General features: G+C 59.0%; 175 protein-coding genes, 3 tRNA genes, 11 pseudogenes and 1 other annotated feature (2 of these 190 only partly in view). Of the genes and pseudogenes, 75 read left to right on the top strand and 114 right to left on the bottom strand.

Going from position 1 to position 230,686, the window contains the following annotated elements; all coding sequences use genetic code 11:
- Together AC4ANK_RS10965 and AC4ANK_RS10960 are read right to left on the bottom strand one after the other, a co-directional pair.
- Positions 1-1,015, bottom strand: a pseudogene (locus AC4ANK_RS10965) (autotransporter outer membrane beta-barrel domain-containing protein); it reaches 1,183 nt to the left of the window's first position.
- Positions 1,016-1,333: 318 nt separating this feature from the next.
- On the bottom strand, positions 1,334-3,385 hold the full coding sequence (locus AC4ANK_RS10960; RefSeq protein WP_460382957.1) for a hypothetical protein: 2,052 nt from the start codon (positions 3,383-3,385) through the stop codon (positions 1,334-1,336).
- Between the two features lie 365 nt (positions 3,386-3,750).
- Here AC4ANK_RS10960 and AC4ANK_RS10955 point away from each other — a divergent pair, with 365 nt between their 5' ends.
- The 3 genes from AC4ANK_RS10955 to xopAW all read left to right on the top strand — a co-directional run bounded on the left by AC4ANK_RS10955 (position 3,751) and on the right by xopAW (position 6,396).
- Complete coding sequence (locus AC4ANK_RS10955) at positions 3,751-4,500, top strand: response regulator (protein WP_031594902.1); 750 nt, start codon at positions 3,751-3,753, stop codon at positions 4,498-4,500.
- A complete protein-coding gene (locus AC4ANK_RS10950; protein WP_005732413.1) occupies positions 4,497-5,522 on the top strand; it encodes a sensor histidine kinase in 1,026 nt (341 codons plus the stop codon). The genes AC4ANK_RS10955 and AC4ANK_RS10950 overlap by 4 nt, the downstream gene beginning before the upstream one ends.
- 115 nt (positions 5,523-5,637) lie before the next feature.
- Entirely contained in the window at positions 5,638-6,396 is a 759-nt protein-coding gene (gene xopAW, locus AC4ANK_RS10945) for an EF-hand domain-containing protein (RefSeq protein WP_031594903.1), read from the top strand.
- Between the two features lie 45 nt (positions 6,397-6,441).
- Here the strand turns inward: xopAW and AC4ANK_RS10940 are convergent, their stop codons facing one another.
- The 9 genes from AC4ANK_RS10940 to AC4ANK_RS10900 all read right to left on the bottom strand — a co-directional run bounded on the left by AC4ANK_RS10940 (position 6,442) and on the right by AC4ANK_RS10900 (position 13,285).
- The gene (locus tag AC4ANK_RS10940) at positions 6,442-7,491 is read right to left on the bottom strand and encodes an AI-2E family transporter (RefSeq protein WP_004664709.1); all 1,050 of its coding nucleotides are present in this window, start codon (positions 7,489-7,491) and stop codon (positions 6,442-6,444) included.
- 91 nt (positions 7,492-7,582) lie between these two features.
- Positions 7,583-8,398, bottom strand: a complete 816-nt coding sequence (locus tag AC4ANK_RS10935) for a DUF4892 domain-containing protein (RefSeq protein WP_460382960.1) — start codon at positions 8,396-8,398, stop codon at positions 7,583-7,585.
- 139 nt (positions 8,399-8,537) lie between these two features.
- On the bottom strand, positions 8,538-9,392 hold the full coding sequence (locus tag AC4ANK_RS10930) for an alpha/beta fold hydrolase (RefSeq protein ID WP_031594905.1): 855 nt from the start codon (positions 9,390-9,392) through the stop codon (positions 8,538-8,540).
- Positions 9,389-10,198 (bottom strand): alpha/beta fold hydrolase, encoded by an 810-nt coding sequence (locus AC4ANK_RS10925; RefSeq protein WP_031594906.1) that lies wholly within the window; start codon positions 10,196-10,198, stop codon positions 9,389-9,391. Before AC4ANK_RS10925 ends, AC4ANK_RS10930 begins: the two co-directional genes overlap by 4 nt.
- A 130-nt stretch (positions 10,199-10,328) precedes the next feature.
- Positions 10,329-10,814, bottom strand: a complete 486-nt coding sequence (locus AC4ANK_RS10920) for a hypothetical protein (protein ID WP_460382963.1) — start codon at positions 10,812-10,814, stop codon at positions 10,329-10,331.
- A 119-nt stretch (positions 10,815-10,933) separates the two neighbouring features.
- The gene (locus tag AC4ANK_RS10915) at positions 10,934-11,377 is read right to left on the bottom strand and encodes a hotdog fold thioesterase (protein WP_002552994.1); all 444 of its coding nucleotides are present in this window, start codon (positions 11,375-11,377) and stop codon (positions 10,934-10,936) included.
- Positions 11,378-11,437: 60 nt separating this feature from the next.
- Positions 11,438-11,893, bottom strand: coding sequence for a phosphohistidine phosphatase SixA (sixA, locus tag AC4ANK_RS10910; protein ID WP_002552993.1), 456 nt, complete (start codon positions 11,891-11,893; stop codon positions 11,438-11,440).
- Complete coding sequence (locus tag AC4ANK_RS10905; protein WP_002552992.1) at positions 11,890-12,234, bottom strand: DUF4389 domain-containing protein; 345 nt, start codon at positions 12,232-12,234, stop codon at positions 11,890-11,892. The genes sixA and AC4ANK_RS10905 overlap by 4 nt, the downstream gene beginning before the upstream one ends.
- Positions 12,235-12,259: 25 nt before the next feature.
- On the bottom strand, positions 12,260-13,285 hold the full coding sequence (locus tag AC4ANK_RS10900) for an NAD(P)H-dependent glycerol-3-phosphate dehydrogenase (RefSeq protein ID WP_002552991.1): 1,026 nt from the start codon (positions 13,283-13,285) through the stop codon (positions 12,260-12,262).
- A 285-nt stretch (positions 13,286-13,570) separates the two neighbouring features.
- On the opposite strand from AC4ANK_RS10900, the gene AC4ANK_RS10895 reads away from it, so the two are divergent.
- From AC4ANK_RS10895 to fabB, 3 genes are all read left to right on the top strand, one after another.
- Positions 13,571-15,508: an ATP-binding protein gene (locus AC4ANK_RS10895; RefSeq protein WP_031594907.1), complete on the top strand. Its 1,938-nt coding sequence runs from the start codon at positions 13,571-13,573 to the stop codon at positions 15,506-15,508.
- Between the two features lie 220 nt (positions 15,509-15,728).
- Positions 15,729-16,244: a 3-hydroxyacyl-[acyl-carrier-protein] dehydratase FabA gene (gene fabA, locus AC4ANK_RS10890; RefSeq protein WP_002552989.1), complete on the top strand. Its 516-nt coding sequence runs from the start codon at positions 15,729-15,731 to the stop codon at positions 16,242-16,244.
- A 10-nt stretch (positions 16,245-16,254) separates the two neighbouring features.
- On the top strand, positions 16,255-17,478 hold the full coding sequence (gene fabB / locus AC4ANK_RS10885; RefSeq protein ID WP_002552988.1) for a beta-ketoacyl-ACP synthase I: 1,224 nt from the start codon (positions 16,255-16,257) through the stop codon (positions 17,476-17,478).
- A gap of 260 nt (positions 17,479-17,738) precedes the next feature.
- On the opposite strand, the gene AC4ANK_RS10880 is transcribed toward fabB, so the two are convergent.
- On the bottom strand, positions 17,739-18,467 hold the full coding sequence (locus AC4ANK_RS10880; protein WP_002552987.1) for a dienelactone hydrolase family protein: 729 nt from the start codon (positions 18,465-18,467) through the stop codon (positions 17,739-17,741).
- Between the two features lie 90 nt (positions 18,468-18,557).
- Complete coding sequence (gene htpG / locus AC4ANK_RS10875; protein WP_031594909.1) at positions 18,558-20,465, bottom strand: molecular chaperone HtpG; 1,908 nt, start codon at positions 20,463-20,465, stop codon at positions 18,558-18,560.
- A gap of 313 nt (positions 20,466-20,778) precedes the next feature.
- Here htpG and AC4ANK_RS10870 point away from each other — a divergent pair, with 313 nt between their 5' ends.
- A complete protein-coding gene (locus tag AC4ANK_RS10870) occupies positions 20,779-21,039 on the top strand; it encodes a lipoprotein (RefSeq protein WP_002552985.1) in 261 nt (86 codons plus the stop codon).
- 107 nt (positions 21,040-21,146) lie between these two features.
- Here AC4ANK_RS10870 and brnQ read toward each other — a convergent pair whose 3' ends face one another.
- The 10 genes from brnQ to sdhC all read right to left on the bottom strand — a co-directional run bounded on the left by brnQ (position 21,147) and on the right by sdhC (position 34,285).
- Entirely contained in the window at positions 21,147-22,460 is a 1,314-nt protein-coding gene (gene brnQ, locus AC4ANK_RS10865; RefSeq protein ID WP_002552984.1) for a branched-chain amino acid transport system II carrier protein, read from the bottom strand.
- 371 nt (positions 22,461-22,831) lie between these two features.
- Complete coding sequence (gene sucD, locus AC4ANK_RS10860; RefSeq protein WP_004664700.1) at positions 22,832-23,713, bottom strand: succinate--CoA ligase subunit alpha; 882 nt, start codon at positions 23,711-23,713, stop codon at positions 22,832-22,834.
- Complete coding sequence (gene sucC / locus AC4ANK_RS10855) at positions 23,713-24,879, bottom strand: ADP-forming succinate--CoA ligase subunit beta (protein ID WP_002552981.1); 1,167 nt, start codon at positions 24,877-24,879, stop codon at positions 23,713-23,715. Before sucC ends, sucD begins: the two co-directional genes overlap by 1 nt.
- A 208-nt stretch (positions 24,880-25,087) precedes the next feature.
- The gene (gene lpdA / locus AC4ANK_RS10850; protein ID WP_002552980.1) at positions 25,088-26,524 is read right to left on the bottom strand and encodes a dihydrolipoyl dehydrogenase; all 1,437 of its coding nucleotides are present in this window, start codon (positions 26,522-26,524) and stop codon (positions 25,088-25,090) included.
- 163 nt (positions 26,525-26,687) lie between these two features.
- The gene (gene odhB / locus AC4ANK_RS10845) at positions 26,688-27,923 is read right to left on the bottom strand and encodes a 2-oxoglutarate dehydrogenase complex dihydrolipoyllysine-residue succinyltransferase (protein ID WP_002552979.1); all 1,236 of its coding nucleotides are present in this window, start codon (positions 27,921-27,923) and stop codon (positions 26,688-26,690) included.
- 41 nt (positions 27,924-27,964) lie between these two features.
- Positions 27,965-30,796, bottom strand: a complete 2,832-nt coding sequence (locus AC4ANK_RS10840) for a 2-oxoglutarate dehydrogenase E1 component (protein ID WP_002552978.1) — start codon at positions 30,794-30,796, stop codon at positions 27,965-27,967.
- A 259-nt stretch (positions 30,797-31,055) separates the two neighbouring features.
- The gene (locus AC4ANK_RS10835) at positions 31,056-31,760 is read right to left on the bottom strand and encodes a succinate dehydrogenase iron-sulfur subunit (protein ID WP_002552977.1); all 705 of its coding nucleotides are present in this window, start codon (positions 31,758-31,760) and stop codon (positions 31,056-31,058) included.
- Positions 31,761-31,772: 12 nt separating this feature from the next.
- Positions 31,773-33,545: a succinate dehydrogenase flavoprotein subunit gene (gene sdhA / locus AC4ANK_RS10830; RefSeq protein ID WP_002552976.1), complete on the bottom strand. Its 1,773-nt coding sequence runs from the start codon at positions 33,543-33,545 to the stop codon at positions 31,773-31,775.
- 3 nt (positions 33,546-33,548) lie between these two features.
- Complete coding sequence (sdhD, locus tag AC4ANK_RS10825) at positions 33,549-33,917, bottom strand: succinate dehydrogenase, hydrophobic membrane anchor protein (protein ID WP_003382006.1); 369 nt, start codon at positions 33,915-33,917, stop codon at positions 33,549-33,551.
- Positions 33,911-34,285, bottom strand: a complete 375-nt coding sequence (sdhC, locus tag AC4ANK_RS10820) for a succinate dehydrogenase, cytochrome b556 subunit (protein ID WP_002552975.1) — start codon at positions 34,283-34,285, stop codon at positions 33,911-33,913. The genes sdhD and sdhC overlap by 7 nt, the downstream gene beginning before the upstream one ends.
- Positions 34,286-34,647: 362 nt before the next feature.
- Here sdhC and gltA point away from each other — a divergent pair, with 362 nt between their 5' ends.
- On the top strand, positions 34,648-35,937 hold the full coding sequence (gene gltA / locus AC4ANK_RS10815; RefSeq protein ID WP_002552974.1) for a citrate synthase: 1,290 nt from the start codon (positions 34,648-34,650) through the stop codon (positions 35,935-35,937).
- Positions 35,938-36,003: 66 nt separating this feature from the next.
- On the opposite strand, the gene AC4ANK_RS10810 is transcribed toward gltA, so the two are convergent.
- From AC4ANK_RS10810 to AC4ANK_RS10770, 9 genes are all read right to left on the bottom strand, one after another.
- A complete protein-coding gene (locus tag AC4ANK_RS10810; protein WP_002552973.1) occupies positions 36,004-36,615 on the bottom strand; it encodes an START domain-containing protein in 612 nt (203 codons plus the stop codon).
- Positions 36,616-36,672: 57 nt separating this feature from the next.
- Positions 36,673-36,930: a YkgJ family cysteine cluster protein gene (locus tag AC4ANK_RS10805; protein ID WP_002552972.1), complete on the bottom strand. Its 258-nt coding sequence runs from the start codon at positions 36,928-36,930 to the stop codon at positions 36,673-36,675.
- 94 nt (positions 36,931-37,024) lie between these two features.
- A complete protein-coding gene (locus AC4ANK_RS10800) occupies positions 37,025-37,666 on the bottom strand; it encodes a hypothetical protein (RefSeq protein ID WP_002552971.1) in 642 nt (213 codons plus the stop codon).
- 116 nt (positions 37,667-37,782) lie between these two features.
- Positions 37,783-39,222 carry an aminotransferase-like domain-containing protein gene (locus AC4ANK_RS10795; RefSeq protein WP_002552970.1) on the bottom strand — a complete coding sequence of 480 codons (1,440 nt, stop codon included), beginning with the start codon at positions 39,220-39,222 and terminating at the stop codon, positions 37,783-37,785.
- 217 nt (positions 39,223-39,439) lie between these two features.
- Positions 39,440-40,255 (bottom strand): OmpA family protein, encoded by an 816-nt coding sequence (locus AC4ANK_RS10790; RefSeq protein ID WP_460382973.1) that lies wholly within the window; start codon positions 40,253-40,255, stop codon positions 39,440-39,442.
- A complete protein-coding gene (locus tag AC4ANK_RS10785; RefSeq protein WP_004658957.1) occupies positions 40,252-40,605 on the bottom strand; it encodes a DUF4398 domain-containing protein in 354 nt (117 codons plus the stop codon). Before AC4ANK_RS10785 ends, AC4ANK_RS10790 begins: the two co-directional genes overlap by 4 nt.
- A 10-nt stretch (positions 40,606-40,615) precedes the next feature.
- Complete coding sequence (locus tag AC4ANK_RS10780; protein ID WP_031594912.1) at positions 40,616-41,443, bottom strand: substrate-binding periplasmic protein; 828 nt, start codon at positions 41,441-41,443, stop codon at positions 40,616-40,618.
- A 119-nt stretch (positions 41,444-41,562) separates the two neighbouring features.
- Positions 41,563-42,492 (bottom strand): electron transfer flavoprotein subunit alpha/FixB family protein, encoded by a 930-nt coding sequence (locus tag AC4ANK_RS10775; protein WP_002552967.1) that lies wholly within the window; start codon positions 42,490-42,492, stop codon positions 41,563-41,565.
- On the bottom strand, positions 42,493-43,242 hold the full coding sequence (locus AC4ANK_RS10770; RefSeq protein WP_002552966.1) for an electron transfer flavoprotein subunit beta/FixA family protein: 750 nt from the start codon (positions 43,240-43,242) through the stop codon (positions 42,493-42,495). It abuts the gene before it with no gap.
- Between the two features lie 519 nt (positions 43,243-43,761).
- On the opposite strand from AC4ANK_RS10770, the gene AC4ANK_RS10765 reads away from it, so the two are divergent.
- A complete protein-coding gene (locus tag AC4ANK_RS10765) occupies positions 43,762-45,417 on the top strand; it encodes an electron transfer flavoprotein-ubiquinone oxidoreductase (RefSeq protein WP_460382976.1) in 1,656 nt (551 codons plus the stop codon).
- Between the two features lie 47 nt (positions 45,418-45,464).
- Here the strand turns inward: AC4ANK_RS10765 and AC4ANK_RS10760 are convergent, their stop codons facing one another.
- Positions 45,465-46,358: an AraC family transcriptional regulator gene (locus AC4ANK_RS10760; RefSeq protein ID WP_002552964.1), complete on the bottom strand. Its 894-nt coding sequence runs from the start codon at positions 46,356-46,358 to the stop codon at positions 45,465-45,467.
- Between the two features lie 179 nt (positions 46,359-46,537).
- Between AC4ANK_RS10760 and AC4ANK_RS10755 the strand changes: the two genes are divergently transcribed.
- Positions 46,538-47,590, top strand: coding sequence for an NAD(P)-dependent alcohol dehydrogenase (locus tag AC4ANK_RS10755; RefSeq protein WP_031594913.1), 1,053 nt, complete (start codon positions 46,538-46,540; stop codon positions 47,588-47,590).
- 11 nt (positions 47,591-47,601) lie between these two features.
- Here AC4ANK_RS10755 and AC4ANK_RS10750 read toward each other — a convergent pair whose 3' ends face one another.
- The 9 genes from AC4ANK_RS10750 to leuC form a co-directional block, all read right to left on the bottom strand.
- Entirely contained in the window at positions 47,602-48,411 is an 810-nt protein-coding gene (locus AC4ANK_RS10750) for an IclR family transcriptional regulator (protein ID WP_031594914.1), read from the bottom strand.
- A 76-nt stretch (positions 48,412-48,487) separates the two neighbouring features.
- Positions 48,488-49,798, bottom strand: coding sequence for an MFS transporter (locus AC4ANK_RS10745; RefSeq protein ID WP_460382979.1), 1,311 nt, complete (start codon positions 49,796-49,798; stop codon positions 48,488-48,490).
- Positions 49,799-50,101: 303 nt separating this feature from the next.
- A complete protein-coding gene (gene dgoD, locus AC4ANK_RS10740) occupies positions 50,102-51,280 on the bottom strand; it encodes a galactonate dehydratase (RefSeq protein ID WP_255872618.1) in 1,179 nt (392 codons plus the stop codon).
- 23 nt (positions 51,281-51,303) lie between these two features.
- Positions 51,304-51,939 carry a 2-dehydro-3-deoxy-6-phosphogalactonate aldolase gene (locus AC4ANK_RS10735; protein ID WP_002552959.1) on the bottom strand — a complete coding sequence of 212 codons (636 nt, stop codon included), beginning with the start codon at positions 51,937-51,939 and terminating at the stop codon, positions 51,304-51,306.
- Position 51,940: 1 nt separating this feature from the next.
- On the bottom strand, positions 51,941-52,945 hold the full coding sequence (locus AC4ANK_RS10730; RefSeq protein WP_002552958.1) for a 2-dehydro-3-deoxygalactonokinase: 1,005 nt from the start codon (positions 52,943-52,945) through the stop codon (positions 51,941-51,943).
- A gap of 179 nt (positions 52,946-53,124) precedes the next feature.
- On the bottom strand, positions 53,125-54,237 hold the full coding sequence (gene asd / locus AC4ANK_RS10725) for an aspartate-semialdehyde dehydrogenase (RefSeq protein WP_002552957.1): 1,113 nt from the start codon (positions 54,235-54,237) through the stop codon (positions 53,125-53,127).
- A 70-nt stretch (positions 54,238-54,307) separates the two neighbouring features.
- Complete coding sequence (gene leuB / locus AC4ANK_RS10720) at positions 54,308-55,390, bottom strand: 3-isopropylmalate dehydrogenase (RefSeq protein WP_002552956.1); 1,083 nt, start codon at positions 55,388-55,390, stop codon at positions 54,308-54,310.
- Positions 55,391-55,537: 147 nt separating this feature from the next.
- Positions 55,538-56,179, bottom strand: a complete 642-nt coding sequence (gene leuD, locus AC4ANK_RS10715) for a 3-isopropylmalate dehydratase small subunit (protein ID WP_031594915.1) — start codon at positions 56,177-56,179, stop codon at positions 55,538-55,540.
- A gap of 10 nt (positions 56,180-56,189) precedes the next feature.
- Positions 56,190-57,614, bottom strand: a complete 1,425-nt coding sequence (leuC, locus tag AC4ANK_RS10710) for a 3-isopropylmalate dehydratase large subunit (RefSeq protein ID WP_460382983.1) — start codon at positions 57,612-57,614, stop codon at positions 56,190-56,192.
- A gap of 145 nt (positions 57,615-57,759) precedes the next feature.
- Here leuC and AC4ANK_RS10705 point away from each other — a divergent pair, with 145 nt between their 5' ends.
- The gene (locus AC4ANK_RS10705; RefSeq protein WP_002552953.1) at positions 57,760-58,629 is read left to right on the top strand and encodes a LysR family transcriptional regulator; all 870 of its coding nucleotides are present in this window, start codon (positions 57,760-57,762) and stop codon (positions 58,627-58,629) included.
- Between the two features lie 70 nt (positions 58,630-58,699).
- Positions 58,700-60,888, top strand: a pseudogene (locus AC4ANK_RS10700) (putative bifunctional diguanylate cyclase/phosphodiesterase).
- Between the two features lie 45 nt (positions 60,889-60,933).
- Here the strand turns inward: AC4ANK_RS10700 and AC4ANK_RS10695 are convergent.
- The 7 genes from AC4ANK_RS10695 to uvrB form a co-directional block, all read right to left on the bottom strand.
- Positions 60,934-61,377 carry an Hsp20 family protein gene (locus tag AC4ANK_RS10695; RefSeq protein ID WP_002552950.1) on the bottom strand — a complete coding sequence of 148 codons (444 nt, stop codon included), beginning with the start codon at positions 61,375-61,377 and terminating at the stop codon, positions 60,934-60,936.
- 129 nt (positions 61,378-61,506) lie between these two features.
- A complete protein-coding gene (locus AC4ANK_RS10690) occupies positions 61,507-62,472 on the bottom strand; it encodes a tRNA dihydrouridine synthase (protein WP_002552949.1) in 966 nt (321 codons plus the stop codon).
- Positions 62,473-62,501: 29 nt separating this feature from the next.
- A complete protein-coding gene (locus AC4ANK_RS10685; protein WP_004658990.1) occupies positions 62,502-62,963 on the bottom strand; it encodes an acyl-CoA thioesterase in 462 nt (153 codons plus the stop codon).
- Between the two features lie 318 nt (positions 62,964-63,281).
- A tRNA-Glu gene (locus AC4ANK_RS10680) sits at positions 63,282-63,357 on the bottom strand.
- Between the two features lie 88 nt (positions 63,358-63,445).
- Positions 63,446-63,521, bottom strand: a tRNA-Ala gene (locus tag AC4ANK_RS10675).
- A 148-nt stretch (positions 63,522-63,669) separates the two neighbouring features.
- Complete coding sequence (gene gltX, locus AC4ANK_RS10670) at positions 63,670-65,151, bottom strand: glutamate--tRNA ligase (RefSeq protein WP_005734390.1); 1,482 nt, start codon at positions 65,149-65,151, stop codon at positions 63,670-63,672.
- A 557-nt stretch (positions 65,152-65,708) separates the two neighbouring features.
- Positions 65,709-67,724, bottom strand: a complete 2,016-nt coding sequence (uvrB, locus tag AC4ANK_RS10665) for an excinuclease ABC subunit UvrB (protein ID WP_002552947.1) — start codon at positions 67,722-67,724, stop codon at positions 65,709-65,711.
- A gap of 378 nt (positions 67,725-68,102) precedes the next feature.
- On the opposite strand from uvrB, the gene AC4ANK_RS10660 reads away from it, so the two are divergent.
- Complete coding sequence (locus AC4ANK_RS10660) at positions 68,103-69,299, top strand: amino acid aminotransferase (RefSeq protein WP_002552946.1); 1,197 nt, start codon at positions 68,103-68,105, stop codon at positions 69,297-69,299.
- 235 nt (positions 69,300-69,534) lie between these two features.
- Positions 69,535-69,858, top strand: coding sequence for a hypothetical protein (locus AC4ANK_RS10655; protein WP_002552945.1), 324 nt, complete (start codon positions 69,535-69,537; stop codon positions 69,856-69,858).
- Between the two features lie 55 nt (positions 69,859-69,913).
- Here the strand turns inward: AC4ANK_RS10655 and pvdQ are convergent, their stop codons facing one another.
- Entirely contained in the window at positions 69,914-72,253 is a 2,340-nt protein-coding gene (gene pvdQ, locus AC4ANK_RS10650) for a bifunctional acylase PvdQ (RefSeq protein ID WP_044423753.1), read from the bottom strand.
- 203 nt (positions 72,254-72,456) lie between these two features.
- On the opposite strand from pvdQ, the gene AC4ANK_RS10645 reads away from it, so the two are divergent.
- From AC4ANK_RS10645 to AC4ANK_RS10635, 3 genes are read left to right on the top strand one after another with little or no spacing between them, the layout of a single operon-like run.
- A complete protein-coding gene (locus tag AC4ANK_RS10645; protein WP_002552942.1) occupies positions 72,457-73,629 on the top strand; it encodes an efflux RND transporter periplasmic adaptor subunit in 1,173 nt (390 codons plus the stop codon).
- Positions 73,630-75,600, top strand: a complete 1,971-nt coding sequence (locus AC4ANK_RS10640) for a MacB family efflux pump subunit (RefSeq protein WP_002552941.1) — start codon at positions 73,630-73,632, stop codon at positions 75,598-75,600.
- Positions 75,601-75,607: 7 nt separating this feature from the next.
- Complete coding sequence (locus AC4ANK_RS10635; RefSeq protein WP_002552940.1) at positions 75,608-76,996, top strand: efflux transporter outer membrane subunit; 1,389 nt, start codon at positions 75,608-75,610, stop codon at positions 76,994-76,996.
- 178 nt (positions 76,997-77,174) lie between these two features.
- Here the strand turns inward: AC4ANK_RS10635 and pvdP are convergent, their stop codons facing one another.
- On the bottom strand, positions 77,175-78,809 hold the full coding sequence (gene pvdP, locus AC4ANK_RS10630; RefSeq protein WP_460382989.1) for a pyoverdine maturation tyrosinase PvdP: 1,635 nt from the start codon (positions 78,807-78,809) through the stop codon (positions 77,175-77,177).
- Between the two features lie 183 nt (positions 78,810-78,992).
- Between pvdP and pvdM the strand changes: the two genes are divergently transcribed.
- From pvdM to AC4ANK_RS10600, 6 genes are all read left to right on the top strand, one after another.
- Positions 78,993-80,393, top strand: a complete 1,401-nt coding sequence (gene pvdM, locus AC4ANK_RS10625) for a pyoverdine-tailoring dipeptidase-like protein PvdM (RefSeq protein WP_002552938.1) — start codon at positions 78,993-78,995, stop codon at positions 80,391-80,393.
- Positions 80,386-81,666, top strand: coding sequence for a pyoverdine-tailoring periplasmic protein PvdN (gene pvdN / locus AC4ANK_RS10620; RefSeq protein ID WP_031594917.1), 1,281 nt, complete (start codon positions 80,386-80,388; stop codon positions 81,664-81,666). The genes pvdM and pvdN overlap by 8 nt, the downstream gene beginning before the upstream one ends.
- Positions 81,667-81,714: 48 nt before the next feature.
- The gene (gene pvdO, locus AC4ANK_RS10615; protein WP_002552936.1) at positions 81,715-82,581 is read left to right on the top strand and encodes a dihydropyoverdine dehydrogenase; all 867 of its coding nucleotides are present in this window, start codon (positions 81,715-81,717) and stop codon (positions 82,579-82,581) included.
- Between the two features lie 69 nt (positions 82,582-82,650).
- Positions 82,651-84,327 carry a cyclic peptide export ABC transporter gene (locus AC4ANK_RS10610; protein ID WP_002552935.1) on the top strand — a complete coding sequence of 559 codons (1,677 nt, stop codon included), beginning with the start codon at positions 82,651-82,653 and terminating at the stop codon, positions 84,325-84,327.
- A 307-nt stretch (positions 84,328-84,634) separates the two neighbouring features.
- Entirely contained in the window at positions 84,635-86,866 is a 2,232-nt protein-coding gene (locus AC4ANK_RS10605; RefSeq protein WP_460382992.1) for a TonB-dependent siderophore receptor, read from the top strand.
- Positions 86,867-87,055: 189 nt separating this feature from the next.
- The gene (locus AC4ANK_RS10600; RefSeq protein ID WP_002552933.1) at positions 87,056-89,461 is read left to right on the top strand and encodes a TonB-dependent siderophore receptor; all 2,406 of its coding nucleotides are present in this window, start codon (positions 87,056-87,058) and stop codon (positions 89,459-89,461) included.
- Positions 89,462-89,596: 135 nt separating this feature from the next.
- Here AC4ANK_RS10600 and AC4ANK_RS10595 read toward each other — a convergent pair whose 3' ends face one another.
- The 5 genes from AC4ANK_RS10595 to AC4ANK_RS10575 all read right to left on the bottom strand — a co-directional run bounded on the left by AC4ANK_RS10595 (position 89,597) and on the right by AC4ANK_RS10575 (position 117,436).
- Positions 89,597-98,224 carry an amino acid adenylation domain-containing protein gene (locus AC4ANK_RS10595; protein ID WP_460382994.1) on the bottom strand — a complete coding sequence of 2,876 codons (8,628 nt, stop codon included), beginning with the start codon at positions 98,222-98,224 and terminating at the stop codon, positions 89,597-89,599.
- 1 nt (position 98,225) lies between these two features.
- The gene (locus tag AC4ANK_RS10590; protein WP_031594919.1) at positions 98,226-104,681 is read right to left on the bottom strand and encodes a non-ribosomal peptide synthetase; all 6,456 of its coding nucleotides are present in this window, start codon (positions 104,679-104,681) and stop codon (positions 98,226-98,228) included.
- Positions 104,682-104,695: 14 nt separating this feature from the next.
- Complete coding sequence (locus AC4ANK_RS10585; protein ID WP_460382996.1) at positions 104,696-112,636, bottom strand: amino acid adenylation domain-containing protein; 7,941 nt, start codon at positions 112,634-112,636, stop codon at positions 104,696-104,698.
- On the bottom strand, positions 112,633-116,043 hold the full coding sequence (locus tag AC4ANK_RS10580; RefSeq protein WP_460382998.1) for an amino acid adenylation domain-containing protein: 3,411 nt from the start codon (positions 116,041-116,043) through the stop codon (positions 112,633-112,635). The genes AC4ANK_RS10585 and AC4ANK_RS10580 overlap by 4 nt, the downstream gene beginning before the upstream one ends.
- A 415-nt stretch (positions 116,044-116,458) precedes the next feature.
- Positions 116,459-117,436 carry a TauD/TfdA family dioxygenase gene (locus tag AC4ANK_RS10575; protein WP_002552925.1) on the bottom strand — a complete coding sequence of 326 codons (978 nt, stop codon included), beginning with the start codon at positions 117,434-117,436 and terminating at the stop codon, positions 116,459-116,461.
- Positions 117,437-117,732: 296 nt separating this feature from the next.
- On the opposite strand from AC4ANK_RS10575, the pseudogene AC4ANK_RS10570 reads away from it, so the two are divergent.
- The 8 genes and pseudogenes from AC4ANK_RS10570 (at position 117,733) to AC4ANK_RS10535 (ending at position 123,936) form a co-directional block, all read left to right on the top strand.
- Positions 117,733-118,959, top strand: a pseudogene (locus tag AC4ANK_RS10570) (PepSY-associated TM helix domain-containing protein).
- Positions 118,956-119,498: a hypothetical protein gene (locus AC4ANK_RS10565; RefSeq protein ID WP_002552923.1), complete on the top strand. Its 543-nt coding sequence runs from the start codon at positions 118,956-118,958 to the stop codon at positions 119,496-119,498. Before AC4ANK_RS10570 ends, AC4ANK_RS10565 begins: the two are co-directional and overlap by 4 nt.
- Entirely contained in the window at positions 119,495-119,827 is a 333-nt protein-coding gene (locus tag AC4ANK_RS10560; protein ID WP_002552922.1) for a hypothetical protein, read from the top strand. Before AC4ANK_RS10565 ends, AC4ANK_RS10560 begins: the two co-directional genes overlap by 4 nt.
- Positions 119,824-120,390, top strand: coding sequence for a DUF6162 family protein (locus AC4ANK_RS10555; protein ID WP_002552921.1), 567 nt, complete (start codon positions 119,824-119,826; stop codon positions 120,388-120,390). Before AC4ANK_RS10560 ends, AC4ANK_RS10555 begins: the two co-directional genes overlap by 4 nt.
- 35 nt (positions 120,391-120,425) lie before the next feature.
- The gene (locus tag AC4ANK_RS10550) at positions 120,426-121,358 is read left to right on the top strand and encodes a metal ABC transporter substrate-binding protein (protein WP_002552920.1); all 933 of its coding nucleotides are present in this window, start codon (positions 120,426-120,428) and stop codon (positions 121,356-121,358) included.
- On the top strand, positions 121,355-122,119 hold the full coding sequence (locus AC4ANK_RS10545; RefSeq protein WP_002552919.1) for a metal ABC transporter ATP-binding protein: 765 nt from the start codon (positions 121,355-121,357) through the stop codon (positions 122,117-122,119). The genes AC4ANK_RS10550 and AC4ANK_RS10545 overlap by 4 nt, the downstream gene beginning before the upstream one ends.
- Positions 122,119-123,018: a metal ABC transporter permease gene (locus AC4ANK_RS10540; RefSeq protein WP_031594922.1), complete on the top strand. Its 900-nt coding sequence runs from the start codon at positions 122,119-122,121 to the stop codon at positions 123,016-123,018. Before AC4ANK_RS10545 ends, AC4ANK_RS10540 begins: the two co-directional genes overlap by 1 nt.
- Positions 123,019-123,936 carry a metal ABC transporter substrate-binding protein gene (locus AC4ANK_RS10535; protein WP_031594923.1) on the top strand — a complete coding sequence of 306 codons (918 nt, stop codon included), beginning with the start codon at positions 123,019-123,021 and terminating at the stop codon, positions 123,934-123,936.
- Positions 123,937-124,157: 221 nt separating this feature from the next.
- Here the strand turns inward: AC4ANK_RS10535 and AC4ANK_RS10530 are convergent, their stop codons facing one another.
- The 4 genes from AC4ANK_RS10530 to AC4ANK_RS10515 form a co-directional block, all read right to left on the bottom strand.
- Positions 124,158-124,376 carry an MbtH family protein gene (locus tag AC4ANK_RS10530; protein WP_002552917.1) on the bottom strand — a complete coding sequence of 73 codons (219 nt, stop codon included), beginning with the start codon at positions 124,374-124,376 and terminating at the stop codon, positions 124,158-124,160.
- Between the two features lie 81 nt (positions 124,377-124,457).
- On the bottom strand, positions 124,458-125,870 hold the full coding sequence (locus AC4ANK_RS10525; protein WP_002552916.1) for an aspartate aminotransferase family protein: 1,413 nt from the start codon (positions 125,868-125,870) through the stop codon (positions 124,458-124,460).
- Positions 125,871-126,033: 163 nt separating this feature from the next.
- Positions 126,034-139,044, bottom strand: coding sequence for a non-ribosomal peptide synthetase (locus AC4ANK_RS10520; RefSeq protein ID WP_460383003.1), 13,011 nt, complete (start codon positions 139,042-139,044; stop codon positions 126,034-126,036).
- Between the two features lie 96 nt (positions 139,045-139,140).
- Positions 139,141-139,899, bottom strand: a complete 759-nt coding sequence (locus tag AC4ANK_RS10515) for a thioesterase II family protein (RefSeq protein WP_002552914.1) — start codon at positions 139,897-139,899, stop codon at positions 139,141-139,143.
- Between the two features lie 316 nt (positions 139,900-140,215).
- On the opposite strand from AC4ANK_RS10515, the gene AC4ANK_RS10510 reads away from it, so the two are divergent.
- Positions 140,216-140,752 (top strand): RNA polymerase factor sigma-70, encoded by a 537-nt coding sequence (locus tag AC4ANK_RS10510; protein WP_002552913.1) that lies wholly within the window; start codon positions 140,216-140,218, stop codon positions 140,750-140,752.
- A gap of 72 nt (positions 140,753-140,824) precedes the next feature.
- Here AC4ANK_RS10510 and AC4ANK_RS10505 read toward each other — a convergent pair whose 3' ends face one another.
- Positions 140,825-141,349, bottom strand: coding sequence for an SgcJ/EcaC family oxidoreductase (locus tag AC4ANK_RS10505; RefSeq protein WP_002552912.1), 525 nt, complete (start codon positions 141,347-141,349; stop codon positions 140,825-140,827).
- Positions 141,350-141,542: 193 nt separating this feature from the next.
- Here AC4ANK_RS10505 and AC4ANK_RS10500 point away from each other — a divergent pair, with 193 nt between their 5' ends.
- From AC4ANK_RS10500 to AC4ANK_RS10485, 4 genes are read left to right on the top strand one after another with little or no spacing between them, the layout of a single operon-like run.
- The gene (locus AC4ANK_RS10500; RefSeq protein ID WP_005746811.1) at positions 141,543-142,727 is read left to right on the top strand and encodes a sensor histidine kinase; all 1,185 of its coding nucleotides are present in this window, start codon (positions 141,543-141,545) and stop codon (positions 142,725-142,727) included.
- Complete coding sequence (locus tag AC4ANK_RS10495) at positions 142,724-143,392, top strand: response regulator (protein WP_002552911.1); 669 nt, start codon at positions 142,724-142,726, stop codon at positions 143,390-143,392. The genes AC4ANK_RS10500 and AC4ANK_RS10495 overlap by 4 nt, the downstream gene beginning before the upstream one ends.
- Positions 143,389-145,725 (top strand): ATP-binding protein, encoded by a 2,337-nt coding sequence (locus tag AC4ANK_RS10490; protein WP_031594925.1) that lies wholly within the window; start codon positions 143,389-143,391, stop codon positions 145,723-145,725. Before AC4ANK_RS10495 ends, AC4ANK_RS10490 begins: the two co-directional genes overlap by 4 nt.
- A complete protein-coding gene (locus AC4ANK_RS10485) occupies positions 145,722-146,186 on the top strand; it encodes a response regulator (RefSeq protein WP_002552910.1) in 465 nt (154 codons plus the stop codon). The genes AC4ANK_RS10490 and AC4ANK_RS10485 overlap by 4 nt, the downstream gene beginning before the upstream one ends.
- Positions 146,187-146,193: 7 nt before the next feature.
- Here the strand turns inward: AC4ANK_RS10485 and AC4ANK_RS10480 are convergent, their stop codons facing one another.
- From AC4ANK_RS10480 to dusA, 5 genes and pseudogenes are all read right to left on the bottom strand, one after another.
- Positions 146,194-146,625, bottom strand: coding sequence for a universal stress protein (locus tag AC4ANK_RS10480; RefSeq protein WP_002552909.1), 432 nt, complete (start codon positions 146,623-146,625; stop codon positions 146,194-146,196).
- A gap of 180 nt (positions 146,626-146,805) precedes the next feature.
- Positions 146,806-147,072: pseudogene (locus AC4ANK_RS10475) on the bottom strand (glucan biosynthesis protein); the annotation flags it as partial.
- Between the two features lie 38 nt (positions 147,073-147,110).
- A protein-coding gene (locus AC4ANK_RS10470; protein ID WP_095178853.1) for an IS3-like element IS51 family transposase occupies positions 147,111-148,333 on the bottom strand; the annotation gives its coding sequence in 2 pieces (ribosomal slippage) (positions 147,111-148,048 and positions 148,048-148,333; 1,224 coding nt in all).
- Positions 147,939-148,055: a sequence feature (AL1L pseudoknot), on the bottom strand. Its footprint overlaps the gene before it by 117 nt.
- A 42-nt stretch (positions 148,334-148,375) precedes the next feature.
- A pseudogene (locus AC4ANK_RS10465) lies at positions 148,376-149,608 on the bottom strand (glucan biosynthesis protein D); the annotation flags it as partial.
- A 194-nt stretch (positions 149,609-149,802) separates the two neighbouring features.
- Complete coding sequence (gene dusA / locus AC4ANK_RS10460; RefSeq protein ID WP_044423748.1) at positions 149,803-150,822, bottom strand: tRNA dihydrouridine(20/20a) synthase DusA; 1,020 nt, start codon at positions 150,820-150,822, stop codon at positions 149,803-149,805.
- 490 nt (positions 150,823-151,312) lie between these two features.
- On the opposite strand from dusA, the gene AC4ANK_RS10455 reads away from it, so the two are divergent.
- Positions 151,313-151,837, top strand: a complete 525-nt coding sequence (locus AC4ANK_RS10455; protein ID WP_005734080.1) for a GNAT family N-acetyltransferase — start codon at positions 151,313-151,315, stop codon at positions 151,835-151,837.
- Between the two features lie 114 nt (positions 151,838-151,951).
- On the opposite strand, the gene AC4ANK_RS10450 is transcribed toward AC4ANK_RS10455, so the two are convergent.
- From AC4ANK_RS10450 to AC4ANK_RS10435, 4 genes are all read right to left on the bottom strand, one after another.
- Positions 151,952-153,079, bottom strand: coding sequence for a sensor histidine kinase (locus AC4ANK_RS10450; protein ID WP_002552904.1), 1,128 nt, complete (start codon positions 153,077-153,079; stop codon positions 151,952-151,954).
- A 134-nt stretch (positions 153,080-153,213) separates the two neighbouring features.
- On the bottom strand, positions 153,214-153,453 hold the full coding sequence (locus AC4ANK_RS10445; protein ID WP_002552903.1) for a hypothetical protein: 240 nt from the start codon (positions 153,451-153,453) through the stop codon (positions 153,214-153,216).
- A 78-nt stretch (positions 153,454-153,531) separates the two neighbouring features.
- Entirely contained in the window at positions 153,532-153,975 is a 444-nt protein-coding gene (locus AC4ANK_RS10440; protein WP_002552902.1) for a S24 family peptidase, read from the bottom strand.
- A 134-nt stretch (positions 153,976-154,109) separates the two neighbouring features.
- Positions 154,110-155,354: a M20/M25/M40 family metallo-hydrolase gene (locus tag AC4ANK_RS10435; protein WP_002552901.1), complete on the bottom strand. Its 1,245-nt coding sequence runs from the start codon at positions 155,352-155,354 to the stop codon at positions 154,110-154,112.
- Positions 155,355-155,594: 240 nt separating this feature from the next.
- Between AC4ANK_RS10435 and AC4ANK_RS10430 the strand changes: the two are divergent.
- Positions 155,595-157,963 (top strand): annotated as a pseudogene (locus tag AC4ANK_RS10430) (TonB-dependent siderophore receptor).
- Positions 157,964-158,171: 208 nt separating this feature from the next.
- A complete protein-coding gene (gene tal, locus AC4ANK_RS10425; RefSeq protein ID WP_002552899.1) occupies positions 158,172-159,098 on the top strand; it encodes a transaldolase in 927 nt (308 codons plus the stop codon).
- 85 nt (positions 159,099-159,183) lie between these two features.
- Here tal and rssC read toward each other — a convergent pair whose 3' ends face one another.
- Together rssC and rssB are read right to left on the bottom strand one after the other, a co-directional pair.
- Complete coding sequence (gene rssC / locus AC4ANK_RS10420; protein ID WP_002552898.1) at positions 159,184-159,669, bottom strand: anti-sigma factor antagonist RssC; 486 nt, start codon at positions 159,667-159,669, stop codon at positions 159,184-159,186.
- Positions 159,666-160,850, bottom strand: a complete 1,185-nt coding sequence (gene rssB, locus AC4ANK_RS10415) for a two-component system response regulator RssB (RefSeq protein ID WP_002552897.1) — start codon at positions 160,848-160,850, stop codon at positions 159,666-159,668. The genes rssC and rssB overlap by 4 nt, the downstream gene beginning before the upstream one ends.
- A 267-nt stretch (positions 160,851-161,117) precedes the next feature.
- On the opposite strand from rssB, the gene AC4ANK_RS10410 reads away from it, so the two are divergent.
- Positions 161,118-161,417: a PilZ domain-containing protein gene (locus AC4ANK_RS10410; RefSeq protein WP_002552896.1), complete on the top strand. Its 300-nt coding sequence runs from the start codon at positions 161,118-161,120 to the stop codon at positions 161,415-161,417.
- An 88-nt stretch (positions 161,418-161,505) separates the two neighbouring features.
- Here the strand turns inward: AC4ANK_RS10410 and AC4ANK_RS10405 are convergent, their stop codons facing one another.
- Positions 161,506-162,207, bottom strand: coding sequence for an MlaA family lipoprotein (locus AC4ANK_RS10405; RefSeq protein WP_004659844.1), 702 nt, complete (start codon positions 162,205-162,207; stop codon positions 161,506-161,508).
- Positions 162,208-162,406: 199 nt separating this feature from the next.
- Between AC4ANK_RS10405 and pcrP the strand changes: the two genes are divergently transcribed.
- A complete protein-coding gene (pcrP, locus tag AC4ANK_RS10400; protein WP_002552894.1) occupies positions 162,407-163,015 on the top strand; it encodes an HAD superfamily inactivated hydrolase PcrP in 609 nt (202 codons plus the stop codon).
- 103 nt (positions 163,016-163,118) lie between these two features.
- Positions 163,119-163,385: a DUF4404 family protein gene (locus AC4ANK_RS10395; protein WP_002552893.1), complete on the top strand. Its 267-nt coding sequence runs from the start codon at positions 163,119-163,121 to the stop codon at positions 163,383-163,385.
- Between the two features lie 255 nt (positions 163,386-163,640).
- Here AC4ANK_RS10395 and queF read toward each other — a convergent pair whose 3' ends face one another.
- From queF to AC4ANK_RS10375, 4 genes are all read right to left on the bottom strand, one after another.
- Positions 163,641-164,471, bottom strand: a complete 831-nt coding sequence (gene queF / locus AC4ANK_RS10390) for an NADPH-dependent 7-cyano-7-deazaguanine reductase QueF (protein ID WP_002552892.1) — start codon at positions 164,469-164,471, stop codon at positions 163,641-163,643.
- Positions 164,472-164,600: 129 nt separating this feature from the next.
- A complete protein-coding gene (locus AC4ANK_RS10385; protein ID WP_031596118.1) occupies positions 164,601-165,845 on the bottom strand; it encodes a lipoprotein-releasing ABC transporter permease subunit in 1,245 nt (414 codons plus the stop codon).
- Between the two features lie 77 nt (positions 165,846-165,922).
- On the bottom strand, positions 165,923-166,606 hold the full coding sequence (gene lolD, locus AC4ANK_RS10380) for a lipoprotein-releasing ABC transporter ATP-binding protein LolD (protein WP_011168252.1): 684 nt from the start codon (positions 166,604-166,606) through the stop codon (positions 165,923-165,925).
- A gap of 7 nt (positions 166,607-166,613) precedes the next feature.
- Positions 166,614-167,864 carry a lipoprotein-releasing ABC transporter permease subunit gene (locus AC4ANK_RS10375; protein WP_002552889.1) on the bottom strand — a complete coding sequence of 417 codons (1,251 nt, stop codon included), beginning with the start codon at positions 167,862-167,864 and terminating at the stop codon, positions 166,614-166,616.
- Positions 167,865-167,966: 102 nt separating this feature from the next.
- On the opposite strand from AC4ANK_RS10375, the gene AC4ANK_RS10370 reads away from it, so the two are divergent.
- Both AC4ANK_RS10370 and AC4ANK_RS10365 read left to right on the top strand, forming a co-directional pair.
- Positions 167,967-168,554, top strand: a complete 588-nt coding sequence (locus tag AC4ANK_RS10370) for a PilZ domain-containing protein (protein WP_002552888.1) — start codon at positions 167,967-167,969, stop codon at positions 168,552-168,554.
- Positions 168,555-168,626: 72 nt separating this feature from the next.
- Positions 168,627-169,349 (top strand): glycerophosphodiester phosphodiesterase, encoded by a 723-nt coding sequence (locus AC4ANK_RS10365; RefSeq protein ID WP_010203821.1) that lies wholly within the window; start codon positions 168,627-168,629, stop codon positions 169,347-169,349.
- A gap of 42 nt (positions 169,350-169,391) precedes the next feature.
- Here the strand turns inward: AC4ANK_RS10365 and sthA are convergent, their stop codons facing one another.
- The gene (sthA, locus tag AC4ANK_RS10360) at positions 169,392-170,786 is read right to left on the bottom strand and encodes a Si-specific NAD(P)(+) transhydrogenase (protein WP_002552886.1); all 1,395 of its coding nucleotides are present in this window, start codon (positions 170,784-170,786) and stop codon (positions 169,392-169,394) included.
- Positions 170,787-170,952: 166 nt separating this feature from the next.
- Complete coding sequence (locus AC4ANK_RS10355; RefSeq protein WP_010203820.1) at positions 170,953-171,945, bottom strand: FAD:protein FMN transferase; 993 nt, start codon at positions 171,943-171,945, stop codon at positions 170,953-170,955.
- 416 nt (positions 171,946-172,361) lie between these two features.
- Here AC4ANK_RS10355 and AC4ANK_RS10350 point away from each other — a divergent pair, with 416 nt between their 5' ends.
- The gene (locus AC4ANK_RS10350; protein ID WP_002552884.1) at positions 172,362-173,654 is read left to right on the top strand and encodes an MFS transporter; all 1,293 of its coding nucleotides are present in this window, start codon (positions 172,362-172,364) and stop codon (positions 173,652-173,654) included.
- An 84-nt stretch (positions 173,655-173,738) separates the two neighbouring features.
- Here the strand turns inward: AC4ANK_RS10350 and AC4ANK_RS10345 are convergent, their stop codons facing one another.
- Together AC4ANK_RS10345 and AC4ANK_RS10340 are read right to left on the bottom strand one after the other, a co-directional pair.
- Complete coding sequence (locus AC4ANK_RS10345) at positions 173,739-175,001, bottom strand: MFS transporter (RefSeq protein WP_002552883.1); 1,263 nt, start codon at positions 174,999-175,001, stop codon at positions 173,739-173,741.
- Positions 175,002-175,148: 147 nt separating this feature from the next.
- Positions 175,149-176,612 (bottom strand): glyceraldehyde-3-phosphate dehydrogenase, encoded by a 1,464-nt coding sequence (locus AC4ANK_RS10340; RefSeq protein ID WP_005734450.1) that lies wholly within the window; start codon positions 176,610-176,612, stop codon positions 175,149-175,151.
- Positions 176,613-176,802: 190 nt separating this feature from the next.
- Here AC4ANK_RS10340 and mfd point away from each other — a divergent pair, with 190 nt between their 5' ends.
- The 3 genes from mfd (at position 176,803) to AC4ANK_RS10325 (ending at position 183,622) form a co-directional block, all read left to right on the top strand.
- The gene (mfd, locus tag AC4ANK_RS10335; RefSeq protein ID WP_460383017.1) at positions 176,803-180,267 is read left to right on the top strand and encodes a transcription-repair coupling factor; all 3,465 of its coding nucleotides are present in this window, start codon (positions 176,803-176,805) and stop codon (positions 180,265-180,267) included.
- An 11-nt stretch (positions 180,268-180,278) separates the two neighbouring features.
- Entirely contained in the window at positions 180,279-180,803 is a 525-nt protein-coding gene (locus AC4ANK_RS10330) for a CsiV family protein (protein WP_002552880.1), read from the top strand.
- A 74-nt stretch (positions 180,804-180,877) separates the two neighbouring features.
- Entirely contained in the window at positions 180,878-183,622 is a 2,745-nt protein-coding gene (locus AC4ANK_RS10325; RefSeq protein ID WP_002552879.1) for a DEAD/DEAH box helicase, read from the top strand.
- Positions 183,623-183,634: 12 nt separating this feature from the next.
- On the opposite strand, the gene AC4ANK_RS10320 is transcribed toward AC4ANK_RS10325, so the two are convergent.
- Positions 183,635-184,201 carry a cysteine hydrolase family protein gene (locus AC4ANK_RS10320; protein ID WP_002552878.1) on the bottom strand — a complete coding sequence of 189 codons (567 nt, stop codon included), beginning with the start codon at positions 184,199-184,201 and terminating at the stop codon, positions 183,635-183,637.
- Positions 184,202-184,315: 114 nt separating this feature from the next.
- Between AC4ANK_RS10320 and AC4ANK_RS10315 the strand changes: the two genes are divergently transcribed.
- The 3 genes from AC4ANK_RS10315 (at position 184,316) to AC4ANK_RS10305 (ending at position 185,961) form a co-directional block, all read left to right on the top strand.
- Complete coding sequence (locus AC4ANK_RS10315) at positions 184,316-185,065, top strand: 3-oxoacyl-ACP reductase family protein (RefSeq protein WP_002552877.1); 750 nt, start codon at positions 184,316-184,318, stop codon at positions 185,063-185,065.
- Between the two features lie 178 nt (positions 185,066-185,243).
- A tRNA-Ser gene (locus AC4ANK_RS10310) sits at positions 185,244-185,333 on the top strand.
- Between the two features lie 229 nt (positions 185,334-185,562).
- Positions 185,563-185,961 (top strand): hypothetical protein, encoded by a 399-nt coding sequence (locus tag AC4ANK_RS10305; RefSeq protein ID WP_031596108.1) that lies wholly within the window; start codon positions 185,563-185,565, stop codon positions 185,959-185,961.
- A gap of 117 nt (positions 185,962-186,078) precedes the next feature.
- Here AC4ANK_RS10305 and AC4ANK_RS10300 read toward each other — a convergent pair whose 3' ends face one another.
- The 7 genes and pseudogenes from AC4ANK_RS10300 to AC4ANK_RS10270 form a co-directional block, all read right to left on the bottom strand.
- Positions 186,079-186,531 (bottom strand): hypothetical protein, encoded by a 453-nt coding sequence (locus AC4ANK_RS10300; protein ID WP_031596106.1) that lies wholly within the window; start codon positions 186,529-186,531, stop codon positions 186,079-186,081.
- Positions 186,509-186,904 carry a polymorphic toxin type 44 domain-containing protein gene (locus tag AC4ANK_RS10295; RefSeq protein ID WP_004659794.1) on the bottom strand — a complete coding sequence of 132 codons (396 nt, stop codon included), beginning with the start codon at positions 186,902-186,904 and terminating at the stop codon, positions 186,509-186,511. The genes AC4ANK_RS10300 and AC4ANK_RS10295 overlap by 23 nt, the downstream gene beginning before the upstream one ends.
- A 29-nt stretch (positions 186,905-186,933) precedes the next feature.
- Positions 186,934-187,435 (bottom strand): annotated as a pseudogene (locus AC4ANK_RS10290) (Hcp family type VI secretion system effector).
- Between the two features lie 644 nt (positions 187,436-188,079).
- Positions 188,080-188,302, bottom strand: a pseudogene (locus AC4ANK_RS10285) (IS3 family transposase); the annotation flags it as partial.
- A 102-nt stretch (positions 188,303-188,404) separates the two neighbouring features.
- Entirely contained in the window at positions 188,405-188,590 is a 186-nt protein-coding gene (locus AC4ANK_RS10280) for a hypothetical protein (RefSeq protein ID WP_031596102.1), read from the bottom strand.
- Between the two features lie 328 nt (positions 188,591-188,918).
- Positions 188,919-189,668 (bottom strand): IS5 family transposase, encoded by a 750-nt coding sequence (locus AC4ANK_RS10275; protein ID WP_460382697.1) that lies wholly within the window; start codon positions 189,666-189,668, stop codon positions 188,919-188,921.
- Between the two features lie 109 nt (positions 189,669-189,777).
- Positions 189,778-190,527 (bottom strand): IS5 family transposase, encoded by a 750-nt coding sequence (locus tag AC4ANK_RS10270; RefSeq protein WP_460382697.1) that lies wholly within the window; start codon positions 190,525-190,527, stop codon positions 189,778-189,780.
- A 418-nt stretch (positions 190,528-190,945) separates the two neighbouring features.
- Between AC4ANK_RS10270 and AC4ANK_RS10265 the strand changes: the two genes are divergently transcribed.
- From AC4ANK_RS10265 to AC4ANK_RS10240, 6 genes and pseudogenes are all read left to right on the top strand, one after another.
- The gene (locus AC4ANK_RS10265) at positions 190,946-192,142 is read left to right on the top strand and encodes an IS256 family transposase (RefSeq protein WP_002552874.1); all 1,197 of its coding nucleotides are present in this window, start codon (positions 190,946-190,948) and stop codon (positions 192,140-192,142) included.
- A gap of 51 nt (positions 192,143-192,193) precedes the next feature.
- Positions 192,194-192,394, top strand: a pseudogene (locus AC4ANK_RS10260) (transposase); the annotation flags it as partial.
- Between the two features lie 297 nt (positions 192,395-192,691).
- Entirely contained in the window at positions 192,692-193,723 is a 1,032-nt protein-coding gene (locus AC4ANK_RS10255; protein WP_002552873.1) for a hypothetical protein, read from the top strand.
- 399 nt (positions 193,724-194,122) lie between these two features.
- Positions 194,123-194,476 carry a YkgJ family cysteine cluster protein gene (locus tag AC4ANK_RS10250; protein WP_223227184.1) on the top strand — a complete coding sequence of 118 codons (354 nt, stop codon included), beginning with the start codon at positions 194,123-194,125 and terminating at the stop codon, positions 194,474-194,476.
- Positions 194,477-195,409, top strand: a complete 933-nt coding sequence (locus tag AC4ANK_RS10245; protein ID WP_031596093.1) for a hypothetical protein — start codon at positions 194,477-194,479, stop codon at positions 195,407-195,409.
- 4 nt (positions 195,410-195,413) lie between these two features.
- Positions 195,414-195,824, top strand: coding sequence for a hypothetical protein (locus AC4ANK_RS10240; protein WP_031596091.1), 411 nt, complete (start codon positions 195,414-195,416; stop codon positions 195,822-195,824).
- A 259-nt stretch (positions 195,825-196,083) separates the two neighbouring features.
- Here AC4ANK_RS10240 and AC4ANK_RS10235 read toward each other — a convergent pair whose 3' ends face one another.
- On the bottom strand, positions 196,084-196,902 hold the full coding sequence (locus AC4ANK_RS10235) for a S1 family peptidase (protein ID WP_057431894.1): 819 nt from the start codon (positions 196,900-196,902) through the stop codon (positions 196,084-196,086).
- An 885-nt stretch (positions 196,903-197,787) separates the two neighbouring features.
- A complete protein-coding gene (locus AC4ANK_RS10230; RefSeq protein WP_010197125.1) occupies positions 197,788-198,045 on the bottom strand; it encodes a DUF1652 domain-containing protein in 258 nt (85 codons plus the stop codon).
- A gap of 214 nt (positions 198,046-198,259) precedes the next feature.
- On the opposite strand from AC4ANK_RS10230, the gene AC4ANK_RS10225 reads away from it, so the two are divergent.
- From AC4ANK_RS10225 to AC4ANK_RS10215, 3 genes are all read left to right on the top strand, one after another.
- The gene (locus AC4ANK_RS10225) at positions 198,260-198,763 is read left to right on the top strand and encodes a cupin domain-containing protein (protein ID WP_002552872.1); all 504 of its coding nucleotides are present in this window, start codon (positions 198,260-198,262) and stop codon (positions 198,761-198,763) included.
- Positions 198,764-199,024: 261 nt separating this feature from the next.
- Complete coding sequence (locus AC4ANK_RS10220; RefSeq protein ID WP_002552871.1) at positions 199,025-199,555, top strand: hypothetical protein; 531 nt, start codon at positions 199,025-199,027, stop codon at positions 199,553-199,555.
- 66 nt (positions 199,556-199,621) lie between these two features.
- The gene (locus tag AC4ANK_RS10215; RefSeq protein WP_002552870.1) at positions 199,622-199,990 is read left to right on the top strand and encodes a c-type cytochrome; all 369 of its coding nucleotides are present in this window, start codon (positions 199,622-199,624) and stop codon (positions 199,988-199,990) included.
- 52 nt (positions 199,991-200,042) lie between these two features.
- Here AC4ANK_RS10215 and AC4ANK_RS10210 read toward each other — a convergent pair whose 3' ends face one another.
- Entirely contained in the window at positions 200,043-200,213 is a 171-nt protein-coding gene (locus AC4ANK_RS10210; protein ID WP_002552869.1) for a DUF6021 family protein, read from the bottom strand.
- Between the two features lie 151 nt (positions 200,214-200,364).
- Here AC4ANK_RS10210 and AC4ANK_RS10205 point away from each other — a divergent pair, with 151 nt between their 5' ends.
- Entirely contained in the window at positions 200,365-200,784 is a 420-nt protein-coding gene (locus tag AC4ANK_RS10205) for a DUF4124 domain-containing protein (RefSeq protein ID WP_002552868.1), read from the top strand.
- A gap of 1 nt (position 200,785) precedes the next feature.
- Here AC4ANK_RS10205 and AC4ANK_RS10200 read toward each other — a convergent pair.
- Positions 200,786-201,116: pseudogene (locus AC4ANK_RS10200) on the bottom strand (EthD family reductase).
- 162 nt (positions 201,117-201,278) lie between these two features.
- Between AC4ANK_RS10200 and AC4ANK_RS10195 the strand changes: the two are divergent.
- The 3 genes from AC4ANK_RS10195 to AC4ANK_RS10185 all read left to right on the top strand — a co-directional run bounded on the left by AC4ANK_RS10195 (position 201,279) and on the right by AC4ANK_RS10185 (position 203,483).
- Positions 201,279-201,572 carry a DUF6388 family protein gene (locus tag AC4ANK_RS10195; RefSeq protein WP_002552865.1) on the top strand — a complete coding sequence of 98 codons (294 nt, stop codon included), beginning with the start codon at positions 201,279-201,281 and terminating at the stop codon, positions 201,570-201,572.
- Between the two features lie 125 nt (positions 201,573-201,697).
- Positions 201,698-202,387, top strand: coding sequence for a crotonase/enoyl-CoA hydratase family protein (locus tag AC4ANK_RS10190; RefSeq protein WP_002552864.1), 690 nt, complete (start codon positions 201,698-201,700; stop codon positions 202,385-202,387).
- A gap of 124 nt (positions 202,388-202,511) precedes the next feature.
- Positions 202,512-203,483 (top strand): magnesium and cobalt transport protein CorA, encoded by a 972-nt coding sequence (locus tag AC4ANK_RS10185; protein WP_002552863.1) that lies wholly within the window; start codon positions 202,512-202,514, stop codon positions 203,481-203,483.
- 40 nt (positions 203,484-203,523) lie between these two features.
- On the opposite strand, the gene AC4ANK_RS10180 is transcribed toward AC4ANK_RS10185, so the two are convergent.
- Positions 203,524-204,252, bottom strand: coding sequence for an amidotransferase (locus AC4ANK_RS10180; RefSeq protein ID WP_002552862.1), 729 nt, complete (start codon positions 204,250-204,252; stop codon positions 203,524-203,526).
- 608 nt (positions 204,253-204,860) lie between these two features.
- Between AC4ANK_RS10180 and AC4ANK_RS10175 the strand changes: the two genes are divergently transcribed.
- Positions 204,861-205,232 carry a rhodanese-like domain-containing protein gene (locus AC4ANK_RS10175; RefSeq protein ID WP_460383027.1) on the top strand — a complete coding sequence of 124 codons (372 nt, stop codon included), beginning with the start codon at positions 204,861-204,863 and terminating at the stop codon, positions 205,230-205,232.
- A gap of 59 nt (positions 205,233-205,291) precedes the next feature.
- Here AC4ANK_RS10175 and AC4ANK_RS10170 read toward each other — a convergent pair whose 3' ends face one another.
- From AC4ANK_RS10170 to AC4ANK_RS10135, 8 genes are all read right to left on the bottom strand, one after another.
- On the bottom strand, positions 205,292-206,122 hold the full coding sequence (locus AC4ANK_RS10170; RefSeq protein ID WP_460383029.1) for a transglutaminase family protein: 831 nt from the start codon (positions 206,120-206,122) through the stop codon (positions 205,292-205,294).
- Complete coding sequence (locus AC4ANK_RS10165; RefSeq protein WP_002552859.1) at positions 206,119-207,078, bottom strand: alpha-E domain-containing protein; 960 nt, start codon at positions 207,076-207,078, stop codon at positions 206,119-206,121. Before AC4ANK_RS10165 ends, AC4ANK_RS10170 begins: the two co-directional genes overlap by 4 nt.
- Positions 207,079-207,090: 12 nt before the next feature.
- Positions 207,091-208,488 carry a circularly permuted type 2 ATP-grasp protein gene (locus tag AC4ANK_RS10160; protein WP_460383031.1) on the bottom strand — a complete coding sequence of 466 codons (1,398 nt, stop codon included), beginning with the start codon at positions 208,486-208,488 and terminating at the stop codon, positions 207,091-207,093.
- A 461-nt stretch (positions 208,489-208,949) separates the two neighbouring features.
- A complete protein-coding gene (locus tag AC4ANK_RS10155; protein WP_002552857.1) occupies positions 208,950-209,291 on the bottom strand; it encodes a ribonuclease E inhibitor RraB in 342 nt (113 codons plus the stop codon).
- Between the two features lie 248 nt (positions 209,292-209,539).
- Positions 209,540-209,776 carry a hypothetical protein gene (locus tag AC4ANK_RS10150; RefSeq protein WP_002552856.1) on the bottom strand — a complete coding sequence of 79 codons (237 nt, stop codon included), beginning with the start codon at positions 209,774-209,776 and terminating at the stop codon, positions 209,540-209,542.
- A gap of 192 nt (positions 209,777-209,968) precedes the next feature.
- Complete coding sequence (locus AC4ANK_RS10145; RefSeq protein ID WP_002552855.1) at positions 209,969-212,056, bottom strand: LTA synthase family protein; 2,088 nt, start codon at positions 212,054-212,056, stop codon at positions 209,969-209,971.
- A 262-nt stretch (positions 212,057-212,318) separates the two neighbouring features.
- Positions 212,319-213,179, bottom strand: a complete 861-nt coding sequence (speE, locus tag AC4ANK_RS10140) for a polyamine aminopropyltransferase (protein ID WP_002552854.1) — start codon at positions 213,177-213,179, stop codon at positions 212,319-212,321.
- 189 nt (positions 213,180-213,368) lie between these two features.
- Positions 213,369-213,560: a PLDc N-terminal domain-containing protein gene (locus AC4ANK_RS10135; protein WP_002552853.1), complete on the bottom strand. Its 192-nt coding sequence runs from the start codon at positions 213,558-213,560 to the stop codon at positions 213,369-213,371.
- Between the two features lie 152 nt (positions 213,561-213,712).
- On the opposite strand from AC4ANK_RS10135, the gene AC4ANK_RS10130 reads away from it, so the two are divergent.
- A complete protein-coding gene (locus tag AC4ANK_RS10130) occupies positions 213,713-214,639 on the top strand; it encodes a ZIP family metal transporter (protein WP_002552852.1) in 927 nt (308 codons plus the stop codon).
- Here AC4ANK_RS10130 and AC4ANK_RS10125 read toward each other — a convergent pair.
- Together AC4ANK_RS10125 and AC4ANK_RS10120 are read right to left on the bottom strand one after the other, a co-directional pair.
- The gene (locus AC4ANK_RS10125; RefSeq protein WP_002552851.1) at positions 214,636-215,154 is read right to left on the bottom strand and encodes a hypothetical protein; all 519 of its coding nucleotides are present in this window, start codon (positions 215,152-215,154) and stop codon (positions 214,636-214,638) included. The genes AC4ANK_RS10130 and AC4ANK_RS10125 overlap by 4 nt on opposite strands.
- 95 nt (positions 215,155-215,249) lie before the next feature.
- On the bottom strand, positions 215,250-215,795 hold the full coding sequence (locus AC4ANK_RS10120) for an ankyrin repeat domain-containing protein (RefSeq protein ID WP_002552850.1): 546 nt from the start codon (positions 215,793-215,795) through the stop codon (positions 215,250-215,252).
- Positions 215,796-216,142: 347 nt separating this feature from the next.
- On the opposite strand from AC4ANK_RS10120, the gene AC4ANK_RS10115 reads away from it, so the two are divergent.
- A complete protein-coding gene (locus AC4ANK_RS10115; RefSeq protein ID WP_002552849.1) occupies positions 216,143-216,421 on the top strand; it encodes a DUF3509 domain-containing protein in 279 nt (92 codons plus the stop codon).
- A gap of 109 nt (positions 216,422-216,530) precedes the next feature.
- On the opposite strand, the pseudogene AC4ANK_RS10110 reads toward AC4ANK_RS10115, so the two are convergent.
- From AC4ANK_RS10110 to aroC, 6 genes and pseudogenes are all read right to left on the bottom strand, one after another.
- Positions 216,531-217,254: pseudogene (locus AC4ANK_RS10110) on the bottom strand (response regulator transcription factor).
- Between the two features lie 258 nt (positions 217,255-217,512).
- A complete protein-coding gene (mtnC, locus tag AC4ANK_RS10105) occupies positions 217,513-218,196 on the bottom strand; it encodes an acireductone synthase (RefSeq protein ID WP_460383036.1) in 684 nt (227 codons plus the stop codon).
- Positions 218,197-218,212: 16 nt separating this feature from the next.
- Entirely contained in the window at positions 218,213-218,758 is a 546-nt protein-coding gene (locus tag AC4ANK_RS10100) for a 1,2-dihydroxy-3-keto-5-methylthiopentene dioxygenase (RefSeq protein ID WP_460383038.1), read from the bottom strand.
- Between the two features lie 82 nt (positions 218,759-218,840).
- Complete coding sequence (locus tag AC4ANK_RS10095) at positions 218,841-219,455, bottom strand: methylthioribulose 1-phosphate dehydratase (protein ID WP_002552845.1); 615 nt, start codon at positions 219,453-219,455, stop codon at positions 218,841-218,843.
- Positions 219,452-220,615: an MFS transporter gene (locus AC4ANK_RS10090; RefSeq protein ID WP_002552844.1), complete on the bottom strand. Its 1,164-nt coding sequence runs from the start codon at positions 220,613-220,615 to the stop codon at positions 219,452-219,454. Before AC4ANK_RS10090 ends, AC4ANK_RS10095 begins: the two co-directional genes overlap by 4 nt.
- Before the next feature lie 30 nt (positions 220,616-220,645).
- Positions 220,646-221,737 (bottom strand): chorismate synthase, encoded by a 1,092-nt coding sequence (gene aroC, locus AC4ANK_RS10085; protein ID WP_002552843.1) that lies wholly within the window; start codon positions 221,735-221,737, stop codon positions 220,646-220,648.
- 141 nt (positions 221,738-221,878) lie between these two features.
- Here aroC and AC4ANK_RS10080 point away from each other — a divergent pair, with 141 nt between their 5' ends.
- Both AC4ANK_RS10080 and AC4ANK_RS10075 read left to right on the top strand, forming a co-directional pair.
- The gene (locus AC4ANK_RS10080; RefSeq protein ID WP_460383041.1) at positions 221,879-222,907 is read left to right on the top strand and encodes an alpha/beta hydrolase; all 1,029 of its coding nucleotides are present in this window, start codon (positions 221,879-221,881) and stop codon (positions 222,905-222,907) included.
- 101 nt (positions 222,908-223,008) lie between these two features.
- Positions 223,009-223,812 carry a hypothetical protein gene (locus AC4ANK_RS10075; protein ID WP_002552841.1) on the top strand — a complete coding sequence of 268 codons (804 nt, stop codon included), beginning with the start codon at positions 223,009-223,011 and terminating at the stop codon, positions 223,810-223,812.
- Positions 223,813-223,855: 43 nt separating this feature from the next.
- On the opposite strand, the gene prmB is transcribed toward AC4ANK_RS10075, so the two are convergent.
- Positions 223,856-224,764 carry a 50S ribosomal protein L3 N(5)-glutamine methyltransferase gene (prmB, locus tag AC4ANK_RS10070; protein WP_002552840.1) on the bottom strand — a complete coding sequence of 303 codons (909 nt, stop codon included), beginning with the start codon at positions 224,762-224,764 and terminating at the stop codon, positions 223,856-223,858.
- Between the two features lie 261 nt (positions 224,765-225,025).
- Between prmB and AC4ANK_RS10065 the strand changes: the two genes are divergently transcribed.
- The 5 genes from AC4ANK_RS10065 to AC4ANK_RS10045 all read left to right on the top strand — a co-directional run bounded on the left by AC4ANK_RS10065 (position 225,026) and on the right by AC4ANK_RS10045 (position 228,133).
- The gene (locus tag AC4ANK_RS10065; RefSeq protein WP_002552839.1) at positions 225,026-225,616 is read left to right on the top strand and encodes a cysteine hydrolase family protein; all 591 of its coding nucleotides are present in this window, start codon (positions 225,026-225,028) and stop codon (positions 225,614-225,616) included.
- A 149-nt stretch (positions 225,617-225,765) separates the two neighbouring features.
- Complete coding sequence (locus AC4ANK_RS10060; RefSeq protein WP_002552838.1) at positions 225,766-226,083, top strand: hypothetical protein; 318 nt, start codon at positions 225,766-225,768, stop codon at positions 226,081-226,083.
- A 45-nt stretch (positions 226,084-226,128) separates the two neighbouring features.
- On the top strand, positions 226,129-226,686 hold the full coding sequence (locus tag AC4ANK_RS10055) for a Smr/MutS family protein (protein ID WP_002552837.1): 558 nt from the start codon (positions 226,129-226,131) through the stop codon (positions 226,684-226,686).
- Positions 226,687-227,134: 448 nt separating this feature from the next.
- Positions 227,135-227,680, top strand: a complete 546-nt coding sequence (folE, locus tag AC4ANK_RS10050; protein ID WP_002552836.1) for a GTP cyclohydrolase I FolE — start codon at positions 227,135-227,137, stop codon at positions 227,678-227,680.
- A 75-nt stretch (positions 227,681-227,755) separates the two neighbouring features.
- A complete protein-coding gene (locus tag AC4ANK_RS10045) occupies positions 227,756-228,133 on the top strand; it encodes a glutathione S-transferase N-terminal domain-containing protein (protein WP_004658436.1) in 378 nt (125 codons plus the stop codon).
- Positions 228,134-228,154: 21 nt separating this feature from the next.
- On the opposite strand, the gene AC4ANK_RS10040 is transcribed toward AC4ANK_RS10045, so the two are convergent.
- Genes AC4ANK_RS10040 through AC4ANK_RS10030 form a run of 3 tightly spaced genes read right to left on the bottom strand, consistent with a single transcriptional unit; the run spans position 228,155 to position 230,379 of the window.
- A complete protein-coding gene (locus AC4ANK_RS10040; protein ID WP_002552834.1) occupies positions 228,155-228,541 on the bottom strand; it encodes a lysozyme inhibitor LprI family protein in 387 nt (128 codons plus the stop codon).
- Between the two features lie 30 nt (positions 228,542-228,571).
- Positions 228,572-229,174, bottom strand: coding sequence for a glutathione S-transferase family protein (locus AC4ANK_RS10035; RefSeq protein ID WP_002552833.1), 603 nt, complete (start codon positions 229,172-229,174; stop codon positions 228,572-228,574).
- Between the two features lie 38 nt (positions 229,175-229,212).
- The gene (locus tag AC4ANK_RS10030; RefSeq protein ID WP_002552832.1) at positions 229,213-230,379 is read right to left on the bottom strand and encodes an aminotransferase-like domain-containing protein; all 1,167 of its coding nucleotides are present in this window, start codon (positions 230,377-230,379) and stop codon (positions 229,213-229,215) included.
- Between the two features lie 82 nt (positions 230,380-230,461).
- Between AC4ANK_RS10030 and AC4ANK_RS10025 the strand changes: the two genes are divergently transcribed.
- On the top strand, positions 230,462-230,686 hold the beginning of the coding sequence (locus tag AC4ANK_RS10025; RefSeq protein ID WP_004658431.1) for a MarR family transcriptional regulator. 246 nt of this gene lie beyond the right edge of the window; the window shows 225 of its 471 coding nt (coding positions 1-225); the start codon lies at positions 230,462-230,464; its stop codon lies beyond the right edge, outside the window.

Here is a 230,686-nt window from a genome sequence, read left to right as displayed (position 1 = left end):
TCCCTGACAGGCTTGCAAGTGACAAGGTGTAAAACGAGGCCGCGTCACCAAACCTGACCGACCCGCCATTCATGGACACGTTACCCACCTGGCTTTTTTCGACCATCGTCCACTGCCCCCCGCTGGCGAGCGAAAAACTGGCGACGTTCTGCAGACGTCCGGTCAGGGTTGCATTGTTTTGTAATACCAGACCGGCAGTACTGCCTGCGTCAGCGGATATATCGCCCAGCAATTGACTGTTGTCGACGGTCATGTTGGCTGTAGAACCGTTGATCAGCTCCAGTATCTTGCCGTTGCCGCCGGTCAGCGTGGAGCCATTTTTGACGAAAATAGTGGCAGTGGCAGGCGCCCCGGTGGGCGTTCCGACAATCAGTGCCGAATCCGTGACACCTTCGACCCGGGTCCCTTCCAGGGTCAATAGATTGCTCGAAGGCACGCCGGGGTCGGCGCGCATCCGGATGCCATATTGCTGCCCGGTGATGGTACTGTCGGACGCCTTCACCGTGGAGTCAAACATCTCCACGCCTCTGCCGTTGGTACCCGTGGCCGTTACTGCGCTGCGCTCCAGTGTCAGATTGGCGAGCGAGCCAGCATTCACGCCACGATTGGTTGCCGTGATGGTACTGCCGATGACCGTTGCCGTGGAGCCAACCAGTTGCGCAGTGTTATTGCCCATCCCCATACCATCCGCGCCACCCGTCAGCTGGCTTCCGGTAATCAAGGCATTTGCCCCGGTCAACGAGACTGCTGTGCCGGTAGCCGCGCTGACCTGACTGCCATTGAGTATCAACTGCGCGCCGGTGACTGTAGATATTTGCAGGGTGGTCGCGCCATTGGCGGTCAGCACCCCATTGCTGCCCACCCGATAGCTGTCCAGCGGGGTCGTGGCATCAATGGTCGCGGGGCCATTGACAGAGGTTTGCGCAAAGACAGGACTGCTGGACAGGAAGGGGGAGAGAAACGCCATGATCTTTAGTGTTCGTGAGAGCGGAAGCAGCGCGAATAGAGCATTCATTATGATGTATTACCTGAATGAAGCGGCGTTGAACCCCGTGGTCCTTGCCCGAACTCGGCCACGAGAAAGAGGCCGGAAGACTACGGGGATCAAACTGAATGCTCTGTAGGACGTTTCCTATGTAAATGTAGGGAGGCTCTGGTATTGAGGCTCTGCCAATCGTTAATTTACGGGGAGGTGCCGGTAAGCGTAGGCAAAATGCCCCCATACGCACAGCTTCATTAAACTGTTTGGGAGCAACCTGGACCGGCGTAATAACTGAAAACACGGCGCACAGAGGATCGCAGGCTTCTGCCTGTGATCCGTCTTTAAAGCCCCCTACACGATAGGACACGATCCATTTGCATCGTACATACCCACCTTGGCAGTGGTTTCCAGTGAGGTAACGGTGGAGCCCTTCAGAATGAACGAATACTTGATCTTCCCGCGCCCGTTTGTGCCATGACCACTAGGGTCATAAGTGGGCAGAATGTGTGTCGCGTATGGCGTGACCAGCCAGGTAAAGCCCGTGACTGGATAATCGACCCCCAACACAATATCTTCGGTCTTTTCGGTACCTGAAATAGGCGTATCGTCTGGAGCCGACGGGAAAGCGTTCCAGTACAGAGTGACGGTATCGCCTGCCGCCAGATAGTTCGAAAGATCAGGAACGACCACCCGTACACCCGGCTCTCCTGAGGATGGATTGGCAGGATTCTTATAGAGCGAGTTGCAATTCAGCCAGCCGCTTGTACTGGTGCCTTCAAAAACCGGGGCATCGGGAATGATGACCACAGCATTCACGCCGACCCGCGTATCCGGCGATTGTTGCGTATTCTCTGAGTCGGCGGCACGAATGCTGTAATGAAACGGCAAATCAGGGCGATTACCTTCAGATTCGATATAACTCCAGGGTATTTTGACCTCGCGCTCGTCTCCGGCCGCATCAGTGACTGCCACGGTGTATTGCACCTCAGGCACATGGCTTGCGCCCCAGTAGAAATCTACAACTTCGTCCGGTAGAAGTGGGTCATAAAGTTTGAATCTGACACTGGCATCCTTCTTATCGTCCGACGGCTTCAGGACATTCAGCTCGTTGGAAACTTCGCCGTAGACCTCGGCCGGTAACAACTGATCGTTGATTGGATCAGGCCAGTCAGGAACGGGAACGGGAACGGGATCAGGCCCGATAGTGGAGAAATTGACATTGACACTGATGCTTTTCACTTCGGACGGAACAACGCCACGCAGAACTCGATAACTCACTGTAGTCGGCTGATCACCGCCAGTCGCTTGAACGTACTGATCACGCAACACCGGATCAGGAACCCTGACCGAAAACGGAAACTGCGGGACGTCGCCCATTTCCTCAGGCCGCAGTACTGCTGTGCCCCAGGTAACCTCGATACGATCGGTAGGCTTCCAGTTATCGAACGACTCGATCAGCACCTCGACGCCCATTCGTGCGTCAGGCAGGTTGATCAGATTTTCCGGAGGCAGCGCCAGTGGCACCAGCGGGTCCTTCAGATTGTCGGGCAGCAGCCCCAACGCTACGTCTATGCGCTTGTAGTTGGAAAGCGGACTGCGGTTGGTCGCTTTGTCCACCAGAAAGTAAGCGACGTAGTAGGCCTCATCGTTGGAGTCGCCAATTATATCAACCGGGAATGTCACCTTATTATCCGTCGCGCTGGCCACGTCAACGACACCGACAGGAGCCGGCAGATCTGCGGGCTTGTCGGGCAACGGAGTGCCAACCCAATAGAACGCTACCTTGTCGCCGGGTGTCCAGTCGTCATAGTCAGGCAGCGTGCCGACAATACCGTCCGGATTGTTATCCAGAAACGCCTGGGTCAACTGATCTGTGTTCAGACTCATCTGCCCAGGCTCAACATGCCCGCCGGGCGGCGTGGTATCGACTATGAGCTTGAGCAGCGGGCTGATAGTCTCCTGGTCGTTCGGCTGCCTGATCCGGTAGCGAAGACTGTAAACACCGTCTGCCGGTTTGGGGAATCCAGGCGAAAGGGCGGTCAGCGGAATGTTGATCGACTTCGGAAAGGTGCCAACGGCCACTGGCGCAGTGACCTTATCTGTGAACACTTCCACGAATCCGTCGTCAGCCGGTACTTCACCCACTGCCCAATCGATGAAAAAGGTATCGGATTCGCCATCGTCAGTGACCAACTGTGCCCACTGTGCGAGAGTAACGTCCAGCGACGTACCGAGCAAAACGTCCTTGTTCAACGTCCCGTCCGTCGGGTCCACGATGTTGGCCACTTGCGCCACTGCGAGGTCTGCCTTGAGGTCCATACCGCGCTGACTGCGCGCCAGCCGGTACGCGATGCGCGCCGCCTTGCTTTGTTCAGGTGTCAGTGTTGTTTTCGAACCGACCATAATCAGCACTCCTTTGCTACCGATTGCCGCCCCCTCCCTTCACAGGAGCCCTGCGGCGGATTGATGGGTGAAAAGCTCTCTCGATGAGCGCTTCTCTTTCAGACCACAGGCCATCCGGGCCTGTGCTCCAGCTGATTAAACGGCAGTTACCGGAGACGGGATACTGTCAGAACTACCAGTAGCAGGGCCGAGCCGGAAAGCACGTTCGACAGTTTTTTGTATCAGGCCGGATACATTTCTGAAATGCCCCCGACATTCGATCACGTCACCCTTCCGCCGCAACTCCTGGCGAAGTAGCATGAGGAGCAGCGTTGATCTTCAACAGCGGCCAGACAACGGCGGCACACGCAGGCGACAGAAGCACTATGCAAGCACTTCCCGACACCCCCCTGGATGCCACATCGACCGATCAGCGCTGGAGCGTTCGCGCGCTGATTGTCGATGACGATGTGGCCATTCGCGAACTGCTCTGCGATTACCTGACGCGCTTCAATATCAACGCGCGTGGCGTCACCGATGGCACGCAAATGCGTCAGGCATTGACCGAGGAAACCTTCGACGTGGTGGTGCTCGACCTGATGCTGCCCGGTGAAGACGGCCTGTCGCTGTGCCGCTGGCTGCGCAGCACCTCGGACATCCCGATTCTGATGCTGACCGCACGCTGCGAACCCACTGACCGGATCATCGGTCTGGAACTGGGTGCCGACGATTACATGGCCAAGCCGTTCGAGCCGCGCGAGCTGGTCGCGCGTATCCAGACCATTCTGCGCCGGGTCCGCGACGAACGCAGCGATCAGCGCACCACCATTCGCTTTGACGCCTGGCGGCTGAACAGCGTGCTGCGTCAATTGACAGCCGCCGACGGTCTGGTGGTGCCGCTGTCCAACGCCGAGTTCCGTCTGCTGCGCGTATTTCTCGAACGGCCGCACCGGGTGCTGAGCCGTGAACAGTTGCTGGACGCCGCCCGGGGCAGATCAATAGAGGCGTTCGACCGCAGCATCGATTTGCTGGTCTCGCGTTTACGTCAGAAGCTCGGCGACGACCCGAAGAACCCGCAGTTGATCAAGACTGTGCGCGGTGAAGGCTATTTGTTCGATGCCAGGGAGCTGGGTTGATCCGTCGGTTCGACACGCTGTTTGCGCGCCTTTTCGGGGGCGCGCTGTTGGCTATTCTGCTGGCGCATTTATTAGCCTTCATCTGGTTCACCCAATACGGCATGCGCCCTCCACCTGATGACCGCCCCGACGCGCAGCATTCGCAGGATGATCAAGGGCGACGTCATCGACCGCCACCGGGTGGCCCGCTGGTGCTGCTGTTCTTTCAGTTCGTCACCCTCATCGTTGCCGCATGGTATGGCGCCAAGGCACTGAGCCGCCCGGTACAGCGCCTGAGCGAGGCCGCCGAGCGCCTCAGTGAAGACCTGGACAGCCCGCCCCTTGAAATAAGCGGCCCGCAGGAAGCACGCCAGGCTGCGCAGACCTTCAACCTCATGCAGCGCAAGATCCGCGAACAGATGCAGCAGCGCGGGCGCATGCTGGCTGCGGTATCCCATGACCTGCGCACTCCCCTTTCGCGGCTCAAGCTGCGTGTTGAACAGATCGAAGAGCCAAGGCTGCACGGCCAGATGACTCAGGACCTCAACGACATGATCAGCATGCTCGACGCCACGCTTGCCTACCTCAATGAACATCGGCGCAGCGAAGCGTTGCAGCAGTTCGACCTGCAGGCGCTGATCGAATCCCAGGCCGAGAATGCGCAGGACAATGGCGACGATGTGCAGTACCAAGGCCAGTGCAAGCCGCTCAGAACACAACCGATGGCACTGCGCTCGTGCCTGCAGAACCTGGTCGATAACGCGCTTCGCTATGCCGGTAGCGTCAATATCGTGATCGAGGACAGCGCTGAACGTGTACGCATATCGGTGGTTGATCACGGACCGGGCATTGCCCCTGAATTTCACGAAGCGGTGTTTGAGCCGTTCTATCGCCTGGAAGGTTCGCGCAACCGCAACTCCGGCGGCATCGGCATGGGCATGAGCATCGCCCGTGAGGCTGCGCGAAGAATCGGCGGCGAGCTGACGCTTGCGCAAACACCGGGTGGCGGCCTGACCGCGATACTGAATCTGCCGCGCCTCTGACACATTCTGTATCACACCGCGTACAAAGCTTAAATCTCCAGGACAACTGACGCCCCGAGGCTGCAAAAGCCGGTACACCGCTACCGGACACATTTATCTCAGGGGAGTGAGACTCATGATCAACGGGATCAGCAGCAGCTTTTCCAGCTACACCAGCTCGACCAGTGCCACCGCCAGCACCAACAGCAAGAAGTTTCAGGAAGAGTTGCTGGCAAAACTGGACACCGATGGCGACGGCAGCATCGGCAAGGATGAGCTGAGCTCGGCCTTGTCGTCGAACAGCAAGGACGGCATTACTGTCAGCCTGAGCAAGGCGTTCAGCGATCTGGACAGCAATGACGACGACAGCCTGGATGCCGATGAACTGGCCGCCATGACGCCGCCACCGCCGCCGCCCATGCAGTCGGTCGATGAGCAGGCAGAAGACCTGCTCGGCTCGCTGGACAGCGATGGCGATGGCGCGATCAGCAGCGACGAGCTGACCACCGGCCTGAGCAATTCGGGCAGCACGGCGAACAGCAACCAGGTGTTCGATGCACTGGACACTGACGAAGACGGCACAGTCAGCCTTGAAGAACTGGTCGCCGGTATGCAACCGCAACAGCCCCCTGCCGGTATGCCGCCTGCGCAAATGAGCACCTCCGGCAGCACTGACAGCGCCAACCTGTTCAGTACGCTGGACAGCGATAGCAACGACAGTATCAGCGCCTCCGAGTTGTCGGCCGCGTTGAAACAGAGTGACAACACCATTGATCAGGGCAACACCAACCAGATTGCGACTCAGGCCTTGAACAAGATGATCGCCGCACTCAGCGAAAAATATGACACCCAGAGCAGTAAGCCAGTCGGTAAGTACCTGAACACCGCTGCGTAAAGCGAGGCTCCGCCGCCCGTCCTGGTGCGGCGGAAACTTTCGCCGTCAGCGGCTGCTGCGGGCACGCTCGCTGCCGACCCAGTCGGTCAGCAGGCTGTAAGCGACTGCCAGCAGCGTCGGGCCGATGAACAGGCCGATGAAGCCGAACGCCAGCAATCCGCCGAACACACCCAACAAGACAATCACCAGCGGCAGATTGCCGCCCCTGCTGATCAGGTATGGCTTTAGCACGTTGTCCACGCCACTGATGATGAACATCCCCCAGATGCCCAGAAATATCGCCATGCCGTACTCGCCCTGCCAGACCAGCCAGGCAGTGGCAGGCAGCCAGACCAGGGGCGGGCCCATCGGAATCAGACTGAACAGAAAAGTCAGAATACCCAGCACCAACGCGCCGGGAATGCCCGCGATCAGGAAGCCGATCAGCGCCAGTACCGCCTGGGCCGCTGCCGTACCGATGACCCCGTTGACCACGCGTTGCACCGTGCCAGCGACCAGATCCAGATAATACTGGGCGCGATCACCGATCAGACGCTCCAGCAGGCTGAGCACGAATGCGGCCAGGCGCGGACCGTCCCTGTAAAAGAAGAAGGCGAAGACGATGCTCAGGGTCAGTTCCAGAATCCCGCTGCCAATCTGCGCACTGCGTGCCAGCACCCAGTTACCGACCTGACCCAGATGCGGTTTGAGCGTCGCCATGAACGCCGCGCCTTGCTGATCGATGGTGGTCCACAGCGCTACCAGTCGTTCGCCCACCAGCGGAATACCCGCCAGCCATTGCGGTGGATCGGGCAAGCCGTCGACCTGAATATCCTTGATCAGGCCTGTAGCGTCACGCACATGGTCGGCGAGATTGAAGCCCAGCCATACCAGCGGCGCCGCGACCAGCAGCATCCAGCACAGGCACATCACCAGCGCGGCCAACGACTCACGGCCCTTGAACCAGCGGGTCAGCAAACGCATCAGCGGCCAGCTGGCAAACGCCAGCACCGCGCCCCAGATCAGTGCCGACCAGAAAGGTGCCATCACCCAGAGGCAGGCACCGAATAGCGCCAGCAGCAGAATCTGCACCAGTAAACGATCATTGTTGAACATGCGGCATCCACTTATAGGCTCGGAGGTCACGAGCATAAGGCTGAACAAGGCTGACGTCAGCCATTGTTCGCCATAACCTTACGCATCAGGGTTAGCGGATGACCTCGATCACCAGCCCCTGGCTATCGGCAGCGCCCGCTTCCAGACGCGCAGCGCGCACGCCCTTGGCCACCAGAGCGTCGCGCCATGCACTTGCACTCGGGCCGGAGACGGTTGCGCGCAGCGTGCTGTCCAGATTCAGACCACGGGAAATCAGCGTGACCCAGGCTTCCTGTGGCTCGCCACCCAGCTTGGGCAGTACCAGCTTGCCCGTGCTTTTCAGTTGGCGCAGCAACGTGGCCGAGGTTGGCAGCAGTTCGCCCAGCGGCGCGGCGGATTCAAACTGCTCGACATGCAAGTAAGCCCTACGGTTGCCGCGTGTGATGCTGTATAGCGCGACGAGGGTTTCGCTCCGGGGCTCGGCCAGACGCAACAGCAGGTAGGCCTGCCGGTCGTCCGCGCCATACAGCTTGGCATTACCAAACACCTCGTTGGCCCACAGACTGCTTTCTCCGCAATCACGCGCCTGACACCAGAACAGCAATTCTGCACCCTGCTGCAAGGCTTCACGCGCGGCGGTAAAGGCGTCGTCGGATGTGTGCTCGGCAGGTAACTGATAAGTAACCGACGTCAGAGTGCCACGCGCACTGACCTGGCCATCGAAACGCAACTGACCGCTGATCTTGCGGATCGAGCCCATCGGGTAGACACGCTCAAGCTCGGCGGCAGGACGATAGTCTACGATTTCGGTATCGGTCAGACGGGGCAAAATCTCCAGATCACGCCTGCCCGGCGCATCGGCAGCGAAAAGGACAGCGCTGCACAGCGACATGCACAACGCCGCAACGGGAACACTTGATAAACGCATGAGTGCTCTCATCGGCAGGCAAGCAGGGGGCGAGAATAAAAAAGATCGCCGACAAGGCGGTCGTGAGAGGCTGCGGATTGATCCATCACGGTTGACTCCTGTTTCAACCCGCCCAGCGTCGGCAGTTGCCGGTCTCAAGTCAAGAAGCAGCGAAAAAGCGATTGATACAGTGTGCAACAGAAAGTGCTCCGTGCTCATCGTTCAGGTGCAAATGATGTCCGCCGGCCAGCCGTTCGACGTCAAAGGGTAGCGCTGACAGCAGCTCCTGCCTTTGTGCCAGCATGCCATCGGAGGCAACCACCAATTGCGTCGGGCAACGAATGTCGTGAACGAACGCCATGGCCTGTTGATCCGTGAAGCGTATTGCGGAGGGCAAGGTCAGGCGGCTGTCGCTGCGCCAGGTGTAACCGCCCGGCACCGGCATCAAACCCCGCTGAGCCAGCAGCTCGGCCGCCTCGCGACTGACCGCCACCACGCCTTTCATCCGCGCCTGAATGGCTCGATCCTGATCCTGATAAACCGGTTTTTTCTTGTTCGCCAGTTCGAGTTGCGCCTGCATGGCGGCACCCATTCGCTCGGCGGCGGATTCGGCCTTGCCCGTCAATGGCAGCAGACCGTCGATCAGCGCCAGGCGCGTGACCCGCTCGGGTAGCGAGCTTGCCAGCAACACAGAGATGATCGCGCCCAGCGAGTGCCCCAACAGGGCAAAGCGCTGCCAGCCAAGTTGCTCGGCGACGCGCAGCACGTCGAATGCATAATCAGCCGGTGTATAGGACGAGCCTGCCGGTCGGTGATCAGAATGACCGTGCCCCGCCAGGTCCAGCGCCACGACCTGTAGCCCCTCAAGACGTGGTGCGAGCCGGGCGAAACTGTTGGCGTTGTCGAGCCAGCCGTGCAGCGCGATAACCGGCTGACCGTCCTTGGGGCCGTACAGATGAACCGCCAGCTCGATATGCCCCAGGCTCAGGCGCACTTCCTCCACCGCAAGCGTCATGCACTGGCCCTGGAGGCGCTGCGGGCGTTCCAGCGAGCAAACAGCGTCTTGAGCAGCAACGCCGTTTCATCCGGTCGTTCAAGTGGAAACATATGCCCTCCGGGCATGGACAGGTATTCGCCTTCGCGCATGCGTCGGGCAAGGTAACCATGATGAGGCATGATCACCCGGCTGTGTTGGCCACGCACCATGGCCAGCGGTACCTTGAGCTGCCGCGACGGTACTGGGCTGGTGTGAGGAATGCTGCGGTAAATACTGATTTCCGTCGCCGGGTCAAAGCGCAGACGAAGTTGCTCGCCATCCTGCTGCAGACCGTGTTCAAGGTAAGCGGTCAGGCAGTCGGGATCGAAACGGCGAAACAGGGTCTTGCTGGCAAAGTAGGCGCGGGCTGCGTCCAGATCGGCAAATGCCTCGCGACGTCCCAGTGTGCGGCCCGCTGGCGTGATGCGGTCAATGAAACCCAGGCGTTTGGCTGCGCGGATGAACAACTGATCAGCCAGGCCCAGCACCGGCGAATCCAGCATCACCACGCCAAGATAAAGTTGCGGACAGCGCAGCGCGGCATGCAGGTGCAGAACCCCACCCAGCGAGTGCCCCACACCCCATACAGGGCCGGGCTGCTCACGCAGATGATGGATCAGCTCATCGACCAGGTTCAGCCAGTTGTCATCCACCGGGAAGCGAGGGTCGTGAGCATGCTGATCGAGGTGAGTGACGGCATATTCCGGTGCCAACGCGCAGAACAGCTTTCCATAGGTAGCCGATGGAAAACCGTTGGCGTGAGCGAAGAACACGGGTTGCGACATACCGATACTTCCAGAGGCCGTACGAGTCGCAATTGTGCGCAGCCGCTTCAAGCAACAGCAATGACTGGAACTGCCATCGCAGATGGCACTCCGGCCATCACCATCATAATGGCCGGAGCCACGTGAATGCCTACAGCGCCTGAGTGAAACGGTCCAGGCAAGCTTTGATGTACGCAACCTGGAAACCAAACGACTGCTTGGCGAGAGCCTTGGCTTCAGCGGAGGGTTTGCCTTTCTTGAACTCCAGAATACCGAGCTGCATGGCTTGTACCGCAACATCCGACAAAGGCTGGAACAGCGCGAGGGCACCATTGTCGGGAAACTGGACCTTCAGCTTGTCGAACAGCACGTCCGCATCATCGCGCAGTGCCATGAACTCGGCAGACGTCATGATCTGATCCGCATAAACCTGCTTCAAGCGCTTTTCCAGGTTCAACTCTGGGAGTGGGAGCGGGAGTTTTTCGGGAGACGGCGAAGCTGCAGCGGGCAGTGAAGTTCCTGTAGGCGTTTGGTTTGCAGACACAGACGGTCTGTCGGGCAAAGGTGGTAGTTCAGGAGCAAGCGAGCTTTCAGCCGGAGGAGTTTCTCCGGGCGGCACTGCCTTTTCTTCAGTCATTATCAATCCTCCTGGGAATGAATGTTCCCTCCAGGGAACACCCAGACACTAAGAGAAACGCCGCCTGACTACAACGCTCAATCCAGACCTGAAAAACCGTTCTTAATAGCTGAAAACACTCAACTGATTGGTGGCTCCTGGCCATGTGGCACAACCGCCACGGTCAGACGCGATATGCAGCTGAGCTTGCCTTCTTCGGTGCTGATGCGGATGTCCCATACATGGGTGGTGCGGCCGATGTGCACGGGACGTACAACACCGGTTACACGTCCGGTACGCACGCCGCGCAGATGGTTGGCGTTGACCTCGAGCCCGACGCAGAAATACTTGCTCGGGTCGACAATCAGGTAGCTGGCCATCGACCCCAGAGACTCGGCCAGCACCACGGATGCACCGCCATGCAGCAGCCCGAAAGGCTGATGGGTACGCTGATCGACGACCATGCTGGCCGTCAGGGAATCGTCCGTGAACGATTCGAAGCGGATATCCAGCACCTCGCCAATAGTGTTTTTCTGAGCCGCTATAAGGGCTTCGATATCAGGAGCCTGACGCCATACACTCATGTTAAATCCTTTTTCAAAGTGGGCCGCGTTCGCGGTGGTTCATTACTCGAACAGACCGTTTCAAACGTGTCGAACGCTGTTGAGCTGCATTGCGCCAGCCAGCACGAACTCGCCTTCCAGCTCGGCCAGACTGGCGGTACTCATAGGCTCGGCCTGCTGCGGACTGCCGTGAGCCAGCACGCCGATCAATTCGCCCACCAAGGGTTGATGACTGACCAGCAGCACTTCATCGACGCCCAGCTTGTCCAGCTGGAGCAACACCTCACGCGGGCTGCTGTCCGGCGTCAGCCAGGGCACCGTCACCACCGGATCATTGAACCCCAGCGACTGGCGTACCAACTCGGCAGTCTGCTGTGCACGAACATAGGGGCTGGCGATGATCCGTCGCACCGCCTTGTCAGTCAGGTGTACTGCACTTTTGAGCACCTCCTCACGCCCGTGTGCGGTCAGCTCGCGTTCGGCATCACTGCGCGCCCGCGACTGCGCTTCGCCGTGACGCAATACCCAGACCTTCACAGTTTTGGCTCTTCGTCACGCACCGGATGCGGCGCTGGCGGAACATGATGAGCCGCCTCGCCTTCAGGAGCGCGCGGCGCTGGCCAGTCGGCGAAGGGCCAGGGCTTATGGTCGCTGTGAAACGTCCCGAAACGACCAATCTGGGCCAGGTACTGGCTGATACTGTCGCCGAAACTCATCAGGCCGCCATTCGGCGCGCCATAGATAAGGCGATAAACTAATTGCACCAGCACTACGCCCGCCAGAATGATCTGCGCAACGTGCCATACACCCAGAAACAGCAGCATCCACAGAATGCGCAGCAGGATCGATTCGTTATGCTGGATTTTCGACTCGTTCAAGACATTCTCCCTGATCGGAATGAGTTCAATTAAAGCCGGTAATCGAAATGAAATCGACGTCCGTCTTGGGCTCGGCACGCATCAACGCCTCGATGACCTGACTGAGCGTACGGCCTTCAAAAAGAATCGCATGCAGCCCGGCGACCAATGGCATATAGACCTGAACCTCCTGCGCTTTGACCTTAAGCACCTTGAGCGTGTTCACGCCCTCGGCTACTTCGCCCAGACGAGTGACCGCCTCCTCCAGCGTCAGCCCCTGGCCCAGCGCAAACCCGACCTGATAATTGCGACTTTTGGGTGAGGAACAGGTGACGATCAGATCGCCCACCCCGGCCAGGCCGAGAAAGGTCATCGGGTTGGCACCCTGACTGACCGCAAAACGGGTCATTTCGGCCAGCGCCCGGGTGATCAGCATGCTCTTGGTGTTTTCGCCCATGTCCAGCGCTACGGCCATGCCAGCGATAATTGCGTAGACGTTCTTCAATGCCCCACCCAGCTCTACACCAAACCGGTCGTTGCTGGCATAGACCCGAAAAGTACGACCATGCAGCGCGGCCTGGACCTGCTGACACAGCGCCTCGTCTTCGCTGGCAACCACGGTGGCGGTCAACGCATGCTCGGCGATCTCCCGGGCCAGGTTGGGCCCGGACAATACGCCGATACGCGCCTGGGGAACGATCTCTTCGAGGATCTGGCTCATCAATTTGAAGCTCTGCGCTTCAATACCTTTGGTCAGGCTGACCAGCATCTTGCCGTTCAGGCGCTCGACATGGGGCGAGAGTACCGCGCGCAGTGCGCTTGAAGGCAGAGCGACGAAAATCAGCTCGCAGGCCTCAAGCGTGGCGGTGATGTCGGTTACCGGCTCGACTTCGGGCCGAACCTTGATGCCCTTGAGGTAACGGGGGTTCTCACGGTTGACGCGAATCGCCTGCGCCTGCTCCGGATCACGCATCCACTGGAGAACCTGATGGCCGTTCTCGGCCAGCAGATTTGCAATGGCAGTGCCGAAGCTGCCACCACCAAGAACCGCGACTGGTTGCTGTGTGGTCATAAAACTATCCATCCAGAGCCATTCAAGTGGCGATGCCAGCATTATACGGAGCGCCGCGGTATCGGCCAGCAACAAAGCTGATCTGTCGAGCATGCAGGGCGGCATGCGACAACAAGTTCGCTGGAAACGCGCGCTATCTCGGTTAACATGCGTGCACAGCATGAATTATCGAGACACCCGGCACTGCGCTGCACAGCCGGACCGGGTCGCGACCAACGGGCGAACAGGCATGGACGCATCAATCGAGTCACCAGCGCAAAGCATTGCGCGCAAGGCACGCAGCCGATGAAATTTCGGCACTGGGATATCAATACCCGCACTCAGATCATCAGCCTGGGCCCTGCCCTGTTGTTGACGGCTCTGCTGATCAGTTTTTTCACCTTCGTGCGTATTCAGGACTTGCGTCAGGAGCTCAATCACACCGGGCAGCTCATCGCCAATCAATTGGCCATGGCCGTCGAACCGGGTGTGGCGACAGGCGATATCGACGGGTTGAAGGCGTTGATGCGCGCCACCCTGTCCATGCCCAGCGTTCGCTATGTAGAGATTCAGGACAGCTCCAATACGGCCATGATCTATATAGATCAGCCCCGCGAAAACGAGCAGTTGGTACGGCAGATGGAAATATTCCAGGCCTCTGTCTACCCACAGCGCGCAAAGGCTAACAGTCACCCCGCCACGTCGCCCAAAGGCAATCGCCAGGCACCTGAAAATACGTCGCAGAGCTATCTGGGACGAGTATTGGTCGGGATGTCCAATGAAGCCTTCAGTCGACGGCAACAGGAAATATTGCTCAAGGCCGGTGTTCTGGCGCTGGGCGCGTTGCTGTTCGCTTTTTTGCTGGCCCGCGGCCTGGCCTTGAGCCTGTCAAGACCCGTCAAGGAAATGGGCGAAGCTCTCAAGGCGATTCAGCAGGGCGACTACCATGTGCCCCTGCCGGTCAGCGACGATGCCGAGTTAGGCGCACTGGCGCGGCACATCAACAATCTGGCAGAGAACCTGCACCGCACCAGCCTTGAACAGCAGCGCTCGGTGGCGCAGTTGATCCAGACACGTGAGGAAGCCGAACAGGCCAACCGCGCCAAGTCGGATTTTCTGGCAATGATGAGTCACGAGTTGCGAACCCCCATGAACGGCGTACTGGGCATGCTGCAACTGATGGAAACCACGCGCATGACCGCTGAGCAAAGCGAGTATGCGACGCTGGCGACCGAGTCAACCGAGCATCTGCTACGGGTCATCAACGACATTCTCGATTTTTCCCGCATTGAACGCGATGCCCTGCAAATGGAAGGCATAGCGTTCAACCTGGCCGAACTGGTCAGTGCCTCGACCCACGCGTTCAACCACAGCGCGCTGCAACGCGAGCTGCTACTGGAACTGCATATTCAGCCTGGACTGGACACAGTGACCGTCACAGGCGACCCGACCCGGATCAGGCAGATCCTGGTGAATCTGATCGGCAACGCACTTAAATTTACCGAGCAAGGCAAGGTCAGCGTTGTCGCCCAATGGGCGATGCTCGACAATGACCAACTGCACTTTACCTGTGCAGTGCATGACAGCGGCATTGGTATCGACGCCGAGCGACTGGAGTCGATGTTCGATGCGTTCAAACAGGCCGACAGCTCGATTTCCAGGCGCTACGGCGGCACGGGGTTGGGACTGCCGATTGCCCGTACCCTTGCCGAACGCATGGGCGGCACACTGCGTGCCGAGAGCCAGGAGGGTTCGGGTTCTGTTTTCACGCTGCAAATCCCGCTGCCCGTTTCACGCGATGTTTCAGTGGATATCGCCAAGCCGCTGTCGGTACTCGATGCACATGGCAAGGAGCGCAGCATATTGCTGGTCGAGGACAACCCGGTGAACCGCACCGTGGTGCAGGCCATGTTGCGTAATCTGGGTTGCGAAGTCGACGTGGCGGTGGATGGCGCCGAAGCGGTGATGAAGGCAAGCGCGGGAAACCACGCACTGATCCTCATGGATTGCCGACTGCCGGTCATGGACGGCTATGAAGCCACACGTAGAATCAGGCAACTTTCCGGTCTGGAACGAATCCCAATCATTGCCCTGACTGCCAATGCACTGCAGGGTGATCGGGACGCGTGTTTACATGCAGGTATGGATGATTACCTGGCTAAACCTTTCAAACACGCTGATTTACAGCAGGTTTTACACCGTTGGCTGCCCTTTGACGCACCTGTGACTGGCGATAAATGTTAAATTGCGGCAGTCTTGGCACGCAAATCAGCCAGCAAAATCGGCTGAATGACAAAATTCAGTGAACAGGTGTACCTTGATTTCACCTGATCTGTGACTTTCATTACAACGCAACAGTCTATGAGTAGGCTGCCGGACAGGGTCCTGGCGAATTGGTACGACAGGACCAGCGTTCTAGCCAGTGACGCCACAACCTGCCGCACGAGATTATTGAGGAGCTCGCATGACCAAACAACACGCCTTTACCCGGGAAGACCTGCTGCGCTGCAGTCGTGGCGAGCTGTTCGGCCCAGGTAATGCGCAACTGCCCGCCCCCAACATGCTGATGGTCGATCGCATCACACACATCAGCGACGAAGGTGGCAAGTTCAGCAAGGGTGAATTGGTCGCCGAACTGGATATCAACCCGGACCTGTGGTTTTTTGCCTGCCACTTTGAAGGTGATCCGGTGATGCCAGGATGCCTGGGCCTTGACGCCATGTGGCAACTGGTTGGTTTCTATCTTGGCTGGCAGGGTAACCCCGGCCGTGGCCGCGCCCTGGGTTCGGGCGAGGTGAAGTTTTTCGGTCAGGTGCTGCCTACCGCCAAAAAAGTCACCTACAACATTCATATCAAGCGCGTCCTGAAAGGCAAACTGAACCTGGCCATCGCCGACGGCTCAGTGAGTGTCGACGGTCGTGAAATCTATACCGCCGAAGGCCTTCGGGTCGGCGTGTTTACTTCCACTGAAAATTTCTAAGGGTACTCGCATGCGCCGCGTCGTTATCACTGGTCTGGGTATTGTTTCCTGCTTGGGCAATGACAAAGAGACCGTCACCGCTAACCTGCGTGCTAACCGCCCTGGCATCCGCTTCAACCCGGAATATGCCGAAATGGGTCTGCGCAGCCAGGTTTCCGGCTCCATCGACCTGAATCTGGAAGAACTGATCGATCGCAAGATCTTTCGCTTCGTCGGTCATGCGGCAGCTTATGCCTACCTGGCGATGAAAGACGCAATCACTGATTCGGGTCTTACCGAGGAACAGGTTTCCAACGTGCGTACCGGCCTGATCGCTGGCAGCGGCGGCGCATCGACCCTTAACCAGATGGAAGCGCTGGATACCCTGCGCGAAAAAGGCGTCAAGCGCGTCGGTCCTTACCGTGTCACGCGGACCATGGGCAGTACCGTTTCGGCCTGCCTGGCCACGCCGTTCAAGATCAAGGGCGTGAACTACTCCATTTCGTCCGCCTGCGCCACCAGCGCTCACTGCATCGGCAACGCTGTCGAGCAGATCCAGCTGGGTAAACAGGACATCGTCTTTGCCGGTGGCGGCGAAGAAGAGCACTGGAGCCAGTCGTTCCTGTTCGACGCAATGGGCGCACTGTCAACTCAGTACAACGAGACGCCGGAAAAAGCCTCCCGCGCTTACGACGCCAAGCGTGACGGTTTCGTCATTGCCGGTGGCGGCGGCATGGTCGTTGTCGAAGAGCTGGAACACGCTCTGGCACGCGGCGCGAAAATCTATGCTGAAATCGTCGGCTACGGTGCTACATCCGACGGCTACGACATGGTTGCGCCAAGCGGTGAAGGTGCAATTCGCTGCATGCAGATGGCCCTGGGTGATATCAACTCCGGCGACATTGACTACATCAACACCCACGGCACCTCGACTCCGGTCGGCGACGCCAAGGAAATGGAGGGCGTGCGCGAAGTATTCGGCGCCAAAGCTCCGGCGATCAGCTCCACCAAGAGCCTGTCGGGCCACTCGCTGGGTGCCGCCGGTGTTCACGAAGCGATCTATTGCCTGCTGATGATGGAAAACAACTTCATCGCAGGCTCGGCGAACATCGACGAACTTGACCCGGTAGTTGCCGACATGCCGATCCTGCTCAAGACGCGTGAAGATGCGAAGCTTGACCTGGTCATGAGCAACAGCTTCGGCTTCGGTGGCACCAACGCTACGCTGGTGTTGAAGCGCTGGGCGGGCAAGTAATACTGCTTTTGCGACAAACAAAAAGGCGCCTTTCGAGGCGCCTTTTTTGTGAATAGGCCAAAGTGGCTGTTGTTCTCCGGCATGGCTGCAGGAACGATGGATCTTCAGAACACCGCTCGTTCCTCACGCTCCAGCGTGGGAATGCAGTTCACGACGCTCTGCGTCGAAAGAGGACGCAGAGCGCCCAGACCGGCATGCCCACGCGGAGCATGGGCACGATAGTGTTCCCCTGCACGCCCTAGGGGACGATAGGTGTTCCTTCAGCCGAACACTTCGCTCAACAAATCATGCATCGACTTGAACGCACGGCTCGACACTTTGGCGTCGTACATCATCATGCCGGGAACATTGGCGTGCGGGTCGGTGAAGGAATGGAATGCCCCACCGTAACTGTGCAGCTGCCAATCCACACCAGCGGCGTTCATTTCCTCTTCAAAAGCAGGCAATTGCTCTTTTGGCACCAGCGGGTCCGACGCACCGTGGAGAACCAGTACCGAGCCCTTGATGTTCTTCGCATCAGCCGGGTTGGGCGTGTCCAGCGTGCCGTGGAACGAAATGGCAGCCTTCAGCTCGGCCCCGGTACGTGCGAGCTCCAGCGAGCAGCAGCCACCGAAGCAGAAACCGAATGTTGCGATCTTGCTTGAGTCCAGAGACACATCCGCCTGGCTCAACAACTGGTCGAGGCCTGCCTGCATACGCTTGCGCAGAAGACCGCGATCATTCTTGAGCGGCGTCATGGCAGCGCCCGCCTCGTCATTGTTACTCGGGCGAATCTGCTGACCGTAAAGATCAGCCAGCAGCACTACATAACCCTTCGCAGCGACCGCTTTGGCGATGTCTTCAGCACCCTGGCTGACACCCATCCAGTTAGGCGCCATCAGCAGCCCTGGCTGTGCAGCGCTAGCTTTCGGGTCGTACACAAGACGGCTTTCATAAGTCTGGCCATCGATCTGATAGACCACAGAACGAATTTCGATGTTGCTGCTCATTACTGACTCCTGATCGTTAGGGAGATGAAAAACGTGTCGCGGGAACTGAAACAAAAAACCCGCCGAGGCGGGTTTCTTGTCAACCGGCTATCAAACCGACAGTTCTACCAACAGCTTGTTCAGACGACGCACATACGCAGCTGGATCCTTGAGGCTGTCACCGGCGGCCAGCGCCGCCTGATCGAACAGGATGTGCGACAGATCGCCGAAGCGCTCTTCGCTCTGCTCGGCATCGAGCTTGCCGATCAGCGGGTGGGCCGGGTTGAATTCGAAGATTGGCTTGGAGTCCGGAACCTTCTGCCCGCTGGCTTCCAGAATCTGACGCATCTGCAGCCCCATGTCCTGCTCGCCAATGGCCAGAATCGCAGGTGAATCGGTCAGACGATGGGAAACACGCACTTCGCTTACAGACTCACCCAGCGCAGCTTTCAGACGCTCGATCAGGCCCTCTTTGTCCTTGGCGATCTCTTCCTGAGCCTTCTTGTCCTCTTCGGAGTCAAGATTGCCCAGATCCAAGTCACCACGAGCCACATCCACAAAGCCCTTGCCGTCGAAATCGCTCAGGTAGCTCATCAGCCACTCGTCGATACGGTCGGTCAGCAGCAGCACTTCGATGCCTTTCTTGCGGAAGACTTCAAGGTGCGGGCTGTTCTTGACCTGTGCGTAGGATTCGCCAGTGAGGTAGTAAATCTTGTCCTGACCTTCCTTGGCCCGCGCGAGGTACTCGGCCAGAGAAACGCTCTGTTCACCGCTGTCGTCGGACGTCGATGCGAAACGCAGCAGACCGGCGATTTTTTCCTTATTGGCGAAGTCTTCTGCCGGACCTTCCTTGAGGACCTGGCCGAAGTTTTTCCAGAAACCCTTGTACTGCTCGGGTTCGTTTTTCGCCAGCTTCTCCAGCATGTCCAGCACGCGCTTGGTCAACGCCGACTTCATCGAGTCGATGATCGGGTCCTTCTGCAGGATTTCGCGGGAAACGTTCAGCGAAAGGTCATTGGAGTCGACCACGCCCTTGACGAAGCGCATGTACAGCGGCAGGAACGACTCGGCCTGATCCATGACGAAGACGCGCTGCACATAGAGCTTCAGGCCGCGCGGTGCTTCGCGCTGATACAAATCAAACGGAGCACGCGCAGGCACGTACAGCAGCGAAGTGTATTCCAGCTTGCCTTCAACCTTGTTATGGCTCCAGCTCAGCGGGTTCTCGTAGTCGTGCGCGACATGCTTGTAGAACTCCTGATACTCCTCATCCTTCACCTCGGTGCGCGGACGGGTCCAGAGGGCGCTGGCGCGGTTGACGGTTTCCCACTCCGGCGCCGGTGCCTCCTCGCCTTCGGCTGCCGGAGCCTGCTCTTTGGGCAGCTCGATCGGCAAGGCGATATGGTCGGAGTATTTTTTGATGATGTTACGCAGACGGTAGCCGTCAGCGAATTCCTCTTCACCGTTTTTCAGGTGCAGAACAATACGGGTGCCACGATCAGCCTTGTCGACGGTGGCAACTTCGAACTCGCCTTCGCCCTTGGAGGACCAGTGCACGCCTTCATTCGCTGGCGTGCCGGCACGACGGCTGAACACTTCGACCTGATCGGCAACGATGAATGCCGAATAGAAACCCACGCCGAACTGACCGATCAGGTGCGAGTCCTTCTTCTGGTCGCCCGACAGGTTTTTCATGAAATCAGCGGTGCCGGACTTGGCGATCGTGCCCAGGTGGGTGATCACGTCTTCACGGCTCATACCGATGCCGTTGTCTTCAAGCGTAACGGTCTTCGCGTCCTTGTCGAAGCTCACACGAATTTTCAGCTCGGCGCCGCCTTCCAGCAACTCCGGCTTGGACAACGCTTCAAAACGCAATTTGTCGACCGCGTCAGACGCGTTCGAGATCAATTCGCGAAGGAAAATTTCCTTGTTGGAATACAGCGAATGGATCATGAGGTGCAGCAGTTGCTTTACCTCGGTCTGGAAGCCCAGGGTTTCCTTTTGAGTTTCCACACTCATAATCATCAAACTCCGATCTGGATGGTATAAGCCGTCACGATCAGGCATAAGCCCGTGTGACAGCGGGTAGTCATCAAGGTGGGGGCTGGGTCGGGGATTTCAAGAGCCAATGATGCGCGGAGCGTGTTTCATGCGCCGGATACCGCACGCATTGCGTTGGTGGGTGCTCGCCAGAACTGTCCGCAATCGGCACGGCGCTATCGGCCTGTAACGACCGCGAAACAACGGCCTCCGATATTGTCATCACGGGTGGAACTTAACTCATGACGGCAGGCTCTTAGCCTCGTGAACACTCAATAAGGAGAAACACCCCATGCGTAAATCTTTAGCCTATGCCTTGATGCTTTCTGCCACCCTGGGCCTTGCCGCCTGTGACAAAAAGTCCGAAAACACTCAGCAAGATGCCAACAAGGCAGCTCAGCAGTCCCAGGAGTCGATGGAAAAGGCTCAGGAAAAAGTGAATGACGCGGCCAAGGAAAGCCAGGAAGCCGCTCAGAAGAACGCTGAAGCCGCTCAGCAGCGTACCAATGAGAACGCCAACAAAGCGCCAGAAGCAGCGCCAGCCACCAAGTAAGGCTGAAACGCTTACAGAACTAAAAAAGCCCGCTTAAAGCGGGCTTTTTCATTTAACTCGTTTCACTTGGCACGTAACGTCAGTTCGACATTAATCGTGTACCGACTTCAAGCCAGCGCCTCGCTGCGCTTGCCCATGAGCCTGTCAACGGCTACAGCGCCCGCCAGCGTGATTACCGAGGGCACCAGCCATGCCAGGCCTTGATCACTCAGCGGCAGACTGGTCAGCACACCCGGCAGATAGTCAGTAAAACCGGCACCCTTCAGCGCGTCGATCAGGCCAAAGATGAGCGATACCAGCATCACCGGTGCAACAACCCGTCCCTGGCTCTGCCAAAAGCCTTTGCAGAAGCTCAGCGCCACCAGCACGATACACGGTGGATAGATAGCGGTGAGTACCGGAATCGAAAACTGGATCAGCTTGGTCAGCCCCAGATTGGATACCAGCAGCGAGAACACCGCCAGGATGATCACTAGCGTCCGGTAGGACAGCGGCAGCACCTTGGCAAAGTATTCAGCACAGGCACAGGTCAGGCCTACCGCAGTCACCAGACACGCCAATGAAATCAGCACGGCGAGAAAACCGCTGCCCAATGAACCGAAGGTGTGCTGCACGTAGGCATGCAGAACCGCCGCGCCGTTGCTTGCGCCTGCCGCGACCGCATGGCTGCCGGAACCCAGGCGAAACAGGCTGACATACACCAGCGCCAGCCCGACACCGGCAATGAGCCCGGCAATGATCGCGTAGCGCGTGATCAGACGTGGTGACTCGACACCACGAGAGCGAATGGCATTGACGATGACAATCCCAAAGACCAGCGCCCCGAGGGTGTCCATGGTCAGATAACCATTGATGAAACCCTGGGAAAACGGCGCAGCGGCATAGGCGGGCTCAGCCTCGCCTATTCCGCCTGCGGGTAATGCGAATGCCGCGATCCCCAATACTGCAAGGGCGATAATCTTGAGCGGTGCCAAAAAGCGCCCGACCGTGTCGAGCAAGCGCCCCGGATACAATGAAACCCAGAACACCACCAGAAAATACGCCAGGCTGTAGAGGAACAACGCGACTGGAGTGTCACCGGTCAGAGGTGCCAGGCCGACTTCAAACGAGACGGTCGCGGTACGCGGGGTCGCGAACAGCGGGCCGACCGCCAGATAGCAGACGGCTGCGAGCGCCCCGCCGGCAATCTTGCCGATCGGACTGCTCAGGGCATCCATTGCCCCCCCTACCCTGGCCAGAGCAATCACCGTAACGACCGGCAGCCCGACCGCCGTGACCAGAAAGCCCAGCGCCGCCATCCAGACATGTGGTCCGGCCTGCAGGCCGACAATAGGAGGGAAGATAATGTTGCCAGCCCCGACAAACAGGGCAAATGTCATAAAACCGAGTGCCAGGATGTCCTGGCCTTTCAACACTTTCATTACGAGGGACCACACGGAATCGAAATAAGGGATGGGACGTCACCCATGAATGGGGCAGACGCAGCCCGTCGGCGTAAGACGTGGCAGTACCTTGCGAAACGCCCCTCGTGAGGGCAACGCAAAAACGGCGGACAGGGTAGCCAACTTCGACCGAAAATGCACTGTCTCAGGGCGCGCCAGCCGACGACGCACCGTTTGTTGGCGGATGTAAAGCCCCAGACAGTTGGAAATGCCGGCAATGAGAGGTCCAGGTGAACCAGACGGGGTAAGGCGAACCTTTTCAGGCGCCCAAACAAAAGCCACCCGAAGGTGGCTTTTGTCGATTGCTCGAATCAGGCAAGCGAGCTTACCTGATCAGCAAACAGTGAAGCTTACTTGGTTGGCCAGCCAGTCAGCTCGGCCAGGGCCTTGCCGATGTCTGCCAGGGAGCGCACGGTTTTTACACCAGCGTCCTGCAGTGCAGCGAATTTCTCGTCTGCAGTACCTTTACCACCCGAGATGATTGCACCGGCATGGCCCATGCGCTTGCCCGGAGGAGCAGTAACACCAGCGATGTAGGAAACAACAGGCTTGGTCACGTGTGCCTTGATGTAGGCAGCCGCTTCTTCTTCAGCCGAACCGCCGATCTCGCCGATCATGACGATCGCTTCGGTCTTCGGGTCTTCCTGGAACAGCTTCAGGATGTCGATGAAGTTCGAACCAGGGATCGGGTCACCACCGATACCTACACAGGTGGACTGACCGAAACCGGCGTCAGTGGTCTGCTTCACAGCTTCGTAGGTCAGGGTGCCGGAACGCGACACGATGCCTACCTTGCCTGGCAAGTGAATATGACCTGGCATGATGCCGATCTTGCACTCGCCCGGAGTGATGACACCTGGGCAGTTAGGACCGATCAGGATCACACCCAGCTCGTCGCACTTGACCTTGGCTTCCAGCATGTCGATGGTCGGGATGCCTTCGGTGATGCAGACGATCAGCTTGATGCCGCCGAACGCTGCTTCAAGGATGGAATCCTTGCAGAAAGGAGCCGGAACATAGATGACGCTGGCAGTAGCGCCAGTGGTGTCTACGGCTTCTTTCACAGTGTTGAACACTGGCAGGTTCAGGTGCGTGGTGCCGCCCTTGCCTGGAGTCACGCCGCCAACCATTTTGGTGCCGTAGGCAATGGCTTGCTCGGAGTGGAAGGTACCTTGCGAACCAGTGAAACCCTGGCAGATAACCTTGGTGTCTTTATTGATCAGGACGCTCATTACTTGCCCTCCGCGGCTTTGACAACTTGTTGAGCAGCGTCGGTCAGGCTGGTCGCAGCGATGATGTTCAAACCGCTTTCTGCCAGTACTTTAGCGCCCAGTTCAGCGTTGTTACCTTCAAGGCGAACAACAACCGGGATTTTCACGCCGACTTCTTTCACTGCACCGATGATGCCTTCGGCAATCATGTCGCAACGAACGATGCCGCCGAAGATGTTGACCAGTACTGCGGCGACGTTGGTGTCGGACAGGATGATCTTGAACGCTTCGGTAACGCGTTCCTTGGTGGCACCACCGCCAACGTCAAGGAAGTTTGCAGGCTTGCCGCCATGCAGGTTGACGATGTCCATGGTACCCATGGCCAGGCCAGCACCGTTGACCATGCAGCCGATGTTGCCTTCCAGCGCTACGTAGTTCAGTTCGAACTTGGCGGCGTGAGCTTCGCGAGGGTCGTCCTGCGAAGGATCGTGGAAGCCCTTCAGCTTGGGCTGACGGTACATGGCGTTGGCGTCGATGTTGATCTTCGCGTCCAGGCAGTGCAGATCGCCGTCAGCCTTGATCACCAGCGGGTTCACTTCCAGCAGGGCCAGGTCATGGTCCTGGAACAGCTTGGCCAGACCGGTGAAGATCTTGGCGAACTGAGTGACCTGCTTGCCTTCCAGACCCAGCTGGAATGCCAGATCGCGGCCCTGGAACGGCTGAGCGCCGACCAGTGGGTCGATCGTTGCCTTGAGAATCTTTTCAGGAGTGTCGTGAGCGATCTTCTCGATGTCCACGCCACCTTCGGTGGAAGCCATGAACACGATACGACGGCTGGAACGATCGACCACAGCGCCCAGATACAGCTCTTTGGCGATGTCGGTGCACGATTCGACCAGGATCTTGGTCACCGGCTGACCGTTGGCGTCAGTCTGGTAAGTCACCAGGCGCTTGCCCAACCACTGTTGAGCGAACGCAGCAGCGTCTTCCTTGCTGCGAACCAGCTTTACGCCGCCCGCTTTACCGCGACCACCTGCGTGAACCTGGGCTTTGACGACCCACTCGGTTCCGCCGATCTTGTCGCAGGCTTCTGCTGCTGCTTCCGGGGTGTCTACCGCGTAACCCTTGGATACTGGCAGGCCGTACTCAGCGAACAGCTGCTTACCCTGATACTCGTGAAGATTCATGCTTATTACCGTCTTCGTTTAGGTACTGCGCATTCGGTGCTGCACGTCAGCGTGCCGCACCACCTGTGACCGCTACTCCGGGTGGACTCCGCAAGTGCCGTGGGACACTCGTGAAGCCGCCTGAGAGGTCGAGTCCGGCGCAGATTCCGCGGTAAGCCCTGCTTGCAAGGCCAACGACGGGCACTGCGCCGTGGTTTCTCTTGTTGTCTCAGCGTTTCTTGCGATTCTGGATATGGATGGCGCCGCCATTCACAGCCAGTGCAGCTTCATGCAGCGCTTCGGACAGAGTCGGGTGCGAGAAGACCATCATGCCGATGTCTTCTGCGCTGCTGCCGAATTCCATCGCGATTGCGCCCTGCTGTACCAGCTCGGCAGCGCTTGGACCAATAACGTGAACACCCAGTACGCGGTCAGTCTTGGCGTCGGCTATGATCTTGACGAAGCCGCCGGTGTCGTTGGCTGCCATGGCACGGCCGCTGGCCGCGAACGGGAACGTACCGACATTGACTTCAACGCCTTCGGCCTTGAGCGTCTGCTCGGTCTTGCCGACCCAGGCGATTTCCGGGTGGGTGTAGATAACCGACGGGATCAGGTTGTAGTTCATCTGAGCCTTGTGGCCCTTGATGCGCTCGACAACCATGATGCCTTCTTCCGACGCCTTGTGTGCCAGCATCAGGCCACGCACCACGTCACCGATGGCGTATACGCCAGGAACGCTGGTGGTGCAGTAGTCGTCAACGTAGATGAAACCGCGCTCGTCCAGATCAACGCCGCTGTCCGATGCCAGCAGGTCAGTGGTCACTGGACGACGGCCAACGGCAACGATCAGACGATCAAAGGTAATCGACTGCTCGCCAGCGGCGTCGGTGTAGCTGACCACCACTTCTTCGCCATCGACCTTGGAACCGGTCACGCGAGCGCCCAGCTTGATGTCCAGACCTTGCTTGGTGAAGGTTTTCAGCGCTTCCTTGGAAACTGCTTCGTCGGCCGCCGGAATGAACTTGTCCAGTGCTTCCAGAACAGTGACCTGAGCGCCAAGGCGAGCCCATACAGAGCCCAGCTCCAGGCCGATCACGCCAGCGCCGATGACGCCCAGACGCTGTGGAACCTGTTGGAATTCCAGAGCGCCGGTCGAATCGACGATGACTTTCTGGTCAACCGGAGCTGGCGGGATGTCGATAGGACGCGAGCCCGAAGCCAGAATCACATGGTCAGCTTCGATGATTTCAACGGTGCCGTCGGCAGCCGTCAGCTCGACCTTCTTTCCAGCCAGCAGTTTGCCGTGGCCTTGCAGAGTGGTCACGCCATTGGCTTTGAACAGGCTGGCAACGCCGCCGGTCAGGCCTTTGACGATAGTCGACTTGCGACCGATCATGGCCGGCACATCGATGTTCACTTCAGATGTCGAGATGCCGTGCACGCTGAAGCCATTCTTGGCTTCATAGAACTTCCAGGAGCTGTCGAGCAGCGCCTTGGAAGGAATGCAACCAACGTTGAGGCAGGTACCACCGAGGGCCAGTTTGCCCTCCTTGTCCTGGTACTTCTCGATGCAGGCAGTCTTGAGACCAAGTTGCGCAGCCTTGATGGCGGCAACATAACCGCCAGGGCCTGCGCCAATCACTACCACGTCGAATTTCTGGGACATAACAAAGAGTTCCTCTTTAGCTGCGAGCTTTTAGCTGCAAGCTGCAAGTCGATCCGCGATCAGGCAAAAACGACTTGCGACCTATTAATCAGGTGAAACACACCAGCCCCGGCTGCACGCTTTATCGCTTCTGACTTGAAGCTTGCAACCACGGGCTGCCTCATCAGATATCCAGCAACAGACGAGCCGGATCTTCCAGCAGGTTCTTGATGGTCACGAGGAAGGTTACCGCTTCCTTGCCGTCAATCAAACGGTGATCGTACGACAGTGCCAGATACATCATCGGACGAATCACTACCTGACCGTTGACTGCCATCGGGCGCTGAAGAATGTTGTGCATGCCCAGAATTGCAGCCTGTGGCGGGTTGACGATCGGCGTCGACATCATCGAACCGAAAGTACCACCATTAGTGATCGTGAAGGTGCCACCGGTCATCTCGTCGATGGACAGTTTGCCATCACGGGCCTTCTTGCCGAAGGTGGCGATGCCGCCTTCGATTTCAGCCAGGCTCATGTGCTCGGCGTTACGCAGAACCGGTACAACCAGACCACGGTCGCTGGACACTGCAACACCGACGTCAGCGTAGCCGTGGTAGACGATGTCGGAGCCGTCGATCGACGCGTTGACAGCCGGGAAGCGTTTCAGCGCCTCGGTAGCAGCCTTGACGAAGAACGACATAAAGCCCAGACGCACGCCGTTGTGCGACTTCTCGAACAGGTCCTTGTACTTCGAACGCAGTGCCATGACTTCGGTCATGTCGACTTCGTTGAACGTGGTCAGCATGGCCATGTTCGACTGGGCTTCGACCAGACGCTTGGCAACGGTTGCACGTACACGAGTCATCGGCACGCGCTTCTCGGTGCGGTCGCCAGCAGCGACAACCGGAGCGGCAGCGGCAGCAGGTTTGGCAGCAGGAGCGGCGGCTGGAGCGGATTTCTTCGCCTCAACGGCAGCGACCACGTCTTCCTTGGTGATACGGCCGTCTTTACCAGTGCCTTTGACGCTGGCCAGGTTAATACCGTTTTCTTCAGCGAGTTGACGCGCAGCAGGCGCGGCAATCGGGTCTTCTTCGCCAGCGGCAGCCGGTGCAGCGGCGGGTGCCGAGGCAGGCGCAGCAGAGGCAGGCGCAGCAGCAGGTGCTGGAGCAGCAGATGCCGTGGCACCATCATTCAAAGTGCCAAGCACTTCGTTGGAGAGGACGATAGCGCCCTCTTCCTTGGTGATCGAGCCCATCACGCCGTCAGCTTCGGCCAATACTTCCAGAACAACCTTGTCAGTCTCGATATCGACCAGCATCTCGTCCCGTTTTACCGCATCACCCTCTTTTTTGTACCACTTGGAAATGGTGCCATCGGCAACGGATTCCGGGAAAGAGGGGGCTTTGATCTCGATAGCCATTATCTGTAATTCCTTAATTCGGTTTCTAATGCTCGAAGGCGTTAAACAGTGAAGGCATCTTGCAACAGTTTTTCCTGCTGCTCGGCGTGCATCGAAGCGTAACCACAAGCTGGAGCGGCAGAGGCGTCACGACCGGCGTACTCAAGAACGAGTTCACGTTTGTGGTTGCCCATGCTGCGGCGCAGGTGGTGCTGACTGCTGTACCAAGCACCCTGGTTCATCGGTTCTTCCTGACACCAGACCACATGCTGCAGGTTGGTGTACGGCGCGATGGTTTCCATCAGGTCGTCTTCAGGGAACGGGTACAGCTGCTCGATACGAACGATGGCAATGTCTTCACGCCCTTCGGCACGGCGTTTTTCCAGCAGGTCGTAGTAAACCTTGCCGCTGCACAGCACCAGACGCGTGACCTTGGCCGGACCGAGGGTATCGATTTCCGGAATGACGGTCTGGAACGAGCCTTCGGCCAGATCTTCCAAGGTCGAAACAGCCAGTTTGTGACGCAGCAACGACTTGGGAGTCAGCACGATCAGCGGCTTGCGCAGCGGGCGGATGACCTGACGACGCAGCAAATGGTAGATCTGCGCCGGAGTCGTTGGTACGCACACCTGAATGTTGTGCTCGGCACACAATTGCAGGTAACGCTCAAGACGTGCCGACGAGTGCTCTGGCCCCTGCCCTTCGTAGCCGTGAGGCAACAGCATGGTCAGACCGCACAGACGGCCCCACTTGTGTTCACCGCTGGTGATGAACTGGTCGACAACCACCTGGGCACCGTTGGCGAAGTCGCCGAACTGCGCTTCCCAGATAACCAGTGCATCCGGCTGGGTGGTCGAGTAACCGTATTCGAATGCCAGCACGGCCTCTTCCGACAGGAACGAGTCGTACAGGTCGAAACGCGGCTGACCGGAGTACAGATTCTGCAGCGGGATATAGGTCCCGGCGTCTTTCTGGTTGTGCAGTACGGCGTGGCGGTGCGAGAACGTACCGCGACCGATGTCCTGCCCTGTCATACGGATCGGGTGACCTTCGAACGCCAGCGTGGCGTATGCCATGGTTTCGGCGTAACCCCAGTTGATCGGCAAGCCACCGGCCTGCATCTTCTGACGGTCTTCGTAGATCTTCTGAACCTGACGCTGCACGACGAAGCCTTCAGGAAGTTCCATCAGCTTGGCGGACAGTTCCTGCAGGGTCTTGAGGTCGAAGCGAGTGTCGTGACGCGCAGTCCAGGCGTGGCCCAGATAAGGACGCCAGTCGACGAACAACTCCTTGTTCGGCTCCTTGACCAGGCTTTTCACTACGTGCAGACCATTGTCCAGCGCGCTGCGGTAATCATCGACCTTGGCCTGAACACGGGCTTCATCGAGAATGCCGGTCTTGATCAAATGCTCGGCATACAGCTCACGGGTGGTGCGCTGCTTGGTGATCTGCTGATACATCAGAGGCTGAGTGCCACTCGGCTCGTCAGCTTCGTTGTGACCACGACGACGGTAGCAGACCAGATCGATCACGATATCGCGCTTGAACTGCATGCGGTAATCGATCGCCAGCTGGGTCACGAACATCACAGCTTCCGGATCATCACCATTTACATGGAGGATCGGTGCCTGGATCATCTTGGCAACGTCGGTGGCGTACTCGGTCGAACGCGAGTCCAGCGGGTTGCTGATGGTGAAGCCCACCTGGTTGTTGATGACGATGTGGATCGTGCCGCCCGTCTTGAAGCCGCGGGTCTGCGACATCTGGAAGGTTTCCATGACCACGCCCTGACCGGCAAAGGCCGCGTCGCCGTGGAGGGAAATCGGCAGAACCTTGTCACCGTTAGGATCGTTGCGACGATCCTGACGCGCACGCACCGACCCCTCGACCACCGGAGAAACGATCTCCAGGTGAGACGGGTTGAATGCCATGGCAAGGTGAACCTCACCGCCTGCGGTCATGACGTTGGAAGAGAAACCCTGGTGATATTTGACGTCACCGGAACCCAGTTCCACTTTTTTCTTGCCTTCGAACTCGTCGAACAGTTCGCGCGGGTTCTTGCCAAAAGTGTTGACCAGTACGTTGAGGCGGCCGCGGTGGGCCATACCGATCACGACTTCCTTGGTGCCATAGGACCCGGAACGCTGAATCAGCTCGTCGAGCATCGGGATCAGGCTTTCGCCACCTTCCAGACCGAAGCGCTTGGTACCCGGATATTTGGTACCCAGATACTTCTCGAGACCTTCGGCTGCGGTGACACGCTCGAGCAGGTGGCTCTGGATATCAGCCGAGAACGCTGGACGGCCGCGAACACTCTCAAGACGCTGCATGAACCAGTTGCGCTGCTCGGAATCCACGATATGGGTGAACTCGGAGCCGATGGTGCGACAATATGTCTGCTGCAACGCTTCATGAATTTCGCGTAGGCTCGCTTCCTCTTTGCCGATGAACAGGTCGCCGGCACGGAAGGTCGTATCAAGATCGGCATTGGTCAAGCCGTAATGATTGATCGACAGATCCGCAGGCGCAGGGCGCTGCCAAAGGCCCAACGGATCGAGCTGAGCAGCCTGGTGGCCACGCATCCGATACGCCTGGATCAGTCGCAGCACTTCAACCTGCTTCTTCTCGTGCTCGCTGCTCACACTGCCGGCGGACACCGGTTGAGCGCGGCGCTGGTTTTTGGCCAGCAACACGAAATGATCGCGAATAGTCGAGTGCGATACATCAGTGGCAGAGCTGCCGTCTGCTGGCAACTTCTGAAAGTAGGTGCGCCATTCTTCTGGCACAGCGTTAGGGTCGTGCAGGTAAAGCTCATAGAGCTCTTCCACATAGGCAGCGTTACCACCGGATAGGTGGGCACTGTTCCACATGCGCTGCATCACGCTTTCTTGCATGCTTGGTCACCCTCGGTAAGGGGACACCACCGGCGAAGACACCAGAGCAATCCTGAAATAGTCGTGTGCAGCGACTGTATCAAGTCACCAGGGATCACGCAGATAGTCCGGGTACCAGCCCGGATGCCCCTGCTGGTCTCATTTCTTCAAAATAAGAGCGGCAGCTTTGCGAGCTACTGCTCAGGTTAAAACTACGGCGCCGGTTGAAGCCTGCGCCGCAGCCACTTCAGTGCAACGGTGTAACAGATAAAACGATCAATCAGACGCCGCTTTGCAACAACATGTTGCGCACGTGACCGATAGCCTTGGTTGGGTTAAGGCCTTTCGGGCACACGTTGACGCAGTTCATGATGCCGCGGCAGCGGAACACGCTGAACGGATCATCAAGCGAAGCCAGACGTTCATTGGTGCGGGTGTCACGGCTGTCAGCCAGGAAACGGTAGGCTTGCAGCAGCGCAGCAGGACCCAGGAACTTGTCGGGGTTCCACCAGAAGGACGGGCAGGAAGTCGAGCAGCAAGCGCACAGAATGCACTCGTACAGACCATCGAGCTTTTCGCGCTCTTCCGGAGTTTGCAGACGTTCGATGGCCGGAGCCGGCGTGTCATTCTGCAGGAACGGCTTCACCTTCTCGTACTGCTTGTAGAAGATGCTCATATCGACGACCAGGTCACGAATGACCGGCAAACCAGGCAGCGGACGTACGATCAGCCTGTTCTTGGCAACAACGGCAGACAGCGGCGTGATGCAGGCCAGACCGTTCTTGCCATTGATGTTCATGCCATCGGAACCGCACACGCCTTCGCGGCACGAACGACGGTAAGAGAAGCCTTGATCCTGTTCTTTGACCAGGGCGAGCACGTCCAGCACCATCAGGTCCTTGCCACCGGTATCGACCTGAAACTCCTGCATGAACGGCGTGGCGTCCTGCTCAGGGTTGTAACGATAAACACTGACTTGCAACATATCGGTCACCCCTTAATAAGTCCGAATCTTAGGTTCAAAAGTCGGAACAGTCTTCGGCGAGAAGTTCACGGCACGCTTGGTCACGCGCTTGTCACCCGGGAAATACAGGGTGTGGCACAACCAGTTCTCGTCATCGCGATCTTCAAAGTCTTCACGGGCGTGAGCGCCGCGGGACTCTTTACGATGCTCTGCGGCGATCGCCGTGGCTTCGGCAACTTCCAGCAGGTTTTGCAGTTCAAGCGCTTCGATACGGGCGGTATTGAATGCCTGGCTCTTGTCATTGATCTTGACGTTGGCGATACGCACGCGCAGGTCAGCCAGCTGAGCAATACCCTTCTGCATGTATTCGCCGGTGCGGAACACACCGAAGTAGTTCTGCATGCAGCTTTGCAGCTCTTTACGCAGCGTGGCGACGTCTTCGCCGGTAGTGCGCTCGTTCAGGCCGGCAACGCGTGCCAGCGCAGCATCGATGTCGGACTCGGAAGCACGGGCGTAGTCGATACCTTCGCTCAGCGCTTTCTCCAGGTGGATACCCGCAGCGCGACCGAACACCACCAGATCGAGCAACGAGTTGCCGCCCAGGCGGTTGGCACCGTGAACCGATACGCAAGCCACTTCACCTACCGCGAACAGACCCGGAATGATCTGATCGACACCGGCGGCGTCCTGAGTGATCGCCTGACCATGAATGTTGGTGGCAACGCCGCCCATCATGTAATGGCAGGTAGGAACTACCGGAATCGGCGCTGTTGCAGGGTCGACGTGAGCGAAGGTCTTGGACAACTCCATAATGCCTGGCAAACGGCTGTGCAACACTTCTTCGCCCAGGTGATCGAGCTTGAGCATCACATGGTCGCCATCCGGACCACAGCCGTTACCGGCAATGATTTCCTTGACCATGGAGCGCGCAACCACGTCACGACCTGCAAGGTCCTTGGCGTTCGGAGCATAACGCTCCATGAAACGCTCGCCGTGCTTGTTGATCAGGTAACCGCCTTCACCGCGGCAGCCTTCGGTGACCAGTACACCTGCACCGGCAATGCCGGTCGGGTGAAACTGCCACATTTCGATGTCCTGAACCGGGACACCGGCGCGCAGTGCCATACCGATACCGTCACCGGTATTGATCAGGGCGTTGGTGGTCGAAGAGTAGATACGACCTGCACCGCCGGTTGCCAGCACGGTAGCGTTGGCACGGATGTAGGAAGTTTCGCCGGTTTCAATGCAGATGGCGATGATGCCGACAAAGGCACCGTCCTGATTCTTGACCAGATCCACGCCGTAGTATTCGTTGAGGAATACGGTGCCAGCCTTGAGGTTGGCCTGATACAGGGTGTGCAGCAGTGCGTGACCGGTACGGTCGGCAGCAGCACAGGTACGTGCAGCCTGACCGCCCTTGCCGAAGTCCTTGGACTGACCGCCAAACGGACGCTGGTAGATGCGACCCTGTTCGGTACGGGAGAACGGCAAGCCCATGTGCTCGAGTTCGAAAACAGCTTCAGGGCCTACGGAACACATGTATTCGATAGCGTCCTGGTCACCGATGTAGTCGGAACCCTTGACGGTATCGTACATGTGCCAGCGCCAGTCATCGTTCGGATCGGCAGAGGCAATTGCGCAGGTGATGCCACCCTGGGCAGAAACGGTGTGCGAGCGTGTCGGAAACACCTTGGTGACCACGGCAGTCTTGTGACCGCCCTGAGCGAGCTGCAGGGCAGCGCGCATACCGGCACCGCCACCACCAATGATGATGGCGTCGAAGGAAAGCGAATTTATGTTAGCCATGAATCAGATACCCCAAAGAATCTGCACGCCCCAGACGAAGTAGGCGAACATCAGAACGCCGCATACCGCCTGAAACAGAAAACGTACTGCAGTGGCGGACTTGCCCAGCGCCATCGGCGTCAGGTAGTCGGTCGCGATGGTCCACATGCCGACCCAGGCGTGAGCGCCAAGGGCAACGAGGGCCAGCAGACTGAAGATACGCATTCCGTTGTGTGCGAACAGATCATGCCATTGGGCGTAACTCAGACCCGGATGAAAGACCATGTATCCGATCAGGAATATGAAATAAGCCGCGAGCACGACCGCAGAAACACGCTGAGCCATCCAGTCATAGAGGCCCGAACGCGAAAGGTTGGTGACGTTGGTTACCATATCCATACTCCCGCCAGAAGAATCAGTACCACGGAAACCGCGATAACGATTTTGGAGCCCAGCTTGCCGCCTTCGAGCGTCTCGCCTACCCCGGAGTCCATGATGAGGTGACGGATACCGGCCACCATGTGATACAGCAGGGCAGACAGAAGCCCCCAGATGATCAGCTTGGCCAGCGGGCTGGTCAGACACGCCTTGACTTCACCGAACCCTTCTTCGGACGCCAGCGACTTGTCCATTGCATACAGCATGATTGCAATACCGACAAAGAGGATGACACCGGAGATGCGGTGAAGGATGGACGTGTAAGCGGTGACTGGGAGCTTGATGGTCCTTAGGTCTAGATTTACAGGTCGTTGGCTATTCACGGCTTTTTTTCACACTGAAGAGCCCCTAACAATCAGGGCAAGTTGTTGGGAAGTGCACTGGTCAGGTACCCACCACCCAGGAAGTGACGACCCCCTTGAAACAGGCCAAAAAGCCTTTGGCGGTCGGACGCCGAGTATAGACAGTTAGGTTACTAATGACAACGCGCAGACTTACCGCCAATGGCGCATTGCGTTGCCGGGACAAAAGGCGTAAACGGCAGGAAACGGTCTGAAAAAATCCACGGCGGGCCCTTGCGGAACACGACTTTAGGCAAATTGACTTTAGAATTTATCTCACTATAGTGATGCGGGCCCTGCGTGGGGGGCCTGTCTGATGATTTGAAGCATAAATAGGAGGCCACATGGCTGACAAAAAAGCGCAGTTGATCATCGAGGGCGCAGCCCCCGTCGAGCTGCCAATTCTGACCGGTACAGTGGGTCCGGACGTGATCGACGTACGCGGCCTGACCGCCACCGGCCGCTTCACATTTGACCCTGGCTTCATGTCCACGGCCTCTTGCGATTCGAAGATCACCTACATTGATGGTGACAATGGCATTCTGCTGCACCGCGGCTACCCGATCGAACAACTGGCCGAGCAGTCCGATTACCTCGAAACCTGCTACCTGCTGCTCAACGGCGAACTGCCGACCGCCGAACAGAAAGCCCAGTTCGTGGCCGTGGTCAAGAACCACACGATGGTTCACGAGCAACTCAAGACCTTCTTCAACGGCTTTCGTCGCGACGCCCACCCGATGGCCGTCATGTGCGGCGTAGTCGGTGCCCTGTCAGCGTTCTACCACGACTCGCTGGACATCAATAACCCGCAGCACCGCGAGATTTCCGCTGTACGCCTGGTGGCCAAGATGCCGACCCTGGCAGCGATGGTCTACAAGTACTCCATGGGCCAGCCCATGATGTACCCGCGCAACGACCTCAGCTACGCCGAAAACTTCCTGCACATGATGTTCAACACCCCGTGCGAGATCAAACCGATCAGCCCGGTGCTGGCCAAGGCGATGGACAAGATCTTCATCCTTCACGCCGATCACGAGCAGAACGCCTCGACATCCACCGTCCGCATGGCAGGCTCTTCGGGCGCCAACCCGTTTGCCTGTATCGCTGCCGGCATCGCCGCGCTATGGGGCCCGGCCCACGGCGGCGCCAACGAAGCGGTACTGACCATGCTGGATGAAATCGGTGACGTGTCGAACATCGACAAGTTCATCGCCAAGGCCAAGGACAAGAACGACCCGTTCAAGCTCATGGGCTTCGGCCACCGCGTCTACAAGAACCGTGACCCGCGTGCCACCGTGATGAAGCAGACCTGCGACGAAGTGCTCAAGGAACTGGGTATCACCAACGATCCTCAGCTCGAACTGGCCATGCGCCTCGAAGAGATCGCCCTGACCGACCCGTACTTCATCGAGCGCTCGCTGTACCCGAACGTCGACTTCTACTCAGGCATCATCCTCAAGGCCATCGGCATTCCGACCAGCATGTTCACCGTAATCTTCGCTCTGGCGCGGACCGTCGGCTGGATTTCGCACTGGAAAGAAATGCTCTCCAGCCCTTACAAGATCGGTCGCCCTCGCCAGCTCTACACCGGCAACGTGCAACGCGATATCGTCGCCCTGCAAGACCGCAAGTAAGCGTTACACGCAAAAACAAAGGGCTGCCACTGGCAGCCCTTTTTTGTGCGTACTGCGTACTGCAGATTATTGCGTCTGCGCAGCCCGCTCTCTGAGCGCTTTCAGCGTATTGAACGGCGCGTCGACAACGAACTTGTTGGCCAGCATCGATGGCACACTACCACCCGGCTCGGTGTGAACCTGATAAGTCACCTCAGTCTGGTTCGACCCCTTGGGCACCATCTTCCAGAACCCCTTGACCTCGGTCACACGCACGAAACCCTTTTCCTCGGGAATGTACGTGGGCTGCTCTTCAAGATTCCGGGTAATACTGCCGTCAGCCCCCTCCTGAGTAGTGATCAACAGCACCGAGTCACGAGGCGTCACCGGCCAGGGCGTGTTGAACTGGCTGTAGGTCCAGGTCTTGTTACCTTCATGCTTGAGTATCTTCTGTAACTTGCACTCATGAATCCAGGCGCAGGCCCCCGCAACATCCTCTTGAAGCGCACGCAGCTTGCTCACGCTGGCATTGATCAGCGTAATGCCCTGATAGGCCTTGTAATCGGACCCAGGCACATCACTCAACGAAACCTTGATGCCATCCTCGTTCTTGACCACTTTCCAGTCGTCAGCCTGCGCCGTTCCGGCAAGCATTACAGTCAAACCACAAGCAACAGCGATGCGATACAGCGGACTCATTGTTTTATTCCTTGTTTTGAAGTTCCGACAAAGCACTAGCGCCCAAAAACCGCCCTTTCATGCAACTGCTGTAGCTTTTTCCCACCAGCCAATAAGGCGAATGGCATCCGCCTGATCGACTCCGCAGACATCTTCCGCCGCCTTGAACTGACTGCATACCGCAGGGCGCTCGGGCCTGCCGAACAAGGCGCACAGAAGCTCGACCGACAAGTGCAGGCATCGCTCACATGCCGGTTTTCCATCGGGCATGCCGGGTATGGGAGACGTGATGGAAGGCGCTATGCAGCACGCACCACAATCGGAACGGCAGTCCATGACCAGACACCCTTACTGAAAAATAGAAAAAGAGGAAGGATATTAACCGTCAAAACGTCTGTTTGAAAACGCCGTATCGGACGATAGGCAGGGCTTACTGCTTGAATTTGAAATCCAGCGCAGCACCTTCGACATCGCGACGGTTTTCGTTGCGCATCTGCAATTGCATTTCGTTGGTCAGCAATCGACCTTCAAGCTCAAAGGGGCCGGGGTTGGCCGAAGCCCCCTTGTCGCTGAACATCTGCGGCAATATCGGCTTGCGCTTGCTGGTAATCACATTGGCGGGCGGGTCCAGCTCCTTGACAAGCTCGGGCGGCAAACTCAGGTCGAGCTTTGGCGACTTGATGCGCACATCCTTGGCACTGGCCGTTTTGGCGTCTTTGGCGTTCTTGCGCTTGCTGACAGGCGCCTTGGCCGCCGCTACTTTCGAAGGCGACTTTTCAGAAACTGCCGCATTGGCCACCGGAGGCGCTGATGGTTGTGATTTTTCCTTGCCCACCACTACCGGCACCACCGGGACACCTGGCATCAACTGATGCATGGTATCGGGTGCCTTTATCTGTTTTGCATCCGTCGCCACCGCCTCCACAGGAGCCTCGGTCTTCAAGTGCACTTCAGGCGAGACCGGAGCCGTAATAACCGCCTCGGTTTTAGGCTTGGGCACAGGAGGATCCTGAGCATCACAACCACTCAGAAGCACGACGACAAGCAATCCCAGACAGCGAAAAACATTCATAGGCAAAAAGTCAGGCAAGACAGTGGCAAATAGCCGGAAAAGAAACACATGCTGTGCTTTTGAGGCCAACCTGACAAGCCAAGAGTTCAAAACAATTGACAAAAAATCTTTACAACTCAGTACACATGTACCGCTTCCTGACACAACTGCTTGGCCAGAATACCCAGCGTCATCAGTGCCCGCTCAGCCTCTTTGTTCCAAGGCATCCCGCAGTTGAGGCGAATGCAATGATTGAACTGCTCGGTATTACTGAAGATCAACCCCGGCGCGATACTGATACCCTGCTCCAGCGCACGAACATGCAGCTCCTGAGTATTGACCCGGCCCGGCAGGCTAACCCACAGAATGAACCCACCCGCAGGGCGACTCATCTGAGTGCCCTCAGGAAAGAACTGCTGCACCGCCAATTGGAAGGCGCTGAGATTCTTGCGGTATTCCAGGCGAATGAAACGTAAGTGCCGATCGTAACCGCCGTTTTCGAGGTATGCGGCGACCGCCATCTGCGTAACACTGCATGCAGAATGCGTGCTGAAAGTCTGCAGACGTTGAATTTCTGCCTGGTATTTGCCAGCGATGATCCAGCCGATGCGTACACCGGGCGACAGCGTCTTGGAAAAGCTGGAACAGTAAATCACCCTCCCCAGCCGATCGAACGCCTTGAGCGCCTTGGTCCTCCCGACTTCGAACATCAACTCACCGTAGACATCGTCTTCAACCACTTGAATATCGAAGTCCGAGGCCAGACGCAGCAGGTTCTTCTGCCGCTCCTCCGGCATGGTGCCGCCCAGTGGGTTGCTCAGGCGTGAAGTCAGTACCAATGCTTTGATTGACCATTGATTGGCCGCCAGTTGCAAGGCCTCCAGACTGATGCCGGTGGCCGGGTCGCTGGGGATTTCGATGACTTTCAAGCCCAATAGGTCGGCAAGTTGCAACAACCCGTAATAAGCAGGCGACTCGGCAGCAATCAGGTCACCCGGCCGGGTCAGCACGCGAAGAGTCATCTGCAGTGCATCCACGCACCCGTGAGTGATCACCACCTCGGACGGATCGACCACCACGCCGGCGTCGCGCATACGGATGGCGACCTGCCTGCGCAGCGGCTCGAAACCCGGGCTGAACATATAGCTGAAGGCCCGCGGGCTGTGAAAACGCGTCACTTTCGCTAATTGCTGATGCAGCGCACGCACCGGCAGGTAGTCCACATGAGGCACAGCGGCGCCCAGAGCAAACACGCCCTCGCGTCGGGATTCCTCGAGCACTTGCTGGATGATACTGCTGCGCGTGACCAGACCAGGCCGCTCGACCCGCGCGATATCCGGGGTCGAAGCCGTAAGTGCCGGGGTTTGATGAACATAGTAGCCGGACTGAGGACGCGCCCGGATCAACCCTTGATCTTCAAGGTTCGCATAAGCCTGCAATACCGTCGCATGGCTGACATTGAGCTGCGAACTCATCTTGCGAACCGAAGGCACACGCTCACCGGGTTGATACACCCCACGACGAATATCTTCGGCAAGCTGCTGGGCGATACGCTGATAGAGCAAAAGATTGGTCATGACACAGCCTCGAAAAGACCGGTGATTTATTGTTTTTAAAAATACAGATACGGAATAACCGGCACAGTCCAGAAGTGTACGGGAACAGTTTACGTTCAAGCCAGCGGTCACGACCGCTGCACGAAAATAAACGCGGCTGAAAACGCCATGTGCAAAGCCTTTAAAGCCAAAAAAGCCCGAGACCGTTTCCGGCGTCGGGCTTTTTGAAAAGTTTTTATCAGCGCGCTGCGCCTAACTGACCCTTTTCATCAGAAAAAACAATTTCCACACGGCGATTTTGCGCGCGCCCGCGCTCGGAGGCGTTGGCGTTCACCGGGAACTGCTGACCGTAGCCCTCGACATGTATACGTTTTTCATCGACACCCAGATCCATCAGAACGTCTGCGACTGCTTGTGCACGATCCTTCGACAGCTTCAGATTCTCCTGACGGTCACCTGTGCTGTCGGTGTAGCCCTCGATCCGGACCACTCGACGCGGATTGATCTGCAAAAACTGCACAACCTTGAGAATGGTGCGACTGGCCGAGCTTTTCAGCTCGGCGTGGCCGGCGTCGAACAGCACATCTCCCAACGTCATGACCAGCCCGCGATCGGTCTCGGTGGTGGCCAGACTGAGGATCTGATCTTCCAGCCAGCGCCCCTGCTGCTGGGCACTGGCCAGCTTGGCCTCACGCAGCGCCAATTGCAGACGCTGGCGCTCCATGTCCATTTTCGCCAGGCGCTCCTGGCTCAGCATCAGATTGCTGTGCTCACGTGCGATCTCGCTGTAGCGGCTGCTGAGGTAGGCGTAATGACTGACGTCGGCACCGCTTCTCAGATAGCTGGACAGACGCTCGGCGCGAGCCAGAGATTCGCCAGCGCGAATGACATCCTTGGGCGCGCTGCGCAACACATCGGTATCTTCCTTGACCTTCTGGAAGTCGGCACTGGCCTGCTGCAAGGCCTGCCCGCTGTCCTGATGACCGGCACACCCGTAAAGGCCAGCCGAACCCAGCAACAGGCACACACTCAGTACACGCGGAAAACGGTTCATTGTGCCTCTCCCAGTTGCTTGCGTAACCGATTGAGGCGGGTATTCAACTGATTGACCTGCTCCTGACTCTTGAGGGTGAGCACTCGGGCCTCTGCCAGCCGGGCATCAAGCTCGGCCTGCTCGGCTTTCATGCGCGCGTCCTTGTAGGCGTGGGTCGCCATGGAGGCGCGAGCTTCGGCAAAGCGGGCCAGAGCAACTTCCATCTCGGGCTGATCATCACCCGCGCCAACGGCTTTGGCCTGCTCCAGCGCCTGCTCGGTCAGCTTGAACTGCTCGGTCGGTAGCGGGTCGCTGGCGCAGCCAGCCAGCGTGGCGATGGCCATGACGGCGATTGAAAAACGAATACTCACAAAAACATCCCTACTTGTCTGGTGCGCTGGCGCTGGCAGGTTGCAACAGCTGGGCTTTCCACAACTCCAGGTTGTGCCTGATGACATCACCCGCAAGGCCGGAGGCGGCCGATTCTGTCATCTTTTTCGCCAGTTGTCCGCGCAACCATGGTTCGTTGCAGGCCGAATTGAACGACAACGCCAGATAAAACCCGGGTGTATCGACCGGCAAGGGTTGCGCAGCCAGGTCTGCAGAAAGACCCAGCGTCTGCACCATGACCATCCCGGCGTAACGACCGGCAAGCACGTAATCCACCTCACCCAGCGCCAGCTTCTGAAAAGCCGGGGTCAGGCCTGGCAGGCGTGTCAGGCTCAAATGCTGCTTGGCCGCAGCCTCGAATGAAGGCGTCAATCGGGTCTTTTCCGACATGGCGCCAGGATGGTCGTGCAGCTCATCCAGGGTATTGAACGGTACGCTGTGATCGTGGCGCGTCCACACCATGATGTCGTTCTGCACGATCGGCGGGTGAATGTAATCAAGCGACTCAAGTTGCGCTGCATTGAACGGCGCGTCCGCCAACAGATCCATGCGTCCGGTGCGCACCTCTTCAAGTGCCTGACTGCGTTTGCCGCCGTACAGGAACTCGACCTTGATACCCAGCTCACCTGCTGCCTGTGTGAGCAGATCGGCATTGGCACCCATCAGATGGCGTGGATCCTGAGGGTCACGCCATAAATAAGGCGGCGCGTCCGGACTGCCGGTCACAATCAGACGCTCGCACTTGCCTGCCGCGAATGAAAGCGTCGGCAGCATGACCAGCCCGAGAAAAAGCGAAGACAGCAGCCGGGGATGCACCATGAAAAGTCCTTTGATACCCGATAAAAAACCCGCTCGATCCGGGGCTATGTACCGCAAACAATCTGCCGGCACACAAACCCCGAACGGAACGGGTTCTCTTTATAGTGGAAGCGCGTGGCTTAAACCAGCTTCTCCAGCTCGGGAATGGCTTCGAACAAATCAGCCACCAGCCCGTAATCGGCCACCTGGAAGATCGGAGCTTCCTCATCCTTGTTGATCGCAACGATCACCTTGGAGTCTTTCATGCCGGCCAGATGCTGAATGGCACCGGAAATACCGACAGCAATATACAGCTGAGGCGCAACGATCTTGCCGGTCTGGCCGACCTGCATGTCGTTGGGCACAAAACCGGCATCGACCGCAGCACGGGAAGCACCCACTGCAGCACCGAGTTTGTCGGCCAGCGTGTACAGGTGCTTGAAGTTGTCGCCGTTCTGCATGCCACGACCGCCGGATACGACGATCTTGGCCGCTGTCAGTTCTGGACGATCGGATTTGGCCAGTTCTTCGCCAACGAAGCTGGACTTGCCCGCATCGTGAGCAGCCGAAACCGCTTCGATAGAAGCCGAACCACCCTCGGCAGCGACCGGATCGAAACCGGTGGCACGCACGGTGATGACCTTGATCGCGGCAGTGGACTGCACGGTGGCAATGGCGTTACCGGCGTAGATCGGGCGGGTGAAGGTGTCGGCCGAGACCACCGAAACGATCTCGGATATCTGGTCGACATCCAGCTGCGCAGCAACGCGAGGCAGGACGTTCTTGCCGTTGGAGGTTGCAGCGGCCAGAACGTGACTATGGCCCGCAACCAGCTCTACGACCAGTGGCGCAACGTTTTCAGGCAATTGATGTGCATAGGCAGCGTTGTCGGCCACCAGCACTTTCGCCACGCCGGCAATTTTGGCGGCGGCGTCGGCAACGGCACTTACGCCTGAACCGGCAACCAGCAAGTGGATGTCACCGCCGATCTTCTGCGCGGCAGCCAGGGTATTGAGCGTAGCCGGGGCTACGGTCGCATTGTCGTGTTCAGCGATAACCAGGATCGTCATTTAGATTACCTTCGCTTCGTTTTTCAGTTTCTCGACCAGTTCAGCCACCGATTTGACCTTGATGCCCGCGCTGCGTGCAGCCGGTGCTTCAACCTTGAGGGTCTTGTTGGTCGAGGCCGTGGAAACGCCCAGTGCATCCGGGGTCAGCACTTCAAGCGGCTTCTTCTTGGCTTTCATGATGTTGGGCAGCGAAGCGTAGCGTGGCTCGTTCAGACGCAGGTCCGTGGTCACGATCGCTGGCAGGCTCAGGGAAACAGTCTGCAGACCGCCGTCGATCTCACGGGTCACGGCAACCTTGTCACCGGAGACTTCAACCTTCGAGGCGAACGTACCTTGCGGGTAGCCGCTCAGTGCGGCCAGCATCTGGCCGGTCTGGTTGTTATCACTGTCGATGGCCTGTTTGCCAAGGATCACCAGCTGTGGCTGTTCCTTGTCGACCACTGCCTTGAGCAGCTTGGCCACGGCCAGAGAGGTCAGTTCTTCGGTAGACTCGACCAGCACGGCGCGGTCGGCACCCAGCGCCAGGGCGGTACGCAGTTGCTCCTGAGCAGTGGTAGGACCAATGGTGACGACCACGATTTCCGTTGCCACGCCCTTCTCTTTCAAGCGCACCGCTTCTTCAACAGCGATTTCGCAGAACGGGTTCATGGACATTTTGACGTTGGCAAGATCGACGCCGGAGTTGTCCGCCTTGACGCGAACCTTGACGTTGTAGTCGACCACTCGTTTGACAGCTACAAGAACCTTCATGGATTCCTCACTCTCCGGTGAAAAGAAGTCGCCTGGCGATACCAGACGATCGATATGTGTCCTCAACAAGCAATCGCAATGCGTGCAGGCCGTCCGGGCGACTTCAAAAAGCCATATAAAAGCCGGGAGTCACCCGTCAAGCAGCGGCAGGGTGTGTAAAATGCGCCGTGCGACGTTGACCTGTTGCCTGCACCGCGTCCGCCTGATGCCTTTTGAGAGACTTCCTGCAACGCAGGTGCCTCGTTTCAGCCTACGGCAAACGCAAAACCGCCCGTATATTGACCGCAACGCCTTTTCCGGTCAATACGCCAAATCGGCCAGTTCCGAGTCCGGTGTCTTTGATTTATCTGGGCTGCGGGCAATTCAAACAAACGTTTGTATTGGACCCATGCAGTGGTGTAGATATAATGCGTGCCATTAAAAGACGGGTGGTGCCCAACACCTCCTGTGTCGGCCTGCAGCGACTCATAAAGCAGCGCCCATAAAAATACCGTGAGCCTTGAAAGTAGGAGATAGCCTGTGGAACGCGAATACATGGAATTCGACGTCGTCATCGTCGGAGCCGGCCCTTCCGGGCTTTCTGCCGCTTGCCGCCTTAAACAGAAGGCCACTGAAGCCGGGCAGGAAATCAGCGTCTGCGTGGTGGAAAAAGGCTCCGAAGTCGGCGCACACATTCTGTCCGGTGCCGTGTTTGAACCGCGCGCACTGAACGAGCTGTTTCCAAACTGGCAGGAATTGGGCGCTCCGCTCAATACACCCGTCAAGCGTGATGACATCTACGTCCTGCGCGACGCCGAAAAGGCGCAGAAAATTCCGGACTTTTTCGTCCCCAAAACCATGCACAACCAGGGCAACTACATCATATCCCTGGGCAATCTGTGCCGCTGGCTCGCCCAGCAGGCTGAAAACCTTGGTGTGGAAATCTACCCGGGCTTTGCCGCTCAGGAAGCACTGTTCGACGAAAACGGCGTGGTGCGCGGTATCGTCACCGGCGATCTGGGTGTCGACCGCGAAGGCAACCCCAAGGAAGGCCTGTACACCCCCGGCATGGAACTGCGCGCCAAGTACACGCTGTTCGCCGAAGGCTGCCGCGGTCACATCGGCAAGCAATTGCTCAAGCGCTTCAATCTCGATGACGAAGCCGATGTACAGCATTACGCCATCGGCCTGAAGGAAATCTGGGAAGTCGACCCGGCGAAGCATGAACAGGGCCTGGTGGTGCACACCGCAGGCTGGCCGCTGGACGATGCCAATCCGGGCGGCTCGTTCCTGTACCACCTGGAGAACAATCAGGTGGTAGTCGGCCTGATCGTCGACCTGTCATACAGCAACCCGTACCTGTCGCCGTTCGACGAATTCCAGCGCTACAAGCACCACCCGGTCATCAAGCAGTACCTTGAAGGCGGCAAACGCATCAGCTACGGCGCACGCGCCATTGCCAAGGGCGGCCTGAACTCGCTGCCGAAGATGGTATTCCCTGGCGGCGCGTTGATCGGTTGCGACCTGGGCACCCTGAACTTCGCCAAGATCAAGGGCAGCCACACGGCAATGAAGTCCGGCATGCTCGCAGCCGATTCGGTGGCAGATGCCCTGTTCGCCGGCAAGGAAGGCGGCGACGTGCTGACCTCCTACGTCGATGCCTTCAAGGCCAGCTGGCTGCATGCAGAGCTGTTCGCCAGCCGCAACTTTGGCGTGGCGATCCACAAATACGGCGCTATCAAGGGTGGTGCCTTCAACTTCATCGATCAGAACATTTTCGGTGGCAAGCTGCCGTTCACGCTGCACGACACCACGCCGGACTACGCCTGCCTCAAGCTGGCAGCGGACTCAAAGAAAATCGATTACCCGAAACCCGACGGCAAGCTCAGCTTCGACAAGCTCAGTTCGGTATTCCTCTCCAGCACCAACCATGAAGAGGAACAACCCTGCCACCTGAAGCTGACCGATCCGAGCATCCCGATCAGCAAGAACCTGCCGCTGTACGACGAACCGGCACAGCGCTATTGCCCGGCTGGCGTGTATGAAGTCATCACTAAAGAAGATGGCGAAAAGCGCTTTCAGATCAACGCGCAGAACTGCGTGCACTGCAAGACCTGCGACATCAAGGACCCTTCGCAGAACATTATCTGGGTTGCACCGGAAGGCGCTGGCGGGCCGACATACCCGAACATGTAAGGCGGCGGCAAGCTACAGGCCCTGATCTTGCCGCTTGTAGCTTGCCGCTAAACCCTACAGCCCTCTTCTCCCGGACTGCGTTCAAAGTAGCGCTTGTATTCACGGCTGAACTGCGACGCACTCTGATAGCCCACCCTGAGCGCGACCTGCGACACATTCAGCCCGTCGGCCACCAGCAATTGCTGGGCCTTGAGCAGGCGCAGACGTTTGAGGTACTGCACCGGTGACAACAGGGTGCTGCGTTTGAAGTGCTCGTGAAAGGTCGAGGTACTCATGTTTGCGCAACTGGCCAGCGTGTCGACGTTAAGCGCGTGATCATAGTGCTCATGCAGATAGGTTACCGCCGAGGCAATCCGTGCGAATTGCCCCTGCTGTTCGACCAGCGCACGCAATACCCCTGATTGCGGTCCACGCAGCGCGCTGTACAGCACCTCGCGAATCCTTGATTGCCCCATCGCCTGACACTCCAGCGAATCGTGCAGACAACGCAGCAGGCGTTCGACGCTGTCACGCATCGCAGAGTCGATACGTACCGAGGTCATCGACTCCGGAGTCTGCATCTGGCTTTCCTGGCCGCTGGCCGGGCCCATCGCTTGCACCAACTCGCCAAGCAGCACGCGGTCGATGGCTACCGACACGCCATACAGCGGCTTGTCCGGGGTGGCGAAGGTCTCACATTTGAACGGCACAGAAAGCGCCTGAATCAGGTAATGCCCGGTGCCATACTCAAACGTACGCGGCCCCAGGCAGGCGACCTTGCTGCCTTGCACGACAATCATCAGGCTCGGCTCGTAAATCTGCGGGCTGCTGGCGACATAGCCGAACGCCGAAAGCACACGAACCTCGGGCAAATGCGTCGCCACAAAGCCGGGACGCACTGCCAGCGGCTGGATCAAGGAGACAAGCGTGGCATTGCCATCAATAACAACAGGTAACGTCATGGGAACAGCCTGACAGAGAAACAGACAGCTCTATCATCGCAGATTTGCGCTTCATAGCCGACCCTGAAACGCCAGGTCGGAGGAATAGGCATGAAACACGTAGGATTCACCATAGCCGTGCGGGACGCATATCAGGACAATTGACCGCCTCTATTCCGTAACACCTTGCGAGGTCAAACATGTACACAGCTATCGGTTATGCCGCACAGTCCGCTACCGCCCCCCTCGCCCCGATGACCTTCGAACGTCGCGCTCCGCGTGCCGACGACGTTGCCATCGAAATCCTCTACTGCGGCGTCTGCCACTCCGACATTCACCAGGCGCGCAACGAATGGGGCATCGCCGTCTACCCGCTGATGCCTGGCCATGAAATTGTCGGTCGCGTGACCGCCACTGGTGCCAACGCCAGCAAATACAAGGTCGGCGATCTGGTCGGTGTTGGCTGCATGGTCGACTCGTGCCGCGAGTGCTCGGCCTGTAAATCGGATCTCGAGCAGTATTGCCTGGAAGGTCCGACCATGACCTACGCCACGCCTGACCGCGTGGACGGCAGCAACACCATGGGTGGCTACTCCAACAGCATCGTGGTCGCCGAGCATTTCGTTGTGCGCATTCCAGAGAAACTCGACCCGGCCGCTGCTGCGCCAATCCTTTGCGCAGGCATCACCACTTATTCGCCGCTCAAGCACTACGGTGTAAAGGCTGGCGACAAGGTCGGCATTCTGGGCATGGGTGGTCTGGGCCACATGGGCATCAAGTTCGCCAAGGCAATGGGCGCTGAAGTGACCCTGTTCACCCGCTCCGCAGCCAAGGCTCAGGAAGCACGTCGTCAGGGTGCAGATCATGTGATCGTTTCCACCGACGCTGAACAGATGAAAGCCGCTGCCGGTCATTTCGACTTCCTGCTCGACACCATTCCGGTCCAGCATGACCTGAACCCCTACCTGGAAACGCTGCGTTTTGACGGCGTGCACATTCTGGTCGGTCTGATCGAGCCGGTCGAGCCGCCAGTCCATGCAGCCCACCTGGTGATGAGCCGTCGCGTATTGGCCGGATCGCTGATCGGCGGCATCGCAGAAACTCAGGAAGTACTGGATTTCTGCGCCGAGAACGACATCACCTGCGACATCGAAATGCTCGATATCCGCAACATCAACGAAGCCTACGAGCGCATGCTGGCCGGTGACGTGAAATACCGCTTCGTGATCGACATGGCCACGCTGCAGGCCTGATTCACTGCGAATCAGCCGCCGAGATCGGCCGAGAGTTCCGCTGCTATCTGCTTGATCAGCGGAACCAGCTCGGCCATCTTCTCCAGCGGCATGTAGGGCACGGTACTGGCGACACTGATGCCGGCAACAATCTGTTTGCTGGCATCACGTACCGGCGCTGCAACGCAACGGATCGACGGTTCGTTGTCCTCCAGATCGAACGCATACCCTCCCTGCACGTATTCTTCCCTTCGCGCCTGCAACTGCTCCCAGGTTTGCTGCTCATGAGCAGGCCATAGCGGATTCCTGCCACTGCTCGGCATGCTAGCGTCATACAAGCGCTGCCACTCCGGCAACCCGCTGCCCAGCAGCAACGCCTTGCCGATACCGGTTCGCACCAGCGGCATGCGATGCCCGACCCGCGAGCGCATTTCCGGGCCATTGCGACCAGGGTTCTTGTGCAGATAAAGCACGTCGTCCCCTTCCCGCACCGCCAGATGCACCGTATCGCCCGTCAGCTCCGACAGCCGATCCAGATATGGCCGGGCGAGAATTGCCAGTGGCACTTCTTCGCGCGCCTGAAACCCCAGCTCGATAAGTTTCGGCCCGAGCAGATAACCCACTTGAGGCACCACCCGAAGGTAGCGCTCTTCGACCAGGCAACTGGCCAGACGGTGAGTGGTGCTGCGCGTGGTACCGATCAGCCGGGCGATTTCCTTCAGGTCCCGTGCACCACCGGCCACCGCCTGCACCACGCCAAGCCCGCGCAGCAGAGTCTGGGTCCCTGTCGGCGCCGGTTCTTTGCCGGTAATTTTTTCAGGGATGATCGAATCGTTGTGCATGACAGGCCATTTTCATAAAAGGGGCGGATCGAAAAGCTGACGGCATTATCGCCGCCAGCATCCAGATACGTCGACATCAGAGCTCGATACGCTCTACTTTGCCTACCAGCAGGATGTAAGACAGCGCGCCCAGCAATGCCAGTACCGAAATGTAAGTGATGGCCGGCGCAAACGAGTCACCCGTTGCCAGAAAGCCGATCACGATCGGCGTGGCGATGGCGGCGAGGTTGCCGATGAAGTTGAACGTGCCGCCAGTCAGGCCCAGCAAGCGCGCCGGGGCCAGGGTCGATACCAGCGACCAGGTGATCGACGCCAGACCGTTGCCGAAGAATGCCAGCGCCAGAAAGGTGATGACCAACGGGGTGGAGTCAACGAAGTTGGCACCGATGATCGAGGTCGAGATCAGCAGCCCGGCAATGATTGGCAACTTGCGCGCAAAGCCTACGCTATGCCCGCGACGGATCAGCCAGTCGGAAAAGAACCCCGAACACAGCACGCCGACAAACGCCGCGAGAAACGGCAACGACGCCAGCAGCCCGGACTTGATGAAATCCATGCCGCGATATTTCACCAAATAGGTCGGGAACCAGGTCAGGAAGAACCATAGCGTGGAGTTCAGGCAGAACTGCCCCAGATAGATCCCCCACAGCTTGCGCTTACTCAACACAATACCCAGGTCCAGCCAGCTGAAACCCTGCTTCTGCTTTTCGACATCCTTCTGGATGTCTACCAGACCGCCGCCCTCTTTGATCAGGTCGATTTCCTGCTGATTGACGCCTTTGAAGTCACGCGGCTCGCGATACACCGTGTACCAGATCAGCGCCCACAACACGCCGACGCCACCGGTAGCGACAAATACCATGTGCCAGCCGTAGTGCGCCTGCAACCAGGCCAGCACCGGGGTCAGAAACGCCAGGCCGACGAACTGCCCCGAGGTATAGACGCCAATGGCAGTGGCCCGCTCGCGCTCGGGAAACCAGGTGGTCACGACACGGCTGTTGATCGGATAGGCAGGTGCTTCCAGCGCACCGACCGCCATGCGCAGTACGAACAGCGCAATAAAGCTGGCGGCAAAACCAAGCATGATGGTCGCGATGGACCACAGCAGCAGCGCCGCGGTGTAATGGATACGCGGCGGCACACGGTCCACCAGCCAGCCACCAGGTAATTGCATGGCGGCATAGGTCCAGCCGAACGCGGAGAAGATCAGCCCGATGTGAACCGTATCAAGCCCCAGCTCGGCGGTCAGCGCCGGAGCGGCAATCGACAGGTTGCTGCGGTCCAGGTAGTTGATCACCACCGTAATGAACAGCAGCACCATGATGAAGAAACGTTTGCGGGACGGCGTCACCAGGGATGCCGCACCCTCAAGAGTTCGAGTGCGCATGGAATGTAGCCTCTTGTTGGATTTATTGAGGTCTGTGTTTCGATTGGCGAGCTCTCGTTCCCACGCTCCCGCGCTCAGTGCTATACAAATCCGCTTTTGATTCTGGCTGAAGGCCGTGGGAGCGAACTTGTTCGCGAAAGGGCCAGTGCATTCCCCAAAAACGCATCGGCTGAACTACCTTCTTCGCGAACAGGTTCGCTCCCACGCCCTCCGGGCAGAAGCCCGATCTACGGGCTTCTCAGGACTTATGTATAACGCTGAGTGCAGAGCGTGGGAGCGATGGTTACGGGGATTTACTGTGCTCTACCACTCGGCAAAACTGCCATCGGCATGGCGCCAGATCGGGTTGCGCCAGCGGTGGCCGATGGCCGCGCGTTCGATGACATATTCTTCGTTGATCTCGATGCCCAGGCCCGGCCCGTTGGGGATCTTGACCATGCCTTTGTCGTAATCGAAGACTTCCGGGTGCTTCACGTAATCGAGCAGGTCGTTGCTTTCGTTGTAGTGAATGCCCAGGCTCTGTTCCTGAATGAAGGCGTTGTAACAAACCGCATCCAGTTGCAGGCACGCCGCCAGCGCGATAGGTCCGAGCGGACAGTGCAGCGCCAGCGCGACGTCGTAGGCTTCGGCCATGTTGGCGATCTTGCGGGTTTCGGTGATGCCACCGGCGTGGGACGCATCAGGCTGGATAATGTCGACATAACCTTCGCTCAACACGCGCTTGAAGTCCCAGCGTGAGAACAGCCGTTCACCCAGGGCAATCGGCGTGCTGGTCAACGGTGCCAGTTCCTTCAGTGCTTCATAATTCTCGCTGAGCACCGGCTCTTCGATGAACATCAGCTTGTAGGCGTCCAGCTCCTTCATCAGCACCTTGGCCATGGGCTTGTGCACCCGGCCATGGAAGTCCACACCGATACCGACATTCGGCCCGACCGCATCGCGCACGGCCGCAACGTTGGCCAGCGCCAGGTCGACCTTGTCGAAGGTATCGAGAAATTGCAGCTCTTCGGTGCCGTTCATTTTCACCGCAGTAAAACCACGTCCGACCGCTTCTTTCGCAGCCCGCGCCGTGTCGGCAGGACGATCACCACCGATCCACGAATAGACACGAATCTTGTCACGCACCTGACCACCGAGCAGGTCACTGACGGAAACGCCCAGAGCCTTGCCCTTGATGTCCCACAACGCCTGATCGATGCCTGCCAGAGCGCTCATGTGGATCGCCCCACCCCGGTAGAAGCCGCCGCGGTACAGCACCGTCCAGATGTCTTCGATGTTGCGCGGGTCCTTGCCGATCAGGTAATCGGAGAGTTCTTCCACAGCAGCGGCCACGGTGTGCGCGCGGCCTTCGACCACTGGCTCGCCCCAGCCGACAACGCCCTCGTCGGTCTCGACCTTGAGGAAGCACCAGCGCGGCGGAACGATGAACGTGGTGAGTTTGGTGATTTTCATGGGTGCGGTTTCTCTTGTTGATTCTCTTATTGGATAACGACTACCGGAGCCGGTCAGTCTGCAAGCGCTGCGCTGTGCTGCTTCCAGGCAGCCACATAGGCTTGGGCGCGCTCAGTAACGTCGGCGACGCTCATGCCTGGCTTGAACAGCCCGGAGCCCAGGCCGAAGCCTTTCACACCTGCGTCAAGGAACACCTTCATGTTGTCCGGCGAGATCCCCCCGACCGGCAGCAGAATCGTGCCCTTGGGCAATACCGCCAGCCACGCCTTGACCACCGCGGGCGACATCTGCTCGGCAGGAAACAGCTTCAGCACATCAGCCCCTTCGGCCAGCGCGGCAAAGGCTTCGGTCGGCGTCGCCACGCCCGGTGAGAGGAACAGCCCGGCAGCCTTGGCTGCACGCAACACCTTGGCGTCGCTGTGCGGCATGACAATCACCTGCCCTCCGGCATCCTTGACCTGAGTCACCTGCTCCGGGGTCAGCACCGTTCCCGCACCGATCAGGCAATCGGCTGGCAGTTGCTGGCGCAACAAACGGATGCTGTCGAACGGCTGTGGAGAGTTGAGCGGCACCTCGATGACTCGAAACCCGGCCTCGTACAACACATCGCCAATCGCAGGCGCTTCCTCGGGACGCAGGCCGCGCAGGATTGCGACCAGACCGTTTTCCTTCAATGCTTGCTTGAGCATGTCAAACCTCTCGAATGTGTTGGGACGAGCGGCGCGCGATCAGACCGGCTTGAACGGCGACCTGCCAGAGGCCGCGCTCGGTCGCCTGCTCGGCCAATGTCACCCCGGGAAAGCCACAAACGGCCAGCCCGCGTGCATAGCGCGTGCACAGCGAATCGCTGCCGATGAGGATCACCGCAGGCAATTGTTCGTGGTTGTGCAGATGCAGCCTGGCGATGGCGCCCAGTTCATGGCCAATCAACAGGCCGGAAAGATAGTCAGGTTGCGCACTGGCAGCCAATTGCCCGGTCAGGCCGAGCGTTCGCGTGCTGAAAATCGTCGACAGCGGCCCCGCAGAGCCCGCGTCGGACAGGGCAATCGACAAGCCGCGGTCAAACGCCTGCTCGTCGAACGCCTCCGAAGGCTGCATGGTGCGTCCCAGAATAGTGTGCGCGCAGAGCGCGGCGTAGACCTCGCCGGTCATGAAGGTGTCGAAGTGAACAATGCGACCCCGTTCTACCTGCACCCATTTGGAGTGGCTGCCGGGCAGACCGATCAGCAGCTGCTGGCTGCTCTGCCCGGCGTCCAGGCCGGCCAGCACACCCAGCACCTGGGTTTCTTCGCCACGCATGACGTTGGGCAGGGTCGAGCGTTGCAGGACGCCGGGGATGATGTGCACCGTCACGCCGCGCACGCTGCGCACCGTCTGCAGCGCTGCGCTCAGCTCATTGACGCTGGCCGGCGTTTCCCGGTAAGCCGCCTCGCGCCAGCCCTGTGCGCTGCCGACCATGCCACAGGCAATCACCGGCAGGTCCGGTTGGGCATCGAGCCAGTCGCCGCACGCCTGGTCAAAGGCCAGTTCGAAACCGTCACTGCAGAACTGCCCCGCGATCAGCCGCGGCGTGGTCGGCAACTGCATGATGCCCGCGCTCAATGCGCGCTGTTCCAGTACCTGGCCATGTTCGCCAAGTCGATAAGCACGAAGTGAGGTTGTCCCCCAATCGAGCGCGATCAATTGCGCCTGCATTGCGTCACCTGTTGTTTTTTTGGAAGTGAGTGCAGGACGACTATAAACCCGTTGTTACATTTATCTCAATATGTAAATTTCAATCCCATATATAGGGAAAAAAGACAGTCAATCAAAAGTATCAGGCACTAAAAAACCCGCCTTCCTCTCGGAAAGCGGGTTTGCTGTAAAACCGAGCCTCAACGCTCCAGCAGGATTCTCAGCATGCGACGCAGCGGCTCCGCAGCGCCCCACAACAGCTGGTCACCCACGGTAAAAGCGCCCAGGTACTGCGAACCCATGTTCAGTTTGCGCAAACGCCCCACGGGAATGCTCATGGTCCCGGTCACCGCCGTCGGGCTCAGCTCATGCATGCTGGCTTCGCGATTGTTCGGCACCAGCTTGACCCACGGGTTGTGCTGGCTGATCAACCCTTCGATGTCCGCAATCGGCACATCCTTGTTGAGCTTGATGGTCAGCGCCTGACTGTGGCAGCGCATGGCGCCGATGCGCACGCAGATGCCGTCCACCGGGATCGGGCTCTTGAAGCGACCGAGGATCTTGTTGGTCTCGGCCTGGCCTTTCCACTCTTCGCGGCTCTGGCCGTTTGGCAGCGCCTTGTCGATCCACGGGATCAGGCTGCCCGCCAGTGGCACACCGAAGTTCTCGGTAGGGAATGACTCGCTGCGCATGGCTTCAGCCACCTTGCGGTCGATATCCAGAATGGCGCTGGCCGGGTTGGCCAGATCATCGGCCACCGAGGCATGCACCGCGCCCATCTGCCTGATCAGCTCGCGCATGTTCTGCGCGCCGGCTCCGGAGGCCGCCTGATAGGTCATGACGTTCATCCACTCGACCAGCCCGGCGTCGAACAGACCGCCCAGGCCCATCAGCATCAGGCTGACCGTGCAGTTGCCGCCGATATAGTTTTTGGTGCCCGCGTCCAGTTGCTGGTCGATGACCTTGCGGTTCACAGGGTCGAGCACGATAACGGCGTCATCCTGCATGCGCAGACTGGAGGCGGCATCGATCCAGTAACCCTGCCAGCCGGCTTCGCGCAGCTTGGGGAACACCTCATTGGTGTAGTCGCCACCCTGACAGGTCAGCACTACGTCCAGGGTTTTCAGCTCGTCGATGCTGTAGGCGTCTTTCAGTGGCGCAACATCCTTGCCCACCGAAGGCGCCTGGCCACCGACATTGGAAGTAGTGAAAAACACCGGCTCAATGAGATCGAAGTCCTGCTCTTCCCGCATCCGCTGCATGAGCACGGAACCGACCATGCCGCGCCAACCGATCAGACCTACACGTTTCATCGCAACTACACCTTGAATAAAAGTGGGACCACCGCTCTGCGCATGCACAGCAGGCGGCGGGCCAGAGAGATTACAGATTCCGCAGCGCGGCGACTACTGCATCGCCCATTTCCTGCGCACCAACTTTGACTTTGCCTTCCGACCAGATGTCGCCGGTGCGAATACCCTGATCCAGTACCACGCTGACCGCCTTCTCGATGGCGTCAGCCGCGTCGGTCAGGTTGAAGCTGTAACGCAGCATCATCGACACCGACAGAATGGTCGCCAGCGGGTTGGCAATGCCTTTGCCGGCGATGTCCGGCGCCGAACCATGACAAGGCTCGTACATGCCCTTGTTAGCGGTGTCCAGCGAAGCCGACGGCAGCATGCCGATGGAACCGGTGAGCATCGACGCCTGATCGGACAGAATGTCGCCGAACAGGTTGTCGGTCACGATTACATCGAACTGCTTGGGCGCACGAACCAGCTGCATGGCGGCGTTATCGACATACATGTGGCTGAGTTCGACTTCAGGGTAATCCTTGGCCACCTGCTCGACGATTTCGCGCCACAGCTGGCTGGACGCTAGCACGTTGGCCTTGTCTACCGAGCAGAGCTTTTTGCCACGCACCATGGCCATGTCGAAACCGACCTTGGCGATGCGGCGGATCTCGCTTTCGCTGTACGGCAGCGTGTCGTAGGCCTGACGCTCGCCATTATCCAATACGCGAGTGCCGCGTGGCGCGCCGAAGTAGATGCCACCGGTCAGTTCGCGGACGATCAGGATGTCCAGACCGGCAACGATTTCCGGCTTGAGGCTCGACGCATCCGCCAGTTGCGGGTAAAGGATCGCCGGACGCAGGTTACCGAACAGGCCCAGTTGCGAACGAATTTTCAGCAGACCGCGTTCAGGACGAATGTCGCGCTCGATGGTGTCCCATTTCGGGCCGCCGACTGCGCCCAGCAGTACGGCATGGGCCGCACGGGCGCGATCCAGGGTCTCGTCTGCCAGCGGCACGCCGTGTTTGTCGATGGCTGCGCCGCCGATCACGTCGTGGGTCAATTCAAAGCCCAGCTGATACTTTTCGTTGGCCAGTTCCAGCACCTTGACCGCTTCGGTCATGATTTCCGGACCAATACCATCACCTGGGAGAATCAGAATCTGCTTGCTCATAACATCCTCGATTTTGTGCATCGGCGTCGTGAACAACGCCTGTTTATAACGCTCGCAGCGGCGAAAAATTTATCACCTGTCTTAAACACTTTTGCCAGCAAGGCGCAGGGCCCCTTGCTGGCAAACAGACAGGTTGCGATGAATCAATCAGTCGCGGAACAGCCACGGCTGACTGGCGCGATGCCTGCTTTCGAAACTGGCAATGGCGTCAGCGTCCATCAGCGTCAGGCCGATGTCGTCCAGGCCGTTGAGCAGGCAATGTTTGCGGAACGCATCGATTTCAAAGCTCAGCACCTTGCCGTCGGGACGGGTCACGGTCTGCGCCTGCAGATCAATGCTCAACTGGTAGCCGGGGCTGGCCTCGACCTGCTTGAACAGCTCGTCCACCTCGGATTCAGACAGAATGATCGGCAACAGGCCGTTCTTGAAGCTGTTGTTGAAGAAAATGTCCGCGTAGCTCGGCGCAATAATCGCGCAGAAACCATACTCTTCCAGTGCCCACGGCGCATGCTCGCGACTGGAGCCACAACCGAAGTTTTCCCGGGCCAGCAGTACGCTTGCACCCTGGTAACGCTCATGGTTGAGCACGAAGTCATGGTTCAGCGGACGCTTGGAGTTGTCCTGATATGGCTGGCCCACGTCCAGATAACGCCACTCATCGAACAGGTTCGGGCCAAAACCCGTACGCTTGATCGACTTGAGAAACTGCTTGGGGATGATCTGGTCGGTGTCGACATTGGCACGATCCAGAGGAGCAACCAGGCCATTGTGTTGGGTAAAGGCTTTCATGCTGGATTCCTCAGAGCTGGATCAAGTCGCGAACGTCAATGAAACGGCCATTGACCGCCGCCGCGGCAGCCATCGCAGGGCTTACCAGATGCGTGCGGCCGCCAGCGCCCTGACGGCCTTCGAAGTTGCGGTTGGACGTGGATGCGCAATGCTCGCCGGAACCCAAGCGGTCCGGGTTCATCGCCAGGCACATCGAGCAGCCCGGCTCACGCCATTCAAAACCGGCTTCGATGAACACTTTGTCCAGCCCTTCCTTCTCGGCTTGTTCCTTGATCAGGCCCGAACCCGGCACCACGATGGCCTGCTTGATGGTCGCAGCCACCTTGCGGCCCTTGGCGACGTCGGCAGCCGCGCGCAGGTCTTCGATCCGCGAGTTGGTGCAGGAACCGATGAATACCCGGTCCAGCTGGATATCGGTGATCGGCTGATTGGCTTTCAGGCCCATGTACTTCAAGGCGCGCTCGATGGAGCCACGCTTGACCAGAGCCGGCTCTTGCGCAGGGTCCGGCACGTTCTGATCGACGGCAAGCACCATTTCCGGCGAAGTGCCCCAGCTGACCTGTGGCTTGATCTGCGCAGCGTCCAGCCTGACCACGGTGTCGAATACAGCATCAGCGTCGGAAACCAGATCCTTCCAGGCCTCGACTGCCAGGTCCCATTCCGCACCTTTAGGAGCAAACGGACGACCCTTGACGTACTCGACGGTCTTCTCGTCGGTGGCAACCATGCCGACCCGGGCACCGGCTTCGATGGACATGTTGCAGATAGTCATGCGGCCTTCGATCGACAGGTCGCGAATCGCGCTGCCAGCGAACTCGATGGCGTAACCGTTACCTCCTGCCGTACCGATCTTGCCGATCACGGCCAGCACGATGTCCTTTGCTGTCACACCGAACGGCAGTTGCCCTTCGACCGAGACCAGCATGTTTTTCATTTTCTTGGCAACCAGGCACTGAGTCGCGAGCACGTGCTCGACCTCGGAAGTGCCGATACCGTGCGCCAGCGCACCAAATGCGCCGTGGGTCGAGGTGTGCGAGTCACCGCAGACCACGCTCATGCCTGGCAGGGTTGCGCCCTGCTCCGGGCCGATCACGTGAACGATGCCCTGACGCGGATCGTTCATCTTGAATTCGGTAATGCCGTACTCGTCGCAGTTGTCATCGAGGGTCTGCACCTGCAGCCGCGACACCTGATCTTCAATGGCGTCGATCCCCCCCTTGCGTTCCGATGTGGTCGGCACGTTATGGTCAGGCGTGGCGATGATCGAGTCGATCCGCCATGGCTTGCGCTTTGCCAGCCGCAGGCCTTCAAATGCTTGCGGCGAGGTCACTTCGTGGATGATATGGCGGTCAATGTAGATCAGCGCCGACCCGTCGTCGCGCTGCTTGACCAAATGCGAATCCCAGAGCTTGTCGTAGAGCGTTTTCCCGGCCATCGGACGTACTTCCTCATCAGCTTGTTTCTATGCCTTGGGCAATCGTGACGATGACCCCTTGGCTTGTGCGGTCATCCTATGGAATATGCTTAAATAACTCAAATCCATAATTTTCATACTTTGGATAACCAAATGGAATCCGACCATGGATCTCGCCAACCTTAATGCTTTTATTGCCATCGCCGAGACCGGCAGCTTTTCCGGGGCAGGCGAACGCCTCTACCTGACTCAACCGGCCATCAGCAAGCGCATTGCCGGTCTGGAGCAACAATTGAATGTGCGCCTGTTCGACCGCCTGGGTCGGGAAGTCAGCCTCACCGAGGCCGGACGCGCCCTGCTGCCACGTGCCTATCAGATTCTGAACGTTCTGGATGACACTCGCCGCGCGCTGACCAACCTGACCGGCGAAGTCACCGGGCGGCTGACTCTGGCGACCAGTCACCATATTGGCCTGCATCGCCTGCCCCCGGTATTACGGGCGTTTACCCGGACCTATCCAAAGGTCGCACTGGACATTCAGTTCCTGGACTCGGAAATTGCCTATGAGGAAATTCTTCACGGGCGCGCCGAACTGGCAGTCATTACACTCGCACCCGAACCGCATACGCTGATCCGCGCCGTGCCCGTGTGGGACGACCCGCTGGACTTCGTCGCGGCACCGGAACATCCGCTGGCCAACAGCGGCCCCATGAAACTGGAGGATGTCGTGCGCTATCCGGCAGTATTTCCGGGCGGTAACACGTTTACCCATCACATTGTCAGCGGCTTGTGCGAAGCCCAGGGCCTCAAGCCCAACATCGCGATGAGCACCAATTATATGGAGACCATCAAGATGATGGTCTCCATCGGCCTTGCCTGGAGCGTTCTGCCACGCACCATGCTCGATGAACAAGTGGCGCGCATTCCATTACCGGGCGTGCAACTCAATCGCCAGCTAGGCTACATCCTGCATACCGAACGCACGCTATCGAATGCAGCAAGAGCATTCATGAAACTGCTCGATGCGCAGACATAGTGGGTAGACCATGCTGCAAACCGCAGACTGATCGCTCTATCGGTTCTTTCGATTAAAGGCTCGTGATCACATGTCCAACCCACCGGATAACTCCGTGCTGAAAGCCCCTGCACAGGCAGCCGCCCCAAGTCTGCCGCTGACAGGCGCGGAGCGCGTCCTCCAGCAAACCCGGGACCGTCTGGAACTGGCGCTGGAACTGGCGCAGATGGGCACCTGGGATCTGGACATCACCGGCAACCGGCTGCAAGCCTCGGCGCGTGCGTCTGCGCTGCACGGCATGGCGGCACTGCCTTCGACGAGGATGGCCGGCAGTTCTTCGGCAGCCTGCCCGCTGAAGAGCGACGGCGCATGCGCGCAGTTTATGCGGCGGCACTGGAAAACCGGCAGGATTGCCTGCAGGTGACCTACCGTTTCCAGTTGCAAAACGGCACATCGCGCCTGCTTGAAAGCCGTGCACGAATCTATCGCAATGAACATGGCCAGGCCGTGAAGCTGTCCGGAACCGTGCTGGACATCACTCAACAGTGCGTCCAGTCAGCGCTGGAGGCCAGCAAGGAGAAGTTTGCCAAGGCATTTCACTCAAGCCCGGACTCGATCACCATCACTGAAATCGAGTCAGGCCGCTATGTAGAGGTCAATGACGGCTTCTGTCGCCTGACCGGCTTCAGCGCTCAGGAAGTCCTGGGGCGCACAGCCCACGAAATCGGTATCTGGTCCGACACCGTGCAGCGCGAATACATGATTGACGAACTACGCCAGAAAGGCCGCGTGCATCATCGGGAAATGAATGGTCAGGACAAGCACGGCGCGCCCCTGGTGCTGGACATCTCGGTCGAGTTCATCACCCTGAACAATACCGCCTGCCTGCTGATGAACGCCCGAGACATCGGCCAGCTGAAAACCGCCCAGGCACAGGTTCAGCATCTGGCTTATCACGACCCGCTCACCGGGCTGCCCAACCGCGCGCTGTTGATGGACCGCCTCAGCCAGCAAGTCTCGCTGCTCCAGCACCAGAACCTGCGCGGTGCCCTGCTGTTTCTCGACCTGGACCATTTCAAGCACATCAATGACTCACTTGGCCACCCGGTGGGCGACAGCGTGCTGAGCATCATCGCCGCGCGCCTGGAGGCCAGCGTACGTCAGGAGGACACAGTGGCCCGCCTGGGCGGTGACGAGTTCGTGGTGCTGATCTGCGGGCTGGACGGCACCCGTGATGAAGTCACTCAGCAGGTCCGCGTGCTGGCCGACAACCTTCGCGAGCTGCTGGCCGAACCGATGTTCCTCGACGGTCATCGCCTGCAGGTTACGCCGAGCATCGGCATCGTTCTGATTCCGGACGATGGCCTGGCCCCTGCCGATTTGCTCAAACGGGCCGATATTGCGCTGTATCGCGCCAAGGATTCCGGACGCAATGCGTCACAGTTTTTCCATGTATCCATGCAGCAGGCCGTCAGCCAGCGCCTGCGTCTTGAAAACGACTTGCGACTGGCGCTGACCCGCAACGAATTCCAGCTGCACTTCCAGGCCCAGATCGATTGCCGGGACCAGTACATTACCGGTGCAGAGGCACTGCTGCGCTGGGAGCACCCTGAATACGGGTTGCTGTCACCTGATCAGTTTGTCCAGATACTTGAAGAAAGCGGGATGATTCTGGAGGTCGGCAGCCATATTCTGGACGAGGCCTGCAAAACCGGAGGCCTGCTTTTAAAGCAGGGGCTGATCTCGAAAAACAAATTCCTGATGGGCGTCAATATAAGTCCGCGTCAGTTCCGCCAGAACGACTTTATCGAGCGCGTGCAACACAGCCTCAAGCAGCATCAATTACCTGCCTCCATGCTCAAGCTGGAAATCACTGAAGGCATCGTCATCCAGAACCTTGACGACACCATCCTCAAAATGCTCAGCCTGAAGGAATTGGGCGTGAGTTTTGCGATGGATGACTTCGGCACCGGCTATTCCTCACTGACTTACCTCAAGCGCTTGCCGGTGGATACGCTGAAGATTGACCAGTCCTTCGTTCAGGACGCCACCAGCGACCCCAACGACGCAGAAATCATCCGCGCCATCGTGGCCATGGCTCAGAGCCTGAACCTTAACGTCATCGCTGAAGGCGTCGAAACGCCGGAGCAACTGGCGTTCCTGGAAAGAGTGGGCTGTTACAACTATCAAGGCTACCTGTTCAGCGAACCACTGCCGGGTCCGCAGTTCGAGAACCTGCTGCTAAAACAGCAGTTTCAGGAAACTGCGTCTCTGGAGTGAAGACAGAAAAGGCGCCCGAAGGCGCCTCTTCTATAGAACAACTGATTAGCTGCCCAGTACTTTCTGGGTATTGAGCGGAATGCGCTTTGGTTTTGCCTCTTCCGGCACGTTGCGCACCAGGTCGATGCTCAACAGACCGTGAGACAGGTCGGCACCCTTGACCTCGATATTGTCGGCCAGCCTGAACGACAGCTTGAATTCACGCCGGGCAATACCCTGATGCAGATAGGTCACGTTGTCGGCTTCCTGCTCGCGCTTGTTGCCGATCACGGTCAATACGCCCTTCTCGACCTGTAGCTCAAGGTCCTGCTCTTGCATGCCTGCCGCAGCGATCACGATCCGGTAATGATCATCGGTATGCCGCTCCACGTTGTAGGGAGGGTAGCCGCTGGTTGTCTCATTTCGTGCCGCCGACTCGAACAGGTCGTTGAAGCGGTCGAAACCCACTGAGTTGCGAAACAGTGGAGCCAGAGAAAATGCAGTAGCCATAACAATTCTCCTGTTTATCAGCGAGTGGTGTACGCGACCCGTTTTCGGCATCGCTTGATCAGCAAAATAGGGATACCCATTCACTTTTCAAGAGACTTTTTTCAGGTTTTTTTCGACCGTTCGTCGGGGTTAGCTTTCGGGTAAGCATCCAGGCAGACAGCCCAGCATCACGCCGATGCGATCACAGTCGGTTTCGCGGCGTAGCGCATTGAACATCAGGGTCGCCTCAGGGTAGCTCTTGGTCAGTAGCACCAACCATTGCTTGAGACGACCCGGCGCCTGAATGAGCGTCATCTTGATCAGACAGGCCTGCCAGAAAGCGCGCAGCATGGGCTGCAACTCATCCCAGGTCATCGGCACGACCTCTTCACCCTTCTGTGCCGCAGCTATCTGCCGGGCCAGATCAGGGCGCGCCACCAGCCCGCGACCAATCATGATGTCGCGTGCGCCGCATATTTCCCGGCAACGACGCCAATCGTCAACGGTCCAGATTTCACCGTTGGCCACCACGGGGACCTTCACCACCTCCTGAATGCGTGCAATCCACTCCCAGTGCGCGGGCGGCTTGTAACCGTCGACCTTGGTGCGTGCGTGAACGACTATTTGCTCTGCTCCGCCGTCGGCCAACGCCCGCGCGCAATCCAGCGCGCCATCGGTGTTTTCGTAACCCAGACGCATCTTGGCTGTTACAGGAATATGTCTGGGCACGGCACGGCGTACCTGGCTGACGATCGAGTGCAGCAGTTCCGGCTCTTTGAGCAGGATTGCGCCACCACGGGAGCGATTGACAGTCTTGGCCGGACAACCGAAGTTCAGGTCCAATACCGGTGCGCCCAACTCACAGGCGAACGCGGCGTTCTCGGCCAGACACACTGGGTCGGAGCCCAACAGCTGGAGCCGCAAAGGCGTACCTGCGTCGGTCTTCGCGCCTTTGTGGAATTCCGAAGCGTATTTGTAAAAGTAGGGCGCAGGCATCAAACGCTCGGACACCCGGATGAATTCGGTCACGCACCAGTCGATACCACCTACTTTCGTCAGGGCATCGCGCAGGATGTCGTCGACCAACCCCTCCATGGGCGCCAGAGCAATTTGCATGGGTCACACTCGAAAAAAAGTCCGGCAGTTTACTGCCCGGCGTGCGGATTGGGAACGGTGCCGTCAGGGATGGCTGCGCCATAGCCCTCGATGAACTCGGCGGGCATGCGCTTGGGCCGACCGCTGGACAGTTCGATGCAGACAAAGGTGGTTTGCGCGCGCAGCAACGTCAGGTTGTCGGCGGGTCGCTTGAGCTGAAAGCAACGGGTCATTTTCAGGCGGCGATCCCAATCGACGATCCAGGTCGCCAGTTGCAGTTCATCGTTCTCATAGGCACTGGCCAGGTAGTCGATCTCGTGTCTGACCACCGCCATGGCCCGGTCCAGACGCCGGTACTCGGTCAGGTCCAGGCCCAGATACTGCGAATGCCGCCAGGCGCAGCGCTCCAGCCAGGAGACGTACACGGCATTATTGGCGTGCCCCAGCCCGTCGATGTCTTCAGCGCCGACGTTCAGATCAATGACGAAAGGCGTTGCCCGATCCCAGACCATGCGTGCTCCTGCTTGAGTGAATGTGATAAGCGGGAGTGTAGCGAAGTCAGGATAGTGGCGCGTCTGCTTTTGATTCTGGCCGAAGGCCGTGGGAGCGAACTTGTTCGCGAAAGGACCTGTACATTCCTCACGCTCCAGCGCTCAGTGTTATACACACGCCTGAATAAGCCCGGATAAAAGAGCTGAAACCGCAATTGCAGGCTGAACACATACCTGTGGGAATAAATAGAGGCAGGAAGGGCGATTTTTCAAACCCTGAAAAAACAAAAGGGCCATTCAATAATCGAATGACCCTTGGTCCCGCAGAGCGGGAAATCGTGGCGTCCCCTAGGGGACTCGAACCCCTGTTACCGCCGTGAAAGGGCGGTGTCCTAGGCCACTAGACGAAGGGGACAAAACCTTCTTATAAAACAAACGGTCGCTGGATCCGCTTGTTTCACATCGTTTCAGAGCAGTGTAGCAGCGCTCTGAAACGCTAAATTTGGTGGAGCTTAGCGGGATCGAACCGCTGACCTCCTGCATGCCATGCAGGCGCTCTCCCAGCTGAGCTAAAGCCCCACATCAGTGGACGGGGCGCATATTAAGCGTGAGTGACAGAGCTGTCAAATTTATTTTTTACATTTTCCAAACTTTTTTGTCGGTAATACAACCACTTACCTTTAAACCCCCGGAAAACCGGGGGCGTCTGACAGGAACAGGGAACGCCTCAGGCGATGGAGCCCAGCAGCTTTTCCCATTCCTTGTTTTCTTTCTTCGAAACACCACCCAACAAATCCAGGGCCTGACGCAGGCGGAAGCGGGTCAGGTCCGGACCGAGGATCTCCATCGCATCGGTCACCGAGACCGAGTTGGCCTGGCCGGTAATCGCCGCAAACATCAGGGGCATGGCGTCACGCAGCTTGAGCTCGAGGTGCTCGACGACGGCCTGGATGCAGCCCATGATCCGGTCCTTCTCCCACTGACGCAGCGACTCCAGCTTCCACAGAATCAACTGCATCACCTGACGGACCTGCTCCGGGGACAGCTTCTTGTGCTCGAACAGCTTCACATCGGGCGTAACGCCACCGGCGAAGAAGAAACCGGCCAGCGGAGCGACCTGACTGAAGGTCTCTACCCTGCCCTGCACGTGCGGTGCGATCTTCATCATGTAGTCGGGGTTCAGTGCCCACGTTTTCAACCGGCTGGCAAACTCCTCGACCGGCAGATCACGCAACCACTGACCATTGAGCCAGGACAGTTTTTCGATATCGAAGATCGGCCCGCCCAGCGAGACACGCGACAGGTCGAAATTGTCGACCATTTCCTGCAACGAGAACTTCTCGCGCTCGTCCGGCATCGACCAGCCCATGCGGCCCAGGTAGTTGAGCATGGCTTCAGGCATGAAGCCCATGCGCTCGTAGAAGGTCACCGAGGTCGGGTTCTTGCGCTTGGACAGCTTGCTCTTGTCCGGGTTACGCAGCAGCGGCATGTAGCACAGCTGTGGCTTGTCCCAGCCAAAGTACTCGTAAAGCAGGATCAGTTTGGGTGCCGATGGCAGCCATTCTTCGCCGCGCAGTACGTGGGTGATGCCCATCAGGTGGTCATCGACCACGTTGGCGAGAAAGTAGGTCGGCAGACCGTCGGTCTTCATCAGGACCTGCATATCCATGCGGTCCCACGGGATTTCGACTTCGCCGCGCAGCATGTCCGGCACGACGCAGACGCCTTCGGTCGGCACTTTCATGCGAATCACGTGGGGCTCGCCAGCGTCCAGACGGCGTTGCACTTCTTCCTTGGAGAGCAGCAAGGCGCGACCGTCATAGCGCGGGGTTTCACCCTTGGCCTGTTGCTCGGCGCGCATCTCGTCCAGCTCTTCGGCGGTGCAGAAACACGGGAAGGCGTGACCCAGCTCGACCAGTTGCTGCGCGTATTTCTGGTAGATATCGCCCCGCTCGCTTTGACGATACGGGCCGTGTGGACCACCGACATCCGGCCCTTCGCTCCATTCGATACCCAGCCAGCGCAGTGCGTCGAAGATCTGCTGTTCGGACTCGCGGGTCGAGCGCAGTTGATCGGTGTCTTCAATGCGCAGAATGAACTCGCCGCCATGCTGTTTGGCAAAGCAGTAGTTGAACAGCGCAATGTAGGCCGTGCCGACGTGAGGGTCGCCCGTGGGCGATGGCGCGATGCGGGTACGAACGGTGGTCATGGAAAATCCCGAAATAGGTCAATCAAGCGCGGAATGTTAACAGGCTGGGGGCATGCGGCTCCAGCGTGAAAGGTAATCGCCGGAACACCTATCGTTCCGCACGCTCCGCGTGGGAATGCAGTTCGTGACGCTCCGCGTCACACAGCGGTTCTGCGATGTCAGTTGGGTCGGGGTTCGGCTCAGGCCACCTTTGCGCCCTTACGGCGCCCTACTTTGAGGGACCAAAGTAGGCAAAGTCCCCGCTCCTGTTTCCGGCCCGACTTCGTCGGGTTCCTTCGCCCTGTCACTGATCCGTGGGTCGCCGCAACGGGCCATCCATGGCCCGGTGCGGCTAGCCTGGCGTCCTGCCAGGCTACCCCCCGGATCAGCGCCAGGACTCAGCCGTCACTAAGGTCGCAATTTGCGTCGTCTGTGCCATCGCGGTTGAAAAGCACTGCGTTGGCAACGGCTACGCGTAAAGCGTGGATGTTGTGCTGTAGCATAGATAGGGCGCAAAGCGTCACTAACAAAGTGCCAGAGCATTGGCACTGTGGTCAGTTGCGTATCCAGCACACAAATCAAACCGCCAGCAACCGCTCCCGCAACTTGCCGATCTCGTCGCGCATCTGCGCGGCGGCTTCGAACTCCAGGTCGCGGGCCAACTGGTACATTTTTTCTTCCAGTTGACGAATGCGCTTGTTGATCTCGCTCGGCGAGCGCAGTTCGTTTTCGTAGCGAGCGTTTTCTTCGGCGGCCTTGGCCATGCCCTTGCGCTTCTTGCTGCGCGAGCCGGGTACCGTGGCACCTTCCATGATGTCTGCAACGTCCTTGAACACGCCTTTTGGGGTAATGCCGTGCTCAAGGTTAAAGGCGAGCTGTTTATCGCGGCGCCGTTCGGTTTCGCCAATGGCGCGCTCCATGGAACCAGTGATGCGATCGGCGTACAGGATCGCCCGGCCATTGAGGTTACGCGCAGCCCGACCGATGGTCTGAATCAGCGAACGGTCGGAACGCAGGAAACCTTCCTTGTCGGCATCGAGAATCGCAACCAGCGACACTTCCGGCATGTCCAGGCCCTCGCGCAGCAGGTTGATCCCCACCAACACATCGAAGGTACCCAGACGCAGGTCGCGGATGATCTCGACACGTTCAACTGTATCGATGTCCGAGTGCAGGTAACGCACTCGCACCCCGTGGTCGCTGAGGTAATCGGTCAAATCCTCTGACATGCGCTTGGTCAGCGTGGTGACCAGCACCCGCTCTTCCAGCGCCGTACGTTTGTGGATTTCCGACAACAGGTCGTCGACCTGGGTCAGCGCCGGGCGAATCTCGATCTGTGGGTCCACCAGACCAGTCGGGCGTACTACCTGCTCGACGACACGTCCCGCGTGTTCCGCTTCATAGTTGCCCGGCGTCGCCGAGACAAAAATGGTCTGCGGGCTGATCGCTTCCCACTCGTCAAAGCGCATGGGCCGGTTATCCAGCGCCGATGGCAAACGAAACCCGTACTCAACCAGGGTTTCCTTGCGTGAGCGGTCGCCTTTGTACATCGCGCCGACCTGCGGCACGCTGACGTGAGACTCGTCGATCACCAGCAAGGCATCGGCAGGCAGGTAGTCGAACAGGGTCGGAGGCGGCGCACCGGACGGACGGCCCGACAGGTAGCGCGAGTAGTTTTCGATACCGTTGCAGTAGCCCAGCTCCAGCATCATCTCCAAATCGAAGCGGGTCCGTTGCTCCAGACGCTGGGCTTCCACGAGCTTGTTCTGAGTGCGCAGGTATTCAAGACGCTCCTGCAACTCGACCTTGATCCCTTCCATTGCCTCGATCAGCGTCTCGCGCGGGGTAACGTAATGGCTCTTGGGGTAGAACGTGAAGCGCGGCAGCTTGCGGATCACCTCACCGGTCAGCGGATCGAACGCCGACAGGCTTTCGACCTCATCATCGAACAGCTCGACGCGGATCGCCTCCAGATCGGATTCGGCCGGGTAGATGTCGATGACATCGCCACGCACCCTGAACGTCGCACGGGCGAAGTCCATGTCGTTGCGGGTGTATTGCAGGTCGGCCAGTCGTCGCAACAGGGCGCGCTGGTCCAGTTTGTCGCCACGGTCGATGTGCATGACCATGCGCAGATAGGTTTCCGGGCTGCCCAGGCCGTAGATGCACGACACCGTGGTGACGATGATCGCGTCCTTACGCTCCAGCAGCGCCTTGGTTGCAGACAGGCGCATCTGCTCGATGTGGTCGTTGATCGACGCATCCTTCTCGATGAAGGTGTCAGACGATGGCACATAGGCCTCGGGCTGGTAGTAGTCGTAATAGGAAACGAAATATTCCACGGCGTTGTTCGGGAAGAACGCCTTGAATTCGCCATACAACTGCGCGGCCAGGGTCTTGTTCGGTGCCAGGACCAGCGTCGGGCGCTTCACCTGAGAGATCACGTTGGCGATGCTGAACGTCTTGCCCGAGCCGGTCACCCCCAGCAAGGTCTGGTGCGCGAGCCCTGCGTCGATCCCTTCGACCAGTTGGCGAATGGCCTCGGGCTGATCGCCGGCTGGCTCAAAACGGGTAACGAGCTGGAACTCGGACATATCCTACCTCTTGGTTCATACGCGACTTGATTCGTACGCGACGGGATCGCGCAAAGGGCTCGCCTCACCTGAATGGACTGACAGGCCATGACGAAATCATCGCCAACGCCCGGTCCCGCCGGGAAAAGGCGTGCGATGTCTTGAAATGATGCTTACTAGATGGAGCCATATGCTGGCCTTTCAAGTCACGCACTTAAAGCATTGAGGCTCGAACGGGACGAACGTTCTGAAAATATGCACATAACCTCGAAAAAAGCCGCCCCGACCTGTCGCCCGGCGAGGGGATGCTCTCTATACTAAGCCCTGTTTGTGCACCGCTTTGGCGCATTCAGCCGCAGCGTGCATCCCTACCCACTCTTCATCAAGAGCCGCCGCACAATGAGCCTGTTCTCCGCTGTCGAAATGGCACCCCGCGATCCGATCCTGGGTATCAACGAAGCCTTCAACGCTGACACCCGCACCACCAAGGTCAACCTTGGCGTAGGCGTCTACTGTGATGAAGAGGGGCGCATTCCTCTGCTGCGTGCCGTGGCTGAAGCTGAAAAGATCCGTGTCGCCCAGCACGCGCCGCGCGGTTACCTGCCGATCGACGGCATTGCCGCTTATGACCAGGCCGTGCAAAAACTGCTGCTGGGAGCTGATTCACCGCTGATCGCTTCAGGCCGTGTGCTGACCACTCAATCGGTCGGCGGCACAGGTGCCTTGAAGATCGGTGCCGACTTCCTCAAGCAGCTGCTGCCCAACGCAGTGGTAGCGATCAGCGACCCAAGCTGGGAAAACCACCGCGCACTGTTCGAAACCGCAGGTTTCCCGGTGCAGAACTACCGTTATTACGACGCAGCCACCCACGACGTGAACCGCGCCGGCATGCTTGAAGACCTGCAGAACCTGCCGAACAACTCGATCGTCGTGCTGCACGCCTGCTGCCACAACCCGACTGGCGTCGATCTGAGCCTGGATGACTGGAAAAAAGTGCTGGAAGTGGTAAAGGCCAAGGGCCATGTACCGTTTCTGGACATGGCGTACCAGGGCTTCGGTCAAGGCATTCAGGAAGATGCACTGGCTGTGCGCCTGTTCGCCGAGTCGGGCCTGACCTTCTTCGCCTCCAGCTCGTTTTCCAAGTCGCTGTCGCTGTATGGCGAACGTGTGGGCGCGCTGTCGATCATTACCGAATCGAAAGAAGAAACTGCCCGCGTTCTGTCGCAGGTCAAGCGCGTGATCCGCACCAACTACTCCAACCCGCCGACCCACGGTGCGATCATTTCCGCTGCGGTGCTCAACGACCCGGCACTGCGCGCCCTGTGGGAAGAAGAACTTGGCGAGATGCGCGTGCGCATTCAAGGCATGCGCAAAGCCATGGTCGAGCGCCTGGCCGATAACCCGGCAGGTCAGGACTTCAGCTTTGTCGGCCGTCAGTGCGGCATGTTCTCCTATTCCGGCCTGACCGCCGCACAGGCACAACGCCTGCGCAGCGAATTCGGCATCTACGCGCTGGATACGGGGCGTATCTGCGTGGCGGCGCTGAACCAGAAGAATATTGATGCCGTGTGCGACGCAATCAAGAAAGTGCTGTAACCGCGCTGCCTATATCTTCTGTAGCGAACCTGTTCGCGAAGGCTATATTCCGTTCAATGCATCTCATGCAACTGTACGGCCCCCTTCGCGAACATCGCACCTCCCGTAGCCTCACACAACACCCAATCCTGCATCACCCTCCTTCAGCACCGTTCGGCAACTGAATCGAACGATCCATATGGCTACCTTTCGAAACCCTGTCAGACCATTTTCTGAAACAGATATCGAGGTACGCATGTCCATCGAACCGCAACGTCAGAAAGAACAGCCACCGGGCCACCATACGCCCGCTGACCAGGGCGCAGACCGCAACGACCCGGCCATCGAGCCACAGGTTGCGGACGTAGAACCAGAGACGGAAAAAGGTGGAGGCCAGAATCAGGGCCAAAGCCCTGCTCCCAGCCAGTCTCAGTCTCAAGGCCAAAGCCAAAGCCAAAGCCAGTCATCCGGCGACAGTGCTTACGTGCCCGACCATGAGCCAGAGGAAAAAACCGAAGATCTACGCAATCATCAGCCTACCCAGGGTGTTGACGCCGATATCGATACGCCCGGCGGCTAATCCCGACAGGCAAGCGCATTTGGGCCGCCCGGCCCAAACGCTTCTCCTGCCATGTTCAGCGGCTGCCCTCCTCGCTGATCACCTGCACCTGATACGCTGGATCAGCCTTGATTTGCTGTTCGGTGAACGGCAACTCACTCCACTGCTTTTTCGAAAACGCCTCGGTCTGGTCACTTGAGTGGGCCGACTGCGGGTTGCTCGATTCAGAAAATGCCAGCAGACCTTGCGCTCTGGGCCCCTGCTCATCAAACGTCACGACCTGCAGATAACTGGTGCCGCTGACCACCTCACGCTTGCCGTCCTTGCCAGCGATGGTCTGCATGGCGTTGTAGATGCCGAGCCCGGCCGGGCCACCATGAATCGGAATGGGTTTGCCGCTGAGGCTGGAGACCTGAATGTCGCCCCATTTACTCTCGGGCGAAAGACCGGCCTTGGCCACCTCATCAACCGCCGCAAGCATGGCGGCGCGCAGTGCGCTGGCAACCCGAGGGTTTTCAATGGCCAGCCCGCTTGGCGTGTGGGTCGGGTTCTGCGGGTCGAACACCACGCGCCAGCGCGAGGCAACGCCTTGCATGGATGTCATGATCCGCTGGAAGTACACGAACCCGATACCACTGTTCAGATCAGCGCGTCCGTCCCAGGCTTTCAAGGCGGCGCACAACGGCGTCAGACGCGCTACATCATCACCCAGCTCCGAAGCACAGAACTTCAACAGATCCGGCAGCACTTGCCCGGCCTGATACACCTCGTTGTCCATGACCATCGCTTGCAGATTCTCGGCGCTGACCTTGCCAGCCTGTTGCAGGCTGCCCAGCCGATCCAGCGCAAAGCGCGCACGCTGACCGAGTGGCTGACCGTCCTGGCTGATCAACGGCGAAAATCCCTTCAGTGGTGCCGCGGGATTGACCATCCAGGCAGAGTCATTGGAATGCTGCACAAAGTCGCTACGCAACAGTTGCGGCTGGCGTGAGGACGGATAAATACCCGCCTGAGCCGCCTCCGCGGATATGTCCCAGTTACATTCACTGCGCGAGCCGTCGAGCACGATCAGCTCGGTGCCGATACGCGGGTCACTGCACTTGGCGAGCTTGGCGGCGTCCACGTTCGGTACTACCGAGAGGTTCATGTACAGCGCCTGCCCCTTGGCATCGACCGCCAGGGTATTGACCCACGGAATGCCCTGAATCTTGTGCACCGAATCCTGAAACGCCTTGAGGCTGTCAGCCTTGTCCATCGAATACCACTGCTGTAACACACGGTCGTTTTCCAGGTTGGCGTCACGCAGGCTGAAGGCGAACTTGTCATCCCAGTCCAGCTTGCCCGGCCACTGCACCACCGGGCCGAACTTCGAGGAATAAATGATGCGCGGCACAGCCTTGAGGCTACCGTCCGGCTGCTTCATCTCGACGCTGACTTGCTGCTGGCCCATAGCGATGGATTTTCCATCCAGCAGGTAACGGGTCGAGTCTTTCGGGTCGAGCTGCAAGCGATGCAAGGTGAAGTGTTTCGACGTGTCGACGGTATGGCTCCAGGCCAGATGCCGGTTGAAACCGATATTGATCAGCGGCAGGCCCGGCAATGCGGCGCCCATCACGTCGAGCTTGCCAGGAATGGTCAGGTGCATTTGATAGAAACGCATGCCGCCGCCCCATGGAAAATGCGGGTTGGCCAACAGCATGCCGCGCCCATTGGCGGACAGCTCGTGCCCTACTGCAACGGCATTGCTGCCACGCTCCAGGGCAAAGCGCTGGTTGCGCACAGCGGCCAATTGCAGCGCCTGAACCTGCTGGCTATCAACCTGCAATGGCTTTTGCGCAGAAGGCGGTTTGGCACCCGCCAGTGCCTCAGTGAACTGCCCTACGCCGCCCTCGACCAGCAAGCGGCGAGTCAGGCGCAGCAAATCATCGGTACTGATCGGTCGAACCCAATCGGCTGCGCAAGGCTGCGGCAGACCCTTGGCCTTCTGCTCACCCAGCGAGCGGTTGTAGCCGGCGACATAGCCCTGCATCAACTGGCGAATCTCGGGCGGCTGGGCTTTCCAGAAATCAGCCAGTGCCTCAGGCGTGTTGAGCCACTTGAACAGCAGGTCGCTGGCCATGTTGCTGCGTTGCTCAAGGGTCGCCTTGTCCGGCCCGAAATAGCGTGATCGCTCGCCGTTGACGGTCACAACTTCGTTGGCCAGCAGGCACAGGTTGTCCTGCGCATACGCATAACCGATGCCGTAACCCAGACCGCGCTCATTGGCGGCGACGATATGCGGCACGCCAAAACCGGTACGCCGGATTTCGGCACGGGCAGCCTGATGATCAGCGGCAACCAGGGCCTGGGCAGGCAATATCACCGCGAAAGAAAGACCTGCAAACACAAAACCGCACAGGGGTCTGGAAATAATCACGCTGACTCCAACTCGACAAGACGACCCGAATTAGCCGCTCCCCTTAAACGAAGCGCAGACGCAAAATTTACTCGCGCAATGCAACCCGCAGCCGACGCTAAATTCCCGTCCTCATCCCTCGTTTAAAGGGCAGTTCTATATAAAGGCCCGCTCTGCAGCCGGCGTCCGTCGATCGGTTGATTTTCCCCACCCCAGGAACCTGCATGAAACGCTCTCGCCCTCCTCGACGCGCCCTTCTCGTGGCGCTGTGCCTGTTCCCGGTCATCGCCGTGTGTGCCTGGCAGATCATGCCCGACAGCAAAGGTCATGCAGCGACCGTGACGGTGACCCGCAGCAACATCGAAAACAGCGTGACCGCACTGGGCACCTTGCAGCCGCGCAGCTATGTGGACGTTGGCTCGCAGGCCACCGGGCAGATCATGAAAATCCACGCGCAAGTCGGCGATCAGGTCAAGGAAGGCGACTTGCTGGTCGAAATCGATCCGTCGACACAAAAAGCCAGGCTGGACGCCGCGCGTTACGCGATCGAAAACCTCAAGGCCCAGCTTCAGGAACAGCGGGCGCTGCACGAGCTGGCCGAACAGAAGCAACAACGTCAGAAACGCCTTGCGGCGGGCGGTGCCACGCGTGCCGAAGACGTGCAGGCTGCGGAATCGGAATTTCGTGCCACCCAGGCACGGGTCGACATGTTCAAGGCACAGATCCTGGAAGCTCAGGCGGCGCTGCGCAGTGACGAGGCGGCGCTGGGCTACACGCGCATCTACGCTCCCATGAGCGGCACGGTGGTCGCACTGGATGCACGAGAAGGTCAGACCCTGAACGCGCAACAGCAGACGCCGCTGATTCTGCGCATCGCCCGCTTGTCGCCCATGACCGTCTGGGCCGAAGTCTCGGAGGCTGATATTGGCCATGTCAAACCCGGCATGACGGCCTACTTCACCACTCTCAGCGGTGGCAATCGACGCTGGAGCAGCACGGTGCGGCAAATCCTGCCGGTGCCGCCCAGACCGCTTGATCAAGCCAATCAGGGCGGCGGCAGTCCGAGCAGTGCGCGCAAGAGCGGCGGCGGTCGGGTTGTGCTGTACACCGTGCTGCTGGACGTTGATAACAGCGACCAGGCACTGATGGCAGAAATGACCACACAGATATTCTTCGTCGCCGGCAGCGCGCAGAACACCCTGACCGCCCCGCTCGCAGCCTTGCAGAACGGTCCTCAGGCCGATGTGCAGATCGCGCAGGTGCTGTCCGCCAATGGCGAAGTGCAAAACCGTCAGGTACGCACCGGCATCAGCGACCGCCTGCGCGTGCAGGTGCTCGACGGCCTGAATGAAGGTGATCGCCTGCTGGTGCCGGCTTCTGTCGGCAGCGGGGGCTGAATGCAAACGCCGCTGATCGACCTGCGCGCCATCCGCAAATCCTACGGCGGTGGCGACAGCCCGCTGGTCAACGTTCTGCGTGGCATCGATTTATCGATCCATGCCGGGGAATTCGTAGCGATTGTCGGCGCCTCCGGTTCCGGCAAGTCGACACTGATGAACATCCTCGGCTGCCTCGATCGCCCGACCTCGGGGGAATACCTGTTCGCCGGGGAAAACGTCGCCGAGCTGGGCAGCGACGAACTCGCCTGGCTGCGCCGCGAGGCATTCGGTTTTGTGTTTCAGGGCTACCACCTGATCCCTTCCGGCTCGGCACAGGAAAACGTTGAAATGCCGGCCATCTACGCTGGCACACCCGCCGCAGAGCGCCACGCCCGGGCTGCCGCACTGCTCGACCGGCTGGGCCTGGGGTCGCGCACCGGCAACCGGCCACACCAGCTGTCTGGCGGTCAGCAGCAACGGGTCTCCATTGCCCGCGCCTTGATGAATGGCGGGCATATCATCCTCGCCGACGAACCCACAGGTGCGCTGGACAGCCACAGCGGTGCCGAGGTCATGGCGCTGCTGGACGAACTGGCCAGCCAGGGCCATGTGGTGATCCTGATCACCCATGACCGGGAAGTCGCAGCCCGCGCCAAACGGGTCATCGAGATCAGCGACGGCCTGGTGGTCAGCGACACCGCATGCGATCTGTCTGCGCCACGTTCAGCCAACCCCGCTGCGCTACAGGCCGTCGACCTGCGCAAGCGTCTGAGTGAAGGCAGCGGCAGTCGCGGGGCGTGGAAAGGCGAACTGCTCGACGCGGTTCAGGCCGCGTGGCGGGTGATGTGGATCAACCGCTTTCGTACCGCGCTGACGCTGCTGGGTATCGTCATCGGCGTTGCATCCGTGGTGGTCATGCTGGCGGTCGGTGAAGGCAGCAAGCGCCAGGTCATGGCACAGATGTCCTCGTTCGGCTCCAACATCATTTACCTCAACGGCAAGGCCCCCAACCCGCGTGCGCCCAAGGGCATCATCACGCTTGAAGAGGTCGCGGCGCTGGGCGAGCTGCCCGAGGTAAAAATGATCATGCCGGTCAACGGCGGACAGGCCGGCGTGCGCTACGGCAACGTCGATCATTCCAGTTATGTCGGCGGCAACGACACGCACTTTCCGGCGATCTTCAACTGGCCGGTAGTGGAAGGCAGTTATTTCAGCGAAGCGGATGAGCAAAGTGCTGCCGCCGTGGCAGTGATTGGTTACAAAGTTCGCCAGAAACTGTTCGGCGAGCATACCGACCCTATTGGCCAGTACATCCTGATCGAAAACGTGCCGTTTCAGGTGGTCGGCGTGCTTGAAGAAAAAGGCGCCACTTCCGGTGACCTGGACAGCGACAACCGCATCGCCATTCCCTACTCGGCGGCCAGCATCCGTCTGTTTGGCTCGCAGGACCCCGAGTACATCACCATCGCTACACGCGATGCCAACAACGTCAAACACGCCGAAGAAGCAATACGCAACCTGCTGCAACGCCTGCATAACGGCAAGCAGGATTACGAGCTGACCAACAACGCCGCGATGATCCAGGCTGAAGCACGCACCCAGAACACCCTGTCGCTGATGCTCGGCTCGATTGCGGCGATCTCGTTGCTGGTCGGCGGCATCGGCGTGATGAACATCATGCTCATGACCGTGCGTGAGCGCACCCGTGAAATCGGCATCCGTATGGCCACCGGCGCGCGGCAGAGCGACATCCTGCGGCAGTTCCTCACCGAAGCGGTGATGCTTTCCGTGGTCGGCGGGCTGGCCGGTGTCGTGCTGGCGCTGGGCATGGGCGCAGCCTTGTTGCTGAGCAAGGTGGCGGTTGCGTTCACCGTGCCGGCAGTGGCCGGAGCGTTTGCCTGCGCACTGGTCACCGGCGTGATCTTCGGCTTCATGCCTGCCCGCAAAGCTGCCCGGCTCGACCCGGTTGCGGCCCTTACCAGTGAATGAACAATCAATGAAGCCGAGCCTTTCCCTTTTGACCGTCTGCCTGTTACTGACCGCCTGCAATACCCCGGCTCCGCGCCTGGACAGCGGCATTCAGCCACCTGCACGCTGGGCGTTTGCCCAGATCGCTGCCGCCCAGCGCAGCGACGCCCGCTGGTGGCAGCAGTTCGGCAGCCCGCAATTGAATCGCCTGATCGAACAGGCCAGTCGCGACAGCCACGAAGTCGCTGCAGCAATGGCGCGTGTGCGTCAGGCGCAGGCCAGCGCCATCATTGGCGGTGCACCTTTGCTCCCGGAGCTGGCCTTTGACCTGCGCGGCGAACGCAACAAGTTCGTGCGCAACAGCGACCGCAAGGCCAACCCTTCCGACGACAACAACACCAACAACTTCACCAGCGACCTGACCGCCAGCTATGAAGTGGATTTCTGGGGCGGTATCGCCGCCGGACGCGACAGTGCGCTACAAAGCCTGCGGGCCAGCGAATTCGATCAGGCGACAGTGGAACTGACCCTGCTCGGCAACGTCGCTGACCGCTATGCGCAAACCCTCGCGGCGCGCGAGCAAGGCCGGATTGCCGAGCTGAACCTGGCCAACGCGCAAAGCGTTTTGAGGCTGGTGCAGACCCGTTACGACTCGGGTTCGGCCACTGCACTGGAACTGGCGCAGCAGAAAAACCTGGTCGCGACCCAGCAGCGCGAACTGCCACGCGTTCAGCAACTGGCCAACGAGCAGTTGATCAGCCTGGCAGCGTTGCTCGGCCAGCCGGTACAGAATCTGAACCTCGGTGATCAGGCATTCGCCACCCTGAACTGGCCGGACATCGGCCCCGGTCTGCCCAGCGAACTGCTGACCCGCCGCCCGGATCTGGCCAAAGCCGAAGCTGAACTGGCCGCGGCGCAAGCCAATGTCACGGTGGCGCGCGCTGCCATGCTGCCAAAGCTGACCCTGAGCGCCAGGCTCGGCACCGAAGCCACCCGCGCCGAAGACTGGCTGCGCGCACCGTTCAGCAGCCTGGCTGCCGGTCTGGTCGGGCCGATCTTCAATAATGGCCGTCTGGCTGCCGAGCGCGACAGGGCCACAGCTCGTCAGGAAGAGCTGCTGGAAACCTATCGCGGAGCGATCATCAACAGCTTCGCCGACGTCGAAAAAGCCCTGAACAGCATTCAAGGCCTGGACCAGCAACGCTACTGGCACGAAGAAGAACTCAAACAGGCGCAAACCGCCTTCAACATCGCCCAGAGCCGCTATGAAGAAGGCGCCGAGGACTTACTGACGGTACTGGAAACCCAACGCACGCTGTACCAGGCACAGGACGTGAGCGTGCAGTTACGGCTGGCACGCCTTCAGGCGAGCATCGCGCTGTACAAGGCACTGGGCGGCGGCTGGCAGGTGCGCTGAGCGCACGATCCACTATCGTGCGACGCTCTGCGTTGGTCTGCGCAGATAACTCAATTATCGTGCGACGCTCTGCGTCGCATGCCGTTCGGGACGCTCCGCGTCCTCTTTGCGCAGCAGGGCGTCGCGAACTGCACTCCCAAGCAGGGGCGCTGGGAACGATAACCTCCACTGCCGTCCGTTAGAACCACCTCTCCGGCAACAGATTCCTTGCATACCAAGGCCTGCGCGGCACGCGGCGTAGCAGGTTGCTCAATTTGTCATCCGCCGCAAAGGTAATACGCAGCGCAAGCTTCATGACTTCCGGGTCCATTTCCATGGTCGTGCCTGCCGCCTGCCCGGGCACGGTGCTGCAGCCGTGGGTTTCCGGCCCCAGCCACGGGTCGCTGACTTCAACCCAGCGGCCCGCCGCGAACCACGGCACGCCATTGACTTCCAGGCGCTTCACTTCACCCGGATGAAAGCGCTCGTGGGCGCGGAACCAGTCGTCGATGCGGTCGTCGATCCAGCCGTGAAACATCCAGAACACCGGGTTCACATGCGATGAAAACGGATCGGCGAGAAAGTCGTTTTCCGGCTCGAACCAGCGCTCGGCGAAGTCGTCCGAACGACGCGCCATGGGCACCGGCTGGCCGTTGGCGGGGTCGCGAGCGACGGAGGCCCAACGCATGTGCAACCAGTCGTGCAGTTCCAGCTCAACCTGCGAACCAAACTGCCCCAACGTCAGCTTCGACAGAAAGCGCGGGTCGCGGTACTGCGACTCCCAGACCTGAAAGTGCGTGTGAAACGTCTCTTGGCTTTTGATATCGCTGACCAGTTGCGTGTATTCCTCATCGCCCTGGGCCAGCCAGTTGGGCGGCAGCGAACAACCGTCGTGATTATCGAAATAACGTGCGAAACCCAACCGGTCACGCTCCAGCGCAGGCTGAGGCAACGGAAACCGCGGCCACGACGGCAGGTCCTGAATCTTGCGCGCCTGAATCAGCATGTGCCGGTGCATGTAAAAGAAGTCTTCGCCCGAACCGTTGCGGTCCTTGTGCGGGCCACGCGCATCACGCTCTTTCTCGCGCGGCCCCGGCTGCCAGCCGATACCACGCAGGGCGTTGCGCTTGTCTTCGGGCAGCTTGTGCCATTTGTCCCGAGAGGCATGCCACAGCTGGTGAAACAAGCGATGCTCCTTGGAAACCAGCCAGGCCAGAAACGGCGGACTCAGGCCGACCCGCTCGCGCGCCTCAGGGAACACCTGCTTGATGGCAATCAGGCGGTTTTCCAGCTCCGGCAGGGCCAACGGCCGGTCCAGACGCTCGATACGTCCGCTCAACGTGCCGCTGCCCGCATTGCCGAACGCGCCCCAGACTTCATCAAGGGTCAGGCTGAATTCGTAATCCGGAGTGTCGCTGTGCGGATCATTGCCAGCATGGCCATCCATGACCCGCAGATACAGCTTTGCCGCGTTGGCCGGTTGCAGGTCGCCAATCACCCGGAAGCGTGGCTGTGCGTCGCTGCGCAATTGCTCCGGCGTATCGATATAACCGCGCAGGCCGCGACCGCGCGGGGCAATGTCGAGAAACATTTCCAGACCTTCAAGCGGCGCATCGGCCAGCCCGGCATCACGCCCTTCGAAACGCAGCGTCCATACCCCGCGCAGCTTGTCGGCCAGGCGCTGGGTAGACGTATCTGCGGGCCCGGCCGTGGCCTCGCCCGGTGTCACGGGTTCCTCGACACGGGTGAATTCCCGATGCGCATAATAGGCAGCCGGAACTGCCGCGCCGGTCAGCGCCAGCCCTGCTATGAACCCTCGTCGAGAAATCGTCATTACCCTACCTGTTCCAGCACCGAGACAGCCGTTATCCAAGCTAGAACGTAAACCCGGCAGACAAATTTAGCTCAGCGTCTGAATCCAGGATACGGCGCTAAATTTTTCGCCCATCCGCTCGTTCTCCACCAGATAGCAACAGCCCTTGCAGGCTGCGCAACGGTTAATCTGAACGAGACGGAAATGACAAGACCGCGTTGGAAAAAGGCTCTCTTCATCGGCCTGCCGCTGGCCCTGGCCCTGGCCATCAGTGCAGGCGCGGGTTTTCTGGCCTGGAATTACTGGTCGCCTGCCGGTTACCCGGTCAAGGTCATGAAGCAGGCCGACGACCTGCAAGAGCGGATCATTTCCTTCGACAGCCACATCACCGTGCCGATGAAATTCGGCAGCGAGGGCAATGAAGCCGACAAGGACGGTTCGGGCCAGTTCGATCTGGTGAAAACCGCACGCGGGCGCTTGTCCGGCGCAGCACTGACGGTATTCGGCTGGCCGGAAATCTGGAACGGCGACAATGCCCCGCATCGCCCGACACCCGGCTTTGTCGACGAAGCGCGCCACCAGCAGGAAGTGCGCTACAAGATCATCACCGGCATGGTTCGGGATTTCCCCAATCAGGTCGGCATCGCCTATACCCCCGACGACATGCGCCGCCTGCACGGCGAGGGCAAGTTTGCGATTTTTATCAGCATGCTCAACGCCTACCCGCTGGGCAATGACCTGAGCCTGCTGGACCACTGGACAGCGCGCGGCATGCGCATGTTCGGCTTCAGTTACGTCGGTAATAACAGCTGGGCCGACTCTTCACGCCCCCTGCCCTTTCTAAACGACACGCCCGACGCGCTGGGCGGCCTGTCGGAAATCGGCAAGCAGGCAGTGCAGCGCCTCAACGACCTGGGCGTGATCATTGATGTCTCGCAAATGTCGAGCAAGGCACTGGAGCAGGTCAGCCAGTTGAGCCGTACGCCAATGGTCGCCTCGCACTCGGCCCCGCGTGCGCTGGTGGACATCCCGCGCAACCTCAGCGACGAGGAAATGCAGCTTATCAAGCGCAGTGGCGGCGTGGTGCAGATCGTGGCGTTCCCGGCTTACTTGAAGCCGCTGACCCAGAAGACTCAGGACAAGCTCAACGCCCTGCGCAAGGACTTCGACCTGCCGCCACTGCCCAACCTGGCCATGGCACTGATGCCCGGCGACGCGATTATCACGGTCTGGCCGGAACAGCGCTTCGGTGCCTACGCCAGCAAGCTGTACGCGATCCTTGAAGAAGAGCCCAAGGCCACGGTCAAGGATTTCGTCGACGCCATCGATTACACGGTCAGAAAGATCGGTATCGACCATGTCGGCATCAGCTCTGATTTCAATGATGGCGGCGGCGTAAAAGGCTTCAACGATGTCAGCGAGATTCGCAACGTGACCGCCGAGCTGATCGAGCGCGGTTACGCCGAAGCGGATATCACCAAGCTCTGGGGCGGCAATTTCCTGCGCGTCTGGGAGCAGGTGCAGGCTTCGGCGCGTCCGGATGCGAAACAAACCAACCTCTCGAATGCCGCTAGCCGAACATCAGGCGCAACCGCTCATGACTGACCGCAGAACCTTCCTCAAACAGGCCGGAGTGCTGGCCGCAGCATTACCACTGGGCTCTGGCCTTGCGTCAACGGCAATGGCGTCCGCACCTGTACCGACATCCACAGACAAATGGGTGCGCTTGAAACAGCTGTTCAATCAGGACCCGGATTACGTCCACCTTTCCAACTTTCTGGTCACCTCGCACCCCACTCCGGTTCGCGAGGCCATCGAACAGCATCGCGCGCGCATCGACCGCAACCCCGGACTGGCGATGGACTGGGACCTGGGGGAAACCGAGCGCCGCGAACATGAAGTTCGCGTCTGGGCGGGCAAGTACCTGAATGCCCAGCCTGGCCAGATCGCCCTCACCGGCAGCACCACCGAAGGGCTGGCGATCATCTACGGCGGTCTGCATGTGCGCCCGGATCAGGAGATCCTGACCACCGAGCACGAGCATTCCTGCACCCGCGACATCCTCAAATTCCGCCAGCAGCGCGAAGGCACACAGGTGCGCAAGATTCGCCTGTTCAAAGACCCGGCGACCGTGTCGGCGGACGAAATCATCGGCTCCATTGCGCGCAGTATTCAACCGAAGACGCGAGTGCTGGGCATGACCTGGGTGCAGTCCGGCAGTGGTGTGAAATTGCCTATCGGGGCCATCGGCGATCTGGTCGAGGAACACAACCGCAACCGTGACGACAAAGACCGCATTCTGTATGTGGTCGACGGCGTACACGGGTTTGGCGTCGAGAACCTGGATTTCCCGGACATGAAGTGCGACTTCTATGTCGCCGGCACTCACAAGTGGATGTTCGGCCCGCGCGGTACAGGCATTGTCTGCGCCCGCTCGGAGCAGGTCAAAGACCTCACCCCACTGATCCCGACGTTCTCGGAAGCCACCGGTTTCAGCACGATCATGACGCCCGGCGGCTATCACTCGTTCGAACACCGCTGGGCACTGAACGAGGCGTTCAAGCTGCACCTGCAACTGGGCAAAGCCGACGTGCAGGCGCGCATTCACGAGCTTAACAGCTACCTCAAGCAGCGCCTCAAGGCGCAGCCCAACGTCGAACTGGTGACACCGATGGACCCAGCACTGTCGGCGGGTTTCAGTTTCTTCCGGCTCAAGGGCCAGGAAAGTGACGAGGTGGCCGCCTGGCTGATGAAACAACGCATGGTCGTGGACGCCGTGAGCCGCGATGTCGGCCCGGTGGTGCGCACCGCGCCGGGATTGCTGAACAGCGAGGCCGAAATCGATCGATTCATGGCACTGCTCAGCCAGCGCAACTGACGTGCACGCACTGAATCCACTGTTTTCCGTTTTCTATCGAGACCCGTCATGAAAAAAACACTGCTGCCCCTTTCCGCTTTGCTCGGCCTGTTGCTCTGCGGCACCACCCTCGCCGCCACGCCTGCGGCGGTGCCCGCGCCCGGAAAAGTGTTCAAGGACTGCAAGGATTGCCCGGAAATGGTCGTGCTGCCTGCGGGCACTTTCACCATGGGTGCGCCCGAAGAGGAATTGGGTCGCCAGCCGGACGAAGGCCCGCTGCACGACGTGACCTTCGCCAAACCGTTCGCCATCAGCCGTTTTCAGGTGCTGAGCGGCGAGTGGAATGCCTATATCAAGAGCTCCGGCTACAAGATGCCGGATGGCGATACCCGTCCAGGCCGCGAGTGCAAGGCCGGCAAGCCACGCTACCCGCTGACGGCGCGCCAGCCCGCCGTGTGCATGGACTGGAACGAAGCCAAGGCCTATGTCGAATGGCTGTCGAAGAAGACCGGCAAGTCCTATCACATGGTCAGCGAAGCGCAGCGCGAATACGCGGCACGTGGCGACAGCAAGGGCTCTTTCCCGTTCCCGATGTACGAAGGCAAGCCTTACAGCATCGCCAAACACGCCAACACCTACGGCCCGGAAGACGGCTTCAGCTACACCGCACCCGCTGGCAGCTACAGCCCCAACGATTTCGGCATTTACGACGCCCACGGCAATATCTACGAATGGACCGCCGATTGCGAGACCAGCAACTACAACGGCGCACCCACTGACGGCAGCGCGTGGCTGGCCGGCGATTGCACCTGGAAAATGATTCGCGGCAATGACTGGACTGAAGCGCCGATCTTCTCCCGCTCCGGCAACCGCAACAGCCGTCAGCCGGATGTACGCGGCGACTGGCTGGGTTTCCGGGTCGCCCGCGACCTGTAACGGACTTCATGCGCGCCTGCGGCCTGCGACAGACGCGGGCCGCACTCACGGACACTGACGAGACACACCATGACCCGCAAAACTGAAAGCCTCGCCCGGGAAACCCTGAGAATCCTCAAGCCCTTCTGGTGGCTGGTGGCGCTGTCGACCGTGCTGGGTATTGTCAGCGGTCTGAGCGTCACCGGCCTGCTGGCCACCATCAACAATGCGATGAACATGCCCGGCGGCCCGGACACGCAGACCGCGCTGCTGTTCGCCGGGTTGTGTGTGCTGACCCTGGCCTGCTCGACACTGTCCAACCTGTCGACCAACTACGTTGGCCAGCGCGTGGTCGCCAACCTGCGCCGTGAGCTGGCTGCCAAGGTGCTGGTGGCACCCATCGAGCAACTGGAGCGTTATCGCTCGCACCGTCTGATTCCGGTGCTGCTCAACGACGTCAACACCATCAGCACCTTCGCCCTGTCGGTCGCACCGATGGTCATCTCGTTCACCGTCACCCTGGGCTGCCTGACCTATCTGGCACTGCTGTCCTGGCAGATTCTGGCGCTGACCGTGCTCACCGTGGTGCTCGGCACCGGCGCGCAGTACCTGGCCCATGCGTACGGCATGCGTAGCATTCTGGCGGCGCGCAACAGCGAAGACGAATTGCAGAAGCACTATCAGGCGCTGTCTGCGGGTGCCAAGGAGCTGCGCATTCAGCGCAAGCGTCGCCAGCACATGCTCGACGAGAAGATTCACGGTGCCACCGAGCACATCTGCCGCTCGAACATTCGCGCCGCCAATATTTTCGTCAGCGCGGAAACCTTCGGTTCGATGCTGTTCTTTGCCGTGATCGGCATCGCCATCGCCTTCCAGGCCATGTGGCCGACCACTGAAAAAACCGTGCTGGGCGGCTTCGTGCTGGTGATGCTGTACATGAAAGGCCCGCTGGAACGCCTGATCACAGCCCTGCCCGGCATCAGCCGCGCGCAGATCGCCATGCGCCGTATCGCCGAACTGTCGTGGAAGTTTTCCAACCCCGAACCCCACTTGCTGGTCAGCGACCGCCCCAATTCGCTGGCCAATATGCAAACCCTGGAACTGCACAACCTGCGCTATGACTACCCTCCGGTCGAGGGCAGCGACGCCTTTCATCTCGGCCCGGTCGATTTGAGCATCAAACAGGGCGATATCGTGTTCATCGTCGGCGAAAACGGCTGTGGCAAGACCACGTTGATCAAGCTGCTGCTGGGTCTGTACACGCCGCAACAGGGCGAAATCCGCCTCAATGGGCAGACCGTCACCCCGGAAAACCTGGATGACTACCGCCAGTTATTCACTACGATCTTTGCCGATTACTACCTGTTTGATGAGCCGTTGCAGGGGCAGGCCGCGCTGCCGCAAGACGCCGGCAAATACCTGGAGCGGCTGGACATCGCGCACAAGGTCAGCATAAAGGACGGTGCCTTCACCACCACCGACCTGTCGACCGGTCAGCGCAAGCGTCTGGCACTGATCAACGCGTGGCTGGACGAGCGTCAGGTGCTGGTCTTCGACGAGTGGGCTGCCGATCAGGACCCGGCGTTCCGGCGCGTGTTCTACACCGAACTGCTGCCGGAGCTGAAGCAGCAAGGCAAGACCATCATCGTCATCTCCCATGACGACCGCTATTTCTACATCGCCGACCAACTGGTGCGCATGCAGACCGGGCAGATTCAGGTCGAGCAGGTGCAGAACGACACTTACGAAAAAACCATTCCGGCCTGATTCATCCACGCCTCGAAAGCCCCGCCCGGCCAGTCCGCGAGCGGGGCTTTTTGTTACCCGGCGAAGCCATACCGGCCCCAGCCAGATAGCCAAGCGCCATCTTTTTTCCGGAATTGTGAAAAATTCATTAAATAAACGTTATTCGCTTTCGTTCTCATTAACAGCGAATTGCGTGCACAGCCATCTCCCACGCAGCGCCTTATAAAAAAGTTGCTCACGCCTGCCCCGTCGACGGCTGAACCCGACTGCGCAGACCTGAACAACGCTCTCAATCTCCTTGCCGATACCCACTGGAAAGAGCCAATTCATGCACAACCCGTCACGACTTACCCCGCTCAGCAAAGCGTTGATGCTCAGTCAGATGTTCCGCTCCCGGCCATCCATGGCGGCCATGGGCCTTGCGCTCTGTATGCCGGTGGCCAGCCAGGCACAGGAAACCGCCGCAGACGGTTCGACCACCACGGGCACGGTCGACCTGGCCCCGACCGCGATCGACTCGCAGTACCTGGGCACCGCCACTGACGGCACTGGCTCTTACACCACCGGCGCGGTAAGTATCGGCAAGGGCGCGCCACAGTCGCTGCGTGAAACACCGCAGTCTGTAAGCGTGGTGACTCGGCAAGTCATGGATGACAACAACCTCAACAGCCTGAGCAAGGTTCTGGAAGACACTCCGGGGATCACCTTCCAGTACCGTAACTTCGGCGGTCACGTGTATACCTCGCGCGGCTTCTCGCTGCTGGCGGAGAGCTTTCTGGTCGACGGCATTGGCGGCCAGGGCTATCAGATCACCGGCTGGATGCAGCCGGACATGGCCATCTATGACCGTGTGGAAGTATTGCGCGGCGCGTCTGGCCTGCTGGTAGGTGCCGGTCAGCCCGGTGGCGCGGTCAATCTGGTGCGCAAACGCCCGACCGCCGACAACAAATTTTCGATCACCACTCGCGCAGGTTCGTGGGATCAGTACCGCGTCGATCTGGATGGCAGCGGCAAGCTCAACGATTCGGGTACGCTGCGCGGGCGCATGGTCGCGGCTTACGATGACAGCGGTTCGTACCTGGATGGGCGCGACAGCCGCACCCCGCTGCTGTACGGCATCGTCGAAGCCGACCTGAGCGATGACACCACGCTGACCATGAGCCTGCGTCGCCAGGAACAGGTCATCAATGGCTACTCGATCTACGGCCTGCCGCGCTACAGCAACGGCCAGTCGCTGAACCTGTCGCGCTCGACCAATCTGGCGCAGAAGTGGAACCGTCTTGAAAGCGACATGACCGAGGTCTTTACCGAAGTCGCGCATCGCTTCAATGAGGACTGGACCAGCCGCACGTCGCTTACTTACTCGCAGGGCGGTTTTGATCAGAACATTGCCTACGCACGAGGCGCAGTAAACCCAACGACGCTGGCGGGCTCCAATTTTCAGGGCACACTGTTTCGCAAGGACGAGGTCGACAGCGTCGGTCTGAACAGTCAACTTGAAGGTAACTTCAACGCGTTCGGCCTTGAGCATCAGGTAACCCTGGGGGCTGACTGGTCAAAGCAGGACGCCAACACGCATCAGGCGACCGTGACGAGACGCACCGCAGTCAACGTCTTTGATGTCGACCAGAGCGCTTTCGCCAAACCGGTCCGTCCGGCCTGGACCACCGACATCGACACCACCGAAGAACGCGCAGGCCTGTACGCCAACACGCGTATTCACCTGAGCGAGCCGTTGAGCGTGGTTCTGGGCAGCCGCCTGAGCTGGTATGACTACAAGTACGACGTCAAAACCGGCGCAGCCAACAGTTACGAATCCAAGCAGACTCAGGAATTCACCCCGTTCGCCGGCCTGATCTACGACATCAACGACAACTGGTCGTGGTACGCCAGCTATGCCGACATCTTCACGCCACAAGCCAACTACGTAACCGCAGGCGGCTCGCCGCTGGACCCGGCCATCGGTCCCAACTACGAAACTGGCTTCAAGGGTGAACTGTTCGACAAGCGCATGAACCTGTCGATGGCGCTGTTCTACATCAAACAGAAAGATGTCGCCGCGCTGGACGTGAACACTACTCAGACCTGCCCGACCAGCTCCGACGGCTCCTGCTACCTGCAGGACGGCATCAGCCGCAGCAAGGGTGTCGACGTCGAAGCCAGCGGTGAAGTGTTGCCAGGCCTGCAAGTGTTCGGCGGCTATACCTTCAACATGCTGCGTAACAATGGCGATGCAGATGTAGCCTACGAAACACCGAAACACATGCTGCGCCTCAACACCAGCTACAACCTGCCGGGCGCATGGAACCGCCTGACCCTGGGCACCGGCGTGTCGGCAGATTCGGGCTATGAAGTGCCGTCCAACAAACAGCTGGGCGTTTCTGGCAAGGCCATCTGGGATGCGCGAGCCTCTTGGAAACTGGACGAGAACTGGAAGGTGTCGCTCAACGCCGAAAACCTCTTCGACCGCAAGTACTACAGCACCTCGATCGCCACCGACCGCTCCAACGTCTACGGCGAACCGCGCAGCTATGTCCTGACCTTGCGGGGGGATTTCTGATCTGAGTCCAGGCTTTTGATTCTGGCCGAAGGCCGTGGGAGCGAGCCGGGCGACGCTTCGTTTGTTCGCGAAGAAGTCAGTATGTTCTCCGAAAATGCATTGTCTGAACGACCGTCTTCGCGAACAAGTTCGCTCCCACAGGGATTTGCATTTATCCTGCACCCTCGATTTCAATGAGCCATCCTTCCCATGCCAACACCCTTCAGCCGTCTGCGCACAGGCCGCGTGAAAACGCTTGGCTTGCGTCTGGGCGGGCTGGTGCTGGCATTGGCTTTTCAGGGCGAGGCACTGGCTGAAGAGTTCGACTTCGATATCCCCGCACAACCCTTGAACAGCGCCCTTAAAGAGCTGGGGCGCCAGGGCGACCTGCAAATTCTTTACAACCCCGATGATGTGAACGGCAAGTTCAGCAGCCCGGTGCACGGCAGGTTGACGCCTGAACAGGCGGTCGCGGATCTGCTGAAACAGGCTGGTGTAACGCACAACCTCGAGGCCGACACCCTGACCCTCGGCAGCGCGGCGTCAGCGCAACCCATGAACCTTGGGCCAGTGGCGATCAAGGGCGACCCGTTCGGTATCACCACCGAGGGCAGCGGCTCGTATGCGGCGACCGGCGTGAGCATCAACAAGGCATCACAATCGCTGCGCGAAACCCCGCAATCGGTCACGGTCATGACCCGTCAGTTGATGAACGACAAAAACCTCAACGGCCTCGACGAGGTGATGGCGCAGACGCCTGGCATCACCTTTTCGCAACGCAACTTTGGCTCTCATGTGTTCAGCTCGCGGGGCTTCGCGCTGGAAGACGAGAGCTACACCATCAATGGCGTTGCCGGTCAGGGTTACAGCGTGACCGGCTGGATGACCCCGGACACGGAGATCTACGACCGCGTTGAAGTGCTGCGCGGTGCTGCCGGGCTGTTGATCGGCGCGGGCAACCCCGGTGGCGCGGTCAATCTGGTGCGCAAGCGGCCGACCGCCTTACCGCAGTTCTCGATCACCACCCGCGCCGGCAGTTGGGACCAGTACCGGGTCGATCTGGATGGCAGCAGCAAGCTCAACGACTCGGGCAGCGTGCGCGGGCGTTTTGTCACGTCTTACGAAGACCGTGGATACTACATCGACGGCCTGAAAAAGACTGCGCCGCTGTTGTACGGCATTCTGGAAACCGACCTGAGCGAAGACACCACGCTCACGCTGGGCCTGCGCCATCAAAGCGCGGATACCCACGGCTATTCGATTTTCGGCCTGCCCCGCTACAGCAACGGCAAAGCGATTGATCTGCCGCGTTCCACCTCCTTGGCCCAGGACTGGAACCGTCATCAGACCCGCACCGACGAGGTGTTCAGCGAACTGGAAACCCGCTTTGACGAGAACTGGAGCGGCACACTGTCTGCCACTCACTCCGATGGGGCTTTCGATCAGAAAGTCGCGTACGCACAAGGCGCCATAGACCCTGCGACCCAGAGCGGTTCACGACTGGTCAGAACCCTGTTTCGCTCGGACACGCTGCAAAGCGACGGTTTCGACAGCCATCTGGACGGTCGTTTCGACGCCTTTGGCCTGACCCACCAGTTGACCATCGGCGGCAACTGGTCTGAGCAAAAACGTGATTCGCGCTATGCCACCGTCAACAGCAATCGGCCGCTGGACATCTTCAATCCCGATCACGACGCGATTGCTGAACCTGCTCGTCCAGCCTGGCGCAGCACCGACTACAGCGACAAGCGTTATGGCGTTTACAGCAACCTGCGCCTGAGCCTGACCGAGTCGTTGAGCCTGGTCATGGGCGGCCGGGTCAGCTGGTATGACTATCAGAGCCAGTCCGCAGGCGTGACTACTCGCGCTCAGGAGGAAAACCAGGTCACGCCGTTCGTTGGCGTGATCTACGATCTGAACCGAGACTGGTCGTGGTACGCCAGCTACACCGATATCTTCCTGCCGCAGAGCGGTTATCGAACGGCATCCGGCGCATTTCTTGACCCGGCCATCGGTGCCAGCCATGAAACCGGCATCAAGGGCGAGTTGTTCGACAAGCGCCTGAACGTGTCTTTCGCGCTGTTCTATGTGAAACAGAAAGACGTGGCGGTCGAGGACGATGCCAATGCGGGCCAGTGCCTGAGCAACGACGCTTACGGCACCTGCTATGTGAATGGCGACATCCGGCGCAGCAAGGGTATCGACATGGAGATCAGCGGTGAGCCGTTACCGGGCTTGCAGACCCTCGCCGGTTACACCTTCAACCTCACGCGCGGCAGCGACGGGAAATCGATTTCAGCAGAAACACCCCGGCACATGCTGCGCTTGTCCAGCAGCTACAACCTGCCCGGCACCTGGCGTCGACTGACCGTCGGCGGCGGTGTGTCGGCGCAAAGCGGCTACTCGGAGCACGAGTCGACCCAGCCCATCGACAACCCTGGCCGCGCCATCTGGGACGCACGCGCCTCATGGAAGATCGACGAACACTGGTCGGTGGCCCTCAACGGCAACAACCTGCTGGATCGCAAATACTACAAGGCAACCGGCGACATCGACCGCGGCAACTACTACGGCGACCCGCGCAACTACGTCCTGACGTTGCGCGGCGATTTTTAGAAGCCCGCGCTCGCGTCTTACAATCAAGATCGGACGCAGAGCGTCCAGAACTGCATGCGACGCGGAGCGCCGCACGATAGCTGGGATTATCGTTCCGCACGCTCCGCGTGGGAATGCCGTTCGTGACGCTCTGCGTCACACAAGCCGCTCGGCAAGCCCGTGCAGAAACGCCTCGGCAAGCACCACGTTGTCATGCCGCTGATCAACCGTTGTCGAGCTGCGCAGCCCGTTGACCGAGCACTGTTCAAGCAGCACCGCTTCAGCCCGGGCAATCTGTCCTGGCGCACGGCTCTGCCCGGCCCACCAGCAATCGGCCTGTACGTTAAGCGTTTTCAGGGTAAATGCCTGGCTCAGTTGTGCGTTGGCTTCCAGTAGTTTGTAACCGGTTTCGATCTCGTCCTGCACGGCGATGTCCTGGAATATGCTGCGCAGGTTGTCGGCGTTCATGCCGGCCTCCAGCGCGACATGGTCGACCACCCAGTCAATCACCTCACCCTCGCTGGACAGCGACTGCCGGGCGGTTTCGATAAGCCCCACAATCGACGCTTCCTGCAAGCCCGGCACAAACGCCTGCAAGCTTTTGATCAGGCTGCGGTAGTAGTTTTCGCCCTGTTTTTGCGTGGTGACTTCCGGCGCTTCTTCGACCCACTCCATCCCCACCGAGGCAGGCAACTGGGTGTCCACCAGCCCGAGAAAGCTCACCGTGTCGCCCTCACGCTCAAGTACATGCGCCACCTCGATGGCCAACGCACCGCCCATCGACCAGCCCAGCAGGTTGTAAGGCCCGTGCGATTGAGTCATACGGATTTGCTCGACGTAGTAATCGACCATTTCCTGCCACGACGTATCAAACCAGCCCGGCACCACGTAAGCCTTGTTGACCAGCCCGTAAACCGGTCGGCTGTCGCTCAATTGGCCAGCCAGCGGGTAATACGAGTAGGTGCCGCCACCGCCCGGTGGCAGGCAGAACAACGGCGCATTGTCCGATCGATTGGCGTTCATGACGATGACCGCCGATTTGACCTTAGCCTCATTGGTACGCATGAAATCGGCCAGCTCACCGAGGGTCTGCATCAACAGGAAATCATGCAGTTTGATGGAGACATCAAACGTCTCGCGAATCCTGCCTGCCAGCGAAACCGCCAGCAGCGAGTGGCCGCCCAGGGCGAAGAAGTTGTTGTTGAGCCCTACCCGTTCGACTTGCAGCACCTGCTCCCACAACGCGGCAAGACGTTGCTCGAATTCCGTACGTGGCGCGACGTGGCCTTGCTGTGAACGAGCCACGTCCGGTTTGGGCAGTGCCCGGCGATCCAGCTTACCGTTGGCGGTCAGCGGCATCACATCAATGAAGACAAAGTATGTCGGCACCATGTGATCCGGCACGTGAGCCTTAAGGTGCGTTTTCAGGGTTTCGCGCAGAGCGTCCGAGTCCTGAGCAGCATCAGTGCGCACCAGATACGCCACCAACTGCTTGCCGGAAGGCCCGTCAATATCGATTACATTGGCTTCTCGCACACCGGCATGCTCATGCAGACGCGCTTCGATCTCGCCCAGCTCGATACGCAGCCCGCGAATTTTCACTTGATGGTCGATACGCCCGGCGTATTCGATAACGCCTTCGTCACGATAACGCGCCAGATCCCCGGTGCGGTAAAGACGCCCGCCCTGCTCGTCGAACGGGTCCGGCACAAAGCGTTCAGCCGTCAGCGCTGCACGGTTGTGATAACCCCGCGCCAGACCAACGCCACCCAGATACAGCTCTGCCGCAACGCCTTGCGCGGCAGGCAGCAAGCCGTCATCCAGAATGTGGGTTTTCAGGTTATCGATGGGTCGACCAATCGGCACGCTGAGCACGTCGTCCGGGGTGCAGGTCCAATGAGTGACGTCGATAGCCGCTTCGGTCGGGCCGTACAGGTTGAACAAACCCGCCTGCGGCAGACGCTTGAGCACCTGACCGGCCAGTTCGGCAGGCAGTGCTTCGCCGCTGCACACCACACGACGCAGGCTGTTACAGTTTTCCACCTGAGGATGGGTGAGAAACGCCTGGAGCATCGACGGGACAAAGTGCAGTGTCGTGACCTCATGTTCGCGGATGGTCTGCACCAGCCGCTCAGGGTCGCGATGATCGCCCGGCAACGCCACGGCCAAACGTGCTCCGGTCAGCAGCGGCCAGAAGAATTCCCACACCGACACGTCGAAGCTGAACGGGGTTTTCTGCAACACCGTATCGCTGCCATCCAGCGCGTAAGCCGTCTGCATCCAGTGCAAGCGGTTGACCAGGGCGCGATGGCTGTTGCCCGCGCCTTTTGGCTTGCCGGTCGAACCCGAGGTGTAAATCACATACGCCAGATTCAGCGGATGGCTGAGGTTTTCCGGGTTGGCAGTGCTGTATCCGGCCAGCCAGTCGCCGTCCTGATCCAGGCACAGACTTTGTACCTGAGCAGGAACCGGCAGACTTTCCAGCAACAAAGTCTGGGTCAGCAGCAAACCGATGCCGCTGTCCTGCATCATGTACGCCAAACGATCTTCAGGGTAATCCGGGTCCAGCGGCACGTAAGCGCCACCTGCCTTGATAATCGCCAGCAAACCGACCACCAGTTCCAGACTACGCTCGACACAAATCCCCACCAGCACGTCCGGACCGACACCCGCTTCACGCAAGCGGTGGGCAAGCTGGTTGGCGCGGGCGTTAAGTTGCGCATAGCTCAGTTGTTCAGCCGCAAAAATCAGTGCCGGAGCGTCCGGCGTGGCCTGTACCTGGGCTTCGATCAGGCTGTGCAGGCAGTGCTCATCAGGGAAATCGACAGCCGTGGCGTTCCAGTCGCGAACAATCTGCTGCTGCTCATGATCATCCAACAGCGCCAGCTCACCAATCGCCGCCTGCGGATCACGCACCAATGCCTGCAAAACCTGGCTCAGATGCGCCGACAACTGCGCCATGTGCTGCTCGCTGAAATGCTGGCGGGCATAGCTGAAGCGCATCGACAGGGTTTCGCCCAGATTGACCACCAGAGTCAGCGGGTAATGAGTCTGCTCCTGGGTGTGCAGGCCGCCGAACACCAGCCCCTGCGGCGCGGACTGTTGCAGCGCTTCGGAAACCGGGTAGTTTTCGAACACCAGAATGTTGTCGAACAGCGCCTCGCCAGCGCTGCGTGCCCAGCGTTGAATCTCGTACAACGGTGTGTGTTCATGCTCACGCAGGGCGATGTTCTTCGCCTGCACTTGCTGAACCCAGTCCGCCACCCGCTGTTCCGGGCGCGGGCTGGCGATTACCGGCAAGGTGTTGATGAACAGCCCCAGTTGCTCCTCGACGCCCGGCAGGTCAGCCGGACGCCCGGCCACGGTTGCGCCGAAGGTCACGCTGGACTGCCCCGTGTAGCGTTGCAGCACCAGCAGCCAGGCCGATTGCACCAGCGTGTTGAGGGTGACGCGCTGCTCGCGGGCAAACTCGCTCAACTGGCGGGTGCCATCGGCATCGATCAGTTGCAGGTAATCGCCATGCCCCTGCTCGCTCCCGGACGCTTTGAAGGCCTGAACCAGCCGGGTCGGCTCGTCCAGTTCGGCAAGCTGGCCGGTCCAGGAACGTTCACTGAGCGCAGCATCCTGGCGTTGCAGCCATTCGATATAGTCGCGATAACGACTGACTTGCCTCGGCAGCGTCTGGCCGCTGTAGCGTTGCAGCACCTCGCCCAGCAGGCGCGAGCTGCTCCAGCCATCCATGAGAATGTGATGGCTGGTGTAGATCAGTTGATGCGTCTGTTCGCCAGTGCGCAATACGGCCAGGCGCAGAAGTGGCCCCCGAGCCAGGTCGAAGCCCTGCTGGCGATCGGCATTCGCCCAATCGTCGATCCATTCGCCTGATTGCGCACGAGCATCCAGTTCGACAAACGGCATGCTGACATTGCGCAACACCACTTGCAGCGACTGCTCAAGATGGCTGACAAAGCCGCTGCGCAGTACTTCATGGGCATCCAGCGTGGCCTGCCAGGCGGCACGGAAACGCGGCACGTCCAGGCCACTGACCTCGACGCGCATCTGGTTAATGTAATTGCCCGCGTCCTGCTCGAACAGGGTGTGGAACAGCATGCCCTGCTGCATCGGTGCCAGCGGGTAGATGTCTTCGATCTGCGCCGCAGGGATTGGCAAACTGCTCAACTGCGACTGGCTCAGGCGTGCCAGTGGGAAGTCCGACGGAGTTACCCCAGCCACGCCGTCAGTGGTGCAATGCGCAATCAATTGTTGCAGTTCAACCGCGTATTCGTCGGCCAGCCGCTGCACGGTGTCGCGTTCAAATACCGCACCGCTGAAGGTCCAGCTCAGGCGCAATTCGCCGCCATACACCTGGCCATTGATGCTGACCGGCGCACTCAGCGGCGCATCGGCGCTCTGCGACGCGCCGCTGCTCTCGGCCGAGGGCGTGAACAACGCGCCTTGTGCGTCGAAGCTGCCGTCGAACTGCCCGAGGTAATTGAACACGATACTGCCCAGCGGCAACGCTTGCAGGGTCTGCCGCGCCGATTCACTGCCCAGATAACGCAGGGCGCCGTAACCAATGCCCTTGTCGGGCACTGCGCGCAGCTGTTCCTTGATGGTCATGAGCGAATCGGCCAACGTGGCCTGCGGCGTGAGCCGGACCGGATACAGGTTGCTGAACCAGCCGACCGTACGGGTGATGTCCAGTGTGTCGAAGAGGTCTTCGCGGCCATGCCCTTCCAGACGAATCAGGGCATGCGGTTGCGCGGTCCAGCGACTGACCACCCGCGCCAGCGCGGTCAGTAGCAGGTCGTTGATCTGCGTGCGATAAGCCGCCGGAGCGTCTTGCAACAGCTGCCGGGTCTGCTCGCCATTCAGTTGCGTGACCACCGACAGCGCGTGCTTCTGTTGCTGACCGCCGTGCGGGTGATCGCTGGGCAAGGCGTCGCTGACGTCCTGCAACTGCATCTGCCAATAATCCAGTTCCTGCGCCAGCACAGGGCTTTGCGCGTAGGCCTGCAAGTGCTCGGCCCAGCTTTGCAGCGAGCTGGTTTTCGTCGCCAGCGCCAATGGCTGGCCTGTTGCGATGGCGACATACGCCTGTTGCAGATCTTCCAGCAGCACCCGCCACGACACGCCATCCACCACCAGGTGATGGATCACCAGCAACAAACGCTGCTCGCCCTGCGGCAAGTCGACCAGCACCGCACGCAGCAACGGGCCGTTTTTCAGGTCCAGACTGCGTTGTGCTTCGTCGGCCAGTTCAGACAAGCGCTCGGCACTGTCCAGTTCGTGGGTCCACAGCAGGTCGCGAGTGTTCAGCGCGCCGAACGTGGCTTGCCATTGGCCGTTCTGTTGGGTGAAACCCAGACGCAGCGCGTCGTGCTGTTCGATCAGCGCGGTCAGTGCAGCTTGAAGGTGGATTGCATCCAGCGTTTGCAGGGGCTTGAGCATCAGCGCCTGATTCCAGTGCTGACGCTCGGGAATATCCTGTTCAAAGAAACGTGCCTGAATCGGCAGCAACGGCAGCGAGCCACTGACCTGTTCAGCCACCGCAGCAGGCTTTTTCTGGATCAGTTTTGCCACCGAGGCCAACTGGCCGATGGTCTGCTTTTCGAACAACTGCTTGGGGCTGAGCTTGATGCCCTGGCGCTTGGCGCGAGCGATGATCTGCAGACTGAGAATCGAGTCGCCGCCCAGTTCGAAAAAGTTGTCGGTGCTGCCGACCTGTTCCAGCTTCAGTACGTCCGCCCACACGGCGGCGAGCTTTTCCTCGATCTCGCCGACTGGCGCGGTGTAGCGCTGTTTGACCACGCCGGGTTTAGGCAAGGCGCGCTTGTCGAGCTTGCCGTTGGCCGTCACGGGCAGCCTGTCCAGCAGCATGATCTGCGCGGGCACCAGGTATTCGGGCAAGCGCGCAGCCAGTTGCTCGCGCAGGCCTTCGACATTCAGGCTCGCACCGGCCGCCGCAACGCAGTACGCCACCAGTTGCAGGCGTGTTTCGTCGCTTTCCAGCGGCTGCGCCAGCACCACGACTTCGGCGACGTTTTCCAGGGTTTGCAGTAACTGGCCGACTTCCCCCGGCTCGACCCGGTAACCGCGGATTTTCACCTGATCATCCGCGCGCCCCAGGTACTCCAGCACGCCGTCCACCCAGCGCGCGCGGTCACCCGCACGGTACAGGCGCTGACCATCGGCATGCGGGTCCGGCACGAAGCGTTCGGCGGTCATCGCCGCACGGCCCAGATAGCCCTGCGCCAAGCCTTGACCGCCCAGATACAGCTCGCCTGCCACACGCTCGGCAACCGGCTTGAGATAGGCGTCCAGCACCCGCGCTTTGCCATTGGCCAGTGGTTGACCGACCGGCACACTGCGGCAAGCGTCAACGCGCTCGGCGACTTCATGGGTGAGGATGCCGACCGTGGTTTCCGTCGGGCCGTAGTGGTTGACGATCCGGCAGCCCGGTTTGAGCGCGCGGATTTGCTCGATCAACGCCCAGGAACTGGCCTCGCCACCCAGAATCAGCAATTGGCCCGGCAGCACGTCGGCCGGGTTGGAGGCTTGCAGCAGCCCCTGCAAATGGCTGGGTACGATTTTCAGCACTTCAACCTGATGCTCAGCCATGTAACGGGCGAAGCCATCAGGGTCGAACGCCTGCTCATGAGACAGCAAATGCAGCGGCCGACCGGACGCCAGCGCACCGAACAGCAGCGTATGGCCCAGGTCTGCGGCGACCGTCGACACCATCGCCATGCTCGCCCCGTCATCCAGCGACAGGCGCTCAAGCACGCCCTGCACGTAGTTGGCCAGCGCGCCGTGGCTGATCACCACGCCCTTCGGCTGCCCGGTGGAGCCGGAGGTGTAGATGATGTACGCCGGTTGCCCGGCGATGACACGCACATTCAGCGCACTGCCATCCACCGCGGACCATAGCGCAGCATCGAAGGCCAGTACCGGGCACACACCCAGTTGCGCGGCCTTGTCGTCGCCGGACGCGTGAATCAGCAACGCCGCGCCGCTGTCACGAACCAGTTGCTGCAAACGCTCGGCAGGTTGTGCGCTGTCCAGCGGCAGGTAAACGGCACCGAGTTTGAGCACTGCCAGCAGGCTGACCACCCATTCCACAGAGCGGTCCAGGCACAGCGCAACGATCATGCCCGGCTTGATGTCCTGCGTATGCAGGTAGCGGGCGAACTGGTTACTGCGTTGTTCAAGTTCATCAAAGCTCAACACCTGCTGGCCAACGCGCAACGCGGTCTTACCACGTCCGATGCGCAGGCCCTGTTGCCACAGGCTGAGGAAGTCGTCGCAGGCAAAATCGGCGGTCTGTTCAGCAATCGGCAGCGACACCGTTTGCGGCTGATCGGCAAGTCGCTGGTCGGTGTCTGCGACCAGCGCTTGCAGTACAGCGCGCAGCGCCTCGGCCATGCGCTCGATGGTCGATGGCTCGAACAGGTCGGTGGCGTAAGTGAAATAACCGCGTATGCCGCCCGGCGTGTCGGTGAAGTCGAAGGCCAGATCAAAGCGCGCATCGCTGCTGCCAATCGGAAATTCATCGACGGTCAGGCCCGACACACGTTGCCCGCTGTCGTCGGCCGCCAGCACATGCTGATTGATCTTGAACTGGAACAACGGGTTGTGGCCCAGATTACGCTCGGGCGCCAGCGCATCCACCAGATGTTCAAAGGGCAGTTCCTGATGCGACTGGGCACCGGTCACGACCTGTTTCACCTGATCCAGCAACTGCGCAAAGCTCTGCTGTTCGTCCACCTGCACACGCAACACTTGAGTATTGATGAAGAAACCAATCAGGCCTTCCAGCTCGCTGCGGGTGCGCCCGGCATTGGGCGCGCCGATGCGAATGTCGGTCTGACCACTGAAGCGCGACAGCACCAACGACAGCGCCGCCAGAGTCAGCATGAACAAGGTCTGGCCGCTATTGCGCGCAAGGCTTTTTAGTTGCGCGGACAATTGTTCCGGCACATCGACGCGCACAGTCGCGCCACGCTGGCTCGGTTGCAGCGGACGCGGATGATCCAGCGGCAGGCTCAATAGCGGATGCTCTGTGCCCAACTGCTGTTTCCAGTAGTTCAACTGCCGCTCACCCTCCCCGGCTTCCAGCCACGCGCGCTGCCAGATCGCGTAGTCGGCGTATTGAACCGCCAACGCAGGCAATTGCGCTGTCTGCCCGGAGAGCTGTGCCTGATACAACTGCACAAACTCACGAATCAGCACTTCGCCGGACCAGCCATCGGAAACGATGTGATGCATGCACACGGTCAGGACGTGCTCGGTTTCAGCCAATTGAAACAGCCTGACCCGCAGTAATGTACCGCTGAGCAAATCGAAGGGCTTTTGCAGCTCGGCGCGCACCTGGTTTTCGATGTCGGCTGGCGCAACCGAGGCAAACTCAAGGGCAACGGTCGCCTGCTGAAGAATCTCCTGATAGAACGCGCCGTCCTCGGAAACAAACCGGGTGCGCAGGGTTTCGTGGCGCTGCACCAGCCTGTCCAGCGCTGCGCTCAATGCCTGGCGGTCCAGCCGGCCATTCAGACGCACTGCCATAGGCACGTTGTACGCGGCGTTGCCCGGTTCCATCTGCCAGAGAAACAGCATGCGCTGCTGGGCGTAGGACAGCGGGATACGCGCTACATCATGCCGGGTTACAGCGATGGGCAGCAGTTTGAAGCTCTGCCCGGTCTCTTGCATCTTGTTCAGAATCTGGCGGCGCTGTTCGACGGGCAAACCAACGAAACGCTGGGCGATACGCTCTGCTGCAGACTTGTCCATGTCAGATACCCGCCATTTCATTCATCATTTTTTCAATATCGGACAAGCCGTCCTCGGTCAGCGACAAACCGCTGCTCGCGAAAGCCTGAATAAATTCGTTCAATTGCGGTTTCTCGAAAATCAGGCGCAGCGGGATGTCGATCCCCAGGCCCGTGTGAATTCTGGAAATCAGTTGTGTGGCCAGCAGCGAATGGCCGCCCAGTTCGAAGAAATCGTCGCTCAACCCGACGCGCTCGACTTTCAGCACGTCGGCCCAGATCGCAGCCATTTGCTGCTCCTGTTCAGTCGACGGCGCGACGTACTGGCGCTGCAACTGGCTGGCGTCCGGTGCCGGCAGGGCTTTGCGATCCAGCTTGCCGTTGGCGCTCAGCGGCATGCTTGCCAGCCAGACGAAGTGGGTCGGCACCATGTAATCGGGCAGTGTTTCCTTGAGATACGCCTTGAGTGCATCCCGCAGGTGATCGCCACTGTGCTCAGCCACCAGATAGGCTGCCAGCTGCTTGCCGGATGAGCCGTCAACGTCGACAACTACAGCTTCCTGAACGTTTTCGTGTTCCAGCAGGCTGGCTTCGATCTCGCCCAGTTCGATACGCAGGCCGCGAATCTTCACCTGATGGTCGATACGACCGGCGTATTCGATAACGCCTTCATCGCGATAACGCGCCAGATCCCCGGTGCGGTAAAGACGCCCGCCCTGCTCGTCGAACGGGTCCGGCACAAAGCGTTCAGCCGTCAGCGCCGCGCGGTTGTGATAACCCCGCGCCAGACCGATACCGCCGATGTACAGCTCTGCCGCAACGCCCTGCGCGGCAGGCAGCAATCCGTCGTCGAGGATATGGGTTTTCAGGTTATCGATAGGTCGACCAATCGGCACGCTGAGCACGTCGTCCGGGGTGCAAGTCCAATGCGTCACGTCGATAGCCGCTTCGGTCGGGCCATACAGGTTGTACAAGCCCACTTGCGGCAGACGCTTGAGCACCTGACCGGCCAGTTCGGCAGGCAGTGCTTCGCCGCTGCATACCACACGACGCAAGCTGTTACAGCTTTCCACCTGAGGATGGGTGAGAAACGCCTGGAGCATCGACGGGACAAAGTGCAGCGTCGTGACCTGATGTTCGCGGATGGTCTGCACCAGCCGCTCCGGATCGCGATGATCGCCCGGCAACGCCACGGCCAAACGTGCGCCGGTCAGCAGCGGCCAGAAGAATTCCCACACCGACACGTCGAAGCTGAACGGGGTTTTCTGCAATATCGTATCGCTGCCATCCAGCGCGTAAGCCTTCTGCATCCAGTGCAAACGGTTGACCAGGGCGCGATGGCTGTTGCCCGCGCCCTTGGGCTTGCCGGTTGAGCCGGAGGTGTAAATCACATACGCAAGATTCAGCGGATGGCTGAGGTTTTCCGGGTTGGCAGTGCTGTAACCGGCCAGCCAATCGCCCTCCTGATCCAGACAAAGGCTCTGTACTTGAACCGGCAGGCGCTGTAGCAGCGCACTCTGGGTCAACAGCAAACCGACACCGCTGTCCTGCATCATGTAAGCCAGACGGTCCTCGGGGTAATCCGGGTCCAACGGCACGTAAGCGCCACCGGCCTTGATGATCGCCAGCAGACCAATGACCATATCCACGCTGCGCTCGACACAAATCCCCACCAGCACGTCCGGACCGACACCCGCTTCACGCAAGCGGTGGGCAAGCTGGTTGGCGCGGGCGTTAAGTTGCGCATAGCTCAGTTGTTCAGCCGCAAAAATCAGCGCCGGAGCGTCTGGCGTGGCCAGCACCTGCGCCTCGATCAGGCTGTGTAGACAGTGCTCGCCAGGGAAATCGGCAGCTGTGGCGTTCCAGTCGCGAACAATCTGCTGCTGTTCGGCAGCGTCAAGCATTGGCACTTCAGCGATGCGCTGACCCGCATTGGCGCAAATGGCCTGCAACAGCGCGAGCCAGTGCCCGGCCATGCGCTCGATGGTGCTGCGCTCGAACAGCGCGGTGGCATAGGTCAGGCCCGCACTCAAACCGCCATCGTGTTCGGCGGTGTTGAGGGTCAGGTCGAACTGCGCCGGATAGCTCTCGGAAGTCAGCGCTTCGACCTGCAAACCGGGCAGTGCGCGCACCTCGGCGCTGGCCTGGCTCTGGTGGTTGAACATCACCTGGAACAGCGGGCTGTGGCTGAGGCTGCGTTGAGGTTGCAAGGCCTCGACCAGCTGTTCGAACGGCAGTTCCTGATGCGCTTGAGCTTGCAGGGCCGCATGTTTGACCTGCTGCAGCAGCTCGCTGAACGTGGTGTGCAGGTCGAATTCGGCGCGCAGCACCTGGGTGTTGACGAAGAAACCGATCAGGCCTTCGGTTTCCGCGCGGGTGCGGTTGGCAATCGGCACGCCGACACGAATGTCCGGCTGGCCGCTGTGGCGATGCAGCAAGGTCTGGAACGATGCCAGCAACAGCATGAACAGTGTGACGCCCTGTTGCCGCGCGACCTGTTTCAAGTCGTCGATCAACGCTGGCGCCAGCTCGACCGCCAGCCGCGCACCGGCGTGGCTTTGCACGACAGGGCGCGGATGATCGGCGGGCAATTCCAGAATCGGCTGCTGTTCGCCCAGTTGCTGCTTCCAGTAATCCAGCTGCCGCGCCTGTTCTCCGGCGTCCATCCAGTTGCGCTGCCACAGCGCGTAGTCGGCGTATTGCATGTCCAGCGCGGTCAACACCACCTCACGGCCCTGGCTGTAGCCTTCGTACAGGCGCACCAGTTCATCGACCATGATCGGCATCGACCAGCCATCGGAAACGATGTGGTGCTGGGTCAGAATCAGCACATGTTCGTCAGCAGCAAGGTTCAGCAAGCGAACGCGCAGCAGCGGGCCCTTTTCCAGATCGAACGGGCGCTGCATTTCCTGCTGCACGCAGGCTTCAAGGGTTTGACCGGCAGGCACGGACTCGACCATCAGGGTCAAGGCAAGCGGCGCATGGATGATCTGCACAGCCTGTTCGCCCTGCTGGCGGAAGGTAGTGCGCAGGGTTTCGTGGCGGGCAATCAATGCGCTGAAACTGTGCTCCAGCGCGGCAATGTCCAGCGAGCCGCTCAGACGCAGGGCCGCAGGAATGGTGTAAGCAGTGCTTTCTGGATCAAGCTGCCAGAGAAACCACTGGCGCTGCTGCGCGTAAGACAAGCCCAGCGGCTGGCTGCGGTCGGCCTTGATAAAGCGTGGCGCAGCATTGCCCTGCCCGTTGCCCGCCGCCTGGGCGAAGGCTGCCAGATCACGCGCTTCGAACAGGTCGCGCAACGACAGTTCGACGTCCAGTTGCTGACGGATGCGCGAGATCACCTGAGTGGCGAGCAACGAATGCCCGCCCAGTTCAAAAAAGTTGTCGCTACGCCCGACCTGCTCAACTTTCAGCACATCAGCCCAGATCGCCGCCAGTTGTTGTTCCAGATCGCCTTGCGGGGCGATGTAGGTCGCCTGCAACTGGCTGGCATCCGGCGCGGGCAGCGCCTTGCGGTCCAGCTTGCCGTTGGCGGTCAGCGGCATCTCGTCGAGGACGATAAAATGCGTCGGCACCATGTAATCCGGCAGATGCGCACGGAGCTCGGTCTTCAGGGTTTCGCGCAGGCTTTGCTGATCCTGATCAGGCTCGGCTGGGACTAGATACGCGGCCAATTGCCCGTCCACGGCCAGCACGATCACTTCGCGCACGGTCGGGTGCGCTTGCAGCCGCGCTTCGATTTCACCCAGTTCAATGCGGAAACCACGGATCTTCACCTGATGGTCGATACGCCCGGCGTATTCGATCACTCCGGCAGCGCGATAACGGGCCAGGTCGCCGGTGCGGTACAGGCGACCGCCGTCGCTGGAGAACGGGTCCGGCACGAAGCGTTCGGCAGTCAGCGCCGCACGGTTGTGATAACCCCGCGCCAGACCCGCATGGCCAATGTGCAGTTCGCCGCTGCAGCCTTGGGCGACCGGATTGAAATCAGCGTCCAGCACGTACCACGACAAATCCGGGATCGCCTCGCCAATCGGGCTGGCCGGGTTTTGCGTGTCGGCCTCGGTGATTGGTCGGTAAGTGACATGCACGGTGGTTTCGGTAATGCCGTACATGTTGATCAACTGCGCTGCCTGATCGCCGAAACGGTCGAACCACGGCTTCAGGCTGGCCACGTCCAGCGCTTCGCCGCCGAAGATGACTTTTTCCAGCGACATCGGCACGGGCGAATCACACGCCACACGCATCAACTGCTTGAACGCCGACGGCGTCTGGTTAAGCACTGTGACGCGCTGTTCCACCAGCAGCGCATGGAAGTCTTCCGGCGAACGGGTCACCTCGCGCGGCACGATAACCAGTCGGCCGCCATGCAGCAGCGCGCCGAAAATCTCCCACACCGAGAAGTCGAAGGCGAAGGAATGGAATAGCGTCCACACGTCCTTTTCGTTGAAAGCAAACCACTCGTCCGTGGCAGCAAACAGGCGCATCAGGTTGTGATGGGCGAGCAAGGTGCCTTTCGGCTTGCCGGTCGAGCCGGAGGTGTAGATCACGTAGGCCAGATTGTCCGGCGAGGTCTGGTTGACCGGGGTTTCCGTGCTGTAACCGTCCAGCGCATCCGCCAGATCCAGTGTCTGAACATGTGCAGGAATCGGCAGGTGCCCAAGCAAATGCGCCTGGGTCAGCAACAATTCGATACCGCTGTCGTGCATCAGAAAGCTCAGGCGATCCTGCGGGTAATCCGGGTCCAGTGGCACGTATGCGCCACCGGCCTTGAGGATCGCCAGCATCCCTACAATCATGTCCAGACTGCGTTCAGCGGCCAGCCCCACGCGAACATCCGGGCCAACGCCCTGCTCGCGCAGTTTATGGGCCACCTGGTTGGCGCGGCAGTTGAGCTGTTGATAGCTCAGTTGCTCGCCAGCAAAAGTCAGGGCAATGGCCAACGGCGTGCGCTCGGTCTGGGTTTCGATACGTTGATGGGCGCAATATTCACTTGGATAAACCGCAAGGTTAGGGTTCCAGTCGCGCAAGGCGTCTTGCCGTTCTTCGACGCTTAACAGCGGCAGATCAGCGATACGCTGGTTGGCGTCGCGGCACATGCCATTCAGCAGGTTGCACCAATGCCCGGCCATGCGCTCGATGGTTGCGGCGTCGAACAGGTCGGTGGCGTAGGTCAACGAAGCGGCTAGGCCGTTCGGGCGTTCGCAGGTGTCCAGGGCCAGGTCGAACTGCGCCGTGTGTTTGTCGGACACCTGATATTCCAGGCGCAGACCGGCCAGTTCGCGGGCCTCGTTGTGGCCTTCGCTCTGGTGGTTGTAGGCCACCTGAAACAGTGGGCTGCGGCTCAAGTCGCGCTGCGGTTGTAAGGCTTCGACCAGTTGTTCGAACGGCAGGTCTTGATGGGCTTGGGCCTCGACAGCAGTCTGCTTGATCTGTTGCAGCAACCCGGCCACGGTGGTTTGCGTGTCGAAGTCGGCCTTGAGCACCTGGGTGTTGACGAAGAAACCGATCAGCCCCTGGGTTTCGCTGCGGGTGCGGTTGGCGACGGGCACGCCGACGCGTATATCGGCCTGACCGCTGTAGCGGTGCAACAAGGTCTGTAACGACGCCAGCAACAGCATGAACAGGGTGATGCCCTGCTGCCGCGCCAGAGTCTTGAGGTCGTTCAGCAGCGCGGCATCCAGCTCGACATTCAATCGCGCTCCTTCGTAGCTGCGCAGCGCCGGGCGCGGTCGATCGGTGGGCAGTTCCAGAATCGGCTGTTGCTCGCCCAGCTGTTGCTTCCAGTACGCAAGCTGGCGTTCCTGCTCGCCCATTTCCAGCCAGTTGCGCTGCCAGAGGGCATAGTCGGCGTACTGAATCGGCAACGGCGTCAATTCGGCCTTGCGGCCCAGCGTGGCGGCCTGATAGCACTGCATCAGCTCGTCGACCATGATCGGCATCGACCAGCCATCGGAGACGATGTGGTGCTGGGTCAGCACCAGTACGTGCTCCTGCTCGCTCAGTTTGAGCAGCCTGACCCGCAACAGCGGCCCGTGTTGCAGATCGAAGGGCTGTTGCACTTCCTGATCGACATAACGCTCGACCGTTTCGCCAGCCGCCAGTTGATCAACTTCGAGCGCAAACGACGACGCCGGATGCACCACCTGCAACGCCTCGTCGCCCTGCTGTTCAAACGTGGTGCGCAGGGTTTCGTGACGCTCGATCAGGTGTTCGACGCTACGCCGTAATGCCTCGACATCCAGCGCGCCATGCAGGCGCAGCGCCAGCGGAATGTTGTAGGCCGCGCTGTGCGGTTCCAGTTGCCAGATGATCCATTGCCGCTGCTGCGCATAGGAGAGCGCAGACGGGGCCTGCGTCTCCCTTACAGCGATCGGCGTGACCCCGTAGAGATTCACCCCCTGGCGCTTGAGCAGGACCGCCAGCGCCTTGCGTTCACGGGCGGACAGCGATTTAACGGAGTCAAGCAACTGTTGCACTGGGGTCTCTCCTGCTAAGCAATCAAATTATCAATTTCCTCCGCTGATAAACGTTTGAGTGCCTCCAGTGATTTAGTCAATTCGTCCAGCGCATGGTCACTTTCGCCATTTTTTTCGTGCAGAGTGGCGCAGAAGTCCGCCAGCACCGGCTGTTCGAACAGGTCCTTGAGGCCGACCTCGCGCTGCAACTGCTCACGCACTCGCACCAGTATCTGTACCGCCAGCAGCGAGTGGCCGCCGAGTTCGAAGAAGTTGTCGCTACGCCCGACCTGCTCGACCTTCAGCACATCGGCCCAGATCGCCGCCAGTTGCTGCTCAAGCTCGCCTTGCGGAGCGATATAGGCCGCTTGCAACCGGCTGGCATCCGGCGCGGGCAGCGCCTTGCGGTCCAGCTTGCCGTTGGCGGTCAGCGGCATCTTGTCGAGGACGATGAAATGCGTCGGCACCATGTAATCCGGCAGATGCGACCGGAGTTCGGTCTTCAGGGTTTCGCGCAGGCTTTGCTGATCCTGATCAGGCTCGGCTGGGACTAGATACGCGGCCAATTGCCCGTCCACGGCCAGCACGATCACTTCGCGCACGGTCGGGTGCGCTTGCAGCCGCGCTTCGATTTCACCCAGTTCAATGCGGAAACCACGGATCTTCACCTGATGGTCGATACGCCCGGCGTATTCGATCACTCCGGCAGCGCGATAACGGGCCAGGTCGCCGGTGCGGTACAGGCGACCGCCGTCGCTGGAGAACGGGTCCGGCACGAAGCGTTCGGCAGTCAGCGCCGCACGGTTGTGATAACCCCGCGCCAGACCCGCATGGCCAATGTGCAGTTCGCCGCTGCAGCCTTGGGCGACCGGATTGAAATCAGCGTCCAGCACGTACCACGACAAATCCGGGATCGCCTCGCCAATCGGGCTGGCCGGGTTTTGCGTGTCGGCCTCGGTGATTGGTCGGTAAGTGACATGCACGGTGGTTTCGGTAATGCCGTACATGTTGATCAACTGCGCTGCCTGATCGCCGAAACGGTCGAACCACGGCTTCAGGCTGGCCACGTCCAGCGCTTCGCCGCCGAAGATGACTTTTTCCAGCGACATCGGCACGGGCGAATCACACGCCACACGCATCAACTGCTTGAACGCCGACGGCGTCTGGTTAAGCACTGTGACGCGCTGTTCCACCAGCAGCGCATGGAAGTCTTCCGGCGAACGGGTCACCTCGCGCGGCACGATAACCAGTCGGCCGCCATGCAGCAGCGCGCCGAAAATCTCCCACACCGAGAAGTCGAAGGCGAAGGAATGGAATAGCGTCCACACGTCTTTTTCGTTGAATGTGAACCAGTCATCCGTGGCAGCAAACAGGCGCATCAGATTGTGATGGGCGAGCAAGGTGCCTTTCGGCTTGCCGGTTGATCCCGAGGTGTAGATCACGTAGGCCAGGTTGTCCGGCGAGGTCTGGTTGACCGGGTTTTCCGTGCTGTAACCGTCCAGCGCATCCGCCAGATCCAGTTTCTGAACATGTGCAGGAATCGGTAACTGGCCAAGCAAATGTGCTTGAGTCAGCAACAGTTCGATGCCGCTGTCGTGCATCAGAAAGCTCAGGCGATCCTGCGGATAATCCGGGTCCAGCGGCACGTATGCACCACCGGCCTTGAGGATCGCCAGCATCCCTACGATCATGTCCAGACTGCGTTCAGCGGCCAGCCCCACGCGAACATCCGGGCCGACGCCCTGCTCGCGCAGTTTATGGGCCAGTTGGTTGGCGCGGCTGTTGAGCTGTTGATAGCTCAATTGCTCGCCAGCAAAAGTCATGGCGATGGCCAGCGGCGTGCGCTCGGCCTGGGTTTCAATGCGTTGATGGGCGCACTGCCCGGTCGGGTAATGCTGCACGCTTTGCGTCCAGGCAGTCGGCAGGGTCAGCTCGCCGAGACGTGCCGTTGCGGATGTACTGAGGCTTTGCAGCAAGTGATCGAAATGCGCCGCCAGTTGCAAAATGCCTTCTGCACTGAAGTGTTGCCGGTCGTAACTGAAACGTACCGACAGCACGTCGTTGGCCTCGACCACCAGTGTCAGCGGGTAATGCGCTTGCTCCTGATTGCGCAGGTCGCTGAACGTCAGACCGTCCGGCGCGCGCTGAAAGGCTTCAGACACCGGGTAGTTTTCGAATACCAGTATGTTGTCGAACAGCGCCTCGCCACTGTTACGTGCCCAGCGCTGGATGTCATACAGCGGCGTGTGCTCATGCTCGCGCAGGGCAATGTTCTTCGCCTGCACCTGCTGCACCCAGTCGCCGACGGTCTGTTCCGAACGCGGGCTGGCGATCACCGGCAAGGTGTTGATGAACAGGCCCAGTTGCTCCTCGACGCCCGGCAATTCAGCCGGACGCCCGGCCACCGTGGCACCAAAGGTCACGCTGGACTGACCGGTATAGCGTTGCAGCAGCAACAGCCAGGCCGATTGCACCAGCGTGTTGAGGGTGACGTGCTGCTCGCGGGCAAACTCGCTCAAGCGCCGGGTGCCGTCGGCGTCGATCAGCTGAATGTAATCGCCATAGCCCTGCTGATCGGTTGATGTTTTGAAGGCTTGCAGCAAGCGGGTCGGCTCATCCAGTTCAGCCAGCTCTGCGGTCCAGAAGCGCTCGCTGACATCGGCGTCCTGATCCTGTAGCCACTGGATGTAATCGCGATAACGTCCCGCCTGTTTCGGCGGCGTCTCACCGCTGTAGCGTTGCAGCACTTCGCCCAGCAGCCGCGAGCTGCTCCAGCCGTCCATCAGAATGTGGTGGCTGGTGTAGACCAGTTGCCACGCGTCGTCGCCAGTGCGCACTACCGCCAGGCGCAACAGCGGACCGTGCGCCAGATCAAAACCCTGCTGACGGTCGGCCTGCGCCCAGTCGTCGAGCCAGTTTTGCGGCTTGTCACGCGCATCCAGCTCGACAAAAGGCAGTGTGACCTGACGTTGCACGACTTGCAGCGACTGTTCGCTCTGGCTGACAAAGCAGCTGCGCAGCACTTCGTGGTTGTTGACCGCTGATTGCCATGCGTTATGGAAACGCGGCACATCCAGCCCGCTGATGCTCACGCGCATCTGGTTGATGTAGTTGCCCGCACCCTCATCGAACAGCGAGTGGAACAGCATGCCCTGCTGCATCGGCGACAGCGGGTAGATGTCTTCGATCTCGCCCGCAGCAATCGGCAAGCCGTCGAGTTGCGTTTGAGTGAGGCGCGCCAGCGGGAAGTCCGACGGCGTGACGCCCTGATGCCCGGCGGTGCAGTGGTCGATCAGCGTGGTCAGCGCCTGCTCGTAGCGGCGCGCCAGGGTATCGATGGTCGAGGCGTGGTACACCTCGCGGCTGAAGCTCCAGTCCAGTTGCAACTGGCCATCGAACACCTGACCGTTGAGGCTCAGCCAGTTGCCCAGCGGGCCGTCTTCGCACAGCGCAGTGCCAGTTTTGTCGGCACTTGGCACGAACAACGCGCCTTGTTGTTCGTTGAAGCTGCCGCCGAACTGGCCCAGGTAATTGAACGTGACCCGTGCCTGCGGCAAGGCGGCCAATTGTTGCTTAAACGACGGCTCGCCGAGATGACGTAATACGCCGTAACCAATACCTTTGCTGGGCACGGCACGCAGTTGTTCCTTGATGCCGCACAGGCTTGCACCCGGCGCGATTTGCGGCGTGAGGCGAACCGGAAACAGGCTGCTGAACCAGCCGACGGTACGGCTGAGATCGGTGTCGTCAAACAAGTCTTCGCGGCCATGCCCTTCCAGCTGGATCAGCACCGACGGCTGCTGACTCCACTCGCACAACACTTGCGCCAGCGCGGTCAACAGCAGGTCGTTGACTTGTGTGCGGTACGCGGCAGGTGCAACTTTCAGCAGCTTGTGGGTCAGGTCCTTGCTCAACCAGGATGAGGCATGGGCCGCATCGCGATTGCGCATCGAACCTTCGGGCTTGTCGCGTGGCAACGGTTGATCTGTGCCCTGTAAAGCGTGCAGCCAGTAATCGCGCTCGGCGGTCAGCGTTTCGCCGGTCGCATACTGTTGCAATTGCTCGGCCCAATGCTTGAGCGACGTGGTTTTCGCTGCCAACGCCACAAGCTGGCCCTTAGTCAGGGCGACGTAAGCCTGTTGCAAGTCTTCCAGCAGCACCCGCCACGACACTCCGTCGACGGCCAAATGATGAATCACCAGCAACAAACGCTGCTCGCCCTGCGGCAGGTTGACCAGAAGCGCCCGCAGCAGCGGACCGTTTTTCAGGTCCAGACTGCGCTGCGCCTCGTCGGCCAGTTCAGGCAAGCGCTCAATGCTGTCCAGCTCATGAATCCACAGCAGGTCGCGAGTATTCGGTGCGCCGAACGTGGCTTGCCATTGGCCGTCTTGCTGGGTGAAACCCAGACGCAGCGCGTCGTGCTGTTCGATCAGCGCGGTCAGTGCAGCTTGAAGGTGGATTGCATCCAGCGTTTGCAGAGGCTTGAGCATCAGCGCCTGATTCCAGTGCTGACGCTCGGGGATGTCCAGTTCGAAGAAGCGCGCCTGAATCGGCAGCAACGGCAGCGAGCCACTGATCTGTTCGACCGGCGCAGCAGGCTTTTTCTGGATCAGTTTTGCCACCAAGGCCAACTGGCTGATGGTCTGTTTTTCGAACAACTGCTTGGGGCTGAGCTTGATGCCCTGGCGCTTGGCGCGGGCGATGATCTGCAGGCTGAGGATCGAGTCGCCGCCCAGTTCGAAGAAGTTGTCGGTGCTGCCGACCTGCTCCAGTTTCAATACGTCCGCCCATACGGCGGCGAGCTTTTCCTCGATCTCGCCGACCGGCGCGGTGTAACGCTGTTTGACCACGCCCGGCTTGGGCAAGGCGCGCTTGTCGAGTTTGCCGTTGGCGGTCAGTGGCAGGCTGTCCAGCAGCATGATCTGTGCGGGCACCATGTAGTCGGGCAAGCGTGCAGCCAACTGTTCGCGCAGGCTGTCGACGGTCAGGCTGGCACCGGCTGCTGCGACGCAATAGGCCACCAGTTGCAGGCGCGATTCGTCTTCATCGACAGGCAATGCCAGCACGCTGGCTTGCGCAACCGAAGGCAGGTTCAGCAGCACCCGCGCCACTTCGGCAGGCTCGACACGATAACCGCGCACTTTCACTTGATCGTCGGCACGGCCGATGAATTCCAGCAAGCCCTGATGATTGCGACGCATGCGGTCGCCGCTGCGATAGGCGCGTGCACCATTCTCTGCAAACGGGTCCGGCACGAAACGCTCGGCGGTCAGCGCAGGCTGACCGATGTAGCCCAGCGCGACACTGTCGCCACCGATGTACAGCTCGCCCGCCACCTGAGTGCCAACGGGGTTCAGCACATCATCCAGCACATAAGCACTGGCCCCCGGCAACGGCGCACCGACCGGCACCTTAGTGGATAGATATAGACCTTGTGGGAGCGAGCCGGGCGACGCTTCGCTTGCTCGCGAAAGCGGTAGTAGAGCCTCAGCCTTTTGCAAGCCTGTGCTGGCCTCTTCGCGAACAAGTTCGCTCCCACAGGGAATCGTGTCCACTTTCAATTCATGGGTCAGTACGCCAACTGTGGTTTCGCTCGGGCCGTAGTGGTTGATCACCCGGCAATCCGGTTTGAGCTGACGCACCTGCTCGACCAGCGCAGGCGAACAGGCTTCGCCGCCGACGATCAGTGCATGCTGCGGCAACACATTGGCAGGATGGCTGGCCTGCAACAGCGCGGCCAGATGACCGGGCACGATCTTCAGCACGCCAACCTGATGCTCGGCCATGTAAGCCGCGAAGGCATCAGGGTCGAAACCCAGCGCCTCGGTCAGCACATGCAGCGTGCGTCCTGAACACAGCGCGCCGAACAGCACGGTATGACCAAGGTCGGCGGCGATGGTCGAGACCAGCGCCATGCTCGCCTGGGGGGCCAGTTGCAACTGCTCCAGCAGACCACGCACGTAAGAGGCCAGCGCGCCCTGTCTGACCAATACGCCCTTGGGCTGACCGGTGGAGCCTGAGGTATGAATAACGTAAGCCGCTGAATCGGCTGACAGCGTGATATCAGGACGACTGACCGGCAAGTCCTGCCACAGCGCAGGTGTCCAGGCCAGGCCCTCACAACCGGCAACATCCAGTGACGTCTGACGCACATCGCCTTCGGCACACAGCAGCACTTTGGCCTGGGCGTTGCAGAGCATCTGTCGCAGGCGCGCATCCGGGGCTTTGACGTCCAGCGGCATGTACACGCCACCGGCCTTGAAGATCGCCAGCACCGCCGTGAGCCAGTCCATCGAACGCTCCATCAACACTGCAACCGGCTGGCCTTCGCTAATACCCGTCCGGATCAGATGATGAGCCAGCTGATTGGCGCCCTGATCCAGTTCCAGCGTCGTCAGGCTGCGATCCAGACACCGGGCAGCCAATGCATGCGGCTGGTGTTCAACTTGTTGGCCCCAGAGCTGCAGCATGTGCGGCGCGGGTTCGCGCACTTGGCGCGGTGGCTCGATTGCCAGTGCACCGAGGCTGAACAACGGCGCCTGCGGCGCATCGAGCAGGGTTTTGAACAGCGCAAGCATTTCGGGAATGAACCCTTCGACGGTGGCGCGTCGATACAGGTCGCTGGCGTAGGCCATGTCGCCATGAATCAGCGTGCCGTCGTCGGTGATATCCAGCGCCAGATCGAAATGCGCGCCCTGCTTGTCGAAGGCGTATTCGCTGACTTCCAGCCCGGCAAGCTTGAGCGCGGTTTTCTGTTTGAGGATTACGTTCTGGTTGAACTTGGCCTGAAACAAAGGGTTGTGGCCCAGGCTGCGCTCTGGTGCCAGTTGATCGACCAGTTGCTCAAAGGGTACGTCCTGATGGGCCTGCGCGCCGAACGAGGTGTCACGGATCTGCGCCAGCAGGTCAAGGTAGCTCAGGCGCTCGTCCACCTGGCAGCGCAAAACCTGAGTATTGATGAAGAAACCGATCAGCCCTTCGGTTTCAGCACGACCGCGGTTGGCGTTTGGCACGCCGATGCGGATATCGCGCTGCCCGGCCTTGCGCGACAGAAACAGCGAAAAACCGGCCAGCACCAGCATGAACAGGGTCATGCCCTGCGTGCGCGCAAAGGCGTTGAGCTGGCGCGACAGATCAGCACCGAAATCAAAGCGCAGGTGCTCGCCCTGATAGCTTTGTGTCACCGGGCGCGGGAAATCCTGCGCGGCGTCCAGCAAAGGTTGTTCGTCACCCAACTGGCTGCGCCAGTAATCCAGTTGCCGCGCGCCCTCGCCCGCCTCCAGCCAGCTGCGTTGCCAGATAGCGTAGTCGGCGTATTGCAGCGGCAGCTCCGGCAGCGCAGGTTCGCGACCTTCGCAATACGCCTGATAGCAGTGCACGAACTCCTGAATCATGACGTCCATCGACCAGCCGTCGGAGACGATGTGGTGCATGCTCACCACCAGCACATGCTCGTCGCTGGCAAGACGGAACAGGTGCGCACGTAGCAACGGGCCTGTGCGCAAATCAAACGGCTGGCTGGTGACTGTGGCAACTCGCAACGCCAGTTCGGCATCGCGCAGTTCGACATCAGCCAGACCGGACAAATCAATGCTGTCCAGTGCCACGGTCTGATCATGCAGCAGCACTTGCTGCGCCTGATCACCGTCGGTGTGGAACACGGTACGCAGCACTTCATGGCGTTCGATCAGATGATCAAAGGCGCGGCGCAAGGCCGGCTCGTTCAGCGGGCCTTGCAGACGCAGGCCGGTGGTCATCTTGTAGGCGTCGCTCAGCGGGTCGAGCTGCCAGAGGAACAGCAGGCGTTGCTGGGCGAACGACAGCGGAATCGTGCTGAAATCATGACGACTGACCGGCACTGGCAACAGGCTGAAATCCTTGCCTTCCTGGCGCAAGCGGGCGAGGAACTGTTGGCGTTGTTCCAGCGGCAGGCCGACAAATCGTTTCGCGATACGTGCAACAGTGGTCCCGGTCATGCGCCAAATTCCTCCAGTGAGTCCATGAACTGGTCCATGTCGCTCCAGTCGTTATCCGTAGTGTTGTCGGTCAGCGCGGCCACTTCGACGGCAAGGTCGCTGAGCAGCGGTTTTTCAAACAGGGTGCGCAACGGCAGGCTGATGCCCAGTCGCGTCTTGATCCGGGCTATGACTTGCGCGGCCAGCAACGAATGGCCGCCCAGCTCGAAAAAGTGATCGTCGAGGCCGACCTGCGGTGCGTGCAGGACTTCTTGCCAGATGGCAGCGAGGCAGATTTCCACTTCGATGTGCGGCGCGCGATAACGCGCCTGCAACTGGCTTGCGTCGGGCGCTGGCAGTGCCTTGCGGTCCAGTTTGCCGCTGGGCGTGAGTGGCAGTTCCGGCAGCAGCAATAAATGCGTCGGCACCATGTAATCCGGCAGACTGGATTGCAACTGGCTCTTGATGCCCTGGCGCAGCGCCAGTTGCTCGGCATCGCCGTTCGCCATGACCTGCGGCACCACGTAAGCGACCAGTTGCGTGCTGCCCGCCAGCTCGACAGCCAGTACCACCGCTTCGCGCACGCCTGTGCATTGCTGCAGGCGCGATTCGATTTCGCCCAGTTCAATACGGAAACCGCGGATTTTCACTTGATGGTCGACCCGTCCGATGTACTCGACAGCGCCGTCAGCGCGCAGCCTGGCGCGGTCACCGGTGCGATACAGGCGCTCACCGGGCACGAACGGATCAGCCACGAAACGCTCGGCGCTAAGGCCGGGCTGGGCGTGATAGCCCCGCGCCAGGCCTGGACCGCCGATATACAACTCGCCCACCGCGCCCTGCGGCAGCAGATTCAGTTGATCGTCGAGCACGTACAGCCGTCGTCCCGCCAGAGCTCTGCCAATCGGCACACCGCGCCACGACACCTGTTCCGCAGTCAGTGCACTGCAATCGTGAATGCTCGATACCACCGTAGCTTCGGTCGGCCCATAGGTGTTGAGCAGGCGCACGTGCCCGAGCCCGGCCTTGTGCCACAGGCGCAGACCTTCGACAGCCATCGCCTCGCCGCCGACGTGAATCTGCCGCAGCGCGCCATAGTGCGCAGGCGGGCTGGCGGCAAAATCCTGAACCAGTGTCAGCCAGCAGGCCGCAGGCAGGTCAGCCAGGGTTACGCCGTGCTCGACGATGGCTTGATGGAAGGTGGTGCTGTCCCACAAACGCTTGTCACGCAAGACCACGGCCGCGCCGCGACACAGCGGTGGGTAGAACTGCTCGACGAAGCCGTCGAAGCTATGGGTGGCAAATTGCAGGACCCGGTCGCTTTCGCGCAGGTCGCTGTAGTTCGCGCCCAACGTTACAAATTCGGCCAGCGCACCATGACTGATCGCCACGCCTTTTGGCCGACCGGTCGAGCCCGAGGTGTAGATCACGTAGGCCAGATTGGCCGGATCAACGGCAATGTCCGGGTTTTGCGGGCTGGCTGCCGCACTGCTCATCTGATCGATGCACAGGCACTGAATACCCGCCAGCTCAGGCAGCGTCGTCTTTTGCTGGCTGTGGGTCAGCAGCAGTTTCAGGCCGCTGTCCTGCAGCACATGACGTAGACGCTCGCTCGGCGCGCTCAGGTCCAGCGGCACATAGGCACCGCCTGCCTTGAGCACCGCCAGCAGCGCGACGGGCATGTCCAGCGAACGGCCCAGCGCCACGCCGACCAGCACGTCCGGGCCGACGCCTTGCTCACGCAGTTGCCAGGCCAGACGGTTGCTGCGCTCATTCAGTTCGGTGTAACTCAGGCTGGGCGCCTGGCCTTCACGGGCGAGGATCAATGCCGGGGCGCTCGGTGTGCGCTGCACTTGCGCTTCGAACTGGCGATGCGCGGGGGTTGTGGTGTCGGCTTTGGCTGCGCTGTCGATATCCAGCAACTGAGCGCGCTCATCGGTCGACAGCATCGACAGTTCGGCAACGGTTTGCAGCGGGTCGGCACAGACCGACGCCAGCAGGTTGCGCCAATGTGCGGCCAGACGAGCGATGGTCGCCTGGTCGAAAATATCGGTGGCGTAGGTGAAAGCGGCGTTCAGCTGCTCACCTTCGCCGCTGGTGGCAAGCATCAGATCACTGGCCGCGGCGTGCGAACGCTGGGCAAGTGCCTGTTGCTCGGCAGGCAGATTGGCCACGCGCAGGCCGCCGCTCAATTGTTTGTCCAGCAGGTCGGCAACCACCGGCTGGTGGTTGAACATCACTTGAAACAGCGGGTTGTGGCTCTGGCTGCGCTCGGGTTGCAAGGTGTCGATGATCGCGTCGAACGGCAACTCCTGATGCGCCTGAGCACCGGTCGAGGCATTGCGCACGGTGTGCAGCAAATCGACAAAGCGCGTCTGCGCCGTCACTTCACTGCGCAGCACTTGGGTGTTGATAAAACAGCCGATCAGCCCTTCGGTTTCGCTGCGGGTGCGGTTGGCGATCAGGCCGCCGACACGAATGTCGGTCTGCCCGCTGTAGCGGTGCAGCAAGCTTTTGAAGGTTGCCAGCAGGACTACGAAAAGGGTCACGCCCTGACGTTGCGCGAGGGTTTTCAGGTTACGCAGCAGCTCGGGCTCCAGCGCCAGTTCCAGGCGCGCGCCATCATGGCTGGGCAGCGCCGGGTACGGGCGGTCTGTGGGCAGCTCCAGTACCGGGTGCTCTTCGCCCAGATGGCTGCGCCAGTAATCCAGCTGACGTTCCTGTTCGCCAGCCTCCAGCCAGCTGCGTTGCCACAGCGCATAGTCGCGGTACTGCACAGGCAGCGGCTGAAAAGGCAGCGGTTTACCAGCCAGCAGCGCGTCATAGCCGCGCAGCCATTCGTCGATCAGCACGTTCATCGACCAGCCGTCGGTGATCATGTGGTGCAGATTGAGCAGCAGTAGGTGTTCCTGTTCGGCGAGGCGCAATACCTGCACGGTAAACAATGGCCCGCGCTGCAGGTCGAAGGTCTGCGCCGACTGTTCGGCCATCGCCTGCCGCGCACTCGCCCAGCGCTGTTCGCAAGGCTGCTGGCTCAGGTCGATCAGGCGGATGCTGACGGGTGTCGGCGACGCAACACGTTGAAACGCCCGGTCGCCTTCCTGACCGAAGGTGGTGCGCAGGCTTTCATGCCGCTCGACCAGCGCACTGAAGGCTCGCTCCAGCAACGGTAGCTCCAGCGGGCCATTCAGGCACACCGACATCGGCAGATTGTAGGCTGCGCTGTGCGGGTCCAGTTGCCAGAGAAACCACATGCGTTGCTGGGCATAAGACAGCCCGTCACGCTCGGCCAGCCCTGCGCAGGAAGGGATCGGGAACAGCGAGAAATCCATGTTCTCCTTGCGCATGCCATCGAGAAACAGACGACGCTTTTCAAGGGGCAACTCGACAAAACGACGAGCGAGTTTCTGGGCGTGTTCGGGGTTCATGGGTCGATCCTTGCTGAATGGGGCTGACCGTCGGGCGGGGTCGTATCAACAAGAACGAATTGGCGGAGAAATATTTAGAAAGGTTTGTTGTGGCGTGGAGCGACTCTTCAGGGTTAGGCACAAGTCCGCTTGTGCTTCTGGCCGAAGGCCGTGGAAGCGTCGCCCGGTCCGCTTCCACAAAAGCACCATTACTTGTGTTCATCAGTACCGGCGTCTACGCAGAGCATCGCACGGTAGTTAAAACCTTGTGGGAGCGAACTTGTTCGCGAAAGGGCAGGTACATTCTCCAAAAATGTACCGGCTGAACTACCGTCTTCGCGGACAAGTCCGCTCCCACAAAAGCACGATTACTTGAGTTCTGCAGGACCGGGGTATAACGCTGGCGCGGAGCGTTGGCACGGAAATCAATAAACAACTACTTATCCGAATGCCCCTGCGCCATGGCCACCACCACTTTGCGTTTGCCGGTGAACGGTGCACGGGAGTGGGCGGTGAGCATGTTGTCGAGCATCAGTACGTCGTTTTCCAGCCATGGAAAGCTGACGGTGCAGTCATCGAGCACGCCACGAATCTCGTCCAGCAGGCTTTCTTCGAGGGGTGAGCCGTCGCCGTAGTAAACATTGCGCGGCAGGTCTTCTTCATCCACGACATCCAGGAGGGTTTCGCGCACTTCCGGTTGCAGGTTGGAGATGTGAAACAGGTGCGCCTGGTTGAACCAGACGGTGTCGTGGGTCACAGGGTGGCGCGATATTGCCTGGCAGATCTGGCGGGTGCGCAGTTCGCCGTCGTCTTTCCATTCGCACTCGATGTTGTGCGCCCGGCAGTAGGCTTCGACCACGGACTCATCTTCGGTATTGAATACCTGACTCCATTCCACATCGAGCCCGTTGCCGTAGTTACGCACGTACATCAGCTTCTTTTCGATGAAGCGATCACGAATACGCGCCGGAATGCGCCGGTAGATCTCACGGCTGTCGGCAATCGGCGTTTCGCCACCGGTCTGCGCCGCGATCATGCTGTAGAACCAGATCTTCATCGGCCAGTCCAGCGTGTAGGCCTGCTCGTTGTGCAACGGGATGCTCTGATGCGCCGGGTATTCGGTGGAGGTATACACACCCTTGGTCACGTTACTGCGCGGCGTGGAGCCAAACTCGTAGTTGAGCAGCGGATCGCCGAAACCGGCAGCGAACTCACGAAACGCTTCCGCACCGCCGACGTCGAAGCCGCGAAACAGAATGCCGCCCGCGCTGTACAGGTGCGCGGCCACCAGCGGCTTGAGTTCGCCCAGCGCTTCCATCAAGTCCAGACCGGGCTCGGGTGCCTGTACCAGCATGGGCAAGCTGCCCGCCCCTGCAAGCAGCGGCCGGATATCCAAACTCAACGCATGACTCATGATGTCTCTCCCTTGATGGCAAAAGCGCCCGAGCCCCTGCGGCCTGGCGCAACACCAATGTCCAGATTGAACGTAGTTCGCCACGAGAAAATTAGCCGCCCAGCCCCTTTTCCTGCGCCATGTGGGGGCTTCAGATAGCTCTGAAACAATTTTTTTCATTTAAACGCAAAATATTCCTACAGGAATCTCATTCTCATTCGTCTTTAATTGAATGCGAGGCTTTATATCGCCCGCGCGTACAGACAGAAGGAGTCGCTTTGCGGCTGCTTTACATCGTGAATCGAGATTGTTTATCCATGTCGAAGAAGTCCCGTTCAAAAATCTGGTTTCTCGTCCACAGCTGGCTTGCCCTGCCCATCTGGTTTTTTGTGCTGATCGTCTGTGTGACCGGCACGCTGGCGGTCATCAGCAAGGAAATCATGTGGCTGGCCAACCCGGAGATGCGTGACAACCGCCCCTCCGACGACGCCCAACGCATGAGCTTCGAGCAGATTCGCGCAACCATCGAGCGCAACGAGCCGGACCTCATCGTCGGTACGATCATGCAGCCTGACGGCGATTACTTCGCCCTGAGCGTGTTCGTCACCTACCCGGACGGCCGCTCGGTGCCGGCTTACGTCAACCCTTACACCGGGGTGATTCAGGGCCTCACGCCGTCGTTCGACTTCCGCCGCTTCACCCGCGCGCTGCACGGCTGGTGGCTGGTGCCGTTCACCAATGGCTATTCGTGGGGCTGGTACCTGGTGTCGATTCTCGGCCTGCCCCTGCTCGCGTCGCTGGTGACCGGGCTGGTGGTCTACAAGAAATTCTGGCGCGGCTTTTTCAAGCCGGTACGCTTCAGCCAGGGCCCGCGGATTTTCTGGGGCGATTTGCATCGCCTCAGCGGCGTGTGGTCGATCTGGTTCATTGCGGTGATTTCCATCACCGGCACGTGGTTTCTGATTCAGGCGATTCTTGGCGATAACCAGATCAGTATCTCGAGCAAATCCCAGGTTGCCTCGATCATTCCACACAGCGCCGTGCCGCTGACTGCCGACGGCCGCCCGGCACCGACCATCAGTCTGGAAAAGGCCGTGGAAATCGCCAAGGAGCGAATTCCAGGTCTTGAAGCAAGCTTCATCACTCCGCCCTTCAATGCCTACAGCAACATGCAGGTTGGCGGGCGCAGCTGGTATCCGCTGATGTTTCAGACCGCCGAAATCAACCCGTACAGTGGCGAAATCGCAGCGTCACACCTGTTGTCGGACCGCAACAAGCTGGAGTTCGTCACCGAATCCATGCGCCCACTGCACACCGGCGACTTCGGCGGTATCTGGATCAAGCTGATCTAGGCGTTCTTCGGCCTGCTGTTGAGCATGATGGTGCTCAGCGGGTTGCTGATCTGGAGCAAGCGCACCGCGCTGGCGACGCTCAATGCCCTCAAGCGTGAGTCCAGAACCAGCCCGGCCACCTTCACCCCGGCATCGACTCCGGACACCACCCGCTCGCCACTGGCGACCCGCACCCCGGAGAACAGCCTGTGAGCAAGGCCGCTGTTGCACAACCTGCATCGTCGCTGAGTCGTTTCTGGCACGGATGGCGTTTCCACATCAACGTGCTGCTGGTGCTGATTCCGCTGGGCTTCATGCCCAAGTACTTCTCCGACAACGCGCTGGATCGCGGCGATCAGGGCCTTGGCCAACGCGACGTCGGCGAGATTCAGGTCGGCCCGTGGAGCCTGCGTCTGGCCGAAGACCGTAACGAAGCCCCGCGCCTGTCCGGCCCGTCGGGCTACATGAAAAGCTTCAATGCCGCGCTGTGCAACGCCTGCATCGACCGGGTCAAGGCCACTTACCTGCGCATCGGCAAACCACGCAGTCTGCGCACCGCCGGGGTTATTTTCTTTGGCGGTGGCTACCGCATGAGTGCGTTCATGCAGATTCCCGAAAACACCAGCGCCGACTCAGACCTGTGGATCACCATGGAAGGCTGGGACGGCGCCGTGCATCAGACTTCCATCCCGCTGCAACAGGCTTCGCCCACCACCGTGGCGTGGCTGAAAAAACAAGGAGCCAAACCATGAGTGCCCGCCCTTCCCTGCGCTGGCTGACGGCCAGCGCCCTGTGCCTGCTTGGCTTGAGTGGCAACGCACTGGCGCACAACCCGATGTGCGAATGCAAACAGATCGACAACGAGCAGATTCGCTGCACCGGCGGTTTTTCCGACGGCAGTGGTGCGCCGGGCGTGACCCTCGACGTGATCGGCTATGACGAAACCATTCTGGTACCCGGCAAGCTGGGTGAGGATTCGACCGTGACCTTCAAGCGTCCGGCTTCCGAGTTCTATGTGCTGTTCGATGCCGGCCCCGGCCATGTGGTGGAAATCGATCAGGCGGACATCCGCAGCCCATGAGTGCGCCAACCCGACAAATCGTCCGGCCGGCCGGCGCCGGGCATGAAACCCTGTACGTTCTGCTACTGTGCCTGCTGATCCTCGGTGTCGCGGCCGGAGTCGTCAGCCTGCACCGTGATACTCAGGAAACACACAGCCTTGCCAGCCATCAACTTGATGCGCGACGTGACCTGACCGCTGCCGAACAAGGCATCTACGCCGACCTGCGCGTGACTCTCGACGAAATTCGCCTGCTGGCAACCGAACAGCAACCCCCTGTTACCCCGCAACAACTGGGTGACGAGGGCTTTGCGCCGTTCTCCCAGGACGCCAGTTCGGTGAGCCGTGGCGGTCACGCGTGGCAAATGGTCGAGCAGTCCTATGTGGGCCTGAGCCAGACGCCGAACGTGGCCGGCTCGTTTCTGATGCGCATCGATTCGGACAACCAGCCTGACATCTGGATCAACCGCAGCGCCTCGATCGCACCTGTCAGCGACCTCGGCGACAAAGCCCTGGTCGACGCGGGCTGGAAACAGGTCGTCGCGCAATTCGATGCTGGCGTAACCCGTCAGCACCCACACTGAAACTTCGCATTCCTTTGAAAGAAGACCGCTTGCCCATGCCTATTTCATTCAAACGCCGTCCCTTGCTGCGCGTCCTGCTGGTGGGGTTGTTTGCCGCCCTGCTGGCACCGTCCAGCTACGCCGCCGACCCGGCCAAGCGCCTGCGCATCGGCATCACGCTGCGCCCGTATTACAGCTACGTGAGCAATATTGTCGGTGACAAGGCCGACGTCGTGCCGCTGATCCCGGCCGGTTTCAACCCGCATGCCTACGAACCGCGCGCCGAGGACATCAAGCGCATCGGTTCGCTGGACGTGATCGTGCTCAATGGCGTCGGGCACGACGATTTCGCCGACCGCATGATCGCGGCCAGCGAAACGCCGAACATCAAGACCATCGAAGCCAACGCCGACGTACCGTTGCTGGCCGCCACCGGGGTTGCAGCACGCGGCGCAGGCAAGGTGGTCAACCCGCACACCTTTCTGTCGATCAGCGCGTCCATCGCCCAGGTCAACAACATCGCCCGCGAGCTGGGCAAGCTGGACCCGGACAACGCCAAAACCTACACCGCCAACGCCCGCGCCTATGGCAAGCGACTGCGGCAGATGCGCGCCGACGCCCTCGCCAAACTGACCAAGGCCCCCAACGCCGACCTGCGCGTGGCCACGGTACATGCCGCCTACGACTACCTGCTGCGTGAATTCGGCCTGGAAGTGACAGCAGTGGTGGAACCGGCACATGGCATCGAGCCCAGCCCGAGCCAGTTGAAAAAGACCATCGACCAACTGCGCGAACTGGACGTGAAGGTGATCTTCTCGGAGATGGATTTCCCGTCCACTTACGTCGACACCATCCAGCGTGAATCCGGGGTCAAACTGTACCCGCTGTCGCACATTTCCTATGGCGAATACACCGCCGACAAGTACGAGAAGGAAATGGCCGGCAACCTCGACACCGTGGTGCGGGCCATTCAGGAGTCGGGCACATGACTGTCGCGCAGAACCTCGACATCGTCAGCCAGGGGCCAGGCATAGAGTTCAACCAGGTGAGCCTGAACCTGGGCCGCACAACGATTCTCGACCGCGTGCATTTCAACGTGCGCGCTGGCAGCGTACACGCGCTGGTCGGGCCGAACGGCGGCGGCAAAAGCTCGCTGATCAAGACCCTGCTCGGGCAGACACCGCATCAAGGCCAATTGAGCCTGCAATGGCCTGCCGCGCCGGGCCTGATTGGCTATGTGCCGCAGGCGCTGGAGTTCGATCGCGGCCTGCCGATGACCGTCGACGATTTCATGGCTGCCATGTGCCAACGACGCCCGGCGTTTATGGGCTTGTCGAAACACTACGCGGCAGCAATCGGCGATGCGCTGGAACGGGTCGGCATGCAGGACAAGCGCAAGCGGCGCATGGGCGCGTTGTCCGGTGGTGAGCGGCAGCGTGTGCTGCTGGCGCAGGGGCTGATTCCTGCGCCGCAATTACTGGTGCTGGATGAGCCGATGTCGGCTCTGGATGAGGCAGGGATTCAAGTTTTCGAGCGCCTGCTCGGTGACTGGCGCCGAAGCGGTATTACCGTGCTGTGGATCGAGCACGATCTGGATGCGGTGCGGCGTCTGGCGGATCAGGTGACCGGGCTCAATCGCCGCGTATTGTTCGACGAGCCTGCCGCCACGGCACTGACTCCGGAACGCCTGCTGACGTTGTTTTCTGCTCATCCGCGCACTGCCGATGCTGTTAACGGGAGCGTCGCGTGATGGATTACGAAACGTTTCGTCTGTTCATTCAGGGCCTCGCCTCATCCGGCTATCTGCCCGAAGCGCTGGCCTATGGCTTTGTGGTCAACGCCCTGCTTGCGGGCCTGTTGATCGGCCCGGTGCTGGGCGGTCTGGGCACGCTGGTCGTGGTCAAGCGCTTTGCGTTCTTCTCCGAAGCGGTGGGCCATGCGGCACTGACCGGCGTGGCCATCGGCATTCTGCTCGGTGAGCCGTACACCGGGCCTTATGGCGCGCTGTTCGGCTATTGCCTGCTGTTCGGTATCGTCCTCAACTACCTGCGCAACCGCACCGGACTGGCACCGGACACGCTGATTGGCGTGTTCCTCTCGGTGTCCCTGGCGCTCGGCGCAAGCCTGCTGCTGGTGCTGGCCGGCAAGATCAACGTGCACATTCTGGAAAACGTGCTGTTCGGCTCGGTACTGACTGTCAACGGCAATGACCTGCTGGTGTTGCTGATCGTTGGTTCGCTGGTCATGGGCCTGAGCCTGCCGTTGTACAACCGCATCATGCTGGCCAGCTTCAATCCGCAACTGGCTGCGGTGCGCGGCGTGGCAGTGAAGGCGCTGGATTACCTGTTCGTGATTCTGGTCACACTGATCACCGTTGCCGCCGTGAAAGTCATCGGCGCGATTCTGGTCGGTGCGTTGCTGGTGATTCCAGCGGCGGCGGCACGGCTGTTGAGCCAGTCGCTGAAAGGCTTTCTCTGGATTTCAGTGGCTATCGCAACCGTCAGCACCCTGTGCGGCATTCTGCTGCCTATCGTCTTCGACCTGCCTGTGCCGTCCGGCGCGGCGATCATTCTGGTGGCTGGCGTTGCCTTTGCCCTGGCCGCCATCGCCCGCGGCACGCTGCCCGCCCTGAAAGGGAATATTGGATAAATGCCTACTTTACGCACATTGACCCTGGCGCTGGCCATGACCGGCCTGTTCAGCAACAGCCTGTATGCCGCCGACGCCAAAGCCGACAGCGCTCAACCGGTACGGGTGCTGGCCAGCCTGCCGATTACCTACGGGCTGGGGGAAATTCTGCTCAAGGACAGCGGTGTCATGCTGGAACGCGCTGCCGCGGCCAACCTGCCCGGCTCGCGTCAGACGGCGTATTTCACCGGGCGTGGGGCCGATGCATTGCGCGGGCTGGCGAGCAATGCCGACGCGGTAATCGGCTTGCGTTCGATCTGGGCCGATGACCCGCTTTACCCTAATGCGCGCCGCAGCAATATTCGCATCGTCGAGATTGATGCGGCGCGGCCGGTGGACGGTGGTTTGCCGGGGATTGCTGTGCAGCCGGGTCAGGGCACTGACGGGCTGAACAGTCAGCCGTGGCTGGCGAGCAACAACATGGGGCGCATGGCCGATGTGCTGGCGGCGGACCTGGTGCGCCTGGCACCGAGTGCGAAGCCGAAGATCGAGGCCAATCTGGCGGCGTTCAAGCAGCAACTGCTCAAGCTGAGTGCCAGCAGCGAAGCGGCACTGGCCGGTGACGACAATTTAAGTGTGGTGAGTTTGTCAGACCGCTTCGGCTACCTGATCAACGGGCTGAATCTGGAGCTGATCGACAGCCAGGTGCTGACCGACGAACAGTGGACGCCCGAGGCATTGAGCAAACTGAGCGCGACCCTCAAGAATAACGACGTGGCGCTGGTGCTTGATCATCGTCAGCCGCCAGAACCGGTGAAGTCTGCAATTGAAGCGGCAGGCAGCACGTTGCTGGTGTTGGGGATTGATGGCGCTGATCCGCTGGCGGAGTTGCAGGGGGATATTCAGGGGGTTATCGAGGTGCTGGCTGGCAAGGGGTGAGCTTATCGTTGCTCACGCTCCAGCGTGGGGAATGCAGTTCATGACGCTCTGGGTCGCAAGAGGACGCGGAGCATCGGCACGATAGTTGAGATTATCGTTCCGCACGCTCCAGCGTGGGAATGCAGGTCGCGACGCTCTGCGTCGCAAAGAGGACGCAGAGCGTCCAGAACGGCATGACGACGCGGAGCGTCGCACGATAGCCTGGTTGGTCTACCAGCCAATCAGGCCGTCTGCGCTTCCATTTTCTGGCGCAGGCTCAGGGGGCGCATGTCGGTCCAGACTTCTTCGATGTAGGCCAGGCACTCTTTCTTGAAGCCGCTTTTGCCAACGGTGCGCCAGCCGGTGGGGATGGCTTTGTAGTCGGGCCAGATCGAATACTGTTCTTCGTGGTTGACCACAACTTGAAAGACGATGTCTTCCCGATCGAATACTGAAGTCATTGCTGCTCTCCGTGTTGGTTCAGTGCTGCTGTGCCAATTCATAGCAGCTATAGGGATTGAACGTATCGCTACGTCGAAAAATTAAAGCTGTGCGACAGCGGCGTTGAGTGCGCGACCAAAGATTTCGGCCACTTCGTCGACCTGCTCGGCGGTGATCACCAGCGGTGGCAGGAAGCGCACTACGCTGCCGTGTCGACCACCCAGTTCCAGAATCAGCCCGCGCTTGAGGCATTCGCGCTGGACCAGCGGGGCCAGACGGGCAAATACCGGCGGATGACCCTGCGCATCGCGCACACCGGCCGGATCGACCAGCTCGACACCCAGCATCAGCCCGCGCCCGCGAATATCGCCCAGTTGCGGGAAGTCACGCTGCAAGGCATGCAAGTGCCTGGACAGACGCGCGCCCATCGCCGTCGCGTGCTCGCAAATATTGTGTTCCTGAAGATAGCGCATTACCGCCGAACCGGTAGCCATCGCCATCTGGTTGCCACGGAAAGTTCCGGCGTGGGCGCCCGGCAGCCAGGTGTCGAGCCATGACCGATAAACCACCACCGCCAGCGGCAGGCTGCCGCCGATGGCTTTGGACATGACCATGACGTCCGGGATGATCCCGGCGTGTTCGAAGGCGAACATCTTGCCGGTGCGGGCAAAACCGCTCTGGATTTCATCGACAATCAGCGCCACACCGGCCTTTTCAGTAATACGCCGCACGCCGCGCAACCAGTCAAGGTCAGCAGGAATGACCCCGCCCTCGCCCTGCACCACTTCAAGAATGACCGCTGCAGGCAACTGCACACCGGCTTCCGGGTCGTTGAGCAGGTTCTCCAGATAATGCAGGTTGGCGCGCACGCCCTGTTCGCCGCCGAGCCCGAACGGGCAGCGGTAATCATAGGGGTACGGCAGAAACTGCACGCCTGTGCCGAGCAACGCGCCGAGCGGCTTTTTCGGCCCCAGGCTGCCCATCAGGCTCAACGCGCCCTGGCTCATGCCGTGATAACCGCCCTGAAACGACAGCACCGTGCTGCGTCCAGTGGCAGTGCGTACCAGTTTCAGCGCGGCTTCCACTGCATCGGTACCGGTCGGGCCACAGAACTGTATCTTCGCGTCATCGGCCAGTTGTTGCGGCAGCAGGCCGAACAGGTCCTGAACGAACTGGTCTTTGACTGGTGTGGTCAGGTCCAGGGTGTGCAGCGGCAACTCATCACTGATCACCTGCTGAATCGCTTCGATGATCACAGGATGGTTATGCCCCAATGCCAGCGTGCCCGCACCTGCCAGGCAATCGATGAAGCGCCGCCCTTCGACGTCCTCGACGTGAATGCCCTTGGCTCGCTTGAGCGCCAGCGGGATGCGCCGCGGGTAACTGCGCGCATTGGATTCCTGGCGATTTTGCCGCGCCAGCAATGGCGACTCTTCGAATTGATAGAGCGTTTCAGCCGCTGCCGGGGCAACCCGTGTCAACTGATCATCGATAAGCCTGGTAGCAACTGACATCTGTGCAACCCTCAATACGCTGGTTGAATGACCTGATGCATGACGGTTGGTCATGCGGGTTCAGGCGTTTATTCCTTCCCTTGAAAACGCGCCAGCGAGCTGCGGATTTACACCCGGTAACGAGTTTTTTATCCGCAACGCCAGCGCGCCGACGAGAGGCCGATCAGAGCCCTTCCAGTTCCGCCATCAAGTCCGCCAGACGGTCGAATTTCTGCTCGTCGACCTGCGCTCCGCCAAGGCTTTGCAGATGCTCGGCCAACGCCTGAACGGTGTTGAATTCGAACATCGCCCGCAATGGCACGTTGCGCTGCAACAGCTTCTGCGCACGGGTGACGACCTGGGTAGCGAGCAGCGAGTGCCCTCCCAACTCGAAGAAGTTGTCGGTAATGCCCACCCGCTCGACCTTGAGCACATCGGCCCAGATGGTCGCCAGTTGCTGCTCCATCTCGGTCTGCGGCGCGAGGTATTCCTGCTGCGCCTGACTGACGTCCGGCGCAGGCAAGGCCTTGCGGTCAAGCTTGCCGTTCGGCGTCAGTGGCATGGCCTCCAGAATCACCAGATGCGCAGGCACCATGTAGTCCGGCAGGCTGGCTTTGAGGTGGTTTTTCAGCTCGTCTCGTAGCGCATCGGGATCCTGCGTGGCAGCGCTTGGCACCAGATAGGCCGCCAGCACTTTGCCCAGCGGACCGTCGACGTCCAGCACCACCGTCTCGCGGATCGCCGAATGCTCCAGCACGCGGGTTTCGATTTCGCCCAGCTCGATGCGATAACCGCGAATCTTCACCTGATGGTCGACCCGGCCGACGTATTCCAGCACGCCGTCCTTGCGCCGCCGCGCCAGGTCACCGGTGCGGTATAGACGCTCGCCCGGTGCACCGAACGGATGCGGCACGAACACCGGCACGCTGCGCGAGGGATCAGCGACGTAACCACGGCCGACTCCGGCCCCGGCCACGCACAGCTCACCCACTGCGCCCAGCGGCACGAGGTCCAGCGCTTCGTCGAGCAGGTACAGGCGGTTGTTGTCGGTCGGCGAACCGATCGGCAGATAAGCGCTGCGTGTGGACGCTGCATCAACGCGGAAGAACGCCACGTCGTCGGAACACTCAGCCGGGCCGTAGGCATTCACCAGACCGATCTGCGGGTAGCGTTGCAGCCACTGGCTGGCCAGCTCGGGCGGCATGGCTTCGCCGGTAGGCAGCATCCAGCGCAGGCTGTCAAGTGTTGCCTGTTGCTCGGCGAGCAGGCCGGTTATCAGCGACGGCACGCTTTCCAGCACGCTGATGCGCTGGGCCTGCACATGCGCCAACAAGGCCTGCGGGTCGCGGGCGATGTCGTTCGGCACAATGTCCACCCGCGCGCCAAACAGCGGCGCAGCGAGGAACTGCCAGACCGAGATGTCGAAACTCTGCGAAGCGGTCTGGGCGATGACATCTCTTTCGCTCAGGCTCAGGTACGGCACCTTGCTCAACTGGTTGTTGAGCATGCCGCGCTGCTCGACCATCACGCCCTTCGGCAGCCCGGTGGAGCCGGAGGTGAAGATCACGTAAGCGAGGTTATCCGGTGCGCTGTAGCGGCCGGGGTTGTGCTGCGCTGATTCGCGCTGCTGCACAGTTTCCCAGACCAGCAACTGCGGACGAGCGGACTCGGGCAGCGCTTCAAGTAGTGCCCTGCCCTGTTCCAGACATTGCGCGCTGCACACCAGCAGCGGCGTGCCGCTCTGGCCGATGATGCCGCTCAGTCGCGAATCGGGCAGCGCCGGGTCCAGCGGCAGGTAACCGCCACCGGCCTTGAAGCTGCCGATGATCATGCCCGGCAGTTCAACGCCACGCTCGGCGAGCAAGGCAACCGGCTGATCGAAACTGACACCGGCCTCGATCAGGGCATGGCCCAGACGGTTGCTGGCAATATTCAGCTCGGCATAACTGAGCTGGCGATCCAGGCAACTGACCGCAATGCGCTGCGGATGTGCTTCGACCTGCGCTTCGAACAGTTCGACGTAGCTTTTATCCAGCGGGTACGCGTGCTCGCTCTGGTTGCAGCCCTCGATCAGGAACGTGCGCTCCTGCTCGCTGACCAGTGCCAATTCGCTCATGTCGCCGTGGAAGCCCTCGATCAGCGCCAGCAGCAGACGCTTGAACTCGCCGAGCATGTTCTGCACGGTGGACTCATCGAAATAACGCTGGTCGTAAGACAGGTGCAGGCCCAGATCATCGCCCGGATAGCAGACGGCCGTCAGCGGATAGTTGGTGTGGGTGCGACCGGAATCCGACGTGGCGTTGAGGCTTTGCGCACGGTCGAGCACCGAAACTTCCACCGGTGCGTTCTCGAACACGAACAGGCTGTCGAACAGCGGCTGGCCTTTGGGCAGTTCGCTGTTTTCCTGAATGGTCACCAGCGGCAGGTATTCGTACTCGCGCAGTTGCATGTTGCTGTCCAGCAACTGGCTCAGCCACTGGCGCACGCTGCAACGCTGATCGTCGCCGGGCATGCCGACGCGCAGCGCGATGGTGTTGATGAACAGCCCAACGGTGCGCTGCATTTGCGGCAGTTCCACCGGACGACCGGCCACCGTGACGCCGAACACCACGTCGCGATCACCGCTCATACGCCGCAGGGTCAATGCCCACGCTGCCTGGGCGAAGGTGTTGACGGTCAGTTGATGCTGCTGCGCCAGCTCGCGCAGTCGTGCGCCGTCGCGCTCATCGAGACGGGTATAGCAATCGCCCACGACCATGCCGCCGCTGTCGCCCGCATGTTCACGCAGGAACGGCCGGTCGCTGGGGATCGGCGTCGGCCGTTCGAAGCCGTGCAGGTTGTCTTGCCACCAGTCACGCGCCTGCGCCAGGCCACGGCGTTGCAGCCAGCCAATGTAGTCGCGATAACGCGGTGCAGGCGTCAGTTGTGCTTCACGACCTTCGCCCAGCGCAGTGTAGATATCGAAGAAGTCGTTCATCAGCAGCGAACGGCACCAGGCATCGATGAGGATGTGGTGGTTGCTCATCATGAACCAGTAGCGCGCTTCATCGACGCGAATCAGGCGCAGGTGGAACGGCGGCTGATCGAGCAGATTGAAACCGGCTTCGCGCTCGGACTTGAGAAATGCCTGCAAACGCGGCTCCTGCTGGTCCTGCGGCACATCACGCCAGTCCAGATAATCAATCGGCGTGCTACCCGGCTTGTGGATGACCTGCAGCATGGTTTCGCCGATGTCCCAGCAGAACGACGCACGCAGCGCTTCATGACGGGCGATCACCGCCTGCCAGGCCTGGGCGAAACGCTCTGGGTCGAGCGCGCTGTTGATGCGATAGCGGTCCTGCATGTAATACAGGCCGGTGCCCGGTTCCAGCAGGGTGTGCAGCAGCATGCCCTCCTGCATTGGTGTCAGCGGGTAGACGTCCTCGATGTGCGTCGCAGCGACCGGCAGTGCGTCGAGTTGCGCCTGATCCAGATCGGCCAGCGGGAAGTCCGAAGGCGTCAGGCCACCGCTGCCATCGCTCAGGCAATGGGCAATCAGCGCCTGCAACCGGGCCAGGTAATCCTGCGCCAGCGCTTCGATGGCGGCGGGTTGATAACGCTCGGCACTGAAAGTCCAGCGCAGCAGCAGTTCGCCGCCATACACCTGGCTGTCGATGCTCAGCTCGTTGGGCAGCGGCGCATGCGGATCGTGGGCCGCGCCCGCTGACTCTTCCAGCGGACGGAACAACGCATCGCTGGTGAAGCTCTGGTCGAACTGACCGAGGTAGTTGAAGGTGATCGGTGCCACCGGCAGCGCCTGCATGGCGGCTTTACTGGCACTCTCGGCCAGATAGCGCAGCACGCCATAGCCCAGGCCTTTGTGCGGCACCTGACGCAGCTGCTCCTTGATCGCCTTGATCGACTCCCCCGGCGCTGCATCGCCAGCCACTGCTGGCGTGAGGCGCAGCGGATAAGCGCTGGTGAACCAGCCGACCGTACGGGTCAGGTCGATGTCGTCAAACAGGGTTTCGCGGCCGTGCCCTTCCAGCTGGACCAGCGTCGATGGTTGCCCGCTCCAGCGGCAGACCACTTGCGCCAGCGCCGTCAGCAGCAGGTCGTTGACCTGAGTGCGGTATGCGCTGGGTGCCTGTTGCAGCAGTTGTCGGGTACGTTCAGCATCCAGCCGCACGCTGACGGTTTGCGCATGACGATTCTGCTGGCCGCCCTGCGGGTTGTGGCACGGCAACTGCGCCACAGGACCGCCAAGCTGACGCTGCCATACGTGCAGCTCTTCACGTAACGATTCGTTACCCGCGTAGGCCTGCAAACGTGCGGCCCAGTCACGGAACGCACTGGTCTTGGCGGCAAAGCGCACTGGCGTTGCTTCGCTCAACTGTCGATAGGCAGTTTGCAAATCGTCGAGCAGCACCCGCCACGAAACGCCATCGACCACCAGGTGGTGAATGACCATCAGCAGACGTTGCTGACCCTGCGGACCATCGACCAGCAAGGCGCGTAACAGCGGGCCGTTTTGCAGGTCGAGGCTGCGCTGGGTGTCGGCGTACAGCGCGGCACATTCGGCCATGTCGGCGACCTGCGCCTGTATCAACAGGGTTTCTGCCGTCACTGCACGGTGTTCAGCCTGCCATTTGCCGTTTTGCCCGGTGAAGCTCAGGCGCAGGGCGTCATGCTGTTCGAGCAGTGCACGCAATGCCTGCTCCAGCAGACGCGGGTCGAGTGCAGTGAGCGGCTCCAGCACCAGCGACTGGTTCCAGTGCTGACGCTCGGGAATCGGCGTGTCGAAGAACCAGTGCTGGATCGGCGTCAGCGCGGATGCGCCTTGCAGTAAGCCCTGTTCAGCCTGAATCAGTTCGCTGGCGGTCGCCACGGCGGCCAGGGTCTGCACGGTCTGGTGCTGGAACAGATCACGCGGGCTGAAATGAATACCCACCTGACGCGCCCGGCTGACCACCTGAATCGACAGGATCGAATCGCCGCCCAGTTCGAAGAAGTTGTCGTTGAGGCCGACTTTCTCCACGTTCAGCACCGTACACCAGATCGCTGCCAGCTGTTGCTCCAGTTCACTGGCCGGGGCTACGTAATGCTGACGATTGAGTTCCGGGTCCGGTGCAGGCAATGCGCGTCGATCGAGCTTGCCGTTGGCGGTCAGCGGCATGCTGTCGAGCAGAATCAGGTGGGTTGGCACCATGTAATCCGGCAATTGCGCCTTGAGGTGCGACTTGAGCGATTCACGCAATTGCGCCTGCTGCTCGTCGCCCTGCCCGGCCACATCACTGACCAGATAACCCGCCAGTTGCTTGCCCGACGGCGTGTCCAGCGCCAGCACCACGGTTTCGCGGATGGCCTCGTGTTCCAGCAAACGGGTTTCGATTTCCCCCAGTTCGATACGGAAGCCGCGGATCTTCACCTGATGGTCGATACGCCCCAGGTACTCCACCAGCCCGTCGGCGCGCTGGCGCACCAGGTCACCGGTGCGATACAGACGCCCGCCGTTGCTGGCAAACGGGTCGGCCACGAAGCGCTCGGCGCTCATGCCGGGACGCTGATGGTAGCCCTGCGCCAGACCGGCACCGCCGATATACAGTTCGCCGCTCGCGCCCTGTGGCACCAGGGCCAGATCGGCGTCGAGAATATAGGCAACCCGCGCCCCGACCACACGACCGATCGGTACGCTGGCTTCGCCCTCTTCCAATTGCTGCGGGGCCAGGCTGGCCAACGGCATGACCACGGCTTCGGTCGGGCCATAGGCGTTGAACAACAGTTCCGGCTGGAAGACTGCGCGAATACGCTGCAAGTGTTCACCGGTCAGCGCTTCACCGCCGGTGATGCACATGCGCACCGGCAAGGTCTGGCCTTGAGTGGCCAGCCACTGCGCCAACTGGCTGCCATAGCTGGGGGTGAAGCCGAGAATATTGACCTGCTGCTGGCGAATCAGTGTGCAGATTTCTTCGGCGTCCCACTGGCCTTGGGCGCGCAATACCACGCGCGCACCGCTGAGCAGTGGCACCAGCAGGCGCTCAGTGGCGGCATCGAAGTTGATCGAATAGAAATGCAGTTCGCAGTCATCGGGCTGCATGTCGAAGCGACGAATCACCGCCTGACAATGCATGGCGATTTCACCGTGGGACACCACCACGCCCTTGGGCTTGCCGGTAGAGCCGGAGGTGTAAATCAGGTACGCCTGATGCTGCGGCAGGCTGATAAACGGCAGTTCATCGGTTGAGAAAGACGCCAGCAGCGGCTGATCGTCTTCCAGGCACCAGCGGGCCACACCGGCAGGCAGCTCGCCCAGCGCGGCAAACAGCGCACGGTCGCTCAACAGCAGGCCGACGCCGCTGTCTTCGATCATGTAGTGCAGGCGTTCCAACGGATATTCCGGGTCCAGTGGCACGTAGGCACCACCGGCCTTGAGGATCGCCAGCAGGCCGACAACCATATCCAGCGAACGCGGCAGCGCCAGGCCGACGCGAACCTGCGGGCCGACGCCGCGCTGGCGCAGCATTCCGGCCAGTTGGTTGGCGCGGGCGTCCAGCTCGGCGTAGCTCAGGGTTTCCCCGGCAAAGGTCAACGCAGGCGCATCTGCGCGCAGCCGGGCCTGCTCGGCGAACAGGCTGTGAATGCACTGATCAAGCCGTTGTTCGCCGGCTTCGACGCCCAGGCTGTCGAGCAGTTGCTGACGTTCGGCGTCCTGCAACAGCGGCAGTTCACTTAGGCGCTGTTGCGGGTCGGCGAGCAGTGCTTGTAGCAGGTTCAGCCAGTGCCCGGCCATTTGCGCGATGCGCGGCTCGTCGAACAGATCGGTGCTGTAGGTCAGGCAGCAACCCAAGCGGTGATCCAGCTCAGTGACCTCCAGGTTGAGGTCGAATTTGGTGGCACGCGCATCGTTGACCAGATAGTCAACGGTCATGCCCGCCAGCTCGCGACTTTGCTGGAATTCCCAGCGCTGCACGTTGCACATCACCTGGAACAGCGGGTTGTAGGCCGCGCTGCGTGGCGGTTGCAGGGCTTCGACCAGATGATCGAACGGCAGGTCCTGATGCGACTGGCCTTCAATGACGGTGTGACGAACCTGTTCGAACAGCTGCGCAACGCTCATTTGCCCGTCAAGCTGAACGCGCAGCACCTGGGTGTTGAGGAACGCGCCGATCAGCCCTTCGCTTTCCGGACGGATGCGGTTGGCCACCGGCGCACCGATGCGCAGGTCATTCTGGCCGCTGTAACGGTAGAGCAGCACCGCCAGTGTGGCGGTCATGGTCATGAACAGGGTCAAGCCATTGCGCGCATTGAACGCGCGGACTTTAGCGGCCAGTTCGGGATTCAGGTCGAAACGGTACAGTTCGCCCTGATGACTTTGTACCGCTGGGCGTGGCCGGTCAGCGGGCAGTTCCAGCAGCGGATGCTCGTTACCCAACTGCGCGGTCCAGTAATCCAGCTGGCGCTGGCGCTCGCCCGCCTCCATCCACTGACGCTGCCAGACACTGTAATCCAGATATTGCACCGCCAGCGGTTCCAGCGGCGACGGCTTGCCTTGCAGAAATGCTTCGTAGAGCAGGCCCAGTTCGCGAGCGAAAATGTCCATCGCCCAGCCTTCGGTGACGATGTGGTGCAGGGTCAGAACGAAGTAATGCTCAAGATCAGCCGCCTTGACCAGACAGGCACGCAGCAGCGGACCGGTCTCCAGATCAAAAGGCTGGTGCGCCTCGCTGTCGGCCAAAGCCCGAAGGCGCTGCTGACGAAGCTCGGCAGGCAGCGCTGAGTAATCCTGCCATTGCACGCGCAGGCCGGTCTGTTCGCTGACCTTCTGGCAGGCTACGCCGTTGACGCTCGGGAAGGTGGTGCGCAGGGTTTCGTGGCGCAGGATCAAGGCTTGCAGCGCGGCTTCGAAACGTTCGATATCGAGCACGCCGTTCAAGCGTGCCATGCCGCCGACGTTGTATGCCGGGCTGTCCGGTTCCATCTGCCAGAGAAACCACATGCGCTGTTGCGAATAGGACAGCGGCACCGGTTGACTGCGGTCGACACGGGCGATCGGTTGCAGGCTGCTGCGCTCGCCCGACAGCTGAATGGTTTGAACCTGTTCGACAAACGCGCCCAGCTCGCTGGCTTCGAACAGCGCACGCAACGGCAAATCGATATCGCAGGCCTGACGCACGCGGGAAATGATCTGCGTGGCCAGCAACGAGTGCCCGCCCAGCTTGAAAAAGTCGTCGCGCAGGCCGACGCGCGGCACGCCCAGCACCTGGCGCCAGACAGCGGCGATCTGCTTTTGCAGGTCGGTTTGTGGCTCGACATGCTCGTGAGTCTGCCATTGCGGCTCGGGCAAGGCGCGTCGATCCAGCTTGCCACTCGGGCTCAGCGGCATGTTGTCGAGGCGCACCAGCTGCGCCGGGACCATGTAATCCGGAAGTTCCAGAGCCAGCGCCGATTTGATGCGCTCGGCCTGAGCGTCCTGCCCGGCTTCGGCGGTGTAGTAACCGATCAGTTGCGGGCCCGCAGCGGTTTCGCGCACCAGCACGGCAGCATGACCAACACCCGGCTGGGTCAGCAGACGGGCTTCGATCTCCTGCGGTTCGACGCGGAAGCCACGCAGTTTGACCTGCTGATCCAGACGCCCAAGGTATTCCAGCGCACCGTCAGCGGCCCAGCGCACCAGGTCGCCGGTGCGGTACAAGCGCTCACCCGGCTGGCCCAGCGGATCGGCGATAAAGCGTTCGGCGGTCAGGTCCGGACGATTCAGGTAGCCACGCGCCAAGCCGATGCCACCGATGCACAGTTCCCCGGCAACCCCGCGCGGCAGCGGGTTGAGCTCGCTATCCAGCACCCGGCACAGCACGTTACCCAGCGGACGACCAATCGGTGAACGCAGGCCGTCGCTAACCTGACATTGCCAATGGGTGACGTTGATCGCAGTTTCGGTCGGGCCATAACGGTTGTGCAGTTGTACGCCCGGCAGATGCTCCAGCACCCGGTTGCGCAGTTCGCTCGGCAACGCTTCGCCGCCAGAGAACAGGCGACGCAGGCTGGTGCATTGCTGCGCCAGCGGCTCGTCGACAAACAGCTGCAACAGGGGCGGCACAAAGTGCAGCGTGGTCACACCGTGCTCGTTGACCAGTTGCGCGATGCGATGCGGGTCGCGGTGTTCGCCGGGGCCTGCCAGTAGCAGGCGGCAACCGGTAATCAGCGGCCAGAAGCATTCCCAGACCGACACGTCAAAGCTGATCGGTGCCTTCTGCATCAGCACGTCGCTTTCATCCAGCCCATAAGTGTCCTGCATCCATTGCAGGCGGTCGGCCAGTGCCGCGTGGGTGTTGCCGACGCCTTTGGGCTGACCGGTGGAGCCGGAGGTGTAAATCACGTAGGCCAGGTTGTCGCCGTGCAGGTGCAGGCCCGGCGCGCTGACCGGCCAGCTGTCCAGGTGCAGCATGTCCATCGCAACCGTGCAGACCCCGTCTGCGCTCGGCAGGTCGCCGAGCAGATGGCTCTGGGTCAACAGCAGCTCGACGCCGCTGTCTTGCAGCATGTACGCCAGTCGTTCAATCGGGTAATCCGGGTCCAGCGGCACGTAGGCGCCCCCGGCCTTGAGGATTGCCAACAGACCGATCAACAGTTGCGGCGAACGCTCGGCGGCGATTGCCACCTTGACGTCCGGGCCGACGCCCTTGTCGCGCAGGTAATGCGCCAGACGGTTGGCCTGGGCATGCAGGCTGGCGAAATCGAGGCTGCCGCCCTCCCACACCAGCGCGATGCGTTCCGGGGTTTGCAGCGCCTGACGCTCCAGCATTTCAGGCAGCCAGACGTGTGCAGGCGTGCAGGCGGCAGCGCTCCACTGCGCCTGTTCGGCCAGCTCGTCAGCGCCAAGTAATTGCACGTCGCCCAGCGCGACCTGCGCCTGCTGACTGACCTGGGTCAGCAACTGAACGTAGTGCCGCGCCAGACGCACGATGGTGTCGCGCTCGAACAGCTCGTCGGCGTAATCGAAGGACAGATTGAGGCGACCCTTACGGTCTTCCTCGCTGTGCAGTTGCAGGTCGAACTTGGCCTCGCGGCTGTGCCACGGCAGTTCTTCGGCGAGCAGCCCCGGCAGACGACGCAGTGCGCCGAGGTCGCGTTGCTGGTGGTTGAACATGACTTGAAACAGCCCGTGTTCGCGGGCCTGCGGAAACGCTTCGACCAGTTGTTCGAACGGCACGTCCTGATGCGCCTGAGCGTCCAGCGCGGCCTGGCGGGTCTGGGCCAGCAGTGTGGAAAACGGCAGGCGCGGATCGAGTTGCGCACGCAGCACCAGGGTGTTGATGAAGAAGCCGATCAGGCCCTGGGTTTCATGACGAGGACGGTTGGCACCGGGCACGCCGATGCGAATGTCGGTCTGCCCGCTGTAGCGATGCAACAAGGCCTGGAAGCCCGCCAGCAAGAGCATGAACGACGTCGATTGCCACGCTTGCGCGGTGTTGCGTACGGCGGCGCTCAGCTCGGCACTCAGGCGCAGGCTGTAACGCGAAGCGCTGTGCTGCTGATGTGTCGAGCGCGGACGATCAGTGCTCAACTCCAGGGTCGGCTGCTCATCGCCCAGTTGCTGCTTCCAGTAGTCGAGCTGGCGCTCGGCCTCGCCGTTTGCCAGCCATTCGCGCTGCCATTGGCCATAGTCGGCGTAACGCAGTGGCAGAGGTGCCAGTTCCAGTGGCTGCCCCTGAACAGCCGACGCATAGAGCCGCGAGAATTCGTCGATCAGCACATTCAGCGACCAGCCATCGGCAATGATGTGGTGCAGCGTGACCAGCAACTGATGCTCTTCCTCGTCCAGTCGCAGCAGCGTAACGCGCAGCAACGGGCCGTTTTGCAGATCGAATGGCAGACGCGCCTGCTCTTCGCGGATCGCCAGCGCACGCGTCTGGCGTTCGTCGCTCGGCAGGTCGCTGATATCCAGAGTGTCGAAATGGAACTCACCGGGCGCGTCGATGCGCTGCAGGGCGACACCATCATGCTCATAGAAGCGCGTGCGCAGCGATTCATGGCGCTCGATCAGGCGCTGGAAGCTGGTACGCAACGCCGTGGTGTCCAGTTCGCCACGCAGGTACAGACCACCGGGAATGTTGTAGGCGCTGCTTTGCGGGTCAAGTTGCCAAAGGAACCACAGGCGGTTCTGTGCCAGCGATTGTGGCAGATGCTCGTTGCCCGGCAGGCGGACGATAGCGTTCTGCGTCTGGCTGTCGCCTTGCGATGCGGCGATTTGAAGCGCTTCGATCTGCGCCGCAAAGGCGGCCAGCGTCGGCGCTTCAAACAGCAGGCGCAGGTTAAGGTCAATGCCCAGTGTTTCACGCAAACGGGCCACTACCTGGGTGGCGACGATGGAGTTGCCGCCCAGCAGGAAGAAATGATCGTCGGCGCTGACCTGCTCACATTGCAAATGCTCGCACCAGACGCTGGCGATCTGAGCTTGCAGGTCCGATCCTGTGCTCAGGGTCCGGTTTTGATGCGTTGTATTGTTCGCGGGAAACACCGCGTAGCTGTCCAGGCTGCCATCGGCCAAACGCGTGCGGCAGGCCGAGCGCTGCAACTTGCCGCTGGAGGTTTTGGGCAGAGCGCCCGGATTGAGCAACACCACAACGCTCGGCGCTTCTTGAAACGCCTCGGCAACGGCCTGGCGAATGATCTTTATCAGCGCCTCGGCGGACAGCATTTTCTGCACGCTGCGGCTCACTTCGGCAGCGATCCCAATGCCTTCGCTACCGTCCTGATTGACCGCAAAGGCCGCAATACGGCCTTTGCGTACTACATCGACCTCGCGCTCGACGACTTTCTCGATGTCCTGCGGGTACAGGTTGTGGCCACGGACGATCAGCATGTCTTTCAAACGACCGGTGATGTACAACTCGCCATGCCGCTGAAAGCCCAGATCGCCGGTGCGCAGCCAGGTCTGGCCGTCATGCTGGACGAACGCCTTGGCGGTGGCTTCAGGGTTGCGCCAGTAACCGTGGGCGATGCTCGGCCCGCTGGCCCACACTTCGCCAATACGGTTTTCGTCCAGCACTTGCAGGGTGGCGGGGTCGGCAATCAATACGCCATGCCCCGGCTGGCCGGTGCCGCAACTCATGACCGGCTGACCGTCGCCCAACTCTGCCACATTGCGCGCCAGCGCCTGCGCATTCAAACGCAGCGAAGGAATACCCTTGCCGCGCTTGCCACCCGCCACGTACAGCGTGGCTTCGGCCAGCCCGTAGGAGGCCATGAAGCTGTCCGGCGTGAAGCCGCAACTGGCGAACTTATCGGCAAACGCATTCAGGCTGTCTTCGCGGATAGGCTCGGAGCCGGAATACGCCACGCGCCAGCGACTCAGGTCGAGCCGCTCCAGCGCCGAATCACTGACCCGCGCGCTGCACAGCTGGTAGGCAAAGTCGGGCCCGCCGCTGATGGTTCCGCCGTATTCGCTGATAGCTTCCAGCCAGCGCAATGGCCGCGTGAGGAAGTAAGCGGGGGCCATAAGGATGCACGGAACGCCACTGAAAATCGGCTGCAACAAGCCGCCGATCAGGCCCATGTCGTGGTACAGCGGCAGCCAGCTGACGATCACGTCGTCCGGATTGACGTCGATGCCAAAGCCATGACGAATCAACAGTTCGTTGGCAACCAGGTTGCCATGGCTGACCTGCACGCCCTTGGGCAAGGCGGTCGAGCCCGAGGTGTATTGCAGGAACGCGATGTCGTCGGCCTGCAATTGTGGCCCCTGCCAATTGTCGGCAGACGCACTGTTCAGCGTATCGACGCAGAGCAGTTGCGGGGCATCGGCAGCAGCCAGCTCATCCATCTGCAGCAAGGCGGGCTGCAGGTCGGAACCGGTCAGTACCAGCCGTGGCTCGGCATCGGCGATGATCGACAGCAGCCGTTCCTGATGATGACGACGATTGGATTCCGGCGGGTAAGCAGGCACCGCAATGACCCCGGCGTACAGGCAGCCGAAAAACGCAGCGACATAGTCCGGCCCACTGTGAAACAGCAGAATTGCCCGATCACCCGGCACGGCTTGACGTTGCAGCGCAGCAGCGATGGTCCGCGCGCGCAGGTCCAGGTCACGGTAGGTCAACACCAGCCCCTGGTCTTTCTCGTCGGTGAGGAAACGCAGCGCCAGCCGATCCGGCGTGTGCAAGGCGCGACGCTGAAGAGCCTGGGCCAGAGTGTCGGGGAGTTCAAACGCATCCATGATGGAGTTCCTGCTAGATTCGGCGTGCCAGATAAGATCTGAATTTCAAAAAAAGACACGCGCCCTGCAGAGAGGCCGCGCGCAAGGCAAACAGGGTCAACCGGCGGCCCGGTTCATTTGCCGTGAGGTGCTGTTGCGCCAGCGGGCCAGGTGCTGTTCGCAATAGCGCCGCAGCAGACGGAGCAGCTGTGTTTGCTCGTCGACCAGATAAAAGTGATGGCCCTCGAACATGTCCAAAGAGAATCCGGTGCGGGTCTCTTCCTGCCAGTCGAGCAGTTCCTCGACGCTGATGCTGTCCTGCTTGCCGCCAAATACATGGATCGGCACGCTGAGTGGCTCGCGCACGCCATACACAAAGCTGCCGCAGAGCAGAAAATCGGCGCGCAGGATCGGCAGCATCAACTGCATGAGCTCCTGATTGGCGATGACGTTTTCGCTGGTGCCCTTGAGCGTGCGCAGCCGGTCGATCAGTTGCGCATCGGTCTTGGCGGCGACGTATTCGCTGACATCGCGGCGCACCGGACCGGCAGTCGCTGATGCGAACAGCGCCAGCGGTGCGGGCAGACCGCGCTCGCGCAAGGCGTGCGCCAGCTCAAAGGCCAGCAGCCCGCCCAGACTGTGGCCAAACAACGCATAGGGCTTGTCCAGCTCGGCGCTGATTTCGTCGGCCAGACGGTTGGCCATTTGCACGATATCGGTCTGCAACGCCTCGTCCATACGCATACCGCGGCCGGGAAGCTCCAGAGGCCGTACGTTCAGCCACTCCGGCAATTTGCGCCGCCAGGGGCTGTAGAACATCGCGCTGGCGCCGGAAAAAGGCAGGCAGAACAGCGTCAGGCTCACGGACGTACTCATATCTGAACCGTCCGTCTGTTGGCGCGGATGTGAAAGCGGCGTTGCGCGTGATCGAAGCGCATGGGGTTCTCCTAAGGTATTCCCTGGCCGCAACCGTGGTCGGGCCTGTCACCAATGAGAACGGATGGCGTCTGCAAATAATTAGTGGAGATGCGCGTCGCGAGAGCGCGCCTGACGAGGCCGCACTGTTAAAGTGCGCTGATTGGCTTTCGCATTTGACAATAATTATCATTAAGGCTAATTTGTTGCCCCATGTGACGGCGCTGCCCCTCCTGCGGCCCTCCCCCTCAATTGTTCAAGCAGCAAGGTGAATTCCATGACGGAACACGTAATCACAAGTAAGTGCGACTCACCATTACTCCAGGCATTCGTCGACAACTACTTGCTGCTGGTCAAAATCGCGGCGCGCATCGTGGGTTGCCGGTCCCGGGCCGAGGACGTAGTGCAGGACGCCTTTTTCAGACTGCGCTCGGCACCTCAAGCCACGCTGACTTTCAAGGCCCAGCTCAGTTACCTGTTTCAGATCGTGCGCAATCTGGCCATCGATCATTACCGCAAACAGGCGCTGGAACAGAAATACACCGGCCCCGAGGCCGAGGGGCTGAATGTGGTCATTCAGGGTGCATCGCCGGAAACCTCGCACATCAACTTCTCCAGCCTGGAGAAAATTGCCGATGCCCTGACCGAACTGCCGCCCCGCACCCGCTACGCGTTCGAGATGTACCGTCTGCACGGCGTGCCACAAAAGGACATCGCCAAGGAACTGGGTGTGTCGCCGACGCTGGTCAACTTCATGATCCGCGATGCGCTTGTTCATTGCCGCAAGGTCAACGGTGCCAACGCTGAAGCGTGATAATTCAGAAATACAAAAAAATCCGGAGCACTGGCTCCGGATTTTTTGTTTCTGCCTTGAATAGACAGTCGATCAGCGGCTGACCTGATATTCAGGCTGTACTTCCGGCATGGCCGAAGAGTGGTGGTTGAGAATCTTCCACTCGTTGCCGATGCGGTGGTAAAGGAACGAATAACGCGCCTGTACCTTGGTTTTCTTGCCGTCTGCAGCCGTCAGAGTGAAGGTGTAGACACCGTTGTCCGCAGCGGCATCAGGCCCCAGACGACGAATCTCACGGTAGTTGATCTCGCCAACCGGTTTAAGCGCCAGGAAGTGATCGAAGTAGTCGGTGATCTCTGCCGGAGTAGCACGCACCTTGTTGGAGACCGTAGGCTGCAAGACTGCGTCCTGCGCATACAACGAGGCGACTGTCTTCGAGTTACCGGTCTGCAGGGCCTTGTTCCAACGGTCAAACAGACCGGCGATTTCCTTGTCATTCACATTGCTTGGCGTCTCGGCCACCATGCGGTAGGTGTAGCCGGACGGCTCGGCAGCAGCCTGAACCATCGGTGCACTCACAGCCAGCAACAGGGCCAGGGCGGTCAATTTAGTTTTCATCGCTACTCTCCTACGGGGTATCTGTTCAGGGATTCAGTGAGTGCCACTTTGCCCTCCCCGCCACTGCGCGCCATCGGCCAACCGGGGTTAACTGTGTATGCCAATCGGCAGATAGGCTTTATCTCCTGATAAAGTTCTAATAGCGTCACTTCCGTTATGCCCGCGCGGGCATCCACCCTCGCTGGAGCTCCCCATGCAAAGCCCCCCCCATGACCCGGCAAGCGCGCTGGCAATCCGCAATCAGTATCGCCAGTCGCAAAGCCGCGCTGCTCGCCTGCGTCTGTTAGTGGATACCGGTCAGGAGCTGACCCAATTACCTCCCGAGGCCATGCGCCAGCGAGTGCTGCAGCGCGCCTGCGCATTCGTCGCCATGGACCATGGCCTGCTGCTGGAATGGGGCACCGACAACAATGTGCAGACCACCGCCAGCCATGGCAATGCCGACCGCCTGAGTACCCTTGAAACAGTTGCCGACCCGCTGGCCATCGGCCCGCAATGGCTGGAGCGCAGCGGTCCCGACTTGCCTTGTGTGCTGTTATTGCCGTTGCGTGGTGCCGACGAAGGCTGTTTCGGCACCTTGATGCTGGCCAACAGCGTAGGCATCAATGCCCCGGACAATGAGGACATCGAGTCCCTGCAACTGCTGGCAACGTTGCTGGCGGCACATCTGGAAAACAATCGACTGCTTGAAGCACTGGTCGTCAGAGAGCGCACCATGTCCGAACTGGTCCGCCAGTTGTTCACCGCTCAGGAAGACGAACGCAAACGCATGGCCTACGACCTGCACGACGGGCTGGCCCAGACACTCGCCGGTCTGCACCAGCGACTGCAGGGTTTTGCCGGTCGCTGTCCGGAACTGCCTGAACCGCTGGATGCCGACCTGCAAGCCATTCTCAAGCTGGCGCAGCACTGCGTCGGTGAAGGTCGGCAGTTGATCAGCGGTCTGCGACCCAGCGTGCTGGATGATTTCGGGCTGTTGCAGGCAGTCGACAAGGAAGCCGACCGGCTGCGTGAAGCGGGCATCGCCGTGCAGTGGACTTCGCGTTCCCAGGCACGCTTGCCCAGCCATCTGGAAATTGCGTTATTCCGCATCGCTCAGGAAGGCATCAACAATGTCTTCAAACACGCCGGTGCCAGCCGCGTAGAATTGGCGCTGGAACTGAGTAACGACAATGTTTCACTAAGCCTGGAAGACAACGGCCGGGGTTTCATCACCGAAAAGCCGCGTAACGGCAGTAGCGTTCAAAAGCTGGGCCTGGTGGCCATGCAGGAACGCGCCAGCCTTCTGGGCGGTCGCCTGACCTGCTTCAGCCGCCTTGAGCGCGGCACCCGGCTGCGCGCCATCGTCCCTTTTACCGCAGACAAGGCAACAACATGACTGACACTGTGCGACTGGTTTTGGCGGACGATCATGAAGTGACCCGCACCGGGTTCGTCTCGCTGCTGGCGGGGCATCCGGAATTCGAAGTGGTCGGCCAGGCCGCAGACGGCCAGCAAGCCATCGACCTGTGCCAGGAACTGCAACCGGACATCGCAATTCTCGACATTCGCATGCCAGTGCTCAACGGACTGGGCGCTGCGCGAATTCTCCAGCAGCGTATGCCGGACCTGAAAGTGGTGATTTTCACCATGGACGACAGCACTGATCATCTGGAAGCCGCGATCAGCGCAGGGGCGGTGGGCTATCTGCTCAAGGACGCCAGCCGCGACGAAGTAATCGCCGGTCTGCAACGTGTGGCCCGTGGCGAAGAAGCCTTGAACAGCACCGTCAGTGCGCGCCTGCTAAGGCGCATGACCGAGCGCAACACCAGTGGCGCAGCCCTGCCGGAATCCCTCACACCTCGCGAACGTCAGGTACTGGGACTGGTGGCGGGCGGCTTCAGCAATCGTGAAATCGGCGAAAAACTCGGCATTACTACCGGCACCGCCAAGGCACACGTGGAAAAAGTCATCGGCAAACTGGGTGCCTCGGACCGTACTCAGGCCGCCGTGCGTGGCGTGGCGCTGGGCCTGGTGAGCCAGTCGACGAGCGAGTGGCGATGACGACAACCGGAAGCAGTCGCTGGGAAGACCTTCCGTTACGCGGCAAGGCGCTGGTGGCCATTTCTTTGCCCCTGGCGATTCTCATGTTCTCGCTGGTGCTCATCTATATCGCTGAACGCCAGACCGCTCAGGCAGAGGAAGATGTACGCCGTGTGCTGCTGGTGCAAGGCGACATCCAGACACTGCACACCCAGATCGCAGAAGGTGCGGCCAGCGTACGCGGCTACCTGCTGACTCATCAGGAAGACTTCCTGCCTGGCTACATCAACGCGCAGCCGCTGATCGGGGCGGCGTTGGCGCGACTCAACGACAATGTGCGCGATGAGCAGATGCGCGAACACCTCAAAGCCATCGAGCCGCTGATCAACACCAAGGTCGACGGCCTGGAAAAACTGCGCTCGATGAGCATGGAAGATCAACAAACCGTTGCCCGCATTCTGGTCGAAAACAAGTACGTGCTCGACCAGTTGCGCGAGCGGATCGGCATCATGCGCGAGCGCGAAGACGCCTTGCTCGCCGAACGCACCGAAGCGGCGGCCGCTACCCGCGAACGCCTGCTGCGCTCGACCCTGCTGGCAGCCGCCTGCGGAATATTCGGAGCCATTCTTGCCGTGCTGATGCTGTCCAAAGGCATCGTGGCCAGGGTGCATCAGGTGCAACGCAATGCTCAGCGGCTGGCGCTCGGGCACCCGTTGCTGCCCCAACCCCCGGAAAAGGACGAAATAGGCCAGCTCGGCACCCGACTGGTCGAAGCCGGTCAATTGCTCGCCGAACGCGAACGCGCGCTGCGCGACAATGAAGAACGTTTGCGGCTGATCATCGAAGGCGTGAAGGACTACGGCATATTTGCGTTGGACCGCAACGGCTATGTCACCACCTGGAACGCAGGTGCCGAGCGTATCAAGGGCTACACAGAGCAAGAGATCATCGGTAAGCACTTCTCTGTTTTCTACCTGCCGGAGGAATGTCCGCAACACCCTGACATGGCATTGCGTGAAGCAACGGTCAACGGCCGCTACACAGAAGAAAGCTGGCGCAGACGCAAGGACGGCAGCCGTTTTTGGGCCAGCGTGGTGATTACCGCCCAATACGATGGCAATGATGAACTGCGCGGCTTTTCCAAGATCACCCGTGACATCAGTGATCGTCGTGTCGCCGAAATAGCCCTGGGTACGGCCCGCGAGGAAGCCGAGCGGGCCAGCCGGGCGAAAAGCGAGTTTCTCTCGCGCATGAGCCACGAGTTGCGCACGCCCCTGAACTCGATTCTGGGCTTTGCCCAGTTGCTGGACATGGACTCGCCTGCAAGCCAGCGACCGCAAATCGGCCATATCCTGAGAGCCGGTCAGCACCTGCTGAAACTGATCAATGAAGTGCTCGACATCGCCAGAATCGAAGCCGGGCATGTGTCCCTGAGCCTGGAACCGGTATCACTGTCGAGCGTACTTGAAGAAGCGCTGGTGCTGGTCTCGCCGATGGCGGCTGATGCCAACATCGAATTGAAGGCGTTGCCGCAATTGCCTGACAAGCTTGGCGTGGTCGCGGACCGCCAGCGCTTGATTCAGGTGTTGCTCAACCTGCTGTCCAACGCCATCAAATACAACCGTCCCGAAGGTCAGGTGCGGATTGAAGTCGAGCAGTCGGACGAGCGCGTTACCGTGAGCGTAATCGATACAGGCTACGGAATTGCGCCAGAGCGTATCGGGCAGTTGTTCAAACCGTTCGAACGACTGGATGCCAACCCGAGCGTCGAGGGCACCGGGCTGGGGCTGGCGCTGAGCAAAAGCATGCTGGAAATGATGCACGGTACCCTGTCAGTGCAGAACACACCGGCTGAAGGCTGCCGCTTCATACTCGAGCTGCCACTTGTTCTGGTGCACGCCCCCACAGCTCCCCTGCCACAGACTGGCATGCCTGCTGACGCCGCCCCTGTCGCCCGCCTGCCTGCTCGCCCTGCTTATCACGGCAAGCTGCTGTGCATCGAAGACAACCTTTCGAGCATGGCCTTGATCGAGACGCTGATGCAGCGCAGGCCCGGTATCCAGCTGCTGTCGAGCATGCAGGGGCAGCTGGGGCTGGATCTGGCCCGCCAGCATGCTCCTCAGCTGATTCTGCTGGACCTGAACCTGCCGGACATCAAAGGCCTTGAGGTGCTGCATCGTCTGCGGCGCTTGCCGGCTACGGCCAATACCCCCGTCCTGATGATTACAGCTGACACCAGTGATAAAGCCAGTTGCGAACTGAAACAGGCCGGTGCAACGGCCATTCTGACCAAACCCATTCAGGTGCCGGTGTTTCTTGCCCTCCTGGACCAGTATTTACCGGAGCCAACATGACCGGAGATTTTCGCATTCTGATCATTGACGACCAGCGGCCCAACCTTGATCTGATGGAGCAACTGCTTGCCCGCGAGGGCCTGACCAATGTGCTGAGCAGCACCGAGCCGTTGCGCACGCTGGACCTGTTCAACAGCTTTGAGCCGGACCTGGTGGTGCTTGATCTACACATGCCCGAATTCGATGGTTTTGCGGTTCTGGAACAGCTCAACCGGCGCATTCCGGCCAATGACTATCTGCCGATCATGGTGCTGACCGCCGACGCGACACGCGATACCCGACTACGCGCACTGGCGCTGGGCGCACGGGATTTCATCAGCAAGCCGCTGGATGCGCTGGAAACCATGCTGCGTATCTGGAACCTGCTGGAAACCCGCGCGCTGTATAAATCGCTGCGCAAGCTGGTGCCGCCGGAAAACATCGAGCTGTTGCGCCAGCCACGGACGCTGGCGCAGCAGTGAGGCGTCTTTATTTGATGAGCGTCACCGGCACTGACACTTCATGGATCACCCGCGTGGCTACCGAGCCCAGTAGCAGGCCGCCAAAGTTGCCTAGCCCGCGGGTGCCCATGACCACAGCATCACACCCCAATCGCTGAACCTCGGCTTCTACCTGCTCGGCGACGTTGCCCAGCTCGACATGGGCCTGGAACGGCACGCCCGCCGCGGTCAGCAGCGCAATCGCATCATCGAGCACCCGCTTGCCTTCATTGGTCAGCCCGGCCTTCACACCATCAATCATGTCGGGGGCCAGATAAAGGCTGTAATCAATGGGGCTGGCCTGCACATTGAGGATATGCACCTCAAGCGATTTGGTGAGGTCGCCAGACAATTCGATGACATAGCCCAAGGCACGCATGGCGTGCTCGGAGCCGTCGAAGGGAACCAAAACTTTGTGCATGTGCGCTTTCCTTGAGGGGGTATGCGATCAATATAATCCGTTGGCTGGTGGGCAACCACTGCTGAACGGCAGCTTGTTGATTCAGGACAATGTGTGCTGGCCTTTACAACCGGCGCGCCCCGACCTCTCCCCTCTGCCACTGTTGATAGCTAAAGCGCTGACTGCGACAGGTATCCTCCGTCAGAATGGATGGTATTGGTACAGCCAGCTCTCGGTTAAAGTTAGCTCACCCAGTCGCAGATACAGACGCATGTCTACCGGTTCTGCACCTTCTACCGTCAGGTCGAATTGCGCCCGCCAATGCCCCGCCAGACCGTCAGGCACTGCCTCGGTGAAAATATTGGAGAAAGTCCCTCTTGAGCTGGACAATACCGCTTCCGGAAACGTATTGAACGGCACTTTTTCCAGAGTGCGGCCCTGAAATTCGACGACAAATTTTCGCACGCTGAACCGCCCCGGGTTTCTCGGAGACCCTTTTGTTTGAGTCATGCCACCTGGGCAGACTCGGTGAGTTGCTGATAATAGATTGCTTCTGCTTCGACCGGTGGAATATGACCGATTGGCTCCAGCAGGCGGCGGTGATTGAACCAGTCCACCCATTTCAGGGTTTCCAGCTCCACCGCCCCCCGTGTGGGCCAAGAGCGTCGATGAATCACTTCAGCCTTGTAAAGACCATTGATGGTCTCAGCCAAAGCATTGTCGTAAGAGTCACCGACACTCCCGACCGATGGCTCAATACCGGCTTCGACAAGACGCTCGGTATAGCGAATGGACACGTACTGCACGCCACGGTCACTGTGGTGAATGAGTCCACCCTGCTTGACTGGGCGACGGGCGTAAAGGGCTTGCTCCAGTGCATCGAGTACAAAATCGGTACGCGCTGAACTGGACACCTTCCAACCGACGATGAATCGGGCAAAGACATCAATGATGAAGGCCACGTAAACAAAACCCTGCCAGGTACTGACGTAGGTAAAGTCCGATACCCATAGGGCGTTCGGGCACTCAGCCACAAACTGACGGTTGACATGATCCTGCGGGCACGGCCTGGCTTGGTCGCTGACCGTCGTCTTGACGGGCTTGCCGCGTACCACGCCTTGCAGGCCCAGCTCTCCCATCAGACGTTGCACCGTACAGCGGGCGACTTGCAGTCCGTCACGCAGCAATTGTCGCCAGACCTTGCGCACGCCATATACCTGGAAGTGCTCATCCCAGACTCGCTGGATGTGCTCACCCAGTTCCTGGTCACGCTGCGCACGCGCTGACTGCTGGCTGGGGTCAGCCTGCTGAGCAGCGTACCGGTAGTACGTCGACGGGGCGATTGGCAACACCTTGCAAATCGGCTCGACCCCGTAAGACTGGCGGTTTTCATCAATAAACGTCTTCATCGTTTGAATGGGCGGTCGAGCTCCGCCTGGGCAAAATAGGCTGAGGCCTTACGCAAGATCTCGTTAGCTTGACGCAACTGACGGTTCTCACGCTCCAAGAGCTTGACTCGCTCACGTTCGACTGTGCTCAGCCCATCACGCTGGCCGCTGTTGCGCTCAGATTGGCGAACCCACAGCCGTAATGTCTCGGGCGTGCAGCCGATCTTGGGGGCAATGGCACTGATGGTGGCCCACTGCGACTCGTACTCAGGAAGGTGTTCGAAAACCATCCTGATGGCCCGCTCACGGACCTCTGGGGAATACTTCGGTAGTTTTTTCATCGCTCCATCCTCTCAAAGGTTGGAGTCTCCGAGAAACCCGGGGCGGTTCACGCCTTGCGGCCGCGTCTGTCCTGGCCGGCCACCATTACCGAAACGAGTCGCTACGCAATGAGCCAACTCACCGGGGCATGGCTCGTCCGCCAGCCAGTGCAGACGATAACGCAGCCGGTAATCTGTTCCAGGGCCTGCCGGTTTTTCAGGTACCCACATGGCGACGATATTGTCGTGGATCTCATCGTCTGTAGGAATTTCAACCAACTGTACGGCGCCTTTCCCCCAATCGCCCAAGGGCTCGACCCACAGGCTCGGCCGCCGTTCATAATGCACGCCATCCAGGTAATGGCTGAATTCGCGATCCCGCTGCAGCAGACCGAAACCTCGCGGGTTATTGTCGCTGAAGGCAGATGCCATGGTTCTCGGCGGGTTGTTCAACGGTCGCCATATTCGCTCGCCTGCACCGGTCCAGATCGCCAGTCCGTCGGAGTCATGCACCTCGGGCCGCCAGTCAGCAGCTGTTTTCTTGGTCTGTTCACTGAACCAGTACATTGAGCTGATCGGCGCGATGCCGAACCTTTGCACTTCGCCGCGCATGAACAGTGCGGCCTCGACCTCCATGACCACCCCTTTGCCCCGCTGTATGGCAAAGCGATACGCCCCACAGATGCTCGGCCCGTAAAGCAGTGCATAGACAACGACCGAGTCGGATGTATTGCTGTCCGGCGATTCAAACCAGAAGTGAGTGAAGTCGGGAAATTCTTCCGCACGCTCGGGCTGGGCGACATCCAGCGCGATACCACGTGCGGAAAGTCCATATTGATACAGCTCGCCAATGGCACGAAAGTACGCAGCGCCGAGAAAAGCCGTCCAATCGTTATTACGCCAATCCAGTTTTTGCTGATCGCCTGTTCGACTTTCCTGAAAGCGAAACCCGGCAAAGCCAACACCCTGAGTCAACTGACGCGCAGGGCTGTCTTCGGGCATGTCGAAATACGCCTGATCGTAGAGAATTTCCTTGGCAGCACCCTTATCGACGACATAGAGCCGCACCAGCTTGGGGAAAAACTTCCCCGGGTGAAAAAAAGTGATAGGAAACTGGCCCGGTCCCTCCGCGAACAATGCGTACTCCGGCTTGAAGCGAATCTTGCCGTGAGCGTCGTAGTCCAGTTTCGCCAGTACCTCCGCCGAAAGAGTTGACGGCACAATGTACGGCTGTGAGGCGGCCTCTTTTGCGCGCTGCCCTAAAAGATCAAACGAAAAGGGCTCGCTATCGCCCATTTTCAGCGGCTCGTCAGCCTGTGAGGAAGAAGGGATACCTGATACGAACAACAGAGCAGATATCGAAGAAAACTCGAGAAAGTTTCGTCGATTCAACATGGTGGGAAGTGACCTGGTGGGGGTAGATCTGGTGGGCGGTAGACCTGAGCATAGATCAGTCCGCCAAATACACCCGTTCAGCTCGTCCGATTAACTCAATGCCCCTCAAGGAACGCCGCTGCCTGATCCAGCAACAGCATGGGATTTTCGGCCTTGTGTATATCAACCGACAGCAACTGACGGAAACGCCGTGCGCCGGGGAAACCCAAACCAAGCCCGAGCATGTGCCGAGTGACATGGTGCATGTTGCCACCGCTGGCAATATGCGCCGCAATGTACGGCCGCATCGACTCCAACGCATCGTAACGACTGATAACCGGCGCAGTGCTGTCGAACAACTGCTGATCAACATGCGCCAACAGATACGGGTTGTGATAAGCCTCACGGCCCAGCATGACGCCGTCGAAGGTCTGCAAATGTTCGCTGCACTGCTCCAGCGTCTTGATGCCGCCGTTGAGTACAATCTCCAGGTCAGGAAAGTCAGACTTCAGTTGCGCGACCACGTCATAACGCAGCGGCGGAATATCGCGGTTTTCCTTGGGAGACAGTCCTTCGAGAATCGCGATACGGGCGTGAACCGTAAAACTCCCGCAACCCGCCTCCTGAACCTTGCCAACGAAATCACACAACTCGGCGTAGCTGTCGCGGCCATTGATACCTATCCGGTGCTTGACCGTAACCGGAATACCAACCGCATCGCGCATCGCCTTCACGCAATCCGCCACCAACTCAGGATGCGCCATCAGGCACGCGCCGATCATGTTGTTCTGCACCCGATCACTCGGGCAACCGACGTTCAGATTGACCTCGTCGTAGCCCGCCTCTTCAGCCAGCCGGGAACAGGCAGCCAGGTCCGCCGCCGTGCTACCGCCCAACTGCAACGCCAGCGGGTGCTCGGTCTCGTCATGACGCAAGAACCGCTCGCGGTCGCCGTGCAGCAAGGCACCGGTGGTGACCATTTCGGTGTAGAGCAAGGCATGCTTTGAGAGCTTGCGCATGAAGTAGCGGCAATGGTGGTCGGTCCAGTCCATCATCGGGGCGACGGAGAAGCGGCGGGACAGTGTGGTGGCTGATTGGCTAATGGTTGTAGGGGTTTCGTGGTTTTCAGTTGTCATGTGAATTGATCTTTTATGCAGCCGCTCCTACCCGGGTTGATTCATTTTCAGCAAGCGGTCGTCACAATGTAGCAATCGACGCTGGAAATGTTGCAATTTGAGATGGGTACGATCACAGCACGTAAACGCGAAGGTAAAACCACTGGTCTCACGGCGCAGATACGGATTGTCAGGAATGCGCGGCAGTTTAACAGGAAGGCAGGCTGTGGAGTGCAGTAGGTGGCTTAGGTCAAGGGCCAGTGGGGATAGAAGTCAAATTCTGCTCGATATCTCAAATGGTAACTGCTGGCGTTTATCCTTGCGCAGCTTGGTGGGCGCAGCCGGTTACTGGCGAGGAGGTATGTACGAAACCGGAAGTTCGTTATGAAGAAGTCTGACGTCGAGGTGATATGAGCATCACGTCAGAAGTTCATAGCAATCTGCGCCCTCATCGGCATGCGTACCAAAACGGTCTAACCAGGTATTCAGCGTGCAAAGAAGGAGTAGATCAATGATTCGCATGGCGCGCCCCTCTGACGCAAAGGCCATTGCCCAGGTGCATGTCAGCAGTTGGCAAGACGCATACCGTGACCTGATGCCGGCCGAATACTTGAATTCGCTGGAAGCGAATCTGGCTCAGCGTGAATCATTTTGGGTTCGCTCGATTGAATCGGGCGAGCCTTGCGTATTGGTCGCGGAGTTGAACGAGCAGGTGGTCGGCTGGATATCAGTCGGTGCCAGCCGTGACGAAGATATCACCGGGGGAAACGCAGGCGAGGTCATGTCCATCTACGTCCTGGCCAGGTATTGGCAAACTGGCGTCGGGTCAGCCTTGTGGGAAGCTGGCCTGCAGTACTTGGTGAAGCAAGGGTATCAGCGCTTAACGCTTTGGGTGTTGACCCGCAATGAAAGAGCTATCCGGTTTTATCGCAAGGCAGGATGCGTTGAGCAGGCAGGGAGTGAGCGCAACCTCGAGCGTGGGGGTGTGGCGCTGGTAGAGGTGAGGTATGAGTTGCCCTTTAGTCGGTCACGTTAGACGAGACGGAAGCTACCCGGACAACTACTACACGGCGGCACCGTACAAAGGCTTTTACGCGAAGACGCAGTCGATCGAGAAAGACAGATGACACAAGCGCCATCTGTCGGGGGCTCACTCCGCATTCAGCGGAATAAACACCGCAAACGTAGTTCCCAGATCCGCTTTTGATGTCACTTCAATACGCCCGCCATGGGCATCGACGATCTTGGCGACGATGAACAAGCCAAGCCCAAGGCTTGAGTAGGGACCGTTGTCAGTCATTTTCTCGGGCGAGTAGCGATCCATCGGGTTGAAGATAAAAGGAAGCACGTCTTCGGGAATTGGACTGCCTGTGTTGTGCACGGTGAACTGAAGTGTGCCGTCAGAAGCTGCCAGCGTTACCTCGACAGGGTCGCGGCTGTTGCCGTGTTGTATGGCATTGCCAATGAGGTTCGAGAAGACCTGCTCCAGGCGATCACCATCAAAATTGCCAATGACCGGATCGTTGGAAGTGAGGTGAATATCCGCCTCTGGATTGACCGTACGCGATTCGTCAACGATGCGAGCACAGACGGGCTGGATGTCTGTCTGAGTCTTTTTCAACGGAATGCCGGGACCGATCTGTGACCGTGTGAAGTCGAGCAGATCGCCAACGATCTGATTGGCTCGTTTCACGCTTGAGTAGATCCTTGATGCCACCTTGGTCGGCCGCGCGCCCAGGTCATTGGTACGCAACAGCACGTCTGCACCCAGCAATATGGCACTTAACGGTGTACGCAAGTCGTGCCCGAGGATGCCCAGAAAGATATTGCGCGAGGCCTGAACCGCACCGGTATAGCTGGAGATGGATTCCGCGAGAGCCTGATCTATTGCTTCGTTGAAGCGGATCATGTCCTCCATCTGCTGCTGGGTGTCCGAGGTCGCGCGCATCATCCATTGTTTTATCACGCTCGCGCGTAACGCTCGAAACTCCGAGACCACCTGATCGATGGTGAAACCTGACATCAATCGAGTGATCGCATGGCTTTTCGCCGCGGTGTCTTCTTGCGATACGACCTGGCCCTGAGATTTTTCGACCTGTTGCTGCGACGACTGATCAGTCCTCAAATCGGTGGCAATGGCTCGAAGCATCTGCTCGGCGTGATCTCTGAGCTCCTTGGTATCCAGAGGCTCGCCGAGCGTGGACATGGTGCGCGCGAAGTCGGTCCACTCCAGTACAATAGGCTCGATGTTCTCAAGGATGAAGCCCGATAACCGCATAGCAATTAAAACCCGAAAATGAACCCCGCGAATTGCAGATTCGTGGGGCGAGTTAAACACCAACTCCGATCAAAAAGACGGATACATTTGTTAAATGAATTTCACGCAGACCAGAAAAATATCGAGGCCCGGAGCTAATCGGAAAGCGCTTGTAAACGAGCCTGAACTGCGTCGTCAAAAATGATGTAGAGCGCCTCGGCATCGGCGGGACGCAGCTTTCTGCTTGTCTCAAGACCGTGAATGTATTCGATCTGCAACGCCCCTTCGGCCTCCACGTCAGCGCGGGTGCTGGTTGCCTCGAGCGCTCTTACCAGATCACTGATAGCCCCCTGGACAGCCTTGGGGAGCCGTAACTGGTCAAGTTGTTCCTGCATTCGCTCAATTTCCGGGTTAAAACCATAGGGTCGGCAGCAGATCACGGTGAAGCGTGCAATGCAAGGCCATGAGCCCGATCATCGATGAGCTGAAGAGGCGGTGCGCCCTTCAAGAAGGTTTTTCAGGCTGTAGGTCACCACACCCAGAATGATCAGGTCGTCGTGGTCAGTGACATGCAGTGGTGGATAATCCGGGTGTTCGGACTTGAGGATCACGACGTCGCCACGCATGTGCAAACGCCGACACATCTGCCTTGCGTTGAGTGAGGCGACGACGATGTCACCGTGCTCGGCGTACTGACTACGGTCGACAACCAGCATGTCACCGGTGCGCATGCCGCCTCCCTGCATCCCTTCATCCTCGACCCTGGCCAGATAAACGTGCGGCTCACGGACCTCACAAAGCTCTGCGATAGAGACATGCTTCTCGACCACTGACGACCTGGAGCCGACGGATGACAAGGATAGCAAAGGGAGCTTGATGCCCTCTGCCGACAAGGGGCCAAGGAATGTGACACTCATGGGGCGAGCCTTTTATGATTAACTGTATACATATACAGTTAATCGTTTATCAGGCGCCAGGTCAATCTCCACTACCCGACCCATCGACAAATGGCGTGGACTCAACCCGATGCACGGTCAACATCCGCTGACTGTCAGGGCGCCTCACCTTGCGACAAGGGGGTAATCAGCGCCACCGTCAGGTAAAGCCTGGGAGCGATACTCGACAGTTCGATGTACTCATTGTCCGCATGCAAGCCGGCCCCGACAACACCCATGGTTTCCAGCACGGCAGGCTTTGCGCTACCCGGTACGTAGGCGTAGCCCGCATCGGTGCCGAAGCGCATGGCGATCGGCTCGACACTGCGACCGATTTTTTCATAGAGCGTCTGCGCGGTTTTCGCCAGTTGCTCGGAACCCGGATTCCTGGCCAGTGGCGGACGGCCTTTTTCCATGCGCAAGGTCACTTCGGTGCCTTCAACGAGGGTTTTCTTCATAATCCGCTGACCGTCGGCGAGCACCCTGTCGCTCTCGCTCGGATCGGAATAGCGCATGTCCGCCTCGGCCGAAGCGCTGGACGGGATGATGTTGCGCTTCTCACCGCCTTTGACAAGCGTCCAGTTGACGGTCGTACCCTTCCCAGGATCGCCAAGGTCCTTGAGTTGCAGCAGTTGGTGCGCCAACTCGATCGCCGCATTGCGCCCGGCTTCAGGGGCCGAACCTGCGTGTGACGACTTGCCTTTGACGTCGAGGAGCAAGCCATTGATGCCATTGGTAGCGACAGTCACGGCGTCTTTGTCAGGCGGCTCATAGGAAAACACGTAGTCATGCTGGCTAGCGAGTTCGGCTATGACTTTCTTCGACCCGCTGGAGCCGGTTTCCTCGTCCGGATTGAAGAGCACGGTGAGCGTGCCGAAATCCTTGAAATTCTGGTCCTGCAGCAGTTGCAGCGAATGCAGAATCATCGCCACGCCGCCCTTCGCATCTGCCACACCGGGACCATAGGCGCGTTCGCCGTCGAGCCTGAACGGGCGTTTGGCGGCAGTGCCCGGCCCGAAGACCGTGTCGTAATGGACCATTAGCAGAAAGGACCGGGTGCCATTGCCTTTGAACCTGCCAACGATGTTGTCACCCGCAGAAGGGTCTGCCGGCGTGGTGGAAACTTCGGCACCCAATGCCTTGAGACGCTCCACCAGCATCGCGCTGACTGTTTTCAGTCCGGGTGCCTGACCAGTGCCCGTATCAATATCCACGAGTTGCCGGACGGTTTTGAGGTAGGACTGTTGTTCGGCCTGGGCTTTTTTCAGTAACAGATCAGATGGCAGCTCGGCGGCGATGACGCCCATGGAAAACAATGAAAAGCCGATTGCGGCGGTGATGGGGAAACGTCGTGAATGCATGCTGGCTCCTTCAGATCATCGCGAGTTGAACAGCATCTTTACCCCAATGCACTGCTCGACGCCACAAGCGAGTCTCATCAGACAAATATGTATGAGAGTTTAACTGATAGTGATTAGCATTTAATAAAATGTGAAAAATTTGTTAGTCTCGCCCTCCGCTGCCGTCTGTCACGACCTGCCAGCCAGCACACCATCATCCAGGTGTCCCGCCACGTCCCAGTTCCTGCAGGAATTACCCCAATGCTTCGTCCGCTTCTACCTTCGTTGGCCAGCCTTGTGACTCTCGGTCTGTCGGCCGCCGCTCTGGCCAGTCCCGTTCAACTCGATCTGCCTGCACAGGCGCTTTCCAGATCGCTCGCACAGCTGAGCCAAGCGAGCGGTATGCAGATATCAGTGGATGACAAATTGATTGCAAGCAAGCAGGCTCCAGCCATTAGCGGCAGCCTGGAACCGGCTCAGGCATTGAATCAGCTATTGTTGGGCAGCGGCCTAGATACGCAGGTACAGGGCAATGCTGTGAGGGTGTTCCAGCCATCGAGCGGTGGCTCGATGACGCTGGGCAACGTGGACATCAGCGCTCAGGCGGGCATTGCAGGAATGGCCACCACAGAAGGCAGCGGTTCGTACACCACGGGCTCGATGAGCAGCGCGACCGGGTTGCCCCTTTCGATTCGCGAGACGCCGCAGTCGGTAAGCGTGATCACTCGCCAGCGAATTGAAGATCAGGGCATGAACGACCTCAATGATGTCGTCAAATATGCACCCGGCGTGACACTGCGCAAATTCGGCTCGGACCGTCAGCAGTTTCTGGCGCGCGGCTTTACCATCGATAACCTGATGTATGACGGTCTGCCGACCATCGTCAGCACCTTTACACTGGATACCATCTCCGTGCTGACCTGGCCTTGTACGACCGCGTTGAAGTGGTACGCGGCGCTACGGGGCTGATGACCGGTGCAGGCAGCCCCTCGGCGACACTCAATCTGATTCGCAAGCGCCCTACTGCTACCCCGCAAGTCAGCGTGACCACCAGCGCCGGGAGCTGGGACCGCTACCGTACCGAGGTGGACGCGTCGAACAGGCTCAACGATTCCGGTACGTTACGTGGCCGGGTGGTGGCAGCCTATGAAACGGGCAACAGTTTTGTCGATGAGCGCGATAAAGAGCGTCAGACGTTCTATGGCGTTCTGGAAGCCGACCTTAACGAGTCGACCACCTGGACCATAGGAGCCTCGAAGCAGCGCGATGATGCAACGTCGGACTGGGGCAGCCTGCCATCCGGCCCTAACGGTGAAAACCTTCACCTGCCACGTTCCACCTTCCTCAGTAACGACTGGGCGTATTGGGACAGGGAAAACGTCAGTGTTTTCACGGACCTGACTCATCGCTTCGACAACGGCTGGAGCAGCAAACTGGCGGCGACCAGAATCTGGGCTGAATCCGACATGTACTCCAACTACCTGACCGCCAGTGGCACCGGTTACGGCCAGGCGGCTGGCGAGTACGACACCACAGACGTGCAGACCAGTCTGGATGGTTCGCTGTCCGGTCCATTCCAGCTGTTTGGCCGGCAGCACGAGCTGATGCTCGGCGTCAGTCGGCGCGAAGAAAAGTTTGATCAGAAAGGCGGCTTTTACGGCTCTACACCGGTCGATATCTACACCTTCAACCCCAATCTCATTGCAAAACCGGACCCTGCCACGCGTACCGCCTACGTCAATCAGAACACCGCCACCGAGGAAGGCGTCTACGCCGCCGCACGTTTCAATCCGATTGATCCATTGCACGTTATCGTCGGCAGCCGGGTAAGCTGGTACGACTATCAGAATCGTTCGGCCAGCAATGGTGACTACAAAGTCATTCGTGAGGTCACGCCTTATGCCGGCATCGTCTATGACCTGAACGATACCTACTCGGCCTACGCAAGCTATACCGAGATCTTCAAGCCGCAGAACCAACTGGACGTGGGAGGCGGCGTATTGGACCCGATGACGGGCGAAAGTTACGAAATCGGCCTGAAAGGCGAATACTTCGACGGTGGTCTGAACGCATCGCTTGCAGTCTTCGACATGACCCAGGAAAACCGCGCGTACGCCATCGTCAATCCGCCAGTCACTTGCCAGCAGCAGAATCGCGTCTGCTACGAAGCAGCCGGTGAAGTGCGCAGCCGAGGGATCGACGCAGAAATCAGCGGCCAGCTGACACCTGACTGGCAGGCTTCCGCCTCCTACACACTGGTGTTGAGCCAGTACGTCAAGGACCGGACCAATGACAAGGGCGACCTGTTTGCGCCCAATCAACCGAAACACCTGTTCAAGGCAGCAACGTCCTATCACCTGCCCGGCAACCTGAACAAATGGCGCGTGGGTGTCGACGTTCTGGCGCAAAGCGAGACGTACAACCGGGTCGGCACCGGTCACTCCGAGCAGGACGCCTATGCGGTTGTGGGACTGATGGCAGGCTACCGCTTCGACGAGCACTGGGACGCGCGGGTCAACCTCAACAACGTATTCGACGAAAAATACTGGCAGGGCATTCCCTTGGCGACCGGTAGCGGCGTTTACGGTGACCCGCGCAACCTGATGGTCTCGCTGAAGTGGTCGCTCTGACTCTTGCACGCTGCAAGCTGCCTGATAGCCGTTAAATTCACATCAAGGGAACAAGCAGTGCGTGCGAGGCTCAAAAACAGTCTCGACAAAGGTATTCACGACAATGCCGTCCCTCAGGGCCTATCATCGGCAGCAGGAAACGCTGCGGCCTTGAGTGGTCGGCAGCGCTCGGGTAATGTCATCCAACCGCACAGGACAGAGCACGCTCATGACTTCCAAGCTGGATCAACTCAAGAAATTCACTACCGTTGTTGCTGATACCGGCGACTTCGGCGCAATCAAAAGCCTCGAACCAGAGGACGCCACCACCAACCCTTCGCTGCTGCTCAAGGCCGCATCCGACGTAAACAACGCTCAGATGCTCGCCGACGCATTCAGCGGTGCCAAGGGTGACATCGGCCTGGCCTGCGACCGCTTTGCAGTCGCCATCGGTCAGGAAATTCTCAAGGTGGTTCCGGGCCGCGTATCCACTGAAGTGGACGCACGCCTCTCGTTCGACACCAATGCCCTGATCGAGCGCAGCGAGCGCTTGATCGGCCTTTACGATGCCGCCGGCATCAAACGTGATCGGGTGCTGATCAAGCTGGCAGCCACGTGGGAAGGTATCCGTGCCGCTGAGAAGCTGGAGAAGGACGGTATTCAGACCAACCTGACGTTGTTGTTCTCCTTCGCCCAGGCAATCGCCTGTGCCGAGGCTGGCGTGTTCCTGATTTCTCCGTTCGTGGGCCGTATCTACGACTGGTACAAGAAATCTTCAGGCATCGACTACGTTGGCGCAGAGGATCCGGGTGTGCAGTCTGTGACGCGCATCTATAACTACTACAAGGCCAACGACTTCAAAACCGTGGTCATGGGGGCAAGCTTCCGCAATCTGAACCAGATCGAACAGCTGGCGGGCTGTGATCGCCTGACCATCAGCACCGACCTGCTCAAGAAACTGGCTGAAGATACCGGTACGCTGGAACGCAAGCTTGCACCGGGCAATGCCGGTGAGGCTCGTCAGAGCCTGACCGAGAGCCAGTTCCGCTGGGCCTCCAATGAAGATGCCATGGCCACTGAAAAACTGGCTGAAGGCATTCGTCAGTTCGCTCGCGATCAGGAAAAGCTGGAAGCGCTGCTCTCCGCAAAAGCCTGATAACGAAAAAGGGCGACACCTTAACGGGTGTCGCCCTTTTTGCTGCCTGTCGTTCAGTGATCAGAAGGACAGACGCCAATGGCGCCTAGCGCTGACCTTCCAGTGCATTGACCAGATCATGGAACGCTTCACGATTCGAGTCGTTAAGGCCCATGAGAATCTTGTGCGCCTCAAGTACCTTGGCCTTTACCACTTCCTCGCACTGATCCTGCGAGGGCAGGTCAGTCAGGCTCTCAGGCCGCGGCAGGGGCCGGTCAACGATGTTGAACACCTGATCAAAGCCCATCGACTGCAACAGGCGCGTGATGTCCTCGTGAGTGGTCACGAGAGTCGGCAACAGTCCAACCTTCTGGCGCGACAGGATCGAAAGTTTGGCCAGCAAGCCAAGCGTGGTGCTGTCAATGCTGCGCGTCTCGGTAAGATCGATGACCACCGCCGAGAAATTCAACGCAGTGAAGATACGCTCGATAGTCGCATCCAGAGCCGAACACAGCGTCAACCGCACTTCACCCACGAACTTGAGAACGAAGGTGCCTTCCTGCTCGGCGAACTGGATTCTACCGGTACTCATTCAAGATTCCTGCTTAACACTAACAAGGCGATATCATCCGGCATCTCCCCTAGCGTTGCCAATTCAAAAACCCGCTGCAAGCCATCCAGGCTGCCGCCAGCCGTCTTGACCAACTCGGGAAGGACGGCTTCTTTCTCTTTGAGTGTATCACCGGGCAACAGATCCAGTATGCCATCAGACAACATGGTCAGACTGAAGGATGCTGGCAGGTCGATTTCGTGATCCTGATAGGTCGCTTCGTTGAACAAACCGACCGGTAGGCCGCGACCTTCCAGATAACGCGCCTGCCCTTCGGAATACAACACCGGCAGTGGCAGATGACCACCCACGGCATAAGTCAGTTTACCTGACTCTTCATCAATAACACCGCCGACCATCGTAACGTGCTTGCCCAGCTTGCAACTGATAAGCCCGCGGTTGATATGCCCCAGTACATCCGACGGTTTGAATTCCGGCAGTGTTCCGCCACGCCTGGATTCAAACAGCAGCCGAGTCGTCATGAACTTCAGCAGCACCGTGATGAACGCCGATGAAGCACCGTGACCTGAAACATCTGCCAGGTAGAAGGCAACACGCCGTTCGTCGACCCTGAAGTAATCGACAAAATCGCCGGACAGATACAACGACGGAATGATCTGATGGGCAAACTTGAATTCGTCAATCGACCACGGAGTGATTGGCAGCATGTTCATCTGCACTTGCCGACCCGCGTCCTGGTCTTCCTGCAACAGGTGAAGACTGGCTTCAAGTTCGCGATTGGCCTTTTCCAGCTTTTCGCGGTAGACCTGGTTTTCAGTAAGCAGACGAGCCCGATCCAGCGCCCGACGCACTGAATGCTCCAGCACGGCAAGATCTTCAAGGGGCTTGATCAGATAATCGGCAGCGCCGAGGCGCAAGGCCTCTACCGCATCGCTCATCACGCCCGCACCGGATACAACGATGACAGGCGTCTGCGGAGCGATGGCGGTGACCTGACGGATCAGCTCAAGCCCGCCCATCTGAGGCATGCGTAGATCGCAGACCACCAGATCGGGGTTCTCTTGCTCGAACATCTGAATTCCCTGCAAGCCATTACTCGCTTGCAGAACGCTGAAGCCACTGTCTTCAAGGTAGGCGGCAAGGCTCGCGCGCACTACGTCGTCGTCATCGATAATCAGCAGCTTGGCACTGGTTTTTGGCATGGGGGCAAACGGCGCCAGATCAGGTTGGCGTAGGCGGCCCGGTGTTTCCGGAGCCAGCTTACTGGATTCGCTTCTAGCCTCTCCGTAATAACACGCGACAACTGGATGTGCGTGGCGTGTCTCAGAGGTGCCCTTCAAGGCGCAGACGGTACTCCCATCCGACGGGTGTTTCAAGCATGCTCCTATCCTCACTTTGCGCTCTTTACATCGCAAATCACCCGGAGTTATAAGAACTCACAAATCAGCAACTAAAACGAAGGACTGTACATGAGTGGAAATGATCGCAACTACGAGGAAAAGCGGGATTACATCCGCATGCGCGTCGAAGCAGACGTCAACCTGATCCACGCGGGCCAGGTGATTCCCGCCGTATGCATTGACCTTTCCAGCTCAGGCATGCAGGTCCAGGCACCACGCTCATTCCAGGTCGGGGACAAGCTTAGCGTGAGCATCGACTCTGATCATCCTGCGCTCAAGGGACTTGAGGCCGAAACCGAGGTGGTGTGGGTCAATGACGAAGAAGGCGGCGGACAGAAACTGGGGCTTTCCATCGTCTCGATGCGCTGACTGCAGGCGGAATTACTTCACACTTTCAAAAAATAATAAAGGCGACCCAGGGTCGCCTTTATTGATTCACGCAGAGGCAAAGTGTCGATTAAAAATCGTCTTCGACCTTTCCGTCCTTGACCTTGAACTCGCGGTTCTGCAGGTAAGCGTTACGGATGAACGTGTAACGATCACCGCTGACCATACGCTCGGCAGACAGCAGGCTGGCACGCGTATCGATGAGGTTGACGCCCAGCGCCGTGTTACGGGTCGGCACATGATCGATGTAGCGGTATGGAGACGTGTAGGTGTCCGGGTATTTGGCGAAGGCATCACGCACGGTGCTTGGACCCAGCAGCGGAATCACCACGAACGGGCCGCTCGGCACACCCCAGTAGCCCAGTGTCTGGCCAAAATCTTCATCGTTGCGTTGCAGGCCCATGCGGGTACCCACGTCAATGAAACCCAGCAGCCCGAACGTGGTGTTGACGATCAGGCGCGCAGTGTCGACACCGGCCGCTTCAGGCTTGGCTTGCAGCACGTTGTTCGCCAGGTTGCCGACATCGCCGATGTTGTTGAAGAAGTTATGGATACCGTCTTCGACAAATTGTGGCGCGATGTACTGATAACCCTTAGCCAGCGGCTTGAGCGTATAAGCGTCGAGGGTATCGTTGAAGCTGAAAATGGAGCGGTTGATGCCTTCCCACGGGTCATCTTCGGCTGCCTGAACGGCTACCGGCACCAGCGCAATGCCGGCACAGAGGGACAATTGCAGCAAACGCTTGATAAAGCCTGCACCGGTCACGGGCATAGCTGACACTCCTGATCGAGATATCGAAATAATGACGCGGGTGCTACGCCCCACACGCTAGGACAGGGAGTATAAAGCCTTCTGTCGAGAATAAGGCAGGTCTGTCAGCAAAGGGTTCCGGATAAACCCCCGTCATCGCACATTCATCGAAGTGTCACAAAATACCGGTAGCGTTTCTGGATATTTCAGAGAGATCCTCATGCTCGCGCCGGTCCTCACGCCTCTGCCAACCTTTCCCGCCCTGCTGTTCGGCCTTAGCGGCTGTCTGGTGGACTTCGGTGCGCAGGCCGCGACCTCGCTTACACCAGGCAATGAGCTCACACAGCTCACACCTGGCGCAAAGGATATTCTGCGGACTCTGCGTGATCAGGGAATGCCTTGCGCCTGGCTTGACGAGCTGCCTGAAACCGTCAGCGCTACGCTGGCTGAACCAGTAAGTGACTGGATGATTCCCGCCCCTCGCCCAACCGCCAAATGGCCCGCCCCGGATGCTTGCTGGATGGCGCTGATGGCCCTGAAGGTCAGCCAGCTGGATGGCTGCGTGCTGATCAGCGGCGACCCACGCCTGTTGCAGTCCGGGCTGAATGCCGGGCTGTGGACCATTGGCCTGGCGTCTTGCGGGCCACTGTGCGGACTTTCGCCTTCGCAATGGCAGGCACTGAGTGACGCCGAACGCGAGCAGCGACGCGCGCAGGCCACGCTCAAACTCTATTCGCTGGGAGTACACTCGGTCATTGATCACCTTGGCGATCTGGAGTTCTGCCTGGCCGATATCGCATTACGCCGCAGCAAAGGTGAAAAACCCTGATACACATGCAGCCAGGCACTGACTGGATTAGTCTTGAGTGATCATGGACCTTTAGCTCTTCGGCGAAGTCCATGAGACAGACTTATCAATCAAGGAGCACGTCATGCCCGCCCGCGAACTGCAAGAACAACTCAACACCCTGCGCGAGCAACTGGAGCATAACCCCCCGCTTTCGGAGTCTGACCGGGAAAATCTTCACGAACTCATGCAACAAATCGAAACTGAAATTCAGCTGGAAAACGCCACCCATGAAGACAGCAGTTTGGCTGACGGCGTGAACCTGGCCGTCGAGCGTTTCGAGCTGGAGCATCCGACCATCGCTGGCACCTTGCGCAACATCGTGCAGACGCTGGGCAATATCGGAGTCTGATTAGGGAATGCCGCTCTGCTGGCTCTGCGTAAGGCCGCTGATGCATGGTGAGGCGTAGAGTTGTGACGCAGAGCGTCACCCAACGCATGCCGACGCGGAGCGTCGGCACGATAATCCTGAACCTGGAAATATCAGCCAGTGGGTAACGACGCGCTGCATCGTCACTGATGGACACAGACAACTATCGTTCCACACGCTCCGCGTGGGAATGCCGTTGCGGACGCTCTGCGTCCACGCCCTGAGCCCCAGACGACACTACTGCCGCGCCAGCCTGCGATTGTTCGCGTCCAGCGTTTCTGTGCTGCGATACGGGTTGATATCCAGACCACCACGGCGCACGTAGCGTGCATAGACGGTCAGTTTTTCCGGTTTGAGCAAACGCTGCAGGTCGAGGAAGATTCTTTCCACACACTGCTCGTGAAAGTCCGAATGCTGGCGGAAGCTGACGATGTACGCCAACAGGCTGCTGTGATCCAGCGCCGCCCCGCCATACTCGACCACCACACTGCCCCAGTCGGGCTGACTGGTAACCGGACAGTTCGATTTGAGCAAATGACTGTGCACGCTTTCTTCGATAATTCGCGACTCATCGCAGCGCAGCAGCTCAGGCTGAGGGCGATCGTAGCTACTGACCGTGATATCCAGATCGTCGATGCAGACGCCCGGCAAAGTCGCCACACCTTCACCCTCAATGTCGCTCAGGCTGCGAATGCGCACGCCAACCGGCTTTCCGGCCGCAGTTGACAGATCCTGTTCGAGGGTTGTCTGCACCTGCTCAACGGTAGCGAAGGCGGTCTGATTCAACGAGTTGAGGTACAGCTTGAAGGACTTCGATTCGATGATGTTCGGCGAATCGGCCGGAATGCTGAACTCGGCAATGGCCACCACCGGCTTGCCGGATGGCAGCAGCCAGGACAACTCGTAACAATTCCAGAAATCGACACCCTGATAAGGCAGCGTCTGAGCCGTCAGCCCAAGCTCGGCCCACTTTGCAGCACGGGGGATCGGGAACAACAAAGACGGCGTATAGGTGGCGATGTACTCACTGGACTTGCCCAGCGGCGAGTGTTCGGCTGCGGGATGCATGGCGATACCTGGATCATGAATTAACGCGGCGAGTTTATAGCGTTTGCGACGGGCTTTCAGCGAAAATCCGCTTCAGCCCGCAGCCGTCGCGGGCCGCAATGCGGCCTCGGCGACTACACTCGGTTCTGATCACTCATAACGCAATGCATGCGCAGGCTGGATCTGCGCGGCGCGCCATGCTGGATAGATCGTGGCCAGAAAGCTCAGGATAAACCCGGCACTGCAGATCAGAAGCACATCACCGCCCTGCAATTGTGAAGGCAGGTTGCTGATGAAGTACACGTCGGAACTGAAGATGTGCTGGCCACTGACCCGCTCGACCCAACCCACCAGACTGCTGACGTTCAGCGCGGCAATAATGCCCAGCACGCCGCCGATCAGGGTGCCGACAATACCGATCACAGTGCCCTGGACCATGAAGATCGCCATGATTTGCCGGGGCGTAGCGCCGATGGTGCGCAGAATGGCGATGTCCGCGCCCTTGTCGTTGACCACCATGATCAACGTGGCAATGATGTTGAACGCCGCAACGGCGACGATCATCAGCAGCAACAGGCCGATCATGGTCTTTTCCATTTTCATGGCACTGAACAGGCTGCCCTGAGTGTGGGTCCAGTCATCGGCGCGATAACCATCCCCCAAGCCGGCGGCAATGGCCGTGGACACCTGAGGCGCCTTGTACAGGTCCTTGAGCGCCAGTCGCACGCCTTGAACCTGATTGGGTTGCCAGCGTTGCATCTGCGCGGCGTCGGCAATGTTGATCAGGCCCATCGAGCCGTCCAGCTCGGCACCGACCTTGAAAATACCCACGACGGTCAAGCGTTGCAGGCGCGGCGTGATGCCGCCCGGCGCACTGCTGACTTCCGGTACGATCAGGGTCAGCTTGTCACCGATGCTCAGGCGAAAGCGGCGCGCGGTTATATCGCCAAGTACCACACCAAATTCGCCCGGCTTCAGGTCTTCAAGACTTCCACGCGTAATGTGTTGAGTGACGATCGACACCTCATGCTCCAGCGCCGGGTCAACGCCGCTGATCTGGATCGGCTGCATCGAGCCCTTGTAGGACAGCATGCCTTCCATGTCGGTAAACGGTACAGCAGCGGTGACTTCAGGATTTTTCAACGCTGCGTCGGCCAACGGTTTCCAGTCATCCACCGGTGTGGCACCGGCGATAACCGCATGCGGCACCATGCCCAGGATCCGCGAACTCATTTCCCGCTGGAAACCGTTCATGACCGACAGCACCACGATCATCGCCAGCACACCGAGTGCCAGCCCGATCATCGAAGTCATCGAAATGAACGAGATGAAGCTTTTGCGGCGTTTTGCGCGGGTATAGCGCATGCCGATGAAGATGGGTAACGGTCTGAACATTCGCGAAGCACCGTGGGAAAAAACACCGTATAAAAAACGTAGAACCCGACGCGATGAGTTGCGCCGGGCCGGGTCAATCAGGCCTCGACGAGGCGGCCGTCTTCCAGACGCAGGACGCGGTCCATTTGCCTGGCGAGGCTCATGTCGTGGGTCACGATCAGAAACGCCGTACGCGATGAAGTGCTCAACTCACGCATCAGGTCCTGAATGCCCTGCGCGGTGTGGTGATCGAGGTTGCCGGTCGGCTCGTCAAGCATCACCAGACCGGGCTGATTGATCAGCGCACGAGCAATGGCCACACGCTGCCGCTCGCCACCGGAAAGCTCCGAAGGCTTGTGCGCAAGACGATGGCCGAGGCCGACACGTTCGAGCAACGCGGTGGAGCGTTTACGGGCCTCGGGTATCGCCGTCCGACCGATCAGCAAGGGCATGCAGACGTTTTCCAGCGCCGTGAATTCGGGCAGCAAATGGTGGAACTGGTAGACAAAACCCAATGCCCGGTTACGCAGCAGGCCACGCGCCTTTTCGCCCAGCGCCGACAATTCTTCGCCCGCCAGCCAGACGCTGCCTTCAGAAGGTGTGTCCAGGCCGCCCAGAAGATTGAGCAAAGTACTTTTGCCCGACCCCGAACTGCCGACAATAGCCACCCGCTCACCGGGATGCAGCTCCAGTTGCAGACCAGACAACACCACGACCGACTCCGGGCCTTCCTCGTAGGATTTACCCAGGTTGCGGCAACTCAATACTGCTTTATCAGACATGCCCGACTCACTCATAACGTAACGCCTCCGCCGGCTGGGTGCGCGCAGCACGCCAGGCGGGATACAGGGTGGCGAGGAAACTCAGGACCAACGCCGCACCGCAGACCTGGAACACGTCCTGGGCCATCAGTTGCGAAGGCAGGTAATCAATGAAATAGACGTCGGCGTTGAGAAACTTGTGGCCGATCAGCCCTTCCAGCGCAGCGATGGCAGCACTGACGTTAAGCGCTGCAAGGATGCCCAGCGCAGCGCCAATCAGCGTGCCGACCACCCCGATCACCGTGCCCTGCACCATGAAGATCGCCATGATCTGCCGCGGTGTCGCGCCCAGTGTGCGCAAAATGGCGATATCGCCCTTCTTGTCATTGACCACCATCACCAGCGTGGAAATGATGTTGAATGCCGCAACGGCCACAATCAGCAGCAGCAACAGGCCAATCATGGCTTTTTCCATGCGGATGGCCTGATAGAGGTTGCCGTGGGTGCGTGTCCAGTCACGGGAATAGAAATTGTTTTCGCCCAGTTTCTGGGCGATTTCCCACGAAGTACGCGGCGCTGCAAACAGATCATCGAACTTGAGCCGCAGGCCCTGCACCTGATTGGGCTTCCAGCGGTGCAGACGGGCCAGGTCATCGAGGTTGGTCAGCCCCAGAAAGCCGTCGATTTCGCCAGCGCCGACATGAAAGATACCGGTCACCTCGAAACGCTTCATGCGCGGGAACATGCCGGCAGGCGTGACAGTCACCTCAGGCGCGACAAAGTTCAGTTTGTCGCCGACCACGACGCCCAGTTTGGCAGCCGCCTTGTCGCCGATCATGATGCCGAAACTGCCGGGAGACAGGCTGTCGAGCTGGCCCTGCTTGATGAAGTGGTCAATGATCGAGACCTTGCGCTCCTCGGCCGGGTCGATGCCATTGAGCAGCACCTTCTGAACCTTGCCGTCGTGGGTCAGCAAACCCTGCATTTGGGTGAATGGCGCAACGGCCAGCACCTGCGGGTTTTCCTGAACCTTCGCGGCCAGGCCACGCCAGTCGGTGATCGGGTCAGCCGATTCGATGGTCGCGTGCGGCACCATGCCCAGCACGCGGGTACGCATTTCGTGATCGAAGCCATTCATCACCGATAACACGACTATCATCACTACCACGCCGAGGGCGAGGCCGATCATGGACGTCAGGGAGATGAACGAAACAAAATGGTTGCGTCGCTTGGCACGTGTGTAGCGCGTGCCGATAAATACAAAAAGAGGTCTGAACATGTAGGAATTTGTTCGCAGGAATGAGGACGTCCATGTGGCGGGCCTTGACGTGCAGCTTTACACTCGAAACTCTCAGACCACCGCCGCTAGCTTGGGTTCGCCATGTCGACATTAGATGAAGCAGGACGCCGCGAATACTACCGTATCGACGACAGCGTCGCACTGGAAATTAACCCCCTGTCTGGTGCCGACCAGGCAAGTCAGGACGCCATGCAGGACACCTCGACACTGTTCGACCTGCTCAGCGAGCTGCACGTCAGCGAGTTCGAATCACAGCATTTGATGCGCCAACTCGACGAGCGCGACCGGGTGCTGAACAGTTTTCTCAAGTCGTTGAGCAAGCGCATCGACCTGCTGGGCGAAGTGGTTGCACACACGGCACTGGGCAAACTGGGCGCTCCACAGCCGGTAAAACTGTCCGAAGGCGGCATTCAATTCAATTCACAACAAGGTTTTGCCGTGGGCGAACAGCTGTCGATCAAGATGGTGCTGATGCCCCAGGCGGCAGGTCTGATGCTGCGCGCCAGGGTCAGCCAGTGCGATGCACGGGCAGATGGCGGTTTTGACATCAGCACCGACTTCGTCAACCTGCCGGACGCTCAACGTCAATTGCTCGCACGGCACGTGTTGCAGCGTCAGGCTCAGCATCGACGCCAGGCCCTTGAACAGGGTCAGCCATCCGGCAATTGAGTTTCCGGTATATCTCTTTTCACCTCATCATTTTCATATCAGCAGTGGGTGCCTTAACGGCCAGGAGTAAACGTGACCCTTATCTACGGCCACCGCGGCGCCAAGGGCGAAGCACCGGAAAACACCCTGGTCAGCTTCCAGGAATGCATCAAGCACGGCGTGCGCCGCTGTGAACTGGACCTGCATCTTTCACTGGACGGAGAGTTGATGGTCATTCACGACCCGACCCTCAAGCGCACCACCGACCGACGCGGCAAGGTCAATGAGCATCTGGCCGCCGACCTGGTGACCTATGACGCGCGCAAAGGTGGCCCCGGCTGGGTCTCGCCCTGCCCGATTCCGCGTCTTGAAGAGTTGTTCGAGCAATGCGATTTCGAGCACTGGCAACTGGAAGTCAAAAGCGCTTCACGCACCCGCGCCGCCAACACCGTTCTGGCCATTCGTGAAATGGCTCAGCGTCATGGCTTGCTCGACAAGGTCACCATCACTTCCAGCTCTCGTGAAGTGTTGCGCGCCGCCCTCGACCTGACGCCGGACATATCGCGCGGACTGGTGGCCGAGTACGCCTGGCTCGACCCGTTGAAGGTCGCGCAAAGCTACGGCTGTGAAATTCTGGCATTGAACTGGACACTGTGTACCCCGGAGCGCCTGCAGAAAGCACAGCGTCAGGGCCTGCATGTGTCAGTGTGGACAGTCAACGAGCCTGCACTGATGCGCAGGCTCGCTGATTTCGGCGTCGACAGCCTGATTACAGACTTTCCCGGTTTGGCCACCGCCACGCTCGGGAGTCGCTGAAATCGGTCTCCCCGGCCGGCTCAGGCCACCGGCCGGAGTCGCTTAAAAAAGCCGGTTGAGGCCGTCGTATGCCGCTACCCGATAGGCTTCGGCCATGGTCGGGTAGTTGAACGTGGTGTTGACGAAGTACTTCATGGTGTTCGCTTCACCCGGCTGGCTCATGATCGCCTGACCGATGTGCACGATCTCGGACGCCTGGTCACCGAAGCAATGCACGCCCAGCACTTCCAGCGTCTCGCGGTGGAACAGGATCTTCAGCATCCCGACCCGCTCACCGGAAATCTGCGCACGGGCCATGCCCTTGAAGAACGCCTTGCCCACTTCGTACGGCACCTTGGCCTGGGTCAGCTCGTGCTCGTTCTTGCCGATCGAACTGATCTCCGGAATGGTATAGATCCCGGTCGGTACGTCGTTGACATAGCGCCAGCTGCCGTTGTCGACCATGCTCCCAGCCGCCGAGCGGCCCTGATCGTAGGCAGCGCTCGCCAGACTTGGCCAGCCGATAACGTCGCCTGCGCCATAGACATTGGAAACGCTGGTGCGATAGTTCTCGTCCACCTCGATCTGGCCACGACCGTTGGCCTTGAGACCAATGTTTTCCAGCCCCAGCTTGTCGGTGTTGCCGGTACGGCCATTGCACCACAGCAAGGCATCTGCCTTGATTTTCTTGCCGGACTTGAGGTGCAGGACAACGCCGTTATCCAGACCTTCGACCTTCTCGTATTCTTCGTTGTGGCGAACCATCACGTTGTTATTGCTGAAGTGATAACTCAATGCCTGAGAGATTTCCGAATCCAGGAAGCTCAGCAACTGGTCACGGTTGTCCACCAGCTCGACCAGAACACCCAGACCGCTGAAGATAGAGGCGTATTCACAGCCGATCACACCGGCGCCATAAATGATCAGCTTACGCGGGGTGTGCCCCAGGCTGAGGATGGTGTCGCTGTCGTAGATGCGCTTGTGACTGAAATCGATGTCGGCCGGACGATAGGGGCGCGAACCGGTGGCGATGATGATCTGGTTGGCCACCAGCTTTTCCACCACACCGTTGGTGCAGACCACGTTGATGCTGGTCTCGTCGGCAAAACTGCCGGTGCCGAAGAACACATCGACACGGTTGCGGGCGTAGTAACTGGTGCGCGAGGCCACCTGTTTGGAAATGACCATTTCGGCGTTTTTCAACACATCCGGAAACGAAAACCAGCGCGGCTCGCCAATGGCCCGGAACATCGGATTGGTGTTGAACTGAATGATCTGCTTGACCGAGTGACGCAGAGCCTTGGACGGAATGGTGCCCAAATGGGTGCAGTTACCGCCCACTTGCCGACGGCTGTCGACCATGGCGACCTTGCGCCCCGCCTTGGCGGCGTTCATTGCCGCGCCTTCTCCGGCAGGGCCGGAACCCAGTACCACTACGTCGTAGTTGTAGACAGCCATGCGTACTCCTTTAAACAGACCGAGGCGCCACTCTGGCATCTCTGGCTAAATCACGCGGCGCAGTCTAGCGCTGCACCGAGGCGGCGAACATTAACCCTTGGTCGCGTCGAAGGCCAATTTTTGTCTGTGCAAGGTGGCAATTGACCGGAAGTTCCGGCCTCTTGACTTACCGTGGCTGCTCCACCGCCAGACGATCAAACGACGCGTTGCTACGGATGATAAAGCGCTTATCGGCACGAATCACAAAAAAAGCAGGGATTTTATGTTCTTGCGCGTAATTCCAGCCGCGCCGCGGGCCGAGAATCAACAGCAGTGAGGAGAGGCCGTCAGCCATCAGCGCCGAGGGATGAATGACCGTCACCGACGCCAGACTGTGGCTGATCGGCTTACCGGTCAAAGCATCGAGCGTATCGGAAATGCGCCACCCGTCATGATCGGCGTAACGACGATAGTCGCCCGACGTAGACACGGCGTAGCCCTTCAGTGGAAATACTTTTTGCGTGACATTGCCATCATCGAGTGGCGCGTCCAGCGTCACCCTCCAGGGCGAACCGTCGGGCTTGAGCCCGCTGACTTTCAGTTCACCCGTGGCTTGCACCAGATAATCGTGCAACCCCAGCTTTTCCATGCGCTCGCTGATGCGATCTACCGCATAACCGGCGGCAATACTGTTGAGGTCCACTTGCACAGCGGCGCTTTTGCACAACTGCTGCCCGACGACACGCAGACCGCGATAGCCCACCGTCGCCCGAGTGCGGGCCAACTGGCGCACCAGCGGCATTTGCTCAAACAGTGCATGAGCGCCCAGCCCCCACAGGTCCATCAGCGGCTTCACCGTCAGGTCGAACGCACCATCACTGTCCCGTGACAGCTGCTCGCCAACACCGATCAGTTTCAAAACCGGTTCGGGCATGGTCTGGCAGCTATTGGCAGGCAATGCATTGAAAAGCTCGATATCCGAGTCACTGCGCCAAAGCGACATCTGTTGATCGACTTCGGCCAGAATCGATTCGATCTGCGGGCGCACGACCTCAGGTTCAGGCTGCCCGGAAGCGCGCACGTATACCACTGAATAATGACTGCCCATGGCCGGCCCGCCAAAGCTTTCCAGCTTGCGTTCCTGACCGCAACCACCGCACCCCAGCAGCACCAGGTACACTGCAACCCTGCAAAACCCACGCAAACTGATGCCCCGCACTAAAAAAACCTTTCAGAGTGACTTGCCATCATTGGCAGGCAAGACAGAAACCTTCCGTAGCGGCCCGCTCGGACCAGGGCCGGGCTTCACCCATATGAGGCCGACCAAAGCATTGAGTGGTCAGTGTCGGGCTTATGGTTCCCATACGGCATGCCTGTTCATCCGGTTTCATCTGGTTGATAAGCCGTGCACGCATCGACCGGCCATGCCTGTCAAGCGTCTGTTAAGTAATAGCAAATCGCCGAAACGGTTGTCTTTGAGCCCTGTTACACATACTGTTACAAATGTGCATCGCCAGTCGCACACACGTAATGGCGATGTAAACGGGATAACAACGACAACGGACTCCAAGCCGACGAGCCTGAGCGAGTAACTAAATGGCCTCCACAACAAGTAAGGGCAAAGCGATCTTTCGCGTTGTCAGCGGTAACTTCCTCGAGATGTTCGATTTCATGGTCTACGGCTTTTACGCCACGGCCATTGCCAAGACATTTTTCCCCTCCGACAGCGCATTCGCTTCGTTGATGCTGTCGCTGGCGACCTTCGGCGCAGGCTTCCTGATGCGCCCCTTGGGCGCGATCTTTCTCGGTGCCTATATCGACCGTCACGGACGTCGCAAGGGCCTGATTATCACCCTCGCGATGATGGCAATGGGCACTTTGCTGATTGCCTGTGTGCCGGGCTACGCCACTCTGGGCGTTGTTGCACCGCTGCTGGTGCTGCTCGGTCGCCTGCTGCAAGGCTTCTCGGCTGGCGTCGAGCTGGGTGGTGTTTCGGTGTACCTCGCTGAAATCTCGACACCGGGTCGCAAAGGCTTCTTCGTCAGTTGGCAGTCCGCCAGCCAACAGGCTGCCGTGGTATTCGCCGGTTTGCTGGGCGTTGGTCTGAACCACTGGCTGAGCCCGGAGCAAATGGGCGAATGGGGCTGGCGCGTGCCGTTCCTGATCGGCTGCCTGATTGTGCCGGCGATATTCATCATCCGCCGTTCGCTGGAAGAGTCCCCGGAGTTCGAAGCCCGTACCCATCGCCCAACGCTCCGTGAAGTGGTGCGCTCCATCAGCCAGAACTTCGGCCTGGTGCTGGGCGGCATGGCATTGGTGGTGATGACCACCGTGTCGTTCTACCTGATCACCGCCTACACTCCGACCTTCGGCAAGAACGAACTGAACCTGACCGACCTGGAAAGCCTGCTGGTGACGGTCTGCGTGGGTGTGTCCAACTTCATCTGGCTGCCGATCATGGGTTCGTTCTCCGATCGCATCGGCCGCAAGCCGCTGTTGATTGCAGCGACCGTGCTGGCCATCGCCACCGCCTACCCTGCGCTGTCGTGGTTGGTAGAGCACCCAAGCTTCAGCCACCTGCTGATGGTCGAGCTGTGGTTCTCGTTCCTGTACGGTTCCTACAACGGCGCAATGGTCGTGGCGCTGACCGAGATCATGCCGGTCGAAGTCCGCACCACCGGCTTCTCGCTGGCCTACAGCCTGGCGACCGCAACCTTTGGTGGCTTCACCCCGGCGGCCTGTACTTACCTGATTCACGAATTGGGTAACAAGGCAGCGCCCGGTATCTGGCTGACGGGTGCCGCTGTGCTGGGTCTGGTTGCTACGCTGGTGCTGTTCCGCAAAGGCGGGCAGAAGCTGGAAGCGCCCGGAGCACCTGCAACCGCCTGATTCATCGCTTGATCGATCAGATAGCTGTAACGGCTAAAAGCAAAAACCCCGGCACGAGTTGATCTCGGCCGGGGTTTTGCTTTTTCAGACAGCGCGCCTCCAGGGTCGAAAGCCAAGCCAGAGCAACACCCCGGGCAATTGCAACGCAATCATTAAACCCAGCGACCACTGATAGGACTCAAGCGGATGACCGGCACCCTGCGCAACCGGCCACAGGTTGAGCACCACTCCCATCAGCCACTGGAGGAAGAACGCGAGCACAAACACCACCAGATTGAAGGAAGAGCTGACCCTGCCCGCCAGCTCCGGTGCAACCGATTGCGCCACAATGGCGTAGTTCATGGTGGTCGACGTGCCGAAGAAGCTGAAGCCCATCGCAACAATATAGGGTGACACCGGTAGACCACTGGCCATCAGCATCTGGAAGCCGATGAAGATCACCATCCCTGCACCACAGACCATGATCGACTGTACACCGAACCTGCGCAGATAATCAGTGATCGTGCCGAACGTCAGAGACCCTGCCACCATCGCGATGGCGCCGAACAGCAGTACATTGGCCATGCCTGAATCGCTCAGCCCGGCCATGTCACGCAACCACGGTCCCATCCACAGCGACAGTACCGACATGTAGATGGCGTGCGAAAACACGGAATACAACGCCAGACGCCAGAACGTCCAGGAAGAGTAAAGTTTGCCGACTGCGGCAAACATATCGCTGTAGCGGGTGTTTCTGGTCTCGTAGGCTTTGGGAACACTGAGGTGTATGACCACGGCCACACAAAAGGTCAGCAGCGCCAGCATCAGAAACGCTTCTCGCCAGGTCGGCCAGCTCAGCAACGCATGCAAAGGCGTGGTCGACGCCATCGCGCCCAGCCCGCCAATCGACAGCAGGCAGGCAGTACTCAGTGGCAAACGCTCGACCGGCAACCAGATGGCACATGCCTTGATCGCACTCATCAGCGAACCCGCAACGCCCATACCAATCAGACCCCGCCCGATCAACAACCCTGTCTCGGTGCTGGAAATACTGAAGATGACCGAACCGGCGACTGCAAACAACAGCATCGGCGCCTGCACGCTGCGCGGGCCGTAACGATCAAGCATGACGCCAAGGGGAATCTGTGCGGCAGCGAAGGTCAGAAAATACACGCCAGTCAACAACCCCAGGCTGCTCGCAGGCAAACTCAGGTCGGCCTGCAGATCGACATAGATCACCGCATTGACGGTACGAAACAGGTAGGAAACGAAATGCCCCAGACCAAAGGGGATGAAGATCGTCAGAAACAGCAGGAAGAAGCTGCTTTTGAGGGGGTGTTGCGATCCGTCCATGGCCGAACTGCTCATCCTTGGCTACTCCGTCATCCACAAGGGCTGTGCCTGACAGGTTCTCATGACACGCAACAAAACAAAACGGGCGAAGCCTGCATGTGCGCAGGGTTCGGCCCGCTTATTTGCTGCCCGGTCAGACCGGGCAGTTCAAAAGTTCAACATTTACTGCGGAAAGGCAGGCGGATTGACGTCTGCCATGTCTTCCATCACGCGAACAACCTGGTGGCTGTAGCCAAACTCGTTGTCGTACCAGACGTACAGCACAACGCGGTTATCGTTGACAATGGTGGCTTCGGCATCCACAACACCGGCGTGACGCGAGCCGACGAAGTCAGTGGACACCACTTCCTGCGAGTTCACAAAGTCGATCTGCTTGTGCAGGTCCGAGTGCAGCGCCATGTAGCGCAGGTACTCGTTCATTTCTTCGCGGGTGGTCGGCTTCTCGAGGTTGAGGTTGAGAATGGCCATGGACACGTTCGGCGTTGGAACGCGGATCGCGTTACCGGTCAGCTTGCCGGCCAGTTCAGGCAGTGCCTTGGCAGCAGCGGTGGCGGCACCGGTTTCGGTGATCACCATGTTCAACGCAGCGCTGCGACCACGACGGTCGCCCTTGTGGAAGTTGTCGATCAGGTTCTGGTCGTTGGTGTACGAGTGAACCGTTTCAACGTGACCGTTGGTGATGCCGAACTTGTCGTTGACAGCCTTGAGCACCGGCACGATGGCGTTGGTGGTGCAGGATGCCGCGGACACGATTTTGTCATCCGCAGTGATTTCACCGTGGTTGATACCATGCACGATGTTCTTCAGCTTGCCTTTGCCCGGCGCGGTCAATACAACGCGGTCGACGCCAGGGCAGGCCAGATGCTGACCCAGACCGTCGGCATCACGCCATACACCGGTGTTGTCCACCAGCAGAGCGTCCTTGATACCGTATTGGGTGTAATCCACCTCGGACGGGTTCTTGGCGTAGATGACCTGAATCAGGTTGCCGTTGGCAGTGATGGTGCTGTTGGCTTCATCAATGGTGATGGTGCCATCGAACGGACCATGTACCGAGTCACGACGCAGCAGGCTGGCACGCTTGACCAGATCGTTTTCCGCGCCTTTGCGGACCACGATGGCACGCAGACGCAGACCGTCGCCACCGCCCGTCTTCTCGATCAGAATCCGCGCCAGCAGGCGACCGATACGACCGAAACCATAAAGCACGACATCGGTGCCCTTGCGCGGGCTGGTGCCCTGCTGACCCACTACACTGGCCAGCTCTTCACGTACGAACTGCTCGGGCGTGCGGCCGTTGCCTTCAGTCTTGAACTTCACGGCCAGCTTGCCCAGGTCCACCGAAGCGGCACCCAGTTTGAGCTCGCTCATCGCTTTTACAAGCGGGAACGTCTCGTGTACGGACAACTCAACCGCATCGGACTGACGATGACGCGCAAAGCGGTGAGCTTTGAGAATCGCGATGACTGAACGGTTGATCAGGCTGCGGCCATAGATCGAACTCACCACATTATTATTGCGGTAGAGCTGACCGATGAGCGGGATCATCGCTTCGGCGAGAGCTTCACGATCGATCCATTCACCAAGACACTGGTCGGGCTTCTGAGTCACGGGAACCTTCCACATGTAGGGGCTGAAAAAAGGGGCTACATTATGACCGCGCCTTTGTTCATGAGCAATGCGCGACTGTCATATCGATGGGCACTACATAATTTTCGCCCGTAAATACGCGGTAACACTCTGGAAAACTGACAGCCACCACCTTCCCCCGTTACAATCGCCGCCCCTGTTGCAACGCCTGGAGCCCGACCTTCCCGTGCCAGTTCTGCGTCTACCGCATCTTTCTGCCGCTGCAGGCAAACAACACTGGGGCAATCTTCCCGGTGCCGCACTGAGCCTGGCCATTGCCGAGGCCGCCAGCGCAGCCAAGCGCTTTACCCTGCTACTGACCGCCGACAGCCAGAGCGCCGAGCGGCTGGAGCAGGAGCTGAAGTTTTTCGCGCCCACGCTGCCGGTTCTGCACTTCCCGGACTGGGAAACCCTGCCCTACGACCTGTTTTCGCCGCACCAGGACATCATTTCCCAGCGCATCGCCAGCCTTTATCGCCTGCCGGAGCTGGAGCATGGCGTTTTGGTAGTACCGATCACGACCGCCCTACACAGACTCGCGCCGACCAAATTCCTGCTCGGCAGCAGCCTGGTGCTGGATGTCGGCCAGAAGCTTGATGTGGAAGCCATGCGCACGCGCCTGGAAGCCAGCGGCTATCGCTACGTGGATACGGTTTACGAGCACGGCGAGTTCACTGTGCGCGGCGCATTGATCGACCTGTTCCCGATGGGCAGCAAGCTGCCGTTCCGTATTGACCTGTTCGACGATGAAATCGAAACCCTGCGCACCTTCGATCCGGACACGCAGCGTTCCATCGACAAGGTCGAGTCGGTGCGCTTGTTGCCTGCTCGTGAGTTCCCGCTACAAAAAGAAGAAGTCACGCGCTTCAAGGCACGCTTTCGCGAGCGTTTCGATGTGGACTTCCGGCGCAGCCCGATTTTCCAGGACTTGAGCAGCGGCATCACGCCTGCCGGTATCGAGTACTACATTCCATTGTTCTTCGAAGAAACCTCGACGCTGTTCGATTATCTGCCGCAGGACACTCAGGTGTTTTCCCTGCCGGGTATCGAGCAGGCCGCAGAAAATTTCTGGAACGACGTGCGCAACCGCTATGAAGAACGCCGCGTCGACCCTGCACGGCCACTGCTGCCGCCGGCCGAGCTGTTCCTGCCGGTGGAAGACTGCTTTGCACGCTTGAAAAACTGGCCGCGCGTGGTGGCCAGCCAGCAGGATGTCGATGTCGATGTCGATGCCGGAGCCGGACGCGAACGCTTCCCGGCCCAGACCCTGCCGGATCTGTCCATTGAAGCCAAGGCGAGTCAGCCATTGGCGGCATTGTCGACATTTCTTGATGACTTCCCCGGTCGCGTGCTGTTTACCGCCGAGTCCGCCGGTCGCCGTGAAGTGCTGCTGGAACTGCTTGAACGCCTGAAACTGCGGCCGAAAACGGTCGACAGCTGGCAGGACTTCGTCGATGGCAAGGACAGGCTGGCAATCACCATCGCCCCGCTGGACGACGGCCTGCTGCTGGAGCAACCGGCACTGGCGCTGGTCGCTGAAAGCCCGCTGTTCGGCCAGCGGGTCATGCAGCGCCGCCGTCGCGAAAAGCGCACCGATGGCGGCAATAACGACGCCGTCATCAAAAACCTTACCGAACTGCGTGAAGGCGCGCCGGTGGTGCACATCGACCATGGCGTTGGCCGCTATCTGGGGCTGGCGACACTGGAAGTCGAAAATCAGGTCGCCGAATTCCTGATGCTGGCCTACGCCGAGGATGCCAAGCTGTACGTCCCGGTCGCCAACATGCACCTGATTGCCCGCTACACCGGCAGCGACGACGAGAGCGCGCCACTGCACCGCCTGGGCTCGGAAACCTGGCAGAAAGCCAAGCGCAAGGCGGCTGAACAGGTTCGCGACGTAGCTGCCGAACTGCTGGATATATACGCACGCCGGGCAGCCCGTGAGGGTTATGCCTTCGCCGACCCGAAAGCCGACTACGCCACTTTCAGCGCGGGCTTCCCGTTCGAAGAAACGCCGGATCAGCAGACCACCATCGAGGCCGTGCGCGCCGACATGCTGGCACCCAAACCGATGGATCGCCTGGTGTGTGGCGACGTGGGCTTCGGCAAGACCGAAGTGGCCATGCGCGCCGCCTTCATTGCCGTGCACGGCGGGCGTCAGGTGGCCATTCTGGTGCCGACCACCCTGCTCGCCCAGCAGCACTACAACAGCTTCCGCGACCGTTTCGCAGACTGGCCGGTGACGGTCGAAGTGATGAGCCGCTTCAAGTCGGCAAAGGAAGTCAGCGCCGCCGTTGCCGATCTGGCCGAGGGCAAGATCGACATCGTCATCGGTACGCACAAGCTGTTGCAGGATGACGTCAAGATCAAGAATCTCGGCCTAGTGATCATTGACGAAGAACACCGCTTCGGTGTCCGCCAGAAAGAACAGCTCAAGGCACTGCGCAGCGAGGTCGACATTCTGACCCTCACCGCAACGCCGATTCCGCGAACCCTGAACATGGCCGTGTCGGGCATGCGTGATCTGTCGATCATCGCCACGCCACCGGCGCGCAGGCTGTCGGTACGCACCTTCGTCATGGAGCAGAACAAGCCGACCATCAAGGAAGCCCTGCTGCGCGAGTTGCTGCGCGGCGGCCAGGTCTACTACCTGCACAACGACGTCAAAACCATCGAGAAATGCGCGGCGGATCTGGCCGAACTGGTGCCGGAAGCCCGTATCGGCATCGGCCACGGGCAGATGCGCGAGCGCGAACTCGAACAGGTGATGAGCGATTTCTACCACAAGCGCTTCAATGTGCTGATTGCCTCGACCATCATCGAGACCGGCATCGACGTGCCGAGCGCCAACACCATCATCATCGAGCGTGCCGACAAGTTCGGCCTGGCCCAGCTGCACCAGTTGCGCGGCCGCGTCGGGCGTAGTCACCACCAGGCCTATGCCTACCTGCTGACCCCGCCGCGCAAGCAAATCACCCCCGACGCGGAAAAGCGTCTGGAGGCGATTGCCAATACCCAGGACCTGGGCGCGGGCTTCGTGCTCGCCACCAATGACCTAGAGATCCGAGGCGCAGGCGAACTGCTCGGGGACGGCCAGAGCGGTCAGATCCAGGCCGTGGGTTTTACCCTGTACATGGAAATGCTCGAGCGCGCGGTCAAGTCGATTCGCAAGGGCGAACAGCCCAATCTCGATCAACCGTTGGGCGGCGGACCGGAAATCAACCTGCGTGTACCGGCATTGATCCCCGAAGCCTACCTGCCGGATGTACACACCCGCCTGATTCTCTACAAACGCATCGCCAACGCGGCAGACGAAGAGGCGTTGAAAGACTTGCAGGTAGAAATGATCGACCGCTTCGGCCTGTTGCCGGAGCCGACCAAGAACCTGGTGCGCATCACGCTGCTCAAACTGCACGCTGAACAGCTGGGTATCAAGAAAATCGACGGCGGCCCGCAAGGTGGACGCATCGAATTCGCGACCGAGACTCCAGTTGATCCGCTGACCCTGATCAAGCTGATCCAGAGCCAGCCCAACCGTTACAAGTTCGAAGGTGCCACGCTGTTCAAATTCCTGGTGCCCATGGAGCGCCCGGAAGAGCGTTTCAATACCATCGAAGCGCTGCTTGAGCGCCTGACCCCGAAAACTGCTTGAAGGATTCACGCATGCGTCTGTTTCGTTCATTGATCCTGCTGCTGACGCTGATCGCGCCGACCGCGTTCGCCGACGGCTTGTATCAGGTCGAGATTCTGCTGTTTCGCCAGAACGGCGAACCCGCCTCGACCCGTCAGCTTGTCCCGGAAAACTGGGACAAGGACGCGCAGAAGATCGCCGCGAACGATGAACGAAGCCCCGCCCTCAATGATCTGGCCAGCAAACTGCAGGGCAGCGGCAACTACCAGGTGCTGATGCAGCGCGCCTGGCAGCAGAGCATCGGCACCGAGCCGGGCAAGGTTGCCGTCACCAGTGGTGACGAGCGGCTCGGGCACTTCCCGATCGAGGGCACCGTGAGTCTGGCGATGGCACGCTTTACCGATATTGATGCACAATTCTGGGTCAACCAGCTGGACCCGCATGGCGTGGTCATCAGCAGTGAACGATTGAAGCAGACCGCCAGGGTAAAAAACGGTGAGCTGACCTATCTGGACAATGGCAACCTCGCGTTGCTGATCAAAGTTTCTCCTCTTTGATCTTTACGTACGCAAGGGACGCGAAGGCGCCCCCTTTCTTTTGAGCATCGCTGCGGCGTAGGGCCTTTTAAAACTTGTCGTCCATTCTCGAAAAAGTCCTGGCCTCGGCCTGGACAGACTTATTCAACGATCGAACGCTTGAGCGAGGGCTTGACTACGCCCGGCAAAAACGCATCGTGCTGGAAGACTCCAGCCCGCAGATCATCCGTACCGCATGCCGCGGCTCGGGTCTGGAAATCTACACCCAGACCCTGCTGTTCAAGGACCCGGATCGCTACAAGAACTACCTGACCTGCAAATGCACCTGCCCGGTCCGCAACGACTGTAAGCACTGTGTGGCCGCGCTGCATTTTCTCCAGGACCCGCAGAACCGGCCGCTGCTGCAAGCCGCGCTGGCTTCACACCAGCAGGAAATGGAAAAGCATATCGAGCAAAAGCCGAAGCTGCCGGAACGCCTGATCGATAACCTGCAACCGCGGCCAAGACTGATTCTGGCAAGCATCGAGTTCAGCGCCTACGAGCCACGCAACGGGCGCATGCAACGGCATATTCAGCACCGTGCCGCGTTGGCCTTCGCTTACGGCAAGCATTACGCGGTCGGCACCACCAACGTCAGTATTCTGGTCAGTTCGCTGGGCAGCGACCTGGTGAATCAGAAAAGCGACATCATCGAGCACACCGACACCGAAACCCTGCGCATCCGTCGTCAGGGCGAACGGGAGCGGCAGTTGCGTCAGGAACTGGCCGACCTGGGCTTCAAGGTCGCCACCCGGCAGAGCAAGGCCTTGCCCGACAGCGCTGGCGACATGTACGAACTGCCCAACGACAAGGCCTGGCTGCATTTCGTCCTCGACGACCTGCCACGCCTGCGCGAGCAAGGCTGGGAAATCGACATTCAGGACGAGTTCGGCTTCGACGTTACCCCCGTGGAAGACTGGTATGCCGTCATTGATGAAGAGAACGAGCGCGACTGGTTCGACCTGGAACTGGGCATCATCGTCAACGGCGAACGCCTGAGCCTGCTGCCGATCCTGATCAACCTGATCCGCAGCCATCCCGAACTGATGAGCCCCTCGGCCGTGGCCAAGCGCGGCGACGAAGAACAACTGCTGGTGCAGCTCAACCACTTCACCCAGAGCGGCGGCAGCCCGGTACAGATCGCCCTGCCCTACGGCCGACTCAAGCCGGTACTGGCGACGCTGGGCGACTTCTACTGGCGTCAGGAGGGCAACAACGCGCTGCGCATGAGCAAGGCCGATGCAGCACGCCTGACCCAGCTAGAAGACCTGCCGCTGACCTGGCAGGGTGGCGACCGTCTGCGCCACTTCGCCGAACGCCTGATCAACATCAAGGACGCGCCGGTCAGCCTGCCCGATGGTCTTAACGCCACACTGCGCCCTTATCAGCTGGAAGGCCTGAGCTGGATGCAGTCCTTGCGCGAGCTGGAAGTCGGCGGCGTGCTGGCTGATGACATGGGGCTGGGCAAAACGCTGCAGACCCTGGCTCACCTGTTGATGGAAAAACAGGCCGGACGCCTCGACCGCCCCGCACTGGCCGTCATGCCCACCAGCCTGATTCCCAACTGGCTGGACGAGTCCGAGCACTTCACCCCGGACCTCAAGGTACTGGCCCTGTATGGCGCCAATCGTCATCAGGACGCTGGCAACCTGCAGGATTACGACCTGATCCTGACCACTTACGCATTGCTGCCTAGAGATCTGGAACTGCTTGAGAAACAGCCCTTCCACGTGCTGATTCTCGATGAAGCGCAGTACATCAAGAACCCGAACAGCAAGGCCGCCCAGGCCGCACGCAACCTCAACGCACGTCAGCGCCTGTGCCTGAGCGGTACGCCACTGGAAAACCACCTGGGCGAGCTGTGGTCACTCTTCCACTTCCTGATGCCCGGCTGGCTGGGCAACAGCAAGGAATTCAATAGCAATTACCGCACAGCCATCGAAAAGCATGGCAACCAGGACCGCTTGCATCACCTCAATGCGCGCATCAAGCCGTTCCTGCTGCGTCGCACCAAGGAACAGGTCGCGACCGAACTGCCACCCAAGACCGAGATCATCCACTGGGTAGACCTCAACGACGCGCAGCGCGATGTGTACGAAACCGTGCGCCTGGCGATGGATAAAAAGGTCAGGGACGAAATCACCCGCAAAGGCGTGGCACGCAGCCAGATCATCATTCTCGAAGCGCTGCTCAAGCTGCGTCAGGTGTGCTGCGACCTGCGCCTGGTCAATCAGGACATGCCGGTCAACAGCAAACAAGGCACGTCAGGCAAGCTCAACAGCCTGATGGAGATGTTCGAAGAACTGCTGGCCGAAGGTCGCAAGATTCTGTTGTTCTCGCAGTTCACTTCGATGCTCAGCCTGATCGAGGAAGAGCTCAAGCAGCGCGGTATCGCCTACGCCCTGCTGACCGGATCGACCCGCGATCGCCGCACACCGATCCATGATTTCCAAAGCGGCAAGCTGCCGATCTTCCTGATCAGCCTGAAAGCTGGCGGCACCGGCCTCAACCTGACGGCCGCCGATACCGTGATCCACTATGACCCGTGGTGGAACCCGGCAGCGGAGAATCAAGCGACCGACCGTGCTTATCGTATCGGTCAGGACAAGCCGGTGTTCGTCTACAAGATGATCGCGCGCGGCACCGTGGAAGAGAAAATCCAGCGCCTGCAACGGGAAAAGTCAGCGCTGGCAGCCGGTGTGCTTGATGGCCGCACAACCGGCGACTGGAAACTGCGCGACGAAGACCTTCAGGCCCTGTTTGCACCGCTTCCCGCAGCCCCGAAGAAAACCCGCAAGTAAACCCGTCCGGCGCTATTCAACAGCAATATGCTGAAGGATCTGCGCCGTGGACAAGACCGTAGCGTATTCACCGTGCAGGTTGGCCAGCGACATCGCGTGCACGTCTTCGGCACTACGCGGCGTGCCGAAGAAGTCTGCTTGATCAAAGGTAAAGCAGGCGTCATGCGCGACCATCACGTTAAAGCCAAGATTGCCTCCACTGCGCGCGGTGGACTCGACGGAATTGTTGGTGATCACGCCGACAATCACCACCTGCCCGATCCCGTCCGAGCGTAACCACATCTCCAGAAACGACCCGCAAAACGCGTCAGGCACCTGCTTGCTCAACTCCCGCTCATCGGCGTGCGGCAAGAACGCTGGCTGGTACTCGACCCCCGACTGCTCCGGCCAGAACACTGATTCGGGTGACGTCGAGAAATGCCGGACATGAATCACCGGCCGCCCGGATTGTCGCCAGGCACTCAGCAGCGCGCCGATATTCGCCTCGGCTTGCGGATTGTTACGCCGCCCCAGCTTGGGATGATTGATGCCCTGCTGCATGTCGATCAGGATCAGCGCGCTGTTGCCTTGAGTATCCATGATGAATCAGTCCGAACTTTTGGTTCAGCAAGACTATCGCAATCAAGGTCTATTCTGGTCGCAATCGTCGACAGGCTCAGGCTTGTCCGAGACCCGCCCCTCAAGGAGAACATCGTGATCGAACACCTTAAACTCGCTGGCAAAGTAGCGCTCGTGCAGGGCGGCTCCCGAGGCATCGGTGCAGCCATTGTCCAGCGACTGGCCAAAGAAGGCGCCGCCGTGGCGTTTACCTACGTCAGCTCCGAGGTCAACGCTTTGGAGATTCAAGACAGCATCGTCGCCAATGGCGGTCGGGCACTGGCCATTCGCGCAGACAGCGCCGATGAGAAAGCCATTCGCCAGGCCGTGCAGACCACCGCTGAAACCCTTGGCAGGCTGGACATTCTGGTCAACAACGCCGGCATTCTGGCGATCGCACCACTTAACGACTTCAAGATGCAGGACTTCGACAAAACTCTGGCGATCAACGTGCGCAGTGTGTTTATCGCCAGCCAGGAAGCCGCCCGGCACATGGAAGAAGGCGGCCGCATCATCAACATTGGCAGCACCAACGCCGACCGCATGCCTTTTGCAGGCGGAGCAACCTACGCCATGAGCAAATCGGCGCTGATTGGCCTCACCAAAGGCATGGCCCGCGACCTCGGCCCGCAGGGCATCACCGTCAACAACGTCCAGCCCGGCCCGGTGGACACCGACATGAACCCGGCACAGGGCGAATTCGCCGAAACCCTGAAAGCACTGATGGCCCTGCCCCGCTACGGCACAAGCGAAGAAATCGCCAGCTTCGTTGCCTACCTGGCAGGCCCGGAAGCCGGCTACATAACCGGTGCCAGCCTGACCATCGATGGCGGCTTCAGCGCCTGAACTTCACGAGACGAGCGGCGCTGCGCCTCAGCGCCGCACCGCCTTCTCGGGCTTTTCAGTGGCGCATAAGCGTTTATTTGCTTAACCGCATGAAAAATCTGAAAAAAAGTTTTGCGTTAGGAAAAGGTTTCGACTACATTAGCGCGCCTCGACAGACACAACGTTGTCGTCGAGATACGGTGAGGTGTCCGAGTGGCTTAAGGAGCACGCCTGGAAAGTGTGTATACAAGAAATTGTATCGAGGGTTCGAATCCCTCCTTCACCGCCATATTAAGAAAAGCCTGTGAATTCAGTTACTTAGAGTTCACGGGTTTTTTGTTTGTACTACTCACAGTGCTGCAAGTTCTCGCCGGTCAGCGCTTCCCCTCCCCCGATGGCTGGGGATGTGCATACATTCTCGACGCCCGCACACCCTTCTCCAAGCCCGCCAGCTTCTCAGTCTGACTACTCGCCAGCCCGTCGCACTTTCTGCACAGGACAAGATTCTGTGGGTGCTCATGAAAGATCGGCACGACTACTTCACCGGCGAAGGCGAGCTGTGGTTCGACAATCAGAACCACATCGCCAGCGCGTTTGCTTGCAGCCTTACTGTTGCAAAGGCGTTCATCAAGAAATTGCGTGAGCATGGATACCTGACCATCGAGAAGCGCCGTATTCATGGCTGCGCATATTCCAACTCGATGACGATCACTCGCGACCTTATTCTGGCGTCCATGTCGCCGCTGGAGGCCATCCCTAAGCCTGTAGCGGTCACGCCAAACCCAAGAGGCGAACGTGTGCCTGAGTACACCCCTGCTCCCTTGCCAAAAGCGGCGCAGATTGCACCGGCGCCCAGCGTTATCGCGTACGACGAACACTTCGAAGATCAGCCGGAATGGATGAGAGACGTAGCCTAAATTCGATCTCGCCATGGTCGGAAATCGTCTATCCGGGGTAGACGGAATTCGACCGGTAGTAAGACCGATATTCAATAAGACAGATGTAGAAAGACAAAAGCATTAGAGGGTTTTCACTCAGCGTCGCTCATCTTGCTGATTCAAGCTGACGCGGTAACTTTTAAATTTTTCGCCGTCGGTGTATTGCTTGCTGTAATAATTGTAAACAGCGCCTTTAACATCAATACCCACTCCACTCTGAGTATCGCGAATTACGACATCCTGCACATTACTATCCGTAATCATAAAAGAAGCCTGTTTGTTTAGCTGCTTTAAAATCTCCTGATCGGTTCCTTGAATCTGATTGTCGATGTAGAGTCTCAGAGTATCCAAATCAGTAGCAGGTGCACCGTAGCGAGTTACGTATACCCACGCCCCGCCCTTAACCTCCTGCTTAATAACAAGCTCATCAGCATCTGCAATGCCACCGACCACCGAGTCAAGAAAGTAATCAATAACTAAAAGACCTAACAGGCACCAGAACAGAATTTTGTACACATTGCGCGACTTAGTATCCTTTTGACTTTGCATATTCAATACCTTGTTCTATCCAATATTGGTCAGTTGGATCATCGCCATACGGCGCACGCCAGTACCACTTCCCCCAATCCACCTTGGTGCTCTGCGTCCCTGAACGTTTCTGAGCAAACCCCGCAGCCCTCAGCAGAATCTGATCAGGCAACTGACCAGCTCTGCCCACGGCGCCGTAGTGAAAATTGCCGAAATCTTCCCACGCATGATTCTGCTGCTTATAGTCCCATGGACCATGATTACGTACTTTGTAATAAAACCAACTCATGAATGCACCGACAGCGGGGTCCTTCTTCCACTGATCGTTCGCAAGCTTCATGTGCACATCGACACTAACGCCGGGAGGTATCGCTTCTGGCATTTCATAGTTCATGGCTTGCTCTCTTCCAAACGCGCACAGGATCAGGCGTAAATTTTATTGCTGATGGCATCCCAGCCGCCCGCAATTTGCCCTGCGCCTTGCCCAGTCTTTCGACTTTGTTTGGAGTAGATTAATTTGATGCGGCCATAATTTAACGCAATCAGCTCACTCGGAAACGCATTAGACTGATCGCCATTGCCCGTTAAAGCGAAAGAGCTAATTATAACCTCCTCAAGCACTATCTCAAGGTATTTAACTTTCGGATCGCCAGCCCTAAATATATGAACCGACACCTGCTTAAAAATGTTTTCCACTACAGCAAGCCTCATGAAGTTTGGGGGTAGCGTTATCTACAGGTTTGCGGACAAGCAAATCACTTAAGTAAGCGCGACCAGAAGTTGCACCGCCAGCGGACGTAGCTGTAGCGGACGCTGTCTGACTGGCCGAGAGGTCGAAATCCTGTAGCTCAATCCAGTTTTCGTAACCTTCGGAGAGCGTTTCTCCGGGAATACCTTCGATTTGTAGGTAGGCTTCAAATGACATACTTAATTCCTTTTAAGGTTTTCGCAAGGGTTAGCATGATACTGAGATTCCCGCGCTGACGGAACAGTGAGGTCGTTTTCCCTGTTTTCCAATTCTCATGCTGCCTGCTCGCGCTACATTCGACGGCGATTGACTGTGCTGACTGGAAATATCTTTGGGGTCGGGTCAGCTTCAACGCTGCTAAACAGAGCGCAGAGGGGGGGGGCAGTCGAGCACAGCTTAATGATAGTGCGGTGCTTCCGATCCCGATTCAGATTCAGATTGTTCAGCGTACGAACTGGCAGTCTTCAGAAATAGGCGTCTTGGCAATGTCGCCCCTGCCGGTGCAGGCCAGAGTAATGCGCCTACCCTTTTGCAACTGAGCTATAGTAGGGTCTTTTGCATCTTCAAATGAAAACTGGGGTTCCATGAATTGATTGACTCCACCTTGCAGCGTTACGTAAGGACGACCCCGGAAATCTGTTGGGACAGAGCAGAAATTAAGGGTGGCAATGCCAAGGACGTAGGCTACGGCTCTCCAGCCGGTGGCATTTAGCCTCCCAAAGAGAGTTCGATGGGCGTTTTTTTAATCGGTTACGACTTGATATCTCCAGAAAATGACTACTCGGCAATTATTTCTAATATTAAGAGATCCACAACGACAGCCACTTCCCTTGAGCCCAGATGTAGGTGATGTCACCAGACCCGATTCGGCGCCGGCACATCAAACTCTCGATTCAAGATGTTCGGAATATAAGACCGCTCAACCGTCGCTGGCTTGTAGGCGTGTGATCCAGGTTGTTCGCTGACCAGCTCCAGTTCCCGCATCAGGCCTCGCACCTTGAACCGTCCAATTTGCTCGCCGTCTTCCAGCATCATCGACACGATGATGCGGCGTGAAGATGCGACCGTGTGACCGCATCTTCACAGGCATGCACAGGCTTGAAGCACATGTTATTTTTACCGCACATAGCGTGTATCGTAAAAAACTCAACCTTCGCCGCCACCGCCGCACGAAATCAGTTCAATAAGTCCCATCTGATACCATTTATTCTGGCAACTCCACCCGTGTTCAAATGTAAACGCACTTGCAGTGCCGCTGAATGCAACGCCCAATGTGAGCGCCAAGGCGATTCCAATATTTCGCGAACGCACTTTCTTCATATTGTCTTTCATAAATGCTCCATAGTTTTAGCGGGTAATGCGAGCCTGTAAAGGCTGCATGAACGTCACAATACCCTACCGACTTTAACGCTTTATTGTCGGCACTCAAGGTACACTGCCGCGGCCCTAAAACGTGACCAGGCAAACAGCGACCCTAAGTCAGCTGCATGAGTTTTGATTTAGAGATGCACTTCTCTATGGCACATTTGAGTACTGAAACCTAATACGATCAATAGCACAAATGGGCTAATAGCCTCATGCCACAAGGTCAGGCAGCACACGCGTCCCGGTGTCAGAATATTTGTCGCCTCTCCGGTTTTTCCTAGGGTCTGTTCCCGTTTCACATTGGCAGCCACAGAAAAGCGCAGGCCATTGCTATGACGCTTTCATAGTTTCTCTTGAGTTTGTCGAACCGAGAAGCCGCCGCCCGGAAATGCTTCAACCGGGCAAAGGCGTTTTCTACGAGATGTCGATTGCGATATAACCCTTTGTCCAGATCTGCGTTCCCTTTCAGAGAATTGCGCTTTCGTGGAATCACCACTTTGCTGCCTTGCTGCTCGACCTGAGCGCGTATCGCTTCAGTGTCGTAGCCCTTGTCCGCAATGATCACTTCTGCATTGGGCATCTTGGCAATCAACGAGGCCGCCTGCGAACAATCATTGGTCTGGCCTCCGGTCACGTCAAATGCAATGGGCAGCCCACAAGCGTCTACAGCCAGGTGAATCTTGCTGGTGTTACCGGCTCGGCTTTTTCCGATGGCCTGGTCCTGCGTGCTGGCAGCACCTGCACTGTGCTGATGAGCCTTTACATAGCTGCCATCAATGAAAACCCACTCCATGTCAGGATCGGTCATCAGCACCTCAAGCACCTTGACCCACTTGCCTGAAGCAGACCAGGCATTGAACCGCTTGTAAACCTTGCTCCAGTTTCCAAACGCTTTCGGCAGGTCTCGCCAAGGGCAACCCACACGCATGCGGTACAGCATGCCTTCAACCGTGGTGCGCAAATCTCGCTTGTTGTAGATCGATTCGTGCAGCAAAATTTCTCGAAGCTTCGGCCAGTGCTCATCACTGAGCATTAATCGGGGCATTGCAGGCTCGTATTGGTGTTGTGTGAGAACTCCAACAATACGGGCCTGTTCTCATAGAGATCAATGGGTTACGTCGAAACGGGAACAGACCCTAGGGTCTGTTCCCGTTTCACATTGGCAGCCACAGAAAAGCGCAGGCCATTGCTATGACGCTTTCATAGTTTCTCTTGAGTTTGTCGAACCGAGAAGCCGCCGCCCGGAAATGCTTCAACCGGGCAAAGGCGTTTTCTACGAGATGTCGATTGCGATATAACCCTTTGTCCAGATCTGCGTTCCCTTTCAGAGAATTGCGCTTTCGTGGAATCACCACTTTGCTGCCTTGCTGCTCGACCTGAGCGCGTATCGCTTCAGTGTCGTAGCCCTTGTCCGCAATGATCACTTCTGCATTGGGCATCTTGGCAATCAACGAGGCCGCCTGCGAACAATCATTGGTCTGGCCTCCGGTCACGTCAAATGCAATGGGCAGCCCACAAGCGTCTACAGCCAGGTGAATCTTGCTGGTGTTACCGGCTCGGCTTTTTCCGATGGCCTGGTCCTGCGTGCTGGCAGCACCTGCACTGTGCTGATGAGCCTTTACATAACTGCCATCAATGAAAACCCACTCCATGTCAGGATCGGTCATCAGCACCTCAAGCACCTTGACCCACTTGCCTGAAGCAGACCAGGCATTGAACCGCTTGTAGACCTTGCTCCAGTTTCCAAACGCTTTCGGCAGGTCTCGCCAAGGGCAACCCACACGCATGCGGTACAGCATGCCTTCAACCGTGGTGCGCAAATCTCGCTTGTTGTAGATCGATTCGTGCAGCAAAATTTCTCGAAGCTTCGGCCAGTGCTCATCACTGAGCATTAATCGGGGCATTGCAGGCTCGTATTGGTGTTGTGTGAGAACTCCAACAATACGGGCCTGTTCTCATAGAGATCAATGGGTTACGTCGAAACGGGAACAGACCCTAGGGTTTGTCTGAAAGTACTAGATTGCCGTCAGAAATCGCGTCCACAAGCTTTTCTGATTGTCAGATCCTGTTTCTGCCGTCCTGGCTGCACCGCTTTGCGGATCTGGAAGATGACGTACTACGGCCCCGATGGATCGTTGATTTGCAGGGTGTATGCCCAATTTCGTAGCGCCTTGGTCTGGCTCACTTTGCACTTCGATCGTGTCCCGAGAAGTGGTGTAACTGAACCAACCGAAAGCGCCTCGAGGGCGAAAGAGGATGGTCATCGTGGTTCTTGGCTACTGTTGAGTTTGCGAAGACCAAACACTCACCAGAGAAACCACGATGACCAAGCCCACTATCGCATTGACCGAGTTGGTTGAGAAAGGGGCAGATGCTGATCTGCTCAAGCAAATGATCCAGTTCGTCGCCCAGCGGATGATGGATTTCGATGTTGAAAGCCTTTGCGGCGCTGGCTTCGATGTCAAAAGCCCTGACCGTACCAACAGTCGCAACGGTTACCGCGACCGCCTGTGGCAAACCCGTGCCGGGGACGTTGATTTGAAGATCCCCAAGCTGCGCCAAGGCAGCTACTTCCCTGGCTTTCTGGAGCCACGCAGAACCGCTGAGAAGGCGATGGCGGCAGTCATTCAGGAAGCCTATATCCAAGGCGTTTCCACGCGTTCGGTCGACGAGCTGGTCAAAGCCATGGGCATGACTGGCATCTCGAAAAGCCAAGTATCCAGACTCGCGGGTGAGATTGATGAACGCGTCAATGCGTTCCTGGATCGACCACTTGAAGGCGACTGGCCGTACCTCTGGATCGACGCCACCTACGTTAAAGTGCGGGAGGCAGGCCGCATCGTTTCGGTCGCGGTAATAATCGCCGTGGCCGTCAGCACCAATGGAGGACGGGAAATTCTGGGCATGCGGGTTGGCCCCTCCGAGGCGGAGCCGTTCTGGACGGACTTCCTTCGTAGCTTGATGCGTCGTGGCTTACGCGGCGTAAAGCTGGTGATCTCTGACGCCCACGAAGGTCTCAAGGCGGCGGTCGCCAAGGTCTTCCACGCGACTTGGCAGCGCTGCCGCGTGCATTTCATGCGTAACGCGATGGCTCACGTCGGCGAGGGGCAGCGCAGCATGGTGGCGGCGTTGCTGCGCACGGTCTTTGCTCAGGATAGCCGTCAGGAATGCCATCAGCAGTGGCGCCTGGTGGCCGACCAGTTGCGTGAGAAATACCCCAAAATTGCGGTGCTCATGGACGGTTGCGAAGATGAAGTGCTGGCACACATGGCTTTCCCGAAAGCCCATCGCCAGCAGTTGCACAGCACGAATCCGCTGGAACGCCTGAACGCAGAGATCAAGCGACGTACCGATGTCGTGGGCATCTTCCCTAATGATCCAGCGATCACCCGGCTGGTCGGAGCGATGCTGTTGGAGCAGAACGACGAGTGGTGCCTACAACGACGTTATATGCAGTTGGAGGCCTTCGAGGCGGTCAGCGATAATCCGCAGGCCAAGCTGTCGGCCGTGATCAACTAAACGGCAAACTCAATGGCCAGAGCCGTGATGAGTTACATCACTTGCTGGGACACGATCCAATACGTGTGCTCTCGCCATGAGCGCAAAAAGGTCGAAATGTTGTTCGCTCATCTCAAACGAATCCTGAAACTGGAACGATTAAGGCTACGAGGAATGACCGGTGCGAACGACGAATTCACCTTGGCGGCTGCGGTACAGAATCTAAGACGACTGGCGAAACTGACCTCTCAAGGGCCACCGACTACGGGATAGGTGCGCCCGGAGCCAGCAAAAACCCTCAAATTAACCTATTAACCAAGCTGCAACGGTCAACGCAGAACTGGAAAGCCACGCAACGTGGTGACCAGGTTCTGAAACGAAGGCCAACGTCGCCTTCTTCCAGCCTGAAATTCCGACTTTTTCAACAGAATCGGTCGATAGCAGCCGCTACATTGGTAACTTCTGCGAAAGCTGCGAAGCCCGGACGTCTGAGACACTGGCTGACGTTCACTCACCTGCGCGTCCGATATCCTCCCGGGTAGGCATTGTCCAATCCGAAGCTCTTCGTTCATGAACCGAGTCAATATGATCAGACCCACAGGCGAACGCCAACAGGTAAGAAGCAAATGCGGTTACCGCCAGTGCCAATCTTCCCAGCGGAGCCGCATCCCTAGAAAAACTACCCGGTTCAATGGCAATCCGGCCTCCTCGAAGGTAAGCGAAGACCGCTTGCATGAACCACGCCTGCACTGCAGCACCGCCCAGAAGTGGCTCCAGTCGCCAGAAAAACGCAACACTGCACTGCCCAATGACGCGATAGCCATCAATGCCGGTATCAGGTACCGATGGCGCTTTAGAATTCCGGTGTTGCTGGTTTCTCTCTCCATCGACCTTTTCCCGCTCCAATCAAAATTGAAATGCTCCAATCATGGAACCTGCGATGTTTCTGATAACATCCGCCCACATTCAATTAGCAACACCAGCATCGACACACGGAGAGTGAAAATGAAACGCCTGCACTGGCTCCTCGCTGGAAGCTGCGCCGCGCTTCTAGCAGCTTGCAGCAATCCAGTTCCCTTTGGAACACCTGAAGATTTGGCCCGTATGAAGCAAGATCTCAACTTGGCGTATTTGCCGTCGACCGTGCTCCCTCTGAAATGGGCCTATTTTGACTATGGCGTTCAACAAGAAGGGGTGGACACAGTTGATACTCTCGCGCTGGTCCAACCCGGCTTACTCACACTGGTCGGGTATGAGAACGGCCACTACGTCCGGCAAGCTGAAATTACCAGCGCGTCAACCGACTGCATGTACATTTTCAAGGGTGATGTCAGCGCACAGCCGGTGTGGTTACTGAAAGCTGATCGCCCCGTATTTTTGACTACCGGCAACAGCAGAGGGCTTATCGACGTCATTCGACGTAAAACACTGATTGATCAGATGACGGCGGCAGGCTTCGTTCGCCACCTTGATGCCCAAGGAATGGCCTATCAGCCAACCGGAATCACCGAACGCAATCTCGTAATGATGACAGGCTATGGGCAACGCGTTGAGTTAATGGAACAGAACAAGACTTACAACGTCTGTAAAAAACAAAGCTAAAGACCCGAGGCGGCCTTTTTCGAGGGTCAGCAACCGGCCGATTCTTTTGAAAAAGTCGGCCATGGTTTTCACGGCAGAAAAGTACGTGTCTGAGTTTGAAATCTTTGCTTGGAGTAGAGAGTTCCGGGTTCAGATTTCGCGTAGATGCGCGCAAAAAAGGCATTTTCAGCAGTCAGTACATATGCAGCCTGGAAGGACCGACTTTTTCAACACAATCGGCCAGAAGCAGTCGCTCAGTCCTGCAAGGAAACTCGGACCCTTTTGATCTCTAGGCTGGTGTCGTGTTCGCCCGGGATGCAAGGGGCACTAAAGTTTTCCAGCGAATAGCAGATACCATTCATAGACACGATGACGATCAGTGCGTTATCACCCGCCACATTCGCAGGAAGCGCTTGAGCCATGAGCAATGGATTGCTGGAAGTACACATGCTCGTCCCCTCGTACGAACACAAAATTTCAGCCGCATTTTTTTGTACAAAATGTGGACTGTGCTGCAAAAATCTGAACAAAGCGATTGCTTATGCACATCTGGATCGTGGGGATGGAACCTGCGTGAATTTTGACAGCACCAGTCACAACTGCAAAATCTATGAAACCCGCCCATTAATTTGTCGGGTAGATGATTTCTATGAGCAAAACCTGTCTGCGCATATGAGCAAAAGCGAATATATCGCGGCCAATCTGAAAGCGTGCGTGGATGCGCAGCATGCACACAAAGTCAATAATTCTCCCACACATCGAGAGAGAGTTTAAATGCCACTTCCAATTATTTTGTGGGGCGCGGCCGCTGCTTTGGCAGCAACCGGTGTATTCAAAGGTGTTGAGGCATCTGGCAACTTTGACAAGGCCAAAGAGATCGGTGAAAACGCAGAGGCTAAATTTAAAAAAGCTTCACAAGTGCTGGATGGTGCTCGTGAGGAAACCCAAGCCGCGCTGACTGCGCTGGGCAAATTAAAAGTCCACACATTCAGCCATCAAATTAAATACCTCGTTGAAGCGTTTAAAAAAAGAAAGGACACTAAAAGCACCCTGAAAGGTTTCAATGAGGACTTCACCGTAGAGCAATTGAAAGCCTACGAGAAGCTGGTATTGAACTCTCTGGAGATTGAGAGAGGTCTCGCTTCTGGAGTAGGTGGCGGAGCATTGGCCGCTATCGGGGCCTATGGTTCGGTAGGGGCATTGGCCAGCGCCTCCACAGGCGCGGCGATTTCCGGGCTCTCAGGCGCGGCGGCCACCAACGCGACCTTGGCGTGGCTTGGCGGAGGCGCATTGAGCGCCGGCGGTTTTGGCATGGCCGGCGGCATGATCGCCTTGGGCGGAATTGTGCTTGGCCCTGCTCTCGCCATCGGTGGATTCATGATGGCGAGCAAAGCTGAAGAAGCTTTGACTAAAGCCCATGCTTACCAAGCCGAAGTCGAAACTGCTGTTGCAGAAATGGAAGTTCTGAAAACAGCACTGAAGGCGATTAGAACGAATGCGGCCGAGATGGCTGCAACCATTACCGAGCTTGTAAAGCGCTTTGAGGCAATCAAAGTCAACGACGATAGCGACAGCGCCGCGTTCGAGAGAATGGTGGTGTTGGGTACGGGCCTGAAAAAAGTACTTGATGTGCCAATCATCGCGGCAGATGGTTCCGCCGCCAAGAACATTAAAGGCACGATTTCCGGAATATTGACCCTGAGCTGATACCATGAAAAAGCACATTCAAACTATCATAAAAAAAGCGCCTGACATTCCCATGCAAGCGGCGCAGTCTTCCTTCGAAATGCTAGTATCATCTTGGACGGAATATAAAAAAGTCGCAGAAGTTGAAGGCACTAAAAGAGCAGCCATCTCGGTATTCAAAGACGTCAAGTTAGAACAGATCGGTGCTCAAAGAGCCGTTCTAGAGCAGTACTTGGCGAAGATCTTCGAAGAGCGGGCAACAACGATTCATAGCTTCTTCGAGGTGCTCGACAAGGGCATTGAAACTGGCGACAGCTCCCTGATAAGCAATGCAATCGGCGCAATCGTCGATATTACCAAGCAGTCTCCCCTTGCGGGTGCGCGCGAGCTTATAGGTGCTTTCTACGATCCTGAGGTCAAGACGATCGAGATCTAGGTACTGTGTGAAAGGTTACTTCGCGCAGCCTCTAGTCGCAGCGACCGCAAGGCCATCCTACCGGTTATGAAGTGCAGCTCAGGGTCGATTTCTGCCTGTCGTGACTGGCAGAAATGGGCCAAAAACGGACCTCAGCCAAATTGCTCTGACCAATGACTATTTCCAGCAATATCGAAGCTGACGCCGCATCGCGAGCCACTAACGTTGTGGGCCCCCTGATTACTTTGCTGTTGGCTGAAATCAGGCCGATCATCAACCGTTACAGTTTGGTGGAGGCTCGCCGAGCTATGATCTGACGAACTGTTTCAATCGGTTCCAAGGACAAGCCGATAGTCGCTCCACTTGGTACTTTAAGACCGGGGGCCGATGATTGGCTCGCGCTGGTCACCGCGCGCTGGGAAATCACCCCAATGGCCTCTCCCCCCTCATTAACAATCGGTCCACCACTCGCGCCGCTGTTAACACCGTTGTCCATGTAAAACAAACTGAAATCGGCAGTGATGGCCTGTGCTGAGTTACTGGCATGAATTCGCACATGATTGCCGACCACAGCGCGTTTGGTCATTGGCCCCATCATGTCGGCGATGTACCCGGACTGCATTGCGCTCAGGAAATCCTGCATTCCCGGGAAATCTTTTTTAGCTATTTTATCGAGGTTGAACGGTAACGAGAGGTCATCGGAGAAACCAGACAGAAAAACCATTTCCCCCAGTCTAGGAGGTGAGAGGCTGGCGGGGAGAAAGCTGAAGACCTCGGATTGTGTTTCCTTGGGAGCGAGGACCGCAATGTCGAGCTGCACGTTTTCAGAAAACGCTTCGACACAGATCTCCAAGGAGCAAAATTTCACGAGGTACTCCAGCACGGGGCGCCCAGAAAATTTGATAAAAATTTTGGCATTGGGATCGGTGTAGTCCTTCACCTGTATCGGCATTCGTCCTGTCACAACATGTGCCGCGGTAATGACTTCACCATCAGGGGTGAACGCAAAACAGGTGCCCTGACTGATCGTCTCGCCATCCAAGACAATTGTGACGTAGCCGCAACTTCGCTTCATGGCTTCATATATCTGATTGTACATTCAACTCTATTCCTAGTTTCTGTGCAGACTGACAGTGCTAGAGTCGGCATATACCCGCTCTGTTCAAAATCTCGACCGTAACAGGCGCTGATCAGGCCTAAGTCGCTACTCCACATTCGAGTGCGGCTGACTGCGCGGATGCCTCATAACCATGTGTTGGTCCAACGTAACCGCTCATAGATGAGCTCCATTCAGACGGCCTTACGTCCTGGTAACCGTAAAAGTGAGTCGCCCCGGCTTCTGTAGATCTCGATGACCGCTCCTGGCCAATGGCGGTCGGGCGCCACCGGCAGATTCAGGCCCAAGCGGAGACGCCTGCGACTCGACGCAATCCAGTCGACATTGCAAAGGCGATGTAGAACATATCAATCCTCGCCCACCAGCCTCCGGCGAAGAACGCCGCACAGGGCTTTTCTAAATCCATGCGGGTGAGCTTTTGGAACGTCTTCCAGCATAGTTCACTAGATGGCAACGCCTGCGCGGCTGTATGAACTGAGTTAAACGGTGGGACATGACTTGCTAGCACCGTGATCGCGGCTCTCATCATTTTTGAGGATCCATCTGCAAATGCGGCTCCTGCCATTGGGCGCCGGTGGTTATGCATCATATTGTGCATTCAAACCGGGAGCACCGCGGCTTTCGTTACGTGAGGGAATCACTTCAAGCCCGACTCAAGGTTCGTTTCCCTGGAAAGCATCAAGTCATTGTCTTGGTGATGGGCTCGCGAGGGTAGACGCTCCGGTATCGCACCAAGCCATTGACGATTACTTGAGCCCCCTCTTTCACCGCCACATCGATAAAACGCAAACCCCCTGAATTCTGAAAGGAATTCAGGGGCTTCCTGAATGCAATCAAACAACCACAATCAAAATCCGCCCCCAGCCCCTACGCCAACCGCCTCATGGACAAATCCATCAACCCCATCAGATCCCTCTGCTCTCTCAGCGAAAGCACCAGCCGCGCGATGGATCGGCTGCTCTCTACCTCGGACAAGGACAGCCCCTTTACATACAGCTGGATATCGCCTGACTCGGGGTGGAGAAGCTTCACTGAAAAGGTTTCATCCAGCGCGACGACGCACTCGCACTTTGACGGCAGAAAGGCCGTTTCAAGAACGCGTTGAATATCGGTTTTTGAAAACATGGTGCGTCCTCTGCAAAGGGCTGAATCGTGATGTAAAGAGTAGACGAGTTTCAGGTGAATAGGTTTCCGACCTGCGCAACGGATGCACGCGGCGCGGGGGCTTTTTTGTGGCGACTGCCCGGGATTGTTTTTCCTGATCAAGGTAACTGCCTGCAACGCATCACGCTGTCTGGTCTAAAGTACCCTCTTCTGAACTCCCCGAGCGTCGACCGACATGAATGAACGCGCACGTGAACTGGCGTCTCGTCTGATTCGCAATTTCAACGAGGCTCCCCTCGCATATGAAGTTCGTGAACCTCTCTATGAAAGCTCGGCAGCCCGTCTGGGCACAGGCACGGCGGCACAAAAGCTCGGGGCCTCGATTGATATCGTCGCGCCGGGCAAGCGCTCGTGCCCTTATCACTTTCATCATGCGCAGGAAGAGATGTTCGTGATCATCGAGGGCGAAGGCAGTTTGCGTGTCGCAGGCGAGATGCTGCCGATCCGGACGGGTGACATCGTGTTTATCCCGGCTGGTTCCGAATACCCTCATCAGATAATCAACACCTCGCAGACGCCGCTGAAGTACCTGTCGATCAGCACCCGGGAAACGCCGGAGGTCTGTGAATACCCCGACTCGGGGAAGTACCAGGCGATGGTTTCAGTGCAGGGAACCCGGGTGTTTACCGCCAACCAGCGGACCACTGAAAACCTCGATTACTGGGAAGGCGAGCCCTGATTTCAATTGTTCATAAATTGTATCCGGCAGTTCACGCTTTTTTCACGTTCGCGGGTTTATTGTTAACTCAATTCCCAGCAAGACCTTAAGCCCGCTCCCCCCCATCGCGGGCTTTTCTTTGTCTGCGATTTGAGCACATGGTACCCCACATGCGCCCAGAGACATCAGGAACACGACTGCTTTCACAGGCGTCGGGCAGATAGGGAACATCATGCAGAAAATGGTTTCCAAGCCCTACTTCCCGGAAGAAAAACCTCCCACATGAAATACACCCTGAAAAAACTGGTCCTCACCGTTGCGTTTCTGACGGCGGCTCCTGCCTTCGCTGCATGCCAGATGGCACCCGTCTCCTATGACATGCCTTCACAACGCCTGGATGAGGCGCTGCAACAACTGGCGCATAGATCCGGCTGCCCGGTTACCGTCGACCTGGGCGCTGACAGCAGCAGAAAGGTCAAGAAATTCAAGGGTACGTTCACGCCGGATCAGGCACTTTGGCTGGTGTTGAAGAAAACCGGGCTGGAGGGCTATGTCGAAAACGACGGGCTCACCGTTGATCGTCGAGGCCAGGATTTCGTAAACCAGCGAGCAACCGAGCTACGCACGGCTATCGATGAGGCTGGCGCACGGATGGAGGCGAGAAAGAAGAAGCGCTTCCTTCATCAACTGGACACCATCGAGTCCGGCGCGAAGAAAGTGGTCCTTGAACAGAGCTTCGTCAGTGCCGCAGAGATGGCGAGTTACAAGCGTGACTTCGACGAACTGTCGAGCCAGATCCCGGCCAGCAAGTGAACCTCCGATAATTGCGCTAACATTCGTCGCTTTTGACCAGACGGCCGCACGCGCTGTGGGATATCGATGAGAAAAACTGCCTTATTCATAGTGGCGCTGGCACTGCAACCGCTGGCTTACGGCGCAGGTGATGCAGAAGCCGGAAAAGCAGTCTTTACCCGCCTCTGCTCCGGCTGTCACAAGATCGGCCCTTCTGCACGCAATGCATTTGGTCCGCCCCTCAACGGCATCATTGGTCGTCAGGCAGGGCAACAGGAAGGCTACATCTATACCGACGCAATGAAAAACTCGGGGCTGGTCTGGACGCGTGAAGAGTTGCGCACGTATCTCAAGGACCCAGGCGAAGTCGTGCCTGGCACGCGGATGAAACTGTGGTGGATGGGCAACGATGAGCGAATGGAAGACCTGCTCGAATACCTGGACGCAAACAAATAATACGGACAGGTAGATAAACCGCCCTCGGTGTTTACCGAGGGCGGTCGCTCAGTTACTTGTCCGGGGTGTACGGCGGGTAATCATCCTTGCTGCCCTTGTCACTGGCTGGAGTCTTGGCGGGCTCGGTCGGATCGATTTGCGGGTCCTGGGTTTTCGGTGACTCTTCGTCAAAACCCGGATCATTCTTGTCTTCGTTGCTGCTGCCTGGCTTGGTGCCGGTCATATGCGCCTCCACTGGTTAAATTCAGAACCTGATAGTCAGAAAGCGGATCAACATAGCCGTGCGATATGTCTGACGAACGGGGTCTTGCAGCAAGAGGATATGGCGGCGTTCAGAGGCAAATGATAGCCTTGCGCCATGCAAGGAGAGAACCATGAAAAGGCTTTCAATCACGCTGGCAGTGTTAGCGCTACTGGGTGCAGGCACGGCGTACGGCGAGATCTTCAAATGCACATCACCGCAGGGACAGGTGAGCTATGCGTCGATCCCCTGTGACAACGCTGCACAGAGCGCGCTGCAGCGCCAGGGCCCGCCGAACATGCGGCGCGAGGGTGAGCCTATCGATTATGTTCACCAGACCAATCTCAAGGCCACTGAATACCTGAAGATCAGTGGCCGCACCCACGTGACGGTCTACGAGACGGAACGCTACAAGGCGTATCAACGAAACCGCCCGCCACCGCCGAACATCCCTTCGCAGTGCCAGAGCCCACGTTACGACAGCCAGTGCTTTGATCCGTCGGGTGGCATGTCTTCAAAAAAACAAGCGGCTCGCCAGGACGCCGCTCGATAAGCTATCGCGCGGTTTTCACATCGGCACGCACTTCGCTGATCTGTATCTCCGGGATCAGGTCGGTGTAGTTGGTGATGTCGGCATTGATCTGCTTTGAATGCGGCCCCATGCCGGCTTCAAAGTCTTCTATAGGCATCGCAATAGATGTGGCACATGCCGATATACCGAGGCTCCGAGCCCGGCGTTGCTCCGCCTATGCCTCTGTCGACGCTGTAGCCCTTGCAGTAACTGCCCATCAGCTCTTGCACCAGCGGCAAGTGTTTGTCGCGATAGTAATCGTGGTCGAAACGGGCACCCTCTTCATACGCATACAGCACACTGACTTTAATCATCTCGATAGGCTCCTGAGTGAAGGATCAATACATTCGTCTGAGCACTCTAGCGATTATTGCGGCCGGGTGCTGACATCAATGACGTGCTCCCTCACAATCACGCCGTCTTGCCCCCTGCCCTGAAAAGCAGCCGGGCTATCGAACCATTTTGAGGAACCCCGCATGAATACGCTTGAGTGGAACGAGGCCGCGCTGGCGAAATACCTCGCGACCCATCCGACCCTGAAGGACGAAATCAGCGCGTTGAGCCCGAAAGAGCAAAAGCAGCAATTACAGTGGGCTTTTGAAGACGAGGCCGAGAGCCAGGGCATCGAGTCCTGGGAACTGGCGCTGGAACTGATTGCCGAGTCGCCCGAACAGTTGCAGAGCATGCGCCTTGAAGCACACCGCCAGGTAGCCGAAGCGCTGGGAATGGACTGGGAAGAATATTGCGGCTTCAACGATATCCAGCCATGACCCGAGCCGCCGTTGAGGGTAAATCGGCCATTGATTGGCGATCTACCGAGTGACTCATCAGTCAGCGCTTTACCTGTTCCTTATGGGTGAGTAACGTCTGCTCACTTCAATAAAGGAATCACGTCATGAGTGATCTGGTCTCGTACCATCTGGACGACGGTGTCGCCACGCTGACCCTGAACAACGGCAAGGTCAATGCCATTTCTCCGGACGTAATCATCGCGTTCAATGCTGCGCTGGATCAGGCCGAACAGGACCGGGCAATCGTGATCGTCACTGGACAGCCCGGGATTCTCTCGGGCGGCTACGACCTCAAGGTGATGACCTCGAGCGCCGAAGCGGCGATCAATCTGGTTGCTCAGGGTTCCACCCTGGCGCGCAGAATGCTGTCGCACCCCTTCCCGATCATCGTCGCCTGCCCCGGCCACGCCGTTGCCAAGGGTGCCTTTTTGCTGCTGTCCGCCGATTATCGTATCGGTGTCGCAGGGCCGTTCAGTATCGGATTGAACGAAGTACAGATCGGCATGCCCATGCACCACGCCGGCATCGAACTGGCGCGTGACCGGTTGCGTAAATCAGCCTTCAATCGCTCGGTTATCAATGCCGAAATGTTCGACCCTGAAGGAGCGATGGCCGCCGGCTTCCTGGACAAGGTGGTCAGCGTCGATGAACTGCAAAACACCGCATTGTCGGTCGCTGCACAGTTGAAGAAGATCAACATGAGCGCGCACAAGAAGACCAAACTCAAGGTTAGAAAAGCCTTGCTCGATACACTGGATGCAGCTATCGAGCAGGATCGGCAACACATGCTGTGATACCCAATCGAAGCCCGCCCGCGCGGGCTTTTGTTTACCGGCGAACTCATACGCATTTGATCAATCTGATCAGCTACCGCGCATGTTTTTTGCGCCACTGACATATTGAAGAAGCGATAGCGCCATGGGTCGAGTTGTTGCAGCAGCGGTATACAGCAAAGGCAAAAAAGTCCGCGATATAACCCTTGATGAGGGCGCCGCCTGGGCCGCCAAACCCGATCATTTCGTCTGGATCGGCCTGGAGCAGCCCAGTAATGAGGAACTGACCAGCCTCAAAGAACAGTTCAACCTGCATGAACTGGCCCTTGAAGATGCCATGGAGGTTCACAGCCGTCCAAAGCTGGAAACCTTTGGCGATGCGCTGTTTATCGTGACCTACGCGCCGGTACGCGAAAACGGCAAGCTGCTGTTCATCGAAACCCATATCTTCGCGGGCAAGGGCTATGTCATCACCTCGCGCAACGGCCATTCCAAGTCCTACGGGCTGGTGCGTCAGCGCTGCGAGGCCAGACCACTGCTGCTGGAGCACGGCGAAGACTTCGTGCTCTACGCCCTCCTGGACTTCGTCACCGAGAACTATCAACCGGTGACCGAAGCCATCCATGCCGAACTTGAACTGTTGGAGCAAAGTGTCATCGGCGGCTCGTTGCGCGAATCCGACATCCAGCACATTCATGCACTGCGCCGTGATCTTTTGCGCATGCGCCGTTATGTAGCGCCGATGGTGGAAGTGGGTGAAGAACTGCAGAGACTCAATTTCCCGTTCATCGACAAGAACATGCGCCCCTACTTTCGCGACGTGGAAATTCATGTCAAACGGCAAATGGAAGACCTGGGCAACCTGTGTGACATCGCCAGCCAGACAATCGAAATCGGCCTGTTGCTGGAGTCCTCGAGGCAAAGCATCGTGCAGCGCAAGTTTGCTGGCTGGGCAGCGATTCTGGCCTTTCCAACCGCAATTGCCGGCATCTACGGCATGAACTTCGAGAACATGCCGGAGCTCAAGTGGGAATACGGCTACTTCATCGTGCTGGGCGTCATTCTGGGCGGGTGTACGGCGCTGTTTGCCAGCTTCAAGCGCTCTGGCTGGCTATAGCACCGCCACTGCATTCCCGTTCAAACAGCCATGCGCCGGATCAGACAGACTGTTTTTCCGGCTTGTGCGCCACAAAGCGCATCATCCATTCTGCCACCGTCGCCCCATGATGGTCGTGATCCAGGCTGGCAACACCCTGTTGGTAAACCTGTTCGCCCAGCGCTTCCTGACGAAGATCAAGCAAGGTCCGGGAAAACTCGTGAATGAACTCGGGATGGCCCTGGAAACACAGCACCTGATCATTGATATGGTAGGCCGCAAATGGACAGAACTCGCTGGATGCAAGCACCGTTGCGTTCTCGGGCAGCGCGGTCACCTGATCCTGATGGCTGATCAGCAACGTGAGCTTGTCCATTGCTGGCGTCATCCACGGTCTGGCGGGTGCCAATTGATAGTGATGAATACCGACACCCCAACCCTGCACGGCACGCTCGGTCCTGCCGCCCAGGAGCAAGGCCAGCAACTGGTGACCAAAGCAGATACCCAGCAGTTTTTCGCCGCGCTGATACAGCTCCAGCAGATAAACCTTCAAGGTCTGAATCCAGGGATCGGTGCCAAACGAGTCTGCCTTGCTGCCGGTCACCAGATAAGCATCGAACTGCTCGTCTGCAGGTGGATAGTCCCCTTGCACCACGTTGTAAACCGTCAGCTCTGCAGCGATTGGCTGGCGAGCGAAGAGCAATTCGAACATCCGCCCGTACCCCTGATATTGCTCGACCAGTTCCGGTCGCAGGTTGTCGGTTTCCAGAATACAGATGCGTAAAGACATAAAAGAGGCCCTGAAACAATGATGAGGCAATAGCGCACGGGCAGAGCCTGCCTTGAAGGCATCGGCAAATCAAGCAGCACCCCGCGCCTTGTCGGAGGTTTAATGCGCGTAGGAAAAGTCTGACCCGGACGAACGGTGCAAAGCTGACCGATGTGAATGAAGCGTCTAGCAAAGGCCTGAGCCTCTGGCGAACAGTTGATTGATAACGTTAAGTTGGATAAGTAGACGTTTAAATTCCCAACCGTTCTAAGGCGTGGGGCACCTCGGCTCTATTGTTAAATCTGTAACAGGAGGCGCGCAAAATCCTTTCAGCGCTCGGGCCAGCGGTCAAATGACCGGGTCCACCTGTTCAATGCGCACCCATGCCAGCGGTCGACTCTCCGCGTTGCGGAATAGACCTGCTTCTGTCGCTCAGGAATAACAACAAAAGGCGGTCAGCCATGTTCAAGTTCAAACACTCCAAAGTACGTCAGGCGGGATTAATCCTCTTTACCACTGCGCTGTTATTGATCGTGCCTAACCTGAACAGGTTGTTCGGCTGATCTGACACGCTTTCGGTCAGTGTGTAACTGTGCCACTCTTTCCACTCGACTGAAGGAGACGCGCCTATGCGCCAATGGATTGCGGTTTTTGCACTTGTCAGCAGCTTCGCAGCCCACGCGGGCATGGTAGATCAGGCTGCAGCGGTGGCTGCGCTCAAGGAAGGCAAACTGGCGATGGATGTACGCAGCCAGACCGACTATGACGCGGGCACGGTATTGAATGCGGTACGGGTCGATGACCGGCGGCTGGTCAATCAGATGAAACAGGTGCTCAACGACCGCAATGCGGTGTTCGTCATTTTCAGCAGCACTGACAGCAAAGCCGACAAGGCTCAGGAAAAACTCAGGGCAGCGGACTATTTCAGCGTCATCAATGGCGGTAATTACGAAGAGCTGCACAACGCGCTCTACAGCACCACCGACGACCCTGCCGAATAAGCAATGGCCGGAGTTTGAATTCCGGCCATTTCAGTGATGCGCAGGTCAGTGCTTACGCGCTACTGATGCTGCGCCTGGACCTGCACACGGGTTTTCACTTTTGGCGTACCGGTCATGGGTGAAACCACGACCTTGGCGTGCATCTGTTCAGACCCGCCACCCCGGCGCATGCCGCGCACCGGACAAGCATCCAGATAGTCCAGCCCTACCGCCAGCTTCAAATGACGTTCGGGAATGGCCAGCTGGTTAGTGACATCGAAGCTGTACCAGGCGTCGTCTATCCAGGCTTCGGCCCAGGCGTGACTGGACAAATGTTCGCTGTCTTCGCTGCACAGATAACCGGACACATAACGTGCCGGCACCCCAAGACTGCGGGCGCAGGCCAGGAAGGCGTGGGTATGGTCCTGACAGACCCCCGAGCGTCCGGCGAAGGCTTGGGCGGCACTGGTGTCGACTTCGGTCGCACCCTGCGTGTAAGTCATGTGCTGGTTGAGCGCCTGCATCAGGTCGATCAATGCGCTACGGTCAGCGCGCTTGCGACATTCCCTGGCTGCGAAACTGCGAATCGCTTCGTCAGGCTCGGTCAGCCGGGTAACGCGCAAAAAAGGCAACGCTGACTGGCTTTCGTGCTCGGCCTCACGGGTTTCGTCGATTTCCACCTGCCCGCGCGCGCCGATGATGATCGCCTCGTGCGGCTCTTCCAGGCTCAGGACATGCAGGATATTGCCGAAAGGATCAATCTGCGCGCGCACAGAGCGCGGCAACGTCAATTGCCAGCTAAGCACTTGCTGGCGCTCACTGTCGTGAGGCGTCAGGCGCAGATACTGGATACTCGAGCGCACCTGGTCATCGTAGTGATAGGTGGTCTCATGGCTTATCGAAAGTCTCATGCAGCCTCCAGGTACGAAGTGTGAATGGCATCACCCAGTTGGGCCAGCATTGGAATGAATTCGTTCAACCACTCATGCAGGCCCTCATCCAGAATCTCGTCGATACTGGTGTAGCGCAATCTTGCATCCATCTCGGCGGCCATGCGCTGCGCAGGTCGGCCATTGACGCCGGGCAGACTGGCCAGAATGACGTCCATTTCTTCCAGACAGGCGCGCAACGAGCGCGGAATGTCGGCACGCAGCAGCAACAGTTCGGCAACCTGACGCGCGCCTGGCGCATCCCGATAGACTTCAGTGTAAGCCTCGAACGAGGACAGTGCGCGCAACAAGGCGCTCCACTGGTAGTACCCGGCAGCCGAGTTGTCCGCCGCGGCGTTGGCCTGTGGCCCACGCAGTTCGAGCATCTCATAGCGGGCGTCGAGCATGCGCATGGTGTTGTCAGCGCGCTCGATGAACGTTCCCAGACGAATGAAACGGAACGCATCGTTACGCATGATTGTGCCGTAGGTCGCACCACGGAACAGGTGCGAACGCTCCTTGACCCACTCGCAAAAGCGACTCATGCCGTAACGGGTCAAACCCTGTTGAGCAATGCCGCGAATTTCCAGCCAGGTGGAGTTGATGTTCTCCCACATGTCGGCAGTGATACGCCCGCGCACGGCATGCGCACTGGCCCTTGCGGCGCCCAGGCAGCTGTAGATGCTGGCCGGGTTGGTCGCGTCCAGCGCGAAGAAATGCAGCATGCGCTCGGCATGCAGTTCACCATGACGCTCGATGTAGGTTTCCAGCGTTCCGGTAATCAGCAACGGCATGGCTATTTCATCCAGCCCGTCGCCCCGCCCGTCCTGAGGCATCAACGACAGTGAATAGCTCACGTCCAGCATTCGGGCGAGGTTCTCCTCTCGCTCCAGGTAACGCGACATCCAGAAAAGATCAGAGGCAGTTCTACTTAACATTGGCAGGCATCCTTAATCCTCGACCACCCAGGTGTCTTTGGTTCCGCCACCCTGTGACGAATTGACCACCAGTGAGCCTTCACGCAAGGCCACTCGGGTAAGCCCGCCAGGTACGACGCGGGTTTGAACAAAGGGGCGCAGATCGATATGTCGCGGGGCTATGCCATTTTCGACGAAGGTCGGACAGGTCGACAGGCACAAGGTGGGTTGGGCGATGTACGCATGCGGCTTGGCCTTGAGGCGTGCCCGGAAGGCTTCGATCTCGGCGGCGGTCGCTGCAGGGCCGACCAGCATGCCGTAGCCCCCGGAGCCCTGGGTTTCCTTGACGACCAGATCGCCCAGGTTGGCCAGCACATGTGACAGCTCTTCCGGCTTGCGGCACTGCCAGGTCGGCACGTTCTTGAGAATTGGCTCTTCGTCCAGATAGAAACGAATCATGTCGGTGACGTAGGGGTAAACCGACTTGTCATCAGCAACGCCGGTACCAATGGCATTGGCCAGAACCACATTGCCGGAGCGATACGCGGCCAGAAGTCCTGGAACGCCCAGCATGGAATCAGGGTTGAACGCCAGCGGATCAAGGAATGCATCGTCAAGCCGACGGTAGATAACATCGACAGCCTTGGGACCGTCGGTGGTACGCATGAACACGCGGTCGTCGCGGACAAACAGATCGGCACCTTCAACCAGCTCGACCCCCATCTCGCGAGCCAGAAACGCATGCTCGAAAAAGGCGCTGTTGAAACGCCCGGACGTCAGTACCACGACACTCGGGTTGTCCAGATGGCTGGAACTCTTGAGCGTGTCGAGCAACAGATTCGGATAGTGATCGATCGGTGCAATGCGCTGGGCCGAGAACAGCTCGGGGAACAAACGCATCATCATCTTGCGGTCTTCGAGCATGTAGCTCACGCCGCTCGGGGTTCGCAGGTTGTCCTCCAGCACGTAATACGTGCCATCACCGTCGCGCACCAGATCGACGCCGGAAATGTGCGAATACAAATCGCGGTGCAGGTTCAGGCCCTGCATCGCCAACTGATATTGCTCGTTGGCCAGCACCTGTTCGGCAGGAATGATTCCGGCCTTGATAATCCGCTGGTCGTGATAAAGATCCGCCAGAAACATGTTCAGCGCCTTGACGCGCTGGATACAGCCACGCTCGACTACACGCCATTCGCTGGCGGGAATGCTGCGCGGGATGGTATCGAAGGGGATAAGCCGCTCGGTGCCCTGCTCATCACCATAGAGTGTGAACGTGATCCCGGCACGGTGAAACAGCAGATCGGCTTCGCGCCTGCGTTGAGCCAAAAGCTCGGGAGGCGTATCACCCAGCCAGCGGGCGAACTCCCGATAGTGCGGACGGACTACGCCGCCCGCATCGTACATCTCGTCATAAAAGGTGCGGATCATGCCGTACTCCTTGTCACCATGGACACCAAGACCATCGCAAAGCCCGTGCCACCGGCATAAACGCTTTGATTTCAAAAGGTTAGGTAAACACTCGACGTTCTACGCACCATTCCTGTGCACTAAACGCCCAAGCCGATTATTTCGCGCTTCATTCGGAAGCGTCATTCAACCGTGAAATCTATGATCAGCATAGTCAGAGTTGATTTCCGCCAACAACATTAGTTCGCCACACTCCACAGCAACCGAGCAAACAGGGCACCAAACGCCGTTTTTGCGCTAACCGTTATTTTGTCCAGCAGGCGAAGAACGCGTGCGGATTTTAAACAGACTTCCCTTTGCGCCACTCATTTGAGTGGCTTTTTTTTGACCACTGTTTATGAGCGCGAAGCAAAAACAGAACCGGCCGATCCAGAACGTATCCCGAATCAGCCGGTAATGTGTTGCCTGACAATCAAAAGCCATCAAGCGTGCAGTCTTCTGATCTCCTGAGTAACACCCCAACCTTCAACCTCACCGTCCATGGGCGAAATCACCATCTGAAAGTCCTGCTCGAAATCACCGATACCGTCATAAGTGGCATACATCACTTTGCTCAACTGCAAGTGCCAGTTACCGTCATCACGTACGTTTACCTGGGTATTGAGGGATTCACCGCGAAATTGCTCTGCAGCCTGCCGTGCCCGCTCCTCATCCGGGAAGATGGCGTAAAACTCGATGGGATAGATTCGCGCAAAATCAAAACCGCCTTCTTTCATGCGGCGCAGTACGTTACTGCTGATGTCCTCTTGATAGGCTGTGCTCATGAAACGTCCTCCTATGCAACGATAGATAGAGTTTCAACTCTTCCAGAGCGACCGCCGAATCATCGGGGGCCGCCGCACGACAGATAATCCGGCGTGGGGAATCAAGCATGTAGCTGACCAGACCAGGCTTGGCACAGGTCGGGTATCGAGATGTCAGAGGCCGTTTGAACAGCCTCATCTGCAGAGTAGACCCATCGTGGGCAGGATGCCAAGTGGTTGCCACGAAAAGCTTTTTGAATCACCGCAGGTCAGGCAACTTCTGTAATGGAAATGATCCGCACACTGTTATGGTCTTTAAGCGTTTTAACCGTAGGCTCGTCGGTGCGCCCGTCAAGATCATTGAGATCCAGCTCATCGGTGACTGGATACAGGTCCTTGCGCAGGAAACGCGCGGCCTCCTCCTCACTGGGACGCTCGTCAAAACCAGCCTCACGGAGTTGCTGCACACCATCCTTGTCCAGATACGAAATGGCCCACTGTTTCATCAATGCCTCCAGAACGAAGCCAGGCACTCTGGCTTATGTGATAAGGACCTTTTGGCCCACGCATTCGTTCCAACGAATTACGCCGGACAGCCCGCGATGACGGGCAAAACAAAAGGCCCTCGCAATGGATGCCGAGGGCCTTTTGTGTACTGCTGATCCGACTTGCCGGTTACCCGGACAAGTCAGTCATGGTCAGTTACGGTTCTTGCTGGCCTCGACACCGGCCGTGTTGTCCAGAAGGCTCTTGGTGGCGGTCTGCAGGAAGCTTTCCAGCTTGCGCTTGAGCTCCTGAGTGTCAGGTGCATCAGGCACTTCTTCGGCAGACGGCTTGGCACCGAGCGTGTAGGTCAACAGCTTGGCCGGCATTTCTGTCGGCTCGATCAGAATGCGGTTGCCGCTGATGATCGCGACCACCTGCTCACTGCCCGACGGCTTGATCACGCCAAAACCCTTGTCGCCTTCCGGCAGGTTCAGCAGATCGCGGCCCCAGCACTGGTTGCGGTTCAGACCACCCAGACGGCCCATGATGGTTGGCACGACGTCAACCTGCGTGCCGACAATGCTGCTGCGCTGGCCGAATTTCTCTTGTACACCAGGCCCGATCAGTAGCAATGGCACGTTGAAACGCCCCAGGTCCATTTCAGTCAACTGCTTGTCATTGCCGAAACCGTGGTCGCCCAGCACCACGAACAGGGTGTTCTTGTAGTAAGGCTCTTTTTTGGCCTTCTCGAAGAACTGGCCCAGCGCCCAGTCGGCATAACGCATGGCGGTCAAATGCTCATCCAGCGAGCCGTGCCCGGTCACGCGCTCGACCGGCAGCGGGTCCGGCAACGCATACGGCGTGTGGTTGGACAGGGTCTGCAGCAGCGCATAGAACGGCTTGCCGTCCTGACGGGCTTTGAGTTCCTGGGCGCCACGGTCGAACATGTCCTGGTCGGAAACGCCCCAGGTCGGATCGGAGAACACCGGATTGACGAAGTCCTCGCGACCGACAAAGTTGGTCATGCCCTGGTTGCTGAAGAAACCCGACTGGTTGTCCCAGGCGAAGTTGCCGTTATAGACATAGACGTCATCGTAGTTGCGACCCGCGCTCAGCAATTGCGGAAGGCCCGACAGCTTATGGCTGCCCTCTGGCGTCTGCATCAGGTACTCAAAACCCGGCAGGTTCGGGAAGCACGCCATGGTGGCGAACATGCCCTGATGGGTGTGGGTGCCGTTGGAGAAGAAGTGGTCGAACAACAGCCCCTCTTTCGACAGCTTGTCGAAATACGGCGTGATGTTGGCATCGTTGCCCAGCGCCCCTACCGAGTGACCGGCGAAGCTTTCCATCAGGATCACGACCACGTTGCGGATCGGCAACGTGTTCTCTACTGGCGGTGTGAAGTCGCGACGCACAGCGGCAATATCAGGTTCTACCAGCTTGTCATGCGAGGTCAGCAGCATGTCGCGCACCGTCTGCTGCGCCTCGGCCTGTGGCAGCGTGGCTTTCCAGATGTTGTCGCGATCTTCGGACATACGGCTCTTGGCCGCCGTAATCAGGGTCAGTGTGCCGTTCAGGCCCAGCTGGTTGGCGAAGTTGGAGTCGGTAGTGTAAGCGTCACCCCAACGCAGCGGTGGGCCTTGGCGCAGGGTGCCACGGATGCACACCACCATAACCAGCAATACCAGCACGAAAACGCCAACACGCATGTACCACGGCGCAACTGTACTGACCGTCTGGGTGCCCTTCGTCGTTACGAGGCGTGGCCGCGTCAGGCGGTCGATGCCCTTGAATACCAGGCTCAACAGCCAAGTCACGATTGCCCAGGCGAGCAGGTAGCGAACCACCGGAAAGCCATACCAGAGCATGCTCAGGACAGTCTTGGGGTCTTCCTTGACATATTGAAACACCAGACCGTTCAGGCGCTGGTGAAACTCACGGTAGAAGTCCATTTCCATCAAGCCGAAGAACAGCGTGATGCTGCCGACCAGGGTCAGCCAGAACCGGAAAAACCCGCGTGCAGCCATGGCCCGGGCGCTGAACAGCGACAGCACCAGCGGAATGAGCAGATACATGGTGAGGCGCAGGTCGAAGCGCGTGCCGTTAAACAGTGCTTCAAGGAATGTCGAGGCTGGCGTGTCGCCAATCATCTCGCGGTTGTAGACCAGCAGACCGATACGCAACAGCGTGTACATCACCATCAAAGCGAAACCGCTGAGCAGGATGTAAGCCAGATGCGATTTGACAGTCGGGTTCAGCAGGCGGGCTTGCCGATGAATCTGGGCGTCCGTTTTAGCCATGGTTGTCAGGATCCGGTGGATTCAGGGGTAGGTTCAGGGTGCAGCACCGCCCTTCACCAAGGGCGGGCGGCGTACGACAGGGCGCAGATATTACTTGATTGCGGGTCACCAGGGGCCGGGGCGGCCCATGAATACGCGTGCCTGTTCAGCTTCGCGCGCAATTCTGGGACAGAAAGTGTGAAATTTCTGTCGCCAGTTGCGCGCTTCAACGCCTCTCAGGCGGCGTTAAGGCTGACCCGGCCGCTAACGTCAGATCTATTGATCAGTCGTTGCTGGCCTTGCTCACAGCCTGCAGTACGTACTGCGGCAAGGCGAATGCGCCAATGTGAACTTCCGGGTTGTAATAGCGCGTAACAATACCGCTGCCCATGAAGCGCTGACGCAGGGTTTCCAGTGGCAGTTTGCGGTAGCCATTGTCAGTGGCGCCCCAGGCAAAAGTCATGGCACCGCCGATGTAGGTCGGGATGGCGGCCTGATAGAAATGCCAATCGGCAAACAGGCCATTCATGCGTCCTGCAGTGGTCTGCACACCGCTCAGTTGCATGAAGGGCGTACCGTTCTGGGTAACCAGAATGCCGCCTTCGTTCAGACAGCGATGACAGGCCTGATAAAAGTTCTCCGAAAACAGCACTTCGCCCGGACCGATAGGATCAGTGGAGTCGGAGATGATCACGTCGAACTTCTCTTCGGTCGTCGCGACAAAGCGCATGCCGTCGTCGATGACCAGGTTCAGGCGCGAATCGTCAAAAGCGCCACTGGAGTGATTGGGCAGGAACTCCTTGCACATCTCGACCACCGTGGCGTCGATCTCGACCATGGTGATGTGCTCGACGGTCAGGTGCTTGGCGACTTCGCGCAGCATGCCGCCATCGCCGCCGCCAATGATCAGTACACGTTTGGCAGCGCCGTGGGCCAGAATCGGCACGTGAGTGAGCATTTCGTGATAGATGAACTCATCCGCCTCGGTGGTCTGGATCACGCCGTCCAGCGCCATGACGCGGCCCATGCGCGGGTTCTGGAAGATCACCAGATGCTGGTGTTCGGTACGCACTTCGTGCAGCATTTTTTCCATACGAAAGCGCTGGCCGTAGCCTTCGTACAACGTTTCCTGATAATCGCTCATGGGTAAGCTCCCGCTGGGTACTGATGACAGGACGGCCGACCGCCCACAACAAAGGCGCGCATTCTACGTCGAGGAACATGACAGGTCGAACCTCTGTGCAGCGTCTTGCTTGCAAATGCCTTGGCCCATGAACGAAAAACGCCTGATTACTCAGGGTAATCAAGCGTTCGTTGATAACCTGGCGGCGTATCAGATTCGCACGTTGCCACGCGGTCCGAGGATTGCCCAGATGATCAGGCCCACAACAGGCAACAGCACGATCAACAATACCCAGAGAATTTTCTTGCCGGTCTCGGCGCCGCTTTTCAAGACATTGATGATGGCCCAGATATCGAGCGCCAGAATGATCAAGCCGACCAGGCCGTTGAAACTAGAACCCATGGTGTTGCCCCTAATTGAATGCTTACCTTCCTAGGATAGTTGCGCCGTTCGGGGGTTCCGTTGAACCAACCTTATATTCTCAGGCTCCCAACGGGGGTCGACTTCGCATTTCATTCATTATCGCTTTCACCCTCACACAGGTAGCCGTCTTCATGCCAACGCCCGCACAACCCCGAACGCCTTGGGCGACATGGTTCAACCATCTTCAGGGCAGCCCGCTGGTGAGCCTGGGTTTCGCCCTTGCTCTGCTGATCGTCGTCGGCCTCGGCGGCATCAGTCTTTACAACGCCTTCTATGGCACTAGCCAGGTCAACTTCAATCATGCACTGCTGGGCGGCACGGCCGGCTTCCTGGCGACGGCGCTGGGTGCAGTCATGGCGGTCGCCCTGCGCAACGTTTCGCAACGCGCTCAAGACATCATGCTCGGTTTTGCTGCCGGCATGATGCTGGCTGCCAGCTCGTTCTCGCTGATACTGCCCGGGCTGGAGGCCGCTCGGGGCATAACCGACAGTGGCCCTTGGGCGGCTGCGACGGTAGTGACCGGTCTGGGCCTGGGTGTGCTGTTGATGCTTGGGCTGGACAAGTTCACACCGCACGAGCATGAAAGCGTGGGCCGTCAGGGTCCTCATTCAGAGCGAATCAGCCGGGTCTGGCTGTTCGTACTGGCGATCACCCTGCATAACTTGCCTGAGGGCATGGCGATAGGTGTGAGCTTCGCCAGCGGCGACATGAATGTCGGCCTGCCATTGACTACTGCCATTGCTATTCAGGACATCCCTGAGGGCCTGGCCATTGCGCTGGCCCTGCGTGCTACCGGGCTGTCGGCATTCAAGGCGATGCTGGTGGCCATCGGTTCAGGACTCATGGAGCCGCTGGGCGCGCTGGTGGGCCTGGGTATTTCCAGCGGGTTTACCATAGCCTACCCGCTCAGCATGGGGCTGGCGGCAGGTGCGATGATCTTCGTGGTGTCCCATGAAGTCATCCCGGAAACCCACCGCAACGGCCATCAGACCTCGGCGACGCTCGGCCTGATGGGCGGCTTCGCGGTAATGATGTTTCTCGATACGGCGCTGGGTTAACCGCGCAATGCCTGCAGAGCGGGTGCGGCATGGATGCCGGCCAACGCTGCCAGTTCAAGCACCCGCGCCTCGTCACGGCCATACACCAGCACCGCTTGCAGTTCGTCATCCAGCGGCTGGCTGAAGTTCATCAGCACATAGCCGCCCATGTCCTTGTTCATGCTGCTCAATTGAATCTGAATCCGGTTGAGCGCTACCAGTGGTTCGACCTTGGCCAATTGTTTTGGCTTGATGTTGAACGTCACTTCCTTGCCGAATGACTGCACGATCTGCTCGAACAGGTCCATATAGCTGTCGGCCTGAAACAGCACGGTTTCCGGCAGACTGCCTACCACCACCCATTCGCCCAGTGGAATCGGAAAGGTGTCGTCGTAGTTGATATCAGGGTTGGCGGTCAGAAAAGCCTGCGGGTCGGCATACGCCTGCGCGGCTTCATCGGCAATACGCACGATTTCGTCGTCGCCCATGCAGCCGGAGCTGACTTTGCTGATTAATTCGACCAGTGAGTCTTTCATGGGAGCGATCCTGATAACGGGCAAAAAAAGAGGCGCGAAGGATAACGGTAAATCCATCGCGCCTCTATGTGTTCATGCCCTGAAGGCACTCGGCATCAGGACCGGGCCGGCTGCACACCCAGTTTGATCAGTTGATCAATGGTGACAGTCGCACCCATTGCCTGAGCGGCACCCAGTGCCGTGATGCCCTTGGCATCAGTGGCATGCGGGTCCGCGCCCTGACTGATCAGGTAATCGACTATCTCGTTGCGATTGAACATGGCCGCCATCATCAACGCAGTACGACCATCGGCAGAGGCGCCGTCGACGTCGGCACCGGCCTCGACCAGCAGCCTGACCACTGCCAGATCACCCTTGAACGCTGCGCCAGCGATGGGGCTCTGGCCATTATCGTTACGAATTTCAGGGTCAGCCTTGTGGTTCAGCAGCACACGGACCGCATCCGCATGGCAGTGGTAGCTGGCCAGCATCAGCAGCGTATCGCCCTTGTGGTTGCGCAGGTCTGCGGGCAGGCCTTTTTCAAGCAGACGCTCCAGCATGACTGCATTTCCCTGGCGAGCCACATCGAATACCTGCTCGGCGAACTCGGCGGCTTCGTCTTCAGTCATGGTTTGCGAAGCGCTGATATCTGTATCGGTCATTAACTACTCCTTGGCGCACGGTACTCCGGGCATGCGTTGACCCGGCGTCGATACACACACTGACCTCAAGTCTCGCCAGCTGTTCGATCAGCATCGATGCGGATGCGCAATGCCTGCTCCTGATCACCGCAATCGATGCAATCCTCCTTCTGCCCAATATCCATCGTGCAGGAAACGGCAAAATGCAGGGCGCACGAAGGGTGTTCATGCAAAATGCACGAAGCCTTAAAATAGAGAATATTTCAAGTCATTGATTTTAAAGGATTTAATTCAAGTGCAAAGACTGGCACAGACACTGCAATAGTACTTCCAAGCTTATTATCCCATGAGCAATGGAGCCGCCAGACATGACTTTTATTCAAGAAAAATTCGCTTCCGTATTCTCCGACTACACCGTTACCACCCAGCCACGTCCTGATGGTGGTGTTCTGTTGTCACTGCGTACTCACGATGGCAAGCAGATCCGTCGCTCCGTGTCTTATGCTCAGTTGCACACTCCGGTTCAACTGGAATGGGTAATCAGCGCTATCCGCCGCGACCTGGCTGCACAAGCCAGCGAGTTGCCAGCTATTTCGATGCTGCAAAGTCAGCACCGCTTCGACCTGCCGACTTACCACACCCGTTGATTTTCCCGCCGCCTTGACAGGCGGCACCCGCTGTACGCTCTCATCCCTTGTTTGCCGCGATTACACCTTGTTCTCGCGGCTTTTTTTTGCCCGCGTTTTCAGGTGTCGATTACCTGATCAAACCCCGGCAAAGCGCTTCGCCTACCGCCTGCGCCCTATTGGCGACACCCAGCTTGGAATAGATGGTCTTGAGGTGATACTTCACCGTCGACTCCGACACGTCGCGGATCATTGAGATCTCCCAGGCAGTTTTTCCATCCCTGGCCCACTGCAGTACCTCCAGTTCCCGATGGGTCAAACCGCGAGAGCAGAACTTCAAACCCCGCGCAACGCTGTGCAGCACCGGCATGAGACTGCTCATGAGGTATTTTTGTTCAGCGGAGATCGCTCGCCCCACTTCACCCAGCGTACAAACCGACGTCACGCTGTCGGCACCACGGCAATGGTTCATGTAGCCGTAGGAAATGGCCGGAAGCAGTTCGCACGTATCGACGATTTCTTCGTAACACGCTGACACCGGATACTGTCTGAATGCATCCTGCCAGTTCACAAATCCCAACTGATTGCGATAACAGCGGATGACCGGATCCTGGGTGATCAACCCGCGCTGGCGGTAAGCCTTGCCCCAGGCATCATCGACATTGCAGGTAATGAACGTCAGCAGCACCGGCCCTTTGAACTGATAGAACATCGCCCGCTCACTGTTGCATTCGCGCCTTAGCCATTCGAGGGCATTCTCGACGGCGGTCTGGCCGTCGAGTTCGCTGATCGTGCTCACCATCTGCTGTATCAATAAGTCCCTGCTTGCGCTTTCTTTAAATGGCACTGCACATCCGCTGCCGCTCCTTATGCGCCCGTGAATCGGTACAGGTGTTGTCCGTGACTCAGGGGGGCGATGGGCGCAGAACTTACACGAATAATCGCGTTGAAGAATGACGAGCAGAACAAACAGATTCAACGCACTTTCAGGTAGGCAACGTCCCACTCAAAAGCAGGACGCTCCTTACAGAAAATAGCGTGCAAGCCTTGCGGCAGGCAGATTTGCATGCTGCGGCATCAGGGCAATGCCGTGCACGACAGGCTGATGTCGTTTAGAACGAAGCAGGGTCGATGAGCGCGAAACTGCTCACATATCTGTGACCCGCAAGCACCCCGCCGTCACGCGCCAGACCGCAGGTGATCATGCCAGCGGCCTGCGCTGCGTCGAGCTCTTCGACGATATCCGAGAGGAACAGAATGTTCTCGGCAGGACACTCGATTGCCTGCGCAATCGTCCGGTAGGACTGCGCTTCGCGCTTGGGGCCGGACGTCGTATCGAAGTAACCACTGAACAGACCGGACAGATCGCCCGCCTCGGAACAGCCGAAAATCAATTGCTGAGCCTGAATTGAGCCCGAGGAATAAACGTAAAGCCTGTAGCCCTGTTGATGCCAGTGTTTCAAGGCATCGACAGCATCCGGACAAACATGGCCCTTGAGCTGTCCGGCGTTATAGCCCTGCTCCCAGACCATGCCCTGCAACGCTTTCAGCGGCGTGGCCTTGCGGTCTTCGGCAATCCATTCCAGCAGTATTGCAATAACCCGCTCGACATCGGCGTCAGGCTCGCCGGCCTCGGTGCGTACCGCTTGCAGCTGCGACGCCACTGCCGGTTGCCCGGCGTTTTGCCGAACAAACCCGGGCAGGTGCTTTTTGGCAAACGGAAACAGCACGTCGAAAACAAAACTCACTGCGCTGGTGGTGCCTTCAATATCCGTGAGGATAGCTTTGATGGGCATCAGAATCGGGCTCCTGTCAGTCTTCCAGCCGTGGAAAACGGCCAGCAATGTCTTCACCGGTAAAATTCGCCACCCAGCCTTCCGGATTGTTGAACAGGCGGATGGCAACGAAATGCGGGTTTTCGCCCATATCGAACCAGTGCCGGGTGCCGGCCGGTACGGAAATCAGGTCGTTCTTTTCGCACAGCACGGCGTATACGTAGTCGTCGATGTGCAATGTGAACAAGCCCCGCCCGGCTACGAAAAAGCGCACTTCGTCCTCGCCATGCCGATGCTCTTCAAGAAATTTGGCGCGCAATTCGGCTTTTTGCGGATGATCGCTGTTGAGACTGATAACGTCCACGGTGACATAACCGCGCTCGGTCATCAGCTTATCGATCTGGATGCGATAGGCGCTGATCACCTCTTCCTGACTGGCACCGGGGGTGATCGGCGTCGCGGCCTCCCAACGGTCGAACGCCACACCGTGCTCGGCCAGCGTCGAAGCAATATCTTCCAGATGGGTCAGCACCTTGTTGGGCGTGTCAGGGCTTGAAACGTGATAAACGGACAGGCTGCTCATGGCATGAATCCTCGGTTTAGGGCACCACCTTCCGGCTTTTACAGGCCGGTCAGGCTTACAGGCTGGTTTTAATACGACGTTTTCAACGGTTCAATACCGCGCGCATTTTAAGCTCGCATTCAAAAAGAAACTCGAACGCTTCGATCTGGCGCAAAGCGTCGCTCATTTTCGCCCCCCAGGTGTAGAGACCGTGACCGCGGATCAGGTAACCAGCGCACTCGGGATGGGCGTCCAGCCAAGGCTGCACCTTTGCGGCGAGACGGGCAATATCCTGATCGTTGTCGAAAATCGGTACCACGACCTGCGACTGATGAGTGACCACGCCATGAAAGGCCTTTTGCAGCTCGTAATCCTCGAACACCAGATGATCGGCGGCAGTCAGCCTCGACAGCACCGTCGCATTCACCGAGTGGGTGTGCAGCACCGCGCCGACCTGTGGCCTGCTGCTGTACAACTGGGTGTGCAGCAAGGTTTCAGCAGACGGCTTTTTCCCGGGCTCCAGGCTGTTGCCTGCCATATTGGTAGCCAGCACATCGTCAGGACCCAACTGGCCCTTGTGCCTGCCGGATACGGTCAGCAGCGCCTCGGTGGCTGAAAGACGCGCGGAGTAATTGCTGCTGGTGGCAGGCGACCAGCCGCGGCCATACAGGAAGCGCCCGGCCTCGATTATTTCCACGCTAAGTTGTTCGCGGCTCATACACCTTCCTCTTTCTTGGGTGTGATAATCATGATGGCTGCGGCAAAGGCTACAAGGCTGGCAATGGCAAACGTCCAGGCTGGCCCCAGCGCGTTCCAGCTGTAACCGGAATACAGAGCGCCCAGCGCGCCACCCACGCCGGACCACGCGGCATACAGTGCCTGCCCCTGTCCTTGCTGACGCGGGCCAAAGCTACTTTGCACGAAATGAATGGCGGCGGCGTGAAAGCTGCCGAACGTGGCGGCGTGCGTCACCTGAGCAATCAGCAGCGCGGTCAGGTGATCGGCAAACAGCCCCAACAGCAGCCAGCGCAATGCGGCCAGCAGAAAACTGGCGAACAGTACCTGGCGCACGGAGAAACGCTGCAGAATCCGGCTCATGACCATGAACATCAGCACTTCAGCCACCACACCGACCGCCCATAGCAGGCCGATCAGGCCACGGCTGTAACCGAGCGCTTCGAGGTGCAGGGTCAAAAAGGTGTAATACGGCCCATGGCTGAGCACCATCAGCGCGACACTGAGGTAGAACGCCAAGACACCAGGACGCGCCAGTTGCCTGAGAAAGCCGCCCGACACGGTTTCACGGCTCGACGGTGAGGAATGCGCATTCGGCACCCACCAGCTGCTGACAACGATACCGGCCATGATCGCCAGCGCGATGTAAGGAAACAGATCCAGACTGAACCATTCGAACACCCGTCCCAGCACCACGACCGCCAGAATGAAACCGATCGAGCCCCACAGTCGGATCTGACTGTAACGCGAGGTCTGGCCTTGCAGGTGCGCGAGGGTGATGACTTCGAACTGCGGCAGGATGGCATGCCAGAAGAACGCATAGAGCGCCATGACCATCGCCAGCCAGGCATAGCTTTTTTCGACCAGAATCAGCGAAAACGCCAACAACGTGCAGATGGCACCAGACCGCACAATGTTCAGACGCCAACCGGTGTGATCACCCAGCCACCCCCAGAGATTGGGCGCAACGCAGCGCATCAGCATAGGGATGGCGATCAGTTCGCCTATGCGTGAGCTGGAAAAACCCAAGTGATGAAGATAAAGGGCCATGAACGGCGCAGACAGGCCGAGCAAGGCGAAATAGCACACGTAGAACCCGGACAGCCGCCAGTAAGGAAGCTGTCCGCCGGATGTTTGCGTCACGCTAGCAGTCCGCGACCGTGACAGCGCGCATTACAACTGTCCCAGCACAGGTGTGTTGACGCTGACATCGGCGTTCTGACCGCGATGACGCAGCAGATGATCGAGCAACACGATGGCCATCATCGCCTCGGCAATCGGTGTGGCGCGAATGCCGACACACGGGTCGTGCCGGCCTTTGGTAATGACGTCGGCCGCATTGCCATCGGTATCGATCGAGCGCCCCGGCGTGGTGATGCTGGAGGTTGGCTTGAGCGCCAGATGCGCAATGATCGGCTGGCCGGAGGAAATGCCGCCGAGAATGCCGCCCGCCTGATTGGACAGGAAACCCAGTGGGGTCATCTCGTCACGGTGCTCGGTGCCGCGTTGTGCAACGCAGTCGAAACCGGCACCGATCTCCACGCCCTTGACCGCATTGATGCTCATCAGCGCGTGTGCCAGCTCGGCATCCAGACGATCAAAGATCGGCTCGCCGAGGCCGGGCATTACGCCTTCGGCCACCACGGTGATTTTCGCACCGACCGAGTCCTGATCACGTCGCAGCTGGTCCATGTAGGCTTCCAGCTCCGGCACCTTGTCAGGGTCGGGGCAGAAAAACGCGTTGTCTTCTACCGAATCCCAGGTCTTGAACGGGATCTGGATCGGGCCCAGCTGGCTCATGTAGCCGCGAATGACGATGCCCTGGGTTGCCAGGTATTTCTTGGCAATCGCCCCCGCTGCCACGCGCATGGCGGTTTCCCGTGCCGAACTGCGGCCGCCGCCGCGGTAATCGCGAATACCGTACTTGTGGTGGTAGGTGTAATCGGCATGAGCCGGACGGAACAGGTCCTTGATAGCCGAATAGTCCTTGGACTTCTGGTCTGTGTTGCGGATCAGCAGGCCTATGGAGGCACCTGTGGTTTTACCCTCGAAGACGCCGGAGAGGATCTCGACCTCATCGGCCTCCTGACGTTGCGTGGTATGACGGCTGGTGCCTGGCTTGCGCCGGTCCAGATCACGCTGCAGGTCTTGCAGGTCCAGCTCCAGCCCCGGCGGGCAGCCGTCGACGATAGCGACCAGCGCCGGGCCGTGGCTTTCGCCGGCGGTGGTGACAGTGAACAGCTTGCCGAAAGTGTTGCCGGACATGCGGGCGCTCCGAAAAATCAGCCAAAAAACCAGATCGTTAAACCAAGCGCGCCAGTATACGCAGGCTCGCGGTTCAGTTCATCCTCGAACCTTCTGTCACGCCGCGCGTCCAAGCGAGACTCTCCCCATGATGGCCTTGCGATGTTATCCGGTAATTCCCTGCTTCGAGTACCAAACGCGCTGCGTCGGCTGGCCCTGCCAATAACATTGACCCTGAGCCTAATCGCCGGAACAGCCAGTGCTGCGGCGCCCAGCGTGGTGCAGCGGCCGATCACGGTGGATACCGAAAACGGCAAACTGTACGGCACTCTGCTGATGCCCCGTTCGGACAAACCGGTCCCGGTGGTGCTGATCATCGCCGGTTCCGGCCCCACCGACCGCGACGGCAACAACCCTGAGGGTGGACGCAACGACAGCATGAAACGCCTGGCGGTGGTTCTGGCTAAAAACAATATCGCCAGCGTGCGCTACGACAAACGCGGCGTCGCAGCCAGCAAGGCAGTCACGCCGGATGAACGCAATCTGAGCGTCGAGCGCTACGTGGCCGATGTTCAACTCTGGGCCAGAGCGCTCAAAGCCAACCCGCGCCTTGGCCAGCTGATTCTTCTGGGCCACAGCGAGGGTGCGCTGGTGGCGACGCTGGCGGCTGAAAAAGTGGGTGCAGCAGCGCTGATTTCCGTGGCAGGCACCGGACGGCCTGTCGATCAGGTGCTGCGCGAACAATTTCAGGAGCGCTTGCCACCAGATCTTCTGCAACGCAGCAATCAGTTGCTCGATGAACTGAAGGCGGGCAAGACCGACGACAACGTGCCCGCCGAGCTGGAAGTGGTATTTCGCCCCAGTGTCCAGCCGTATCTGATCTCGCTGTTTCGCCAGGACCCCGCCGCAGCCTTCGCTGCAGTGCACATTCCGGCGCTCATCGTTCAGGGGCGTAACGACATTCAGGTGGGCGTGGGCGATGCCCTGCTGCTGCAAAAAGCCAGACCGGATGCCGAACTGGCCCTGATCGACGGAATGAATCATGTGCTGCGTATCGTGCCAGACGACTTACAGCAGCAGTTGTTGTCCTACCGCAACCCGACCCAGCCGCTGGCCAGTGAAGTGACCAAGCGGATCCTGGCCTTCATCAAGGCCCTGCCCCAACCAGGAAAAAAATCTGACGTCAGATAATTGCAAGCCCTTCAGTCTTCGGACATCTGGCCGATAGCGGTTTGCTGGCTTTTTGTTCCGTTGCAAGTATCCCGGTGCAAGGCCCAGGAAAGGACACCATTATGACTGACGCGAATATCATGACTGAAACCACTGCAGCACCCGAAAGCGTAGAAGCCGAGGTTCAGGCATCGCCGCAGCCGTGGGAAGACGTTCTGCCCGAGAACTTTCAGATGTTGCGTCTGGCACCACAGCCTACCGACCGCGCCACCGGCGGACGGCCCTTGCGTTTTGTGCAGTTTGGTCGTGCCGAGCGGCACAGCAAGGAATTGAGCCTGCTGCGCATCAATGTGCAGCTGCCAGGCCAACGGGTCCGCAAGGAGCAGAACAATCTGGATGTCTGGGCCGATCACGAAAAGCGCACTGTGCGCTTCGGTCCCGAATCAGGCTTGCAGATTGAGCCGTGGAACCGCGGCATCGGTCGTTTCATGATCGCCCATGCCGTGCATTGGGCGCAGAAAAGATGGTCATCCTACAAGATTGAAGGCGTAGCGCTGGCGAGCAAGGACGGCCTGAACGAAGACACACGCCTGCGTCGTGACCACTTTCTGCGCACCTTGGGTTTTGAAGTAGCGTACGCCGATGCCCAGCACATGAAAGGCACCATCAAGGACGTACACGTCGGCAACCTGCACAGCACCTGGAACAACGACAAGGTGCAGATCATCGAAATTCTCGAAGCCTCGCAAATGCTGGAAAAGGCCGAGAAGAACCTGATCGAACAGGAAGTGACCATTCGCCAGCACGAGGACCGGGTCGGCAAGTACAAGCGCGAGGACGCCGGTCTGCGCTTCACGATTGCCTGCCTGGTGACCTTCGCAGTGTTTCAGGCGGGACTGTTGATCTGGATCGCGACCCACCGATAAAAAAGGAGCTGATCTCAGCTCCCCCTTCTCTCAGTCTTCCCTGTCAAACCTTCGACTGGAACAACGCCTGATGGTTGCGGCACTGTTCTGCTGTGAGCATGAACACCCCGTGACCACCGCGCTGGAAATCCAGCCAGGCGAAATCGACTTCCGGGTACAGCGCCTGCACGTGTACCTGGCTGTTGCCTACTTCGACGATCAGCAAGCCTTTCTCGTTCAGGTGATCGGCTGCCTGCGCAAGCATACGGCGTACCAGGTTCAGACCATCGCTGCCACAGGCCAGCGCCAGCTCAGGCTCATGCTGATACTCGTCGGGCATGTCGGCAAAGTCTTCGGCGTCCACATAGGGCGGGTTGGACACGATCAGGTCGAAGCGCTGACCCGGCAAACCGTCGAACCCGTCGCCCTGCACGGTGTAGACGCGATCCTCCATACCGTGACGCTCGATGTTCTGGTTAGCCACCTCCAGTGCGTCGTAGGACAAGTCGGCCAAGGCCACCTCAGCTTCGGGAAACACCTCGGCACAGGCGATACCGATGCAACCAGAGCCAGTGCACAGGTCGAGAATCCGTGCTGGTTCGTTGGCCAGCCAGGGCGCGAAACGCTCTTCGATCAGCTCGGCAATAGGTGAACGCGGGATCAATACACGGTCATCGACAATGAACGACATACCGCAAAACCAGGCTTCGCCCAGCAGATACGGCGTTGGCACACGGTCATCGATTCTGCGTTTGATCAGGCGTTGCAGTTCGGATATTTCATCGACTTCCAGGCGACAATCCAGGTAGCTGTCGGCGATTTCCCAAGGCAGATGCAATGCGCCCAGCACCAACTGCCGCGCTTCATCCCAGGCATTGTCGGTGCCATGACCGAAAAATACGTCTTCCTCGTGAAAGCGGCTGACGGCCCACCGTATATGGTCGCGCACGGTACGCAAACGGGAAGTGATCATGGACAAACTCCTTGGAAAGGCGACGAGCTGCTGTAAGACGAGCCACGGTAAAAGTCTGGTTCCGAACAATGCACATTCTTCGTACCCGATAGGCATGGAAGTTTCCATGATTCGCGTACTGCCATCAAGGCAAACCGCCAGCCACCCCCTCCCCCAACTGCCCTGCAGGCCATAAAAACCGTGGCCTGCGATGGTTGCCATTCCCAGAACGCCTCAGCCAGAGGACAATGTCACAAAAGCCCCACACCAAGGAGCCCGTGAATGTCCGATTTAAAGACCATGTTCCAACTCAGCGGCCGGGTGCATGCGCCCGCCAATTTGAGCAATGCGACGCTGATCATCATCGATGCCCAGAAAGAATACCTCAGTGGCCCGCTGGCCCTGACCGGCGTCGACGAAGCCCTGGCCAACATCTGCCAATTGGTCGAGAAGGCCCGTGCGGTCAAGTGCCCGATTGTTCATATTCGCCATCTGGGCACTGTGGGCGGCCTGTTCGACCCACAGGGCGAGCGCGGTCAACTGGTGCCGGAGCTGTTGCCAAAGGACGACGAACATCTGGTCGAAAAACGCCTGCCCAACGCTTTCAACGGCACCGGGCTGCATGATCTTCTGCAAAAGCTGGGTCATCTGGACCTGATCGTCTGCGGCTTCATGAGCCACTCGAGCATCAGCACCACGGTTCGCGCTACCAAGGACTATGGTTATCGCTGCACACTGGTCGACGATGCCTGCGCAACCCGCGACTTGCCGAGCCCGCACGGCGTCGTCAGCGCGCAGGTGGTGCATAGAACCGAGATGGCGATCATGGCCGACAACTTCGCCACACTGGCGCTGACCAAAGACCTGATCTGATCTGCGCCGGAACGAGTGGTTGTGTGGGCTTATTCACATAACCGCCTATCCCTTGCCGGCTCGTATCATCCCTGAGGCGGGAACCACCCCTTATTCTCCGGGTCACAGCGCCGATACTCCATTGAGCCGATACCTATTGAGGAAAAGGCATGAAAACGTCAGATGGTTTCGATGCACGTCGCCTGCGCCCCAGGGGTCAGGGCAACTGGGGCAAACGCATCGGTACGCTGATCGCGCTGCTTCTTTTGGCGTCAGGCGTGTTGCTGACCGTTGCCGGAGTTTCCAGCCTGACCGTTCACCCGCAGATGCTCGGCGAGCTGAATGCCAGCCCTGGAGGCGCCGCATTTGTCGCCGTCGGCGGGTTGCTGGTGCTTTATCTGGGTGTCTGGCTATGGCGCCGCTGCCGCCGTCAACGCAGTGCCAGCGGCTTGAGTATCTCGGCGCACCTGATGAAAAAACACAACTGACCTTGGCGCTTGAACGGTTAGAATGGCTTCCTTCGCGGAGGCCCCATGCAAGACGACGATTTTTCCCTGTTCAGAAGCGAAACGCGCGGCGTAAAGCCGCTCAAGCATGAACATGCCGATGTCGGCAAACCCAAGACCGATCGAAAAATGCTGGCCCGCCTGCGTCAGTCGGCGACTGTGCGCACCGATTCGGTGACCGTCGACGGCTTGTCGGATCAATTCGTGATCGATGTCGGTCCGGAAGATGTCCTGAGCTGGTCGCGTGACGGCGTGCAGGAAGGCCAGATGCGCAAGCTCAAGCTCGGGCAGATCAGCTTCGAAGGCAGCCTGGACTTACACGGCATGAGCGTGGAAGTGGCGCGTGAGACGCTGTGGGAGTTTCTGGCTGAAGCGACCCGACTGGAAATACGCTGCGTACGTGTCACCCACGGCAAGGCGGTACGCCTGGACGGCAAGCGCCCCATGATCAAGAGCCACGTCAACACCTGGCTGCGTCAGCATTCGCAGGTACTGGGCTTTTGTTCATGCCTGGCCAAGCATGGCGGTGCGGGTGCGGTGTACGTGATACTCAGACGCACCATGATGGAAGGACGCGACGAGTAATCCTCCTCGCGCCCCTCTTGCCGGACAGCAATCTGCTGCCCGGCGTATTACTCAGCGCGGGCCAGGACCGCCCGGGCCACCAGGTCCACCCCCTTCATGATGGCCACCGCCGCCGCCATGTCCGCCCGGACCAGGCCAAAACGGCCAGCAGCCGGAAACCGACGACAGTACGATTGCGAACAACGCTATTTTTGCTACTCGACTCAACATCCGGATTCACTCTCTCGACAGGCAATTGATTAATAACCTGCACAGTCAGACAGCGCCGCACCGGGGAAGTGGGTAGCGATCTGGTCGCCAACGTGTAAGCGCTACGATACAAAACGCATAACGCCCGGTTGATTTGCAGCGCTGCCGTGCACCCGCACTCTTGCGTAAGTTACTATGTGCGCCGTCGGCGACGGGCCAGCCCTCGCACCCATCGAAACCCACACGGAAACACACCCCTGTGACACTGGAACAGAATTACACCGCCATACTCGGGCAACTGGGCGAGGACGTCTCGCGCGAAGGTCTGCTGGACACCCCCAAACGCGCCGCCAAGGCCATGCAGTACCTGTGTCGCGGTTACGCGCAAACGCTGGAAGAAGTCACCAACGGCGCGCTGTTCAGCTCCGATGCCAGTGAAATGGTCATGGTCAAGGACATCGAGCTGTACTCGCTGTGCGAGCATCATCTGCTGCCGTTCATTGGCAAGGCACATGTCGCCTACATTCCCAACGGCAAGGTGCTGGGCCTGTCGAAAGTGGCGCGGATCGTTGATATGTACGCCCGCCGCCTGCAGATCCAGGAAAACCTCAGCCGTCAGATCGCCGAGGCCATCCAGCAGGTTACCGGTGCACTGGGTGTGGCGGTGGTGATCGAAGCCAAGCACATGTGCATGATGATGCGCGGTGTCGAGAAGCAGAACTCGGCCATGATCACGTCAGTGATGCTCGGCGAATTCCGTGAAAACGCTGCCACTCGCAGTGAGTTTCTCAGCCTGATCAAGTGACCCGTTCAGCCAGCGTTCACGTGCCACGGCGCACACTGAACGTCCGGCCGATTCCCGCCACTGTCCGCAAGAGGTATGACCGTGTTCATGAAAGCGTTAAGAGTCGGCCTTGGCCAGCTCGTCATCGGTATCGACTTCCTGACCCGCCCGAGCAGGAAAAAGCGCGATCCGCAGGCCCAGGCGGCTGTCGCGGAGGCGGCTCAGGACCTGACGCTGTACCAGTTCCACGCCTGCCCGTTCTGCGTGAAAACCCGTCGCACCCTGCACCGTCTCAATGTTCCTGTCGCTTTGCGCGATGCGAAGAACAACGAGCTTGACCGTCAGACGCTGCTTAACGAGGGCGGCAAAATCAAGGTGCCTTGCCTGCGAATCGAAGAAGGCGACAAAACCGTGTGGATGTACGAATCCAAGGTCATTATCGACTACCTGAATCAGCGGTTCGGCGCGATCTGAACACCTCGTGCCCGACGTGCCTCAACGCGGGCAACCTTCCTCGCGGCAGGCGACATAGGCTTGCAACTGCTTGAGGCGAACGCGGGTCTGGTCAGCCAGGCATTGCGATTGCAGCAACGGCCATATGGAGCCTGAATCCTCGGGCTTGCCAGCCTGATACAGGCAATCGGCGTCACGCAGGGCTATCCACTTCAGTTGTGCATCCTTGAACGCCTGCTTTTTGGCCGACGTCTTCAGCCACGTCATCTGCGCCTTGTACTGCTTGTTGAGATCAGCATCGAGCGCCGACAGCTCATTGGCAGCACACTGATTCATGCTGGCCTGATTGGCATCGCAATCCTGAGCCTGTGCCGAGCAGCCGATACCCAGCGCGATGAAAGCGGCCAGAAGTGCTATTGAAACACGCATAAATTTCCTTTTATTCAGCCAATGGGGGCATCAATCCAGCATACCGACATAACCCGGTTGCGCCTTGACCCGATCCAGCCAGCGCCGAATTCCGGTGTAAGGTGCCAGATCGAAACCGCCCTGATGAGCGACATGGGTATAGGCGTACAGGGCGATATCGGCGATGGAGAAATTCTCACCGACCAGAAACGGTGTGCGATCAAGCTGCTGCTCCATGACCGCCAGCGCTCGATAACCGGATTTCTGCATGGCCCGATACTCGGTCATGCGTTCAGCCGGCAAGCCCAGATAGAACTGGATGAAGCGGGCAACCGCCACCGACGGCTCATGGCTGTACTGCTCGAAAAACTGCCATTGCAGAACCTGGGTGCGCAGCCGCGGTTCGCTCGGAAGATACCTGGAACCATCAGCCAGAAAATTGAGAATCGCATTGGACTCCCATAGACAAGTGCCGTCTTCCAGTTCCAACACCGGGATCTTGCCGTTTGGGTTCTTCTCCAGAAAAGCAGGGGTCTGGGTTTCGCCATTAAGAATATCGACCGGCACCCACTCGTACTCACTGCCCAACAGGTTAAGCATCAACTTGACCTTGTAGCAGTTGCCCGAGTTGTAATCGCCATAAACCTTGTACATCGCCTGCTCCCTCGATATGCCTGTAGTGCCGGCTCTGATCAGGCGGCTTTCAGATTCTGTGCCGCACGGACCACGGACGCCAGTCGTTTTATGCCTTCATTCAGGCGCGCCGGGTCGATATGACTGAAATTGAGGCGCAGATGGCCGTGATTGGCATCCGGGTCAGCAAAAAAAGGTTCGCCCGGCATGAACGCGACGTCCTGCGCCAACGCGGCATCCAGCAAGGTACGGGTGTCCAGCGGCTGTTTCAGGGTCAGCCAGAAGAACAATCCGCCTTGCGGGCTATTCCACTCGGCCAGGTCTGAAAAGTGCGTCTGCAAGGCATCCTCGAATGCATCCCGGCGACCGCGGTAGAACTCGCACAGCGTCAGCAGATGTTCACGATAGTGCTCAGAGCCAATCCACTGCAAGGCCTGCCATTGGCCGAGGCGATTGGTATGCAGATCGGCGGACTGCTTCAGGCGCAACAGGTGCGGAAACAGATCGGGACTGGCGATCAGATAACCCACACGCAGGCCGGGCAATAGCGTTTTGGAGACCGTGCCGGTGTAGATCCAGCTTGCTGTCTTCAGGCCGCTGACAATCGGCCTGGCACTGCCGCCGTCAAAACTCAACTCGCGGTACGGCTCATCCTCGATCAACGTAACGCAGAACTCGTCAAGCAACGCCGCAACCGCATCGCGGCTGGCCTGGCTGTAGCGCACTGCCGAGGGGTTCTGGAACGTCGGGATCAGGTAGGCGAATGCGGGCCTGTGCTGCTCCAGGCGCTGGCGCATGGCAACCAGGTCCGGGCCTTCGGCCTGCAGGGGCACAGTGATGCAGTCGGCACCAAACAGCTGAAATATCTGCAGCGCCGCCAGGTAGGTGGGTGCTTCAAGCAGAATCTCGGTGCCTTTGTCGATGTAGAGCTTGGCCGCAAGGTCCAGCGTCTGTTGAGAACCACTGACCACCATGACCTGACTGGCATTGCAAGCAATACCCAGGGCGCGGGCGTCGGCAGCCAGCGCTTCGCGCAGCGCAGGTTCGCCCTCGCTCATGCCGTACTGGCCCAGAGAAACAGGCATGTCAGCCCACTCGACTTTGGGCAGCATCGACTCGGCAGGCAGGCCACCGGCGAACGACATCACTTGCGGGCGCTGAGCGGCGGCGAGGATCTCGCGAATCAGAGAACTTTTCAGACGGGAAACGCGTTCGGAAAAAGCCATGGCACTTACCTGTAGCCGAGACGAAGGAAAATAAGTCAAACTTGTTGACTCAAATTACGACGCCCAGCCCGGATACGTCAACATGCTTGACTTAAAAAAACCTGCCAATCAACAAATGGCCATGGAAGCCTTCTTCTTCGGCTACCAGGCGTTCACCGCCAAGGCTGATGAAATGCTGGCCAAGCGCGGCTTCAGTCGCGTGCATCAGCGCATTGTATTTTTCATCGCTCGCTATCCCGAACTGAGCGTCAAGGAACTGCTCACGGTATTGGGCGTGAGCAAGCAGGCGCTCAATGCCCCGCTGCGC

This window comes from Pseudomonas sp. Pmew2 (genome assembly GCF_058129885.1).
The sequence above is the reverse complement of the archived record's forward strand: the minus strand, read 5'-3'. Positions and strand labels throughout refer to the sequence as shown.

Coding starts and splice junctions, on each gene's coding strand:
- AC4ANK_RS10960 (WP_460382957.1), bottom strand. CDS start 3,385: ATGGTCGGTTCGAAAACAACACTGACACCTGAACAAAGCAAGGCGGCG.
- AC4ANK_RS10955 (WP_031594902.1), top strand. CDS start 3,751: ATGCAAGCACTTCCCGACACCCCCCTGGATGCCACATCGACCGATCAG.
- xopAW (WP_031594903.1), top strand. CDS start 5,638: ATGATCAACGGGATCAGCAGCAGCTTTTCCAGCTACACCAGCTCGACC.
- AC4ANK_RS10940 (WP_004664709.1), bottom strand. CDS start 7,491: ATGTTCAACAATGATCGTTTACTGGTGCAGATTCTGCTGCTGGCGCTA.
- AC4ANK_RS10935 (WP_460382960.1), bottom strand. CDS start 8,398: ATGCGTTTATCAAGTGTTCCCGTTGCGGCGTTGTGCATGTCGCTGTGC.
- AC4ANK_RS10930 (WP_031594905.1), bottom strand. CDS start 9,392: ATGACGCTTGCGGTGGAGGAAGTGCGCCTGAGCCTGGGGCATATCGAG.
- AC4ANK_RS10925 (WP_031594906.1), bottom strand. CDS start 10,198: ATGTCGCAACCCGTGTTCTTCGCTCACGCCAACGGTTTTCCATCGGCT.
- AC4ANK_RS10920 (WP_460382963.1), bottom strand. CDS start 10,814: ATGACTGAAGAAAAGGCAGTGCCGCCCGGAGAAACTCCTCCGGCTGAA.
- AC4ANK_RS10915 (WP_002552994.1), bottom strand. CDS start 11,377: ATGAGTGTATGGCGTCAGGCTCCTGATATCGAAGCCCTTATAGCGGCT.
- AC4ANK_RS10900 (WP_002552991.1), bottom strand. CDS start 13,285: ATGACCACACAGCAACCAGTCGCGGTTCTTGGTGGTGGCAGCTTCGGC.
- AC4ANK_RS10895 (WP_031594907.1), top strand. CDS start 13,571: ATGAAATTTCGGCACTGGGATATCAATACCCGCACTCAGATCATCAGC.
- fabA (WP_002552989.1), top strand. CDS start 15,729: ATGACCAAACAACACGCCTTTACCCGGGAAGACCTGCTGCGCTGCAGT.
- fabB (WP_002552988.1), top strand. CDS start 16,255: ATGCGCCGCGTCGTTATCACTGGTCTGGGTATTGTTTCCTGCTTGGGC.
- AC4ANK_RS10880 (WP_002552987.1), bottom strand. CDS start 18,467: ATGAGCAGCAACATCGAAATTCGTTCTGTGGTCTATCAGATCGATGGC.
- htpG (WP_031594909.1), bottom strand. CDS start 20,465: ATGAGTGTGGAAACTCAAAAGGAAACCCTGGGCTTCCAGACCGAGGTA.
- AC4ANK_RS10870 (WP_002552985.1), top strand. CDS start 20,779: ATGCGTAAATCTTTAGCCTATGCCTTGATGCTTTCTGCCACCCTGGGC.
- brnQ (WP_002552984.1), bottom strand. CDS start 22,460: ATGAAAGTGTTGAAAGGCCAGGACATCCTGGCACTCGGTTTTATGACA.
- sucD (WP_004664700.1), bottom strand. CDS start 23,713: ATGAGCGTCCTGATCAATAAAGACACCAAGGTTATCTGCCAGGGTTTC.
- sucC (WP_002552981.1), bottom strand. CDS start 24,879: ATGAATCTTCACGAGTATCAGGGTAAGCAGCTGTTCGCTGAGTACGGC.
- lpdA (WP_002552980.1), bottom strand. CDS start 26,524: ATGTCCCAGAAATTCGACGTGGTAGTGATTGGCGCAGGCCCTGGCGGT.
- odhB (WP_002552979.1), bottom strand. CDS start 27,923: ATGGCTATCGAGATCAAAGCCCCCTCTTTCCCGGAATCCGTTGCCGAT.
- AC4ANK_RS10840 (WP_002552978.1), bottom strand. CDS start 30,796: ATGCAAGAAAGCGTGATGCAGCGCATGTGGAACAGTGCCCACCTATCC.
- AC4ANK_RS10835 (WP_002552977.1), bottom strand. CDS start 31,760: ATGTTGCAAGTCAGTGTTTATCGTTACAACCCTGAGCAGGACGCCACG.
- sdhA (WP_002552976.1), bottom strand. CDS start 33,545: ATGGCTAACATAAATTCGCTTTCCTTCGACGCCATCATCATTGGTGGT.
- sdhD (WP_003382006.1), bottom strand. CDS start 33,917: ATGGTAACCAACGTCACCAACCTTTCGCGTTCGGGCCTCTATGACTGG.
- gltA (WP_002552974.1), top strand. CDS start 34,648: ATGGCTGACAAAAAAGCGCAGTTGATCATCGAGGGCGCAGCCCCCGTC.
- AC4ANK_RS10810 (WP_002552973.1), bottom strand. CDS start 36,615: ATGAGTCCGCTGTATCGCATCGCTGTTGCTTGTGGTTTGACTGTAATG.
- AC4ANK_RS10805 (WP_002552972.1), bottom strand. CDS start 36,930: ATGGACTGCCGTTCCGATTGTGGTGCGTGCTGCATAGCGCCTTCCATC.
- AC4ANK_RS10800 (WP_002552971.1), bottom strand. CDS start 37,666: ATGAATGTTTTTCGCTGTCTGGGATTGCTTGTCGTCGTGCTTCTGAGT.
- AC4ANK_RS10795 (WP_002552970.1), bottom strand. CDS start 39,222: ATGACCAATCTTTTGCTCTATCAGCGTATCGCCCAGCAGCTTGCCGAA.
- AC4ANK_RS10790 (WP_460382973.1), bottom strand. CDS start 40,255: ATGAACCGTTTTCCGCGTGTACTGAGTGTGTGCCTGTTGCTGGGTTCG.
- AC4ANK_RS10780 (WP_031594912.1), bottom strand. CDS start 41,443: ATGGTGCATCCCCGGCTGCTGTCTTCGCTTTTTCTCGGGCTGGTCATG.
- AC4ANK_RS10775 (WP_002552967.1), bottom strand. CDS start 42,492: ATGACGATCCTGGTTATCGCTGAACACGACAATGCGACCGTAGCCCCG.
- AC4ANK_RS10770 (WP_002552966.1), bottom strand. CDS start 43,242: ATGAAGGTTCTTGTAGCTGTCAAACGAGTGGTCGACTACAACGTCAAG.
- AC4ANK_RS10760 (WP_002552964.1), bottom strand. CDS start 46,358: ATGACGTTACCTGTTGTTATTGATGGCAATGCCACGCTTGTCTCCTTG.
- AC4ANK_RS10755 (WP_031594913.1), top strand. CDS start 46,538: ATGTACACAGCTATCGGTTATGCCGCACAGTCCGCTACCGCCCCCCTC.
- AC4ANK_RS10750 (WP_031594914.1), bottom strand. CDS start 48,411: ATGCACAACGATTCGATCATCCCTGAAAAAATTACCGGCAAAGAACCG.
- AC4ANK_RS10745 (WP_460382979.1), bottom strand. CDS start 49,798: ATGCGCACTCGAACTCTTGAGGGTGCGGCATCCCTGGTGACGCCGTCC.
- AC4ANK_RS10735 (WP_002552959.1), bottom strand. CDS start 51,939: ATGCTCAAGCAAGCATTGAAGGAAAACGGTCTGGTCGCAATCCTGCGC.
- AC4ANK_RS10730 (WP_002552958.1), bottom strand. CDS start 52,945: ATGCAGGCGCAATTGATCGCGCTCGATTGGGGGACAACCTCACTTCGT.
- asd (WP_002552957.1), bottom strand. CDS start 54,237: ATGAAACGTGTAGGTCTGATCGGTTGGCGCGGCATGGTCGGTTCCGTG.
- leuB (WP_002552956.1), bottom strand. CDS start 55,390: ATGAGCAAGCAGATTCTGATTCTCCCAGGTGATGGTATTGGTCCGGAA.
- leuD (WP_031594915.1), bottom strand. CDS start 56,179: ATGAAAGCCTTTACCCAACACAATGGCCTGGTTGCTCCTCTGGATCGT.
- leuC (WP_460382983.1), bottom strand. CDS start 57,614: ATGGCCGGGAAAACGCTCTACGACAAGCTCTGGGATTCGCATTTGGTC.
- AC4ANK_RS10705 (WP_002552953.1), top strand. CDS start 57,760: ATGGATCTCGCCAACCTTAATGCTTTTATTGCCATCGCCGAGACCGGC.
- AC4ANK_RS10695 (WP_002552950.1), bottom strand. CDS start 61,377: ATGGCTACTGCATTTTCTCTGGCTCCACTGTTTCGCAACTCAGTGGGT.
- AC4ANK_RS10690 (WP_002552949.1), bottom strand. CDS start 62,472: ATGCAAATTGCTCTGGCGCCCATGGAGGGGTTGGTCGACGACATCCTG.
- AC4ANK_RS10685 (WP_004658990.1), bottom strand. CDS start 62,963: ATGGTCTGGGATCGGGCAACGCCTTTCGTCATTGATCTGAACGTCGGC.
- gltX (WP_005734390.1), bottom strand. CDS start 65,151: ATGACCACCGTTCGTACCCGCATCGCGCCATCGCCCACGGGCGACCCT.
- uvrB (WP_002552947.1), bottom strand. CDS start 67,724: ATGTCCGAGTTCCAGCTCGTTACCCGTTTTGAGCCAGCCGGCGATCAG.
- AC4ANK_RS10660 (WP_002552946.1), top strand. CDS start 68,103: ATGAGCCTGTTCTCCGCTGTCGAAATGGCACCCCGCGATCCGATCCTG.
- AC4ANK_RS10655 (WP_002552945.1), top strand. CDS start 69,535: ATGTCCATCGAACCGCAACGTCAGAAAGAACAGCCACCGGGCCACCAT.
- AC4ANK_RS10645 (WP_002552942.1), top strand. CDS start 72,457: ATGAAACGCTCTCGCCCTCCTCGACGCGCCCTTCTCGTGGCGCTGTGC.
- AC4ANK_RS10640 (WP_002552941.1), top strand. CDS start 73,630: ATGCAAACGCCGCTGATCGACCTGCGCGCCATCCGCAAATCCTACGGC.
- AC4ANK_RS10635 (WP_002552940.1), top strand. CDS start 75,608: ATGAAGCCGAGCCTTTCCCTTTTGACCGTCTGCCTGTTACTGACCGCC.
- pvdP (WP_460382989.1), bottom strand. CDS start 78,809: ATGACGATTTCTCGACGAGGGTTCATAGCAGGGCTGGCGCTGACCGGC.
- pvdM (WP_002552938.1), top strand. CDS start 78,993: ATGACAAGACCGCGTTGGAAAAAGGCTCTCTTCATCGGCCTGCCGCTG.
- pvdN (WP_031594917.1), top strand. CDS start 80,386: ATGACTGACCGCAGAACCTTCCTCAAACAGGCCGGAGTGCTGGCCGCA.
- pvdO (WP_002552936.1), top strand. CDS start 81,715: ATGAAAAAAACACTGCTGCCCCTTTCCGCTTTGCTCGGCCTGTTGCTC.
- AC4ANK_RS10610 (WP_002552935.1), top strand. CDS start 82,651: ATGACCCGCAAAACTGAAAGCCTCGCCCGGGAAACCCTGAGAATCCTC.
- AC4ANK_RS10605 (WP_460382992.1), top strand. CDS start 84,635: ATGCACAACCCGTCACGACTTACCCCGCTCAGCAAAGCGTTGATGCTC.
- AC4ANK_RS10600 (WP_002552933.1), top strand. CDS start 87,056: ATGCCAACACCCTTCAGCCGTCTGCGCACAGGCCGCGTGAAAACGCTT.
- AC4ANK_RS10595 (WP_460382994.1), bottom strand. CDS start 98,224: ATGGACAAGTCTGCAGCAGAGCGTATCGCCCAGCGTTTCGTTGGTTTG.
- AC4ANK_RS10585 (WP_460382996.1), bottom strand. CDS start 112,636: ATGACCGGGACCACTGTTGCACGTATCGCGAAACGATTTGTCGGCCTG.
- AC4ANK_RS10580 (WP_460382998.1), bottom strand. CDS start 116,043: ATGAACCCCGAACACGCCCAGAAACTCGCTCGTCGTTTTGTCGAGTTG.
- AC4ANK_RS10575 (WP_002552925.1), bottom strand. CDS start 117,436: ATGAGTCATGCGTTGAGTTTGGATATCCGGCCGCTGCTTGCAGGGGCG.
- AC4ANK_RS10560 (WP_002552922.1), top strand. CDS start 119,495: ATGAGTGCCCGCCCTTCCCTGCGCTGGCTGACGGCCAGCGCCCTGTGC.
- AC4ANK_RS10555 (WP_002552921.1), top strand. CDS start 119,824: ATGAGTGCGCCAACCCGACAAATCGTCCGGCCGGCCGGCGCCGGGCAT.
- AC4ANK_RS10550 (WP_002552920.1), top strand. CDS start 120,426: ATGCCTATTTCATTCAAACGCCGTCCCTTGCTGCGCGTCCTGCTGGTG.
- AC4ANK_RS10545 (WP_002552919.1), top strand. CDS start 121,355: ATGACTGTCGCGCAGAACCTCGACATCGTCAGCCAGGGGCCAGGCATA.
- AC4ANK_RS10540 (WP_031594922.1), top strand. CDS start 122,119: ATGGATTACGAAACGTTTCGTCTGTTCATTCAGGGCCTCGCCTCATCC.
- AC4ANK_RS10535 (WP_031594923.1), top strand. CDS start 123,019: ATGCCTACTTTACGCACATTGACCCTGGCGCTGGCCATGACCGGCCTG.
- AC4ANK_RS10530 (WP_002552917.1), bottom strand. CDS start 124,376: ATGACTTCAGTATTCGATCGGGAAGACATCGTCTTTCAAGTTGTGGTC.
- AC4ANK_RS10525 (WP_002552916.1), bottom strand. CDS start 125,870: ATGTCAGTTGCTACCAGGCTTATCGATGATCAGTTGACACGGGTTGCC.
- AC4ANK_RS10520 (WP_460383003.1), bottom strand. CDS start 139,044: ATGGATGCGTTTGAACTCCCCGACACTCTGGCCCAGGCTCTTCAGCGT.
- AC4ANK_RS10515 (WP_002552914.1), bottom strand. CDS start 139,899: ATGAGTACGTCCGTGAGCCTGACGCTGTTCTGCCTGCCTTTTTCCGGC.
- AC4ANK_RS10510 (WP_002552913.1), top strand. CDS start 140,216: ATGACGGAACACGTAATCACAAGTAAGTGCGACTCACCATTACTCCAG.
- AC4ANK_RS10505 (WP_002552912.1), bottom strand. CDS start 141,349: ATGAAAACTAAATTGACCGCCCTGGCCCTGTTGCTGGCTGTGAGTGCA.
- AC4ANK_RS10500 (WP_005746811.1), top strand. CDS start 141,543: ATGCAAAGCCCCCCCCATGACCCGGCAAGCGCGCTGGCAATCCGCAAT.
- AC4ANK_RS10495 (WP_002552911.1), top strand. CDS start 142,724: ATGACTGACACTGTGCGACTGGTTTTGGCGGACGATCATGAAGTGACC.
- AC4ANK_RS10490 (WP_031594925.1), top strand. CDS start 143,389: ATGACGACAACCGGAAGCAGTCGCTGGGAAGACCTTCCGTTACGCGGC.
- AC4ANK_RS10485 (WP_002552910.1), top strand. CDS start 145,722: ATGACCGGAGATTTTCGCATTCTGATCATTGACGACCAGCGGCCCAAC.
- AC4ANK_RS10480 (WP_002552909.1), bottom strand. CDS start 146,625: ATGCACAAAGTTTTGGTTCCCTTCGACGGCTCCGAGCACGCCATGCGT.
- dusA (WP_044423748.1), bottom strand. CDS start 150,822: ATGACAACTGAAAACCACGAAACCCCTACAACCATTAGCCAATCAGCC.
- AC4ANK_RS10455 (WP_005734080.1), top strand. CDS start 151,313: ATGATTCGCATGGCGCGCCCCTCTGACGCAAAGGCCATTGCCCAGGTG.
- AC4ANK_RS10450 (WP_002552904.1), bottom strand. CDS start 153,079: ATGCGGTTATCGGGCTTCATCCTTGAGAACATCGAGCCTATTGTACTG.
- AC4ANK_RS10445 (WP_002552903.1), bottom strand. CDS start 153,453: ATGCAGGAACAACTTGACCAGTTACGGCTCCCCAAGGCTGTCCAGGGG.
- AC4ANK_RS10440 (WP_002552902.1), bottom strand. CDS start 153,975: ATGAGTGTCACATTCCTTGGCCCCTTGTCGGCAGAGGGCATCAAGCTC.
- AC4ANK_RS10435 (WP_002552901.1), bottom strand. CDS start 155,354: ATGCATTCACGACGTTTCCCCATCACCGCCGCAATCGGCTTTTCATTG.
- tal (WP_002552899.1), top strand. CDS start 158,172: ATGACTTCCAAGCTGGATCAACTCAAGAAATTCACTACCGTTGTTGCT.
- rssC (WP_002552898.1), bottom strand. CDS start 159,669: ATGAGTACCGGTAGAATCCAGTTCGCCGAGCAGGAAGGCACCTTCGTT.
- rssB (WP_002552897.1), bottom strand. CDS start 160,850: ATGCCAAAAACCAGTGCCAAGCTGCTGATTATCGATGACGACGACGTA.
- AC4ANK_RS10410 (WP_002552896.1), top strand. CDS start 161,118: ATGAGTGGAAATGATCGCAACTACGAGGAAAAGCGGGATTACATCCGC.
- AC4ANK_RS10405 (WP_004659844.1), bottom strand. CDS start 162,207: ATGCCCGTGACCGGTGCAGGCTTTATCAAGCGTTTGCTGCAATTGTCC.
- pcrP (WP_002552894.1), top strand. CDS start 162,407: ATGCTCGCGCCGGTCCTCACGCCTCTGCCAACCTTTCCCGCCCTGCTG.
- AC4ANK_RS10395 (WP_002552893.1), top strand. CDS start 163,119: ATGCCCGCCCGCGAACTGCAAGAACAACTCAACACCCTGCGCGAGCAA.
- queF (WP_002552892.1), bottom strand. CDS start 164,471: ATGCATCCCGCAGCCGAACACTCGCCGCTGGGCAAGTCCAGTGAGTAC.
- AC4ANK_RS10385 (WP_031596118.1), bottom strand. CDS start 165,845: ATGTTCAGACCGTTACCCATCTTCATCGGCATGCGCTATACCCGCGCA.
- lolD (WP_011168252.1), bottom strand. CDS start 166,606: ATGTCTGATAAAGCAGTATTGAGTTGCCGCAACCTGGGTAAATCCTAC.
- AC4ANK_RS10375 (WP_002552889.1), bottom strand. CDS start 167,864: ATGTTCAGACCTCTTTTTGTATTTATCGGCACGCGCTACACACGTGCC.
- AC4ANK_RS10370 (WP_002552888.1), top strand. CDS start 167,967: ATGTCGACATTAGATGAAGCAGGACGCCGCGAATACTACCGTATCGAC.
- sthA (WP_002552886.1), bottom strand. CDS start 170,786: ATGGCTGTCTACAACTACGACGTAGTGGTACTGGGTTCCGGCCCTGCC.
- AC4ANK_RS10350 (WP_002552884.1), top strand. CDS start 172,362: ATGGCCTCCACAACAAGTAAGGGCAAAGCGATCTTTCGCGTTGTCAGC.
- AC4ANK_RS10345 (WP_002552883.1), bottom strand. CDS start 175,001: ATGAGCAGTTCGGCCATGGACGGATCGCAACACCCCCTCAAAAGCAGC.
- AC4ANK_RS10340 (WP_005734450.1), bottom strand. CDS start 176,612: ATGTGGAAGGTTCCCGTGACTCAGAAGCCCGACCAGTGTCTTGGTGAA.
- AC4ANK_RS10330 (WP_002552880.1), top strand. CDS start 180,279: ATGCGTCTGTTTCGTTCATTGATCCTGCTGCTGACGCTGATCGCGCCG.
- AC4ANK_RS10320 (WP_002552878.1), bottom strand. CDS start 184,201: ATGGATACTCAAGGCAACAGCGCGCTGATCCTGATCGACATGCAGCAG.
- AC4ANK_RS10305 (WP_031596108.1), top strand. CDS start 185,563: ATGAAAGATCGGCACGACTACTTCACCGGCGAAGGCGAGCTGTGGTTC.
- AC4ANK_RS10300 (WP_031596106.1), bottom strand. CDS start 186,531: ATGCAAAGTCAAAAGGATACTAAGTCGCGCAATGTGTACAAAATTCTG.
- AC4ANK_RS10295 (WP_004659794.1), bottom strand. CDS start 186,904: ATGAACTATGAAATGCCAGAAGCGATACCTCCCGGCGTTAGTGTCGAT.
- AC4ANK_RS10280 (WP_031596102.1), bottom strand. CDS start 188,590: ATGAAAGACAATATGAAGAAAGTGCGTTCGCGAAATATTGGAATCGCC.
- AC4ANK_RS10275 (WP_460382697.1), bottom strand. CDS start 189,668: ATGCCCCGATTAATGCTCAGTGATGAGCACTGGCCGAAGCTTCGAGAA.
- AC4ANK_RS10270 (WP_460382697.1), bottom strand. CDS start 190,527: ATGCCCCGATTAATGCTCAGTGATGAGCACTGGCCGAAGCTTCGAGAA.
- AC4ANK_RS10265 (WP_002552874.1), top strand. CDS start 190,946: ATGACCAAGCCCACTATCGCATTGACCGAGTTGGTTGAGAAAGGGGCA.
- AC4ANK_RS10255 (WP_002552873.1), top strand. CDS start 192,692: ATGAACCGAGTCAATATGATCAGACCCACAGGCGAACGCCAACAGGTA.
- AC4ANK_RS10250 (WP_223227184.1), top strand. CDS start 194,123: ATGAGCAATGGATTGCTGGAAGTACACATGCTCGTCCCCTCGTACGAA.
- AC4ANK_RS10245 (WP_031596093.1), top strand. CDS start 194,477: ATGCCACTTCCAATTATTTTGTGGGGCGCGGCCGCTGCTTTGGCAGCA.
- AC4ANK_RS10240 (WP_031596091.1), top strand. CDS start 195,414: ATGAAAAAGCACATTCAAACTATCATAAAAAAAGCGCCTGACATTCCC.
- AC4ANK_RS10235 (WP_057431894.1), bottom strand. CDS start 196,902: ATGTACAATCAGATATATGAAGCCATGAAGCGAAGTTGCGGCTACGTC.
- AC4ANK_RS10230 (WP_010197125.1), bottom strand. CDS start 198,045: ATGTTTTCAAAAACCGATATTCAACGCGTTCTTGAAACGGCCTTTCTG.
- AC4ANK_RS10225 (WP_002552872.1), top strand. CDS start 198,260: ATGAATGAACGCGCACGTGAACTGGCGTCTCGTCTGATTCGCAATTTC.
- AC4ANK_RS10220 (WP_002552871.1), top strand. CDS start 199,025: ATGAAATACACCCTGAAAAAACTGGTCCTCACCGTTGCGTTTCTGACG.
- AC4ANK_RS10215 (WP_002552870.1), top strand. CDS start 199,622: ATGAGAAAAACTGCCTTATTCATAGTGGCGCTGGCACTGCAACCGCTG.
- AC4ANK_RS10210 (WP_002552869.1), bottom strand. CDS start 200,213: ATGACCGGCACCAAGCCAGGCAGCAGCAACGAAGACAAGAATGATCCG.
- AC4ANK_RS10205 (WP_002552868.1), top strand. CDS start 200,365: ATGAAAAGGCTTTCAATCACGCTGGCAGTGTTAGCGCTACTGGGTGCA.
- AC4ANK_RS10195 (WP_002552865.1), top strand. CDS start 201,279: ATGAATACGCTTGAGTGGAACGAGGCCGCGCTGGCGAAATACCTCGCG.
- AC4ANK_RS10190 (WP_002552864.1), top strand. CDS start 201,698: ATGAGTGATCTGGTCTCGTACCATCTGGACGACGGTGTCGCCACGCTG.
- AC4ANK_RS10185 (WP_002552863.1), top strand. CDS start 202,512: ATGGGTCGAGTTGTTGCAGCAGCGGTATACAGCAAAGGCAAAAAAGTC.
- AC4ANK_RS10180 (WP_002552862.1), bottom strand. CDS start 204,252: ATGTCTTTACGCATCTGTATTCTGGAAACCGACAACCTGCGACCGGAA.
- AC4ANK_RS10175 (WP_460383027.1), top strand. CDS start 204,861: ATGCGCCAATGGATTGCGGTTTTTGCACTTGTCAGCAGCTTCGCAGCC.
- AC4ANK_RS10170 (WP_460383029.1), bottom strand. CDS start 206,122: ATGAGACTTTCGATAAGCCATGAGACCACCTATCACTACGATGACCAG.
- AC4ANK_RS10165 (WP_002552859.1), bottom strand. CDS start 207,078: ATGTTAAGTAGAACTGCCTCTGATCTTTTCTGGATGTCGCGTTACCTG.
- AC4ANK_RS10160 (WP_460383031.1), bottom strand. CDS start 208,488: ATGATCCGCACCTTTTATGACGAGATGTACGATGCGGGCGGCGTAGTC.
- AC4ANK_RS10155 (WP_002552857.1), bottom strand. CDS start 209,291: ATGAGCACAGCCTATCAAGAGGACATCAGCAGTAACGTACTGCGCCGC.
- AC4ANK_RS10150 (WP_002552856.1), bottom strand. CDS start 209,776: ATGAAACAGTGGGCCATTTCGTATCTGGACAAGGATGGTGTGCAGCAA.
- AC4ANK_RS10145 (WP_002552855.1), bottom strand. CDS start 212,056: ATGGCTAAAACGGACGCCCAGATTCATCGGCAAGCCCGCCTGCTGAAC.
- speE (WP_002552854.1), bottom strand. CDS start 213,179: ATGAGCGATTATCAGGAAACGTTGTACGAAGGCTACGGCCAGCGCTTT.
- AC4ANK_RS10135 (WP_002552853.1), bottom strand. CDS start 213,560: ATGGGTTCTAGTTTCAACGGCCTGGTCGGCTTGATCATTCTGGCGCTC.
- AC4ANK_RS10130 (WP_002552852.1), top strand. CDS start 213,713: ATGCCAACGCCCGCACAACCCCGAACGCCTTGGGCGACATGGTTCAAC.
- AC4ANK_RS10125 (WP_002552851.1), bottom strand. CDS start 215,154: ATGAAAGACTCACTGGTCGAATTAATCAGCAAAGTCAGCTCCGGCTGC.
- AC4ANK_RS10120 (WP_002552850.1), bottom strand. CDS start 215,795: ATGACCGATACAGATATCAGCGCTTCGCAAACCATGACTGAAGACGAA.
- AC4ANK_RS10115 (WP_002552849.1), top strand. CDS start 216,143: ATGACTTTTATTCAAGAAAAATTCGCTTCCGTATTCTCCGACTACACC.
- mtnC (WP_460383036.1), bottom strand. CDS start 218,196: ATGCCCATCAAAGCTATCCTCACGGATATTGAAGGCACCACCAGCGCA.
- AC4ANK_RS10100 (WP_460383038.1), bottom strand. CDS start 218,758: ATGAGCAGCCTGTCCGTTTATCACGTTTCAAGCCCTGACACGCCCAAC.
- AC4ANK_RS10095 (WP_002552845.1), bottom strand. CDS start 219,455: ATGAGCCGCGAACAACTTAGCGTGGAAATAATCGAGGCCGGGCGCTTC.
- aroC (WP_002552843.1), bottom strand. CDS start 221,737: ATGTCCGGCAACACTTTCGGCAAGCTGTTCACTGTCACCACCGCCGGC.
- AC4ANK_RS10080 (WP_460383041.1), top strand. CDS start 221,879: ATGTTATCCGGTAATTCCCTGCTTCGAGTACCAAACGCGCTGCGTCGG.
- AC4ANK_RS10075 (WP_002552841.1), top strand. CDS start 223,009: ATGACTGACGCGAATATCATGACTGAAACCACTGCAGCACCCGAAAGC.
- prmB (WP_002552840.1), bottom strand. CDS start 224,764: ATGATCACTTCCCGTTTGCGTACCGTGCGCGACCATATACGGTGGGCC.
- AC4ANK_RS10065 (WP_002552839.1), top strand. CDS start 225,026: ATGTCCGATTTAAAGACCATGTTCCAACTCAGCGGCCGGGTGCATGCG.
- AC4ANK_RS10060 (WP_002552838.1), top strand. CDS start 225,766: ATGAAAACGTCAGATGGTTTCGATGCACGTCGCCTGCGCCCCAGGGGT.
- AC4ANK_RS10055 (WP_002552837.1), top strand. CDS start 226,129: ATGCAAGACGACGATTTTTCCCTGTTCAGAAGCGAAACGCGCGGCGTA.
- AC4ANK_RS10045 (WP_004658436.1), top strand. CDS start 227,756: ATGACCGTGTTCATGAAAGCGTTAAGAGTCGGCCTTGGCCAGCTCGTC.
- AC4ANK_RS10040 (WP_002552834.1), bottom strand. CDS start 228,541: ATGCGTGTTTCAATAGCACTTCTGGCCGCTTTCATCGCGCTGGGTATC.
- AC4ANK_RS10035 (WP_002552833.1), bottom strand. CDS start 229,174: ATGTACAAGGTTTATGGCGATTACAACTCGGGCAACTGCTACAAGGTC.
- AC4ANK_RS10030 (WP_002552832.1), bottom strand. CDS start 230,379: ATGGCTTTTTCCGAACGCGTTTCCCGTCTGAAAAGTTCTCTGATTCGC.